Genomic DNA, 230686 nt, shown 5'->3' with positions numbered 1-230686 from the left:
CGTGCAATATCGTCAAGCGAGCTCACCCCCCCTGATGCTTGTACTTTAATTGCACCGTTATGTTTAGTGATGTCTTCGTATAATGTAAACGATGGACCTGTCATCGTGCCATCCTTACTGATATCCGTACATAAAAAATCGCTTACACCTTGCTCAACATAAAAATCTAATAGCTCGAATAGATCGCTTTTCGCATCATTTAGCCAGCCGTGAGTTGCAGGAGACCAGCCACTTTCGGTTTTGTTAACATCAAGTGCTATCACAAATTTATCGGCGCCACATGCTTTAATCCATGCAGCAACTTCTTGCTGTTTATCGACCGCCATCGAGCCTATCACCACTTGGGCGGCTCCGGCATCTAACCATTGCTTTACGTCGTCAATACTGCGAATACCACCGCCTACCTGAAAGGGAACAGATAAAGCCTTAGTCGCCGCTTGGATAGTGCGCCATTGCTTTTTGCTCGGATCACGAGCGCCTTCTAAATCCACCAAATGTAGCTTAGCTGCGCCTGCGTTTTGGTATTCAAGTAAACGCTCGGCTAAATCAAATGGGTAAAATTGTGCGGTTTCATACTTGCCTTGATACAAACGAACAATATTGTTCTCTAATACATCTAAAGCGGGAATAATCATTGTTCGTCCTTTTATAGCTGCCAATTAATAAAGTTTTGTAAAAGCTGCGCGCCAACCTTGCTGCTGCGCTCTGGATGAAATTGCATGCCGGCATAATTGTCGTTTGCAACAATTGCAGAAAATGCTTGACCGTACTCACCCGAAACCAATGTCGATTGATTGATGGTATGCGCAAAACTGTGTACAAAGTACACTTGGTCTTGTTCACTGAGCCCTGTAGTGAGCGCATGAGGCTTCACCACACATAGGTTATTCCAGCCCATATGCGGTGCAGTTAGCTCGTTAGTCTCTAACAACTCAACCTTACCAGGAATGCGACCTAAGCACGGAATATCACCTTCTTCTGTCGATTCACAAAGTAGCTGCATCCCTAAGCAAATACCCATCAAAGGCCGTTGATAGTCAGCTATTGCCTGTGCCCAGCCTTGCTCATTTAACCGCTTCATTGCTACATTGGCGTGGCCGACGCCAGGTAAAATTGCTCGTTCAAAGCGGGCTAATTTCTCAGGTGCCGTGATCACTTCAGGTGTGACACCAAGGCGCTCAAATGCAAAACGCACTGAGTTAATATTGGCACAACCAGTATTAATAATTGCAATCATAAACACCCCTTTGAACTTGCCATTTGCTGTGACGCATCCGTTGCAATTGCCATGCGAATAGCACGAGAAAATGCTTTGAATAAGCCCTCAACTTGATGGTGGGCATTACCTTCGCTCACGCTCAAAATTAAACTCACAGCCGCATTATCTGCAAAGGATTTAAAGAAATGCTCAACCATTTGTACATCTAAGTCGCCTACTTTATCTCGTGTAAAGTCAGCATTAAGTACAAAAGACGCGCGTCCAGATAAATCCAACTGACATTCTGCTTTACATTCATCCATAGGCAACGCAAATCCATAACGTGCGATTTGTGATTTTGTGCCAAGCGCGGTCTTAAAAGCCTGACCAAGGGCAATCCCTATGTCTTCTACAAGGTGGTGCTCGTCTATATGTAAGTCACCTTTCGCCTGTATATTCAAACCAAGGTTAGCGTGAGTTCTGATCTGATCTAGCATATGGTCGAAAAAACCAAGCCCTGTTGAAATCTGCCCATTGGCTTGTTGATCCAAATTTATCGCTACCGAAATCTGTGTTTCTTTGGTATTTCTGGCAATGTGTGCACTGCGATTTAAGGTGGTTAACTGCGTCACAATGGCGGGCCAGTTATCTTCGTAGAGAATACCTTCAATGCAGAGGTTTTCTGCAAGCTGAATATCGGTTTGCCTATCGCCAATAACAAATGATTTGCTAAGGTTCACTTTACCAGAGCGCATCAGTTCAGTGAGTAATCCTGTTTTAGGTTTGCGACATTGGCAGTTGTCTTCGTCAAAGTGAGGACAGATCAGAACTTCCTCAAAACGGATCCCTTGGCTTGTTAGGATTTGCATCATTTTATCTTGAGGCGCATCAAAATCAGCTTGAGGGAAGCTATCTGTGCCGAGGCCATCTTGATTAGATACCATCACTAGCTTGTAACCAAATGATTGCAGTTGTAATAGCGCTGGGATCACATTGGGTAATAGTGCCAATTTCTCTAGACTATCCACTTGTTTATCGGTTATTGGCTCTTCAATAATAGTGCCATCGCGGTCGATGAATAAATAGGGGGCGCTCATGATACTTCCTCAGTGACTTGGCATTGTTTCAGCCAGTTTTCTACTTGTTTTAATTCCTGCTCGTTGCCGATAGAGATCCGCAACCAGTTGTCCTCGCCAAACAGCACAAATGGCCGCATGATTAACCCTTGACGCATCGCTTGCTCCACAAACTGTTTGTCGGTTAGCTGTAAAGTAACAAAGTTGCCTTCGCCGCATAATATTGCGCTTACGAACTCGCTGTCTTGTAGCCATTGTATAAGCTTCTTTTTTGCTAGGTTCAAAATAGAGACTTGCCGACGCATCTGCGTTATCGCATCTGACGTTAACGCTGTTGCTGCTATTTGTGCCACAACTGTAGAAACAGGGTAGGGCGCAATCACTTTTCTCACTGGTGCCAATAGCGCTTCACTCGCTAGCATAAAGCCAACGCGAAGTCCTGCCAGTGCAAACGCTTTAGATAGTGTGCGTAGCACAACAACATTTGAGAACTCTTTGATAAGCTCAACGCAGGTTTTTTCTTCACAGAACTCAATATACGCTTCATCAACGACCACGATTGCACGGCCTTTAAGCTTATCAGCAAGTGCAGCGACTTTGCTGGCAGGTTGCATTGCACCGGTTGGGTTATTTGGATTACAAACGAAGACAAGTTTAGCGTCGCCAATTGCAGCGGTTAGTGTATCCACATCGTCATTGGCAAGCTGATCTTGGCTTAATTCATTAATAGCGATGTTGTGGGTGTCTGCCGTAACTTTGTACATACCATAAGTAGGGGTAAAGATTGCAATACTATCTTTAGCCGGTTCACAATATGTGCGTACTAATAACTCAATGCCTTCATCGGCACCACGTGTCATCAATACATTTGTTTGCTCGACCTTTGCGTAGCCTGCATAGGCATCAATTACCGTTTGTGGCTGCGGATCCGGATAACGGTTTAAGTTATCAAAGCGCATTTCAAGCACACGAGCGTATGGACTTTCATTGGCATTGAGCCACGTAGTACCTGTTAGCTTTGCACTTTTCGCAGAACTGTAGGCCTTAAGCTTTTCAATGTTATTTGGTAGCGCAATATTAGTCATTATTATTCTCCAACCTCACTTTGACGGCGTTCGCATGTGCATCTAGTCCCTCAGCTTGTGCCAAAGGTAAAATGGCAGAGCGCAAACCACGCAGGCCTTCTTTTGTGATGGTTTGTACTGTGTAAGCCTTATAAAAATCCATTAGGTTTAAACTTGAGTAGGTTTTTGAATAACCATAGGTTGGCAATACATGGTTGGTGCCAGACGCATAGTCACCTGCTGATTCTGGCGTATAGTCACCAACAAACACTGAGCCTGCGTTTTTTACTAGCGGCAGGAAACGCTCTGCATCCCTTATCTGTAAGATAAGGTGCTCTGGCCCATACTCTGCTGAGATCTCAAATGCTTGCTCTATGCTCTCAACTAAAATCAGCGTGCTATTTTTAAGCGCAGCTCTGGCAATATCAACGCGACTAAGCTTGCTTAGTTGACGCTCGATTGCAGCTTCAGTTTCTTCGATTAGTTGACTGTCGGACGCTAATAATATTACTTGCGAGTCTTCCCCATGCTCCGCCTGAGAAAGTAGATCGGCGGCGATAAATTCTGGGTTAGCGCCCTTATCTGCAATCACTAACACCTCTGAAGGGCCAGCTGGCATATCAATCGCAAGTCCCGGCACTGACTGAGAAAGCAGCTGTTTTGCCATTGTGACAAAACTATTGCCTGGACCAAAAATTTTGTTCACTTTTGGTACGCTGTTAGTACCTAGCGCCATGGCAGCAATTGCACCTGCACCACCACATTCAATCACATCGGTAACGCCACACAATTTAGCCGCATACAAAATCGCAGGATGTATTTGGCAATCACCTTTGACCGGCGTCGCCAACACGATTGTTTTTGCACCACTTAGTTGCGCACACACGCCTTGCATCAATACAGAAGAAGGCAGTGGCGCACTACCACCTGGCACATATAAACCTACGGCTTCTATCGCTTGATATCTGAGCTCGCAGGTCACGCCTGGCTGACTCTCAATTTTCTTGCTTTGTGGTAACTGCAACTGGTGAAACCTCTTAATGTTGCCATACGCTTGGTCAATAGCACTTTTAAGTTCAGGTGTTAATGCAAATTCGCTTTCAATAAGCTCTGATCCCGTTACCCGTATTCTTGGGCTAACACGGGCGTCAAACTGCTCGGCATAAGCAAGTAATGCGTTGTCGCCGTTGTGAGCGACGTTATCAATTATCTTTTCAACAGTTGCTTTTACCTTATCACCCACTTTGACCGCAGGACGGCTCAAGCATTCGCTGCGTTGCTCGCTGGTGGCTTGCTGCCAATCAAACATGCTATTACTCCATCATCTTTTCAATTGGCATGACGAGAATTGAGTTAGCACCAAGCGCTTTTAACTCTTCCATCGTCTCCCAAAATAGGGTTTCAGAGCTGACCATGTGAAGTGCTACATATTCATCGCTGCCAGCAAGTGCAAGTAAAGTTGGCTGGCCTGTGCCAGGAAGTAATGCACATACTTCATCTAACTTATTCTTTGGTGCATGCATCATGATGTACTTGCTTTCTTTTGCCTGTTTCACCCCTTTAAGGCGTGGCATTAGCTTATCGATCAGCGCAAGCTTACTTTGGTCAGTCAATGCTGCATTTTGAATGAGGCAAGCATTAGATTCTAAGATGGTATCGCCTTGCATCAGGCCATTAGCCTCAAGCGTTGCACCGGTTGATACTAAGTCACAAATGGCGTCAGCAAGGCCTGCTCGAGGTGCTACTTCTACCGAGCCTGTTAACATGACCACGCTGGCATCGATGTTCTCACGTTTTAGATATTGCTTTAAAATCTCTGGGTAGGTGGTTGCGATGCGTTTGCCATTAAACCACGCTTTCTCCTGTTGACCTATCTCTTGTGGCCACGCCAGCGCTAAGCGGCAAAAACCAAAGTCCAGTTTTGAAAGCTTAGTGACCTCAGCAAACTGCTCGTTGCGAATACGCTCAGCTTGAGCTTCTTCTAACACGTTTTCACCTACAATGCCTAAATCACAAACGCCGTCCATTACAAGGCCAGGGATATCGTCATCACGTACTCTAAGTACATCAATAGGCATGTTGGTAGAGTGGGCGATTAAACGTTGTTCACGTAGGTTTAGTTTTACACCAAGTTGTTTGAGTAGGGCTTGGCAATCCTTTGAAAGACGGCCTGATTTTTGGATTGCGATTCTTAAACGGTTGCTATTGCTCATTATTTATTTCCTAATTCTTTAAACGAAAAACCCCGAGGCGGAACCTCGGGGCGAAATAAATATTAACTCTAGTTTACATCTCGCCGGAGGTTCCTTTCAGGAATAACCCACCAGCGAAATAACTGACAGGCTATCCCGTATGATGATGGTGATGATGTTTTGCTGTCAGTGTCATTAGCATGATGTTACCTTTGTAATTAATATGTTATTCAAAAAGTTCATTTATAGATAAACATAATTTTGTTCTACTTGGCAATCATTTTTTTACGCAAATTAAAGAATAGCTTATAACAGTCGATAATAAGTAAAACCAACAGTAGGTTAGTGGGGGAGCAGATGGATGCTTTTAAACCTTTTTTAGGCCCAATCGTACGGCTAGATGTAACTCATAAGTCTGCATTTCATGTAGCTGGTGTGCAGCACTATAAGATTGAAAAAGTTAAGAAAGATCTAAAAACCGAGATTGAACTTAAACGCCAAGCTGCTGAGCATGAAAAAATTAAAGAAGGCGAAGATGAAGAAGATGAGGAGGAAAAATCTCACGAAGAACATAAGGGTGAGAATCTAGATACATGGGCGTAGATTTATTTTGCACAAAATAACCTATTGAACATTTCTCAATACCTGAGTGTATCTATTCCCCAACATATCCCACCCGCTTTTTCGAACCTAGCTTATGTATCGTCTAGTCCAGCGAGAGCCCGGTGAATATCTCGCTCAGTTGAACGCATTTTGGTAAGATTCAATGCCTGAAGGTACGTACTTCTAGCCTTTTCGTTTTGTTTCAGTACACGGTATAACTCAGCCTGAAGCATTAAATACTCCATATGCAGCTCATCCTGTACTCGCTCTTTTCCCAATAAGCGTTCCATAGCATCAACAGCCCTAGGCTTATCACCGTGTTGCTGAAGCGCTAAATAAGCCGATGAAACACAAACATCTCTCCACGTTGGTAGTTGGCTTAGTGCAATATGCTCAATCAGGCACCCGTTAGTGAATAAACGCTGCGCTGCGTCTTTCGCTGAAAAAGTCCACAATAAGTTAGCAGCTCGATGGATCAAAACGATATCTTGCGCATAATGTTGACCCACATAAGCTACCGTTTTTAGGGCTAACTCTTCATTTTGTGTGTTTTGTAAGTAATCCATAAAAGCCAAGTTATAGTAACGGTCATCCATTGCTTTTAGTCTATCAACTATCGCTTTTGATGCTTTTTTTTCAGAATCCCAAAAGCCACTTTCTATAGCTAATGCTTTCGCTGCAGATACTAAGTACTCAGGATTATTTGGCGCCAATTCTGCAGCTTTTATAAAGTGCTTGTTAGACTTTTCAACTAAGCTAAGTTTATTAAAAAGGTTTGACTGTTGCTTTATTTGATACCATAAATTACCAGCAGTAAAATGCACCTTTGCATTGTCTATATGACGCTTAATCAAGGTGTTTAACAGTGCTTCTTTATTATCATCATTTTGCGCAACCGCAACTGACACGGCCATTATTTCAGCATCAAGCTCTTTATCTTTTAGCGTGTTAAGGATTTTAGTGACTTGCTGATACTGACGATGATAAAAAGCAGACTCAAGCATTGTTATTTGAGAATTGGGTTGCTGTGCATATGTTAAAGCACTATACAAAATAATAACCGCGCAAGAGGTATAGATAAGCGATTTAATAAACATGTTGTGTCCTTTTTTAGTGTGTCCGTTATCACTATTGTATGTTTTCTAACGTAAGCTTAATTTGCAGTTTTGATACCAGCTTTTACTTTCTATATTTTTATTCATACAATCAATATGATGTAGACTGTTATCGCTTTACTCTTGCTGTATTTTGCGTGCCATTATCGATACACTCGCCATGTTCTGTTTCGATACCGACACATTTGATAGTTCTGTTTGTATTCAGTAATTCAAACAAAGTTGCATAAATTAACGACCATTTATTTAAGGAGAAATAACATGTCGTATAAGTCAGTAAAAAATCTCATAGGTTGGTTCGTTGTAGGTCTGTCTGCGCTAGCGTTAGCTCCCAGTGTTGTGCCCGGTAGCATGGCTGTTTTAGCATTTTACTTAAGCCTTGCACTGCTCTTAGTTTCCTTGTTTACCATTTCTTCAGCCAATCACCGCCACTTTCAATTGACAGCCATCATTGTCGGTGTCGGTATGCTGGTTTTGAACGATTACTTGCGTGTTATCATGCCTTCTCCAGAGCCCACTTGGCTTAACCGCATCGCTTTATATCTCGTGTATCTCACTATTTGTGGGATAGGCATGATTAAGGTTAAACGACAACTTAATAGGTAATACCAGTTGTATTAAGTAAATGATCTATTTTGAAGCAGGGAAATAGCTTTAGTAGCTAGGCAAAAATTTTGCTATTTAGTGTTCTAAATGAGAAGTTTTTAACGAAGCTAATATGCTATTTCACCCTTCAAATTGATTAGAGAATTAATTCAATTGGTATCAACACTCAGTTATTGCCAAACAGCGGTTGCGATTTGCTGCTTAGCCACATACAATTTCGCGACCTGTCTGTTTGTAAACTACATTACTTTGGCTGTATCTACGACTTTCTCTTCTACGGGGCCTTTAGCCCAGCATTTCCCGGGCTATCAACCAAGACAGCCTCAAATTGATATGGCTATTGCGGTAGAAGAAACCATACAAAATGGTGGACAATGCATCGCCGAAGCAGGAACAGGGACGGGGAAAACGTTTGCCTATCTCATTCCTGCCTTTCAGTCTAAAGGTAAAGTCATCGTCTCAACCGGCTCTAAGGCCTTGCAAGAGCAATTATTCCATCGCGACGTACCGACCCTAAAAAAGGTGCTTAACAGTGGTAAAAAAGTCACTTTGCTAAAGGGGAGAGCCAATTACCTTTGCCCTTACCGTTTATCACAGCATTTAAGCCATGTGCCAACCGACGACCCAGATGTTATGCACCAACTTGCCATGGTTGCAAAGTTCGCTTCTGAAACACACAGTGGAGACTTAGCTGACTGTGTGGGTATCGAAGAAGACGCAAAGGTATTACCCTACGTTACCTCAACTGCAGATAACTGTTTAGGAAAAGAGTGCCCAGACTACGAAGACTGCTATATCCGAAAGGCAAGATTAAAGGCAGTCGATGCCGATGTTGTGGTGATCAATCATCATTTATTTTTTGCCGATATGGCCGTAAAAGATTTAGGCTTTGCGGAGCTAATGCCAACCGCGGATAGCTATATTTTCGATGAGGCACATCAATTACCAGAAATAGCCAGTGACTACTTTGGTGAGACTATCAGCACTAAAGCTTTACAAGCGCTTATTAACGATTTAAGAGTGATCTACCGTTCTGATATTCCAGATATGTTGCAACTTGGCAAAACACTCAATAAATTGGAAACCAGCGTCGCCGATTTGCGTTTGGTATTTGGTGGCGATGGTGCCCGTGGTGATTGGCGTGAGGCGCTGTCGAATAAACCGATTTGCGATGCCATGCATCGAGTGATAGCTAACTTAGACTTTCTCTATAAAGTGCTCAAGCTTTGTCTGGATAGAAGCGAAAAAATAGAACACCCATTTGAAAAGGTTATGACCTTTAAAAATCAGTTTGAACGTGCCTTTGATACCAGTCAAACTGGATTTAGTTACTGGTTCGAAACCACAAGACGCTTTTTATCTATTCATATCACGCCGCTTGATGTATCAAGTAAGTTTGCACAAATTGTCAAAACCACTGAGGCAAGCTTTGTATTTACCTCCGCCACCTTATCCGTTGATAATTCCCTAGAGCATTTTAGTCGTAGCTTAGGGCTTAAACCGACCTCACAATTTATTGTTGATAGTCCATTTAATTATAAGCAGCAAGCCTTACTATGCCTGCCACGCTATCTGCCGGAAACCCGTGACGACTTAATGCCACATGCGCTGGTAAAGCTTGCAAAACAGGTGATTGAAGCTGCAAAAGGGCGTACATTTTTACTATTTACCAGTTATCGCGCGATGCATTTAGTGTACGAAGGACTGAATACGGCACTGCAATATCCTATTTTTATGCAGGGTCAAGCATCGAAACGGATAATTTTAGAGCAATTTATTCGTCACGGTAACGCCGTACTACTTGGTACAGCCTCCTTTTGGGAGGGCGTGGATGTGAGAGGTGACACTTTGAGTTGTGTTGTCATTGATAAGCTACCATTTGCTTCACCAGATGACCCTTTATTGCAAGCGCGCATGCGAGACGCTGAAATGCGTGGATTAGAACCCTTTGATGCAATACAACTCCCCCAAGCTGTTATAGCGTTGAAACAGGGGGTTGGGCGATTAATTCGTGATGCTAACGATAAAGGTGTACTGATTATTTGCGATAATCGCTTAGTTACGAGAAAATACGGCCAGACGTTTTTAAGTAGTTTGCCTGATATGTCTCGCACGAGAGACTTAAACAAGGCAATTCGATTTTTAGAGAATATTGATAAAAATGAAAAATAACCTGTTGGCCATAGACGCCTCCACCGAAGCACTCAGTATTGCATTGCACTATGAAGGCAAGTTTATTCGCCACTTCGAGGTTTGCCCACAGCAGCATAGCCAAAAGATACTTCCCTTAGTTGAACGTATTTTACGCGAAGCCGATATCAGCCTTCGTGAGCTTGATGGCATTGTATTTGGACGTGGTCCTGGCAGCTTTACTGGTGTGAGAATAAGTACAGCGGTTGCTCAAGGCTTAGCATATTCTTCAGGTCTTAAGTTGGTTGGTGTTTCAACTTTGCAGGCTATGGCGCAACAGGCATACATGGAAGCAGCCAAGTCCAGTGTAGTGTCGGCAATAGATGCACGTATGGGTGAGATCTACTTATGCCAATACAACGGCGAAACTAGTGGTGTTATTCAACCAAGCACCGAAGAAACAGTTATTAAACCTGAAAATATCGACTTTACATCAAGTGGTGCGGCTGGTGTTGGTACAGGATGGCAAGCATTCTCAGAGCTTGCCACACAGCTTGAATGCGAAATCATTGACAATATCACGTTACCTGATGCTTATTACATGCTGTTTATAGCTGACGATAGTTTCACACAAGGCTTATCTGTGGATGCTGCTGACGCCCAGCCACAATATGTGAGGGATACTGTGACGTGGAAAAAGTTGCCAGGTCGAGAATAAAGGCGTATTTTTATACAAGCATATCGTATTTATTGAGCTAAACCGTGAAACTAAATTCAATCATTCAACAAGCAGGTACATATCAAGTAAAGCCACAGCCTAAAAAGGCAGTGAATCCTACTGTTGAAGCAGGAAATACGGCTAAGCTCAATACCGCTCAGATCAAAACCAGTGAAAAGGGCATTGCGTTGGTGGAGCAGTTCCAATCTCAGCAACGCTCTACTATCTACGACCGCCCTAACTTTCGTACTGGACAAGCAATTAGTGAATACAAAGCAATTGCAACCGAAGCAAGACGAGATGAGATCAAAAGTATGATTGGCGTTTCTGTTTACGCGTAATATCTCTTCCAAGACTCGAGAAAAAGAAGGTCCGCAAATGCTGACCTTCTTTGTTTTTGAAAGTAAATGAAGATTTTTACTTTTTTATAAATCCAATCAGTTTATCAGCAATTGCAGTATTGTTTTGCGAGCCGATAAACGCTTCTTTACCTTTACCATGGGCAAACACTTGTACATCGATAGCGGTGTGACCACCCGTTGTCCAACCAGTGAAAGATGCATCACTAATTGCCTCTTTTACGACAACACTAAGCGCCTTCGGACCTTGTGAAAGTGCTTCTTTTACTTTTAGCTCAGTCGCACTGTCATATTCGAGACCTGTGAGATCTTGCCATGTTGCTTTAACGTCTTTTGTCTTTGCGAGTGCTTTTGCTATCTCGCCCGCTGAACCTTTCACTTTAGCGATAATATCACGCTCCCAGCGATACTGACCATTCGCACCAAGCGTTAATCCACCGGTAGAGTGATCTGCTGTGATCACCAAGATAGTGTCAGGGTTGTTATCGACAAAAGCCTTTGCCAACTTAATTGACTCTACAAAGTCGTCCATTTCATGCATAGCACAAGCGATATCATTAGCATGTCCACACCAGTCAATCTGACTACCTTCAATCATTAAGAAGAAGCCTTTATCATTCTGGTTTTCCAATAATGATAATGCCGTTTTAGTCATTTTAGTTAGGCGCTGCGGCTCTTCATCAATTGCGAATGGCAGACCTACTTCTGCGAACAGACCCATCGCAGGAATTTTATTTAGCGTATCAAGCTTAGATAAAGCATCGACGTATTGATAACCTGCGTCTTTAAATTCATTAACTAGGTTTCTATCTTCACGAATGAAGTATTTAGTGCCCCCACCAAGCATAAGATCTACAGGTAATTTTCCTGCGATTTTATTGTCGATGTAATCATTGGCAATGTCGTCATAGTTACGACGTGATTCATTATGAGACGCGAAACTTGCAGGTGTTGCGTGGTTGATTTGCGATGTCGCAACAAGCGCGGTTGTTTTACCTTTTCTTTTCGCCACTTCAAGCATCGTTTCCAAATGTTCTTTATGGGTATCTACCGCAATTGCGCCATTATAGCTTTTAGTTCCTGTACTTAAGGCGGTTGCGCCCGCAGCACTGTCTGTTACAACCGTGTCGTCGTCTGGGTAAGTATGCGCCATACCTACCAAAATAGAGTCAAAAACCGTTGGGTCAACCACTTTCGTTGAAGGGTCATCTTTAAAATAACGGTAGCCCGTAGTGTAAGCCGGCCCCATGCCGTCGCCAATCATATAAATAATGTTTTTTGGAGCAGCCAATGTCGGAGCCGCAAATACTAATCCAACAAATGAGGCCAAAAGGCTAGTTTTGAAATTCATTGTTATTCCCGTGTACTTATTGTGATAGAGGTATGTGATTCTCTACTATTTGATCGATTTAAAACACATTCTTAATAGAATGGATGTTCGATAAAAATATTTTCAACAAATCAAAGTAGTAAGTTCAAATATGTCACGGTAAGATGATAAATCAATGATGGTACAATGAACACTAAAAGAATTCGTCGATGTCTCTATATGCGATAAAAGAACAAAAAATCGGGCCATTCTCCTACCAAAGCTGGGGAGAGGGAAAGCAAACCGTTATCTACCTTCATGGTTGGCAAGACAACAGCAACAGTTTTGTACCGTTTGCGCCATTTTGCAATACACAGTACACACATATCGCACTTGACTTAGCAGGTCATGGACACTCCGATTGGAAAAGTGCCGACGCCTTTTATTACTTTATCGATTATGTCTATGACTTAAAGTGCTTTTTAGATTTAGCACAGATCAAAACGTGCCATATTGTTGGCCATTCTATGGGGGCAATGATAGCTAACTTGTTTGCAAGCTGCTATCCAACACGTTGTTTATCGTTGGTACTAATCGAGGGAATAGGGATCGTGAGTACCTCAGAGAGTGATACCAAAACCCAGCTCATTAATGCGTTTAATTCCCGAGATAAATTAAAACAATCTGAACCACGGGTTTATCCTGATATAAATACACTTGCGCAACTGCGTAGTAAAATCAGTGATGTTTCTTTAGAAATAGCGGCGCTGCTTGTGACAAGAAATACTCAGCCGCATCCTGATGGTGTGCAACTTAGATTGGATCCCCGACTAAAGCATCACTCCGGATTTAGGTATTCCATCTCTCAAGCAAAATCGGCGATTAATGGGATATCCATTCCAACCTTATTGGTGTTAGCGGAACAAGGCTATGACATGATTGTCAGACAATATAGTCAATTTAAAGGCTGTTTCGATTCACTCAAGCTTGAGAAAATACCTGGCGGCCACCATTGCCATATGGAAAACCCGGAAATTTGCTATAAGCTAATTGAGGCACACCAAAACTGCGACAAAACATCGTTTACAACTGAAGGAGCGTAAAGAATAAACTAATCATGGAAAGAAAAGTTCACAAAGAGCGCTAAAGCCCACGTTTCAACAGCATCTAGATTGTAAATCCTCAGATATTGTGGGAATATGGCGTTTTTAGAGTATTTGCTCAATTGTTAAAGTGCCTTACATCGTTTATGGTTTAGGGTGAATATAAAAATAACGAGAACACAGGAGCTAAGAGTGGAAAAAATCTGGCTTAAGCGCTACCCAGAAGGTATGCCTGAAACTATCGACCCAGAGCATTACAACTCATTGCTTGAATTATTTGAAAAAAGTTTTGCAGATTATGCTCAGTATCCAGCCTACACCAATATGGGTAAGACGCTGACTTATCAGCAAGTTGATGAAAAAACCAAAGCAGTTGCTAGTTATATACAAAATGAATTGAAACTTGGCCGTGGCGATAAAGTAGCGGTCATGATGCCAAACTTGTTGCAAACTCCAGTTACTATTTTAGGTGTGCTACGTGCTGGCTGTACGGTTGTAAACGTTAATCCGCTATACACCGTGCGCGAATTAGAGCATCAGCTAAATGACTCCGAGTCAAAAGCTATCTTTATTCTTGCAAACTTTGCCCATACACTGGAGCAAGCCTTACCAAAAACCAGTGTGAAGCATGTAGTGCTGACAGAAATTGGTGACATGTTAGGTGGCTTCAAAAAGCACTTGGTGAACTTTGTTGTTAAGCACTTCAAAAAAATGGTGCCTGACTTTAGCCTGCCAAATACCATTCCTTTCAAACAAGTAATTGCAGCAGATCCTGCAAAATACAGTAAACCTGATGTGACGCTAAGTGACCTTGCCTTCTTGCAGTACACTGGCGGTACAACTGGCGTATCTAAAGGCGCGATGCTGACTCATGGCAACATGGTAGCAAACCTCGAGCAGGTATCTGGCTGTTTAGATAAAGTATTAGATAAAGGAAAAGAGGTCGTTATCACGGCGCTACCGCTTTATCATATCTTTGCATTAACAGCGAACTGTTTGACCTTTATGAAGTACGGTGGTCACAATATCTTGATCACCAACCCGCGTGACATGCCTGCGTTTGTAAAAGAGCTGGCAAAGGTGCCATTTACCGCTATCACTGGTGTTAACACCTTATTTAATGGCTTGTTGAACACACCAGGTTTTGCCGACCTAGACTTTTCAACCCTGAAAATGTCTTTAGGTGGTGGTATGGCCGTACAACGCCCTGTCGCTGAGCGCTGGCAAAAGGTGACAAAATCAAAGCTGATGGAAGGGTATGGCCTTACAGAATGTGCGCCGCTAGTTACTATTTGCCCACATGATCTTGAAGCCTACAACGGTTCTATTGGTTTACCTGCACCAAGCACTGACATTAAGATTGTTGATGACAACGGCAATGAAACACCTAAAGGTGAGCCCGGTGAGTTGTGTGTTAAGGGCCCGCAGGTGATGGCTGGTTACTATAACCGTCCAGACGCAACCGCCGAATGCTTAAAAGACGGCTGGTTTGCAACTGGTGATATCGCTACTTATGATGATGATGGTTTCTTCTACATCGTTGATCGTAAAAAAGACATGATCTTAGTGTCCGGCTTTAACGTTTTCCCTAATGAAATCGAAGAAGTCGTTGCTATGCACGAAGGCGTGTTAGAAGTTGCGGCGGTTGGCGTGCCACACGAGGTTAGTGGTGAGCAAGTTAAAGTTTTTATTGTTAAAAAAGACCCATCTTTGACAGAAAAAGATATAATTGCACATTGCCGAGATAATCTAACGAACTATAAAGTACCAAAGCTAGTTGAGTTTAGAGATGAACTGCCAAAGACTAACGTTGGTAAAATACTGCGTAGAGCGTTAAAAGAATAACAAATAGAGCCGGCACTAGCCGGCTTTTTTATAGCTAGTATGATATGGCTAGTTATGTAAATTGCATGGGAGTAACAGTGCAGTATCAAGTTATTGAAAGCCAAACAGCACTAGATGAATTTGTCTTGTCTATTTCGAAAGCCAAAGTGCTCGCCGTCGACACCGAATTCATGCGTCGCCGCACCCTATACCCAGAAATTGCTCTGTTACAGATCTTTGATGGTAATCACCTTGCCCTTATCGATCCACTAGCCGATATAGATTTTAGTGAGCTGTGGACATTATTTTCCGATACTAGTGTTTTAAAAGTACTTCATTCTCCATCAGAAGATATCGAAGTATTTCTAAAGTTTGCAGGTTTTATCCCATCACCAATATTCGATACCCAGTTTGCTTTACAGTTGTTAGGTGAGGGTAGTTGTATTGGTTTTGCTAATATGGTGAAGCAACTTAGAGACGTGGACATTGACAAAAGTGAATCCAGAACAGATTGGTTACGCCGCCCTTTAACTCAAAGCCAATTAGATTACGCCGCCTCCGATGTATATCATTTACTACCATGTTTTGAGACTATTCAAGCTCGAGTAAATGAAAAGCAGCTATTTAACATAGTGCTTCAAGAGAGTGAGTTGCTAGCCCAAAAGAGAAGCTTCCGTCAACCAGATGAAGTGCTTTATCTCGATGTCAAAAACGTGTGGCAACTTAAGCCTAGAGATCTTGCTACCCTACAAGAACTTGCAGCGTGGCGCAGAGCCAAGGCAGAGAAAAAGAACTTAGCGCTAAACTTCGTGCTTAAAGAACATAACATGGTAGAAATTGCCAAACGTCGTCCAAGCTCACTGGGCAGTTTGCGCAATGTTCCAGGTGTTGAACCAATGGAAGTCAATCGCTCTGGTAAAGAAATTCTTGCCTGTATAGAAAAAGCAAAAGAAGTGAGTGAACAAGATTGTCCACAGCGCGTGAGAAGACTTATCGACTTTAAAGGTTACAAAGCAGCATGCAAGGATATCAAGCAGGTTATCGCCGAAGTTGCCAAAACTAACGATATTCCGGTTGATGTGTTTGCTTCGAAAAAACAAATCAATCAGGTGATCAGCTGGTCTTGGAAAAAGTCACCGGAAGAAAAGCAATTACTGATGAAACCCGATCTTGCTTTAGGCTGGAGAGCTGAGCTTGTTGGAGATAAGTTAGATAGTTGGTGGCAGTAGCAGCACTCCTGTCGAATAAAAGGTGAAAGATAAAAAGCGAAAGCGATAGTAACATCCACCTTCTTAAGAAGGTGGATGATACTAAACTAGTCTTTTGGTTGTTCGATACCAAAGTACACGCAATGTAACACAGGTAATACAATCAACGTCAGTATGGTCGCAAAACCAAGACCGAACATTATGGTGACCGCCATGGATTGGAAGAACACGTCAAATAATAGCGGGATCATACCCAATATGGTTGTGATAGCAGCCATAGACACCGGCCTTACACGACTTACACCAGAATCAAATACCGCTTGGTAAGGGGACTTACCAGAGTCAATTTCGATATTTATTTGATCCATCAGTACAATACCATTTTTAATCAACATGCCGGATAAACTGAGCAAGCCTAATAGTGCCATAAAGCTAAATGGTGCTTGTAGTAATACGAGGCCTGCCGTTACCCCAATAATAGCAAGCGGCACGGTAGACCAGATCACTAATGGTTTTTTCACCGAGTTAAAGAGTAATACAGTGATCATAAACATCGCTAAATAACCGATTGGTAATGAGCCAAAAATAGCTTTCTTCGCTTTGCTTGACGACTCATACTCGCCGCCCCATTGCATTTCGTACCCTTGGGGTAGTTCAATGGCTTCGATATCCGCCTTCACTCTTGCAAATAACTTCGCTGGGGTTTCATCACCTATCACGTCATGATCAGCCATTACCGTGATGGTACGTTTGCGGTCGCGGCGCATGATCAGGCTATCTTCCCAAGTGACACTAAAATCATCCACGATTTGTGAAACTGGCACGTAAACGCTAAGGACAGGGCTGAATATTTGTAAGTCACCAAGGTTTTCAACATTGAGTCTCTCTTCCTCAGGAGAGCGTGCAATGATAGGCAACAGTTGCGTACCATCTCGATATAACCCTACCTTGTTACCTGACACCGAAGTAAGTAGCAACTGATCTAAGTCAGATTTACTGATCCCCAAACGACGCGCCTTCAATTCATTAAATTGTGGGCGGATCAACTTGGTTCTTTGTCGCCAGTTATCACGAATATTAAACGCTTTATCGTCCTGGCTGATAATACCTTTGGCTTCTTCAGCTAGTTGGCGTAACACAACAGGATCTGGTCCCGAGAACCTAGCCTCAATTTTTGCGTCGGTTGAAGGACCAATTTCCATGCGCTTTATTTTGAGACGTCCGTCTAGCTCATTTTCAAGCTCATAATCGCGAAGCTTAGCAATCATAGCCACTACAGCTTCTCGGTCTTTTACACGTACAATTAACTGACCATAAGCGTCATATTGTTTTTCCGGCGAATAGGTCAACATAAAACGAGGCGCACCTTGACCAATCGTTGCCGTTACTTCGTTAACCATAGGATCGGCCAGTAAAAAGGATTCAATTTTCTCAACATTTTGCGCCGTGCTGCGTATATCTGCACCTTGATAATGCCAATAATCCACATAGAACATCGGTGTATTTGAAGCCGGGAAGAAGGACTGCTTAACTGATTTAAAGCCAACAACTGCAGCCACTAATAGCAGTACCATAGAAATAATGGTAATAGCGCGATTTTTAAGGCAGAAGGTAAGCATGGATTTATACACAGTGAAGATCACACCTTTATAGGGGTCGTCTTCTTCGCTGGTATCTGATGACTTTTCCTTCGGTCCTTTAAACATCATATTGGCAAAAAATGGTGTCAGTGTGATTGCCGTTACCCAGCTTAGTAGTAATGAAATTAACAACACCCAAAATAAAGAACCAGCAAATTCACCACTGGCATCTGAGCTTAAACCAATCGGCGCGAAAGCGGTGATCCCGATAACGGTTGCGCCAAGAAGTGGCCATTTTGTCTGTTCAACAATGTTCACAGCAGCTTTTACTTTAGATTGACCCCGTTTAATGTTAATCAAAATGCCTTCTGTCACTACAATGGCATTATCGACTAGCATCCCCAGAGCAATGATCAAAGCACCTAATGAAATACGCTGTAAATCAATGGCGAATATCTTCATAAAGATAAAGGTACCTAGCACAGTAATAAGCAAAATACCGCCGATTAAAATACCACTCTTTACACCCATAAAGATAAGCAGAACGATAATTACAATGGCAACGGCCTCTAAAAGGCTAACGATGAAACCGTCAACCGAGGTTTCTACTTCTGTTGGTTGATTGTAAACCGTGTTGATCGTAATACCGTATGGGCGCTGATATTCTAGTTGCTGTAAGTGATGTTCAATTTCTTTACCCACCTCAACAACATTTACACCAGAGGTAAAAGAAACCCCAACCAGCAGTGCACGTTTTTGATCAAAACGTGTAATATGATTCGGCACTTCTGCATATTCGCGTGTCACTTTTGCCACGTCACCCAAATAAATAAGCTCTTTGGCGCCCGGCTTTGAGATAAGTAACCCCTCTAGCTCAGCAACGTCTGTAAACTCACCAGTAGGGTGTAGGCGAATAGACTCGTCTCCAACTCGTATTTTACCCGCATTAGATACCGTATTTTGAGCTTGTAACAACGAGAAAATGTAGCTAGGCGCAATACCTAGTTGTGACAGTTTTTGTGTTGATATTTCGACGATCACTTGCGCTTGCTGCTCACCCGCAACAGTAACCTTACTCACACCTTCAACTAGCACTAATTCGCGCTTCAAAAAGTCAACGTAATCTTTTAGTTCATCATACGAATAGCCTTCGCCAGTTATCGCGTAGAGTTCACCGTAAACATCAGCAAAATCGTCGATAACGCTTGGCGGCCTAACACCTGGCGGTAGCTTCTGCGAGAGATCATTTACTTTACGGCGCAGCTCATCCCAGATCTGTTGTAAGTCTTTCTTACGGTACTTACTCTTCATCTCAACAGTGATCTGCGACTTACCGGGAGAAGAAATCGAAGTTACATAATCAACATAAGGCAGAGACTGAATTGCATTTTCAATCGGGAAGGTGACTTCCTCTTCCACTTGTTGTGGCGATGCACCAGGATACATGGTCACGACCATGGCTTTTTTTAGCGTAAATTCAGGATCTTCTAGTTGACCTAAGCCCAAATAGGATACCGCTCCAGCAATAAGCAGGAGCAAGGCAAACATCCAACTGATAACCTTATTCTCAATTGACCATTTGGCTAAACTCATATTACAGACCTCTTTCTTTAGTCCAAGGTCTCACTTTTGCGCCTTCTTGCAAGTAATGCACGCCCGCAGCAACAATTTCTTCACTAGGTTCAAGACCCGACAATACCTCAATACCGGTATGATTAAGTTGACCAACGGTGACTTCGCGTTTTGTTACGGTCTGCTTATCGCTTTGATATACCCAAACGTAACTATTTCCCTCTGTGCCTTGCTTTTTATCGGAGAATACTGCTTGGTTAGGTACGATGATTGCCGTATTTTCACGGTTCGTAATTTTGCTTGGGTCAACGTAAACATGGCCAGTCATACCTGCGAACAAATTGAAGTCCTCGGGGATTGGAAGACTAAATACGACTTTGTAGGTTAAGGTTGCAGGGTCTGCCTGCGTATCCCATTCCTTAATCGTAAGCGGGTAAGACTTACTTGGGTAGCCATCAAAGACAACAGTCGGTTTGTAATCAGAATCTTTATCAACACGTGCAACGATGCGCTCAGGAACTTGAATAACCACATCCATCATATCGCGTGTTTCAAGGCGAAGAATATTTTGCTTTGCTACGACGTTTTCGTAATTTTTGACAAATACCTTGGCAACAGTACCACTAAACGGTGCTCTAAGTTCGCTATATTCGAGGTTTGTTTTAGCAATTTTAAATGCAGACTCGGCAACTTGCTTATCTGCATTTGCTTTATCAAACTCAGCTTTAGTCGCTATGCCTTTTTCAAATAACGGTTTAATTCTCGATAACTGCGATTTAGCCAGTTCAAATTGGGCTTTACGTTGTTCATATTGCAGGTTGAAATCTTCAGGATCAAGCTTGGCTAGCAATTGCCCCTTTTGTACGTCTTGGCCTGCGAGAACTGGAAACTCGATAAGTTCGCCATTCACACGAAAGGCAAGATAGGAGCCTTGATTTGCCACCACTTCAGCAGGGAAACTGCGAAGCGTGCTGCTATTGGGATCCGAAACCGTGTGAATTTTAACCGGACGGTTAGGGGCTTCTGTTGGGGCTTGTTCTGCTTGCTCTTGGCAGCCCACTAATAGGGTAGCCAGCACAATTCCAGAAAACACTCTTAACATATTGTTCTCCATGACAACGTCAATTTTAATGCATGCAGAATAATGGAATTACATATAAAATAAAAATTATAAAACATTCTATACTGCATAAGATTTATTTATGAAGATTTCGGACTTAGCAGCGTTTTGCACCGTTGTTGAAGCGCCTAGCCTTACCGAAGCAGCAAATAAGCTTCATAAGACACAGCCTGCGGTCTCTCAATCAATTAAAAGATTAGAACAATCTTTGGGATTTGCCCTTTTTGAGCGTGAGAAATATCGCAATGTGTTAACAGAGCAAGGTCGTCGATTTTATTTTGAAGCCGAAAAATTGCTTAATCATCATAGAGATTTGTCATTACTCGCGACTGAATTTGCGGCGGGTAATGAACCAAGCTTTAACATCTGTTACGAACCGATCGTATATCAAAACCAGATTGATCAAGTATTAGGCAATGCCTTCATTAAGTTTCCCGCAACTGAAATGAACATCTCAAGTGGTAAACGTTTTTTTGCGCTTGAGCAAGTCACACAGGGGATTGCAAACCTTGGCATAGGGCCTTGGTTTGACCTTTTTCATTCAACTGGCGATTTAGAATCAATGCCGATTGGACACGTAAAATTAGGCTTAGTCTCATTAACGGGATATATGCCACCAGAGCTTAGTTTTTCGGAGCTTGCGCAATACCCTTCTCTTGCAATGAAAGAAAGTAAATTCAAGTTTGACAGTGAGCGCTTGGCATACAGAAATAGTAATAATGTAATGAAACTCGATGACGCACTGGCAATAAAAAGATACTTATTGCAAGGTATGGGCTATGCCTTAATCGGCCTTGACCTTTGTAGAGAAGAATTAGAGTCTGGTGTTTTGCAACAAGTGAGGGTGTTCGATAGAAAGGATGAATTTGAAGCCGAGATCCACGCGTATCGTTTGCATATTTCCCACCATGGACCAGTAGCAAGATATTTTTGGGACAAATTAAAAGAGTTAAATATTCAATATGAAAAGCAGCAATCCTCAACAAGAACTCGCTGAAAAAGTCTTCACCGTAATTGGCGGTATCCCATTTGGAAAAGTTGCGTCGTATGGGCAAATAGCGAGATTAGCAGGCTCCCCAAAACATGCGAGAAAAGTAGGTCAATTGCTGAAAAACCTACCAAACGGTTCAACTTTACCTTGGTACAGAGTAGTAAATAGCCAACGGCGTATTTCTTTTCCTCAAGACAGTAGTAAATTTCAAGAGCAAAAATCGCGCTTGCAAGCTGAGGGCGTCACATTCTCAAATAGTAACGTGATAGCTAAACACTGTGTTTGGGAATAGTTATAAATTTAGCGTTAACTGATCCAGATAAATAGAGCAGTCGTAATTATCGTTAGTTTTTGTATATTTGAACGGGAATTATGAAACTAGCTTTATTTCCATTGCCAATATTCTTGCTTCCTGGCGGATTTACTCGCTTGCGGATCTTTGAGCAGCGCTATTTATACATGGTGAAAGAAGCCGCTAAAACAGAGCAGGGTTTTGTGTTATGCCCATACCTCGCGGACACGCAGAACAATGTGTCAAAAGAAGGCGTGCACGTTAAAATCGTCGACTTTTCACAAGATGATGATGGTCAGCTGCTCATCGATGTTGAGGCATTATCGCGCGTCGCGATCAGCAATGTGGAAGTAGACTCACAATCTTTGCGTTACGGCGATTGTGACATTATTGATGGGCCGCCATGGCAATGTAGCGAAGAAGCATTTAGTCTAGTTGACGAAACCCTTGTTGATAAGCTTCAGAGTGTTTTTATCGCCAACCCGGTCCTTGATGATTTATACCGTGACAAGCATTTTACTCAACCTCTTTGGGTTGCTTATCGTTGGTTAGAAATCTTACCTATCTCTATGACTCAAAAACTGAAAATAAAACAAGCACAAACATTTGAACAGGTGGCAGAGTTCTTACATACTGTATTAGATGAAAAATAGTGATCCTTGCCAAGTTTTCCAGCGTAATACTGCTTATAATTATAAATTGGAAGGTGAGCTATGTTAGGCCAACAGCAATCCACAGATTGCAACGTTCAATCAGGAACTCGCAAAGCAGTGCAAGAAACTCCCTCTCAAGCGTTATCAGACGCATTGGTTAAAGTTGCAGAAAAACGAGATCGCAAAGCTTTTGCATTCTTGTTCGAGTACTTTGCGCCAAAAATCAGGCGCTTTGGTGTGAAACAATTTGGGAATGATGCCCAAGCGATGGAGCTTGTACAAGATACGATGACGTCAGTATGGCGTAAAGCACACCTTTATCATCATGACAAAGGTGCAGCCACAACGTGGATCTATACTGTAATGCGTAACGCGTCGTTCGATGCACTGCGCAAGATGAAGAGTAATAAAGAAGAACACATCAGTGAAGACATCTGGCCGATAATTCAAGACTCACAAGCTGACGACGACGGTTTTCAAGATCACTTGCAAACGGCGCAAATTCAAAAATATATCAACAAGTTGCCGCCAGCACAACGAGACATAGTCAAAGGCGTGTATTTTCAAGAAATGTCTCAAGAACAATTGGCAGAGCATCTTAATATACCTGTCGGGACGGTTAAGTCACGTTTACGGCTTGCTTTACAAAAACTTCGCGCTGAAATGGGAGATCAAGCATGATTAAGCATCACCCTAATGATTCATTATTAAGCCAATTTGTCGAAGGCAACTTGCCTGCGAGTATCAGTGTTGCAATTGCAGCACATGTCGAGCTATGTCCTTGTTGCCAGAAAAAGACCCAACAGCTTGAAGCGCAAGCAGCGAGAGTTCAGCTTGGAGGAGACATTGGCTCTGCACTAAGCAGCGATTTCGAGGCGATGATGCAAGCGATAACACTGGATGACGAAATAGACGAAGTTAAAGAATATATCCAACCCACATTTAACTATCAGGGCAGGGATGTTCAGTTACCTCGGGCTATTGCGAATATCGACCGCACCAAATTTTCAGGTGTAGGCAAAATCGCCCGCTCCCGGTTATTGCTAGAAGACGGCAACTTACGCTCAAGTCTTTTACAAATTGGTGCGGAAGGCGAAATTCCAGAGCACACTCACACAGGCTTTGAAATCACCTTGTTACTTGACGGCGATTTTGCAGATGAAGCAGGGGAATACGTACCGGGCGACTTTATTTGGCAAGACGGCAAACATAATCATTCTCCGCGCACAAAAGAAGGCTGCCTGTGCTTTACCGTGGTAAGTAGTGCACTACACTTTAATAAAGGGTTAAGTAAGCTGTTAAACCCAATTGGTAAGTTGATTTATTAAAGGAATAGTTGCGAAATGAAATTTTCATCACCAATAAAAATTGGCATTAGCGCGTGTTTGGCTGGAGACAAAGTGAGATTTGACTCAGGCCACAAGCGTTCAAACTTTTGTATGGATGAATTCGCCGAACATGTTGAGTATGTGCGCTTTTGCCCGGAAGTTGCGATAGGTATGCCAATTCCAAGACCAACCATCAGACAGATCCGTGTAGGCGACATTATCAAAGTTAGTCGCCCTGATGGTAAAGAAGATGTCGCACCAAAGCTTAAGGAGTTTGGCGAAAAGGTTGCAACTTCTCAGGCACAAAGCCTTTCCGGCTTTGTGTTTTGCGCCAAAAGCCCAAGCTGTGGAATGGAGCGTGTTAAGGTCTATAACGAAGCAGGAACTGGTAACACATCTGAAGGTATTGGTATTTTTGCTGAGCAAATCATAAAACACAATCCGCTTTTACCTTGCGAGGAAAATGGTAGATTGAATGACATGCATCTCAGAGAAAACTTCGTAATGCGGGTATTCGTCTATAAAAGCTGACAGGAACTAACTCAATCGGAAAACATCGGTCTACACGAGCTGACGAATTTCCACGCCAAGCACAAATATCTGTTGATGAGCCATAATTACCAAGCCTATAAAGATTTAGGTCGTTTACTTGGTGATGGCAAGCAATTTGATAGAGACACGCTGAAACATAAATATATCAGTGGTTTGATGTCAGCACTGAGCAAGCCTGCCAATCGCAAAAATCAAGCAAACACGTTAACGCATCTACAGGGATATTTTAAGAACGAGCTTTCGAGCATCGAGAAGCAAGAGATGTGTGGCGCAATAGATGAATATCGTAAGGGTATTGTACCTTTATATGTACCGTTGACCTTACTCAAGCATCACCTTACTGTGCATCCTAAAGCGTATTTGCAAAGCCAAGTGTATTTTAACCCATACCCTAACGAACTGCGTTTAAGATTCGGAATTTAATAGTGAAAACAGCTTTTTGGTTTCGCCGTGATCTCAGGGTTTACGGCAACGAGGCTTTGATTGAAGCCGTGAATGAGGGCGCTCGCGATGCGCTCTTTTTTTATTGCAAGCCACAGTGGCAGTCACACAACGTAGCCAGTATTCAGCTCGACCTACTTGAGCGCAGATTACTTGAGCTTGGCAGCCAGCTGTGCGAATTTGGCATTACGCTACATATCATTGAAGCAAGCACATTTGCTGAGCTGCCGGCGCAGCTTCAAGTTGTTTGTGACGATAAAGGCATTGATTGCTTGTACGCGAATAAAGAGTACGAAGTAAATGAAGTGGCCCGCGATGAAGCGTGTGCAACTGTGATCACGTTAAGATTATTCGATGGCGATCTCGTTGCCAAACCGGGCTCTGTGCTTACGGGCTCCGGTGAGATGTTCAAGGTGTTTACCCCCTTTAAAAAAGCATGGTTAAAACGTTTTGTGGGGCAGCAATTTCACTTTTCTAGCTGGCCATTGGACAAACAACATAAAGCTAATTTCAAAAAGCCGGCTTTCTTCGAGATGACCAATGAATCTGAAAAGTGGCCAGCCGATGATAATGCCATTGTCACGATTGTAAACCGTTTTATTAAGGATAAACTAGCAGACTACCAAGATGATCGCGATTTCCCTGCAATTAAAGGGACTTCGGGGCTCAGCCCATACTTGGCATTAGGCATTGTGTCGCCCAAGCAGCTCATCGCGCAGATCCAACTTCATTACCCCGAAGTGCTTGAAAACCCAAGTAAGCCAGAGTTTTGTTGGGTGAACGAACTCATTTGGCGTGAATTTTATCGCCATCTTATCGTCGCTTTCCCGCGTTTATGTAAAGGTTTTAATTTCAACGATAAATATAACGCAGTTAGGTGGTGTGACGATAGCCAAGCGTTTGAGCTCTGGTGTAATGGTCAAACCGGCTACCCGATTGTCGATGCGGCAATGCGTCAGCTCAATAAAACTGGCTGGATGCACAATCGGCTACGCATGATTGTTGCGAGCTTTTTAACCAAACACTTGCTCATCGACTGGCGTAAAGGCGAAGCCTATTTTATGTCAAAATTAATAGATGGAGACCTTGCCAGTAATAATGGTGGCTGGCAGTGGGCTGCAAGTACGGGGTGTGACGCGCAGCCTTATTTTCGTATTTTTAATCCCATCACGCAGAGCGAAAAGTTTGATCCCGATGGTTCCTTTATTCGTACATATGTGCCTGAATTAAAAAATGTTCCAGCAAAGCATATTCATTTTCCTCATGACTATTTAATGGCATTTGGCGGAAAGGATGACTATGTAGAGCCGCTGGTTGATCATAAAGAAGCAAGGGCGAGAGCACTTGACGCATTTAAGGTTTAAATAGGTATGGATCACAGAACGCAGCGATTCGTGGCAGTTTATAATGAAATAGACAAATACTGCCTCGGTAAATTGGCTTCAATCTACACTGATGACATCAGTTTTGTAGATCCTTTTCATAAAATTCAAGGGCTTGATGCGCTAACGAGCTATTTTCAAGGGTTATATGAAAATGTCTTTGAAATCGAATTTCTTGTTACGAACGCCTATCAAGTTGATGACGTCAGCTTTATCTACTGGACTATGTCCTATCAACACCCCAAGCTAAATGGCGGTAAGCTCATAGAAGTCGATGGTCATAGTCGTTTGAGTTTTATTGGCGAAAAAGTGGCGCAACATCGGGATTACTTTGATAGTGCGCAAATGCTGTATCGCCAAGTCCCACTGCTCGGTGGTGTTATTCGGCTATTAGATAAAAGGATCACGGCATGAGTAACATTTTAATTACTGGCGCAACATCAGGAATAGGTAAAGGTCTTGCGGAATTTTATGCAAAACAGTCCCATCAAGTAACTGCCTGTGGTCGCAATAAAGAAGTGTTAGACGAATTAGAAAACAGCGTAGGTGCAAAGAGCAAAGCATTTGATTTAACAAACCGCGTTGAGATAGAAAACAACTTCAAAGATATTGATGGCTTGGATCTTGTGATCCTCAACGCAGGTGGTTGTGAGTATATCGATAATCCCAACCAATTTGATGGCCATTTGTTTGAGCGAGTAATGCATATCAACGTCATCTCAATCGGCCACTGCCTAGACGTATTACTGCCAAAAATGAAAACAGGCGGGCAACTTTGTATCGTAAGTTCCAGCAGTGCATTTTTACCTTTGCCTCGCGCCGAGGCTTACGGTGCGTCGAAAGCGGCTGTCAGCTACTTAGCGCGCACCCTAACCGCAACATTAAAAGATATTGATGTCACCTTAGTTCACCCTGGATTTGTAGAAACGCCGTTGACAGATAAAAACGACTTTCCTATGCCATTTATTGTAAGTGTCGATGATGCCGTGGGTTACATTAGCAAAGGAATAGAAAAGCGCAGCAAAGAAATACATTTCCCAAAAAGGTTTACTCTATTTTTAAAACTTCTCAGGTTACTGCCGTTTTCGTTGTGGTTACCTCTCGCTAAAAGGATAGCCCGTGGCTAAGATTGCAATAATTGGAAGTGGTATCTCAGGTATGACCGCAGCATACCTGTTAAGTCGTCAACATGACGTGAAAATCTTTGAAAAAAATGATTATATTGGCGGACATACAGCAACAATTGATGTTGAATACCAAGATGAAAAGCTCGCAATTGATACTGGCTTTATCGTATTTAATGACAGAACTTATCCAAAATTTGAAAAACTGTTGGCTGAAATTGGTGTTAGTCGCCAAGAAACTGAAATGAGCTTTAGTGTTCACAATAGTCAATCTAAGTTTGAGTACAATGGCCACTCACTCCGCACGTTGTTTGCACAAAAGCGTAACCTTCTGAGGCCAACCTTTTGGCGATTACTGAAGGATATTGTACGTTTCAATGGTCTTTGTAAGTCATTGTATGAAAAAGACGACTATCGAGGTGTTGAAACGCTTGGCAAGCTGCTACAGCAGTACCAATTTAATGAGTTTTTTAAGCTGCACTACATCTTGCCGATGGGCGCCGCTATCTGGTCCACCAGCATCAAAGAAATGCTCGATTTTGAAGCTAAATTCTTTGTCCAGTTTTTCTTCAACCATGGGTTATTGGACATCACAAATCGTCCTCAATGGTATGTTATCCCAGGTGGTTCTAGGGAATACATTCAACCATTAGTAGCTGAATTTAAAGACAATATTGTGCTTAATGCCGACATCGAGACAGTAGTTCGTGATGAATCTGGTGTCACCATCGTCTTCAAAGATGGCCGTAATGAGTACTTCGATAAAGTGGTCTTTGCATGTCATAGCGATCAAGCTTTAGCATTACTAAATACACCATCGAGTGATGAACAAGCGATACTTGGCGCTATCCCCTATACTGCAAACTCAGTGGTCCTACACACAGATACTCGTTTATTGCCAAAGCGTCCTCTGGCGTGGGCCAGTTGGAACTATTTATTAAACGAAGCGACGGACAAAGCTGCTGTTGTCACCTATCAAATGAACATACTGCAGGGGTTTGATGCCAAACATCAATACTGTGTCACGTTAAATCATGATGAAGGGATAGCTGAAGACAAAGTGATCCGCCGCTTTGTCTATCATCATCCGGTTTTCAATACCACTAGCATTGCGGCTCAAAAACGTAAAGCCGATATTGATGGTAAACACCATAGTTATTTTTGCGGTGCGTACTGGTTTAACGGCTTTCATGAAGATGGTGTGAGAAGTGCGGTAGATGTGGCCGAGCAATTGGGTATCTCATTTTGAATAGTGCAATATTGGTGGGCAAAGTTCGGCATCGGCGATTCGCCCATGCCGAACACGCATTTTCCTATCCCATGTATATGATGTGGCTAGACTTAAGTGAACTTGACGCACTCAGTAGTATTTCATCGAAGTTTGGTACATCCGGCTTAAAACTGCTTAAATTCAACCAAGCTGACTACATCCTCACAGAAGGTGAAAGCTTAGTTGAGCGCGCACGAGCTAAGTCAAATGCGCTTGGTAAACCCGTTTCTTCACAAACAAAAGTATATTTAATGGCGCAAATACGCTGTTTAGGCTTTTACTTCAGCCCGGTTAATTTCTACTTTTTTGAAGACGAGAAGGGTTCTGGTTTTAGCCATATGCTCGCAGAGGTAAGTAACACGCCTTGGAATGAGCGTCATTTTTATTTAGTTGAATTAAATAAAGAAGTGAACTTTAAAAAGCAATTTCACGTATCACCTTTTATGAATTTGGATATGCACTACCATTGGAAAGTGAGGCCGCCCGGTAGTAATACGCTGATCCATATTGAAAATAGAAAAGGTGACGAATTGCTATTTGATGCCACGATGACGCTCAAAAAGCAGGAGCTCAATGAAGCAAATATTAATCAATTGCTCAGGCGGTTTCCTGCAATGACATGGATCATAGCTAAAGGTATCTACTGGCAAGCGTTGAAGTTATTTTTAAAAAAAGTGCCTTTTGTTGGGCATCCCGGAAGAGTATAAGATGGAAAATACCACGACAATATCCTCCTCAATTTCACTTTCTACATTCGATAGATTGTACAAAAAGCTCGTCTTTGGCGCGTTGAACACTTTAGAAACCGGAAAAGTGGTACTTGTCGAAGGCGACCAAAAATACAGTTTTGGTGAGTCAGAGACAAGTTTAAGCGTTGATATTCATGTTCATTCAGCGCAAATGTTTAAGCTATTTGCGCTTGGCGGCAGTGTCGGAGCAGGTGAATCTTACATTCTTGGTCACTGGAGTTGTTCGGATTTAACCAAACTGATTGAGATCTTCGTCCTAAACCAAGATCAGCTGGATGCCTTTGAAAATAAGTTTGCATTTTTCTCCGGCATTGCGAATAAGATAAAGCATCTTAAAAACAAAAACTCAAAACAAGGCTCAAAGCGTAACATTGTCGCCCACTACGACCTTGGTAATGACCTGTATGAATCATTTTTAAGTGAAGAAATGCTGTACTCTAGCGCAGTGTACCCCTCCAAGGAGGCATCGCTTGAAGAAGCGCAGCAACATAAGTTAGCCGCAATCTGCGAGCGCTTGGATCTTCAGCCAACCGACAACGTTGTTGAGATTGGCACCGGGTGGGGCGCATTTGCAGTTTACGCTGCAAAAAACTACGGCTGCCATATAACCACGACAACTATTTCAGAAGAGCAGTATGCCTACGTAAAAGCACTGATTGAAAAAGAAGGGTTGCAGCAGCACATCACACTACTAAAAAAAGATTATCGCGAATTGGAAGGCCAGTACGACAAGCTGGTGTCTATTGAAATGATTGAAGCGGTTGGACACGCATATTTGTCGGGCTTTTTTGCAAAATGCAACGACTTGCTAAAACCGACGGGCGCGATGCTGATTCAGGCCATTACCATCGCCTGCCAGCGTTATCAACATTACCTCAAGCAATCGGATTTCATTCAGCAGTACATTTTCCCTGGCGGCTGTCTTCCTTCCGTGAGTGAAATGAGCAAGCAAATCGTAAATTCCACCGATATGGTTGTCCACGAACTCCATGATATCGGTCTGCACTATGCCAGAACGCTATACGACTGGCGTGTTCGGTTTGAAAAAGCATGGCCTTCGCTCGATAGTAAACGTTTCGATGAACGCTTCTATCGCCTTTGGCAATTTTATTTATGCTACTGCGAAGGGGCGTTTAAACAAAGAGCAACTAGTGCCGTGCATTTAGTCGCCAGAAAACCAAGATACCAGTCAAATGTCTGTACTCAAACATTGGATTACTAACGCGCTACTCTTCCAAAGTATTTGGTTTGCTGCATTATTTTTTCAAGCAGACGCGCTTTGGTTGATGTTGGTAGGCTGTCTCGTCATGCTCGCAGGGCATCAAAATAAGCGTCTCAATTTAGTGCTTGCACTCGTAGGTTCCGCCATAGGAATGGGCATAGAATTGATTGCTGTCAAAACTCAGCTCATCAATTACCAAGGTAGTGAATTACTTCCGCTTTGGCTTTGGGTTTTGTGGATAGCATTGGTGCTGACAATAAATAATGCACTTTCCAAACTATTAACGCTTAAAGCGCCGATATTATTAGTGGTATTTTTAGTCTGCGCGCCACCTAGCTATCTTGGTGCAGCTAACTTTGATGTAGTTTCTATCTCAATGCCTTGGTACATTTTCTGGCCAGCATTTGGCGCACTGTGGAGTGTGGGGTTCTATCTGATAGTGAGTGTTAATCGCATTTTATGGGGTACAAAGCTTGCGCAGTTGCCAGCAAATTGATAGCGTTTGATTACAAACCCACAGGGTTCGGGGCTAAACGCAATAAAATAATAAATATTTCGTCGAATTTCGCAATTTTGGGGTTGCACATAAACGCAAAATGCATAAACATAGGTTTTGCTTAGGCAAATTATAAAGTTATAGGAATCTAATAATGAATAAAGCTCAACTAGTTGAAAAGATGGCGGCAGACGCAGAGATTTCAAAAGCAGCGGCAACCCGTGCTTTAGAAGCGTTTACTGGCGCAGTAACTAACACACTAAAAGATGGCGGTTCTGTTGCTTTAGTTGGTTTTGGCACATTCTCAGTAAAAGAGCGCGCTGCGCGTACTGGTCGTAACCCACAAACTGGCGCTGAAATCCAAATCCCAGCTGCGAACATTCCTTCGTTCAAAGCAGGTAAAGGCCTAAAAGACCAAGTAAATCCTTAATCCACTCGCTGGACAAGAAAAACCTCCCAAGTTGGAGGTTTTTTTATGCCTCTCATATTCATTATATTTGATAGCGCTATCTTGAATTTGCTACTATCACACCAATCTCGTATTTTTATCTAATAAGTTGTTTAATCAGTTTTCATGAAGCGTTCTAACCTTTTCGCCGTTATGTCATTACTCATGTTGTTATGGGTAGCTGCTGCGTGCGCGACAGGAGCGCCTGATAACCACTTATCCCATACTTCTGATACGCACAGCACGAGCTTCGAAAACATCACCCAAAAGGGCCTCGCTGACTCCAATCAGTTACCCAGTAAGCCAAGTCCTGCGAGTCCAATTAAGCTCAGTGGTGAAACCACGCATCACGAAAAGGGCCTACTGCCGGAACGCGAGCGTACTAGTCACCCTAGTTATTTTCTACATCCTAAACAACAAGCCGAATATGCGCTTGTATTTGAGCTTGCAGCAGAAAAATATGTACCGGCATCAGTCTATGACATCAATAGACCTAAACCCGTACCTTGGTATATGTGTGATACTCGGCCAAATAATGGCTTTATCGACAACTGTAAGCCGGCAAACTTAACCTTCAAAGGCAGTCTCAACTTCGCCTCTTAATCATTATCTACTACCAATAAAGCACCCAAATAGTAGTTTTTGATACCAGCACCCTAACGCCTGTATGACCAGTACTCGTTAGCAAATCGGTATCGCTCAGATAGATAATGAGAAAAATATGAAAGATATAAATTCGCCAACGAGGCTATCAACCCCTCGTGGTACAACCGCGCGTGCAAAACGCTTTTTTACTGCGCTTATTGTGTTCCTGTTGCTCCTTTGTGCACTACCAAACTTGTATCCCAATAAGAATTTGATTCAAATTCAAGCAAGTAGTAACGAGGCTGTGTCTCTGTCGCTGCCTGAGCTTAAATCTCAGCTAGAAAGAGAGGGGTTCAAGGTCAAGCAAATCCAATCTCATCAAGGTGGCTATTTAGTTGAACTTGAAAACCGCACGCTAACCGCCGAAGCGCGTGCTTATATGGCTGAGTCTCACTCTAAGCTAAGTGTTAAGGTTGTTAGTGCTTCAACAATGCCACAGTGGTTAGAAAGCACTGGACTTAAACCTATCAAGCTGGGACTCGACTTGGACGGCGGTGTGTTGTTCGTACTCAAGGTTGACACACAACAAGCGGCGCAAAATAAACTGCAGTCACTCGCAGACGAAGCCAATAGTTTACGGATCAAAAATCGTTATCGTAATCTGTCTATTCCTCAAGTTATCAGTGGCGAGCAGGTTGAGGTCATTGCTAAAGCGCAAGGGCAAAATGAACTCGTTGCGCTTACTGCGACACTGCGCGAGCTCTATCCACAATTTACCAGTACAACTCATAAACAAGGCAGTTTAACGAAAGTGAATTTCCGTTTTGCCGAAGCGAAAAAAGCAGAGTTCGATAAGCAGTTAATGACCCAAGCGATGTCTACTTTACGCTCGCGTATTGAGGAACTTGGGATCACAGAAGCGGTTACGCAACGTCAAGGCACTAATTATATACGAATTGAACTACCTGGCGTGCAAGACCCAGAACAAGCCAAACGTATTATCGGCGCAACAGCAAAGCTTTCATTTCATGCATTACAAGAAATAGGAGGTCAAAAATTAAAGGATAAATCTGGCGCTTTGGTTTCAGTCGACCCAGTTGCCATTTTTGGCGGGGATGAAATAGAGTCCGCAACAGCAGGAAGAGACGAACACGGAAAGCCTTTAGTGCAACTATTCTTATCTTCTCAAGGCGGTGAAAAGATAAACCGATTTTCTAGAAACAATGTTGGTAAACCAATGGCCACCGTATTCAGCGAATATTACGCGGATACAAAAGGAGAGATTAAGCGCAAAACGGAAGTGATTTCAGTAGCCACTATTCAACAAGTATTAAATACCCGATTCAGTATTACCAATATGCAGTCAATGGAACGCGCACAGGAGTTAGCATTATTGTTGCGGGCGGGTTCTCTTGACGCACCAATCACCATTGTGAAAGAGCAAACCATTGGTCCTTCATTGGGCGAAAAGAATATTGAAAGCGGCTTTAAAGCTTTGGCGTTAGGGCTAAGCCTAACTTTGCTGTTTATGGCAGTATGGTATCGCAAGCTAGGTGCAGTGGCCATTACCTCATTACTGGTAAATTTAGTTTGCCTGATTGGATTAATGTCGCTGCTTCCTGGTGTTGTGCTTACCTTACCCGGCATTGCGGGCCTAGTTTTGACTATCGGTATGGCCGTCGACACCAATGTGATTATTTTTGAGCGAGTTCGCGAATTAAGACGTAAAGGCATCGGGATGGTTACTGCATTAAAGCAAGGTTATCAACAAGCCATGTCGAGTATTATCGATGCTAACTTAACCACGATGATAACTGCTCTTATCCTACTTGGTATCGGTTATGGACCAGTAAAAGGGTTCGCGATCACCTTGGCGCTGGGCATAGTAACCGGTATTTTCGCCGGTGTGGTCGTCTCCGGTATGTTATCAGAATCTCTTTATTCAAAATCACGTAAAGGCGCAAAGTAAAATGACAAGTAAAACGCAAAAGGCAAGATTCGTCGGGCTAATTTCTGGATTGTTACTTGTCCTTGCAAGTCTCATAGCCATCACCCAAAAAGGCATTGTATTAGGCCAAGACTTTACCGGCGGTTACGTTACGGTTATCGACTTACCCAAGCAAAAGAGCCAAACAGAAATGCAAAACAAGCTAGCTGAGCTTGGTGTTCAAGATGCGCGAATTGATCTGCAAAACGATGGTAGCTGGCGAGTTTTCCAAACCTCTGAGTCCACCGATGAAGCACACGTCAAACAGTGGATAGAAGGACTTGAAACACAATGGCAAGCAAGCGTATTAGACGCCAGTTATCTTGGTGCGCAGGTGGGTAATGAGTTAATCGAACAAGGTGGCCTTGCAGGTATATTCGCATTACTTAGTGTATTGATTTACTTGGCGTTTAGATTTGAGTGGCGCTTGGCAGTCTCTGCAAGTATCGCACTTTTTCATGATGTGATTGTGACGCTAGGTTTGTTTGCAATAACGCAAGTAGAGTTTGACTTAACCGTGCTTGCAGCGCTGCTGGCGATTATTGGTTACTCACTCAACGATTCGATTGTGATTGGTGACAGAGTTAGAGAGCTTTTGTTCGAAGAGCAGTGGAAAACCAGTCCTGTGGGCAATACCATAGACCAAGCGATAAAGGATTCAATGAGCCGCACGCTTATCACCTCATTAACGACGCTCACAACGGTGATAGCGATATGGTGGTTAGGCGGCGCAGGACTTAATAGTTTTGCCATGGCGTTGTGTTGTGGCATTCTCATTGGTACTTTGTCTTCCTTGGCAATTAGCGCAACTTTACCGCAGTTTTTAGGCTTGTCGTTTAACAACTACCTAAAAGAAGAATCTGAGGCAGCGAAACAGCAACTCGCTGAGCCATAAGCGTTATATAAGATTTAGGTTAAAAAAGTAGCAATTGCTCTTTTTTAACCTTGTCGTGCTGATGTATAATCCGCACTTCGAAAGGAGCCGGATAAGGATTAATGTCAAAATATAGTTATCAAACTCGGTGCGGGAAAGTAACCCTCTGGGCCGAACAAAATATCCTCTTTGCCTGTTTCGAAGGAAATATTAATGAGTCTATGATCCATTATTTTTCTAGGGCATTAGAGCAATGCCGAACTGAGATCCACGCATCGACATGGGGTTACATAAGTTATTCAGAAAAGGCCATAGCTGCGACACCAGAAGCCTATAAGTTACTGGTAAGCACAGCAAAGCGCTGTTTGCAGTTAGGCTGTATTAGTGCTGCGTATGTGTTGAAGTCGGCAATTGCGAAAAGCCAGATTGAAAAAATGCGCAAAGAAATTGGCATGCCAGAGCCATTAGATCAAGTTTTGTTTGCTGATGTAAGCGCTGCCATTGAGTTTGTAAAAAGTACTTTAGCTACACCTGAAAAGTTGTCGGTATAAGACATCCTAATTCTATATAAGTGACGTTGCCTATTGGGACGAGCATTTATAATCAGTTTGATTGCGCCTTCACTGTTAAGGCCTCATTGGGCCGCATCTCGCAACGTGCGATGATGCGGTTGTTTTTATCTTCTTCCTGTCTAAGCAACATACCTTCGTCATTTTTTGTCCACCACACAAACCCATCACCTTGATATTTTGCACCGCTGGCTGAACGAGCAATCTTCATCTTAACCACTTGTTCGTTAAAATGGACAGTTGCCTTATCACTGTCGTTGTAGTCAACCTTTATCATCGAATCATTATCACATTGATAGCGGCTAAGTGTTTCACTAAGCTCAATTTTACGATTTGAGATGTCCTCGCCACATGCACTGAGAACAGCGCTAATTAAAACAGCAAAGGCAATTTGAGATTTCATAAACAGACTCCGGCGAGAAAAAGACGGTATCTGATAATTTAGCGTAAACGGATGAAGTTAAGGTGAATAGTGTGGTTACAAGGCAATAAAAAGCAGCATAAAAAAGGCCCAATGGGCCTTTAAACATGATTACAAGTTATTAGTCGTTTACTGGAATGGTACTCTGCGCTTCGCGTATTTTTGGCGTGTATAATCGCTTAGTCATCGCCATAAAGAAAATAGGCGTAAACAATAGACCAAATAAGGTAACCCCTATCATTCCTGAGAATACTGCAATCCCCATAGTTTCGCGCATTTCAGCACCCGCACCAGTTGCAAGTACCAGAGGTACAACCCCTGCGGTAAAGGCAATCGACGTCATCAGAATAGGACGTAAACGTAGTTTACATGCCTCAATAATTGACTCCAAATTAGTCTTGCCTTGCTCGTACTCTTCTTTGGCAAATTCCACCATTAGGATTGCATTTTTACACGCTAAAGCAACCAAAACAATAAGAGCAATCTGGGTAAAGATATTATTATCGCCGCCAGTTAGCCACACCCCAACCAATGCTGACAGTATGGTCATTGGCACAATGAGAATGATTGCAAATGGTAGCTTTAGGCTTTCGTATTGCGATGCCAAAACCATAAACACCAAGAGTACAACCAGTGGGAAGATATACACCATCACGTTACCCGCGAGGATCTGCTGATAGGTGACTTCAGTCCACTCAAATGCCATGCCTTCGCTAAGCGTTTCGTTTAGCACCGCTTCAATTGCCATTTGCGCTTGATCCGAAGAATACCCGGGCGCAGGGCTGCCATTTAACTCGGCAGTAGGATACCCGTTATAGTGCATAACGCGATCAGGTCCCGTTGTCGGCGTGACTTTGAGTACCGCGCCAAGTGGCACCATTTGACCGTAGTTGTTTCTTACTTTGTAAGACAGAATCTGTGCAGGATCTGAGCGAAAGTTAGCGTCAGCCTGAGCGGTGACCTGATAAGTGCGGCCAAATAAGTTAAAGTCATTGACGTACATTGAACCTAAATAGATCTGTAATGCATTAAACACTTCCTCGAGCGGTACGCCTTGTACCATTGCTTGCTCACGGTCGATATCAATGTCCATTTGTGGTACTTGGATCCTAAAGCTTGAGTACAGTCCCATTAGCTCCGGTTGCTGCTGTGCTTTTGCGATCACTGCTTGTAAGTCAGAGAATAGCTTCTCAAAGCCAAGGTTTGCTCTATCTTCAATTTGCAGTTTAAAACCACCAGTGGTGCCTAACCCTTGTATTGGTGGCGGTGGGAAAACCGCGACAAACGCTTCATCTATGATGGCAAACTTCTGATTAAGCTGCGCAGCGATTGACGACGCATACAACTCTGGTGACGTACGATTTTCAAATTTATCTAGGGCAACAAATACAATCCCGCTATTTGGGCTGTTTGTAAAACCATTTACTGAAAGCCCAGGGAAAGACACGGAATGTAAAACGCCTGGAGTCTGTAGTGCAATTTGTTCCATCTCACGTACAACGGCTTCTGTTCTATCCAAACTTGCAGCGTCTGGCAGTTGGGCAATCGCAACAAGATACTGTTTGTCCTGTTGTGGAATAAAGCCGCCAGGGATGGTGCTAAACAACTTAGTAGTAGCAAAAATTAACCCTAAATAAACCACCAACACAATGGTGCTCAATCTAATAAGCTTTTTTACTAGTCCAACATAACCGTGAGCTGCCTTATCAAAAAAGCGATTAAACGGTTTGAATAACCACTGACCAAACAATTTATCTAACACTACTGTGAGTTTGTCTGGTTTAGCACCGTGCGGCTTTAATAGTAGTGCAGCTAGCGCTGGTGATAATGTTAATGAGTTAAATGCCGAGATCAGCGTCGAAATCGTGATCGTGAGGGCAAACTGTTTGTAAAACTGGCCTGACAAGCCGGTAATAAAAGCAGTTGGAATAAACACCGCACAAAGCACCAATGCAATCGCTATAATAGGGCCTGTCACCTCTGACATCGCTTGTTTAGTTGCTTCAAAGGGCGCAAGGCCGTTTTCAATATTACGCTCAACGTTTTCAACCACGACGATGGCATCATCGACCACTATACCGATTGCGAGTACCAAACCGAACAACGACAAAGTATTGATAGAAACACCAAGCCACTGCATTGCAGCAAAGGTACCAACTAACGATACTGGCACTGCCACGAGCGGAATAATAGAAGCGCGCCATGTTTGCAAGAATAAGATAACGACTAATACCACAAGTACAATGGCTTCTAATAATGTCGAAATTACCGCATCGATTGAGCCGCGAACAAAGATTGTCGGATCGTAAACGATATCGTATTCAACCCCTTCAGGAAAACGTGTCGATAACTCTTTCATGGTTTCACGCACCTGATCCGACAGCTCTATCGCATTAGAGCCAGGACGCTGAAAAATCGGCATTGCCACCGCTTCGTTACCATCTAGCAACGCTCTTAATGCGTAGTTATCTTGTCCAAGCTCAACTCGACCAATATCTTTGAGCCTAGTGATCGCGCCATCGCTCGATACGCTAACAATAATATTGTCAAATTCACTGGTATCTGCCAAACGGCCTTTAACGTTTAACAGAATTTGAAATTGATTTTCATTCGTTGTAGGTTGAGCACCTAAAGAGCCAGCTGCTACTTGGCGGTTTTGTTGCTGGATTGCTCGGACCACATCGCTTGCGGTTAAGTTTCTTTCAGCCAATTGCTCGGGGTTTAGCCATATCCGCAACGCGTATTTACCGCCGCCGAATAGCTTTACATCACCCACTCCCGGCAAACGCGCAATCTGATCTTTGACATAAATATCGGCATAGTTAGAGAGGTAGCTTGTATCATGCGAGCCACTTGGCGATACCAAGTGCACCACCATAGTGAGATCTGGAGACGCCTTCTCAGCCACAACCCCTAAACGTTGTACTTCTTGCGGTAACCTTGGAATAGCGCTATTTACACGGTTTTGCACTTGAACTTGGGCACGGTCAAGGTCAGTGCCAAGTGCAAAAGTCACGGTAAGCGTTAAACGACCATCACTGGTTGCTTGAGAAAACATATACAGCATGTTCTCAACACCATTGATCTCTTGCTCAAGTGGCGTTGCAACGGTTTCAGCAATGACTTTTGGGTTTGCACCGGGATAGGTTGCAGATACCACAACCGTCGGCGGCACCACCTCTGGATACTCGCTCACGGGAAGCTGAAATAGGGAAATGGCCCCTGCGATTAATATCACGAGCGACATCATCGCCGCAAAAATAGGGCGCTTAATGAAAAAAATGGGAAAATTTCATTATTAGTTTAATCCTTGTGAAGAATCGCTTGGCGTCATCGCAACCACTTCTGTGGCAATGTTATCTGGCAAGGTAAGCGTCACGGAATTTGGGCTTATCGGCATGCCTGGTCCTACACGCGCAGGACCATTAACAGCGATACGCTCTCCTGCGGCTAAACCCGACTCAACAGCACGAAATTCGCCATAGCGGTTACCCAGTGTGATCAGACGATATTCAAGTGTATTAGCGTCGTTGACGACAAGAACAAAACGATTTTTAAGATCTGTACCCACTGCGCGGTCTGGAATTAATACTCGATCGTTTTGCTCACCGGATGAAAGACTCACTCGCGCAAACGAGCCAGGTCGTAATTGTCCACTGTGATTATCAAAAGAAGCGCGTACTTTTAGGGTTCCGGAGTGTTCATCAATGGCGTTGTCAATAAAGTCTAGCTCACCCATGACTGGCTGTGACTCACGGCCCAATAGCTGTAATTTCACAGGAAGCGGCTCACCTTCCGTCACTGATGCAAACTGGCTATTCCAAGTGCGCTCGTCGATATCAAAGTACGCATACATCTTGTCGGTTGCGACTATCGTAGTGAGCAAAGTGTCGTTTGCTCTAATGGTGTTACCTTGAGTGACCTCTGCAAATGAAATTTTACCGCTGATTGGTGCTGTGATCTTGCTAAACTCTAAGTTTAACTGAGCTGCTTTATATGAAGCGCGAAGTGCATCTAGTTCGGCTTCACGCTGTGCGGTAAGCGAAACACGGGCATCGACTTCTTCGGTTGAAATCGCTTTTTGCTTGCTTAAACGAAGCGCACGCGCTGACTCACTTTTTGCTTGCGAAAGGGCTGCTTCGGCACGTTTCACTTGTGCGGCAAGGCTGGCAACCTCAGCCAAGAAAGTTCTATCGTCCAGCTCAAATAAAACATCGCCTTGGTGCACCGTATCTCCTTCTTTGAAGTTTACCGAGCTGATAACACCTGTGACCCGAGCGCGAAGTGCGACTTCGTTTGGAGAAGAGAGGCGTGTTGTATAGGTGTGCCAATCAGCAATACTAATTTGCGGTGTTGCTGCTACATCAATTGGTTGAAGAGGCGGAGTTTGACTGCTTGCCTGCTCAGCTTCGCCACATGCACTTAGCAGTAGCAAAGCAGAAATAATCGTTGCTAGTTGCGTTGGTTTTAACATAGTTCCTCCTTTGTGTATGGAGGTAACTATACGTTTCATTTGTTGCATTAAACATAAGTGAAATGGAATATAATTGGTGCCAAACTAGAATCAATCGATGTAAATAACGAAATCAAAATGTCTTTTTTGTGTGATTTGCGCGAGATCTAAGATAAATCTTCCCGATTGATTTAAAATAACAAAAAGCCTAACGGAATTGAATTATGTCTAACGCTAACCATTTACAACCCCTACTGAGTGGCGTGCTCAATAAAAGTGACGATGCAGTTGCTATTGTTAGCAACAAGTCGATTCTTGAATTTTGTAATAAAGCAATGACAAAGCTAATCGGACAACCCTCGTCTCACATAACAGGGCGTACACTGAGTAATATCTTTGACCCACAAACAGACGATGCGTTTGATGACAGAATCGACGGCGATGAACTCACGGAATGGTTTTTAGGCTTAAGCAACGGCTGTGAATTAGACTATCCAGAAATTGAAATTGATACCTTAAGCGGTGAGTTCTTCAGATTACGATGTTTTTCGCTGCAAGATGATACCTTTGTTATCTACGGAGATAACATCACCACAACAAAAGCAATGCATAGCGAACTCGATCACTTACGTAAAGAACTTGATTTTATTACCAAAACTGATCCATTAACGGGCGTCGCCAGTCGTAGGCAGCTAAGCGATAAAATTGACAGTCAAATTAGGTTATATGAACGTTACAGAACACCATTTAGTGTGATATTGACCGACCTCGATAATTTCCGTGCAATTAACGAGCAATTTGGCCATGAAGCAGGGGACATAGTGCTGGTTCATGTAAGCTCGCTACTCTCAGAAATGTTACGAGACACGGATTTAATAGCTCGACTAGGTGGAGAAGAATTTGCTCTGGTACTGCCGAATACCGGCTTAGAGGGGGCAATATTAGTCGCCGAGCGCGCGCGCATTATGATAGAGCAGGCATCATTTCAAATTGCGGTCGGTGAAGAGGTCGATATTACCAGTTCATTTGGGGTTGCTGAATTTGGCGCAGGTGAGTCTGGCGTTGAAAGCATTATTCGTCGTGCAGATACGATGTTACTAGAAGCCAAAAGCAGTGGCAGAAATCGAGTTGTTCCAAATCCGCACTAATTAAGACCAATCGTTAAATTGTAATAATGCTTAACTAAGCTAGTTCCTTCAAGTAGTAGATAAGTGCGCCCAATATGGCGCATTTTGCAGTTAAGGAACAATAATAATGGCAAGTTTTACCCGTCGAGATTTTATTAAAAGTGCATTAATGGGCGTTGGCGCAGCAACAATTAGCGTTTCGTTAGTAGGTTGCGGCAGCAGTGATAGTAAAGCGGTTGCAAGCAACGATTTTGCTATTGCATTTAACCATGGTGTCGCAAGTGGCGACCCTTTAGCAGACAGCGTTATACTGTGGACGCGAGTCACTCCTGAAGGTACACCTAGCAGTGTGGATGTCACTCTACAAGTATCAGAGTCTGAAGATTTTGGAGTCTTACTACAAAGCCATCAACTTGCCGCATTAGCAAAAAATGATTACACCGTTAAAGTAGATCTTAATGGCCTGACTGCAAATAGCCGCTACTTTTATCGCTTCGTCACTAAGGAAACGCATTCCCCCACAGGTAAATGCAAAACCTTGCCCGTTAACGATGTAATTGAGGTAAAACTTGCAGTCATGTCTTGTGCAAATTATCCGGCTGGTTACTTTCATGTTTACGCAGAAGCTGCAAAACGCAGCGATTTAGACGCGGTGTTGCATTTAGGTGATTACATATACGAATATGGTATGGGTGGGTATGCCACTGAAAATGCCGACGCCATGGGGCGAGGGCTGGATGCAGATAATGCGAGCGAGATTATTTCATTAAATGATTATCGTCGTCGCTACGCAAAATATCGTACGGACCTTGGTCTGCAAGCTCTCCACGCCAGTACGCCATTTATTGCGGTATGGGATGACCATGAAGTATGTAATGACTCATACATAGATGGCGCTGAAAACCATAACGAAGGAGAAGGGGAGTACACAGCCCGAAAGCTTGCTGCACTGCAAGCCTACTATGAATGGATGCCTGTGCGTCCGATGGTTAAGGATCAACTTGAGAGCCTCTATCGTAAATTTGAATTTGGCGACTTGTTATCACTTTATATGCTAGATACTCGTCATGAGAGCCGCGCTAAAGCACTCGACTATCAAGATTATATTGACCCTACAACAGGACAAGTGGATTTTGCCGGATTTCAGGCGGATCTCTCCGCGCCTTCACAACAGCTATTGGGCGTAAACCAATTGACTTGGCTCACAGATAACTTAAAGACATCTGCGGCGAAATGGCAAGTCTTAGGGCAACAAGTATTGATGACCAAAATGATGATCCCAGCCGAGCTGCTCATGTCTCTTGCCAACCCTTCTGCACAAATGTCGACGCAATTAACAGAGCTTGCTCAAATAAAGGGGAGAATGCTTGCTGGTGACTCAACGTTGTCAGAACAAGAAAAAGCACGAGTCACGTTTACCGCACCTTATAATTTGGATGCATGGGACGGCTATCCGGTTGAACGAGAAGTAATTTTACAAACAGCAAAAGCGGCCAATAAAAATTTAGTAGTCGTTGCTGGAGATACGCACAACGCCTGGTCTGGTAAACTCTGCGATGCAAGCGGAGCTGTTTGTGGTCAAGAGTATGCTACAGCTTCTGTCAGCTCTCCGGGGCTTGAGCATTACTTGCAATTAGGCGATGAGCAAGCGCTACAATTCGCTGAGGTATTGCAATTATTAGTCGATGATCTTGAATATGCCAATATTCATCAGCGTGGTTATTTAACGCTTAATTTTACAAAAGAGAAGGTGGAAAGTGAGTGGCATTTTGTCAATACAGTTAAGCAAGAGCAGTTTGAAAGTCACAATAAACAGCGCGAGCTTATTCTGTAGGTACGGCAAGCTATTCGCGCTACGCTTTATGTACAGCTTAGTAAAAAGTGTGTAAAGGGGCTTTACAGCCCCTTGCATTTAGCTATTTTATCTTGCGAAAGAAGCGGTGTTACCATAAATGGCTTCTTTTTACCTCCCTTAACTTTAACCTTTGCAATATCTAAATATTGAAAGTCTCCTGGGGCGTTAAGACGCCATAAATTCTTTGACTGTTCAGAAAAGCAAAACTCTCCCGTATCTCCATGTATCAACAGCAACGGATAACTGAGTTGAGCCGCATATTCTGCAAGTGTCTCTCGATATAACTGATAACCATCGCACTTAGCTTTTGAGCTTTTATCACAACGTCCTGAGTGCTTCTCTTTTTGATAGAGGTCAGCTTGTAGAAATATCACCGCAGCTTTATGGCTTGGCGTCAGCAAGCTATCCAACCACTTAATATTCTCTACATCACGACGATGGGACTCTTCGTGCACTACTTTCTTATCGGATAATAAGATTTGTCTGCGACCATTGTTGGTACCAGGTACATGCAAAGTTAAAAACTGCACATCATCCACTATCCAAGATTGATTTTCAGGTACTGTTTGCTGACGTTTAAACTTTGGAAGGTCTGGTATTTGCACCGCAAAGTGTTTACGGATGAAATCCAATCTTTCTAACTCATCAAACCTAGGGTTCAGAGTTTCGCGGTCACAGTCAGTCCAATCATTGTCGCCGGGCGTGAATACAAAAGGTTGGCTACTCACACTTGAGATCAGGGCATAATTATCTTTAAGCAGCTGGTCTGTACAGGGCTCAGCACCGGATTTCATATCACCTACGTGCACCATAAAATCATGCTGTGTATTGTTTACCTTTTCATGCAGTGCACCATTTGGCATCAGCATGCCTCTGTCTATCTCCGAATAGGGCATATCACCAAAGACTAAAAATGACGTTGCCGAGGCCTGAAATACACTGAGCATAGGCATCAATGCTATGGTGAATAATTTAACGAGCTGCACAATAATTCTCCTTTATGTTAGCCCCCTATCATACATCAACTCTGTGACAGAAGAAGTTGCTCTCTCAATAAAAAGCGCCGCTAATTGCGGCGCTTTGCTACTTAAGATGTTTTTCGAAAAAAGCTAAAAACTCAGTGAGCGTCTTCACTCTATGTGCTTGATAACTCAGATGATGATTCCCATCCTCGAGCTCTATGTATTTGAACTTCTTGTCATGATCTTCAAGTTCATCTGCCATGTCACGACTATGATTCACAGGCACGACTTTATCGTCATCACCATGAATAATTAACACGGGGCGGTTAATCTGCTTAGCGTAGTTAACAGGAGATTGTGCCTCAAGTTTATCAGTATCTTGTCCAAATTGGTCACGAACAAGCTCTTTGTTTGTGAAAAAGCGCGCACGACTGACTATCGATTCTAAGTCTGTAACACCGGCAAAACTTGCTGCACATTGAAACGTTTCAGGATGTTTTACCACAGCCATTAGTGCTGCATAGCCGCCGTAACTTGCACCACCTATACAAATTTTATTTTTGAGTGCATACTTTTCTGCAACCAACCAGTTTGCCGCATCTTGTAAGTCATCTTGCATCTTTCCTCCCCAACCTTGATTTGCTTCATTAAAGAAGTCAAAACCATAACCAAAAGAGCCCCTAAAGTTAGGTTGGAAAACCACAAAGCCTCGGCTTGCCAATAATTCAGACCAGTAATCAAAGCCAGCGTAGTCGCGAGAGTATGGTCCACCGTGTGGAAAGATGATTGTGGGAGCAGCCGCATCGAATGCTTTAGGTAGGGTTAAGTAACCTTCAATTTCAAGGCCGTCACGCGCTTTAAACGACACCCTTTGTTTGCCCAAATAATTGTCACCAGTAATATCTGGATATAAACGTCCTAACCCCGCTAAAGAGCTGGTTTCTCTGTCACCAATCAGGTACGTACCAGAGTCTTGGTCAGAATCGCCGTACGCAATGTATTTTTTATTATCCGCGCTCATACTTATTACAACGGTGTCGTAGCTTGGTAATGCCGCCTTGAGTGAGCGTTGTAGGAGTTTGCGGTCTTCGTCCCAATAGACTCTCGAGTTATCAAGATTGGAATGGCTGAAGCCTATGGCTCTACCGTCGTGTGAATAAATGATACTGCCATCAAAATCATAGTCTGGATCGGAGAAAATAAGCTGAGGTAAAAGCGGGCGCTTAGTAATGTCTGCTTTAAACAGCGCATTTTTACCATTATGAAGTGCGGTGAGGTAAATAATATTTGGATCTTTATCAAATCCCAGAATATGGATAGCTTCCGGGCCACGAGCCTGAAAAGTGTAGAAATCAGTTAGATCCTTCGTTTTGTTATCATAGAGCATATAATAAGCTCGGATCCCTTCAAACCCGTAACCTATTCTTACATTACCTTGTTGATCGGCTATCCAACTGGAGATTTTCGTTCTTGCTCGAACAACTTTCTCGCGTCTATCTTTAGCTATGTCTAAGATATAAACGCTCGGCTTGTTTGCCATATCAAAGTCAGTTTGTACCAATATCTTGTTTGGTTGTTCTGGCAGTATGCTAATTACACCATCTTGAAATTGCGCAGAAATTTCATTGCGATAAGCACGGTTGATTTGAACCAATTCATCCGTAGGGTTTTTTAAATCAAATTTAAATAAACGAGATGATGTGTACTTTACGCCGCGCTGAACTTTGGTGTAATTAGCACCAAATAAGAGCATGTCATCGCTGGCCCAATCATACCAACCAAGTGCTATCGTTTTATTATCAGTTTGCAATATATAGTTTTTTTTATGCGTTTTTAGGTCATGAACAGTAAGAACGAGATTTCCTTCATAATTTTGTAAATACGCAACGGCCTTACCACTGGGTGAGAGTGAAACTTTACTCATATTAGGGAGTTGCGCGTAACTTTCAATAGGTAACTGGGCGTTAGCAGAGCTAGTGCACAAAAGTGCAATAGCAAATAGAATTATATTTTTCATTTTTAGATAAGATGTAGAATGTTTTATGTGTATTTAATTTGGCGACATTATTCCCTATTTTGAGGCTAAACTCCAATCTATATGCTTTGGCATACACTATCATTAGCGATAATTTAGGAAAAGTGAGAGCAAAAGTTCGCTACATTGCTCTCACCTTAACGCCGTTGAAATGAAAGCTGCGTACACACCAGTTAATGCGTACGCAGATCGAAACTAACTTTTAGTCTACTATACGTTTATTGGATTTGAGGCGTGAATTTTGTAATCGGTATAACCTTGTTCGCTACCACCAAATAATGTATCAGGCTGATGTTCGTTTAAGTACAAGTCATTTGCCAGTCTGTAGGGCAAATCAGGGTTTGAGATAAAAGGACGACCAAACCCAATCATATCAGCCCAACCTTCATTAAGAGCTTGTTGGGCGCGCGCTTTCGTATACTTTCCGGCATAAATTAACACGCCATTAAATGCCTCTCTAATTGCGTATTTAAATTTCAGAGGCATATCTGGCGCGTCTTCCCAATCCGCTTCTGCGATGTGTACATAGCATACGTTGTGCGCATTTAGCTGTTTAATTACCGCGAGGTATGTCTGCTCAGGGTTTTCATCTACTGTACCATTTAAGGTAGTAAGCGGCGCAAGTCTAACGCCCACTTTGTCACTGCCTATTTCTTCACTCACCGCCGTTACGACTTCACGCAAAAAGCGAATGCGGTTATTAAGAGAGCCACCATAGCCATCAGTCCTTTGATTCGAGTGAGAGTCTAAAAATTGATTAATCAAATAACCATTCGCTGCATGCAGTTCAATTCCATCAAATCCTGCTTGCATCGCGTTGCGTGCAGCGTGTCGATATTCGTTAATAACATTATTGATGTCTGCTTGGGTCATTGCTCTAGGTGTTTGAGCTTGAATAAAATCAGGGGAATCATTTTCATCGATGAAAACTTTCACACCCTGAGCTTGAATTGCTGAAGCTGAAATCGGCTGAAGCCCACCGGTATTACTTTGGTGTGATACTCGCCCAACATGCCAAAGCTGCGCAAACATAACACCGCCTGCATCATGCACTTGTTTTGTGACTTGTTTCCAGCCAGCAACTTGGGCGTCTGAATAGATCCCCGGTGTCCAAGCATATCCCTTACCGAGTTGCGATATTTGTGTCCCTTCACTGATAATTAAACCAGCGGTTGCACGCTGAGCGTAATAGGTTGCCATCAAATTGTTAGGGATATCCCCGGGTTGACTTGCCCGCGAGCGGGTCATAGGTGGCATCACGATACGATTGCTCAGTGTTTTACCTGCTAAGTTAATCGACTCAAATAAATCAGCCATTTGGCCTCCTCAACGTTTATTTTCACTATGAGAAGCTTAACGATTTAAAATATTTTCATTAACCGCAATAAATACAAAATATATTTGTAAAAAATGAAAAAACTATAACGTGAGCCTAGGCGCAATGTAGTCTAGAAATGCCGAAATCCGAGAGGATACACCACTATTTTGATAATACACTGCTTGTACTGCTTCTCTGCGATTTGGCGAAATAATTTGTTCGGTAAACACTTCAACAAGTCTTCCGGCTTTTATATCTTGCCTCACCATAAAGTTAGATAGCAGTGCAATGCCATGGCCTGCAATACACAATTGCCTCACGGTCTCACCGCTGGATGCGCTAATGGAAAACTTGAGTTGTTGCGGACTTTGTAAAGGCCAGACGTTGAGATGTGGGGCATCGGTAAAACCTATCAAGTTATGATGTGGAAGATCAATCCGTGATTCATTACCTACAAATTTACTTAAATAGTCAGGGCTGGCTACAAGATGAAGTTTACTGCGGCCTAGCAAACGCGCATGAAGATTAGAGTCAGCTAAGTCACCAATTCGTATTGCGATATCGGTTTTATGCTCTAGCAAATCGATGATGCTGTCATGACTCGTTATTTCCAAAGTAATATCGGGAAAGGCCTCATTAAAACCTTTTAATATAGGCGTAAGCTGATGAAAAACGAAAGGACTTGCAGCATCAACTCTTAATTTACCTGCCGGTGAAAATCGTAAAAGCCTTAACGCCTCTTCGCCTTGCTCTATGGTATTAAGTGCCTGCCGCGCATAGTGTAAAAATAGCTCTCCTTCTTCGGTTAACTCTATCCGTCGAGTCGTTCGATTGAATAGGGTTACAGACAGGGACTTTTCTAATCGAGTTACTGCTCTTGAGACCTTTGCAACTTGTTCGTCCATCAGATTTGCTGCAGCGGAAAAACTGCCAGTATCGACAACACAGATAAAAGCTTCAAGATCTTCGGTTTTTGAGCTGACGGTCATGCGTATTCCTTTTCATTTTCTACAAAAGTATTTTGTCATTTTCGCTATTTTTTGCAAATAAAAAAGCTTTCACACTTACACCAACTTATTGCTTATCACTTTAAAAGGGTTATTTATGCCGCTTGCATTACTGGCGCTGACATTAAGCGCATTTGCCATTGGTACCACCGAATTTGTCATTGTTGGTTTAGTACCGACCATTGCCTCCGACTTATCAGTTTCACTGCCAAGTGCAGGTTTACTGGTGAGCTTATATGCCATTGGCGTTGCCGTTGGTGCGCCCGTATTAACTGCACTGACAGGACGATGGAATAGGAAGTCTGTATTACTGAGTTTGATGGCACTCTTTGTTTTTGGCAATCTGCTTGCGTGGCAAGCGCCAAGTTATGAAAGCCTGATTTTGGCGAGGATCATGACAGGACTAGCTCATGGTGTATTCTTCTCGATTGGCTCTACGATTGCGACTAGCTTGGTCTCAAAAGACAAGGAGGCAAGTGCCATCGCCATTATGTTCAAGGGACTGACCGTTGCGCTCGTAACAGGTGTCCCCTTGGGTACTTGGATTGGCCAACAGTTTGGCTGGCGAGCCACTTTTCTAGTAGTTTCTGCTTTAGGTGTTATCGCTCTATTGGGAAGTGCATTATTAATTCCAAAGCACCTAAAGCAAAGCACATCTGCCAGTCTATCTGAGCAGGCAAAGGTATTATTGCGACCCAGATTACTGCTCATCTATCTTATGACCATACTCGGCTACGGTGGAACCTTTACGGCATTCACCTATCTTGCGCCAATTTTACAACAGGAAGCTGGTTTTAACGCCGCAACAGTCAGTATTATTATGCTGGTTTATGGTGTATCTGTTGCTGTTGGCAATATCTATGGCGGAAAATTAGCCGATAAAAAAGGGCCGATAAGCGCTCTGACCATCATCTTCGCGTTACTCTCGGTCATTTTGGCTGTGTTGACATTTACCATGCAGTCGAAAGTAGGCGTGGTGATCACAGTACTAGTGTGGGGAGCATTTGCTTTTGGAAATGTACCTGGTCTTCAGGTCTATGTTGTACAGCTAGCCGAAAAGTTTAGTCCAAAAGCGGTGGATGTCGCATCAGGGTTGAATATCGCTGCCTTCAACGTTGGAATTGCGCTCGGCTCTGCCTTAGGTGGTCAAATTGTTGAAAATATGTCGCTGAAGGACACCGCTTGGGTAGGGGCACTTATCAGCGCTGCAGCCTTATTAGCAACCCGTTTTAGTGGCTATCTCGATAACAGATCTTTATTGAAGGCTCAAGTTGTAGAGTAGGTGGTAGCTTATCATGGAGGCTTTTATTAAGAGATCGCCACCTGAAATGGCTCCTACGCAAGGTAATCTGATTTAGCGAATAATCAAGCCCCAACAAAGTAGGAGTAGGTTAATCCTGCGAGCTTTTGCTAACAGATCGCCACCTGAAGTGGCTCCTACGAAAAGGCGATCTGATTTAGTGAATAATTAAGCCTCAACAAAGTAGGAGCAGGTTAATCCTGCGAGCTTTTGCTAACAGATCGCCACGTGAAGTGGCTCCTAAGAAAGGAAATCTGATTTAGCGAATAATCAAGCCCCAACAAAGTAGGAGTAGGTTAATCCTGCGAGCTTTTGCTAACAGATCGCCACGTGAAGTGGCTCCTACGAAAAGGCGATCTGATTTAGTGAATAATTATGCCTCAACAAAGTAGGAGCAGGTTAATCCTGCGAGCTTTTGCTAACAGATCGCCACCTGAAATGGCTCCTACGCAAGGTAATCTGATTTAGCGAATAATCAAGCCCCAACAAAGTAGGAGTAGGTTAATCCTGCGAGCTTTTGCTAACAGATCGCCACGTGAAGTGGCTCCTACGCAAGGAAATCTGACCTACCAAATATTTAAGTCTCACCAAAGTAGGGGCAGGCTAATCCTACGAACTTTTGTTAACAGTTCGCCACGTTAAGTAGCTCCTACTAGGCTGTAAAGTGCGAGTACTACACTATTGTTTGGGGATCGCATTTCCTTTAAACGACACTCTGATATTCGTCACTTTACTTAAGTCATAAAGCTGTGGATTTTTCAGCTTAATTGACCAAGTGGTAAACGGAGTTGGTTTAAAGTAATTAATCGCATAATCGTTTGCGATTGCACCACTGGTGATTGGATCTATGCGCGTCGTTTCGCTATCTAACAGCTCGTAACTTACCAAACGGTATAACGACTCTGCACTAAATTGATAGGGTTGCCCTTTAAACCTATCTTGATATGAACCACTAGATCTTACTTCGATATCATAGCGCTGGTTCTCATTTAACCCCGAACCTTCTAGTACAACATTGACCTCGTCTAATCTAACTCGATCAAACTGGGAAAAATCAATATCTTCCAATGACAGCGTAAAACTCATTTCACCGTCTTGCGCAAAATCCAGCAATTGTTGCGGCGCATCTAACTCTTCTATGGTGAGCATAAAATCTTGAGGTCGAGGGTTAAAGCGTAATAATGACGCGGCCTCTTGCTCACGTAGCAAGGCTAAGTCAAGGCGGTATTCTTGATAACTTTGATTAAGGCTTGGTGTCACAATGGTGTCATCAAGAGACCAGTAGCTAAATGCCGCCTGATAGTTTGTTAATGCAACAAATATCGGACGTTTTAGATTATTCAAAGTCCGGAATAGCTGTTCCTCCATGCCCTGAATTTCATCTAGACTGTTTTGAGTGTTTTGTAAAAATGCATCTATACGATTGATTTGTTTAAGCTTTGCATCAGCGGTGATGCGCAAATCTATCTGTCTAGACTGCTCCTGGGCAATATCAATCTCTACAGCAACTATTGCCTTGCCATGATTAATCAACTTTTCGATAGCAACAAGGTAGTCGCTTGCACCATCAATATCTTCATCTATGGCTTTTTTCATTTGCGCCTTAGCGGTTATCAAAAATTCGTCCCAAATTCGATTTGCCTCTTCTTTGGTTGGAATGAGTGAGTTAAGGCGATTGAACTCTTGTGCAAGCTCACTGCTAGAAAACGGATCTGCAGTTTTTTGCGATAGCACGTTTAACTGGCCGCTAACCGTTTGCACTTTATCCATTAATGACGCGATATCATCAATTTTGGTTTTTAACTCATTGATCTCTTGGATTGTGGCGGGCAAGCTCGCGACCAAGTCTTTCAGACCGCTGGTGTCACCCCCAGCAGCACCCGCAAATGCAGTGCCTGCACTAATTACGGTTTCAAGTACTTTAAGCCCAATTTCAGTGATTTTATCTAGTTTGTAGTCCAAAATTCCTTGTTGAAACTCGACCCCTGAATAGAAGACATTATTTTCTTGTCCGCTGAATGATGCTTTTTGTTCATCAAGTGTCTTTACCAAGCTCGTCAGTTGCTCTACAGAGCGAGAGATAATTCGTTGCTCAGCAGATGCGACATCGAATAGGTTATTCTGCATCAAAGTGAGATCTTGGCGCTTGTTTTCTAAACTTCGGCCTTGTTGCTGAAAATTATTGTAGCTATCCTGATATGCTTCCATCGCTTCAATATATGCTTTAATCGTTAACTCATAAAAGTCGCGGGATAGGCTAGGTACATAGTTTTTGTTAAGTGTTGCGTACGACAAAAACTGTTTAAAATTAGCAAGCTGCAAGTAAAAATTCTTTGCTTGAACGGAAGATTCTCTAACATCATGAGATGCGTTTAAAATAGATTCAGGCCAGCTCAACATCTCAATACTCAACGCTGGATTTTGATCATAGATAGAAGCCGCCATATCGAATGACTTTTCAAATGCATCTAAAAAGTACTCTTTATGCACAGAGATAAGTGACGTTAACGCTGGCGAAATAGGCGTTGCGAACTTATTGCCTTGTATAACTTGATATAGCGTACCAAACGAGTCTGGAGCAATACTAAAGCGTTCAATTTCACCATCGCTTGGCGAATGAGCTGTGATTATATTGATATTAGCCTCAACTTTATCAGCCATAAATACCAATGTTGATGCTTGCGCATTTTGGGTGTCTAAATTGATACTCACCGTACCATTACCCATTATTTTACGTGCGACGATAAAAATTCGTTTGTTTGGCGCATCGAAAATCATGTTTCGGTCTATTTCTAGAGTGTCAGCAGCAATGACGATAGTATTATGATCTCTTGCACTGGTAAGCACGTCATTCAAATTGACATGTAAGGCCGAGACCAAATAATTTTGTGTGTCTATCTGTTGTTGATTTGAAGTCGTAACGCTCGGTAGGTTTTGACTTAGCTCAAGATTATATAGCTCGTTCCAAGTCGCAGCTTGGCTCGAAAAAGCGCAGCCAATCAATAGGCTGAGTAAAGTTGGTTTCATAGTAACTCCTTATGTACCTGAGCATATTTAGCTCAGGTACTGTGATATATTCCTTATAGCAATAAGGAAGGAATGCATGTTGTATTTGATTACTGCTCAGAGATAGGTAGATAAGCGTTTTGCAAAAATGCTCTCGCTTTGTCTGAAATGTCTTTCCACGAGTTTGTTGCGCTGCTTGCAAGCGGAGATGAAACAATACCAGCTACCACAACATTAGCATTTCGAAGTGCATTTTCACTGTCTAGTTGCTCTAAAACTTCTTTAAGTGACCGCATATCTCCTAGTAGAGACTGCCAATGCACTTGCACTAAGCGCACATTATCGATTGCTTTGAGGATCTTATCATTCATGCCATCTACTTGGCCTTTAGCAATCTCGTAAGATGCGGCCAGGCTCACTGAATGTGCTAGGTCTTTGTTTGAACTATCAATTTGTGCTTGAACCTTATCTATTTCATCTTTGAGTTCTTCGACTTGGCTGCCAAGCACAGAACCGCCGATTAACAACACTAAAGGTCCTCCAGCAGAGAGGCCTGCAACTATCTTCAACTTAGTGTCTTTTTCGTTGTTAAGACTGTTTAGGCGATTTTGCAAGGTACTAATTTTTTCGCGAATATTCGCAGGCTGATCTTTATTCAAGATATCAGCAAATGTACTCTCAAGCGTTTCCAATTCCCCTGTATGCGTAGTCAATCCCCCCTGAAAACTAATAAGTTCATTCACCACTTCTTCTGTTTTATTCAGGTTTGAATCAATAAAACTCATAAAGGTATTGAGAAATGAAATTGCGGCTTGGCGACTCTGCTCAGCAGCTTGCATATCCCCCGTAAGTGAAGCGTTATGTAAGTTGGTTAATTGGCTGATAAAAGGGTTAATTAATAGCGCATGAGTGTCTGAGTAGTTAGCAAGTTTTGTTGCTAAATCAATCACGTTAGGATAGATATTATGATTCCAGTTTTGACCAGATGCGTTGATTTCTCCAAACGTTTCCATTAACGCTTTATAGTGGTTATTCAAAGGCGTGTCGTCAGGGTAGCGCGTTGAACTTCTAAATGCAGACTCGTTGTTTGGTAACCCAACAGCAGCTTGAGCGAATACTTGAATTGTGTGCCATTGCTCTTGTGTTAATAGAAAATCATCTGAACCAACATCTACAAACAAAGGTGCACCTTCAATATCTCCTTGAAGTGTATCGTACATAATTGGTGAGATTTCTGGGACGTCGGTATTCGCAGTTGCGAGCTGACTAAGCCCAAATAATTGGAGTGACGTTACGATAGCAATTGCGCTTTTCTTTAACTTAATTGATTTCATCTTTCATATTCCTTAATCAATCGGTGTTCTAACTGTTAAGTTGCACTAGACCTTTACCGGTCTCCAAAGTGCAACTGAAGATAAAAGTGCATGTAGTTAATTTGTTAACCAAATGTACTTTTAATATTATTGATATAGGGATAATAAGAATGGAAGAATTTCTACACTTTCTAACAAATTGAGCGGTTTAGTTGCATTCCCAATAACACCAAACACCACGGTATACAATCTACAAAACAACAAATTAAGTAAATAAAAGTTAACAAAAGCAAGCTAAAACTTGGCCATCTAAAGCTTTAGATGTAGAGGAATTTGTTACAGACAGATAGTCAACAGTTTATTTTTACAGCCACTTTCGCTCAAAATTTAATCTTAATTAAACTGTTTCATAAAATCGAACTCAATGTTTCTACCGCTGTAAATGAGACGCACATTCTTTGTTGAGAAAATAAATTCAATCTATTGTCAGCCATCTGATCTTGTATAGAAAAATCAAAGTAACTGCCCGTTAGCGCAGCCACTTTAAGTTATCTAAATGACTTAAAAATTCAAACAAGGTTAAACCTAAAACGATTAAGAAAATTATCAATAACCACTTTTAGCTAGGTTGGGAAAGTGCCGCTGAATTTGGTATAGACCAAAAAGCACATTTCATTTATAACTATTAAAAATACATGTTTAATTTATGTAATATTTATGTAATTTTACTTAAGTGTGGCGGTCTTTATCTTATAAAGTAACGTGAAAAGAGAAGTTAAAATGAACAAACTAAGAAGAATGATGATATTTAAGGGGGTGGTAGAGTCAGGATCACTGACCAAAGCCGCGGAGAAGTTATCTTTGTCCAAATCAGTGATCAGCCAACATCTCAAGAAACTAGAAGAAGAAATAGGAACACCACTACTATATAGAAACACACGAAGCCAATCATTGACCAACGTTGGTAAAGACTTCTATGCATACTGCCTTGAAATCAGCCATTTATCAGAATTAGCTTGGGAAAAAGCAAGATCAAAGCAATTAGTACTCGCAGGGCAGTTAACAGTTACAACATCCTATGCTTTGATGCAAACCATCGTTGCACCTGCACTATGTAAGCTGATTAAGACACACCCTAAAATCCGCCTGAATTTAATTAATGAAGATCGCCCTCTCAATCTAGTGGAGCGGGGGATAGATCTTGCTGTTAGAGTGGGAAAAAGCGCAGATGTGGAGCAATCACAGCAATATATTGGTTCATTTAGAGACGTGCTGTATAAAGCAAAGGACAGTGAATTTAACGACACAACCGCTCCTTACATTGCAAACTCTTGGGAAGGCAAAGTCACAAATTATGAATTTATCCATACAACACAAAATATCGTTAAACCACTTTCATTCAAAGCACATCACAAAACCAACTCAGTTAGCGATACAATAGGGCTCATTGAAAGCGGTTTGGGTATTGGGTTAGTGCCAGAAATCATCGCATTTAATAATCATAACCTAGAGCGTGTAGATCCCGAATTCGAGCTGGAAAAAGTGGAAGTATTTTGCATTCATAAAGGTAGTACTGATGTACCCGCGACGATACGAATTGCGCAAAGTGCTATTAAAAGCTATATGGATGCTCATCAATTTGTATTGAAAAATGCTGCGATGCACTATTGAGCGCAAGATGGAATGTTGTCCTCATTTGCGTTACTAAGAATCTACGTTATGCTTGCAGTAGTTTAAGAAAATTAATTCACTCTAAACATGAAGTTAAAGGAAAATCTATTCTCCCATTGTACCTTGGTATTTGGGCTAATATTATTTGCGATAGTGAGTCAAAGTACTCAAGCGAAAATAACCATCGCGGTTGTAGGCAAAACTAAAAATGACACCTTTTATGAACAATCGTATAAAGGGTGTGTAGACTTTGCAAAACAACATCCAAATGTAGAATGTATCTACGATGGTGCAGACGACTATCAAGATTTTAGAACGCAAAGCCTTATCATCAACGAACTATTGAATAAAAAGGTAGACGGTTTATTAATATCAACTACCGATTCAAACTATCTCGTGTCACGTTCACTCAAAAAGGCGAAGCAATTGAAGTCCCGGTGATCACTTTTGACTCTGACCTTTTAATAGAGCATAAAGATTACCGTCTCGCCTATGTAGGAACCGATAACTTTGCATTTGGTGTTGCCCTAGGAGAAGCTGCCAAACCTTATAAAACGGCTGCGCTTCAATCGTTTTGTATTCAAACAGGTCATCACTCAACACCTAATTTAGATAAAAGAATTAATGGCGTTAGATATGCACTTGCTACACATACAACAGACAACCTTTCAACAACAGGAAATGATCTCAAGCAGGGATGGCAAGAGTACGAACGATGCCCACTTTACACAATGGGTAAACGCGAAGATGCGATAAGCCAACTATTGACCTTGCTAAGTTATGAAAATCCCCCGATTTTTATTGCTGTAGCAGGCTTCGCCCAATTTCACTCTAATTATATTGAACGCGTCTTACCCTACAAAGAGAAGATCACGAATCACGATGCTGTGATCATTTCCGCAGATACAGAAGAGATACAACTTAAAGCTTTGGGAAAGGGGCTTTCAACAATCAATATTGGCCAAAACCCCTATGAAATGGGCCGAAAAGGAGCGGAATTGCTTTATAATACGATAGCGCTTGGCCAGGCGCCCTCCAAGGATAACTACTACTTAGACTTTCATTACTGCAATCAAACAAACATTCTTAGATGTACCGTTAACCACTAGCTTTAATGACCTTGCTATACGTAACCTAAGCTTCAGTCAATATAACGGATAGGTTTCAACATCTATTTTTCACGCCACAAAAACAATACTAAAGTACCAATTTAAAAACCTATTTAGAGACGTAAAACATCATAAAATCTGGTTTTTCGGTTATTCATTGACCGCAAACTTAAAAAATACGACAATGGTATTATATTAAGTGATGTTAATGTAAACAAAAAATTTACATTAGCTCTATTTTATTGGAGTGGCTATGAAACTTAACTTTGCAACCTTAGCGTTAATGTCAGTTGTTGGTACAGCAAGTGCAGCCGACAATTTAGTCGTTAACGGCTCGTTTGAAACATCAGGCAATATTTCTGGTGATTGGGCGTTATTTGACAATCTCCAAGGTTGGAGCAGAGAAGGTGCCAAATTCGAAATTCAAAAACAAAGCCTTGGTATTGTCGTACCTCAAGACGGCAATCAATACCTAGAGCTTGACTCGACGGCAAATTATACAATCTACCAGAATATCCCAACCACGATTGGTAAAAAGTATAAAGTGAGTTTTTATTACTCTCCTCGAGTGGTAAACAATGATTCAACTAATCGCGCACGTGCATGGTTTGGCGATAATACACTAGTAACGATGAATGCAACGACCCGTGGCTGGACAAAGTACGAGTATACGGTTGAAGCGACAGGTAGTTCGACACAGTTACGTTTTCAGGGTTTAGGTACTTCTGACTCATATGGTGCGTTATTAGACAACGTCGTCGTAACAGAAGAAGAGGAAGTTATACCTCCAGAGCCGCCAGTAACCTGTAACGTAGGCGTGTATGGCATCAATAACTTTGGTGAAGACAGCAATAGCTATGTTTATAAATTCGACATAGTTAATGGTACCTATGCATACGTTGACGGCATCGCTAACACAGCCTCAAATATTGCTGCGCACAATGGCGCACTTTACTTTATGGAACAAAACGACAGTGCAACTAAGGCGTCATCACTTTGGAAAGTTTCACTAGATAGTGCAGAGCAGACGCTAGCTGCTAATGCGGTTTCATGGCCATTATACCGTTCAGCAGTAACGCCAGACGGTACTAAATTACTCGCAAGCAGCAAAACTTATCTTTATGAGTTTGACATGCAAACAGGCGCAAAAACAGTGCTTGGTAAACTAAGCTATGCAGGTGATGACTTCTCACATGGTGATATTGCATATTCAGCAGATACTAACGTGATTTACGTACTAACAGGTAAAGCACTTTACACGCTAGATAAGGGTGACATGACTTTAGATCTTGTTGGCGAGCATGGCGTAAATTGGGCATCAGGTTTAGCAGTAAGCTCTGACGGCACTTTATACGTGTCTGGTCGTAATTCAGGTGAAGATGCGAAGATCTACACACTAGATCCAAATACGGCACAAGCGACCTTTATTATGGATGGCCCAGAGCACATCAACGATTTAACGTATGTAGCGAATTACTGCGAATAGGTCTGTCTTATACAGCAATACACAAGGCGAGGGGTAACCCTCGCCTTTTTTTGTTTATAGCTAAAGTAACTGATTGTTTTATATTAGAAGCCTAACACCATTAATTTTGTAAAAGCCTTAGCGAAGATGCTTTGATATTTCCAAGAGATATAAAATTTATAAGATAAAAAGATACTGTTTGGGCGTCTAATCCTGCATTCTCTCTAAAACCTCTTTTTGAATTTCTTCTTTACTCGGCCTGCCAATTTCTAAAAGAGGAAACACAAAGTGAATAGCAGTTCCTTTTTTTGAGCTTTTAATACTCAACTTGGCTTTATAGCTTTTCGCAATTTGTTTTATGGTATAGATCCCTAATCCGAAATGAAGTCGTGAATACAGCGCCATTCCATTACCATTATCAGAAATCATGACATGAATTTTATCTTGTTGTTTACTAATAGACAGGCTGAGTTGTGTTGCTTTTGAATGTTTAAGCGAATTATCAACACAATGGTAGGTTACGCTGTAAATGTCCTTTTCCAACTGTTTTTTAAGTTGTGTCTCACCAATGGAAATATTGAAATCGAGATCCATATCACTCATATATGAACAATGAGCCTGCAACATACTGATAGCAACGCTCAGTTTTTCTTTACCAAGTGCCGCATGACCTCTTGCCAATGGTTCGAGCTTCAAAAGTGCTTGGTCGAGTTTGTCTAAACCTTCTGAAATCGTAATATCATCACCGCTACACAACTTTTTAGCCTCGGCAACTTTAAGGACAGCATCACTCAAGTCTTCTTTTTGGTATTGGCGCTGATTATTCCTGAAAACTTTATGAAAACTCTGCACCCAAATATATATATACACAGAAATCGCTATCACTAGGATGAAGACCAAGGCAGCATACACTGAAATAGCTAAAGGTGTTGAATACCACGGCGCAGCCACGTTAAAAGTCAATGACGTAACGTTACTGTAGCGTCCCTTATTCTCAACCCTAAATAAAATATCGTATCCTCCTGGTTTTAGGTTGCTAAGTTGCATTCCCGCAGCTAACAATTTTTGCCATCCAGTATCGTTTATGTTTGCTTCAAACGAGTTGACATGCTGATCTACAAAATTGTAGTCACTAATCGTTATTTCAATAGCTGGATGCTGACTAACCAGTTCAGTAAACTCCAAATAGGTTTTACCATCCAGAGTGACACTTGTTACCTTTGGCGCATAAAGATCGACAGAAGGAGCCGTTGTGAGCTCAAATATAAAGTCTGAACTGGCAGCATAAAGTTTGTCGCCCAAAACCTTAAGGCTTCCGATAGTAAAAGAGTGTGCCTTTGTACCTGGTACCAATTTTGTGTGATCTGCACCTCTTTCTAAAATGTGGACACCATTGTTGGTCGCTAAATACAAATTATCATTAAACTCCACGAATTCCTTTACAAAACTTGGTGAGCTTAACTTTTGCCAAACTCCACTATTGGGTTTAAACCAGACGCCTTTTCCATAAGTCGCTGCAAATAGGCCTTCCTCTGTGACATAGCTATCAGTGACAACTACACCATCTTCAAATAGACTGCGCGTCCAGTCTTGTGTATCAACAACCAACAAACCTTGTTTGGTGCTTGCATAGATATAATTACCACTATGATTTATGTCTAAGACTTCTAGGCTTGGAAGCAATTGCCTGAGTTTTTTGTCTACTATTAATTCCAAGTTTGAGCTAACTTCGACAACTCCATAGCCATTTGTAGCGATATGCAACGTATTATCAATCACTGAGAAATTAAGCACATAATCATCATGAACTTTTGTTATTTTCTTACTCGCTAAATCGACGAAATAGGTGCCCATATCGGTTCCTATCGCAAGACCGCGATTGAAGAGTTGAAAAGCCGTAACCTCAAATGCTTGAGCTGATATTTGGCTATTTAACCAAGCTAATGGTTCAACACTATTTCTGCCAGTCTTTTGAAATATACCTTTGGTAGTACCAATCCACAATTCTCCTGCAACGCCTTCAAGTACATTATATTTAGACCCTAAAGACAACTCTGAAGACTTTAGACCAACTTCGATAGGCTCGAATGTGTTTAGGCCTAAACCCCAGACCCTATTTTTGCCATCCACATGTAGTTTGCTGTAGTTCTTTTTCTTGGTGTTAATACCTGTTCTTGTAATATTTAGGTCTGTGAGCGTGACTTCATTAACACTTTCGTTATCTGTAAAATAGATAAAATAGGGGGCAGCAAATACGATATTATCAGCATTGTCTATTTCCATATTAGAGATAAGCTGCTGCTGTAGGGTAGAGTAGTAACTCATCCTATTATTAACAAAATAAACAACGCCATGCGGTGTTGCCGCTAAATTGCCATTATCAATGCTTAGTGCTTCAACGGTTTTTATTACGCCATCTTGTATTAAAAAAACACCTTCTGTTGTCATCAAATAGGCTAAATTTGCAAACGCGTCAATGTCTAAAACTCTGCTTGAGCTACTGTATATTGTGCTGACTACTCCTGACTCAATATCAATCCTTTTAACATCATATCTTCCTAGAGTGAAAAGCGAAGAGTTTGTTAACGCTAGTTTTGTCGCCTCCACAGAAGCTATTTTTTTCGATTCTAGACTCGTTAGATTCGTGATCCAAACGTCACCATTAGAATACAAAGAAAACAATGTTTTATGTTGCAGTTTGATATCACGAACCAAGCCTCTGGGTAATCCAGCAGCTTTGCTTAAAGGAAGAAAATGACGGCCATCGTATCTATATACCCCATTGTGTGAGGACAAATAAAAGTTGTCGTTTGAGTCATGAACGACACCATTTAAATGTTCAAATTGGAACGCTTGTAACTGCAACGAAAAAGCAGCTAGGAATAAAAGTACGAAGAAACGCATGAGACAATCCATTAATTAAATGCGGCCAACCACAAGAGCTGGCCTTACTTCCTAGTTGACCTCGTATGCATTGTGATCTCTTACGCCACAACCCGCTACGACAACAGGCAAATCGACTTTAGTATCATCAACTACCGTTTCATCAACCATATTACGCTTCATTGTAACACTCTTTAAGCTTTTGTTAAGTTTTTGATTGCCAATTTGTGACTTTGTCCAATTAAATTGTTTTTCGCGCTCTGCTAGCACAAACAAATAGGTGGGTTTACGAGGATCAGTTTCATTCTTTTTGTTATTCCAAGAATGCATTACTGCTTCGCCAGCTTCAACACCATATAAATGTGTGTAAGCAGCCGCTAATAACTGAGCGCCAGAATCACTCATCACCATCAGCGCCGTATTCTTATAGTCGCTACCACAATCGAATGACACGTCTACATTTAACGTAGAACCATCAGGCAACAGCAGATCTGCATTCATCCTAGAAACTCGAGCACGATCCTCTAGTGGAGTTAGGGCGTTAGCCGCACTAATACAAAACATAGTTGCAGCGATTGGAAGTAGTATCTTTTTAAACATAGAGATTTCCTTTTAGTCATAAAATATGCGTTCCTTCATCAACAGTTCCAACCATTACGTCATTGAGTTATATCTAGGTACTTTCTCCTACAATAATGGTAAGGATTGTTTATGTCTTAGAAGGCCACGCTCAGGTGAACAGATCTTGCCTTAAAACACAATTTTGCAAGACCGCATCAACCATCTTATTTGCAGCTAAAATATCTTCAACTACAAAAATACTGTGAGCTCAATATTTAGAGATCTTCTCTTTACTATTGTTGACTTGTAGAACACTAACTGTAAATACTTAGTTAAGAAATAATTCTTTATTTTATAATATCTATCCAAAGTAAACGATGCCTTTTGCTATTAATTATTACGACGACTAAAAAAGTTACTTGCTATTATGGAGATATAACATTAGCGGTGATCTGAACAACTGCATGATTGGTGATATTAACACCCAAGCTTCTGCTGTAATGCGACGTAGAAATTAGAATAGGGGGCCTGAATATTTGAAAAATAAAGAAAAACCTACAGGATGAGGAATTTTAGCCCCTATAATTTAACATAACGTAAAGCAGGGGAATAACGTTCCTCCACAACCCGCAAGGGTAGTGGAAATCTTAATTTTTGCTGGGACAGAATGTCCCGATAATTTGACCTTATGCAACTTGCGAACGCCAAATTTTTTCCATCTTTTCATCACCTCTCTTTTTTGCTTTTTCAGCCTCTAAAAAAGCCATAGTTTCCAATGGTTTAGGGTGTTCAGCAATGACAAGTAATTGTAGAGCGCTATAGTCTGCAAAATCACCTTCTCCGTTTCTAATGCGGCTAATCGCCTGTTTTGAGATACCTGTGAGTTTGCTGACCATGTAGTCAGACTCAATATCTGCAACCTTTTTGAACCAATCTAGTAGCTCAATCGAACTGGTTATTTTCATAAGTTATCTATAAGAATTTGCTGCGCTCTAATGTGAATGATAGTCCCACTGAGTTGACTTTGCACTAGTCACAGTGTGTTGACGCAGTCATGTTGCTGTGACTAATATCCGCTCCAAAGCCTATAAAATCTAGTAAGCAAGGTACGGTCGTGTTAGTAGAGCATAAACTTTCAGTGTACGAAAAAACATTCCCCGCACAATCAGCGGTAAATGCCGTTGCGCTAATCACACCCGATACTAGTGCCAAAGCTATTGTTGCTCGCGCTAAGCTGCCGAACAAACAGCGTTTATTAGAAGATAAACTCGATAGTCATCAATTGCGTTCTGAGATTTTGCACACCCATAGCAACTTGGCTGTCATGCTTGCCAATGGCTATTTGGTTATCGAAAAATTCTTTGGTTACGCTGAAGCGCGCAAACGCTTATTAGAGGCGGATAGGGTGCTTACTTTAGGGGGTATCAATCTCAGTGTTTCTGATGATGAGCTTTGCGAAATCGCAGAAGACAAAGCCCGCTTATTCGAATTGCGTTTGAAGTGCAGTGAACCCACTTACAAGCTCTATAAAAAGCTATGCGCCGACTTTCGTGTGTACTGCATTGAACCACCAACGTTTGATGATGATTACTTTACTTTATCACCTGCTGAGCGCTCAAAGTTTTCTCCTGCTTATCGCCAAGGTGTGATGAATCAATTGAACGGTGCGCTAAATCGCATGGCTTGCCCGCTTTGGTGGCGTCGTCGTTTACGTACCAAACAAGCGCTTGTCATCGAGCAATTAGCCCGTGATATGCGTACCGTACATAAAAAGTCTTCGCCTTATGTCAGTGAGTTTACTATTCGCAGCAAGCGCGAGCGCAACGCCAAATCAGACGCGATAATGAATGATTTGTATGTTGTGCCAAATGACGCGAGTCCCTTTGATGAATTCGAATCATTGAAAGACGTTGCAGCAAAAAGTTCTACCTCTGGTAAGCAGCTGGCCGCTGAACTCATGGTGCGCATTCGTGGCTTTGAAGAGTGTTCAAAAACACTCGGCCACCGTGGAGAGTTTTATACCATCACCGCACCTAGCCGTTTTCACTCAGTACACGCCAGCGGCATTCCTAACCGCAAATATAACGGCTCAACACCGAACGATGCGCAGGACTATTTCAATGACTTGTGGAAACGTGCAAGGGCATTGTTCGCCAAGGCTGATATTCGCCCTTACGGTTTCCGTGTGGTAGAGCCTCATCATGACGGCTGTCCACACTGGCACATGCTGCTATTTATGGAAAAAGGCCAAGCGATTAAAGCCCGTAAAATCCTAAAAGCTTTGGCGCTTCAAGACACCCCAAGTGAAGTCCGTACATCATCAACCCGTTTTAAGGCAATCAGCATCGACCCGAAAAAGGGCAGTGCTGCGGGGTATATCGCCAAATACATCACCAAAGCTGTTAACGGTGAACACATCAATCAAGTGACTTGCTCTGAAGCGGGAAAAATCTCAATCGCTCCCGCTGATGCAGCCGAACGCGCATCCACATGGGCGAGTACTTTTAATATCAGACGTTTTCAGCAAATTGGTGGCCCAAGTGTGACCACATGGCGCGAACTTAGACGCCTTGGCATGGGTGAAAGCGGCAAATGTGAGGTTGCAAACTCTATGAACACAAACTTAGACACGGTTTCCCGTTACGCCCTTGAGAAAGTGAGAGCTGCGGCCGACGCTTCCGATTGGGCGGCTTTTTGTCTTGCCATGGGTGGTGTGCAGGTTAAACGTAAAGACCAAGCCGTGCGCATTCACTATCAAATCCCTGACATCGTTGACCAAATCACAGGGGAAATCAGCCGCAGTGAATCTAATAGCCCGTACTTCACCACCAAATATGGCGATATGCCAGCCAAGCGTATTTTAGGCGTTGCGTGGGATTCGGTTGTGGTCATTACCCGTCGCGGTACGAATCAAGTACTAACCGAAAAAGACATTCAATCACAGCGCAAGATAATGCTCGGGGTGTCCGAATCTATCCAGAACTGGGTAGATGATGGCCGTTTTGAACAACCAAGCGTAGAAGAAATGCAGTTCCTAGAGTCCTGCGCAATCGAAGACTATCAGAACATGTGTTTGTTTATGGATTACGAGGCACTTTCTGTAGTCAGTAGCGACGAAGTCGCCTTGGACTTGTGTCATTAACTGTAACCCTAAGGAATTCACATGCAACACAGCAGATTAAACGACCTACTACGGTCACAACATCAACTTATTGAAGACTATTCAAAGGAGCAATAACCATGGCCAGTATTGAAGGTGCAATCACAGACTTACAACGTGTTAACCGTACGGACGACAAAGGCGCACCCTTGCCTGAAACCGCTGAATTTAAATTTCACACTAAAAGCCCCGCGAGCATTTGGACGGTAAAGGTGACTAACGACCAAATGGCTAACGGCACATTTTCGCAGCTAGAAAAACTCCAATCAGATCCGAATGGGTGGGGCTTAAAACCTGTGCTACTCAACCTTGAATATTACGAAGGCGCAAACGTAGCACGCCAAATGGAATGGAAAGGCTTCCGCTTGAACTCTATCGCAACACAGCAAGCGAAGTAAGGAATTAACATGCAATGCGTCACTATCACCGAGTCAGGGCAACTCATCGCTACCACACAACCCGCGTGCGAATACGTGTTACTGACTCAAGCGCAGCTGACGCATTTGCAGTTTGACGGATTGGTGAACACGCTCAACGAGCTGTTTGCCTTTGATACACCCATGTTTGGGTTAATTAACGCGGCAGCATTAACCGCATTTTTCGTTGGCCATAGTATCGGGCGTATCGTTCGAACCATAGGCAAATCATAAAACACACACTCAATGTTAAATAAGGAAAATCACTATGAAATTAGTATCTAAAATCGCACTTGGCGCAACGGCTGTTATGGGTTCAATGGCTGCATCTGCAAATGAAGATGTAACCACGGCGCTTACTACTGCCATCTCTACAGGCCAAACCAACTATACGCTCGTTGTAGTAGGTCTATTGAGCTTAGCCGCCATTGGTTTCGGTGTTGGCTTTATCGTTAGCAAATTATCTCGTTAATGGTCACCACTGTTTTACTCGGTACGTTCCTCGTGTGGGTCTTCGTTGAAGGCTTCACAAGCGGGGTTCGTACCTCCTAAACCAAAGGCGTTAATATGCGAATTATCCTATTGATGGCGCTTTTTAGCGCCTTTTTTGTCACTCAAGCTTTTGCCGTTACCCAAGGGCAGATTGACCGCAAGCGCTCCCCATTCAATGACGACTTTTATAAGTGCCGCTTGATGAGCGTAAACGGTGGCGTAGAGGACAGGGTTGATGTAAAGAAAATCAGTGATTGCGTCAGCAAAAATATTGCTATCTATTCAGCGTATTTTATGAGCTTAGGTAGACCCGGACTATCGGATTGCGGAACGTTATGGTCTCAAGAAGGGGCTATCGCCAAAAGACTGTGCTACACATTAAATGGTATCGATAGAGAAGAAAACATGATTGTTCGATACACTGGCCCACATTTCACAAAAACATGTACTGGCCCAACTATCCCCGACGGTTGGTCGCCTTGGTATGATGAACTTGGTGTGATGTGGTGCATTCCACCTGCTAATGATAACTGTCCAGCCCCAAGCGATGATGATTCATTTACGTTTGGTTTTGGTGAGCAGCGAACAGTCTGCTATGACAACCCTGATGGAACACAATGCCGTATCGAGACTGATGCAACAGGGAGCTACTATCATCCAGCTCATTATGGAAGCGCTGAGCCTGTTCCATGCCAAGACCCACCACCGCCAACTGACTGTGACCCAAGCGACCCGAACTGTAATACAGAGCCGCCTGATTGCGACCCAAACGACCCTAACTGTGACAACACAGACCCACCGCCTCCGACGGACTGTGAACCTAACGACCCGAATTGTGATAACACAGACCCACCACCGCCAACGGATTGTCAACCGAATGACCCGAATTGTGATGATGGGCCAATTACTGACCCACCTGATTGTGAGCCAGATGACCCCAATTGTGACGATGGGCCAATTACTGACCCACCTGATTGTGAGCCGGATGACCCCAATTGTGACGATGGGCCACCCACTGACTGTGAGCCAGATGACCCAAATTGTGATGATGGACCACCGACGGACTGCGAACCCGACGACCCAGATTGTAAGCCGTGTGTTGGGCTTGATTGCGGCAAGCTCACACAAGAGGGGAAGCAAGGGGGGCTAAACGACTTATTCAAAACAGAAGAGATTGAAGAGTTGAAAAAGCAAATTGAAGAGCAGCTCGAAGCCAATACTGATCAGCTCGACCGCATTGAATTTGAATTAACACAGATAGTCAGCTTTTCAGGGTCGCTTGCCAGTGGGTACGAATCGAGAAGCTTAGATTTATATGGCAACCAGATTGATATATCTGTTGCGCGCTTTTCTAGCTTCTATCAGATGCTAGCAGCGCCATTAATGTTAGTCGCAGTTATCTCTGCCTTGTTTATTTTATTGAGGGAACGTAATGAATAAATCAAACGCATTACTACTAATTATGATGTTGCTCTTTATCCCCACAATAGCCATTGCAAAAGACTATGAGGGAACAAAAGGGATGTTAGATTTTATCAATGATTTCATCACTGATATTTGGGACTTATGGGACAGTGATATCCCGAATTTTATCACCCGATTTTTTGCTTGGTTTGTCGAGTATGCCACGCTCCTAAAACTCAAGATTGAGCTAGAGACGATTAAGTTCGCATGGCAGGTTTCGAAGAACATCATAGACAACTTCCAGATTGGCTCACGCTTAGCCAGTGCTGCCAGCGCACTACCAAGGGATGTCCAAGCCGCATTGGTTGATATGCGCGCCTTTGATGCCCTGAATGTGGTTATTCAAGCGCTTGTAACTCGATATGTGATGAGGTTCTTATAATGGCAACGTCAATATTTCATGGTGCGCCTGGTTCTTTCAAATCCGCCTCAGCGGTGTGGTTCGAATTACTGCCAGCGCTGAGAGCAGGGCGCTTAGTTGTCACCAATATTGAGGGCATTAAGCCAATCGAAGACATCGAGCAGGAACTCAATGAAACCTTTCCAGAAACCGCCAAACTATGGCGCATGTCGAGCCAAAGTGACACAGGGCATAAGCTTTGGCGAAATTGGTATCATTGGGTGCCATGTGGCGCTCTCATCATCATGGATGAAGTCCAAGACATTTACCTAACGGAAACCACGCAATTCAAACCTGAGTCGTGCGACTATCAGCCCGTTCAAAACTACCAAGAAGTGCTACCCGAAGACTGGTATCAATATCACTTAGACACCCTAGAGACCTATAAGCCCGCAGACCTAACCAGTGGTGATGTCGATGATTTAGGTATCGAGATATTTAACGAACACGGACATATTATCTACCCCAAAACGCTGAAAGAGGCGTACATGCGCCACCGAAAATACAACTGGGACATTATCTGCTGCACGCCTGATATTACGTCCGTGCATAAATACATTCGCAATGTGAGCCAATACGCCTACGCGCACAAATACTTTGACGGCCTAGCCAAAATTCCTTATTTCTATCGGAGACCACGAATCCATGAACATAATCCAAAATTGGATGGCAAAACGCCAAACAAAGCCGACCCAAAAAATGGCGCAAAATCCCCGTCCAAGTGCACGACCTCTACAAATCCACAGCGACCAAATCTATTACAAGTGCCACAGGAAAGAATTTCCTTCTCAGTCCTATGTTTGCCTTTCCGGTGGTTGTGGTCACTCTTTGTCTTGGTTACTTCGGCCTATATTTCGGTGGTGCTTTTGATGTTGAGGAAAACCCGCAAGCAGCGCCAGTTCCTTTGGAAAGTCATCAAGCGGATAGCGCTCCTGTTCCTGATAATGACGCTGTTCAGACTCCTGCTGCTCCAACTATTCATATAGGTTTGCCATACGATGCCAAGCGCGCATACATCAGCGCCATTATCACCACGGTTGATGGTGAGCGGGTAGAAAAAGAGGTGGTTATCGAGTTCAAAACACAAGACGGGACAGTCTCGGCCAACTCCAAAGATATGACCCGAATGGGGTATTCGGTTGTTGTCTTTAACTCGTGTTTAGCACGTATCGAGTACCAAGGCTTTCAGTATCATGCTATCTGCAAACCAACGGACACACCGCCACCGATACCCGAACAGCAATACCAGCAACAAAACAAACAAGGACAGCAACAACCCATTAATTTAGCTGGATTTGGTGGCGACGCGCCAAGCGGAGCCTGAGCGCAGCGCGGCGACACCAAACACCAACATACACAACCTGCTTTGATTAAATATTAGGTATATATGACTTGTATTATTCAAATTTATCTCCATATCTCAATCAAGTTCATCAAAGAGGGTTAATACTAGTGAGACTTAATATTATGCGTAATAGCATTGAAACTTCAAATGTTCTATTGGTTTATTCAGTTAATACTGAAAATAATAATGAAAGAGATTCTAGAGGTGTTCGTGACGATATAAGAGAAAAGCTCAATTTTGACAGTTCTTATATAAATATTGACGGTGTAGACACTGCTTATGCCACCAAATATAGAATCGAAAGCGATGATTTTGAGAGCGAAATGAAAAAAGCGAAGACTTATTTCAAAAAGATGCTAGTTGATATTGCAAATAAGCGCGAATGTGAGATTAGAGCGGTAATATCCATAACTGAGCTAGGGCTTATCGAAATCAAGCACACTATTTCCTCTAATTGATGCTTCTATAAGTGGTTCGTTGAGCCACTTTACTATACCTATTCATAAAAGCTAAAAACTACTGGGATTATGGAAATGGTTGCTTCTTTGAAGAAAGTCTATTTTGTTGATATATGAAGCGTCGTATTTTGCACCGCGAGGAGTTACTAATCTAGATTCACGATCAATAGAGAAGTCTTTCCATTCTTCACGAATGCACATAATTCCATCAATTCTTACTTTTAGTAAATCTACAGCACGAGGACATGGGTTATCTGTAGTGGTCAACTAATTTTGGCCACAGTTTTAGAATCTTGGTATCTAACCTCAGATTCATTTGGCGCTAAACCAGCATTATAATGATGAGGCCTAACGTTGTTATAATATCCGTTGATATAATCACTCACACCATATTTAGCATCTTTAAAGTTTTCGTATCCAACCTTTGGCATCCACTCCGTTTTAAAGCTTCTAAAAAATCGCTCCATTGGCGCATTATCCCAACAATTTCCGCGCCTGCTCATACTTTGTGTAATTTTATAGCGCCATAAACGTTGGCGGTACTTCAAGCTTGTATAATGGCTTCCTTGGTCTGAGTGAAACATCAATCCACTTGGTTTACCTCTGCTTTCATACGCGAGTTCAAGCGCTTTTAGCGTTAAGCTAGTATCTGGCGACAACGACATTGCCCAACCAACGACTTTACGTGCAAATAAATCAACAACGACCGCTAAATAGGCCCAGCGATTGCCTGTCCAAATATACGTCACATCACCGCACCACACCGTATTCGGCTCAACAACATCAAACTGCCTGTCTAGCAAATTTGGGATTTCAAGATGCTCATTACCACCCCTTTTATATTGATGTTGTGGTACTTGGCAGCTCTCTAGTTTTAGTTTAACCATTAGCTTAGCGGCGCGATAACGGCTTAATTCAAAATCGTTATTCGTTGCGATTGCTGCGATTGTCCGTGCCCCAGCTGAACCGCCGCTCATTGCATGTATGGCTTTAACTTCAGCTTCTAGCCTTATTTGCTCTGGTGTAGGCGTTGTATCCCGTATGGCCCAATATTTATAGCTGCTGCGATGCACATTGAATACGCTACACAACACGCTAATTGGGTAACGCTCTCGTTGATTTAATTTCTCAATTAACGAGAATTGTTCAGGGAGTCGGACATCAAGAGAGCGGTAGCCTTTTTTAATATATCCTTTTCTAATTCAATACGTTGGATTTGCTTTTTAAGTTCGCGGATTTCAATTTGTTCAGGTGTCATTGGTGACGCTGTGGGGGTCTGGCCATTCCGCTCTTGCTTCAATTGAGTTACCCACTTACTTACAGTTGATTTACCAACCCCCATAGCCTTAGCTGCATCTTCTTGTGTGTAGCCTTGGTCAACTACAAGTTGAGCTGTTTCTAATTTGATTGCCGCAGAATAGGTTGCGCGTTTTAATTTCGTCATTTTTTCACCCAAATTTGTATGCAAATAGCATAACATTTCTTTCTTAATGGGTGGCCAAATTAACTATGCCACTACAATCATCCTTAATCCAGCGATTTAAAGTTCTAGGTGTTACATGAAGATACTTTGAAGCTTCTTTCTTGTTTATATTTCCGAAATTCATAAATCCAGCTCTAAATAGTAAATCATTAAATGTCATCTTGGACTCCTTTGACGAAGTAGAGCGTCGGTCGTCCTGCGCGAAAGATACATCTTTTATATAAATTTTTTAGATTGGAAATTCGGTTATTAATCGAAAATACAGATTCTGAACCTAAATTAGGAAACTTAGTAAAATAGGGCTTACGAACTAAATTTCTATTCAAGCACCATAACAAGCCAAAATGTCTCATACTTACCTATTTAACATAACGTAAATTATAGGCTTGTTTATACAGTATTGCATAACAGGTATCTACATCACTATAATATGTCCAATACTAGACATTGTATATAGTCTAGTTTGTGTACATTCGCTCTAACTTATTGAAGTATAAGTGCATTAATACTCTTAGTTTTTTTACATACGTGTTAATGGCTGTGTACATAACTAAGTCTAACTGTACTTAAAAAGGAATTGGTGATAAAGGGTCGCTTTACACGTTGCTCTTCTTGTAGTTTGGTAAACTGGAAAATCCACATACAATGTGCCACTAGATTTGGCTGCGGCTCGGTAGGTTATTTTAATGTGGGGTGAGAATCAATCTTTCGAATATAGAAAAAAACCATATCAAACGGTCAAAGTAGGATTTCGTTTTGCTTATGCCGAAAGCTAGAAACAGCTAATAATCGTCTTTATAAGGGCAATAGCAGACCGTGATACTAACTCGTTTGTGCCCCATTCCAAGTTAGACAAAGAGCATTGACAACTTTCCCTAATAACAGATTATGAGTCTAGTTGTGAATTTGGGGTTATACAGACATGATTTATAATTTGTCGGATTCAGTCTGTGATAACAGTGTGTTAAATGACAGGTATCGGTATTTTCTGTACATATTATAAAGGCAATCTCTGCTGAAAAAACACTGTTAAGCAGCATATCAATATCGTGGGGTTATGATGGATTTATTTACACCTATAGCAGAGGATGAAAAGTTACATCCAATATTTAAAATGATTCTTCAGAAACAATATGGACCTGAACGAGAAGTTTTAAACTCATGGGCTAAAGGTTTTGAAGATAGAGATGGAAAGTTTGTGTATGAACTCCAGACTACTTTCGAATCATCTATGTGGGAATTATATCTTAACGCATTTTTAAATGAACTTGGTGCTAATACAGACTTTTCTAAGTATGCTCCAGATTTTGTAACTGAATTAGACAGGCCTATTGTACTAGAAGCAACAATTGCAGCACCACCCCAAGGCGGAGAAGCACCAGCAGGACATTCTCAAAAATTTGCGCCAACGGATTTTTCTACTTTCAATCAACAATCAGCAATTCGAATATCCAATAGCCTTTCATCCAAAATAAAAAAATATCGAACTAGTTACTCCAAACTGGAACATGTAAAAGGTAAACCCTATGTTATTGGTTTGGCATCCTTTGATCGTCCTTATTCACACTATGCTGTAAATAGAGCAATTGTCGCAGTCTTATATGGGCTATATGTTGATGAAGAAACAACGATTGCAACTGGTGCTAATGAATTAATTAAATATCCAGTCGATGCTGTGATAAAAAATGAAAATGCCACAATACCATTAGGTCTTTTCACCACGGATGAATTCAAAGATGTTAGCGCGGTAATTTATAGTTCTTTAGCTACTTGGGGTAAAATTCGTGCTTTGGCAGATAATCCAAGTGCTCAAACCATCTATCATACTAGTCATTTACCTGTTGATGGCAGTATCTTCCCAGAGATGCGTAATTCTATGAAATCAGATTATGTAGAAGATATTGCAGATGGATTACATATCTTACACAACCCATTTGCAGAGCATCCTTTGGATTTAAATACTTTTAATCATGAACGAGTAGCTCAATACTTTGTAGATCCTGAAACAGGAATGATGGATGTTATTGCACCGGACGATTTTCTTTTATTGAGGCAATTAATGAGTGCAGTCGTACGTGGCGACGCTAAACAAGAGTAAGTAGACAGAAAAATTAATTACTTAGGATCTTAATTTACTGCGGTTGCAAGCTAAAAGCAGCTAGGTAATTTGGTAAGAAAAAATGAATTTTAATCAAAGATTCGAATGTACAACTTGTGAAAGTTTGGTTGATTGTAGAATAGGAATGTCTAACAGAGATGTTCAACCAATAAGTGTAGTGGCATAGTTAATTTGGCCACCCATTAAGAAAGAAATGTTATGCTATTTGCATACAAATTTGGGTGAAAAAATGACGAAATTAAAACGCGCAACCTATTCTGCGGCAATCAAATTAGAAACAGCTCAACTTGTAGTTGACCAAGGCTACACACAAGAAGATGCAGCTAAGGCTATGGGGGTTGGTAAATCAACTGTAAGTAAGTGGGTAACTCAATTGAAGCAAGAGCGGAATGGCCAGACCCCCACAGCGTCACCAATGACACCTGAACAAATTGAAATCCGCGAACTTAAAAAGCAAATCCAACGCATTGAATTAGAAAAGGATATATTAAAAAAGGCTACCGCTCTCTTGATGTCCGACTCCCTGAACAATTCTCGTTAATTGAGAAATTAAATCAACGAGAGCGTTACCCAATTAGCGTGTTGTGTAGCGTATTCAATGTGCATCGCAGCAGCTATAAATATTGGGCCATACGGGATACAACGCCTACACCAGAGCAAATAAGGCTAGAAGCTGAAGTTAAAGCCATACATGCAATGAGCGGCGGTTCAGCTGGGGCACGGACAATCGCAGCAATCGCAACGAATAACGATTTTGAATTAAGCCGTTATCGCGCCGCTAAGCTAATGGTTAAACTAAAACTAGAGAGCTGCCAAGTACCACAACATCAATATAAAAGGGGTGGTAATGAGCATCTTGAAATCCCAAATTTGCTAGACAGGCAGTTTGATGTTGTTGAGCCGAATACGGTGTGGTGCGGTGATGTGACGTATATTTGGACAGGCAATCGCTGGGCCTATTTAGCGGTCGTTGTTGATTTATTTGCACGTAAAGTCGTTGGTTGGGCAATGTCGTTGTCGCCAGATACTAGCTTAACGCTAAAAGCGCTTGAACTCGCGTATGAAAGCAGAGGTAAACCAAGTGGATTGATGTTTCACTCAGACCAAGGAAGCCATTATACAAGCTTGAAGTACCGCCAACGTTTATGGCGCTATAAAATTACACAAAGTATGAGCAGGCGCGGAAATTGTTGGGATAATGCGCCAATGGAGCGATTTTTTAGAAGCTTTAAAACGGAGTGGATGCCAAAGGTTGGATACGAAAACTTTAAAGATGCTAAATATGGTGTGAGTGATTATATCAACGGATATTATAACAACGTTAGGCCTCATCATTATAATGCTGGTTTAGCGCCAAATGAATCTGAGGTTAGATACCAAGATTCTAAAACTGTGGCCAAAATTAGTTGACCACTACATTAGCATTTAGACCTGCATTGTTTCTGGACTTTGACTCCGATTACGATAAAGAGTTGGTGGCTTTTAGGGTGTCTACAGATGACTTTCAAAAGTACAAAGATCTATACAAAGATATTTCTGAAATTCTGTCTCGTCAGCTCATTCTGGTCGCAGGAATTAACAATGTTATTTATCGTAAAGATCATAATAAGTTTAAAGATGTTGGCAAGACAACGCCGAAGACGCTCAACCAATTTGCAGACCTACCGTATGGATTTAAAGTCACTCACTTAGACGAGTGTTGGTACAAAATTGGTGAAGGTGCAATTAATAACCAGCTCCGCAACTCAATTGCGCACGTCAAAGCGGAGTATGATGATACTTCTCAAGTTATTACTTACTCCCCTAAGAAAGAAGGTATAAAGCAAGAGAAAGCGGAGTCAATGTACTTCATTGATTTTATGAGAAAAATACTCATCTCATACCGTGAAATGCATCGACTGCATCAGTTAATTAAGTGCATGTTTAACTATGAGTATTTGATGCGTAAAAAAGCTGCTTAACAAAAGCTCAAGGCTTTAACATACTTTTTCTAATCGAATAGAAACGCTCTCTTGTAACACGATAACTTCATTTACATCTAGGCTGTATTTTGTTTTAGCATGGAGTGTTATGCTAAAGCGGACGCTTACAAACCTCTGAAATAGTTGGCCACTAATAACACTAATTGATTCTAATTGTGAAGGAGTGTTCGTTAAGGGTAGAAATCATCTCATCGTAGCACGCTATAAATTCATGTTGATCAATCTCCTCTATCCTTTGAATTCGCTCCTTTTTAGATGGTAACTTGTATAAAAGCTGATCAACCTTACTCCTAGTATAGTCCACGATAGACGGAGAGAGAATTTTTAGGGCTTCTACTAGTGAAGCTACCTGCTCTTTATACTCATCATTTGTAAACTGCACTATTTGCTTCTTGTACCCCGCTAAAAAGCGGAATATTTCACTTTCTAAAAATTCAGCTGAGTGTTTGTTTGACTGGACCGAAAGCACCAAGAAAGCCTTACCATTTGATTTGACTACTCTTGAGTCTACAAAATAGCCAATTCCTTGTTTAGATCGAATTGTTTGGTAAAACGCTTGGCTCATGAAACTATCCAACAGATACAAAAATCCAACATCTTCGGATAGGTCGATCCCAAAACTCACATAACCATCTTCATAGTCACTTATTATAACCTTGTTTCTGATTTTTTTCTGCAGCTTCTGCTTCTTAAAGATGTTGCTCGGTACCCAGCTTTTAATTTGAGTAAAAAGTCTTTTATGATCAAAGTGACCTGTAAAGACAGCGTCAATGCTTTGGGCTTGAAGAGTTTGGCGTTTCCATTTCTCAAAGTCACCCATTTCAATATCGTTTAAATATAAAAGCGCTTCTTTGTCTATTATGTAACCATTATTAATATTCGAGGAAACCGCTGTTCTGACTCGTCTTTGAAGCTGCCCTTGAAGGACACGATTTATGCTCGACTTTGACTCTTCCACAGCAATTGTGAAGTCACGCTTTGTTGTTTTTTCGGCAAACATTTCTTTAAATACGGCAGTTAAAATCATCTCAAATTCTTCAGGCTCGCCTGCAATAGACAAAACATAACCATTTTGCCCAGCCTCTATATTGAAGGAATACCCTGCTTGCTTCGCAAAATGTGTAAAATCAGATAATTGAAACCGCAATTCTCGTGAATGAATCAGTCTATTCACAAAATTCTGCATGTTCTTTGGTAAATTTGGCTGATTGATAAAAATCATCGCATAAGCACTTGGGTTAGCATAATGCGGCCTATTATCTATCCAAACATTAACTCCATCTTCTTTCAGCTGAATTAGCTCTTGATTTGTACTTGAGTTATGCTTCTGCTTGCGGTTCCCCAACACAATGAAAGGATTTCTTGAAGGGATCTGATAATGGCTGTTACTTGAATACTTTGCATTGTTGAGACTAATACTCCTTAACTTGTAAGGTAGGCGATAATAAGTCGGAATTATGGTCACGTTTTGTGTGTCAGAGTCAGCTTTAACAATTAGCATTTTATCTGGGCTAAGAAAATGAACAAAACTATCCAAACTTGCCTTATTTAAGCCTTCATCCGCAAATAATGTAGAGGGATCTATCCAAGCAGTGTTAGGCAATCTAAACATTCTCTCATTGATATCTGAGATCCAATCACCAGGTTCAGATTTAGCAGCTGCTAGTGACTCAATTTTACTTTTGTACTCTAACTCTCCGTAATACCTATTTGCTTCTTCGCTCAATGACAATGCGTCAATATAGGAGTGCAACTCAATAATGATTCGATTGATATGCTTTACGCCGAGAGGCGTAAGTTTAAAATACAGGTCCAAAATACCAAAATGAGAATCCCCTATCATATTTACATTTAGTGAAGTAATATACCCCATTTCAGATAGGCGATTATACAAAGAGCCTCTTGTTTCCGCTCCCAAATAGTTGAGTAAAAAGACAAGTGTGCCATCATCTTCACCATAATATTTCGAAGGGAACGGAAACATGATGTCTAAAGATTTGGCACTCCCATTGGACTTAATTTCTACAACGTTATTGCCGAGTTTCTGCCAAACCAACTGGTTCTCTTGGTGTTTATTTTCCTCACCTCGAGGGATTGCACTGAACTCTTTTACAGCGATTTTTTCAAGCTCCACCAAAGATAAATTCGAATACAGCACTACTTTGATATTGCTACCAACATAATGAGTCTCGTGAAACTTTCTTAGCTCGCCGTACAAAGAGTCACCAACAGAATCAAATATAAGCTTGTTTCCAACATCAAACTGTGAAGAAGGATGTCTCGGATGCATTTGCTCTCGGACGATCTCTAATGTTCCTCTCCACTCATCATTAATTTTTCCTTGAAACTCTGAATCAACTTCAAGAACCGCTTTTGAAATAATTTCACTATTTAATAAAGGGTTGGAGATAGCATCTGCCAATCTGTTCACGCCTTCACTGAAAGAAGAACTTAGCATTTGAAAGTGGTAACGCGTATTGTCCCCTCTGGTAGAGCCGTTAGACCAGCCTTGCTTGGATTTATAATATTTATTGTAACTACCAATCTCTTTGTAACTATTACTACCGAGTAAAACCGAGTGCTCGAGTAGATGGGCAAGTCCTTGAATATTTTTTGGATCGTCATATGAACCAGCCTTCACAATTAATGAGGCCGCTGATTTACTCGAGTTAGGAGAATGTAATAAAAGAACCTCAACTCCATTGCTTAACTCTATCAATTTCTCTTCGGTAAGTGCCAATCCATAATTGCTATTACAAAAGTACATGGTGATTGTAATCGCTAACTTAATAATGCTTTTCATACTCTCAGTTCCCTCTTATCAGCCATAACTTTACCTAGGTCAATGGCTCAATAAACTAATTTTATTTGGGCTATCTTATGGGCAAAAAACACATTTATTATCCTAGTGTTTATGTCGGTGCTTGCTTAAATGCAAGATTATCATCTGTTGTTTTACTTGTTTGAAGTAGCATATGCTCGAAACAGTATCTTAATACCCAAAAATTAAGACATACTTTAGATGGTTATTAAGCCTTTTTTTGTTAAAAAAATGGCGATATCTAGATGAAGTTGATTAGTTGTCAAGTGTAAACTATCCATTGATAATTCTTGCTCATCACTCACTTTAATTATTTCTTCTAACAAATTTTTTTTTATAGTATAGTTTCTTCCATCAACAGTCAGAATATTTACGCCTCCATATTGGTAAGCTTTGAAACGAATACTTCCTTTTAATTTATAGAAATGTGAGCTTCCAAAATAATCAAGGGCCGAAAATGCGCCTTGTGGCTTAACTACATTGCTGAAATTAATAATTGGCTTCAAAAAATTAGTAAGGCACACATCTACACTAGTTAGCTCTTTGTTAAAAAAGTTCTTGAAAGCCTCTTTGTTTATAGAGTGACTTAAATCATTTGAGAATTGATCACTTAAAAACCCAACCCACTGAAGTGGAAATAAAGTAACTGAAATGTGTATTGAAACTTTATCGGTTGAATTCCCACAGTGATATACACCTCTTGGTAAGTATAACTTTCGCCCTGATGTAAGGGTAACTTTTTCCGTATTTATAAAATCTTTTTTTTCATCAAAACTTTCTAGGAAAACCCGAAACTTTTCATCATTGGAAGTTATTTTTACCGGTCGTTTTTTAGATAAAATCCACTCTTTCTCCCCTTCTGTCTGCAAAATAAATACATCATGCATATCTAGATGCACTTTAAAACCCTGAGACTTAGGCGGCGTTACATATATATTTGCGTCCACTCTACAGTGGAAATATTTTGATAGATCGGAAACAAATTTTTTTAGTCTGGTATTTCTGATTTGTGCTCTTGGCAAGACAACGGTATAACCATCAGCAAATAACTCAAGTATTTGCTCTAGCGACTGCGGCTTTATTTGATATTCACGCTTAGAAGCGTTAACTACAATCACACCTGCATGCTTCCACGGCTCCTCAATCTCCCAAGCTCTAGATTTAAATAAGTAGTCCTCAAAATCACTAGAGCTAAAAAGGTCACATATATCATTATCCTCGTGAGTGAAATGATGAATTTCTTTCTCATATACCTTAAGCCAAAAGTCATCTTCATTGAGAAGCCCGAAAAATCCTTCTGAGTTCATCATTTTACTTTTCCGCAAAATGTAGCCACCCCTTACGGATTAACCATTCAACAAAGGCTAATTTAGACTTTTTGTCACCATGAACATCTGGGAGCTCATCGACTGTGAACGTATAATTTTCAGAAATGTAATAGAGATAATCTAGACTCTGAAGTGGCGCACGAAGCCTTCTACCACTAAAGCTGACCCAGCACTTGTCTTTATGGACATCTACGAATATTTCAGCCCCGCCCCTAATCTTTACCAAAGATTGGGTATTTAAATTCTTCAATCGTAAAATTGAATCTATTCCACCGCCAGGCTGCAATGAAATATCTCTTTCATAAAGAAACCTCCAAGTAGATTCAAAGTCGGCTAGTGAAATTGCCTTTTTAAGCATCTCGTTAATTTTGGCATGAGCAGTAGCACTAGATAAGTCTTCTAAAACCTCAAACGGTACAGTCTTCATCAACTCAGTATCTTTTAAAGATCCATCAAGAATTACTGCTCGCATTAAGCTTGCCCAAGTAACAGGGAAGATTGAGAAAGTTATGTGGATAGATGGTAACGAATTATTTGCCTCTGCGCTGTGAATAGTGCCACGAGGTACATAAAGGCACTGACCTGCATCCAGTTGAATAGAAACTGAGTTTTTAGTGTCTTTTTCCGCATCTATTTCGTAAAACTCATTTCTTAAATCATCGTTAATATGAGTTATTTGAAGCCGTTCATGCTCAGATAAAAACCACTCTTTACTACCCTCAGTCTGTAAAATGATTACATCATGAGTGTCATAATGAGCTTCAAATCCTTTATTTCCTGGAGGCGTCACGTAGATGTTTGCATTTACTCTGCAGAAAAACTGATTGCTCAATTCGGAGCAAACTTTCGCAATAACAGGCCACCTTTTGTGGACAGAGTTCAAAACAATAGTATGACCATCTGCGTATAATTCGAGCAGCTCTTCAAATGAAGAAATTTCTGGCTCAAAGCTTGTTCCAGGATATTTTACACAACGCAGTTCGTTACTTTTTGTTGCCCAAGGCCTAGCGACAAATAAATACTCCTCTAAATCATCGAAATCGAAGAAACCTTCGTATTCAGGTTTCTTTTGGTCAAAGTGATGCCAACGCTTTTCATAGAATTCATTATAAAATTCTTCAACACTAAACGGTGCCACTAGCTTTTCTAGCCCTTTCATTTTAATACTCCTTTATAATTCTTTGATTACTGCGAAGCCTTTTTTTATAAGCCATTGCGCAAACAAGAGCTTTTCTTCTTCAACTTTTAGGCCATCAATATCTTGAACTGTATACTTCTTTTTGTTTATAGTTTTTTTTGTTGCCTCAATAAAATGTGCAGGAACTTTGATTTTCCTTCCACCATAGCTAACCCAAGGGTCTATTTTGTCATCAAATATAAAAAATTTCGCATTTGGCTTCCTAGCAAGGGTTGTCTTTGCAGATATATTTTGGATTTGATTTACAGACTGGAAGCTTTTTCCCGGTGCTATTTCATTTTTTCTTTTAAATATTCTATCTTTGATACACTCTGCGTTTAATAGTGGTTTGTTGATAAAGATCTCCATTTTTTTCCGTACTCTTGGAGCGCTTAAATCGCACAAATCGTCAAAAGTAACATGACTTGATTCTCCATGATTCTTTTGAGTGCTAAGTTGAGGGACTGTTTCAATTAGGTTGTACCAAGTGGTAGGTAATATATTGAAAGTAATATGTATAGAGGGTCTATCACCAACAGCTTCACCTTTGTGGATGGTTCCTCTGGGCATATACAGAACTTGTCCTCTCTTCAATTCAAGAGTCTTTGTATTTACAAGATCTTTTTCAGGGTCAATAGTATAAAACTCTGGCCTAGTAATATCTTCTGTTAGAGTAAGGTGCACTTTGTCACACTTACTAACTACCCATTTTTTGGCACCTTCCGTCTGAAGAAGGAGTACATCATGCATATCGTAATGAGCGGTAAATCCCTTACTGTTAGGTGGTGTGAGATAAATATTTGCATTAGCCCTAACATCGAGCTGATCTGAAATAAGGCCGCATATCTCTGATAACCTAGGCCATCTGTAGTTTGCAAGTGGAAGAACTATAGTATGCCCAAGTGCATATAGCTCTAAAGCTTCTTCTACTGACGAAATGTTTGTATAGTGAGCCCCATTAGGATATTTGGCAGCAAGCATGCCAGATTGAGTCCATGCATCCCTCATTTCCCAGGGACGTGAAGAAAATAAATACGTCTCAAAGTCACCGAGAGTAAAAACATCTTGAAATGGGTTAACACCCTCGATATGTACCCATTGCCTTTCGTAAAAATTTTCAAAGAACTCTTTTGCATCTACTGGGGCGATTAGATCATCAAATCCCATAGACTCTATCTCCCTGAGTTAAAAAGAAAGAAATAACAGTGCTAGTTATTTCTTTCTTAAATGCTATAGATTATCCATCATTAGACATGAGAAAAAGAATCACCATTTCCGCTGCCATTTCTTTCATTGTTATTGTGTTCTGTATTCCTTTCAGTGTTAACACCCGCACCTGCAACTTGCGCTAATCGAAAATCATCAATGCTGAGCTCTTCAATTGTTTTGTCTACACTTTCTGGTTTCTTCCGTTTTATCGTTTTCATAAATGTTTCCTTTTACTATAAATTACATTTTTAACAAGTTATAGACAGTTACATAATACCTTGTAGTCGTCAACTACTTTTGACCACTATACCAATTTCATTTTTGGGATACAGTAGCATAAATACGATATTGCAACATGGACTGGTTTAATATAATAATGATATGTTACCAAGCGATTATAAAAATTTCTATTGGAAAGTGTCCTGTTTAACCTGAGTAATGTAAAGCTACTTGCTTTGGTCCACAAAACTAAGTAGTTTTGCCAACCCACTTACGAAACCCCTTGGGAAAATTTCGGTATCAAACTCTAGTTCTTTTACTTGACCTGCCCTAGTAAATTGCCAATTGTTATCTTCACAACAACGTTCAGAAATAGCATAGCGTAAAGCACTTTCTTCAGGCTGAGTTAATTCAGAAGATTTTTCATCGCTAAATAAAACATGTTCAATAGAGTTATCGTCGTTAAATGCTTTATGTCTTTTATCAATCACGATATTAGCTTGGCTTTTTAGTATTTTTAGCTCTTGCCTAAATCTATTTCTTTCAGCCAATACCTGACCGAATGGAACTCTTAAAGCGGGGTCTCTCAATTTTTCTAATAGCTCGTAATCGGTGGGTAGAGAAGTATGATTAATAGCATTTTTGGGGGGCCTGTTATGTGGGGCATTTGTTGCCCATGCATCTATCAGCTCACGATAATGTTTGTTCCGCGTCGCCCGAATGGTCTCATAGCTCGGACCACCTTTTATTTGGGAAAGCTTTCCTATGTTGGTAATAGAGTAGTTTGGTTGTTCTGAATGAGAATAGCCTTCCAGTATTTGATTCAAAGTATCCAAACTTTTCTTCGTTCTGATAGACTTTCCTTCCTTTAGCATTGTTAGTAATCTGGCTATGTCAGTCATACGATTGACTCCCTACGAAATGTCTTTAAAGCTGATTGAAGCGTGATTATAAATTTTAATACCACGTTTAAGCAACTTCGCATCTAGTAAATACCGCTCAGCTTCCAGATAATCAGCAACTATTTTAAAACCTGCGACTTTGTCATTTGGGACTAAAGCTTTCGCCATTTCGCGCATTAAGGCATTCCCTACTAACAGCTGCTGCTTTTCATCCATTTCCAAAAACACTGGCATTGAACCACTTTTTACAAGTGCCTTACAAAGTGACATTGAGCGTTTTTGAAGTACAGGAGTCTTGGATAAAGTATCTCTTAAGTCGGGATAAAATTCAGCATCTTCACATAAAAGTGACAATTGAAATAGCTCTGAATTTGTTTCAATAAATTTAAGCCTAGGGATAATGTCACTTTTATCTCCTACAGCAACAATTTTACCTTTGTGGTCCCCAAAAGCTCTTTTTTCTTCTATTTCCATAATTCGCTTGATTAGATTAAAACAAGCTATCCAGTCCTTCGTAAATTCATCTGATTCAACTTTTTGTTTCTCATACCTTCTCTGTAACTCCTTAAATTTTTCAATTTTTAGGAAAGGTTTATCCTCTAGCTCTGCAAAGTACCGTTCATCTTTCAAATCTTCAAGCTCTATTTCTATTTGAGCAGCTAGTTTAGCTGATTCGTGAGCTAAATAACTTCGTTGATTAAATAGACCATTTAGTTGATTTAAATATCTTACGTCTGTTACAAACCACCGGCATCTTACACAATTTTCAGGCCCGTTCGGTACACTTCCATATACTCTACTGGCTGCTCTTTCTTTATCTATGATCAGTTCACCACCATTCCAACAACCTGCGAGAGTACTGATCTCGTCAGTTTTACTTGAAGAACCTCCAGCCAAGCACACACCATATGCTTTACTTTCCCATGCTATAGGTAGCCTATTGGAGATAGTATTCAGCAAACCACTTTCATCGTTATACGCGACTTGTCTCATTACTTGGCTTTCGGAAGCGTCATTTAAAAAGTGACGTAGTGATTCACTTGAATGCTCTACAAGCTCCGATTCTGCATCGCTCATTTTCTTTGCCATAACACTAGGAGTGAGCTTGTTATAATATATTGTAGTCATGATGCGAGAATGCCCTGCTAACAGTTTCGAAACAACAGGTATGGGTAGTTGAGAATCTAAACAATAGGCTGTTATTAGCCCTACTCGTAAGCTATGGATAGGGAATAGTGTCGTAGCCCCCTTATTCGTTGTTGATGAATAATCATGAACAAGTCTCAGTCGTGAACCATTCTCTAAAGTTTCTCCTCGGGAATATATAATATTTTCGAGATGAAGCAAAAGAGCATACCAAGGACGTTTTAATGAGTGTAAGTCTATCGGCTTGATTCGATCATCACCTATACCTGAAGCATCTCTAAATAGAAAGCAGATACTTCCCATTGCATCCAGCTGTTCTTTTGATTTGCTCGACTCGGTATGCTTCTTATGAAGTGATTTACAATTTGTTGGACACTGTATTTTATTGTATTTTTCTTGCCAATTTCTTAACTTTTCGAGCCAGTACAAAACTTCTTCATTTTGCCATGGAATTGTATACCCAATATCTTGTGAGTAAACATGCTGATCGGTTGTTTTGTTGGTGTTAATGTATAGCCCAGTCGAGTGGGAGTTTGTAATCCGATCGAACATTTTTTTGAAAACACCTTTTGAGAAAGGCTTCTTTTCATTACCTCGTGCGAAATCATGGTTTTCATTCAAAATCCAATTACCCGATTCATAACGAAAGGTGTCAGCTTCCCCTGAGTCTAACATTTTGATTTGGTATGCCCTAAGCGGGAGGTGCAATTTGATAAACAATATCAGCGCTCTAACAGGCGACCATATCTGATAAACTTTGACCTTCCGATTGCCTACTGATTTTGTTACCTCTCGCCAAACGCAATCAGGATCAGTTTTATCAACAAGCTCCTCATCAACTTCAAACCAATCACCAGACCTTCCTGAGGATATTCTCTTGCCTGTTAGCTTCTGATACCAGCGCCAATCATTGAAATGTCTACCTATTGTTGATGCTTTATCCTCATATTTAATTGATGGACATAATATCTCTCTGAGCTCTAGTATATATTTAAAGGGCAATGGTGATCTTACCGTTTCTGTTGTATTGGATTTTACTTTGACTTTTCTGAATGGATTAACCACATTCGGTGTTTTTATTCCACTGTTATTTATGGTGCTGAAGTTGATTTCAATAATGTAGTCGATAAAGTCACATATATAGTTCGGTCGTCTAGATTGCTCATTAAGGTCTTCAATTCCTCGCTTTTTCATTAAGTCTACAAGCTCTTCTGAACTGCTTATGTGACCATTACTCCCTAGAAAGAAATGAGGTAAGTGAAATGCGTATGGTGCACATTGTGACAAGTAATGTTCCACAAAGAATGAAATTGCAATTCTTTTAGGATCCAATGCACGTGTTTGAAGCGCAAACCAAGACGCGGCATATTTCTGCCAATCCGACCATTGTGCACCAAGCTTTTTGGTCATCCAACTAAACTGTATGTCAAGATATCGGCTATTTTTCTGTTTTTTCATAACGAACTTTTAAATTTGGGGTGTAAGCCAGTAAAGTAAGCTTTCGGATCTATATCTTCGTATCCATGTTTTATTAAATCCTGCCATGTTTCTGGGAGATAAATATTATTTTGTTCATGCTCTAGCTCTTTAGTTGCAACAGATAAGGCACTTGATATTTCACTAAAGCTACAAACCGTATACGGTATTTGTGACTCTAAAGAGCTGTGATGGAGGCATTTCTTTATGACAGTTGGCGCTACTTTAGCTTTGACTAATCTCCGTGCATAACTATGTCTATGGCTATGTGGACTTAAGCCAAGTTCTTTATTAGGTTTCAGCGATATTCTTTTCAATGCAGATTTATAGCTTTGATGGAATGCATTTATTGTGTAGGGATGTCCAGTTTTCTTTTTATGAAAAGTAATGAAAGCGTAGGGATGGTTGCAATCTAGCAAACTCCTATATTTCATGTAAGTATTCCATAATTTTTTAAACAACTGGCCATAGTAATTCGGAAACCAGTATACCTCAATGTAGCCGTCTTTATGGTCGAACTTTGACCCCTTCCACCCAATATGCTGAGTCCCAGAGCTTTTCTTTCTTGTAACTCGACCGAAGTTATACATCAAATAAGCTTGTCGTGTTTTTAGTCCTTGTGTCGATTTCCAGCCAAATGGTGCTTTCCCATATTCCTCGTCGTACACCCTTACTCTTAGCGGAGATGAGGAATCTTGCGGATAATCGACATCTGTAACCCAAAGTGAAAGGGCCTCGCTTTCTCTTAACCCTCCACCATGCATTAATAGCAATATAAGCATGTCTCTCAATGCAACTCTGATATCCCGTGCTTTACCAAACCCGTCTATGAGAAATCTATGGAAGTCTTTTTGCGGAAAATCAACAGCATCAGTTGCATAATACGGAATTTTCTTAGATGTTAGGTGTAATGGGGCTTCCCTCAATGTGCGTCGTTTATCACTTTTAATATGTCCAAGGTAGTCATGTATATTCTTCCAATACCATGCTGCATACGATAGCGTGCTTCCATAGGAGCTATTAATGATATTGGTAGACTGTTTAAAACCTTCTCCATTCTGTGTTAGCCAAAGAAAGAAAGCTCTTAGTGAATTTGTAATTCTTCTTGTACTAATTTGAGATCTTGGTAGCCAAAATAACTCTGATGGATCCAAACCTTCGGCATTGATTGTTCCTGAACAAAGCCGAGATGCAAATGATGTAAGTAAAATTGTAGGTTTCGTGTTAAAACAAGCGTTAGCATTAATGTATGTTAAGAACATTCTTATGGCATTAATAGATAAGTCCATAGAGGATTTACTATAACCTTGTGAAGAGCGCATCAATATGTATTCTGTAACAGAAGGAATATCCCCATGCTCGGTGATGATAATGGGGACTCGGGTATTCTGGCCAGTATTGTCGGTGACGACAGTAGCATAAACACAGGCAAAAGACGTTCTTTTCATTTTAATTACAATAAAAATACAGACATTAACCTTTGATAAAATATAAACCTACATTTAACAAATGGTTTTGTCAAAAAATTCAGTTTAGATAAAGCAATTGCATTAACATACCTGATGAGTATTCATGATTATTGTATACACAAATTCTATGTACACATATACTACTATATATAATAACCAATATCGGACTTACCATGATTTTACCACTGGTTGACACCTTAAAGCAGCTTAGGTATCAAATCGCCCATCTTGAAGATGATACGCTTGCGCATGAGTATCCTGAACTGACAAAGTTCTTGGCTAGTCATGGTAAATCACTACCTGTACATAACGAGCTGCAGTTCTTATTTCAGTTTTTGTATGTTTACGGTCGTAAGTCTGAAGCAACTTTTAACCGTTTTCGTAATGAGCTTGAGCGCTTTTATTTATGGTCGTGGCTGGTTGCTGAGAAGTCAGTGTTTGAGCTAAAACGCGAAGACATCGAGGCGTATGTAGATTTTGTGGTAGAGCCAGATAAAGCATGGACGCAAACTTCTGTACAGTGGCGTTATAAGCAAAACCAAGGAATCCGTCAGGTTAACGAAAATTGGCGACCCTTTGTTCTCAAAGAAAATGGTGCTAGCCAGCAAACGTTGGCCGCGATGTTTACCGCGCTGAATGTGTTTTACAAGTTTGCTATTTTAGAAGAAAAGTCGTTCGCTAATTTTGTTCCGGTGGTTAAGAAAAATAGCCCGTATTTAGTTGTTCAATCGCAAATCAATCTTCCTGATACGCTGAGTGATTTGCAATGGGAATATGTTTTTGGTGTAACTCGTGATTTAAGTGAACAGCAACCAGACCTTGAACGGAATCTCTTTGTATTAGCTTGTTTAAAGGGTTTGTATTTACGTATTTCAGAGCTGTCAGACCGCCCTCATTGGTCACCGGTAATGAGCCATTTTTGGCAGGATCAAGATGATTTTTGGTACCTAAGAATTATGGGTAAAGGCAATAAGCTAAGGGATGTAACGCTTAGCGAAGACTTCATCAGCTATTTAAAGCGTTATCGTCAGTACCGAGGATTAAGCGCCCTGCCTCGCGTTGATGAGCCCTACCCAATTGTTCATAAACTAAGGGGTCAAGGCGGTATGAACGTTCGTCAATTACGCCGTATTGTTCAGCAAAGTTTTGACTTAGCAGTGGCTAAACTAAAGGAAGATGGCTTTACGGAAGAGTCAGAGCAACTCGAAGCCGCAACTTCACACTGGCTAAGGCATACAGGTGCAACACATGATGCACAACACCGCCCGCTAAAACATCTATCTGAAGATTTAGGTCACGCCAAAATCGCGACAACCGATCAAATTTATATTCAAACCAATATTAAAGAACGCGCCAAATCGGGCTTAAAACGGAAGTTATAAATATAAGAAAAAAGGACATTCGAGAATGTCCTTTCAGATTGATGATAAACCCCGCTTTTTTAAGCGGGGTTTATTTTTCCCAGTTGTTGGAGCAGTTTTCTCTGCCGTAAGTTTCAGCGTTGGTTTTTTGTGTTGGCTAGGATAATTATTGTGATTTGGTGTGTCCAAGATCGTTTTGAGGGCTTTTAGGGGGAGTTTTCGAGGTTTTTTGCTAGTGTGCAGCCATGAGCGCCATTTTCTTCATATTTTGACATGCCGCTGCTAACAAGCACTGCGCGGTCACTTTTGACAGACCTCTATATCTGCAGTAGCGATGTCCATGATGTTGTTTCGCATCAGCGAAGCTTCTTTCCACCGTTTCGGCTCGTCGTCGATAGAGCTTTTTACCCCAGTCGCTCAGCCTAATCGCATTGGCGTTTTCTACGCTCGATTGCCAAACATGCCGCGTTATAACTTTGGTTTGATTTTTACTGGCTGTACATTGATTTCTGACTGGACAGCGTCCACATTTGCTCGGGTCGGAATGATAGTGACGATAGCCTGTTCGGCTTGTTGTTTTGTAGATTAGAGTTTCACCTTGCGGGCACAGGTAAGTATCTGTATCGGCTTGATATTGATACTCACGTTTGGCGAAGTAGCCTTTCTTTTTATTTGGTCTTCGATACCCCAGCACGCCAACTAATTGCCTTTCTTCCAGATTGTGGCATACCGCGGCGGTAAAATAGCCTGCATCTAGCCCAACCGCGATAGGGTTGAGTGCAAAGGTATCGAGCGCTCTGTCGAGTCGACTGATAATAGGTTGTGAGTCATGGACATTGCCTGCGGTGGCGTGTGTATCAACAATAATGCCGTGTTTACCATCCACAATTCGATGGTCTAGATAGAAGAACCCTTTTGGCTTTTCATCCCGTACCATAAACCCGCTATCTGGGTCGGTGCGGCTGACTTTGGTTGGTTTTGTGCAAGTTGTTTCTTCCTTACACTTCAGGGGCTTTTTTCCTTCATCCTCCCGGTCTTGCAGTACTGCTTCGTTCAATTGCTCTACATACACTGAAGGACTGACTTTTAAGTCTTCTATGTCATAGCGCTTTTTATTGGCATTGGCTTTGAGGTGTGTACTGTCAGCAAATAAGCTATAGCCACCTATGAGTTTTTGTTTCATCGCTTGGCGGACAATGTTATCGAAGATGGATTGATAAATATTGCTGTCTTTAAAGCGCTTTATGCGGTTTTGGCTTAGCGTCGAGTGGTGGATGACATCTTCAGTTAGTCCCATACCTAAAAACCAACGATATGCGACATTGACTTGGATTTCCTTAATCAAGCGACGCTCGCTTTGAATGCCAAACAGGTATCCAAGAAATAAAATCTTGAACATTCGCACTGGGTCAACCGCTGGGCGACCATTGTTTTTACAGTAGAGATGGGCGACTTCATCGCGGATGAATTCGAAATCAATCGCAAGGTCAATCAGGCGAACTAAATGGTCTTTTGGAACCAATTGGTCGATAGCGACCATTTCTAGTTCATATTGCTGAGGGGTTTTGTCTTTAAGCATGGTGAACTCCCTAAACTCACTACGCTTATTAGATCAAAGGGCTAGATCTGTGTCCAGCCCTTTTTCAACAGTCTGAAAGGACATTCGAGAATGTCCTTTTGAATCTTCAATGAATAAGTACACGACACTAAAACTCACTTACGCTTAAAACGAACAATCAATTCGTGCATTTCTTTTGCGGTAGATTCTAAATCTTTACTTTCTTGATGCACTTTGTCTGCGCTATCTAGGCTGTTGTTTGCAAGCTGGGCAATATTCACCACCTGCTGATTAATGTCATCAGACACGGCTGCTTGTTGCTCAACCGAAGTCGCAATTTGCATCGACATATCACTAATTTGGATAACAGCTTGGGTGATTTGCTGTAGCATATCGGTGCTTTGATTCAGCTGCTCAATACCATGGAGCGATTCTTCTTGGCCTTGCTGAGCAATATCTACTGACGCTTGTGTGCTGCTGGTTAGCTCTTCAATAATTGCATGGATCTCTTTCGTCGACTCTTGAGTACGCTGTGCTAGATGTCTAACTTCATCAGCAACTACTGCGAAGCCCCTACCTTGCTCACCAGCTCGCGCAGCTTCAATTGCTGCATTTAGTGCTAGCAAATTAGTTTGCTCAGCGATTTGTTCAATAATCTGTGCGGCAGCAGCAATTTTATCAGTTTGCTTAGAGACGCCTTCAACAGAACTGCGGATGTCGGCAATGGTATTACTTAAATCACCAAAAGCAATTTTGGTTTTATTAGCGTTCTGTTCTGTTTGAGAAGTCAAATCAAGGGAGTTCTGAGCATCTTTAGCACTCAATTGCACACTGTTAGAGACATCGTTGATGGTTGTTGTCATTTCATTCATGGCAGTGGCAACAAGCTCAGTCTCAGTTTGCTGCTTTTGTAAATCGGCATAAGTTGCTCGCGCTTCTTTACTCGCTGTATGCGCTCCTTTTGACACGTTTTGCGCCGCATGTTCAACACGCGTAAGAATTATATCTAGGTGTGCCCTTTCACTCTTTAAACGAACTTGGATTGATGCCATGGTGCCATCCCAAGTCGAATAAACTTGCTCAGATATCTCATCGCAAAAACTGTGCGCCAACTCAGATTCTAGTCGTCTCAGCTGCTCTTTATCGCGCCAAGTTGCATAGGCTGAATATGCCAGCATATTGGCCATTAACCAAAAAAAGCCTACAGATTCTGAAGCAAAATACCAAAGTGCCAGTGACGAGACGATGTTAAATACTGGCCAAACGAAACGTAATTTGGGAAGACTGAAACTGCTTCCTTTATTAGTATTTACGTTTGTATAAAGTTGACTTGCCCGTTCAACCGTCGCTCTATCTGGGCAGCTTCTAACCGACTCATAGCCAATGATTTTGCCATTTTCTGTTATTGGCGTTACATAGGCATCGACCCAGTAGTGATCACCATTTTTACAGCGGTTTTTTACGATCCCCATCCATGGCTTACCTGTTTTAAGCTGCGTCCACATGGTTTGAAAAGCCACAGGTGGCATATCTGGATGTCGTACTATATTATGAGGTTGACCAACTAACTCATCACGGGAAAATCCACTAACATCGATAAACGCTTGATTGCAGTCAACAATATTACCTTTCAGATCAGTGACAGAGATGAGTTTTACTTCGCGAGAAAAGGTTTTTTCTCTTTGGGTTACTGGGTGGTTGGTTCTCATTAGACATGTCCAAAACTAACAAAAAATTGATTTTCCCTTAAAGATTTGCAGGAAAATACGCCCTCAATCCATGAATAGCAATAGAGAAGGGATTAATTAACGATAATTACAACTATAGTGTGAGTTAATTTTAGGCGCAAATTGATTTATGCCAGTTTAGATCGAAATTAGGCTTACTACCGTATAGCCTTTCTTGTAAAATAATCCTATTAAAATGATAATCTAAGGAGCGTTAGGTGTCTCGCTTTTCAGCCATAACAGATAATCCCCATGAAGGCCGATTTAATTCCAAAACGGGTATTCTTATTACAAATTTAGGTAGCCCAGATGCACCAACGGCTAAAGCACTTAGAATTTATCTCGCGGAGTTTCTCTCCGATCCCCGTATTGTCGAAATTCCAAGACTAATTTGGTTAATGATTTTGCATGGCATAATTTTACGTGTTCGCCCTAAAAAGTCAGCACATGCCTATCAATCAATTTGGACCGATGAAGGCTCCCCTTTGATAACCATTAGTCGAGCGCAAACTGATAAAATAGAGAAGCAATTACGCAGTGAAGGTTTTGAAGACATCGAAGTTGAGCTTGCCATGCGCTATGGCAACCCGTCAATTGAATCAGGGCTTGAGAAGTTAAGAGATAAAGGCATCACACGAATTATCATCGTGCCGCTATATCCCCAATATTCCAGTGCAACGACAGGCTCAACCTTTGATCAGATCTCAAAGGTCCTAAGAGGTTGGCGCTGGGTACCTGAACTGCATTTTATTAATGGCTATCACAAACATCCGCTTTATATTGAATCTTTAGCTAATTCTATTAGAGAAGATCTTGAGGCAAATGGAGAGCCGGATAAATTGGTATTTTCATATCATGGCACACCAAAGCTATTTTTAGATAGAGGCGACCCGTATCACTGTTTTTGTCAGCAAACGACTCGCTTAGTCGTTGAAAAACTTAATCTTGATAAAGAAAAAGTGATGACGACCTTCCAAAGTCGTTTTGGTAAAGCTGAATGGTTGCAACCTTATACGGACAAAACACTCGAGAGTTTTCCGAGTCAAGGTATTAAAAATGTCGCTATTTTAAGCCCTGCTTTTAGTGCCGATTGCTTAGAAACGCTCGAAGAGTTAGAAGTTGAAAACCGTGAGGTATTTGAGTCTGCTGGCGGTGAAAAGTATCGCTATATTCCAGCACTAAACGACCGTGATGATCACATTAAAGCGATCATAGCGCTGATAAAACCACTGTTGTAATAAAGGCGCAGAAACAATCTGCTATTTCTGAGGTGTGATATCAAAATATCACACCTTTATTTTTCTAATGCACTTTGTGTTTGTTCAGCAAAAGCGTCTGTTGTGAGTAACTCAAGACAGGAATCTATTGGTTTTGCGGGACTGTAAAAGAATCCTTGAATGTGATGACAACCGAGCTCTCGTAATTTTTCGAGTTGAGTAAACTGCTCTACCCCTTCGGCTATCACACCAATTCCCAACTTATCACTGAGCTTAATGAGGCAGTCAATCATTACTTGTTTGTTGTAATCAGACATTAGGCTGTCGACAAAGCTCTTGTCTATTTTTAGGTAATCCACCTGATTTTCTATCAAGTTACTTAATGATGAATAGCCAGTACAAAAATCGTCAAGCGAAACCTTGATCCCATGCTCCCTCAGTTGATTAAGCGTTTTCCAAGTATAGCGATTTGTAGCAAGCGATTCGGTAACTTCAATGGTAATTGCTTCATACGGGATCTTGGCTTTTTCAATGGCAGAGGTGATTAGCTTCACCTGATTAATACTGGCTTTAAACTCACTAACAGAACGGTTAATAGAGATCCCAACCTCTGTAAAACCAGCTTGGTGGATTTTTGCTAAGTCTTGGCAGCTACGCTCAAGCACAAACTGTCCAACTAAATGAATAAGACCAAATTCTTCAGCGATAGGAATAAAAGTGCCAGGCGAAACCATGCCGTACTCATCGTCAAACCATCGCACTAGGGCTTCAAACTTTGTGATGTGGTTGGTATCAGCATTAACGATTGGTTGATAATAAACGGTAAGCGCTCCTTCTTTCAGTGCTTGTTTTAACTTGTCTTTAAGCTTTATTTTATTTAAATAGGCATTTTGAATTGCCGCATTGTGTAAGGCTACCTGTCCGCGCTCGGTCTTTTTCACGCTATTAAGTGCATGTGCTGCGTTTCTGAGTAAATTTGCTGCGGTGATCCGAGAGCCTGCTTCAAGCTGTGCAATGCCTGTAGAACAAGTGACTTCTATGGTAATTTCATTAAATACATAAGGCTGAGAAAGTTTCTGTGAGAGCTTTTGAGCAATCTTTAGCGCGCTTTCCACATCGCTGCGCGTAAGTAGTAACGCAAACTCGTCACCACCGTACCTTGCGATAATATCATTTTGGCGAACCGCATTTTTCAATCGTTTAGCTACAGAAATAAGTACCTTATCGCCAATCTCCGGACCAAAGACATCGTTGACTTCCTTGAACCTATCCAAGCCAATAAAAAGCAGTGAGCAACTGGTATTGTTACTTCTAGAACCCGATATTTGTTCTTCTAAGCGCTGCATAAAGCTACGGCGATTTAACAGCGCAGTTAATGGTTCATGGTTAGCGTAGAAGGTAAGTTGGGATTCATTACGCTTCCATTCGGTAATATCTCTAAAAATGCCGACGTAGTTAACGACTTTACCTTGCTCATCCTTCACCACGCTAAGTGTTAATTCTTCAGGATAAATCTGACCGTTCTTGCGACGGTTGTGGATCTCTCCTTTCCAGTGACCAACCGTACTCAACGATGCCCACATGGCTTCATAGAATGATTTATCTTGCTTACCAGATGATAGCACCGCAGGGTCTTGGCCTAATAATTCGTAGCCGGTATAACCCGTTAGTCGCTCAAAAGCACGATTCACCATAATGATTTTATTTTCATTGTTAGTGATCATGATGGCTTCTGTTGCATGCTCGAACACAACATTAGTGAGTTCGAGCTGTTTATTTAGCGATGAAATATAGCTAATATCTTGAATGGTCGCAGTGAATACAAGCTCATCGCTATGCTGCTCATCAGACTCTACTTGACCAATAATTCTTAATAACCCGTAGTGTTCGGTGCGAGAGGCCAACGAAACTTGTAAATCAACATGCCGAGTTCCACTTAGTCTGACTTTCTCTAAAGCTATCCGCAGTCGCTCACTATCTTCTATCGTAAGTTTATCTAGTAATAATGATAGAGAAAGAGAATCAGTTTTTGTCTTAAGTAGATGATTAAGATGAGAGGAAAAGTAGTGTTTGTTCTGTTTAAGTTGCCACGTCCAAGTGCATAAGTCCGCTATTTGCTCGCCTTTTGCAAGTTGTTTGAGCAAAATTCCTTGTTTGGTCAATTCTAAATTATGGCTTAGCTCCGTTGAGATCAGGTGTCCTAACTCTTGAAACCATAGTTTTTCTTCTAGGCTGACTTGTTTTTCTTTATTAAACAAACAGACCATGATTCCAATGGGTGTATGATCTAATGCTCGCAAGGTTAAACCAAGATAACCTTCTATGCTTAAAACGCGAAGGATCTCATCCTCTTCATAAAGTTGCTGTAAACCACTTGTGACGCAACATACATCATTGCTTGCTTTAGCATCAAAACAAGGTGTCCCTTCAAGGTCATAAATAATATTATCGACTTCTTTACCATTCGCGAGGTACATCACGGTCTTTACGCGCTTATCGTTATCGATAAACTTACCCACAAAACAATGATCCGCATCAAATCGTTCATACAACTGTTTCAATGCGAATTGATATCGCTGATTAGTAGATGTTAAATTGTAAAAATGGCTAAACGTTAAATTCATAGAAGTCTGTATGGCTCATTCCCGACCAAGATTTTTGTTTAATAAATAATAATAGCTTATTAAACTACATAGAATATAAATACAGATCAATAAATTTGCTTTGTGTTGAGAAATTGAGTCTAGTAAAGGCAAGATAGCGCCGATTGACGCTATCTGAGAAGAAAATTTGTTTATCTACAGTTGCGGTTGTACGTCCAAACCATAACCAAACATCACAGCGAGTACCAGTACAGTTGCCGCAGCGACCATGAGTTTAGCCATCAACGGCATACAAAATCTAAACCAATGTGTATAAGGAACGCCGGCCATACCGAGTATCCCCATTAATACCGCATTTGTTGGCACTATCATATTTGAGAAGCCATCACCAAACTGATACGCAAGTACCGCAACCTGTCTTGGTACACCAACTAAGTCGCCCACAGGCACCATCAATGGCATAGTCACATATGCCTGACCTGAGCCCGACGGAATAAACATATTTAAAAGCGTTTGGATAAGTAACATGCCAACGGCCGAAACTTCCGCAGCAACATAAGAAAGAGGAGTTGAAAGTCCATGTACAATCGTGTGAAGGATTTGACCATCTTCAAGAATAAGGGCAATACCACGAGCTACGCCAATTAGCACTGCAGTAGTGACCAAGTCTGAAACCCCTTCGATAAAACGATTTGCAGCTTCGTCTGCTGACAGTTTACCAAGAATTGAAATCACGACACCCCACGCAATAATTAAGCCACCTAGCTCGTATAAATACCACCCCTGAGTAGCAATTCCCCAAACTGCGCAAACAAGTGTCACAATAAAAGTAAGCAAAATGGTTCTATGACGACCGTTAAGCTGCGGATAGCTAGGCGCAGCTTGGCCTGCTAGTGGGCAAGGCACATCTTTCATCATCGAGTGTTCAGGATTTTGTTGTACCTTTTTGGTGTAGCTCCATACATGATGAAAGCCAATCAGTACAAATGGAACAAAAATAGCAAATCTTAACCATATACCTGAATAGACTGGTACTTCAGCAATTTGCTGGGCAATTAATACCGTAAATGGGTTGAATGCTGACACACCGTACCCAATACCGTAGCCCGCGATGATCATGCCAACGGCAGTCATGGCATCCAGCTTCATAGCCTTACAAAGCGCAACTAAAATCAGCACAAACGGAATGTATTCACCTGCAGTACCTATCGCACTTGACGCGATTGCAAAACAGAACACAACCATAAAAATCAGCTTTTGTGGTTTATCGCCATTCTTCTCAAGTAAGCGCCCGATCAACGCATCAACAGTGCCTGTTGCACGTGCAATTGCGAGTACACCACCCACTATCATCACAAAGAAAATAACGTCTTGCGCAGCAGCAAAAGCACGAGGAATAGCTTTTAACAGATCCCAAGGAGTAAGTTGAACAGATTCTTCTGCAATGTGGTAGGTACCCGCAAGTACAACTTGTCTGCCAGTATCAGTGGTTGCAGTATCAAAAAAGCCTTGTGGAATAATCCAGGTCGACAGCAATGCAATTAGCATCATACCTAGTAGCAGGACTAGTGTATGAGGAACTTTCAATGTTTTTGCCATGGAAAGTACAGCTCCAAATTAGGTAACGGTAAAAATTGCAACGCATCTTACCGATATTCGGAGCAGATTTCACTTTTTAATATCGAATTTCCAATTATGCTACATTGTGATTGGCTAAAACGGCATGTTCAACACGATTCCTGCCGTTTGCTTTCGCTTGGTATAGACTACGGTCCGCTAGTTTGAGTGCGTGATGCAAATCCTCAGAGCACAGCGGCCAATGAGAGACCCCAAGAGAAATAGTGATATGCCCGGCTTCACCAAACTCAGTTTCAGCGGTACATGCGCGCAGACGCTCTGCGATCCTATCTGCTTTGTCTATATCTACATGCGGTAGAAACATCAAAAACTCTTCACCACCACTACGACATAGGTGATCTTGTTCACGTGCATTAGTGCGCATCAGCTCGGCGAGTTTTCTGATCACCGCATCACCAACATCGTGGCCGTAAGTATCATTCACATGTTTAAAGTGATCGATATCAAGCGCAATAATGCTAAACGGGGTTTGCTGCTCATAGGCAGTCTCTAGCCACTTTTCCATTCCTCGTCTATTGAATAAATGAGTCAGCTGATCTTGCTTTCTCTCATCGTCAAAGCGTTGGATCTGTGCTCCTAAGTTCTGAACACTACTGTGCATTGCCTGATAAAGCCATGCTGCTTCATAATACCATGTGGATACGTGTGGAAAATCGATGTTTCTGCCATCTTCGACTTGTTCTGATAACTTAGCTAATCGCCATAAAGGCTTAGCAATTAAAGTTCCGAGTCCAAGCACACAAATCAACAAGAATACAGTAAACGGAATGGTCGTTTTTAAGACATGCTGCATGGTATTCGATAATTGTGACATCGTGACCTCTAATGGGCGTTGTGCCACGACCCCCCAACCACTTGTCGGTACTGAAGCATATCCAGCTAGCATTGCTACACCTTGGGTATTGACTATTTGGGCGGAACCTGAGGTTTTGCTGAGTAATGATTCAACGACCTCATTTTTGGTGACGTCTTGCCCAATGCGATGATCATCGTGATGATAAATGAGTTTACCGTTGGGCCCGGTAACATAAATATAGGTTTTGTCTTGGTGATGATGGTTTGCCAATAATCGGCCTAAAATATTGTCACCTTTAAGGTAAATCCCGGCAGCGATAAAACCTACGAATACCCCTTCTTGGTCAAACATTGGATGAGTTGGGCTCACCATCAAATTCCCAGCCGGCGAAACAAATGGACCCACAATAAAAGGGGCTTTTTCACGAAGTGGCGAAGTCTCTACTTCATTTTTGAGTGTAGCTCCTATCACACCAAGCGAACTTGGTTGAGCACCGATAATTTCACCTTTTGCGTTTACTAACACGATAGAGTCAAAACTATGTGTCCTTGTAAGCATTTGACTCAATTCTTTATTAACCACTTCAGGGTTATCTAGCTGCGTCGCAATGGTTTCGCTCGACGCTCTTAGTTGCATCAATACTGATTGTAAGAAGAGATCGGTAACATCTGCTAACTTAGTTGCATAGGCACGATTTGCCTCTAACGTATCTTTTACCATCACTTGTTTTTGCACTTGGTAGCTCGAAAACAATGCGTTTAGTAACGATGTAAATACGCATAATGTGGCAAGAATGAGTATCAGCTTTTTAAGGTCTAACCAATGTTTTGCTTTATTTATTTGTACCACTAAGAACTCTCTTTAATGTACTTCCATGACATTTTAGCTATTCGTTTGAGTAAAACAGTTAATCTATATCAAACTCTGGTCAGACCAATAACGAATTAGCACGTCCACATTCTGTGTGCCCGTATTATAACCACATGGTCAAAAATATTTAGTTTTTTGAACGGATTATTGGTATTGTCTCAGTTATCAGGTGTAAAATAATCTGAACATAAATACAGCGAAGTTCTTAATGAAGAAAAAGACTACCAATCCACTAGTTGGCCACTTTACACTTGCTTGCCTTGCGCTTGCGGCGATATGGATGTTCGTATCTGATAAAGATGCATTGCTTGTCCTTAATTCCTTGGTTCTTGTCTATATTGTATTTGCTTTAGCAAAACGGCTAATGAAGTCTTCCAATAAAAAGTAACTTACTCTACTCACCTAGTTCAGAGCTAAGTTACTCATTAGCCCTGAACATGATAGATAGCCTGTTTTACGGCCTAACCAGCTTTAATAGGTTTTCTCCCTTACTATCAAGCTCATTAAGTGGTTTAAGCCCCATAATGCGTGTAAGTGTTGGGTAAACTTCTAAATTGCTAGCTTGTTCTATCGTTACACCCGATTTAAAGGCGGGGCCACTTGCGACAAAAAATGCGGCCATATCAGGTGTTGCCTCATACCCATGCGTACCATAATAGCCTTGCTTGCCTTTTTGCATAAAGACAATTGGTGCTTTTGCCTGCAGGATAATGTCACCGATACGAGAAGACTCACCGCCATTTAGTTGCTGTTTTCGCTCACTATTCAACACCTCATAACGACCCTCCGCTTTTTCACGTAACTGCTGCACAAGCGTCTCTGTTTCAAGGACTTTATCACCTAACGCATAAAGTGATACCCTCGTTCCGCTATTTTTTATCGTCCAATCTTCAGGTATATCTAGCTCTTCGAGTATCACGGCTTTGCTTGGTTCTACACTTGCCATACCGTGGTCAGAAACGAGTACTAAGTTCACTTTAATTTTGTCCTTTTTCAAAGCTGCGACAAAATCTCCAATTAAGCCATCAACAAATTGTACTGCTTCTCTCGTTTTTTCATGGTCCGGTCCGTATCCATGACCCATTGTATCCACTAAAGAAAAATAGCTGGCAACAAACAATGGTTTTTCGCTTTTTGGTAATTTTAGCCAATTGTGTATTTCATTAAGACGATTCTTGTAATCGGCTTTCTTTGAATAATGATAGTAATAGTCAGGCGTCATACCATTGATTCTAGCGTCTGATTCTGGCCAAAAATAAGCGGCAGATTTATATCCATGCATTTTTACAAGATTCCATAAGGGAATACCACTTATCCACGAGCTATCGACTTTACCCATCCCCATCTTATAACACTCTTCACGCTTCTTATCGCAAAAGTAATTATCGACGATGCCATGATTGATTGGTTTTAAACCCGTAACAATAGACAGGTGATTTGGAAATGTCTTAGTCGGATATTGAGGCCATAGCTTGGTCGCGCGGACGCCCTGCTTCGCAAGATTTGCAATATTCTTTGCATCGTGTTTTTCAATGTAGTCCCATCTAAATCCATCGATGGAGATCAATATGGTTGTCGCGCGCTCAGCAAAAGCAGTGCAACTAACGATAGATAACGTGAAAAGGAGGATTCTTAGCATGTATAAATTCCCGTGTCATGTGAGTACCGCTGCAAAAGTAAGAGGCCGTGCAGCATAATCCGTGTGATTGCGGCCGCATTAAATCACAATGATTTGAAATTTATATTGATTTGCGGTCAGTGGATGGCAATTATAGATATTCGGGGAAGGTTAACTTTCACTATGTTGTAGTTGAGCTTAATTAATGCTTGATCTAAGTCAAAGTGACCTTTATATTAAAGTTTCAATAATTACTGAAAGTTTAAAACAATGAACTTATCACCAAAAATAGAAAATTTTGTACTTCATTGCGGCGGAATGGGAAGCCGTTGGGGTTTCAACAGAACTATAGGACAAATGGTTGGTTTGTTGGTTATTAATGAAAAACCATTAACAGCGAACGAAATCGCCGATGCATTAAAAATTTCACGTGGTAACGTGAGTATGGGAATAAAAGAATTGCAATCTTGGCAACTAGTTAAGGTGCATCATATTCCTGGCGACCGTAAAGAATACTACTCTCCAAACGGCTCTATTTGGGATCTCGCTAACCGCGTATTTGAAGAGAGAAGAAAAAGGGAAATCGACCCAACACTCACTCTACTTCGTGACCAAATCCTAGATAGCGCTAACTCACCAGAAGAAGTGTATGCACAGTAGCAAATGCAATCCATTCATGACCTACTTGAAACCGTCACTAAGTGGTCAGCGGAACTTCAACGCCTATCACCAGAGCAATTGCAATCGTTGATGAAGCTCGGTTCTTCTGTGAGTAAAGTAATAGATTTAAAGGATAAATTATTACGTAAGTCTTAAAGTGCGAGGTGCGTCATGCTTGATACGTTGTTGTTGTCGCGAATACAATTCGCAGCAAATATTAGTTTTCATATTCTCTTTCCCACGATAACCATCGCGTTAGCTTGGTTTCTGGCGTTTTTTAAACTCAAGTATGACCTAACCGAACACCCGGTTTGGTTAAGAGCTTATCGCTTTTGGGTCAAAATTTTTGCATTGACCTTTGCACTCGGCGTCGTAAGCGGCATTACTATGTCGTTCCAGTTTGGTACAAACTGGCCCGGCTTTATGGAGAAAGTCGGCAATATTGCAGGTCCCTTGCTCGGTTATGAAGTATTGACCGCATTTTTTATGGAAGCAACATTTTTAGGGATCATGCTGTTTGGCATGAAGCGCGTACCACCTAAAATACATACTTTAGCCACTTTTATCGTCGCCATAGGTACAACGCTTTCGGCATTTTGGATCCTGTCTTTGAATAGTTGGATGCAAACCCCGACGGGCTTTGAACTTAGAGACGGTATCGTATATCCCACGGACTGGTTTGAAGTTATTTTCAATCCTTCATTCGGTTATCGCTTCTTCCATATGTTATTAGCTAGTGCACTGACGGCCTCATTTTTGATAGCTGGTGTCAGTGCGTATCGGATGCTGAAAAACGATGAAAAACATGCCCCCAAAAAGGCGCTAACCGTTGCGTTAACCGTTGCGGCACTGCTTACTCCATTGCAAGCTTTTGTCGGCGATTTACACGGCCTAAATACACTAAAACACCAACCACAAAAAATTGCAGCAATGGAAGGGGTGTGGGAAACAGAAAAAGGTGCACCACTATTACTATTCGCAATTCCAAATGAGGAAGAAAGACGCAACGACTTTGCGCTCGGTATTCCTAACATGGCAAGTTTTATTCTTACCCACGACGTGAACGGTGAAATTAAAGGGCTTAATGAATTTAAAGGTGAACATCCACCTGTTAAGCCCGTCTTTTTCGGTTTTAGAATCATGGTTGGGATGGGAATGCTGATGATCTTAGTTGCGTTTGTCACTCGTTTTACATTATGGAAAAAGGGCGAGTTACCGAAGTGGCAACTGAAAGCGCTTGTTGCGATGACTTTCTCAGGCTGGGTGGCTACCCTCGCAGGCTGGTATGTCACAGAAATTGGCCGCCAACCTTATATCGTCAGTGGTATCTTAAGAGTTGAAGATGCAGTCACAACAATTGCCTCAGAAAACGTCTTATTTACACTCATTGGCTATCTGACGATATATGCAATCTTACTGTACGCTTATATTCGTACTTTGTTCCACACTGCTAGCAAATCTGTAGAAGTGGAAGAGTACGACATGAAGGAATTTGCTGAGGAGGTGACTCGTGTTTAATCCAGAATATCTATCTCTCATCTATGCCGGTTTGATGGCACTCGCAGTGCTTGTTTATGCAATATTAGATGGTTACGACCTTGGCGTTGGCATGATGATCCCGCTGGACGATAAAGAAACAGCAGACACTATGATAGCCTCTATCGGTCCATTTTGGGATGCTAATGAAACGTGGTTAGTTTTAGCTGTAGGCCTCGCATTTATCGCATTTCCTCAAGCCCATAGTATGATCTTGCAGGCGCTCTACATTCCTGTTGTGTTTTTACTCTTTGGCTTAATTATGCGTGGTGTCGCTTTTGATTTCAGAGCAAAAGCGAGAGTTAAACGCCAAAGGCGGTGGGACAAAGTATTTAAATTTGGGTCGCTACTCACCTCGTTTGCGCAAGGGTATATGCTGGGACTTTATGTCATAGGCTTTGAAAATACCCCTCTTGCCCATGCATTTGCGGTCTTTAGTGGAATTGGCGTTGTCTGCGCGTATGGCTTGATTGGTTCTGCATGGCTAATTATGAAGTGTGAAGGGCAATTGCAGCAAGATGCGATTAGCTGGTGCAAAAAATTTGCGAGAGTAGCCTTTGTTGGGGTGTTGCTCGTTTCTATCATCAACCCAGCGATTAATGAGTGGATCTATGAGCGTTGGTTTGACCTCCCGATGGCCTTAGTCGTATTACCAGCCCCGATTATTTGCTTGTCGCTCTTTGTAATTTTAGAACTTGTGTTACAGAAACTACCAAAGTCGCCGGATAATGGTGCTTGGTTACCGTTCCTGATTTCAGCATTTATCTTTGTGCTTTGCTTCTTCGGCTTAGTTTATAGCTTTTACCCATTTGTAGTGCCTGGCAAACTAACCATCTTCGAAGCGGTCGCTGACGCATCGGCTCTTACTTTCTTATTATATGGCGTAGTCATTGTGGTGCCGACCTTAATTGCATATACGTTATTTTCGTACCGAGTCTTTTGGGGCAAGGTTCAACCTTTGTCCTACTATTGACACTTGCATACATTAGCCCAACCAAAAGGCAGCGAGTTGGACGCTGCCTTTTTTATTGCTTTATGAATACTACTCGTCTTTGCTATATGTCTTTTTTGTTTACCGCAAATCTAATGCCTGCGAAGCAAGCTTTATCATCCAATAAATAGGCATAAAAAAGCCCGCTATTCGAGCGGGCTAAGTCTGACTTCGTGGCTAAATCTTTGGGTAACCTATTCTGTCAGATAAATATCCAACGCTTGAGGCAAAGTAATAAGATCTATTCCAATTCATTAAAGCCTTGTAATTGTCATAAGCCAAGTACATCCGGCCATTGGCGTCATCTGGCATCACTAATGCTGCTGTGATATTGACTTGTGGCAAGTCAGTGCCGTCCATTCTGCGAAGACCAAGCGCTTGCCACTCCTGCAATGAACGCTCTGATTTACGCCATTCACTAAGCCACTCTTTGTGTGATTTGGTGCCACGTTTTAAAATGTAGCTATTGTCAAAACCTTCAGGTAATTTAACTTGGCGACCCCAAGTCAGGTCATCGTTCCAGCCCACACTTTTCAGGTAATTGGCTATTGACGCAAAAGCATCTTCTTGTGTCGTCCAAATGTCTTTGCGACCATCTTTGTTATAATCAACGGCATAAGACGTAAATGAAGTTGGCATAAACTGAGTTTGACCCATTGCTCCTGCCCAAGATCCTTTGAAATCATCCAGACCGATGTGACCATCTCTTAAAATATCCAGCGCAGCCCACAACTGTCTTTTATACAAAGCTTCTCGACGACCATCAAAAGCAAGTGTCACTAACGCACTAATGACTGGATAGCCGCCTTGAATACGACCAAAGTTACTTTCAAGGCCCCACAGGGCAACAATAAACCGTGCCTGTACGCCATATTCTTTTGCTATTTTTTCTAAAGATTCTTGGTGTTCTTTGTAGAGTTTGCGGGCCTGTTGGATTTTCCATTCGGGGACGCGCTTGGGTAAATAAGTTTCTAGTGTTTCGACAATTTCTGGCTGGGACTTATCAGCCTTAATCACCTTTTCCTTAAATACTGCTGTTGCAAAAGCCTCATCAACTAATTGTTGTGTATAGCCCTTGTCAATCGCTTCTTGTTTTAGGTTTTTGAGGTATTCATCAAACTTCGCTTGAGTGTTAGCAAAGACTGATGTGGACAAGCAAACTGAGGCCACTAGTAGGGAAATTTTTTTTATCACGAATCTGTTACTCCGTTTTGCTTTCTAAATTCATCGAGCAAGCTTTCTGTATGCGGTGGAAGTTGCAAGTAAAACCCATCGTCAGTTAATTTTTGCTTAACCGTTTCAAGATCAGCAATTCCCAATTTTGTTCTTCTCGCAAGGTCAATAATCATGACATAGATAGGAGTGCCGAAAGTTTCCATTAACGGTGCAGGGACATTGGAAAAATCATCTCTTTTAGTTACAAAAAGATAGGTATCCGCTTTTTTTGGACTTTTGTATATGGCAGTGAGCATTATAAGCCTATAAATTCTTGCTAATCATGGGCGGTCACTATACCATGCTATTAGTAAGTTGTGGAAAGTTTTACTACGCGCTAAAGTCAGCTAGATAAGGCTTTAGCGGCGGTTGTAACAGAAATTTGAGTACATATGGCAAATCAAACATTCGAACTAAAAGGAAATCTATTTACACTCTCTGTGCTGCAGTTGTTTTCTTTAGATCTGACCAAGTTAAGGCAAGATCTTGATAGCAAAATTTCGCAAGCGCCTAAATTTTTTCAAGGTGCACCAATTGTAGTTAATTTAGCTGATGTTCAGGAGCAAACTGTAGAATTCAAAGAGTTAAAGCAAACACTGGTCGATTTACAACTCAATCCAGTGGGTGTGTGTAGCGGTACTCAAAGTCAGCACGACTTAGCCAAAGAAGCCGGGTTTTCTGTACTAAACTATTCAAGGGATGTGCAACCGAGTACCCCATCACAATCTCAAGCAGCAGAAGTAGTAGAAAAACAAGTTTATCTTCCTGCTCAAATTGTGAACGGAACGGTACGTAGTGGTCAGCAAATTTATGCTAAAGACCGTGATCTGATCGTGCTAGGTGCTGTAAGTCATGGTGCAGAAGTTATCGCCGATGGTAACGTGCACATTTACGGTACTTTACGTGGTCGTGCAATCGCAGGTGCGCAAGGCCAAGAAGACACGAGTATATTCTGTCAGCGCTTAGAAGCTGAGCTGGTGTCTATAAACGGGAGTTATTGGATCAGTGATTCACTGCAAGGTGAACACTGGGGTCAAGCTGCTCAAATAACACAACAAGACGAATCATTAAAAATTACAGCTTTGGTCAAAGGATAAATCAGATGGCAAAAATTATTGTCGTAACTTCAGGTAAAGGCGGTGTTGGTAAGACAACGTCAAGTGCAGCAATTGGTACTGGCTTAGCGCTAAAGGGTTATAAAACAGCCATTGTCGATTTTGATATTGGTCTTAGAAACCTCGACTTAATCATGGGATGCGAGCGTCGCGTTGTTTATGATTTTGTCAACGTTATCAACGGTGAAGCAAATCTAAATCAAGCATTGATTAAAGATAAACGCGTTGAAAAACTTTATATTCTTCCAGCTTCTCAGACTCGAGATAAAGACGCCCTCACTCGAGAAGGGGTTGAGCGTGTGCTAAATGAAATGAAAGAAGAATTTGATTTCATCATTTGCGACTCACCAGCGGGTATTGAAGCAGGCGCAATGATGGCATTGTACTTCGCTGATGAAGCCGTGGTAGCAACTAACCCTGAAGTTTCATCCGTTCGTGACTCAGATCGTATTTTAGGTATTCTACAAAGCAAGTCGAAGCGCGCTGAAATGGGCCTAGAGCCAGTTAAGGAACACCTATTGCTTACACGTTATAACCCAGAGCGTGTAGATAGCGGTGAAATGTTGTCGGTAGACGATGTTAAAGAAATTCTAGCGATTGACTTACTAGGTGTAATACCTGAATCAAAAGCAGTACTTAATGCGTCGAACTCAGGTCAACCGGTTATCTTAGACCAAGAGTCTGATGCAGGCCAAGCGTATAGCGATGCAATTAACCGCTTATTAGGTGAAGTCGTTGATTTCCGTTTCTTGCAAGTTGAGAAGAAAGGTATCTTCAAACGGATCTTTGGAGGGTAAAGTGTCATTACTAGATTATTTTCGTTCTGAGAAAAAAAATAGCGCATCATTAGCGAAAGAGCGACTGCAAATCATCGTTGCGCACGAGCGCTCAAAGCGTGGTACACCTGACTACTTACCACAACTTAAGCAAGACATCCTCGATGTTATTCGCAAATACGTAAAAGTAGATTCGGATGCCGTCAACGTCCAGTTTGAACAAAACGAGGATGATTTAGCAGTATTAGAATTGAACGTTACTCTACCTGATGATGAAAAGTAACAGTTTGAGTAAATGTAATAAGGGCTATTTCTATAGCCCTTATTTATTTCGTTTTGCCCATTCTAATTAAGCTGTCAAGGGGCTTTACATTGCCCTACTCTTTGCTTAATTATCCGAACTTCAGGTCACTTATTCTTATTTAAGGACAAAGTACCTTTGACCCTTTTTGCAGGCTTAGTATTGTGCTTTGGGCTTGACTTACGTTTGTTGTGACTGTGATTTTGTTCACCATTTCGCGTTTTTGGCTTAGGCTTAACGCTATTTTGTTTGTCGAGTTCAGTTGTTCTATCTTTGCTGTTATGCGCTCGCATATCTTGCTTTGGACGACCGACCTCACTAACTTCACTTCTAGGCTTATCATGCTGTTTTCCCGCACCAGCACCCGCTGATGCCTCTTGCGTTTTACTCGATGACTCTGTGGCGTGATTAATCGCTCGCATTTCGTTTTCGTTAAGGTGACGCCACTTACCAGAGCTAAGGCCAGTTAGATCGATATTCATTATCCGAATACGTTTAAGGTGTGTTACTTCAAATCCTAGATATTCACACATTCTGCGAATTTGACGATTTAAGCCTTGGGTCAACACAATGGTAAATGACTTAGCCCCGGTTTTACGAACTTTACAAGGCTTTGTGACAGTGCCAAGGATTGGAACACCTGAGGACATACGTTTTACAAAGCGCTCATCAATGGGCCTATCGACCACAACCTCATACTCTTTTTCATGGTTATTGCCGGCGCGAAGGATTTTATTGACCATATCGCCTTGGTTGGTCAAGAAAATTAATCCTTCGGATGGACGGTCTAAGCGACCAATTGGGAAAATACGCTCAGGATAGTTAATTGCACTGACAATATTACTTCTGATTTTACGCTCGGTGGTACAAGTTACACCAACAGGTTTATTATAAGCAATAAATACAGCCTTTGGCTTTGCTTTCAGAGGCTTACCATCAATGATGATAGTGTCAGCATCAGACACTTTGGTGCCCATTTCTGGTAGAATTCCATTTACTTTGACACGGCCTGAGGCGATTAAGTCATCAGCTTCTCGACGACTGCAGAATCCAGTTTCACTGATGTATTTATTGAGGCGCTTTTGCTCTGTCACGATACAACCACTTTGAGTAAAAACCCGTATTGTAATCGCTTCAACCGCTTTACACTACTGCATTTCTACTTTTGCAAACTTTTTCTTAATAGCTCAGGAGAAAAATGATACTGCTCTTTAGGTTTTCCTCTAAGGCTCATTGCCTTGTAATCAATAGATTGCCAGTTTTTCGCTGACTTTATCCAGTAATAGTCCGCTAGATTTTCCTTGGTGATCACACTTAAGTCAAACGCAAGCTCTGTGTTGTCTTTCCAAAAGGGATGCCCATAATAATGATCGTACACCGAAATCAACGCCCAAGCTCCCATCATAAAGTGCCCGCCAACGGATGCTTGCATCTCATTATGTTCAATAAGGTCAAAAGTATCCGACAACCAATCAAACCCACCAAACACTATTTGTGAAGTGCTTGATGCAGCTGCGGTGATAGCTCCCATCGCCATCAAATCTGACGCACACCAAATCAGGTTTGTTTCTGGATAGCGGTGCAACAATTTCTTAGTCTTATCAAAGGCTTGTTCTTTTGACCACCCGGCATAAACGGTTTGCTGAACCACCACGCCAACTTCATCAAAAAAGCGCTTTGCACCGTTGCTTCTAATATCTGACTCTGTGCCATAGTGACCATTGATAGCAATAGGGTAAATTGTCTCATGACCGTTAGTTTTAGCCTGTTGGTATAGTTTCTTTGCCAGATCATAACCAGCTTGGTCATTATCATGATGCACTTCCCCAAGCCAATACTTATAGTGTTCTTTTGGATTACCTATTGCGAGCCTTTCAGGGCCAGAAATCGTTTCTTCTAAAGTAATATGATTGATCCCATATTTTTCTAAAAGCTTTAGGCTTTCTTCGGCACCACCGGGATAATTAATGAGGATGACGTAATCGGGAGTAGCACGATAACTCAAATATTTTTTAAGCTCAGCGAGCTGTATAATTCGGTTTCCTTCTCCATAAATCACATCTAGTCTAATATCGAATTGATCCGCAGCCGCTTCTGTAATGCCTTGAACGCGCTGCCAAAATGGTTCACCAGGCACAGAAGGATTAACAAACAAGACATTTAAAGACTGTTTAGCATCAACACTAAAACACACCATCCATAGCACTAACCCAATTAGTACTTTTTTAATCATAGCGGGCTCTTCGTAGCACTAGTACCTTCAATAACTTCTCAAATGGACCTTGCTTAAACAGCTTACAATATACCACCGCAAGGGCTAATTGAATTATAGACGCAATTGCAAATGCCGTGAAATAATCCACCCGCTCCCAAGTGCTGATAGCGCTCGGGTTTATAAAGTAAAAATAGCTTACAAACACAATTGACTGGAGAAGATAAAACGAAAGCGCTAGACGCCCAACACATTGGAGACTCCAAAGGTGATGTTTTGCACCTCGCATTGCCGCCTTAATTACGACGACATAAAACAACGCAACAGGTACTGCAAGGATCCAATCTATTCCTTCAAAAAACTCGACGCCTAGCTTACGTTCAAGAACAAAACCAACAAATGATAAAATAATGGCTATCACGGCAAACAAGTTAATTTTATGAACAGGTTCAGTACGCTCTAAATCAAACATTCCACTTCGATATAAACGCATACCGAGTAGCATTAACCCAGCGGTATACCACAAAGTAATAACCGGGATAAGTAAACTGATAATGATAAAGTAAAGGCCATTAAGGGTGAGCAGTTCTAGGTAGTTTGCTGGAATTTGCTGCAAAAACTCAAGGTAGACTTCTGAAGTTCTATTTATTTGTGGTTCTGGATCAATTAACAGCAATAGGCTAATAACAATAGAAGGGGCTAAAATGAACCCTATTGCATAGCGACTTAACTTTTTGTCACTTGCATTAATAAACCGCAGCGCGACAAATCCACTCAACGCATAATTAAATAAAATATCTCCAGGCCAAATCAACACGCCGTGTAACACGCCAAAGACCATTAGCCATGTTAGTCGATGTCTTGCAAGGCTCTGATCATCCTTCTTTGCTACCTGAATGCATAATGCCGCTCCAAATAACATTGCAAATAAGGTTCTGAATCGACCATCAAAGAAAATACTATTAACCATTGCGAAGAACGGATCAAGATAGTGGGCTGTTTGGGCTGGTACATAGCCCAACTCAAAATTGGCCATATGTACCATATTCATGGAAAGCAAGCCAAGCAGCGCGAACCCGCGGATCGCATCCATCGCAATAATTCTATTCATCAATACACACGGTTTTTATACATATCAGCCCAGTTTATCGCAGCAGCATGAAAATCAGGAAGGTTTTCGTCTTTGTAGTTTAGATAACTGCACGCATCCTGCAGAGTCCACCAGCTTCCAGACTCATAGGCTCTAACGATATTTAAAATATAATATAGCGTGTTGGGTTTACCTATCAAAGCATCATGAAGCTGCTCAGGAAAAGGTAGCTTGTTTACAACCTGCTCCATTGGCCTGTCAAGAATGGCATCAAGCAGAGAAAATAACCCTGTCATAAAACTCATATTGGCAAGTCCTGGCGAAATTTGCTGCGCGATAAGCTCACAAAACCGAGAACGAACAATAGAAAGACGTGTTAATTCTGTTGGCTTTCCCTCGGCTACGTGGGCTGTCATAATTAAGTTTACAAACTTTTTTACACGCTCGTTCCCTAAATATACCAAGGCTTGCTTTAAAGATTCGATACGACTTTTGATTGGAAATACGCCGGAATTAATTAGCCGTAGCAGTTTGTACGCAAGCGCAGTGTCTTGAGCAAACAACTCGGCTAATCGTGTAATACTCATATTCGGTTTAAGTGCTTCTTCATAAATAAGCATGACAATCACATAATTGATAGTAATGTCTTTTTGCTCAATCATCTTTGGTTTTGCAAAGAAATAGCCCTGAAAGAACTGAAATCCCATCTTTTTAGCTTGCTCGAATTCTTCTTCGGTTTCGACTTTTTCCGCAAGTAGTTTGATGTTCTTTCGCTCTTTGATCATATCAATCACTGGCACTATGGTGTCCAGCGGATGTTCCATGACGTCGAACTTGATCAGCCTTACGAGCTTTAAGAAAGGTTCCCATTCTTTTGAGTACTCAAAATCGTCCAACGCGAGTCTAAAGTTGCTGTGAAATAAGCCTCTTATCCGCTCATAATTTTGTTTTGTTGGCGGAATAGTCTCCAATAGTTCCAAAATCACATCGTTTGCTGGGAGAAACTCACACAGCTCCTGACGTAACGAGTCTGGACCAATATTAATTAGCGCTTTCTTTCCCGAAGTGAGATATCGCATGCCGAGGTTAAGTTGATTATTCATTATCAGCTTGGCTGTCGCTGCATCATCTGCAATATTTGGAAAGCTATTTTTTACACCATCGCGAAACAACAATTCGTATGCAACAACTTGTTTTTTACGATTAAATATGGCTTGGCGGGCCACAAAAACCTTCAAACAAAAACTCCTTCGTACCTAAAGTGAACAATCGCACTTTTGGTTTAGCAATTTTTAGATTTTAACCCTTTATGATGATAAAGAAAATCAACCTAAGCTATTAAGAATCAAAATAATAGCTTAAAAGATAATGCAAAATGATAAAAAAGAAAGGCCAAAGCTATCTTTTGATACCTTTGACCTAGTTTTTTGTTTAGCAACTGAGCCAATTGCTAAATACTTAACACAGATGAGAAAATTTTTTTATCTACATTTTCGCTATCTATATAATTGTTCGCAGTATTTTTGTGCAACATCGGACCAGTCAAAGCGCTGCATACGAGCTTGCAGCCTGAGTTGTTGATATTTTTCGCTATCGTTCATCAGATCAGCAAGCGCTAATTCAAAAATCGCAATAAGCTGACTACCTTGCTCAGCGAGTGTTTCTCCTTCAAAGCAATAGCCGGTTTCATTGTGTTTTACTGTATCAGATAGTCCACCCACTTTATGCACGATACAAGGTTGTCCAGCGCGCATCGCAAGCATTTGGCTGATACCACAAGGCTCAAAGGAGCTTGGCATTAAAAACAAATCACCTAACGGGTACAGTTGTTCGCCGAGTGCTTTACCATAACCATTTAAAAACAAGACATTGTTATGGCGTGCCATTACTTCGGTAAATAGCTGCTCAAGACTTGGATCACCAGAGCCAACAATCACAATACGTGCTCCTTGGTGCTTGGCTATTTTTGCGATGTCATCGAGCACAATGCCTGATTGGGTAGGCTGTCTTAAAATAAGTGCTTTTTGATCGGTGAGACGACCGACACTTGTAATTAGCTTGCCGCGAAAGGCTTCGTCACGCCAAGCGAGTATGCGTTGGTGGGCAATGTAAAACCGAGATAATACTTGGCTAGATTTCGCCATCCATTGAAACACATGCTGCTCAGCAAGCGCCAAATAGTCAGCAAAAGTTAGATTCTCTTCGTCACCTGACTCATCATACACACAACCGTTTAAAATACCTGCTAACCGTCCTTCATGAGACGCATGCTGCATGTCGCTTTCTAACCCTTCGCCACCAAAAAAACCAAGCTCAGGGTGGCTTGGGATCATCACTTCTTTGGCGTAATTAGGAGAAACAACATGCACTTTGTCTGACAGATTAATAGCCGCTCGCATTGGATTAAAGCAGTGAGGATATTTAGGATCGCAAATACTGAGTCCATCATAGGTGAGTGTAGGAAACCAAGACTCAAGGCTGGAAAAGTCATGATTAAAAGGCCGGATCCCTTGAAGCGCAAGGTTATGCACAGTATAAACCGTCTTTAGCGTCTTTAAGCGTTTGAATCTAGGACTAAACTGACGAAGTACAGCAACAACAGCTGCATGCCAGTCATGTAGGTGTACAACATCTATCTCCGCTACCAACTCATGTTCAATAAGTTCAGCAACTGCCGCACTAAAAAACGCAAATCGATTTGCATCTGTCGCAAAAGGCTGGTGGGGATCATTACAGTAAATAGCGCCGTGATGCTCACTAAACAATGAGTGTGAAATGACATATTGAGTGACATTGTCACTTTCTTCAACAGACCAAAGCGTCGCCGTTTCTAAATGTTGACGAAAAGGGACGGCAATATCAGCGACTAAGTTTCGATTTAAAGCAGCTTGGCCATAATCAGGTGTGACCACCGATACTTTAATGCCAAGCTGCGCCAATGCGTAAGGCACGTCGCGTATTACATCTGCGACGCCCCCCACCTTACAATTTGGCAACCGATCGTTTTCGGCTGCCACTAAAATTACATGCATAGTACCTCTACATGGATCATTTATTATTTTTTTCCGCAAGCTCTGCGAGCATATCTCGGGTCACCAATACGATCCCCTTATTCGACACTCTAAAGCCATTCTCTTTGTCTAAGTCAGTATCGTAACCAATGGTCATCCCCTCTGGTATTTGACAACTGCGGTCAATGATTGCGTTTTTGATTTTGCAGTTACGCCCGATTTTGGCACCCGGCAACACAACGGCTCCTTCAATTTCACAATACGAGTGAACATGCACATTGGAAAACAGCAATGAACGCTTAACCTTAGAGCCAGAAATAATACAGCCACCAGAAACCGTTGAGTCTACGGCCATACCGCGTCTATCATCATCATCAAATATAAATTTAGCTGGTGGTAACTGTTCCTGATAAGTCCAAATTGGCCAATGAGGATCATAGAGATCAAGTTGTGGTTCAGGAGAAACCAACTCCATATTCGCTTCCCAGAATGAATCTAGCGTCCCTACATCTCGCCAATATGGCTGCCCTTCATGTGATGGGTCGCAAAATGGATACGCATACACATTATGCTCTTCTATGATGGATGGGATAATATCATGACCAAAGTCACGACCCGACCCTTCTCGTTCCGCATCCTTTTTTAACTGCTCGAATAAAAACTCAGTGTTAAACACATAGTTACCCATAGAAGCCAAACATACACCTGGCTTTCCAGGGATTGACGTCGGATCTACCGGCTTTTCATCAAAACGACGCACCCGGTTGCTTTCATCTACAGTCATGACACCAAACGTTTTTGCCGCCTCTTCACAGGGCACTTCAATACAACATACGGTCATATCTGCACCTGTCTCAACGTGCTTTGCAAGTAAGCCACCGTAATCCATTCTGTAGACATGGTCACCCGATAAGATCATAACGTATTTGGGAAGCTCATGACGAATAATATCCATATTCTGGAAAACTGCATCTGCTGTGCCGCAGTACCACTCATCACCATATCGCTGTGATGCTGGCAATATCTCTACAGATTCTCCCAGCTCCTTTTTAAAGTGTCCCCATGCGCGATTAACATGGCGAATAAGGGAGTGCGACTTATACTGCGTGGCAATGCCAACCCGACGGATCCCTGAGTTAATGCAGTTAGACAGTGGAAAATCGATAATTCGATGTTTGCCGCCAAAATAAACAGCAGGTTTCGCTCGCCAATTGGTGAGCTCGTGAAGGCGCGAACCTCTTCCACCCGCAAGTATTAAAGCATATGTTTCTCGAGTGAGGGTACTAATATAACGATTCGCATAATTAGGCATTATTTCTTCTCTCCATAACTTTTTTGCGGTGACTACTGCATTGGGCTCAAGCGCCAAATATCATCGCTGTAATCTTGAATTGTTCTATCGCTAGAAAATTTTCCACTTGCTGCGGTATTGAGAATACTCATACGCAGCCAATGTTCCTTGTCTTTGTATGCTTGGGCCGCATGCTCCTGGCTCTCAACATAGGAAGGAAAATCTTGTGCCACTAACCAAGGATCGGTACTACTCTTAATTGAGTTGATTACGTCATCAAAGATATTAGGCTCAAATAGGTTAAAGTGCCCACTTTCGAGCAAAGCCATAACGCGTTTTAGGTCATTGTTGCTTTCTATTATCTTAAGGGGCTGATAATTTTGGCGCACTTGCTGTGCTTGTTCAGCAGTTACACCAAATAAGTAAAAGTTGTCTGCACCAACACATTCTCGTATTTCGATATTTGCACCATCTAAGGTGCCTATGGTGATTGCGCCATTCATCATAAACTTCATGTTGCCAGTGCCAGACGCTTCTTTTCCTGCGGTTGAAATTTGCTCTGATAAGTCTGTTGCAGGGCAAATCACTTCCATTTTTGATACATTGTAATTGGGCATGAAAGCCACTCGAAGATAGGGCCTCGCCGCGGGGTCATTGTTGATAACATTAGCAACATTATTGATTAATTTAATGATCTTCTTCGCCATGTAATAACCAGGTGCAGCCTTACCTCCAAACAGTACGCAACGAGGAACAAGCTCTGCCACATCACCACGACAGATCCGATCGTAAAGATGGATAACGTGCAATACGTTAAGTAGCTGGCGCTTGTATTCATGAATACGCTTGACTTGAACATCAAACATCATAGTTGGGTCAAACTCCACCTGACATTCATGGGCAATTAGCTCAGCCAGACGTTGTTTGTTGTTTTGTTTGACTGTTAGCCACTGCTTTTGGAAGGCGTGGTTATCGTAAAAACGACGTAGTTCACTAATTTTAGAAAAATCAGCTTGCCACCCGTCGCCAATTTTATCGCTGATCAATTGCGCCAGTTCTGGATTACAGTGCGATAACCAGCGTCTTGGCGTCACCCCGTTGGTTTTATTATTAAACTTCTCTGGGCAAAGTTGATAGAAATCGTTAAACAAACCAGCTTTTAATAGCTCGGTATGCAGTGCAGCAACACCATTGACAGAATAACTGCCTACGATCGCAAGATACGCCATGCGAATTTGAGGATGACTGGACTCCTCAATGAGTGACAGCGCACGCTGTTTTTCGATATCACCGGGCCATTTCAGTGCAACTTCCGACAAAAAGCGGGCATTGATCTCATAGATAATTTCTAGCAGCCTTGGTAACAAGCGCTCAAATAAGCTCACAGACCAGCGCTCTAATGCTTCAGGCAATAAAGTATGATTGGTGTATGCCATGGTTGATGTCGTTATCTTCCATGCGGCATCCCATTCCAGCTCGTAATCATCTAATAAAATTCGCATTAACTCTGCTACGGCAATACTGGGGTGGGTATCATTGAGTTGGAATACATGATAATCCGCAAAATCACCGAAATCATCGCCATATTGCTCAACCCACGTTGCGATCACATCTTGCAAGCTCGCGCTGGATAAAAAGTACTGCTGCCTTAGTCTCAGCTCTTTGCCATTTTCACTGGCATCATTGGGGTACAGCACCATCGTTATCTGCTCAGCGAGATTCTTTTTCGCTACCGCTTCTGAGTAACTACCGGCGTTAAATTCGTTGAGGTCAAACTCATCAGTTGCCTCTGAATTTCCATAGTCTTAATGTGTTTACCACCTCATTACGATATCCAGGAACAGGAACGTCGTAAGGCACCGCGAGAATATCTTGCGTATCAAGCCACTCACGATGCTGCCTACCATTTTTGTCGGTATGCACTTCAACATGACCAAAAAACTTAACTCTTCGAGCTTGTTCTGGTGCGGCAAGTTCCCATGGATGACCTTCACGGAGCCAGTTATCTGGCTGTTCTACTTGGTGACCCTGTTCACAGGTTTGGTTAAACATCCCAAATTCATAACGCAAACCGTAACCAACAACAGGAAGGGCTAATGAAGCACAGCTATCCAAAAAACAAGCTGCAAGACGGCCTAAACCACCATTACCAAGACCTGCATCATGTTCAGCCTGCGCGACCTCTTCAAGCTCAGTACAGTATTCTTGTAATGCCGCTTGAACTTGTTCTTCTAAGTCTAGATTTAACACCGCATTAGACAGCGCTCTACCCATTAAAAATTCCAACGAGAGGTAAGCTGCTTTACGCGTCTTTTTACTCTTAATGTGCTCTTTGGTTGCCCGGCAACGGGCGACTAATCGGTCACGAATAGTCAAGGCTAATGCATGGTACAAATACAGTCGCGACTCTCCTACTTTGTCCCGACCTAAGGTGTAGTAAAAGTGACGAGTCAAATCATCACTCAAGGTGTTTTCATCTATCTTTGGTGCATCTTGCCAATGTTTTACGACGCATACTGGCGCACTTTTATTAGCCATGCTTTTCATCCCCTTTGATTGATGTAAATATCCATGCTGACTTAGCTGGAACCTGTAAATATGAATCTAACTCTGGTTTTTGCGGTTCAACCGCGGTGGTAATTGCTTGCTGCCAATGAGATGAAAATGCACTAAACGGCAACTTTATTTGCAATGTACTCTCACTGGCGTTCAATATTATTAGCAGGCTTTGCCCGAGCTGCTGATCGGTGATGGTGTAACTCAACCATTTACGGCTTGGCTCTCGCCACTGTTCAGGCGATAACGGCTTTGCTTGTTCATTAAACCAATTCACCGCAAAACGACTATCACTGTCATGGACATAAAATGAGTGAGAAAAAGCGGCAAATTGCTTACGAAGCGCAAGTAAATCTTGGATAAAAAAAGTTAACGTGTGGTGTTGCTGGTGGTTTTTCCATGCCAGCCAGCTCGTGCAGTTGTCTTGGCAGTAAGCATTATTGTTGCCACTTTGCGTATGTGCCATTTCGGTGCCCGCACAAATCATCGGGATCCCTTTGGATAAAAACAAAGTGAGTAATGCATTTTTCTGCATACTGAGGCGCAATTCATTGATTTGGGGATCGGCACTGAACCCTTCTACCCCACAATTAAATGAAAAGTTTTCACTGTGGCCGTCTCTATTTGCCTCACCGTTTGCTTCATTATGTTTATGCTCGTAAGCCGTCCAATCAAATAATGAGAAGCCGTCATGACTGGTAAGAAAATTTATGGAGTTCAAAGGACCCCGTAAGTTATGTTCAAACAGGTCACTGGAGCCATGAATACGCATCGCAAGCTCTGGCAATACTCCCTCATCGCCACGCCAGAAGCGCCTAACGGTATCTCGATATTTATCATTCCACTCACGCCAAGGAGAAGGAAATTGTCCAAGTTGATACCCACCAGGACCAATATCCCAAGGCTCGGCAATCAGCTTTACTTTGCTAAGCACAGGGTCTTGATGGATCGCTTGCAAAAACGCATGTTGATTTGAAAATCCCGAGGCTTGACGAGCAAGGATCGTCGCCAAATCAAAGCGAAAACCGTCCACCCCCATGTATTCCACCCAATAGCGCAAGCTGTCCAATACAAGTCTTAATACCACTGGATTCGAGATATTTATCGTGTTTCCGCAGCCAGTGTCATTAATGTAGACATTGGGCTTACTCGGCAAGGTGCTGTAATAAGTCAGGTTATCAAACCCTTTAAAGCTTATTGTCGGGCCATCCAAACCACCTTCCGCAGTATGGTTAAACACCACATCCAAAATAACCTCAATACCGGCTTGATGGAGCCGCTCTACCATTACCTTAAATTCGTTGATGTCGTCGTTAACGAGATAACTTTTGTGTGGCGTAAAAAAGTTGAGGCTGTTATACCCCCAATAATTTTTTAGTCCTTTGGTCGTCAGAAACTGCTCATTGATAAACGCATGCACAGGTAGCAGCTCAATCGCAGTAACACCAATATGCTTGAGGTGATCGATAAAAGTTTGTTCTGCAATCCCTAAGTATTTTCCTTGGTGTTTAGTTGGAATATCTGGATGCCTAACAGTTGCCCCTTTAACATGACATTCATAGATCACCGTTTTACTCCACGGCGTCTTGGGTCGCTTCCCTTGATACTTATCAATTGCCGTTACTTTACTCTTTGGCATATCACAGGCGTTATCAGATGGGTTTAAATGGCCTACTGGCAAATGGCAAAAATGCCGTTCACTCCAAGTAAACTCACCAAAAAAGTCGCGGCAATATGGGTCTAAGAGTAACTTATTGGCATTGAAAAGCAGCCCTTTTTCCGCGCTATATTCCCCGTCTACCCGATAGCCATATAAGTCTCCGACTTGTGCTCCCTCGATAAACAATGACCAATTTCCGCCCTCATGCCGAAACATCCCTATCCGATTCACTTCGCTATGGCCGCTTTTGTCGAACAGACACAGGGTTACGCGTTTCGCTTTCGGTGCATAAACACAGAAGTTAACACCTTTATCACTGGCCGTTGCACCCAAGACTTGATGATCGCCGCGATAACTGGTTAGCATGTGCCACCAGATATCAGCTGCAAATACACGGTTGCCAGAGGCGGAACAGTTATATCGATACTTTGCTCAAGGCCATGGCTTGCTATGTTTTTCGATTCAATGAGTTGTTGTTTATGTGCAACGACTCCAACGCCGCTCCCCCAAAACGCTTTGTCATCCGTGTTTAAGATAACTTGATACACGCCCGCTGACGGCACGCCTAAGCGGAATTGAAAATGAGTTTGTGGCGTAAAGTTTGCGATCACCACCAGCGGTGTGACACCATCTCGTCCGTAGCGTACAAAACTAAATATGCTTTGCTCTGCATTCCCTCCATCAATCCAATTAAATCCTGTTGATTTGTTATCACACTCGAATAATTGCGGCGTTGATTTATAGGTCGTATTGAGCGCTTTGACACACTTATACACGCCTTGGTGCGCTTCACTTTCAAGCAACTTCCAGTTAAGTTGTTGGTTATGATCCCACTCCTCTCGGGGGGCAAGTTCAGCGCCCATGAACAGCAACTTTTTACCTGGGTGGGCAAACATAAAGCCATAGTAGGCACGTAAATTAGCGAATTGCTGCCAATCGTCTCCTGGCATTTTGCTCAGTAGCGCACCTTTGCCATGCACCACTTCATCGTGACTTAATGGCAAGATGTAATTTTCAGAATAGGCATACACCATCGAAAAGGTCATTTCATGGTGATGGTACTTGCGATGAATTGGGTCTTTGGACATATAGTTTAGCGTGTCATTCATCCACCCCATATTCCACTTATAACCAAAACCCAAACCATCGTGTTCAACACTGCGAGTAACACCGGGCCAAGCTGTGGATTCTTCAGCGACCATCATAATACCTTCATCAACGCCATAGCATTTGGTATTGACTGATTTGAGGCACTCAATTGCACCTAGGTTTTCACGGCCGCCGTATTGATTTGGCACCCATTCCCCATGTTTTCGGCTGTAATCCAAGTAAAGCATCGATGCCACGGCATCAACTCGTAAACCATCGATGGCGTATTCTTTTATCCAATACATCGCATTCGACAGCAAAAAGCTTTTTACTTCAGCGCGGTCGTAGTTAAAAATATAGGTATTCCAATCTGGGTGAAATCCTTGCCGCTTATCAGCATGTTCAAATAAATGCGTACCATCAAATTTATGTAAACCATGGGGATCTGATGGGAAATGTCCCGGTACCCAGTCGATAAGTAATCCGAGCTCTTCACGATGACAGCACTCAACGAAGTAAGCAAAATCCTCCACGCCACCAAAGCGACTGGTTGGCGAGAATAACCCCACTGGTTGATAACCCCAGGAGCCATCAAAAGGATATTCACTGATAGGCATCAGTTGCAAATGGGTAAATCCTAGTGCCTTTACATAAGGGATAAGGTCATCCGCTAACTCTCGATACGTAAGATAGCGATTACCGTCTTTCTCTCGGCGCTTCCAAGAGCCCAAATGCACTTCATAAATACTAATGGGTGCATTGATTTTATTACGCAGCGCCTTTTTATCATGATCAGCTTGGCTCAATGTGAAAGCCGCAGGTCGAGCCTGAGTTATACTCGCCGTACCCGGTGCTTGTTCCATTTTAAATGCAAAAGGGTCAGCCTTTTCTATGCGCTCCCCCTCAAATGTGGTGATTGCAAATTTATAGCAGCAGTCAACCTCCAGTGCCGGAATAAAAAGCTCCCATACACCACTGGCTGGATGTAATCGCATTGGATGCTGCACGGCCTGCCAATGATTAAACTCACCTATCACAGAAACGGACAACGCATTTGGCGCCCAAACACCAAATCGAAACCCAATTACTCCCTCTATCTCTACTTGATGTGCACCTAGATGCAAATAAGCTTGGGCTTGTGTCCCTTCATTAAATAAGTACAAGGCATCATCAGCCAAGCAACTATCAAAACTATATACATCTCTCCCAGTAACGGTTTGCTCTGGGTAGTGCACTTCAAGAAGGTAATCTTTACTGATGTCATCCGCTTTAAAATCTAATGTGAATAGCGCACTTTTGCGAAACCGTTCAAGAGCGTAGCTGCTATCGCTGGTAAGCACCTTAACTTCTGTCGCACCTGGAATAAAACAGCGCACGACTGAGCGCTTGGCATCTAGCTGGTGTAGCCCTAAAAAGGCAAATGGGTCGCGACACTTACCGGCTTCCAAAGCGGCTAATTGACTGATGTAGTCATCTACTTGGGCGTCTTCTATTTTTGCTCTTGTATTCATCTATTCTTTCCTGCTGGTTACCGCATCTCGGATCAGCGGCCGAGAACTTGCAATAATTTCCGCTGATGTCTGATTAAGTCGCCTTCTCCAGTTTGGATACTCTTGGTCAGTACCAGGAATATTCACTGGTAACTTCTGTTCGTCGAGGTCATCAAACTGAATTGTCAGCATTTTTGCAGGCGACTTGGCGAGTACATTGATCAGCGCCTGATACACATCACGGGCTTCGCTCGCAAGGCTGACATTCACCTCACCATAGCGTCCAAGCCAATGACAAAGCTTTTCTCGCTCAGATGTTCGCTCTTCATCCGCTTTTGTTAGTTGGGGTTCGCTCAATAACTGATATTCACGTTTCAACCTAAGGTCATCATGGCTCCACCAGCCAAAAAATGGCGGGACGTCATGGTTAGCTACCATGAGTAACGCATTGTGCTTATAATGCGAGGGTGCTAAAAACTGACCGTGATAATCCTTCTCGAAGTAAAAAAGAATATTGCTGTATATATGAGACTCATACATTGCTTCTTTGATTTCGATTGGAACAACCCCTAAGTCTTCACCAATGATCATCACTTGATGTTTGACGGACTCAATTTTGAGGATCGCTAAAAGGTACTCAAATGGATAATATACGTAGCAACCTGTTTGCTGCTGATCTTGATAAAAGCACCACCACAACCTTCTTAGGCCCATCACATGGTCAATTCTTAATGCCCCAACACCGGTGATGTTCGCTTGGATCAGCTGTTTAAAAAATGCAAAGCGCTGCGCTTTTAACTTAACGGGGTTTAACGCTGGTAACCCCCAGTTTTGACCGAGCTCTGCCCAAGGGTCTGGAGGCGCGCCCACGCGAGCATATTCGGCATACAAATTTTTATTGCTGTTGTATTCGCTTGAGCCGTCAGCACAACCAACGGCTAAGTCATTGATTAAGCCTACGGCCATACCGGCATTCAGTGCCGAAGATTGGCATTGCGTTAATTGTTCAAACGCAAGCCATTGTAAAAATTTAGCAAAGTCATCGTCCTCAAATGCCTTAAGCTCTTGCTGCTTAGCCTGGCAAAATCGAGCAAAGTCTGCACGCCACGCTCCAGTTTGTTGACACAATAACTGCCACGCAAAACGTAACGCACTAAGCTTACTTTCCATACAGTGAGTCATATCAAGATATGTCGCGTTCAAGTCACTCTTTGAGACGTCTAAATAGCCGGCGAACACACTCACATCTAAGCCAAATTGTTCACACAAAAGCTCTATAGAAATGTAAAAAGGGTGCAGTAGGCGGCGGTCATTTGGGCTGTACGGACTTGCTTTTTCTGGTTCATCAACAAACAACAAATGCAGTGGGTTTAACAAAATATAGTCAACCCCTTCAGCTGCGCTAGCCTCAACTAATTGCTTTAGCTCATAAAAATCCGCACTTAGCTTGCTGCCAGCAGGCTTTAACGAATATAGCTGAATAGACAATCCAAGGAGCTTTTTATGTTGTTCAATTGGGTCATAACACTGTTTAGGCGTCACCCAAAGTTCTGTCTCAAACCGCGCACCATTTAACATTACCTCAGCGCTATGATAACCGACTTCAATCGCGTTTATTGGCACTTCAAGTTGAACATAACGTGTATCTTGATAACGGTAATCCCCAACCGCGACTTGCTTGTTTGGATCGCAAACACAGCAATAACCCAATGCGGGGATCGACACAGTTAATTCGTTAATTTGCAGGCAAGCATCCACTCTTATCGTAATAGTTGGCGTCTCTTTGCAAACCAAAGAAATGGCTTCAACTGGCGTTAACCACTTAGCAATATCCAGCTCAAAATTGAGTGTATTTATTTCATCTAGATTGCTGACATCAACACCGCACTCCTGCAATGCCTGTAGACGAGTTTGGTGATCAAATACCACATGATCACCCGTGTATTTATGGTACTCATAACCAATACCATAGAGATAAAGAAGCTGAGCAATGTTGTCCATTTATAATGTTACGCTCTCGCTGTGGACACAACACTGTTGTCTTCTCCAAAGCCGTTGGGCACATAATCATCTGCTTGATGATCATTGTCCCAGACTTCACCATCAATCAAATATCTGAAGTGGTAATCTTTGTCGGTTGGTAAACGGTGTTTGAGCTTGAACGCACTGTCTTTTTTGATGAATTTCATCGGCTCGGGTTGCCAATCATTAAAATCACCAGCAAGTTCCACCGTTTTCGCTTCTGGGTGTGAAAATGAAAATGTAATTTCTGCTTCGTCTTTTGTTTTGAAAAACCGTTTAGTGAGCATATAACCCCCGTTTACCTTTTGTGAGTCCTTATTTCACAGCGACGTACGCTAATACTGCAAACGACTGGTAACTGTGTACGATTTATGTCGAGCATATTGAAATTTAAGTGAAACTAGATGACAACTCACGGTTCGCTTTAAAAATCAACAGCCCTAAGTACAGCAAACAAATATTGAGTTTGTATGACAGTACAAATTTGGTGCAATTTTGCACCGCTTTGGCGCAATCTAAATCAGATAAGCAGTGATTTCAGTTTGCTATGAGTTCCTTGCAATCACTGAGCCAATCACATTAAGAGTCAACAAGAAAGCTAGTTAAGAATGGTTATCATGTAAAGTGAATTTAACTAATAATTGATCCCGCTCATATAAAGCAGTCTGCAAAGTGAAATTTTTAGTACTTTTGCACGATGAAGCTTGCAACTGAATGCTAAAGTGTGTAAAAAACTAGGTTAGCAACTATAATTTCAGATTACATTTTTTGCGATGAAGATCGCATCTGCATTCAATTACTCCGTAATATGCAAGAGTCTGAATTACTAAGGAAAGCCTATTCATGCCAAACGCGATAAGACTGACAAGTACCCTACTTCTGGGCACATTATTTGTTGTCATATTGCTGCATCTGTCTTTTAAGGCCCACGTGCTTGAGCTGATCGCTACAACCCCGGTAAATGAGCACCTTACAGTATCAATGATATCACCTTGGTATTCCCCACTACTGCACGGTTTGAACTTTGCAGCAAGCGGAAACCACACTTATGTTGCGGTAGAGTCAACACTCGGAATCCCCAGATATCTGGATGTAAGTACAGTTTGGTATACCGTATTTACTTCTCCAATCACTCTCATTTCAATCGCAACTTTACTCGCGATTGTTGCGTATCTTTTTAAATCAGAGCGCCGCTACCGTAATCAAGATGAAGATATCAGCGAGGTGAATAAGGACGTTGGAGGAATATTGATGCGTTTAGAGGTTGATAGTGCGCCACTGCACCATAAGTCCTCTCTTGCCAAGCTCAGCCATGCGATCCACGATTTGTCTAGCCATCTTGCACGAGTAAAACGCCATTCAGAGTCTCAAATTTTTCAAGACAAGCTCACAAAGCTTATAGATAGACATGCATATATTGACCATATCGAGGCAAAGTTAAAGCAAGCAGAGTTGGCGCAACAAAAATGTGGCCTACTATTTATTGATTTGGACGGCTTTAAGCAGGTCAATGATTCCTTTGGCCACAGTTTTGGCGACGAAATTCTGATCCAAGTTGCTGCTCGGCTCGCAAAAGTGGTTCGCCAATATGGTTTAGAAGATTGCCACCCTATTCATGGCCTTGAACAAAACCTTTCAAGACTCGGCGGCGATGAATTTTCGCTATTTATTCCCAAATTAAACAATCCAAGTTTGTGCACAGAAATCGCCCAGTCCATTCTCAGTGATATAGAGCGTGATTTCTTACTTGGCAATAAGCTTGTCAAAATTGGAGCAAGTATCGGCATCGCGGTATACCCAGATAGTGCGGCAACACCGAACTCGTTATTACAGATGGCTGATGTTGCCATGTACAGAGCAAAAACGGATGGTCGTGGAATTTTTAAAGTTTATTCCCCCGAAATGGGGTCGAAAATGCGACGTTATCATTACCTATTGGAAGAGTTACGACTCGCTATCTCTGCGCAAAGCTTTTATCTCTCATTCCAACCGATAGTGCATGTTGAAGATTGTGCTATCGACTATTTTGAGGCGCTTATTCGTTGGAATCATCCGATAGAAGGGCAAATTCCACCGGCCGAATTTATTCCAATTGCAGAGGAGTCTAATTTAATTTTAGAGCTTGGTGATTGGATCCTACTTGAGTCGTGTAGGCAAATGTGTGCATGGCATAATGCAGGGATGAAAAAGGTAAAAATCTCAGTTAACGTTTCTGGAATACAACTAAAACACAGAAAGGTCTTTGAATGGGTAAATGCGGCCCTAGAAAAAACCGGTCTACCAGCCACTGCTTTGATGCTGGAGATCACGGAATCCACTCTTATCAAGGCCAGCAATGAAACGATTTCACAATTGCAACAATGCCGAGATGCAGGAATAAGTGTCGCAATAGACGACTTTGGAACAGGTTTTAGCTCGCTAAGCACCCTCGCCGATTTACCTATCGATGTGATAAAAATCGATAAACTGTTTATTACTCAAGCCAATAGCAACCCTAAGTATCGTAAGATCCTCAATTCCATCAGTGAACTTGGGCAGCAGTTAGAATTAAAGATTGTTGCCGAGGGCGTTGAACAAACCGAACAATTTGAGCTAGTTAAAAACTTAGGAATTAGCTGTGTACAGGGGTATTTAGTGAGTCGGCCTGAAAGCTCAAATAATGTGGGTAGCAAAGTGTTAAATGGCAATGTGAATCATATTGCAGCCACTGGCACCAGCATTTGGTTACCAGAGCAAGTTGGGTAGCTGCTGTTAATAGTTAAGCGAAAAAAGCAAGCTGTATACTGCACTTTCCACGCGAGGCAACCTATTTTGCTAAAAGTGGATGCTTGGCAAATCGTGATGAACGCCCACAGTATTTAATCTGAACCAAAGTAAGGTTATTTATCGCTTAAATTTGGTTTCTAGGATAACCGACGAATTGGTACGCTCAATCCCCTCTAAATTACCGATTTCATCTAGCAGATGACTCAACTGCTCCAAACTCTGTGCTTCAACAATAGCAATCAAGTCATATTCCCCACTAATGGCATAGAGTGCAGAAACATTTGGCAACTGCTGCAATGCTAAATTTGCCTTTGTAGTGAGTTTTTGTTTTACCTTAATAGAAACGTGTGCCGATACTAAATCGTCCATATACTGCTCCGCGAACTCTACGCGATAGCCTTTAATTACACCATTTTGCTCTAATTTTGCGATACGATTTTGTACTGTGGTTCTGGAAAGGTCTAACTTACGTGCCAACTCTGAGATGCTCTCTCGTGCATTGTTACGCAACAGTGCAATGAGCTTTTCGTCTTGTGAACTAATCATTTTGCAATTTAACTATGTTAATTTGACATAAATGATAGCAAATATGTGAATTATTGCACTGCAAATTATTACAAAAGCGCGTAATAATGAAGAAATAGCAAGTTGGCTGTGAGCAGAACAACAAGTAATCAGCTTCTGCCCGACAGTAATACCGCACAATGATAACAATTTAGGAGAAAGCGTCATGCAAGCAAATCGCGAATTATTCGATGAAGTCATGGTTCCAAACTACAACCCGTCAGCCGTTATTCCTGTTAAAGGCCAAGGCTCTCGCGTATGGGATCAGACAGGTAAAGAGTTCATCGATTTTGCAGGCGGTATCGCCGTAAACTGTCTAGGCCATTGTCATCCTGCGCTCGTCTCTGCACTTAAAGAACAAGGCGAAAAAATTTGGCACTTATCAAATGTGATGACCAACGAGCCGGCGCTTCGCCTTGCCAAAAAGTTAACTGATGCAACGTTCGCAGAAAAAGTCTATTTTGCAAACTCAGGCGCTGAAGCAAACGAGGCGGCACTTAAACTTGCGCGTCGTTGGGCTCTGGATAAATTTGGTGCAGAAAAAACGCAAATTATCGCATTCAACAAAGGCTTCCATGGTCGTACTTTCTTCACGGTAACGGTAGGTGGTCAAGCAGCCTATTCAGATGGCTTTGGTCCAAAACCTGCTGATATCACTCATATCGACTATAACGATTTAGCTGCATTTGAAAAAACAATCTCAGACAAGACTTGCGCAGTCATGATGGAACCACTTCAAGGTGAAGGCGGGATCATTTCTCCAAATGCTGAATTTGTTCAAGCTGTGCGCGAACTATGTGATAAGCACAACGCGCTACTTATTTTTGATGAAGTACAAACGGGTGTTGGCCGAACCGGTGATCTATATGCTTATCAAGGGCTAGGTGTAACACCTGATATCCTAACTAGCGCAAAAGCACTAGGCGGCGGTTTCCCGATTGGCGCGATGCTTACCACCACTGAAATTGCAGCTCACCTTAAAGTAGGCACCCATGGCTCAACTTATGGTGGTAATCCACTAGCCTGCGCGGTAGCGGAAGCTGCATTTGACACAGTAAATACAGAATCGGTGTTAGCTGGCGTAAAAGCCAAAGAACAAGTATTCAGAGATGGTCTAAATGCCATTAACGACAAATACAATGTATTTTCTGAAGTGCGCGGTAAAGGTCTTCTTCTTGGTGCAGTGCTCAATGACAAATTTGAAGGCCGTGCACGCGACTTCCTGGTAGCAAGTGCAGAGCACGGTTTAATGTCATTAGTTGCTGGTACTAACGTAGTTCGTTTTACGCCTTCTCTTGTGATCACTGATGAAGAGATCCAAGAAGGCCTAGCACGCTTTGAACAAGCGGTTGCTGCAGTAGTAAACGGCTAAGGAGCTGGGGACCTCGGTCTCCTCTTTCTCATGTTAGTATTAAGACCAATACAAAAAACTGACTTTGACGCGCTAAAAACCATTGCGGTTGAATCTGGCCATGGGTTTACCTCACTGCCAGTAGATGACGAATTGTTGTCTAATAAAATTAACCGCTCAGTTGAAAGCTTTGCAAAGTCAGTGTCAAAACCATACGACGAAGGCTATTTATTCGTCCTTGAAGACACACAAACGGGCGAAATTATAGGTACCACTGCGATTGAAGCTGCGGTCGGTATGTCTGTGCCTTTATATCACTATCATCTTGGCAAAACAGTACATCACTCAAGAACTTTAGGTGTCTATAATACCGTTGATATTCTATCGATGTGTAACGACTACACCGGAAGTTCCGAGATCTGCACGCTATTTTTACGTGAAGGTCATCGCCAAGGGTTAGCTGGTCGCTTTCTCTCAAGAAGTCGTTTCTTATTTATGGCAGAACATGCTGAGCGCTTTAGCGATACCGTTATTGCAGAAATGCGTGGTGTAAGTGACGAACATGGCCATTCACCATTTTGGCAGTGGCTGCAAGAACACTTTTTTAGCATTGAATTTCCGCAAGCAGATCACTTGGTCGGTCTCGGGGACAAAGTGTTTATTTGTGAACTTATGCCCAAGTATCCCATCTATGCAAACCTACTAAGTCCAGAAGCACAAGCTGTGATAGGTAAAGTGCACGAGAAAACCAAGCCTGCTTTGCGTTTATTACAAAAAGAAGGGTTTGAACACCGTGGCTATGTTGACTTGTTCGACGCAGGTCCAACGGTAGAAGCCAAGCTAGACAACATTAGAACGGTTAGAGAGTCGTTTAAAGGTGAGGTTGAAATAGTCGCTTCACTACCTGACAAGCTCCCTAGTCTTGCTATTTCAAATGGTCGATTAGACGCGTTTAAAGCCACGTTTACCGATCAGGCATACCTCTGCGAAGCTGAGGAAAAAATTCAGCTGACCGCAGAGGTAGCTAATGCGCTTGATGTCACTCAAGGTGAACTGATAAACGCATTTAAACTATAGATTTCAATGTCGTGCTGATACCAATTGGTATAACGTTTAACAAGCTGTCACCAAGACAAAAAATTAGGAAACCATTATGCACAACAACGTAGATACACTATTTGAACACCTGTGGGATAACTACCTAGAAGTAACACCTTCTGCCGTTAAAGTTCATGAACTTCTCGGCTCAACGCAAAAAGACGACGTGATCAATGACCACATTGCATTGCGTACCTTTAATATTGAAAAAGTAGGCCTAGAAAAGCTCGCTGCACATTTTAAAGCTGTGGGTTATACAGAGTGTGGCGAATACCACTTTGAAGCGAAAAAGCTATATGCTAAGCACTATGAACACCAAGATCCAACTAAACCAAAGGTGTTTATCTCTGAGCTGCTCGTTGAAAAATGTTCAGAAGAACTACAAGCTATCGTTAAAGACATGGTTGAGCAAATCGACGAGTCAGCAGTAACAGCTGAAAACTTCCTGTATTCTGGCACCCACTGGCGTGTTTCTCATGAGACATACAAAAAGCTACTCGCTGAGAGCGAGTATGCCGCATGGATGTCTGCATGGGGCTACCGTGCAAACCATTTCACGGTAAGCATCAACTACCTGAAGAACTTCACCACAATTGAAGCTGTAAACCAAGCGCTCAAAGACAACGGTTTTGAACTAAACACCTCTGGCGGCGAAATCAAAGGCTCTCCGGAAGTGTTACTAGAGCAATCTTCGACGCTTGCTGATCATCAAAACGTACAGTTTAACGATGGTGAATTTAGCATTCCAAGCTGCTTCTATGAGTTTGCTCTGCGTTATGCCAAGCCTGACGGCGAGATCTATACTGGTTTTGTTGCAGCTTCTGCTGACAAAATCTTTGAAAGTACTAACGCAAGATAATCGCGTTTAAAATCAGTGCTTGCCTAAGCACTCTGCCCAAATTGTAAAGCAGCCTTTATGGCTGCTTTTTTAGTTAATATTAGCCACAACTCCAATCAAACTCGCGGTTTACCAAATCAAGCATACCTATCCCTCCGCCAAAGTTATGCCCACCTAAGATCTCTTCGAATTCAATGTAGTAAGGTGTAAGAAAATCTGGGATCCCTTGACCGTTTAAACTCGTCCCGCCTAAATGGTTTGGCGAAACACTCTCTAACCACTCAGGGTCGCCTTCGTACAGGTCAATATAACCTGTATCTTCATATTCGCTGGGCGTCTTGCCCGCATTAGGATCACTGGGGTTGGCAACAAGCGCAATTGCACGGTTAAAACTCAGTGCTTCTGGGGGAATTCCACCAAGCTCGCGATATATTTGGTACTCTTCAGCTGGCAAACTGAGGTACTGGGAATAGTTCATTTTCCAAAAGCAACTCGCCCCACCCTCGACTAGCCATTCAGGAACGCAAACATCATCTTCAAAATGCCGCTCAATAATAGTTGGCGGTGAACAGAGCTCGCCGTAAAACTCAGCTTCACTAAGCAGGAGCGTTGCGTAATAACAATCTAGCGTATCCGCTGCAAACTTACAGCTAGGATGAACAGTTTGCATCGCCTGCCAAAAGGGTTCGAATAGCGGTTCATCTGGCGACTGCTCAGCAAATAACGCCACTTCTAACCCTTCAATATATTCGGGTCCGCCATCATTATGCTCAACCGCGATTGCAAAAAAGCTAACCGCATACGCATTCTCATCAGTGCGATAGCCCTCTGGCAATTTTAGTGTAAAGCTGTGCTTTAGCGGATAACCGGTATGTGGGTCAAGCGGCCATTGATTGGCTTTAATTCCGGGGGGCAAACCAAATACCCAGCCATCAAAGCGTGTTTTATCGTCAATGGATTGTTTCAATATTTCGATATTATAAGCATTCATTACTATCTCCTTATTAAATAACGTTGCTTACTCGTAAGTTAGGGCCTGTTTATCTTTCAAGTTTGTTTTTGCAGCAGCAAGGATCAACAGACCCTAGTATAAAAGTATTAACCCCACAGTTGAAATAGGTACTTAGACTTTTACAGTGTTTGAGACACTTAAAAATATTGCTTATATTCATTACCTGTTGATGAAGAGTCAGTAGGATTAGACAAGGATACTAGTTATGAATTATTTTGGAACGTTTGGTTCAACAGAAGAAGAGGCGCTTAACCTTCTCATGCCTGTTGTCGACAATGCTTTGAAAGCGCATGAGAGAGGAAACTATCAAGCATATTTATCTGTAATAACCGCCGACTTAGCCAAAAAGGTTTCTGAGGAGGGATTTTTACGGGCATACCGTGAAATCGCGCCGCAGCTTGGCCGCTTAAAATCCAAAACCTTGTTAGCGTCTCTTCGAAGAGGTCAGGATCCAATGCTGATATTTGCAGCGAAATACGAGAACACGCAAGACGATATCGTAATTAATATCACATTTAAAAACGCGACTACCCCGCCTTTAATTGCATGGATGTGGATTGAATAGTCCTTCGGTTCAAAGGCTTAGATTAAAACTTATAGGAGGATCGTTTCCGGTTTGCTTCACACTTGTGTAATAACATGTATAACCCTTAACAGTCGGTTATTAGGACGAGTAAGTGAAAACAGTGACAGGAAATGGTAACCCCTCAACAAAATTAGACTGTATCAGTCACCTAAAGCGATAACTTTGGCAGTAGACACCGCGGATATTTTCACTCCAAAACTGGAGATATTTGGCAGTGTGGCATTATGGTGTATTCTTATTTGTTCACCTGACATGTGCTTTTTGCAATGTGTGGTATGGGCATCCGCCACTAATGTAACTGCATAACCCAAACCCGCGGCTCGCCGACTCGTTGTATCAACACAAAACTCTGTAGCATAACCACAAACATAAATATGTTGAGCTCCATGTTCTTCAAGTATGTTAGACAGATTTGTGTTTAAAAATGAATCAGGAGTGGTTTTACGCACGAACAGATCATTGGCGTCAACTTGAAGTACCGATTGTAATTGCCAACCTTCACTACCATACTCAATCGCAGTACCGCTTTGCTCATGTTGAATATAGATCACCGGCATGCCTTGCTTTCGAGCCCAATCTGTCACTAAGTTAATTCGGCTTAACACCTCTTCACTTGCATACGGTTTGGGCTCTGGGTCGAATAAAAGGCACTGTACATCAATTACCAATACTGCAGATTTCATAGCATACTCTTTTTGGGCATAATCTTGCTTATAAATTCAAAAGCCGCCAACACCTTGAACAGCATTCATTCTTTCAAAGGGTTGTAGTGCCCAAACAATATAAATTACAAGCGTTATATTGTCATTTTAATATTTATACATTGGTCTTACTGCCACATTAGCTATGTCTCAATACAGCTAAACAAGTTATGATAAATGTGTATGCAAAGAACTTATGGATAGCACACTTATGGACAAGATTGATCATCAGATATTACCCCCTTTAGCGACATTACTATGCTTGGTCATAAGCGGGTGTGACGACCTTGGCCAACAAATAGACGCGCTTACTGGCGAGCAAGACAAACAAGTACAAGCACTTATTGAGCGCTCAAAAGCCCAAATGGTGTTTGTTGAAGGCGGCAGCTTTATGATGGGCGATGGCGGAGGCCCTAATAACTTGCCTTGGACCATAGCCCGCGATAATAAACCCGCTCATAAGGTGACCCTTACCAGCTATTCGATGGGCGCTTATGAGGTAAGCTATGGCGATTTTGATTTATATACCGCAGTAAATGACCTACCAAAAACCATGTGGACAAAATGGGATAAAGATGAAATTTGGCGTGCACCTGAATTCTCTGCGGGGGTGAACTGGTATGATGCCAAGAACTATTGCTTATGGCTGGCAAAACTCACACAACTCCCAATTGATTTACCAACCGAAGCACAGTGGGAATTTGCAGCACGAAACCGTGGTGAAAACATTTTGTTTGCCACCAATACTGGTATGCTTGAACTCGGTGTAAATTACTCTCTCGCCGAAGAGCCTGAACCGCATATTAGTGGCACCTATCCACCTAACCCATTGGGGTTTTATGACTTAAGCGGCAATATGATTGAATGGGTCAATGACTGGTGGGCTGAGGATTACTATCAACACACCCCAGAGCAGGATCCCAAAGGACCAAAAGAAGGCACAAAAAAGGTTATGCGTGGCGGGATGTTTTTAGAGTCTCCCCGTGGCAGTAATGTATATACACGGCAAGAATCTGAAAAATTGGAAAAAGCATATAGAGTTACTGGTTTTCGTTGTGCTCTAAATCAAGCGAAGCCAATTCCTGTTCAATCAGTTAACTAGCTCATTGCCATCGCATTTATCACCGTAAAAGTCAGCGTTTATTCAAACTACTTACTTTATGCTGTCGCGATTTTGATTTCGCCTGTACGCTTGGTATGCTTGAGCTGCACTAAGGATAAATAAGTAACATACGGAAAGTCACCATATGGAAAATAAACGGATACATTCACTCTCCCACTTTGCCAACATTAACTGGCGCGATATTCTTGCCAATCAACACACAACCATTCCCAGCCTTACATTACTGTGTGTGGTAATGACTGGGTGCGACGACCTTGACCAACAAATAGACGCGCTTACTGGCGAGCAAGACAAACAAGTGCAAGCACTTATTGAGCGCTCAAAAGCCCAAATGGTGTTTGTTGAAGGCGGCAGCTTTATGATGGGCGATGGCGGAGGCCCTAATAACTTGCCTTGGACCATAGCCCGCGATAATAAACCCGCTCATAAGGTGACCCTTACCAGCTATTCGATGGGCGCTTATGAGGTAAGCTATGGCGATTTTGATTTATATACCGCAGTAAATGACCTACCAAAAACCATGTGGGAGGATTGGGGTGAAGGGGAAGTTTGGCGCGCACCTGAATTCCCTGCGGGGGTGAGTTGGTATAGTGCAAAAAACTATTGCTTATGGCTCGCTGAGCTAACCCAGCTACCCTTTGATTTACCAACAGAAGCACAATGGGAATTTGCAGCAAGAAACCGTGGCGAGAATATTCTTTTTGCCACAGATAACGGGTGGATAGAAGAAGGCCGGAATTATGAACTAAATACTGATTATGCGGAGCCTTCTGGCACATACCCCGCTAACCCATTAGGATTTTATGATTTAAGCGGCAATATGATTGAGTGGGTCAATGACTGGTGGGCTGAAGATTATTATCAACACTCCCCAGAATTGGATCCCAAAGGGCCTAGCTCGGGAACTAAAAAAGTAAGGCGTGGCGGGATGTTCTTGGAATCACCTCGCGGTAGTAATGTATATACCCGCCAAGAATCTGAAAAATTGGAAAAAGCGTACAGAGTTACTGGTTTTCGTTGTGCTCTAAATCAATCTAATCCCCTAGTTGTGCAGTCAAAGTAACAGCTTTGGCTGCACAACATCTATTACACCATTGCAACAAATGGATTTGTATTGAGCATAGCTACTGCAACAGAACCGGAACGTGCTCGACTTGGTAGTTTACGTCTCCATGCATCAAACTCACGCTGCTGAGCACCTTCTAAAATACTATTAAGCTGAGATAAGCCCTCTTCTCGGCTACATTTTGCGCCGCCCTCTCCCATATGCTGTAATACTTCATCTAACTCTTCAGTACAAAGAATATGCTTAAGTACAATAATAATGGCATTCTCGCGCTGCTCATTTAAGCCAGACCAACTATAGGTACCCGAGTCAATTAAACTCGCTAAATTTGGATTAGCGAGTAAATTTAACATTGCTCCTTTACCCTCAGGTACGGTGAATTTGAGCATTTCTGGTTTCAGCCGTACCCTACCCATAATTTCCCTTGCTTGTTCATGAATAAACACTTTTGTCTGCCACCACTCATCTATATCCTCAGCAGAACCGCCAACAAACTCCATAATATCTTTACCTGTTGCTATATGCATCGCCACAGCTTTGTAGAGCACTTTAAAAGCATCTTCTTGGATAAATGCTAGGTAATCATAATCATTATTTTTAAGCTGGTGATAAACAAATTGGGCAAGCGTGACAATTTCATCGACACCTATCTCACAAACTAATTCTCCGCCAGCACCTACGCCCCAGATAAGTCCCAATTTCGCGCGAAGTATAAACTTTCCGTTTTCATAACCAATAAAACATCCAGCGTGTGCACCGGCGCCAAATGCGCCTTCTGCCTTTCCACCTAGTTTAGCTAGATCACAAAAACTAGATTTACCAGATTTTTCTGGATTATCCCACTGCAAAGCACCCGTTAACTCACAGCCTGCCGATACCCCAGCAAATGCGCTGAGCTCACCTTTTACAGGTTCAAACTTGCGATCGGCACGGCTAAGTGCTTTTACTTGTTCAGGGGTTAACCCCTCAAGCATCATTTTACCTTGCTTTACTGTACAGCCTACATTTGCCGCCGCTTGTAATTTAGCACCTGCATAGCCAAAAAAGGCAATGGTCGCATTTAATCGGATCGCGCCTAAGTTTATCTCACGCTCTTTGGTCGTATTTTTAAGCGGCATCATAAACTTAAATTCATAGCCCTTTTTATTAGGGTAGTAACCACTCATTGCAGCTTTTGCTTCACCGACAGCAAAATCGACTTTGCCATCCGCTTGAAATGAAAAGACACCATCCTTTGGGCTAAAGTTTGCAGCAATGCCTGCACCATGGGTGTAGCGCATTAATCGCGCCTCTGCACTGGCATCAAAATAGTCGCTTTTTTCAAACCTTTTTATATTTAGATCTTTATTAAGCTCCCTAGCCCATTCGCCCCATATGGTTGTATACGTGTCGACGAGCTTCTTATCATACTTAAAATTGACCTTTAGCTTGCTCAAATCATTTTTAAGCGCTTTGTTCAGTTTCTTACGGTCTAAGTTGCCATTCGCATCGCTAAAACGACGACCGTTTCGAATGTCCGTATCAATTTTGTAGCGTCTAAAGTGGTTGGCCATTTTATCACTACGCACATAGGTATACTTTCGGCCTTTAAAGCCAATGACTTCGGTAATTTTATTAGCGGTAGGGCCTGAAACAAGTGGTTTTAAAGTCTCGTTTAACGCCTTTTTGGCATCAATTACTTTATCATCTTGCTTCGAGAGGTCTTGTTGTCCAGCCAGCGCTTGCTTTAACTGCTCCATGGGAGGGTTAAGTACTTCCATTTCTTGCTCTAAAATATCGGCAAGTGACTGGGTGACTGCTATAAAGCTGTTATCTTCTGGAATATATAAAAAGCCAATAATTTCCAGTTGGTCTTCGGATTCTTCAACCGAAAAACTCACGGAGTGCGTCGCACCTCCGGCTTCAGCGGTTAATGTGTATTCCCCCGCCACAAGCGGTAGCGCCAACTCCCAATCGTAGCCTCTGTCTGGTAGATATTTGCCATTCACTTGCTCCAATATGGCTGATTTTGAACCCGACGTTGGTCCTTTCCAGATTAGGTTAACGCTATTGCTGTTATAAAATTGCCCTTTAACGAGTACATCAAAGCCGGTATTCACCCTGACTTTATCACCCGCTTTGGGAGGATTTTTTATAGTAAACTGAGGATGGTTGAAGCCATATATACGGCTTTCATTCGGTGTGCCAGTATACTGCTCGACAACACTCGCGGCAGTTTCTCCCGGCCCTAATACATGATTTGCAAAACGTCTTTTAGTAGCTTGGTTTTGCTCTAATTTTACGATTTGCTTTGGATTTGGTTGACCAATAATGACAGATGGCGCAATAGTATCTATGGGTTGTGCTGTACTTTCTAGCTTAGTGGGTGTTTTTTTAATGCCAGCGTTACTCTTACCCATTGACGGTCGCGTTGTACCTACTCCTTGGCTACTATTGAAGCCCACACCATCATTTTTTGAGGCATCGCTTGTAGCAGCATATTTAACTGCAGCACCTAAATATGCACCGTTTTGGCTTAACTCTCCCGCCCCACCCGAGAAGCCTTTACTGCCACCAGAACTGAGCTGACCTTCCACGTTAGCCTCAAGCGTTGACTTTTTAATAAACGCAAAGATCTCCTTTATATTGCCTTGCGAAACCGTTTTGAGACGTTGTGCTTGGTTATTTGAAATAACAAGTAGTTGTCTATCGTCATGATGATGAAGTCCCCCATGCCAGTAACGAGCGTCTTTTGGATCAATACGTATATAGTCAGTGTGATGGGGGTTAAGTGCTTTAAGAATGATGGTGGGCACTTTAGCCATCGGCAACCTGGTTGGTTGTGCCGAATTTTTTACGTCTGAATCTGACTGAAAAAGTGAATCATCGAATGTACCTTGCTGTGCGTCTTGCACAAGCGCAGGCCACTTGTCAAAAGGCTTCATGCCAATCCTTCCTTGTTTATTCCGGTTGTTCCTCATCAATGCAATTTGCTACTCACCAATGAGCGCGAGATATTATTCGGGGTAGATTTTATACCGATGGAGTCAGTTATTCAATCAAGGAAAAATTTTGCCATTTACCTGTTCTAAATGATGAGAAATTTTTAACGCCGTTAGCGCCTGATTATCTCCCTCAAATTAAGGAAGTGTAAGACAAAATGGTATGACATATCATTGTCAAAAAGTCCCTGTAGAGTTTAATCTAGGTTACTCTAACACGCTCAAAAGTTAGTTGGTGCGGTAATATTTTCGCGTTGAAAAGCACTTTGATAGCAACAGGGCCAACTTAACCAAAGGCGATTAAAGGAGTTAGCATGACCAGTTATGTATCAGAAATAAAGGCGCTGAATCGTGGGCTAAGTGTAAAGCCTCCCATGACACACCCCGCTATTGATTCAAAAAAACACTACAAAAGCGAGTTAAAGTACTGGCAAACCCAACTATTACATGTGCAACAAGCCTATTTTCATCAAGGGAAGCGCGCTATTTTAGTGTTTGAAGGCTGGGATGCGGCTGGTAAAGGAGGCGCTATTCGCCGCATGACAGAAAAGCTCGATCCACGCGGCGTTAAGGTTTACCCAATCGCAAAACCAACGCCTGAGGAACAAGGCCGGCATTACTTATACCGCTTTCAAACTAAGCTACCACCTCGGGGCACTATGACTATTTTTGACCGTTCATACTACGGCCGAGTGTTGGTAGAACGGGTTGAAGCATTTGCTAGTGAGCAAGAGTGGCGCCGCGCCTATCAAGAAATCAATGAATTTGAGCGTCTGCTGACGGATGATAATGTCCGCATCGTTAAGCTATTTTTACACATTAGCGAAGACGAACAACTCAAACGCTTTACAGAGCGTTTAAATAATCCGTATAAGCGCTGGAAACTAACGGAAGAAGATATTCGCAACCGCCAAAAGCGACAAGATTATGAGCAAGCAATTGATGATATGTTTGCTAAAACCGATACGAATTTAGCGGGATGGCATTTGATCCTCGCGGAACATAAATGGTATGCCCGCGTACAAGTGATGAAAACCATTGTCGAAGCACTAAGCAAGGGGGTTGATATTAGTCCCCCACCTATCGATAAAGCCGTTGTAAAACTGGCAAAATCTCAATTGGGTATTGTTCAAAGGGAGGACTAATCCATGAATCGTCACGACTATCTTGCATCTTACTTTAATGAGCGTGAAGGCATTCACGTAAGCAATGAATGCAGTAAATTCGACAAAATGAGACTCAGTCCATTTCGGTTCTTCCGTGGTAGTGCCGCGCTTATGTATAAGGACTTACTGGAGCAACAAATACAGTTACCTGAAGCGGCCACCAGCCTGCCACTCACTTACGTAATGGGCGATTGTCATACGGGCAATTTTGGCTTTCATAGTGAAGAAGGCAGCCACGGCGATACCCTAATTTTTGAACCTAATGACTTCGATGATGCCTGCGTCGGACACGTTGTGTGGGACCTGTTTCGCTTTTTAGTGAGTTTACCGCTTACCCAACTAGAAGGTGGCCGTATTCAAGAGCAAGCACAGGATATTAAAGACCGAAGTAAACCTTTGGTCAGTAAAGAGCTAGTTGCCCAAGCACAATTGGACTTTTTACACAGCTACCTAAAAGCTTGTCAGTTGTCGCTGGAACATAAGGTCGATAGCAACACAGGCTTAACCGAGTTTGATAATAACCATATATTGCATAAACGATGGCAAAAAGGGTTGCAAAGAATGGCGGGTGGCGCCGCGTTTACGATTAAAAGTACACTTGCTAAGGAAATCGACCTCAGCATTAAACCGCTACGTTTTCGCGAAGACAAACTGAAGTTTAAGCAACTTAACCCCGATTTAAAAGAAAACCTTATTTATCACTTTGCACCCTACGTTGATGACGAAATTTTAGATTGTGTTGAGCGTATCGACCAAGGCACAGGCTCACTGCATCTGAGCAGATACTACTTGTTGGTTGGCCCAAACGTACAAAAGCCCACTAAAGATATTCTGCCGCTATGCCACATTGTGGAGGTAAAACAACAGCAACTCGCTTCGCCTCTTGCTTACTTTGCAAATTTAAGCCCTGTGAATCGCTTAGATCCCGCACACTTAACCGTCAACAGTCAAAGAAAAATGCAGCGCCGTACCGATCTCATTTTAGATAATGCACTGTGGCAAGGCAGTCACTGGCTGGTACGCTCGCGCCATCATGCTCGCGTTGGTATAGACCCAGAAGACATCACCATTGGTAAGCGTGCAGCGACTAAGTCGGGCTTTAGCCAATATGCAGAAGCTTGCGGTGAAGCCCTTGCCCTTTCACATATGCGAGCAGATAGACGCTCCTTACAATTTCAAGAAGATGCAGTAGCCATTTTGCCTAGTCTCATCGATGTATTGGTCAAATCGGCCAGTCATTACAGCGAGCAAGTCGTAGCCGATTGGCGTTGGTTTTGCGAGCAATCCCAGAGCTAAGCAGTAGCGCACTCAACTTGCTTTTGCTTTGGAATGTCTACAATCAGACCATCCTCTGCGATGATGAGTGCATTGCTAAAGTGCAACTTGGCCTCTTCAATAAGAGGCTGCAGCATGCCCTCACCATGATAGCGCACGCTAAAATGAGTGAGCGCGAGCATGGGCACTTGATGTAATTGTGCAAATTGAGCGATGCGCTTAGCATCGCTATGCCCTGTATGAAATCCCACTTTATGAAGATCTGCAGCGGTAAAGGTAGCTTCATGAACAAGCAAATCGACCTCTTTTATCATCTGCGATAGCAAGCCGGGCTTTTCGTTATCACCACAAATTATTGCAACTCGAGGTTGCCAACTATAAAAACTGTAGTCATCCGAGGTTAAAAGTCGCCCTTGATATTCTACGTCTTGGCCCTTTTGCAACAGGTTGTAGTGGCCGCCAGACGCAATGCCATCTAGCTGAAGTTTGTCTATTTTTAACTTGCGAGGAATGCACTTTTCCGTGAGTTTATAGCCAACACTGGGCACTCTGTGTTGTAGCGCTATGGTTTCGATATCGCAACATTCAAGATGTAACTTATCGTTTATTTCTTCAAGGGCGATAGTGATTAAGTCAAAACTTAGCCTCACCTCTGTCAGTGTAAAACAGCTTTGCACAAACTGAATAACGGCCCTCGGTGCAATTAATTTTAGCGGCGCTTTGCGAGAGTTTAACGCCATGGATGAAATAAGTCCGGGTAATCCATAACAATGATCCCCATGAAGATGGGTAATACAAATCGCTTCGAGATGATATAGGGTTAACTCACTGTGCAGCAGCGCATGCTGGGCCGCTTCGGCGCAGTCAATTAGTACCCAGGCTTTGGTATTTTCAAAGCTTACTGCCGCTGCCGACATATTACGTTGCTTAGATGGGCTACCTGAAGAAGTGCCAAGAAAATGTACTTTCACGCCAAAACCGTTTACTTTTTAAGTGGGTATACCATTGTAACGAATAAATAACGTAATAGCGAAGCGCGCGTGCTCGCCTTGCAACGTAATCTCTAAGGAGAAGATGATGAATTTGATACCTTCGGACAGCATGATCTTAGTGATCGATATTCAAGAAAAATTTCGTCCTCATATTGAAGTATTTGGCGATATCGAGCGCCAAGTAACCACCTTGCTACAAGCTGCAGAACATTTGTCTGTTCCTGCACTGATTTTTGAGCAATATCCCAAAGGGCTTGGCCATACAGCACCGAGCTTACTTGAATTTAATCTCCCGGTTATCGAAAAAACCGCGTTTAGTGCCTACCACGTTGAATCTTGCAAGCAAGCTATTCAAGAATATAAACGCGACACCATCGTCGTGGTTGGTCTCGAAAGTCATATCTGTGTACAACAAACCGTCAATGACCTGCTTGCGGACAATTTCAACGTGGTGATTGTTGCCGATGGTATTTGCTCACGTAATCCAAAACACACAGATTGGGCGCTAATGCAGATGCAGGCCGATGGCGCACGCTTTTTGGCTTTAGAGTCTATTTTATTTCAGTGGCTAAAATCGGCCAAGAATGAGCAATTTAAGGCAATTTCAGCGTTAGTTAAGTGATCGGCTAGCACAGTGAAAGCGTATTCCAAGTATCGAGGTGAACAATGAAAAATGAATTAGATAGCAAGTTCTTGTTAACGGTGTTCGAGCATATTCAAAAGCACGGTGAAGTAACCGAAGAAGGTAAACGCTATGAGGGCATAGTGGCCTATTCAGATCCAGATGGTTACACCATATACCTGCAAGGCAGTGGCGTGTTACTGCGCTCTGGGTTTCATAATACTTATCACTTGGATTATGAACAAGATAAGCACAAAGACGATTTTATTAAGAAGCTAGATTACATTTTTAAAGAGGCGAATGAGTAGCTTATATCCAAATACCAACCGAGGGCGTCGCATTAGACGTCCCCGCCCTGAAAGCAAACAAACCCGCGCATACGTAAACATGGTAGTCGAAGCGCTTAGGGAAAATCCAAATAAACTCAAGATAATCAAAGATAACTGCGATGAATTTCGCCAGCAATGCTTTTTAAAACGTGGCTTTTTGCTCGCCATTGAACGCTTTGATTGGGTGTTTGCAGTGGACGGTGACGTAGAGCGAATTTGCCAGCAGATCCTCGCTGACGACTACATAGGCAAACGCCTACGCCGTTACCCTTTATTATTTAAGGGTGTGTTAGATGATTAATCTCGTTTGGCTCAAACGTGACTTAAGAGTGTTCGACCATAGACCACTTTACGAAGCGTGTAATAATGGCAGACCAACCCTGATCTTGTATGTTGTTGAGCCCGAATATTGGCAACTCCCCGATACCAGCGAAAGACAATTTCAATTTGTAAAGGAGTCGCTGCTAAGCCTTGCTGAGCAGTTGCAGCTTTTAGGTGGCACGCTGACGATTCGCCAGGGCGATATCATTGAAATACTTGAAAAGATCCATCAGCACATCGCGATCGCAACCCTTTATTGCCATCAAGAAACGGGGAATACATGGACATTTGAGCGCGATTTGCGTGTTATTGCCTGGTGCAAAGAAAGACACGTATCGTATGAAGAATATCGCCAACAAGCCGTATTCAGGGGAAAAGTGAATCGTGATAAGTGGCAACAGCAAGCCGAAGACTGGCTGCAAAGCGACTGTCTACCGACTCCTTCAAAAATTAATCCTCTGCTGCAACAGCACAGTGGTATTGCGCTTTTAAATGACTACCCTGGGAATGACAGCAACTCAGCGCCAAAGCCACAATTAGGTGGACTCAAAGCCGCGCAGCAAACCTTGAATAGCTTTTTTGATCATAGGATAGACAACTATTTATTTGGTATCTCAAGCCCGGTAAAAGCTGTAAACAGTAGCTCCAGACTCAGTCCGTATTTGGCTTATGGCGTGCTTAGTCTCAAAGACGTGTTACATCAAACTCTTGCATTAAATGTTGACTCAAAACGCAATAAGAGCGGTTTTTTATCACGGCTTTACTGGCATAGCCATTTTGTGCAAAAGCTCGAATCAGAACCGCTTTATGCAGAGCGTGCTGTGCATGCATCCTTAATCGATATGCGGGCTAGTGAATTTAATCCGCAACGCTTTGAACTTTGGGCTCACGGCAACACGGGCGTCCCCTTTATTGATGCCTGTATGCGAATGCTGATCACCACAGGCTGGATAAACTTTCGCATGCGCGCCATGTTGATGGCGTTTTCAAGCTATCACCTATGGCTTGATTGGCAACAACCAGCAGCAAGACTTGCCACTCTATTTATAGATTATGAACCTGGGATCCACTATCCTCAGGTACAAATGCAGTCAGGCACTACTGGGATAAATCCGTTTCGCATCTATAACCCCATAACGCAGGGGCAAAAATATGATCCAGAAGGTCAATTCATTCGCCGCTACATCCCTGAGCTTAATCACGTCCCAACGCATTACTTACATACACCTTGGTTTTATAACGGCTTAAAAGAAGACCAATATCAGCGGCCTGCTATATTACCCGATGACGCAGCAAAAATTGCCCGTGAAAAAATCTCCGCATTTTATAAGCAACATCTAGATAAAGATGAAACAGGCAGAGTGCTTCACACTCACGCTTCAAGGCGCCGCTCAAGTCGTGGGCGCAAAAAACAAGTAAGTTCTGATAAAAATCAGCTTAAGCTATTCTAACTGTTCCGTTTTTGCACAATGTTCCGCCTTTCACCCTAAAAAGAGGACAAATAGCCGCTTAAGCATGACCTCATGTAAAAAAAATGCTAAGGTTGCGCCATTTTTTGGAACTGAGAATTTAGCTATGTCAAATGCTGTAGAGACGCAAGCTGATAGTCAGGACCAACAGGGGCAAAAAGGGGGATTATTTAATCGCTTCTTGGCAACTGTTGAGTTCTTAGGGAATATGCTTCCCCACCCTATTACTTTGTTTGCAATGTTTTGTATCGCCATCGTGGTATTCAGTGGTATTGCCGATTGGATGGGGTTATCTGCCATCGATCCTCGCCCAGAAGGCTCCGCGGGTCGCGACCCCGACGGTGTTATTGAAGTCGTAAGCTTGATGAGTGCTGAGGGTCTGCAACGCATTGTGACAGGTCTTGTGACTAACTTTACTGGCTTTGCACCGCTTGGCACTGTACTTGTTGCATTACTGGGGGTTAGTGTTGCAGAACACTCAGGCATGCTATCTGCTGCAATGCGCGGCATGGTAATGGGCGCTTCAAAACGCCTTGTTACGTTCATGGTTGTATTTGCCGCTATCTTGTCTAATACCGCATCAGAACTTGGCTACGTTGTACTTATTCCGCTTGCCGCAATGATTTTCCATAGCCTTGGTAGACACCCACTTGCTGGCTTAGCCGCTGCATTTGCTGGCGTATCCGGTGGCTACAGCGCAAACTTATTGCTTGGCACCATAGATCCGCTATTAGCTGGTATTACGACGCCTGCTGCGCAGATGATTGACCCAACTTACCAAGTAGGACCTGAAGCGAATTGGTACTTCATGATGATTTCAGTATTCCTAATTGCCATTGTGGGAACCTTAGTCACCGAGAAAATCGTAGAGCCACGTTTAGGGAAATACGACCCTAAAGAAGCCAGCGTTGATTTAAGTGAAAACAATATCGAGAAGCTTTCAGTAAAAGAAAAATCAGGCCTCAAATGGGCGGGTGTATCACTACTCGTAGTAAGCATTCTACTTGCATTAACCATAGTGCCTGAAGATGGCATCTTACGTCACCCAATAACAGGCGAAGTGGCGGGTTCACCATTTCTAAAAGGGATTGTGGTATTTATCTTTGTAACCTTTGCTATTCCGGGTTTTGTGTACGGTCGTGTGGTCGGCACCATGAAAAATGACCGCGATATTATTGATGCAATGAGTAAAAGCATGAGTTCGATGGGCATGTATATCGTGTTGGTATTCTTTGCCGCTCAGTTTGTTGCATTCTTTAAGTGGACAAACCTAGGTACTATCCTTGCGATAAATGGCGCAGCACTATTACAGGCGCTAAACCTAACTGGTCCTGAAGTATTCGTACTGTTTATATTCATGTGTGCACTCGTGAACCTAAGCCTTGGTTCATCATCAGCTCAATGGGCTGTCACGGCACCGATATTTGTTCCAATGCTGATGCTTATCGGCTATGCGCCAGAAACCATACAAGCAGCGTACCGAATTGGAGATTCAGTTACTAACCTTATCACTCCGATGATGAGTTACTTTGGTTTGATATTAGCGGTTGCGACTAAATACAAAAAAGACATGGGTATAGGTACTCTAGTGGCCACGATGTTGCCGTACAGCATGTTCTTCTTTATCGGCTGGGTTGCACTATTCTACGTGTGGGTATTTGGCTTTGGTCTACCTGTTGGACCTAACTCTCCTATCTACTACAATCCGTAGCTAATACTTTAAAATTATCTAAATGCCAGCATTTGCTGGCATTTTTATTTGTGAAAACCTCAACCCTCACCTAAGGTTGAATAGGAGACAGCGAAGAAGGAGCCGATTTTGGATACCAATAACATTGCAATTATTACATTGGTATTAAACTAACTTCACGTGATCACTGTTATTTTATGCCCTGTTCCTGAGTGATACACGTGACCTAACATTAGGTGAATTATGTACACACTCTTTTACTATCCACAAAGTGCGAGCCTTGCGCCTCATATTTTATTAGAACTCATTGGTGAGCCTTATCAACTTGAACTGGTGGATATCAAAAAAAACGCCAACCGTAGTGCACAATACTTAACACTAAGCCCTGCCGGACAAGTACCAGCCCTCGTTGACGACGACTTTACCTTATTCGAAAGCGCTGCAATTTCTCAGTACCTAGCTGAAAAGCACATCGACAAGCAGCTTATCCCAACTGAGCTAAAACCAAAATCACAGTGCCTGCAATGGATGCATTTTATGAGCGCTTCTATTCACAGCGACTTATTGATGTACACCTACCCCGAACGACACACCCAAAGTGCTTTGATGTATGACGACCTTATTCGCTCGCAGCAAGGCCGACTAGAAGAAGGGTTTGGTATTATTGATACGTTACTTGCAGACAATCATTACCTGTTTGCAAATCAATTTACGCTATGCGACAGCTATTTATTTATGCTTTGTGAGCGTGCGAAGACATTTTTAGAAAAAACGCCTTCGCTTAAGAATGTACGCCGCTATTATCGCCAAATTGCGGCAACACCAGCTATTAGCAAAGCCTTAGAAATGGCTGAGTTTTAGTTTGAACGATTAACGTTAATAAGTACAATACCGGTCAGCACAGCTATCACGCCCACGACTTTTTGCAGGTTAATAGGCGTATAAGGTACACCAAAGAGGCCAAGCTGACCGATCGCCATCGCTACCACCATTTGGCCACACAAATAATAAGCCATTAGGTTACCTATACCCATTTTAGGAATTAAAAAATAACAGAGTCCCACCCCAGTTGCACTTAGCACCCCACCTAAACACCACAAGTACCAAGGCACCGCTTTTAACTCTGAGGTTGCTGGCAGCACGTTATCAGATACCCGAAAGGCAATAAAGGCATAAAATGCGCTGACAGTAAACGCCACTCCAGCTGCCAATATCGGACTTTTTAATAAACCGCCAAGCTGTGCATTCATGCTTGCTTGCACCGCGATTGCACCGCCTGCAAAAACAGCTAATATGGCAAAAATCATCGTCACACCTCAATATGCAGCAAGTCTCTCGATTTCCTTACTTTGCTGGTATTCGCGTTCACATCCGTACTGTCACGAATGCCAATTGGCGCAATTAATACCGTGCGTAAATTTAAGGATGAAAGACCCAACACATCATCGTAGGCAACCTTATCGATACCGGTCATTGGGCAAACATCTATTTCCATACTGGCGGCTACCAGCAGCAATGTACCGAGGGCCAAGTGAGCCTGCTCAGAACACCAGCTATATTGAGACGCACAGTCCATAGTGTGTAGCGCATCTTTCATACCCAATTCCATCTGCGCATAGACAAGCTCATCAAGGTTTCGATTCGCCTTAAAGTCTTGAATGTAGCGCTCTACTTGACTATCTAAAGGTGACATATCTGCAGCAAAAACTAATAGATGACTATTATCAAGCACCTTTTGTTGTCCATACGAATGCGGTAGTAATGCTTTTTTTATCGATTGCTTGGATATTTGAATAATCTTATAAGGCTGTAAGCCAAATGCTGAAGCACTCAACCCCGTCAGTTCGATTAACTTATCGACTTTGTCCTGAGCAATGGTTTGCTCAGAAAATTTGCGGACGGCGTAGCGCCAATTTAATAATGATTCTAGTTGTGATGTATTCATAAGTTGCTCTCCATTATGTGTGAGGCAACTTTAACAAGTTGAAGAGCTTGGCTCATTTACCTATGTAAACGAACCTGAATTTTTTAACGATTTTCTTATTCGACTTAACTGCGTAGGAGTGATCCCAAGGTGTGACGCTAAATGGTATTGTGGTACACGCTCAGCAAGTTCTGGCTGCTCTTTTAAAAATGAGAGATAACGCTCCGTGGCATCTAACTGCACCATATAAAGTTCTCGCTTATCCTTTTCTAACAACCAGTTCTTCTCAAGGTATAGTATTTGAAATCGCATTAATTCCGGATTATCCATCAGCAGTGCTCTAAACTGCTTGAATTTGATTAGGACTACCTGTGAAGCTTCAAGCGCTTGAATCCCTTGATTGGCAGGCTCTTGACGATGTAGCGCACGCATTACACCAGGAAATTCCCCCGCCACAAAAAAACGTTTATTGTATTCCTGCCCAGCAGCATTGGTGTTTACTAATCTAACTAACCCTTGATGTAAAAATGCAAAAGTAGTCAGATACTCCCCTTCTTTGTAAAGCCACTCATCTTTCGCAAGTAATTTGATGCTGGTGATCGCAGCAATAGCGGACCAGGTTTCTTGAGAAAGTCGATAATAGGCGTCTACTGCTTGTTTTAATCTTGTTAGTGCATCCATGAGTTCTAGCTTTATGATATTATTCGGATTAACTATTCCTATTTGCAGTGTCTATGTCAATCTCTAGCCATTACCAAGCACAAATTGAATGTGGAAATCTTACTCCTGATGCAGCGCAGCAAGCTGCAATTTCAGCGTTAGATACCCTTTCTCATTCACTCGCTAGTGGTCATTCGACTAAAGGCATCTATTTTTATGGCCCTGTCGGGCGAGGCAAGACAATGCTGATGGATTGGTTTTATGAATTCACTGACGTCACAAATAAAACTCGCCTACACTTTCATCACTTTATGCAACAAGTGCATAAGGAACTCAATCAAATACAAGGTGTGAGAGATCCTTTAAAGCGGATCGCCCAAAACTGGGCTGAGCAAACTTCCCTGCTGTGCTTTGACGAGTTTTTTGTCACTGATATCGGCGATGCCATCATTATGGCGAGATTGTTTGAAGCCCTTTTTGAAGCTGGCGTGACCTTAGTTGCAACCTCTAATTGTCACCCAACCGAGTTATACAAAGATGGATTACACCGAGACCGCTTTGAGCCAACGATAGCGCTACTTATAAATCACTGCGATGTCATATCAGTGTGTGGTGAGACTGATCATCGATTTAGCAAAGGCACAACGGCAAACCACTACTTCGTCAACGATAAACAAGCATTTTGGGACGCCTTTACTAATGCCGGTGGCATATTCAAACCGAGCATCCTGGAGATTAATCATCGTCTAATTAACGTGCTTGGCGCAAATGAAAGCGTCGTATGTTTTGATTTTATGGAGATCTGCTCAAGCCCACGCGCTACCAATGACTATATCGAGCTTACACAGCAATTTAGCTGTATTTTTATCTCTGAGTTACCGCTACTCGGTGTTACTCCAGAGAATAAAGATGTAGCGCAAGGAACTGAGGAAGGCTATATCCGCCCAAATAACTCAATGCAACCTAGGATTGGCGACGATGAGGCCAGACGCCTTATAGCGCTTATCGATGAATGTTACGAAGCCAAAGTACTGGTTGTTTTTTTGGCAGATGCCCCGATTGAGCAAATTTACCAAGGAGAGCAGCTAGCATTTGCATTCGCTCGCTGCATTAGTCGAGTGACAGAAATGCAAAGTTGGACTCTTAAATCTGAAGACCTTTAGGTACATGTTATACCAAGCGCTACCCTACTGCATATAATCTGACAGTCGCATATGTGCTATGAGCGAATGGAGGTAATGCACTGTGAAGGTGTGAGCAATGCAATACCTAAGCCGCTGCATGCCACCTTAAGCACTTAAACCTACGCATAGTAAAAATACCACACATGCCGAAAATCACCCTTAAATTGTTTGTTAGCACATTTTCAGTCATTGTTGTTACCCTTATGTTTCTGTACCCATGGCTCCTCCAGCCTGTTTGCTTCAATGATATTTGCTAACCCGGTTACATCTTTATTGAGCTTAGAAACACTTTTACTGACACCATCAATTGAGTCGACTATTTTCAGAAGGTATGGCTTGTTTACAAATCCTGGCAAACTGCCATAAGGTTTAACATCAAGTTTATATTCGTCTCGAAAAACAACTTTTCCATCCAGGTTTTTCCATTCTAGTGCTACTGAGAATGGCGGTAATGGTTGACGTTCATTACCATTTTTCGGCTTGAAAAGCTGGTAACCTATTGCAAACAAAACCGAGATTTTTTCACCTTGAGGTATCAGGGTCAGTGGTCCCCTTTTTTCTGTACAATCAAGAATCAGATTGTAATTAGTGAAGTCAGACTCCTCCCCTTTAAATTGAATATAAACATCACGAGCAGGACCAGTTCCCACATTAGCTACAGAAATATTTAATCCACCAGTTCCGTCAGGGTGAGGTTCAAAATATACAACTAACTTTGGTTCAGAACCGGCTTTTCTCAGTAGCCTATTTTCTCTCCAGAGAAAAACAGTTAAAACAGCAATCGCAACAGTAGACAGCCCACTCAAAATTGTCGAAATATCAATAAGTAATTCTACTTTCACCTAAATTCACCGTGTTTGTCCTGAATGTGCTAACACTTTAGTATTTATGCGACAAAATTTAAACCAAATTAAGCCAGGGGAAAATTTAAACCAGACATCCACCATTAATTTGCACCTTCCAAAGATGCACCCTCACTTTAATGCCGTGTTGTCAAAAGAAGAATATAAAAAAGGCCTACTCAGCTATCTGGGCCAATACGGAAAATGCGATATCGAAGTCACAAATGTCATTGAAGGCCTTAATGCAGTGACCGTTGAGTATCTACATCCTTGCGTTGATCAGCAAGGTAATACGGATGAAAAAGAAAATAAGCAAAAGCTTATAACACTGTTTGAGTTTAACGGCGAAAAAATAAAGCGTATTCGCCACTATTTTTAATACTATCTGGTATTTAATTAACTGTTAAATAACTTCAAACGCCCGATATTCTAAACTGGACATTTGAAGTTAAATCCACGTCAAACTAGTTCTCAACAACTACCTGCTAATGTACGCACTTTTCATTGGTAAAAAAGTACTTTACTTCATAATCTTCACAGGTTGTATAATTACTACTGCCACCATTACTTGAGTTTAAGCACCTGAAGCCGGGACCATCGTAAACCAACGTTTGTCCTGTGAGTCTTGAATCTAGCTTATTTCCAACGACTCTGGCAATAACACCGGCAATATCATCGGCAGAGCAAGCGCTACTAATGCTTCCTTCACTTTGATGATTTGCGAACAGTTCATTGTCACCATTACTTGGATCATCTCTATCCAACCAAGGTGTTGCGTAGAGCCCTTTATCAAGTAAAGAGAGACCTATCTTATAGATACCTAAAGCGTTAATGTCTGAACCAGATGAGCCATGAAATCCAAAGATCTGCTGACTTGCTGTGCTTGAATACGTTGAGCATGTCCCATTCTTAGACCCTCCCGCTATAATCTGTCCTGAGCTTGATTTCATACTGACATAAAATATTGAGTCATAGCCGTACTTTATATTAGAGCGGCAAATCTCTACTTCTGCTAAATATTCGCCTCTGGCTGGTATCACACGTAACGGACCGCTCCATACACCATTCGTACTGCCGTGCGTAATACATTGAGTTTGTGGACTTGCGCTCGCATGGCTTACGGTTTGCTCTGTTTTATAACACGCTTTGATCCCTCTAACCGTGTCAGCAAAGTTTATTTGTACATAACTTAAATTATATGCACCAGTAACCAACGCTTTGCGTTTTAGCATAGCAATCCCATCGAACACACTACCTTGGTTAGTGCTACCTAACGCATTTTTTTTCACAAATCCAAAGTCTATGTATTCTACAGAATTTGCCAACCAGAAATCTTCAAACGGATTGTAATAATTTACCCAAGCCTCTTCTGTTGTATTTGCTTTTACAGCTGCTAACTTAGCATTTTCATAGGCATTATACGGCATTCCAAATTTGTAACTCCCACCGAGACTTTTACAATATGAAAAACCGCTCTGCCAAGAGCCCTTTGATGTAGATAGCTTCCAGTTACGGTTGTCATCGACACAAGCATGGAAACGTGAGTTGTTGCAGGCATTATCAGACACCATGTTGTTTGCGCCAATGCTAGCGCAACTTCCAGTACCATTTGGTCTATTTGGATTCCATGACCAAATATAATCTTCTATTTGTACTTCATTCGCGCCATAACCACTCGCTGCACTGGTATTATTTGCTTCGACTAGGGCAAGCTCTAGAATTTGAGCACCGCCTTTTGCCCATCCATTAATAACATTCCCGCCTCTTTTGTCTGGATCAGGACCATCTGGGTTCAACTGAGTCGCAGCATCCAGAACAACGGTCATATTATTTGCTTCATACTGTGACGTGATACTTGAATTGACACATTTATTTCCATTGTTTTGACACAAAGGCTGATTGCTTTGCAAATTTCCACTACTATCAAATGCGTCGACCCCGATGAACACGGTATTCCAAAATTTAGAGTAGTTTCCCTTTTTATGGTAAGAGCACAAATTACCACTCTCTCTGGGAGTTTGTACCACTGCGACAAGCTGCTTGCCTGCCGCTAAAATATCCCGTTTGGATAAATGAGAAACAGGTAATGACGCGCAAGTTTTATCTGTATATCCCCAGTCTGATGGGATAAATAGGATATCACCAACATCTTTTTGTAACCGTTCACCAATTTTATTGTGCCAATTACTATGGTGATTGCTTTTATAGGACTCAATTTTGAGCATAATCACCTCATCGGGGTTCGCTTCCAAAAAGTTCTTAATATCGTCTAACCCCTCGGAAAGCTTGGCATGAAAAACCGAACACACCGCACCTTCTTCTGTACTGTTGTGACACAACATCGGGGTTGAATCAAATGTTGCTTCGGGGTAGATGTCGTATTCAATTACTCTCATCCCTCGCCAAAGTAAACTTTCAGGTGAGTAATATTGATTCACATCAGTATACGTGCCCTTATTCCACGCGTGAGAAGCGTAAGCATTGTGTGCTCCAGCCCAAAGCGTTTTTGAGAACGGGGCAAAATTATCAATCTGTCCCTGCAAGTCCAGTCTTTTAACTTTCTCATCGCTTTTATCGATCGCGCTATTTGCCAAAAATGGCGTCGTTATCAAAGCTAAACTACCTGATAACACGAGCGCTAATTTACTAAAATGTTTCATTGTAAAACTCCTCTCCTTCTTACGGTATGGGTTGGGTCCTTAACCTGTTAATACACTCATTGAGTGCCAGTACAAGCAACCGATAATAAGGCTAGGTTGCAAAAGTGCAGCGAATGTGGAGAGGAACCTAGCTAAATTGACCTTTTACCGAGCTATAGTTTTATCTGCGGGCGAGAAAAAGCATGCCTAACGCAATGATTTTTAAATAACTAAATGTAGTTGTAGAGAGTTGAACGTCATCCCTAAAAAAGGACAGGTGTAATGTAGTGTAATAAGTTTGCCGATTATATAGAGTACGATAACCAACAAATAGGCCACATCGATTACCTAAGTGGCCTATTTACGCTTTTTGATTATCACTCACCAAGTAATTTAGTTAGCCGCTCTTTACGAGCAACAAAGACATCGTAGCCACCATCACCCTTCGTTGATAATGCCAGCGCTTTGTTTACTTGCTCTAAAGATGCTTGGTATTGTTTGTCGGTTTCATAGCCATATGCTAAGCCGTTGTAGGCATCTGCATTATTTGGATAGCGTGAAACGCCAAACTTAAACAACTTAATTGCTTCTTTCACGTTACCCATGCTTACGTGGTAATAGCCAAGCTCTCTGATCACGGCTTCCTGTGGTTCAAAAGCCTCGCCATATTGAGCAGACAGTTGTTGATAATACTTAGTAATAGAGCTCAATTCACCAGTATAAGCACGCGCAGGCATTCGGGTTGGCAAAAACAGCTTTTGATACGCGCTAAAAATACCAGCTGCAGACACAAGTCCATGCGGAACATTGTCGTAGGCCTCACTGAAAAAGCGCAAATCATGTGGTTGATTTGCTGCTAGAAAGCGCGCCATATCGTCGTATCTTTCGCGCATCACGCCGCCTTCCTCACCAATCGTGATATATAGAAAGTTATCTAACTGCTTCGTTTTGGAAATAAACGCTTTAGTACTCTTTGCTGTCGCGCCAAAGTTCCACCATACCGCTGGACTATAAGCAATATGCGCTTGAAATAGCTCGGGCTTTGCCTGCAAAGCATAAAGCGCAAAAGTACCCGCTGCAGAAGCACCTGCAATAACTTTAAAATCATGAGTGCGATAGGTCTCGTTCACATAAGGAATAAGTTCAGTCTCGATAAACTCTAAAAACTTAGGTGCCCCGCCGCCAATATCCATAGGTCCTGCAGGCTCTTTATTCTTAGTTGGATAAAGATCTCTTAACCTGTCTGTATTTTCAATCGCAACAATAATAACTTCAGGTGCCGCAGAAACGTTTGCTCCTTGCAAGCGCTCAAGTACAGCGGTCATCAACGGAAGGTTGCCTTTACCATCAAGGCGATAAATCACAGGATATTTTTTATTTGGGTTGGTGTGATAATTTTTGGGTAGTTGAATTGTAAAAGTCCTCTTTTCATCAAGTACTTTTGACATCAAGGTTTTTGTTTGTTGCTCATATCCTTGCTTTGTCTTTTCTTCGGACTCTGCCATTGCTGACCCCGAAAAGAGCGCCGCTAAAGTCACTGCAAACAAGCACTGAACTGCCTTACCAATTCTCATTATTATTATTCCATTTAGTTGATTTCACTAACAAAGCTAGCATACTGATTCAGGAATTGATAGCATCTTATGTCCCTCTTTTTGCTAGCTTACTTTTTAGATAGTCAGCGCATACACTTAAACAGAGAAATACAGCAAAGCGGCAATCACAAAGAAAACAACAATAACGCTGCTGCAGTTATCATTTATGCCACTTCCTTTTTATGATTTTACCTAAAAAATGCGCTCAACTAACGCGATGGTTACTTAACCAAACCATCGACGTTTTTATCTAAGACACTATAAATGGCTTTCATAGCGGGATCGACACCATTGAAGTAGCTTTTAGAGTCCGGCAATACCGGCATGTGAGGTGCAATCCAAATACGGTGGTCTTCTGCGCGAGAAGTTTGATGAAACTGCGACGAAACGAGTCCAAACACCCCACTGAACGGTAAACGGAACCTTCCAGCTTCACCAATATGGTTTGGCCGAGAACCACTTGGCTCTCCAACCAATATGGCATTGGTAAAACTATCAATATTGGTTAAGAGGTTTTGCGCTGCTGAAAAGGTATTACGTCCCATCACTACAAATAACTTGCCTTCTGGCTTTGCCGCTTCAAAATAAATAAGTGCCTTTAGTAATGGTGGTAAGATGGAGCCATTGCCGCCACTATTGTGTCGTAAATCCAGCACCAAGTGATTTACTTCACCATGTTTTATTGTCTCTATCAACTCCGTACTAAATTGCGCTAGCGACTGCGTTTTCATCTGTGCAACGGCATTAAACTGTGCGTACAAAACCCCGTTGCTTTTATCCACTTCGTACCAGTAAGGTTTGGTAACACTTTGTAGATACTGTGGGCTTTTTTGATGATTATTCGGCAAAGTCGGAAAACCGCGAAATTCAAATGTTCGACCACTAAGGCGAATGGTCTTTTGCATGCTCTGCGCATTTTCTACCGTGATAAACACTTCATTTGACGCATCGCTCAACTCTAGTCCAGCGAGTACTTCGGGCATGGCGAGATAATAAGGCGCAAGCCACAGCTGCTGCATTTCATTATCTCGCGGGTTAATCTCAGCAACTTTCGCCATTGCTTCTGCGGTTGGTGTTTGTCCAAAAGCTGTAACTTTATGACCGATTAAATCACTAAACTCAGCTTCAGCATCAACAATGTAAAGGCCATCGATAAAGGCATAAAACTGCACTGGCAAACGAGTGAAATTCCCTTTTTCTCCGAAAGTCGGCACGATAAAGTTATGCCCGTTACCAAGCGTGCCTATCATTTTCATCATACCGAAGACAATTTGCTGATCAGTTAACTTGGCTATATCTGAGCGCAAATTATTTGCTAACATAATTAAATCCGGGTTGTTACTTGCCTGCTCGTTAACATGCAACCGCTTAATTTCTGAGAGCAAGAAATCTAAATCCGCATTCCACTGCTGCTCTCGGTTGAGCGAAGTGTCTTTATAGTTACCTGTAAGACGCTGAAATTGCATATTATCTTTGATGGGGTCGAAAACACTTTTATTTGCTAAGCTACTGCGTTCGTCGTACCGCGTTGACAAAGACTTATTCAGCCACTCATTAGCTTCATCCACTTTACCCTGTGCGGCATACGCGCCTGCAATTTTTATCATAATGTCATTCGAGGAGCGCGAACCGGTAGGAATATTAGTTAGGTTTACACCCAGTGACAATGCCTTTTTCAGCGCAATGATAGCTTGCTCATAATGCGTTAATTGTATTTGCGTTAATCCCAATAGATACCAAGTATCTCCGTCATCTTGATACGACTGAGTAAGCTTTTGCAGTTGTGGTAACGCCTGTTGCCAATTTTTGCTCCGTACCAACGCTAGTGCGTTGATCCGTGTATTTAGGTAATCCACTGGGGATTTAACAGTTAGTTGCTGTGCAACATGCGCTTGTTCGCTCGTTGATGTCAGCGCCCGAATAGGTTCAGCCTTTGCAGGCTGCGCGATAAACAAACTACTAAAAGTCAGGCAAGTGGCCACATGAGTGAGAAAACTTGAATACATCATCTTTATCCTTGTTATCGATTTAACCCCAGATTACCTATAACGACTTTATATGGCGTGCAATATCAGGATTTTGTACTTCTACGACTTTAAAAAACATTCAGAATAAAGTCTAAGCGATTGTTTAATATACTTATATTAATTTTGAAAATTGACTTGGAGTGTAACCCGTTTGCTTTTTAAAAACACTGTTAAACGAGGATTTTGAGTTAAACCCAGCATTCATTGCGAGCGCTAACAGGTTGGGCGTTGCTTGCTTTTCGCACTGTAGTTGCTGTTTTACCTCATCGACCCGCAGGCTATTGATATACTCATTAAAGTTGTAACCACCACAAGTATTGATGGCCCAAGAGATATCCTTTACCCCAAGTCCAATAACCTCAGCAACATCGTGAATAGTCAGGCGTGGCTGGCGATATAAATAGTGCTGCATAATCGTGTTATGAATTGCATTGAATATCTCGGTTGGATCTTCTGACTGTTTGTCCACCTCATTGAACGTTATTTCTTGGGCTTGCGTTATCGAATCTTCGAGGTGTGGTTGATTGTGTACTTTGACAACCAGATAAAGATTAATTGCAAGTAACCAAACTAAGTCAATAAAATACCAGAGTGCTTTCGTGGTGATGTCGTTGTATGTTTGCATATTGAGCCTGACTAAATCCACCAAAGCAAAGAGCACAAACAAGACAACCGTTGTTCTGATCCACTGCAAATCGCGCGTGTTAACGTCCGCTCTGATCTCCGCTGATGCTCGCTGATAAAGGCCAACAAGCTGTACCGTAAAGGCAAAATAAATCAACTGACTGACAGTACCAAGCGCAATCAAAAGTTGGGTGTACTCCGTAAATGGAAGCGCCAGCAAAACAGGTAGGAAATGTATTAACCTTCGCTCTTGCTTATCCCGATTAGCATGCAGTAGATTTTTAAACAGAAAATAGACTAAAGGCCCAGTAGCTAGGGTGAATACAGGCGTGATAAGTAAATAGCTTCTAACCCCTAACGCTTCTTCAGCAAAATTGGTTGCCATCAGCACACATTGAAATAACAAATAGATGACGAGCATTCGTGCGCGTGGTTGATTGGCAAAAATTAATATTGCGAGGAGATAAGCTCCAACAGAGACGAGTTGGATTATGTTAACTGGAACAATGTGAAATGACTGAAGCACAAGCCGTATTTTTATAATTATTTTTCGCTATTGTACGCCACATTGGCTAAAAACAACAACGCCAGCGTACTAGCTGGCGTTGTGAATAAAGCAAATAAACAATTTTACTTCTTCTTTTGCTGCTTACGTACATTTGCAATACGAGAGCGGTTTTTTAATCTTGCTTCTGCACTTGCTTGATTCGAAGGCTTATTCACCCGCGCCTTACGACGTTGATGCGCGGGTTTCTTCTGGATAGTATCAACCAATCTTTCACGGTTTGCTACTTCGTAGCCCGGCAGATAATAGCGTGAAATTTGCTGCTCAATTAACTGTTCAATATGAATAAGATCAGATTCTTCTTCACGGCTTACAAAGGTGATCGCATAACCAAACTGACCTGCGCGACCTGTTCTTCCGATGCGGTGAACATAATCTTCGGCAAGGTAAGGCACATCGTAGTTAACCACGCGTGGCAGGCCAACGATATCCAATCCGCGAGCTGCGACCTCGGTTGCAACCATAACGCGTACTTTGCCTTCGGTGAACTCTCTTAGAGCGCGACGACGAGCGCCTTGAGTTTTGTCGCCATGACATACATTTGCATCTATGCCATCAAGCTTTAGCTCTTCAACTAGCTTGTCTGCGGTTTCTTTCATATTGACGAACACCAGCACTTGTTGCCAATTTTTGGTCCCGATCAGCTCAGATAGTAACTCGCGCTTACGTTCTTCTTTAACTGGATAAACAACGTGGCGAACCGTGTCGGCTGTACTATTTTCTGGCGTCGCTTGGATTAACTTAGGGTGATCCAACACTTGTTTCGCGAACTGCTTCATTGCAGACGGGAAAGTTGCAGAAAACAACAATAGCTGCTTTTGCTTATCCACCAGCTCAATAATTTTTTGCATATCGGTGATAAAGCCCATGTCTAACATGCGGTCGGCTTCGTCTAACACTAAGTGTTTAACGTTACTCAACGTGACATTACCTAAGCGGATATGGTCTAACAAGCGTCCAGGGGTCGCTACTAAAATATCCACGCCCTGCTTTAAGCGCTCAGCTTGGCCATTGGCGTTAACCCCACCAAACAGTGCCTGCACTTTTAAGTCTGTGTACTTTGCAAATGTCGCACAGTTGTTGGCGATCTGCTCGGCAAGCTCACGCGTTGGCGCCAAAATCAACGCTCTTGGCGTCGACTGTGCTTCAGCCTCAAGCAATTTTTGGATGATAGGTAATGCAAAAGCTGCGGTTTTCCCAGTTCCAGTTTGCGCTGTTGCGAGCACATCACTACCTTGACGGACAGCTGGGATAGCCGCCTGTTGAATTGGCGTTAATGTATGAAAATTGATGTCTTGCAGCGCATCTAAAAGAGGCTGTGCGAAACTAAATGAAGAAAACGTTGCCATAATAACCTACGACCGAGTCAAAAACGGTCGCAGATTATAAATGACAAACCGACTTTTAACAAAACTTAAGCAAGGTTTCGTCAATTAATTTTGGTGTCGAGCCGACAAAGTCACTTTCTTTTAACCGAGAGAGGAGTTCAATTCCCTCTTTTTGTTGAGCTTGCGACAGTGGCACATAAGGTAATCTAAATACCGGTTTGACCGCACCGGTCATAATCAAAGCCGAATTGATAGCGATTGGATTTGGTTCGCAGAAGAGCCAGTTCATTAACGGTTGTAGTGACTGGTTTAGTTCTGGGCTCGGTGTATCCATTAATTGTCTAAATAAACCCGGAATGATGTTTGAAGCAACAGAAATAACGCCATGAGATTGGCTGTTATGACGGCTATCGTGGGCTTGATCATCGTTACCTGACCAACACGCAATGCCTTTCGCTTCATAGTGCGCGATACGCTCATCACCCGCACATTCTTTCATACCAACAAAATGCTTGTGGCTGGCCAGCGGCTCTATAATATCAGGCGTAATATCTTGTCCCGTTCTGCCGGGCACATTGTAAATAAAGCCAGGACCGATTTCCAAGACTTCTTTCAAGTGTGCCTTCACACCGGTAATTGAGGTTTTACCATAATACGGGTTTATTTGTAATGCACAGTGCATACCTGATGCAAACCCATATTCAGTCGCTTTTTTTGCTTCTCTGGTGTTATTGCTGCCAGTGTTACCAACAATGAGCAATTTATCACCAAATTTATTCGCAGAATGGGCAATGAGCATTAAGTGCTCTTCCCAATTCATCAGTTGGCCTTCACCTGTGGTGCCACCGACAACAATACCATCGACACCGCCTGCTATTTGCGCTTCGACTAGCTTGTCGTAAGTATCTAAGTCAATTTCACCCGCCATTGTGTAAGGGGTTTTAATAGCGGTAATTAAGCTTGCTTTTTTTATTGATTGGATCTGATGCATGGTCTTTCTATTACTCTTCCAGTTGACAGCCATTTTTACCATAAATCTGACTGAGATCCGACCCATAAACCTGAGTAAATCGGTTAAATCTAACGAAATTTAACTTTAGTGCTTGTTATTTGCGTAAAGATCCAGCAAAATCCAAAGCACTGTATATTTATCCAGTTTAATTTTATGGGACTGACACATTTTCTAAATACGCACTTTTATACCACTTTGGAGCTGAGCAGCAGCTTAAAGATACCTGAAGAACAGCTCTTAGAATGGCAACAAATGAGCCTATTCCCAAATCCGAGTTATAGTATTCAAAATCAAATTAAGTGTAGTTCGTACTTTGGCCTGTACGAATGTGAAGAATATACTGATTTTTATGCCCGAGGCCTACTCAATTGGGGGCAACTTTTACTTAAACATAAAGTAGATCAATCAAGTAGTGCATTTGCGTTATTTCAACAGCGTTACTGTGAAGCACTTGCGAAATGTATTGAAAAAGGCTTTTACACCGAAGATCCAAGCTTTAGTGATGATCTTACAGAGCATGTACAGCAAGTTTGGCAACAGTTTTTATGTGGCAAGTATGGGGTGATCAGCCAAAATGGTCTCGTAGAGGAAGCGCTTTATATCGACCTAGGGCGCGCGATTATCGACGACATTACAGAAGCAAGAACCGCCAGCAGCATTGCCCCAGAGCAGCGTAGTCAAGTACACAGCGCCATGAAGCTACTAAACAAAGCATTGGCAGCCAATACTCAAGCTGAGCAAACAGAGTCGCTACGCACTCGATACATTGACCAATTGATTAGTAAGTACGACTTATCAATCAAATAATCTGCCGTCTGGCGCACAACCGTTTCGCCAGACAATCTATGCGTATTTATATTTGCTGTTCTATGTGCGCACGAATTATCTCAAATGCTTTTAAGACCTTTAACTGATCTTTACATAAGCTGTCGTACCAAGCATCGAACAGTTCATCATCTTGCTCACTGAGCGTTTGATACTGTGCCAGTAGTGTCACTATGTCACTATGTGTGCAAGAGAGTGTGTCTAATTCTTGCTGTAACGCGCTGTCATCGCTGCTGTGAAGCTTAGCTAAAATTGAGTTATCTAACTCAGCATGTTTATCCATAATAAATGCTCTATATCTGTATTGCGTTGGCGAACAAAGTACCTTCGCGAACGTACTAGGTTTTAATTATTTGCTAGGCCTCTCTCATTTAGTGAAGGTTATTAACCGTTAAGCCAGCCTCAATTGGATCTCACTCTTTTATCTCATATCTATCAAACCAAAAGGCTTACATCGATAGCTATATTCCAAAAAAGTCTATTCGCTACTATTCCGGTTAGGTATCAACACCAATATGACTACTTGAGAAACTATCTAGAACTAGTTATATCAGGCAATTTTAAGGAAAGTAAGCCCCTTTTAATCAACTGCTCAAGATGCATTCAGTTTAGTTCCGCATGCGTCGACAAATTAGGCGTATCGCACTAAATAGCGGCAACGACAAATTAGTTGTTGAGAATAGTTTTTATTTGATTTATATTGATACAATATAACAACACATTTTTTAGGAGTCGTTGTCGTGAAACCCAATATCCACCCTGATTATCAACTTGTTGCCTTCCATGATACATCGGTTGATAAGTACTTTATTGTTGGTTCAACCATTAAATCAGACAGAACCGTTGAACTAGATGGTAAGACTTACCCTTACTTCCCAATTGACGTCTCTAGTGCGTCTCACCCTTTCTACACTGGTAAACAGAAGTTGGTGGCAAGTGATGGTCGAGTTGCACAATTTAACCGTCGCTTTAAAAACCTTGCGACTAAAAAAGGATAAACCAGATGAAAGTACTGAGCTCACTCAAAAGCGCTAAAAATAGACCGGGGTGCCAAGTCGTAAAAAGACGCGGTCGGGTTTACGTAATTTGTAAATCTAATCCGCGATTTAAAGCGGTTCAAGGTAAAAAGAAGAAGAAACGTTAAAGGTCAAAATAAGTACGTTTTAAAGGTGGGCATTGCCCACCTTTAAACTAAAAGGCTAGTCTTTTGCTTCCCACAATGAGAATTCGCCTAGTTGAATTAGCCTTCCGCTAGCGCCGCCAATTCCACCGCTTTCACGGGTATGCTCAAGTTCCAAACGATACTGGGTATACGCATTTGGACTCTCGATAGCAAAGCTATAGTATTCCATCGTATTAGGTAGTTCGTTGAACTGTTGAGTATCCAGCGTAATCCAATTCGTACCGTCATTTGAGCCCTGTAGCTGCCACGCATTAGGAAAGCGATGAGGGTTGTCTCCCGCTGTCGCTAATGAGTAGTATTTTGCTGTTTTAGCGCTGTCAAACACATAGTTAACCTGGGCCTTATCAACCTGTTTTATCGGTAACAAGTCAGGCGCATATTGTGCAAGCCAAGCGGGGGCTTCCAACACCACATTAAATTTAGAGATAATATTTCTATCATTAAGCTTATCTGCTCCCTCATTAAAAGGCACAAGTGCAGTACCGTTTGTTGTTACCTGAGTGCTAGTGGGTGCAAAGTTCTGATAGCCAAGTGGTACTGGTGGTAACTTACCGACGCTTGCAAGGTAGACTTGATACTCTTCAAATACCGTATCAATCCCACGTTGTTCACCAAATATAGATTTAAAAGCGGTGTCTAAACTCCACGCATCAAGCGTTTTTGCTGCCGCATTAAACTTACGAATAAAATCCGTGTTACGGTGACTTTTTTCTACCCACTCAAAGAAGAATGCTGTTTGATCGTAAGCATCAACATTGTAGTGTTCCATCCAGCGAACTCCACCGCGTCTATGCTCTAAGTAACCAGCATCTATTCGAATAAAGTTAGCTAGCGCTTCAAGATAGGTGTGATAATCCGTGCCCGGACGATATTCTCCTTCAGCCGGAACGTTGTTGTAACCATGGGTCAGCTCATGCCACAGCACGCCAATGACTTCGTTACGGATAGCCTCATCTCCAAGACCCTCTAGGTTGGCGATGTGCTTAACATCAAACCTAAGCTCCATAAATTTGCCTTCACCGGCCTTTGAAGCCGGCGCATCAAAGTCTCCGGTAATAAAAGTAACGTGCTCAAAAACGTTGATTTCGGTTACATTATTAAATAAGCGCTTGGCAATCTTCAAAGAAATCTCATGAATAAGGGCATTTAGATCTGGTACCGCACGTTCAAGCGCCAGCTGTCCAGGGTGCTCTGGTAGTTCCTTTTTCACTTCAATCACAGGCTCTGGAAACCCTGCCCATGGCGAGACTGGATCCCACACACGGATAAAGTCTTGCTGAACTAATGTCGCTTCCCCTTTGTCGTTACTCGCAACCAGTGTAATGGTTTTTGGCCCTAAAGCTTCAAACTTAACCAATGGGCTTTGCTCTGTACTTGTCGCAGGAATACCACCTTCAAACGTCCACTGCCAGTGAGTCGGGTTAACTAACGACTCATCTCTAAAAACAATATACTCAGAGACTTCTGGAGTCGTGTTTGTTGCATTAAATGCGACGATAGGAATATCCGATACCGTTTTGATTTCGAGTTCCGCTAGTTGCGTAATATCAGCACCATAGCTATCTGTACCACCATGTACTAAATCAAATTTGAAGTAGCGATACTTTTCGCCGCTTTCGGCCAATTCAAAATTGCGAGTCAGTCCTCGAGCAGAGAATATTTCTCCCGCTCTTGAGTCCAGCTCAATCCAATCTGATTTATCATTTGAGCCGTATACTACCCACTGTTTTGGATCTCGGTTCGCTTCATCGTTTGCTGACGTAAAGCTATATTCTCTAAGTTCAATCTCTGTAGCGGCTTTAAACACTACAGTGACGTTTGACGCAAAAGCCAGGAATTTTGTACTCGTGTTAGCGTCGATAAGTTTGTCGACACTTTCACCTGCGGGCGAGGCTTGTACACCATCCGCTAAAATAGCCTCAATCTCAACCCCAGTATCTGAGGTGATATTACGCAGTGCGCCAGAGTCTGGCTGCCCGGATGATTGAGTTTGCTCTGGCTTATCACGTTCAACAAATTCAGACCCATCATTACAGCCTATTAGTGTCGCAGCGACGGCCATTGCCACCGTTGATAGCATTAATTTTCTCATTTCGTTACCCTTTATTATTAAAATTGGTAGTTAACTTTTAGTAAGAATTCGCGACCGTTCGTGTCATAATTACCCGCTTTATAGAATGGGTAACTTCTAAACGAGTCGTCTTGAGGTGGCATCGCATTTAATAAGTTTTGTACCGTAAACATCACTCGCGTGTTGTCATTAATGTAATGACCAATGGTTAGATTATGCTTTATCCATGCAGGTAACTTTTCTCTTTGACCAAAATCAGCACCGTTCCAATTTTTTCCTTTATAATTTACCTGCCATGAAATTGCGGTCTTTTCCAACTGCCAAGTCAGGTTAAACGATGCCATATCTTTGAAGTTATAGTTATCTTGACTGTCTAACACATCTTCAAGCGGATCTTCGGGACGAAGCTTTTCTTTTTTCTTTAAAACATGGCTGTAATCAAGCTTATAAATAAACTCGCCAAGTTCTGACTCAAACGTACCTTTCACACCAAAATTGACGCCGCCATGTTGTCTTTCCGCGGCGTTTATATAACCTTCTCTGATAATTGCTGCGGTGTACGGTAATCCTTTTTTCGTGTTCCCTAACCAGTCGGTTGCCAAACCATCTTGGTCAAAACGCTGTACTCTGTCTTGCATATTGGCGCATTTAGCAGAAGACGAATCAATTAAGCCGTTTTCACACTTCCAGACATTATCAAGAATTTCGCCAGACCCAAGTCGAGTAATTTTGTCTTTAAGGACAATGTCATAAACATCAACATTGAATGACAGCTCAGGGGAGTACTCATACACAAGACCAAAGGTTAATGAATGACCTGACTCTTCTTTTAAAGTTGGATCGCCTGCCGAGATTGTCTCAAAGTCAGCATCTAACTTTGGCTCGTTGATATTTGTTGTGTCTAAGTCTGCGCAGCTGATAGTTAATGCATCAGCATTATATTGAGCGGGATCACCTGTGGTTTGAAAGCGTAGGCAAGCATCTGCAATCACTCTGTCCGAGCCACGTCCAAAGTTACCAGCAAACCCTTGATATACTGAGCTCATGCTAGGACCTCGGAACGTTGTTCCATACGCACTTCTTAGCATCAGCGCGTCAGTAGGAGAGTATTTAAAACCGACTTGATAAGTGAATGCCCCCCCAACATCAGAAATATCATCATAGTGGTCATAACGCAGCGCAATTTCACTAGAGATCTGTTCAGTAATAGGGATCATAAATTCTGTCGCCGCTGCATAACGGTTACGTTCACCATCGGTGATAACACCAGTCAGACCGACAAATTCTTTATTTAGTATTCTGCTATCAGGTGTCGCCCTCGTCCCTTCTTTCATCAGCTCAATATATGCTGCAAAAGACACAAATCCAGCTGGCAATTCAAATAAATCCCCGGACAGATCTGCGGTTAGCGTTTCATTGAACGATAAGCCATCATAGGTTGCCCAATCAGCCATGTTATACATATTGTCTTGGGTCAGAGGCGCAAAAAAAGCTTGGTAATTTGGACGGTAGATTGGCATGCCGTCAACCTCTCCCAACTTTGGTCCTTTTAGCCAGTTATTTCCTTCAACCGTGTGATGCAAGTACCTATCAGAGAAATCGTATTGTGAACGGCTGAAGCCAACGGAATAATAGTAATCTGCTATTTCCCCTTCAAGACCAAAACTAAATGAATAAGATTTATCATCGTATACCCGGCCTAAGCCATCATTTGTATATTCTGAATCATTCACTATCCGCCACATATACTTAACTGGAGCGCCGTAGCCACCAGCTTTATTTTTGATATCAGGATCCCAAAACATGGAACCGTGAATTGACTCTGCATGAGCAAAGAAGAAAGGATTTCGTGCCCCTTTCTTTTCTTGATCGATATAAAATCCGTTAACAAAGAAGCTGTGTTCGTCGTTAATGCTGTACACCGAGTTGATATACAAACTCATGGTTTCAACTTGGTTTCGTAGCAAATTATTACCGGTTTCATCCCACCCACAGCTTAGGCCGTAATCATTGCGGCTTATAAAGTGCTGAACTGCAGTTGGGTGTGGATTATCATCTGTATTACAGTACTGCGCTGAATATTGATTTTTGAACTCGGTGTTCTCAGCCCATACGGTAATTGAACGATTGAGTTCTCGTTTGTTTGTTGGGTCTGGATTATCCCAAACGCTGTCATGAAAAGGTCTGTCGGCACCTGTTAGCGCTTCTTCCGTCTTGTATTCTAGCGAGTAGTCAAACGTAAAGTTGTCTTGTTCAAAACCACCAACAAACGACAAGCCTTTTTTATCACCCGTACCATAGGTATCTTGGCCGTAGAATGCTTCAACGACATGCTCGTCCATACCTTTTTTGGTGATAATATTGACTACCCCAGCCATTGCGTCTGAACCATAGATTGCAGAGCCGCCGCCGGATTGAATATCGATGCGCTCAACCATCGCCGTTGGCAACATATCGAGATTAACAAAATTAGTTTGGCCACCGTAAGGCATTGGGTAATAGGCCAAGCGCTTGCCATTAACGAGAATAAGTGTGTATTCAGGTCCAACGCCTAATAGGTTTAACTCTTTGGCGCCAGGTGTATAGGAGCCAGTTTCTACTTCACCGAGGACGGCACCACTGGCGGCTGAAATGCTACTCAGTGCGTCATACACTGTGTTAAAGCCACTTCTTACCATATCAGCGGAAGAGAGACTTTGAACATTGGTAACACCTTCAATGGCGATACGCTTAATACGAGACCCTGTCACCTCAACACGTTCTATTTCTTCTGCTTGTTCATCTGTTGCGGCTGTTACTGAGTTAGTTGTTACCGCTGCAAGAACAGCAGCGGCGATCAGGCTATGTTTATACATTATTGTTGTCATAAGACCCCCACAATTTAAAGGAACGTTCCAATTTTTTATTAAAATTCTATTTCTCCCTTAGCAAAACCAACAAAGTATTAGGCAGAAACCAAAAAGGGAACGTTCCAATTATGAGCAATAAAACAAACCTGTCAACAAATTATGTACATTTACAGTACAGTGATGACAAATTGTAATCACCTAGTTCTTGCTAGTTCATTGCAATTTCTTGGTATTTAGCTCACTTTGGTAACGAGACCAAAGCTTATCAAGGGACTCTCCAGTAACTGATTTTATTGCATCTTCAAATGACCAATCTTCTAGTTTTACCGCAGTTTGATTAAAACGATAGGCAAAATCAGGATGAGACTCAGCGAGCCATGCGAGAAAGAACCCAGTATTTGTGTATCCACCAACCCAAGAATCTGACGGCTTAGGTGAACGGGTTTTATGGAATCCAGCTTGAATGCGAATGAGATCAGCCATTCCTTCAATAAATGCATGGACATCGGGTTCAGTATAACTTCTTTCTTTTGGAAATAGCTGATATCCATGGGTAAGTTCGTGCCAGAGCACACCAAGGAGTTCGTATTCCACTTGCTCATCTGGTTGTGCAGCGAGTTTTTCGGTGATGTACTTTGAGCTAAACACGATTTCCATATTTGTTTCGTCTCCAGAACGATACGCTATTGTGTCCATCCACTTTAGCCTAAATGTAACTTGCTCAAACTCTGGCAGCTCTGCAAAGTGTTTGTACAACCTAGGGGCCAATTGGCGAGTTACGTCATCCACCGTAGTGGCTATATCAGGAAAGAGTGCTTGCAGGCGTTTCGACCCTGCCGACTCAGTATCTTCGATAACCACTTTGACCTTTGGCGGCTCAAAGCCTTTCCAAGGGTGATTTGGATCGTAGATTTTTAAATAGTTCGCACGGGTTTTAAGGTCGGAGCCATGCGCATTTTTAGTCATTAGAGTAACATTGTAGTTACCTGGCTTGTCATAAACTACTTCAACACTTTTTGTGGTTGGCAGCGCCGCTTTGCCCTCAACCTTCCAGTTCAGTGCTGTAGGTGAGTTTGCAGATATCGACTGCAGAGAAATTGGCTCATTAAGCTTGGCAACCATTTTATCTGCAGTAAAGTTCGCCAGTGGTAAGTTTGTTTGTGCATAGAGCGCCAAATCAGCGATTTGCAAAAAGCGGTCGCCCCACTGCGTTTTACCTTCTTGTGCTATCGTAAAGCGCACGTACCTCGCATCCGTTGTTTTGGCTAGGTCGAAAGCGAGTGTTTCACCCCGCCTTGAAAATACGATATTGTTGCGTTTATCAGCCTCTTGCCATACCTTACCATCTATAGATACGGCAACAGTCCAATGCTTTGGGTCTCGAGCGGGTGCATCTTGGGCTGAGGTGAGACTATATTGTCCAAGCGCTTTGACGTCTTTCAGATCAAATACAATCTCAGCGCTAGATTGCTTAGATAAGAATTTGCTTTTTAACGATCTATCAACTAATTGCTCTATTCCCTCACCTTGGATTTGCTCCTTTACGTCGCTCGTTACAGAGAATGCATCGCGTTCGGTGATGTCGTAGAGCGCATTGGCATTCGCTGATGAGGAGCCACAAAATGAGAGTAAAATTAGACTGGCTAATGAGGAGGTTTTCATTGAAATTTCCCAGATTAAAAACAAACATACTGGATCGTTCCAATTAATAATGCAACTTATTTTGAGCAGATTTTTATGTAATTTCTAATAAGTACAGAAAAGGATATCGCTATTTCACCGCTTTTGGAGCTGATGGAAAACTAGCGAGTGAGCCAGAAAGATCAAGCCACGACTCGCTAGTCTTTTTGCCATGTTCAACTAAAGCCAAGACCGATAAGCTAAGCCGCTGTGATAGCACAAGGAATAACCACAGCGATAGGATAAGTTAACTATTCGAATCTCAGCTTAGCTACCAAATAGTAACTCCCAAAAGCCCGGTGGCTCGTGTAGTTTGTGGTATTGCTTTCTCAGTTCATCAATTTTTAAAAGCATTTCACGGGCTTTTTCAACTCTTCCCGAGTCTACTTCTTGGCTCGCCTCAGTAATGGTTTCGAGTACTTTATTCAAGCCCTCAACTGACTCGGCAGACACCTCTTGCTTAAACTGAAATTGCTTACTTTCATTAACGAGTGTAGTCAGCTCGGTTAAGTGTGCTTGCATTTCTTGAGCAGATTGCGCTTTCATAGCCTGCTTATAAATATGGCCCATTTCCTTCATGGTTTTATTCAGTTCGCTTGACTCATGCGCCCCCCCTGACATCGAAAACAACAATACGAATATAAATACGATTTTTCTCATCAAAGTCCCCTTACTCTTTGCGCGCTAGTATAAAGCAATTAACGCATGAGCTAAATTCAATGCTATGAAAAATATGCAGGTTCCGAATAACATTCAAAAAACAGGCAGATAGCGCAACGATTCTAGCGTAAGCTATACTTGTAGCGTATTTAGCAGCACACTTTTTGAATATCAAAAATGTAGAGACTTATGATCCGAAAATTGTTGTTCATCTTTTTATTTTTATCACCGATGGCCGTGCTATCTGCACAACGATTCAACGTTCAGTTTGTAAACCCCGGCTTTGCAACAAAAAATCCTACAGGGGATTTTTGGTATAACGTCAGCAACGTGATGACTGCGGCAGCTACTAACATGAATATTTCCCTTAAAATAAGTTATGCGCAGCGCAACCATATTTTGATGAAATCGCTCGTAGAGCAAGCCTTGAAAAGTGATGCTGATTACCTTGTGCTGGTTAATGAAAAGTCGAGTGTCGTTCCCTATTTGTTAAACACCAAAGCCACCAACATTAGGATTATTTTCTTGCTCAATGGACCGTCTAAAACAGAGGAAGTGGCTTTGTTAAAGGCAGGACACCAACTCATTGGCACCATTGAGCCAGACAATTTCCAAGCCGGTTTTAAGTTAATGCATCAACTTGCGCGAAAAGCGCTTAGATCTTCTAATCCATCACAGCATGTATTAGCTTTGCTCGGTGATGTGGCGACGACTGCGGCATTAGACCGACAAAAAGGCATGCGCGCTTATCTTGAGCACCATACAGAGCTAGAATTAATTGCAGAGGCAAATTGTCAATGGTCTCAGAATGAAGCTTATCGCCTCACTAAAGCGTGGTTACAGCGAGATCCCGCAATCACAACTGTTTGGGCTGCCAATGATCCTATTGCTTATGGCGCATTACTCGCGGCTAAAGAGTTAAACCGTAAGATCGTCATAGGTGGGATTAATTGGGATGAAGGTATTGCGCCTAAGTTAGATGTTTCGATTGGAGGGCATGTGTTGCTTGGGGCCTATACCTTAGCTCGATTAGCACAATATCATAGAGACTTCACACCGATAGACAGCGTGACCTTATCTATATTCGAACCGCTGGATGACGCTCACTTACCTTTGTATCATGCCATACATGGAAACTTTCCTGAACACCTGGACTTTTTACGTTACATTAACGACCCAGCGCAATTTACCATTACAGAACTAACTCACTCACTTAATAAAAATAACCACAATAATAATATAAAAAATTGAGAATTTAAGAACGATTAATTAATGCATTAAACAAAACCCAGAAAGATAATGCAATTTAAACCTGTCTAATCTTTACACATTGACAGCGATGTCAACACCTGTTTTAGTAACAAACGTAAACAACATGTAAAACAGGTGAAATATGAAAAACAGTAATACAGTAGTAAAACTTCTTAAGCTTTCGACCCTTAGTGCCTGCGTTTGTGCAAGCCTTTCAGTTGCTCACGCAGATACACGGCGCGTTATTGTCACATTAAAAGACAGCGCAACACCAAATGTTCTGCCAGTGCGCTTAAATCAAGCAGAAGCGGCGCAGTTTAAAGCGCAGGCTTTGTCTGAAGCTGCCTACTCCACCTTAGGTACAGCGGCTGTCAACACATTGCCAATCATTAATGCATATGTCGCCGAAGTTTCTTCTGCGCAAATGCAACAACTACAAGCAAGTGGCAATGTTGCGCAAGTAGAAATTGACCCTAAACGTTATTTGCCAAGCGTAGAAACTTCGGCAATTGATTTACTTGCTGAAACCACACCTTACGGTATTAATATGGTGCAAGCTAACCAAGTATCTGACGGCTACAGCGGCAACCGTAAAGTCTGTATTATGGATACAGGTTATACGCTAGGTCACCAAGACTTACCTAGCACAGGCGTTACTGGTAATGACGGCTATGGTAACTACGACACAGGTGTGTGGAGTAACGATGGTAACGGCCACGGAACACACGTTGCCGGCACAATAGCCGCTTTAGGTGGTAACGGCACAGGTGTGGTCGGGGTAAATCCATCAGGGCAACTAGGTCTTCATATTGTTAAAGTGTTTAATGACCAAGGCCGCTGGGCATACGGTTCCGACCTCATTAAAGCAATTGAACAGTGTGAGCAGGCAGGCGCCAATGTAACCAGCATGAGTTTAGGTGGTAGCGGCAGCTCTACAGCAGAGCGTAATGCGTTTGAACAAAGTTATCAGCGTGGCATGCTACATATCGCAGCCGCTGGCAACGCGGGTAATAGCTCGTTGAGCTACCCAGCATCGTATAATGCAGTTGTATCTGTGGCAGCGGTCGATAGCTCTGAGTCAAAAGCCTCTTTCTCTCAATACAACAGTCAAGTAGAAATTGCAGGTCCGGGGGTTGGTGTAAACTCAACATGGAATAATGGCGCGTATCGTAGTATTAGTGGTACTTCAATGGCAACGCCGCATGTTTCTGGTGTTGCAGCTTTAGTGTGGAGCCACTTCCCGCAATGTACTGCTCAGCAAATTCGCCAAGTATTGAATACAACAGCAAAAGACAAAGGCCAAACAGGTCGTGATACTTCTTACGGCTATGGTATTGTGCAAGCAAAAGCGGCGGTTGATTATCTAACAAATAATGGCTGTGATACTTCAGGTGCAGTCAATGCAAACTTTAACTTCACTGTATCCGGTCTCACTGCGACATTTAACAACCAATCAACAGCAGGTAGTTATCAGTGGGAATTTGGTGATGGTGCAACAAGTTCACAAACCAATCCAGCACACACCTATGCTAGTGCTGGCACATATCAAGTGACACTCACTGTGACAGCTTCAAATAACAGAACTGCTTCTAAAACACTGGCAGTTACCGTTAGTGATGCACCAGCCGGGTGTAATGGTATCCAAGAATGGAGTGCAACTAAGTTCTACAATACGGGCGACCGGGTTTCATTCAAAGGCTTTGAATATCGTGCTACGTACTGGTCACAAGGCGCAAGCCCAGAGATCTACTCAAACGTTTGGACTAAAGTCGCGCAATGTAAGTAAGTTAGTCATTTTAAGTGGCGCTTAAGCGCCACTATTTAATGCCAACATTGCACTACAACACAAAATAACAGAGATCATCAGCCATTCTTTTATTGAAATTGCCTCTTTAAAGAACCACATCCCAAGCATACTCGCGCTGACTATGCCAATGGCTCTTTTAAATCCTTCAACAAGCCCCGGCTGAATTTCGGTTAACGCCTGCATTTGAAAGATAACAGCGACAGCGAATACCACAGAAGAAATAGCCCAGAGCAACCAATGTGCGCGGAAATCTTGATTTTTAAATTGTGGTCGTAACAAGATTAGATTAACAAAAAATACCATAAAGGTTAGAAACCCAGCATGAAAAGAGAGCGAGCTGTGTTGCAAAGCCTGTTTATCGAACACGATACAAAGCCCCCAGCAAAAAGAGGTGATTGCAACTTGTTTTGCACCAGGCTCTTGAAAAGAGAACCTGCCTCCTTGCAATAAAAACGAAGCGAGAACAATCGCAGCGATTAGTATTGACTGCAGTGTGGTTAAAGGTTCCCCAAATAGCAACCAAGCAAACACACCTGCAAGTGCTGGAGTGATGGATAAAAGAGGCAGGATAACCGCCATTCGCCCAAGCGCAAGGGCCTGAATAAAGTTTACGCTACCAATTGCAGCCAAAATTCCGCTAGCTATCGCAGGTGCTAGATAAGCAGAACTTGGAAGCTGTTTGTCAACAACCAACCAATAGCCTATGTATGCAGGTAAGACTAGCAAACTAAATATCACCGACATTTGCGCGGCTGAATAATGGCTCGCTAGTCTTTTTCGTAAAAAATCAAATACAGCCCAATTTAACGCACTGAATAAGGCTATGACCATTTATTATCCCTGTTGTAATGCGATTTCCGTTTGAAATTTCATGTAATCATTAATTTTTACATGGTCCGGTTTCCAACCCAATAGAAAGCGATAGAAGTCAGCCCACACTACAGGCCACAACGACTCCCACTCAGAAAGGATCTGAGCGATATCAATAGAGGCTGCTTTGCCCAATAATTCTATTCTCAACATATCTAAATACAACTTGAGATACTCATCGGCATGCAGGAGCTGTTCCTTTTCGTCTAGTACCGACGTAATAAACAGCATTAAGTCTGACACACCAATACCCTTTCCGACATACTGAAAATCGAATCCCAGAGCTTGGTTGCCATTAAAGGCAAAGTTAGCAAGCTTAGCGTCGCCATGGATCCAAGTATGCCAATGGCTATTTTTGATACGATCTCGCAATCGTGGTGCCGCTTGTTTAATACTACTGTGCTGCATTCGCTCAAGCTCATCTGGCCGTGTATCCAGATGCCAATAGTTTCCTTGCTCCCACACATGTTCTGCTGGGCTTTGTAAAAAGTGAGCATGGAATTTAGCTAACCACCCTATCACCGCTAATATTTGTGACTCGGACGGGTTAGCAGTTTGCGAAAAGCCTTGAGTTGAAAAGTCTCTAAAGACGATGTAGTCCATCCCTTCACTTACCCCTTCTCCTAAATAGCTAGGTGTATTGCAAGGTGAAAGTAACTCGCATGCATGATGTTTGTAAAAGTGACGTTCTACTTGATAAGACTTAGCTTTACGCGCAAGCGCTACAGAAGATTGTTCAATTCGCCGATGTGCAATGTCATTAGGCACTTTAGTGCGCTTAATTGCAAGCTTCCCAGCATCATGATTGATAAATAACATATCACCACAACCGCTCCATAATTGTTGCTCTTGCTGTGTTGACATAGGCGCAGAAATTACATCGTTCGGAATACTTATTTTCACTGTGTTACACCTTTTTGTTATTCAACCTGAGAATTGTTCAATAAACAGCCAAGCTTTTTATTGTATAACTCAGATTACTGAAACACAGTACAACCCTTTACTTACTATTACGAATACCAATTTGCTTAATTAAGTGACCTATTTTGAGGCGAGAAAGTCTTGTCAATAACAGGCAAAAATTTTTCTATTTAGTTGTTCTAAATAAGAAATTTTTAACGCTGTTAGCGTCAGATATGCACCTTCAAATTGAGCAAGTATTAAAACAAATTGGTATAATAAGCAAACCGTTTTACAGTGCTCGATAATTATAGCTGGTGTTATTATCTTTACCCAACATGAAAAAGCCCTTAACCAATTGGTTAAGGGCTTTTACTTTTACAAAAAAGTTATTTGTTTAACTTACTCATTCACGGCTTGCTTGACTGTTTCTTTCGCGCTTTGTTCATCTAACAAGTTTAAATCGAAGTCGAACTCATCTACTCGGATTGCTTTTTCACGCTTGCGGTTGTAATCAACCAGCTTTGCGTACTCTTCTTCGTTGATAAGGTTACCAACGAGCGCATTATCTAAAGTTTGCTCGAAACGAACACCTGGTTGGATCTCGCGCTTGCGAACTGCCTTCTTAACTTTGGCAAGCAGGTCAAGGCAACCCATCTTAGCCTTATATGCTTGTTCATTGATATCATGACCATCACCTGCGGTAGGCTTCACAAGATGAGTAAGCTGCGCTTTGATTGGCGTATCCATTTGCGCCGCGGCCGCTAATTCTCTGATCATATCATCATTAATTTTAGGCATTTGTTTGCCACTAAACTGCATCGTGATCACACGCATAAATTTACGAGTACCACTTGCCGGGAAGTTGTCTAAGAACTTATGTAGCGCTTCTTCTGCACTAACAAGTGCATGCCTTGTCGCATAATGGAAATAAGGTGCTGCCTGCTCACGCTCTGCTACCGCTACTTTTTGCTCGTAGTATTTGATTGAAGCCATCGCTGCATACAAGTGACTCATTACATCACCAAGGCGTGCTGACAGCATCTCTGCTTGTTTCAGTTTTCCACCTAGTACAAGCAATGAAAAGTCTGCGTATACCGCAAGCTTAGCTGCTAATCTATGCGCGGCTTTTTCATACGCACGCACTTCAGGTAATGGTGATTTTGCATCAGCAGTGAATGGCATAAGACCATATTTGAAAGCACGTAAGCTGTTGGCAACACTATAGCTAACTGTTTTCGTCAAAATACCACGGAATTTACTGTCGGCGTCTTTCTCTTCGCTGTGAATAGATTCAACCATCGACTGCAAATATGGGTGACAGCGCATTACACCTTGACCAAAGATCATCAGGTTACGCGTTAGAATGTTTGCACCTTCTACGGTAATCGCTATTGGCTGTGCAACATAACCGCTTGCAAGGGTATTCTGAGGACCATTTTGAATAGCTTTACCTGCAAGGATATCCATCGCAGAGTCCAATACGTCACGACCAGTTTCAGTCATGTGGTATTTTGCAATTGCTGTTACTACAGATGGCTTAAGACCCATACCTAAACCTTCTGTTGTTAATACCCGCATCGCCTCTTGCATGTAAGCTTTACCTGCAATATCAGCAAGCTTTTCTTGAATACCTTCAAACTGACCGATCGAGAGACCAAACTGCTCACGTACCGCTGCATATTCAGATGCCGATTTCAGTGCGACTTGACTAGTTGATACACCTAGTGCTGGTAAAGAAATACCACGTCCAGCACCTAAGCAGCTTACCAACATCTGCCAACCGCGACCAATATTCTTCTGGCCACCGATGATAAAGTCCATTGGGATAAAGACTTTTTCACCACGTGTCGTACCATTATAAAAGCGTATCCCCATAGGGTCATGACGGTTTCCAAGTTGCACACCCGGATGGTCATGGGGAATTAACGCACAGGTGATCCCTAGTTCTTTCTTACCGCCTAGTAATCCCTCAGGATCCAATACTTTAAAGGCTAAACCGAGTACTGTCGCAATCGGCGCAAGTGTGATGTAGCGTTTGTCCCATGTTACTTCAAGACCAAGTACTTCTTCACCGTTATGCATGCCTTTTTTAACAATACCTTGGTCCGGAATACCACCGGCGTCTGAACCGGCTTCAGGGCTTGTTAACGCGAAGCACGGAATATCACGACCGTTTGCTAAGCGAGGAAGGTAGTGCGCTTGCTGCTCTTTAGTACCATAATGTAACAATAACTCACCTGGGCCTAGTGAATTAGGAACCATCACCGTTACCGCAACCGCTGAGGATTTAGTCGCTATCGTACCTACAATCGTTGAGTTTGCGTAAGGGCTAAACTCTAGACCGCCGTATTCTTTTGGAATGATCAAGGAGAAAAATCTCTCTTTTTTCAAAAATTCAAGCACATGCTCTGGCAGGTGTTTGCCATTTTGAATTTCCGAGTCATCGATCATACCCATTAATTCTTTAACTGGACCTTCTAAAAAGGCTTGCTCTTCTGCACTTAGCTTAGCTTCAGGTACAGCACGAAGCGCCGAAAAGTCAGGCTTACCTTGATAAATTGACCCTTCTAACCAAACATCACCGGCATCTAATGCTTCTTGTTCTGTGATTGAAATGCTTGGGAGGATCTTTCTTAAATTCGTTCTTAGGCTCATAATTAACTCATCCGACCAGATAGATATACCTACATTACGGCATAAAAAATCGTTTAGATCAATTACTCTACTTAATTTTTTAACGGCTTTTTTACTGAGTTATCGAGTGATTAATATAAATGACTGCTAAATTAATGGCTTACAGCTGTAAGTCGAAAAAAGTAAATTACTGTTCTTAGTGAGAAAATAGGAGTGAGCGAGGAGGTTTGACAGCCTTAGCAGTTCTAGACTGACATTTTATCTGTAATCAAGTTGGTTTTTAAAACAAGCACTGCCACTAAAACAGTGCGATTTTTGCTTTGCATAGCTGCTCTATCGTAGCAGGTGAAACAACGACTTCAACCCCCCGTTTGCCTGCACTAACGTAAACTTGCTCATATGCTAAAGCACTCTCGTGAAGTAAAGTTGGCAACTGTTTTTTCTGCGCAAACGGGCTTATACCGCCAATTAAATAACCGGTTACCTTTTGCGCGTTCTGTTGATCTGCAAGCTGTGCTTTTTTCCCCTTACACGCTTTAGCAAAAGCTTTTAAATCCACTTGTTGCGTGGCGGGAGAAACGGCTACATGCAATGTACCATCAACGTCAATCAGCAGGGTTTTAAATACTTTTTCTCGGTCTAGATTGAGCTTTTTCGCCGCTTCATTAGCAAAGTCGTGATCGTTAGGGTCATGCTCAAATTGCAGCACTTGGAACGCCACTTTAGCTTTTTTAAGTAGGTTAATTGCAGGTGTCATTACAAACTCCTTTTAAGCAGATGTTGATTTCTGTTATACCAAGAAACAAACGCTTATGCTATCGCCTTACGATGAGACGCATCACCCGTCAAAACAAAAATGCCCGCTATCGCAGCGGGCATTTTCAAATAAACTTAAGTTACTTAGTTAAGTCATCAAAGAACTTCTTAACGCCGTCAAAAAAGCCTTGTGCTTTAGGACGGTTCTTACCGTTGTTTTCACCCATAGACTCTTCAAACTCTTGCAGAAGCTCTTTTTGACGCTCGTTTAAGTTTACTGGCGTCTCAAGAACAACTTTACAAATTAAGTCGCCTACCGCACCGCTACGCACAGACTTCACGCCTTTACCCCGCATACGGAACATTTTGCCCGTTTGACTTTCCGATGGAATCTTCAGTTTTGCGCGGCCATCTAGGGTCGGCACTTCAATCTCACCACCGAGTGCTGCCGTTGTGAAGCTAATTGGCACTTCACAGTATAAGTTGTTGCCGTCACGTACGAAGATTGGGTGCTCTTTTACACTCACTTGTACGTACAGGTCGCCAGCTGGAGCACCATGCGCTCCCGCTTCACCTTCGCCAGACAAACGTACTCTATCACCCGTATCAACCCCTGCTGGGATCTTAACGTTAAGTGTCTTCGTTTTCTCTACACGGCCTTGTCCGTGACAGCTGTTACACGGATCTGAAATGATCTGACCTGTGCCCTGACAAGTTGGACAAGTTTGCTGTACCGCAAAGAAGCCTTGGCGCATTTGTACTTGACCTGCACCATGACAGGTTGTACAAGTTTTAGGCTTAGAACCTGCTTTCGCACCACTACCATCACATGGTTTACAGCTCACCCAAGTTGGTATTTGGATATCAACCTGCTTACCACGTACCGCTTCTTCAAGACTTAACTCTAAGTTATATCTTAAATCCGCGCCACGCTGTTGTCTTGATTGACGACGACCACCACCGCCACCAAAGATATCACCGAATACGTCCCCAAAAATATCGCCGAAGTCGCCAGCGCCGCCAAATCCACCATGACCAGCACCACCACCTTGTTCGAAAGCTGCATGGCCGTATTGATCATACATCTGGCGTTTTTGACTATCAGTCAATATCTCGTAAGCTTCTTTTACTTCTTTGAATTTCGCTTCGAGTTCGGTGTTACCTGCAGTACGATCTGGGTGATATTTCATTGCAAGACGCTTATACGCCTTCTTAATGTCACGTTCACTGGCGTCTCTTGCAACACCTAATACTTCATAATAGTCAGGTTTAGACATTTTTATCACACTACTCTTTCTTGGCAACTTATGTCGTTGCAGACTCTGATGAGCCCTGTCGCTTGCAAATTAATGCTAGACAACAGTCTAATTTATAAACACGTAGGGCGCGACAAGCCATACAGCCAGCGCGCCCTCCTTCAAGACCTACAATTACTTGTCGTCTTTAACTTCTTCAAATTCAGCGTCAACTACATCGTCGTCTTTTTTCGCTGAACCTTGTTGGGCACCTGCGTCACCGCCAGCTTGTTGAGCTTGCGCTTTTGCTTGAGCGATTTCCATTAGCTTTTGCGATTTCTCTGCTAGTGCTTGTGTCTTAGCATCGATTTCGTCTTTGCTATCGCCCTTGATTGCTGTTTCTAGCTCGCCAAGCGCGGCTTCGATTGCAGTCTTGTCATCAGCTGGAAGGTCGTCACCCGCTTCTTCAACTTGCTTGCGTGTAGCATGAACAAGTGCATCAGCTTGGTTACGAGCGCCAACTAGCTCTTCAAACTTTTTATCTTCTTCTGCGTTTGCTTCCGCATCACGTACCATTTTTTCTACTTCTTCATCACTTAGACCTGAAGAAGCCTGGATTGTGATCTTCTGCTCTTTACCTGTGTCTTTGTCTTTCGCAGACACGTGTAAGATACCATCAGCATCCACATCAAAAGTAACTTCGATTTGTGGAACACCACGCTGCGCTGGGCGAATACCTTCTAGGTTGAATTGACCTAGAGACTTGTTATCGCTTGAACGCTTACGCTCACCCTGTAGTACGTGAATTGTTACTGCAGACTGATTGTCTTCTGCTGTTGAGAAAGTTTGCGACTTCTTAGTAGGGATAGTCGTGTTTTTCTCGATTAACGCAGTCATTACTTGACCCATAGTCTCAATACCTAGAGACAGAGGACAAACGTCAAGTAGCAGTACGTCTTTCACGTCACCCGCAAGTACACCACCTTGAACCGCAGCACCAACTGCTACCGCTTCATCAGGGTTTACGTCTTTACGAGGCTCTTTGCCAAAGAATTCAGCTACTGTTTTCTGTACCAGTGGCATACGTGTTTGACCACCAACTAGGATGATGTCATTTACGTCGCTTACAGAAAGGTCTGCATCAGCAAGTGCACGTTTTAGCGGCTCGATTGATTGCGCAACTAAGTCTTCAACGAGTGACTCAAGTTTTGCACGAGTTAGCTTAACGTTCATGTGCTTTGGACCTGTTGCATCAGCAGTAACGTAAGGTAGATTTACCTCAGTTTGCTGTGCTGAAGACAGTTCGATCTTCGCTTTCTCAGCCGCTTCCTTAACGCGCTGCATCGCTAGCGGGTCAGTTTTTAGGTCGATGCCTTGGTCTTTCTTAAATTCTGCAACTAGGTAGTTGATAACGCGGTTATCAAAGTCTTCACCACCTAGGTGAGTGTCACCGTTAGTTGCTAGTACTTCAAAGGTGTGCTCGCCTTCAACTTCATCAATCTCGATGATTGAGATATCGAATGTACCACCACCTAAGTCGTATACTGCAACAACGTTGTCGCCTTGCTTCTTATCCATGCCGTAAGCAAGTGCTGCTGCTGTTGGCTCATTGATAATACGCTTAACTTCAAGACCTGCGATACGACCTGCATCTTTAGTTGCTTGACGCTGTGAATCGTTGAAATATGCAGGAACTGTGATAACAGCTTCTGTTACTGGCTCACCAAGAAAGTCTTCAGCTGTTTTCTTCATTTTCTTAAGAACTTCAGCTGAGATCTGAGGTGCAGCTCTTTTCTCACCACGCACTTCAACCCAAGCGTCGCCGTTGTCCGCTTTTACGATGTTGAAAGGCATGATGCTAAGGTCACGCTGCACTTCTTCATCTTCAAAACGACGACCAATTAGACGCTTGATCGCGTATAGTGTGTTTTTAGGGTTAGTCACTGCCTGGCGTTTTGCTGGCTGACCGACTAGTGTTTCACCATCATCTGTAAATGCAATAACAGAAGGAGTTGTGCGGTCGCCCTCAGCATTTTCAATAACGCGCGGCTTGTCACCATCAAGTACCGCTACGCAAGAGTTAGTAGTACCTAAATCGATTCCAATAATTTTACCCATGAATCATCTCCGACTTCAAAATTCGTTGTTCAGTTAGTTGATTTGATAAATAAGGTCACCGATTTGTAATTCAAGCGTCACAACTAAAAAAAAATGAAAAAAATTGAAATTTTTTTGCTTTTCGAACGTTTCGGTCAAAAAAACACCCTTAATTGCTTATTTTGAAACAAGTGAAGAAGAAAATACGATGTATTTGACGCTTGATTACCTGGTTAGACCAGTTATGCTAAATGCAACATAATAAATAATGAGAAATGACAACATGACATTTGATGAAATTATTCAGTCGGAGCATTTACAGCAAGCGCAAACACAAATGACGTTTCCTGCAAGTTGGTGTCAAGGCCGCACTGCGTTTGGCGGATTGTCTGCAGCAATAGCAGTGCAAAGCATGAAGCATCAACTGACAGAGCCTCGTCGATTGCTCTCTGTGAGCGTAAATTTTGTCGGACCACTGCTAGAAGGCGCACCATTTACCGTTGCAACAACGATTTTGCGTAGCGGCAAAAATGCCACTCAAATGCAAACTCAACTGATCCAATCAGGCGAGGTTTGTCTTATTGCTATCGGGTGCTTTGGCAAGGATAGAGCATCCGCTATCCAAGTTACAAATGTCGATAGCCCTACTCTTTCAGATGTTAATCCAAAGGCAGTTCTTCCATACCAAGAAGGTGTGATGCCTGCATTTTTCCAGCATGTCGCGCTCAATGTCCAGCAAGGAGCTTTACCATTTTCAGGTGCACCATCTTCGAATCTAGGTGGTTGGATGCGATTTAAAGCACAAACTACATCGGTAAATGAACTGCATACACTGGCTCTTGCTGATTCATGGCCGCCAACCTTACTCCAGATGTGTAAAGCGCCAAGCCCCGCCAGCAGTATGTCTTGGTATATAGAATTTTTGTGTGATATTTCACTCGACTCAGACTCTTGGCTGGGCTTTGAAGCCGTGACCCACCATAGCCAAAATGGTTATGGTATTGAAGATGCTAAAATTTGGTCACAAGATGGCAAGCTGCTCGCCCTAAGCCGCCAGACCGTCGCAGTATTTGATTAACATTGATAAATTTGGGCGCATCAAGCAAACTAGCATAAAAGGAAATCAACGGATTTTTGTGTGATTACAGCTTGCCCTGAATGCGATACGCTTGTTGAAATAGACTCTATCGAGTCCCAAAAGCGTGCGGTGTGCCCAAACTGTCGATGCGTGTTGTGTCATGTACAAGGACATCAAAACCAATTAGTACAAGCCTTCAGCTTTTCTGCATTACTATTTTTATTCGCAAGCTTATTTCCAGACTTTATTTCCTACACGCAACACGGTATCACTCAAGTTGTGAGCCTCTGGCAAGCGCTCATATTGTTAGCTGAACATTACAGCTATTTTCTTGCTGGATTATTTGCCTTCACTATTTTAGTTATGCCTGTTGCAGTATGCTCCTTGCTACTGCTTGCGCACACCGAGTATTGGCAAATCATCAATGCGCACAATGCCCGGCATTTAGCCAAATTACTTTCAGCACTGAAACCGCTTAATCTCACGGATATATTTTTAGTCGCCGTGCTCGTAAGCGCTTTTAAATTAATGTCTTTCGCTGAATTAGAGATGGGCCTTGGGTTTTGGGCCTATATTCTGTTCGTTTTGTGTTTTATTGAAGCGCTCTCACTTTTCGATCACGAGTATATGTGGCGTAATCAGACTCAATGTAATCGTCACCTAGTGGAACCGAAGAATTTATCTTCTACGCTAAAACGTTGCAAGGTTTGTGGCTTTTTGGGTGAAGGTGAAAAGTGTGAGCGCTGCTACGCTAAACTAAAATACCGAAACTCCCAATCAACGCAAAAAAGCTTAGCTTGGATGCTCACCAGCGTCGTGCTACTTATACCTGCTAATTTTCTACCCATCATGGATACCATTAGTCTCGGGCTCCATACGCCTGCAACGATTTTTTCAGGCGTTCAAGTGCTTTGGGAAGCCGGTTCTTATCCTGTAGCAACACTTATTTTTCTCGCAAGTATATGTATTCCTATCGCAAAAGCGTTACTATTGAGTTACTTACTTGTACGAGTTAAAAAACCAAAAGACCCAATCACAGCAACAAAAGTGTACCGCTTGCTCGAATTCATTGGCCGCTGGTCCATGATTGATGTGTTTGTCGTGATTATCTTAGTGTCTCTGGTGCAGCTCGGTACGGTGCTAAATGTCGAACCGGAAATTGGTATCGTGTTTTTTACTTTGATGGTGCTTTGCCAAATCGCAGCCGTTAATAGTTTTGATCCAAGATTATTGTGGGATAAAAATAATCAATGACTACTCAAGCTGATATAGAAGACAAACCAACGTTTTCAGTGATATGGATTATTCCAATTATCGCGTTGCTCATCACAGGCTGGATGTTATATCAACATCAGGCAAATAAAGGCCACACTATTTTTATAAAAATGACTGACGCAGATGGCATTATTGCCGGCAAAACTGAAGTGAGAGTAAAAAGCGTTAAGGTCGGGTTAGTCGAGTCATTAAAGCTTGAATTAGAACAAAATGCAGTGGTTGCAAAAGTTAGGATTTTACAGCCCTACCGTGATTTATTGGCTGAAGATTCTACGTTTTGGGTAGTAAAACCTAGAATTGATGAATCCGGCATCTCAGGCATGAATACGCTACTCTCTGGCGTATATATAGAGCTCTCCCCTGGTGACGCAAAAACACGTTCGAGCATCTTCACCTTAATGGATGAACCTGCATTAATTGGCTCAGAGGTGCAAGGAAAGCGCTATCAACTCGTGGCTTCAGATGCTGAAGTATTAGACGTTGGCTCCAGTATTTTTTTCCGCAATTATAAAGTGGGTCAGGTTGAGTCTGCACACTTTAGTGTCGAAAGCTTAAAAATGGAATATGGTATTTTTATCTATTCGCCATACGATACGCTTATCACAGACAACGCTATTTTCTGGATTAGCTCAGGCATTGATTTTAAACTATCAACGGAAGGCGTTGAAGTGTCAATAGGATCGCTAGCAAAGATGATCAAGGGTGGGATTTCTGTTGACTATCCACCAACTATGCCAAGCGGCACAGTAGCGCTCGAAAACAAAACCTACGCCTTACACAAAAACTTTGCAATGGCTTTAGAGCAACGTTTTGATCACTTTGATTACTATCTCATTGAGTTTGAGCAATCAATTCGAGGACTTCGAGCTGGTGCACCAATTGAATATCGAGGTATGCGAATTGGCACGATAGAACAAGTTCCTGCAACTGGTGTTAGCGACGATAGACCTTTATACTTTCAACAAAATAACACCTCTGTGCCTGTATTGGTTAAAATTGAGTACGGCCGCATTTACGAAGATGCGCAGCTTGCTCAAACATATTGGTCAGAAAATATAGACAAATGGATTAGTAGTGGCCTTAGAGCGTCACTAAAAAGTGGCAATTTGTTAACAGGTGCGGTATATATAGAGTTAGACTTTTATCCAAGTGCAGAAGTCGTTAGTTCAAACAAAACGACTATTTATCCAGTATTACCCAGCGTTCCGAGCGGTATTACAGCACTTTCTGAACAGGTCACAAGCTTACTGAACAAGTTAAATGGGTTACCTCTTGAAACAACTGTTAAGGAACTAGAAGGTGCCCTTCAGCAACACAGGTTACTAGCAATGGAAATGAATCAACTCGTAGAGTCTATTAATAATAACAAGATAACAGACAAGGTTGGCGGTAATTTAACGAGCTTAAAAGATACGTTAAGCCAGCTCACATCAAGCTTGAAGCAATTTGAGCAAACCATGACTCAGTACCAAAAAGGTTCGGGTGTTATGGATCAACTTAGTAATACCCTTGAAGAACTTGAAAGTTTGTCAAATCGCTTAAAGCCTATTTCTAAAGGGTTGAATGAGCAACCTAATATGCTTATTTTTAATAAAGAGAGCGGTGCAGACCCACTCCCAAGGAAAAAATAAATGAAGACTGGCTTAACGACATTTTTGCTTTTATTTTGTTTAACGGGCTGTATAACGAATCCATCGCAGCCGGTTAGTTATTATCAGTTAGAAGCAAAGAGTGTCGCTGACGAAAAGCAAGTTGAGCTCAATCACGTTCTTTTGGTTGATAAAGTGCAGTTAATTGAATTATTTGATCAGCAAGCTTTAGTGCAATATCAACCAGAGAACAAAGTAAATATCGCTAATTTTCATTTTTGGGCTCAGCCACCTTCAGATATGCTGACGTGGAACTTAGTAAACGCATTAAATGCAACCAACCAAACCACTGCAATTAAAAGCGATAAGTTTTATCGCAACACGCAAGAGCATCAACGCCTCGTTGTAGAAATTAACGAGTTTGCAGGGCACTTTGACAAAGGTGCTGTGATGAGCGGGACTTGGTATCTTTACCAATACAAAGAAGGGAGCTATCAACTAACTCAAGTGCAACCATTCCAATTTGAAACAACGCTTGAGCAAGATGGCTTTAGTGCACTTGTATCTGCACATCAACAAAACTTTAACCAACTAACTGCACAAATAAGTCTGCGTTTATAGTTGGTACTCAAACACCACTACAGGTGTTAAGTCGTTATCAATTATAATTTTACCAATACGACTAAATCCCACTCTGCTAAGTAGGTTAATACTGTTGCTGTTGCTTTCTAATGTAATAGCAGCTAGCTTGGTGTAGCTTTGTTCTAATTTCGCATATTCCATAAGTAACCTAACGGCCTCAGACGCATAGCCTTTTCCGGTGAACTCATCTAAAAGCGCATAACCTAAGTCTGGAATATCAAAAAAAGGTCTTTGATACAAACCACACAATCCGATACTAGTGTTGCTGCTTGCTTCTACAACGATGTAAGCTGCGGGCGTACCAATTTGATAGGGAATAAGATAAGCTTGCTCGACATGCTCCTCAGCTTGTTGTTGCGTTTTTATGCCTTTATCGCGGATGTTAGCGATAAAGCTTTTCTGGTTCAAAAGCCTGAGTAAGAAGCCCGCATCATTTAGAGTTGCTTTCCTTAAAAAGATCCACTTTCCCGTCGCAATCGTCATTCTGCCTCCAAAAATATCATAATTAACTTCCATAGGAACTTTAGCATTTACATAAGCGAATAAAAAAGCTGGGAAACGAATTTGCCCAGCTTTTAATTACTATTGAAATACCGACAGGTTACTGTTGGAACTTGACGTTTTTATACATTTGCTCAACTGAGTCTAGCTTAGTTTGCTTAGGTAAATCTGCAAACGGCTCAGCTTGGAACTTAGCGCCACGTAATTGAATATTTAATCTAGCAGCATCGGTGTTCATTACAGTTTGCTGATAGTACGCTTTAATATCTTCTAATGTGACCGCTTTAACTGCGGCGATTAACTTAGCTTCGGAGTCAAATGCCATATTTTCTTTGAACCAATCGCCTATTAACGGTTGTAGTTCTTCAGAAAGGTTTTTTGGCTCTTCGGTTAATGAGACTAACACTGCATTTTTTAACTGCTCGAATGTTGCCTCATCTAACGCAGCTAAGTCTTTAGCGTATTCATCTTTATACGCGTCAAAACGAGCTTGCATGCTTTTAGCATCTTTTACTGGTGTTTGAATATAGAAACCTAGCGCTGAATATTCGTCAATAGCAACACTCGTTGCACCAACTGCATAGGCTAGCTGCTCTTCGGTTCTCAGACGTTCAAATGCCGCCGTTCTTAAGTGCCCTTGAAGCACCATCGCCGCCGCTTTTTGCGCATAGCCTTTGATTGGGTGCACTGCAAAATCGATTACAGCAACATCAGCAACATCAATGTCTTGCTGCCATACAAGTGTCTGCTTTTGCTCTGGTTGCCAATATTTAGCACGTGCGTAATTGGTCACTTTTTGGCGTTTAGGCAGCGCATTGTCGAGCGTCTCTTTTACTGTTTGCAAATCGGCTTTATCGTAGTTGCCATAGGCAAAAACACGAACTTGATTATTCGTCAGAATTTGATTTTGCACTTTATCTAAGTCGGCCAGAGTCAAAGCTTTAGCTGCTGATATCAATGCAGAATCATCATAACTTCCTGAACGGATAAGTTTTTGATAAACACCGAAAGCTTGTCTGAATGGGAATTCTTTCTCCTGGTTTTTAATGCCACGTACATAACGATCAATGGCTTGATCAAATGCTCGTTTATTCGTTTCTACACGAACACCAGAGAGCGCATCCTTTATTAATAAAGCTTGCTTATCAGTAAAACCCGAAATATCTAGCATTATCCCATTTGCAGGAGTCAGCCCAAGATGCATACCCGCTATGCTCGCTTCCGTCATTAACTTTGCTTTATCCAAACGGTATAAATCAGCCCAAATCGACAGTGCAACCTCAGTTTTGATGTCTTTTAATGCACTTGGGTTATTGACGTAAATTTTCAGACTACCTTTAGGCTGTTGGTAGAAACGCTCACTCGCAGCATGCCAAACCGTTACGCCATCCGCATCAATAACCTTCTGAACACCCTTTTTCGCATCATCCGCAGATGTTTTCAGTGCGAAGTTTTCAGGTAACAAGGTATTTACACTAGGAAGAGCTAAATCGAAATTTGCCTCTTCTTTCCATTTATCAAAATCGCTGCGCTTTAAGTCTACAATCTGATATTCACCATCATAGAAGTGTAGTTTTGCATCAGTAGGTTCATCTTTACTGATATACCATACCCGCATTTGATCAGGTGTTAATTGCTTCAAGACGGCATTAACAGCATCAGCATCAAACTGCGCATAGTAGTAGCTCGCATTGATAGCGTGGTTCATTGGGTAATGCTGCATGCTATCCGCAAGGTTACTGACGTAACCAAATTCATCGCCTTTTTCTAAAAACCTAAATTGATTATTTAGCGACGTTTGGATTTCCTTGAAGTAACGGCTATCGACTCCTTTATCACGGATCATATCGATATAATCAAGTACCGTACCTGTAATTAACTCGCGTTGCTTTAAGCCCTCATCGGTTAACTGAATATCAATCTGTAATGTGCCGTAGTTACCATAACTATTCGGTGTCGAAAATGCACTTAACGATGAGATTAAGCCTTTATCTTTTAGTACTTGAGCAGGGCTACCCGCCATTTCATTACTTAGAAGATAGGTAATGAAATAGTTCGGTTTAACCGCAAACGCACTTGCGTTGTTTTTGATAGTGAAATCAAGCTGTAGCGTCTTAACGTCTTCATTTGGTTTATAATGGACCAGCTTTTTCCCAACGTTATCGAAGTTAAGAGATTGTTTAACCTCTGGCTTCTCGATGTTTTTATTCTTGATTGTCGTGAAATGCTTTTTCGCTTTTGCCACCATCTGCTCAATCGGCTCGTTAGAAATCATAGCTAACTTCATGATGTTCGCAGAGTAGTACTTATCATAAAAAGCAACGGTCTCTTGGTGTAGTTTGCTACCTTCTTTATCACCTAACGTCTCTAGGTTACCAATAAGAAAGCGGTTAGCTGGATGCTCTCCCATCATGTTTCGTGCAAGTTTAAATTGACCAAAAAAGTCCATTTCACGACGCATCGACCACTCTGCGTTTACTGCATTTTTTTCTTTTTCTGTGTACTCAGGGTAAAGCTTTGGAGATTTAAAGAAGTCGGAAAATCTGTCTAATGCCTCGTCATAGGCATCGTTGTTCACTTTGAACATATAATTAGTAATATCCAGCCAAGTGTAAGCATTGTGTGCCCCACCGTTTTTGGTCATGAACTCAGAATAACCTTTGCTATCCGGATATTTTTCTGTACCAAGGAATAGCATATGTTCAAGATAGTGCGCCATCCCTTGCTGAGACATAGGATCGTGTAGTAGACCAACGCCAACACTCAGCGCTGCCGCTGACTTCGATACAGAAGGATCTGATACCAAAATGACTTCAATGCCATTTTCCAAGGTTAACGTTTGATATTGTCTATCATCATTAGGACTTACAACCAGTTGCTCTGAAAGAAGATTCTCAGTCGTGTCTGAATGATTGAGTGAAGAAGTTGTACCACATCCAGTCAAAACTGCTAAGGTAAGTGTGCTAATTGCGAATAGCTTTTTCATAAAACAATCCATTATTGTGATAATTACTTTTTGGAACCAGACTATCATCGTCATTCGACTAAGCTTTTGCAATATAGAAATTTTTTGTTTTGTAACACTTCGTAAACTGAGGAACCTATGCCGACATCCATTTATTTACTGCTCGCTGCGCTATTATTACAAACTCTACTGACCTTAGTTATCATGGTCATAATGGGTAAACGTCGATTTAAAGCTGCGCGAGAGAAACAGATCCAGTTTGATCAGTTCAAAACCATGGCGCTCGACAACGCGCCTGAAGAAGTCATTCTGGCATCTAGAAACTTTACTAATCAGTTCGAAATTCCCGTGTTGTTTTTTGTGGTTTCTCTTGCCGCACTCGCAATGAAACTTGTTACGTTGTGGTTCAGCATCTTCGCCCTACTGTTTGTAATTAGTCGTATTGCACATGCCTATGTTCATATCGGTAGTAATCATATTCGAACACGTTTTCGCCTCTACCTTGCAGGGTGTGCCTTCATTGTGTTGCAGTGGATCACATTACTTTTAACACTTATATAACTAAAAATAATAAAAATGCCATCCGATTTAGCTAATTGTTCTTTAATCTCTGAGCCAATTTGTTAGCATGGCGATGGCAAAAAGAACAACAGGGGCACATAGATGAAACAGGATAATGATATCTGCGATTTTGGACTTCATGCTGGAGAGCCATACTCCACGCTGCCAGCGAGCTTTTTAAACTGGATGATAGAAACAGACCATGCAAAATGTGAGTTATCTAAGTTTGAACTGGACAGAAGAGTATCTGCGGTGGCACAAAACGCCAGAAAATATAGCAATTTTGAGTGTTAGCACTATTAAAATAATTATAATGATCTAGAATACGCGCATAATTTATCAAATAGCTTCTAAATTATGCGCAACTTACTTATTCTTTCAACGGCTTTGCTATTATCAGCATGCCATTTTTCCTCTCCTAAGCAGTCGCAACAAGCAGAATACCTAACCGTATTACACACCAACGATAATCATGGTCGTTTTTGGCAAAATGAAAAAGGTGAATATGGTATGGCAGCCAGAAAAACCTTAATTGACCAATTAAAGAGTGATGCAGAGAAAGCTGGACATGCCGTTATATTGCTTTCTGGAGGCGATATAAACACGGGTGTACCAGAATCTGATTTACAGTTTGCCGAACCTGATTTTAAGGGAATGAGTAAACTCGGTTACGATGCCATGGCAATTGGTAACCATGAATTTGATAACACTCGAGATGTACTAGCCAAACAAATTGAGTGGGCAAGCTTCCCAGTACTGTCAGCAAATATTCTTGATAATACAAATCAAATGCCAGCGTACGAGCCTTACACAATTATTGAACGTGCAGGATTGACCATTGCAGTCCTTGGACTTACGACAATTGATACCGTTAAAATTGCCAATCCAAAACATGTTCAAGGCCTTACTTTTATTGAGCCTTTAGCAGCCACTGAAAACTGGGTACCTAAGATCAAAGCCAAATATCATCCAGATGTAATGATTGCTGTCACACATATGGGTCACTATCACGGTGCCAATCATGGTATCAATGCACCCGGTGATGTAACGCTTGCGCGCCGACTTCCCAAAGGTATGCTTGATTTGATAGTTGGTGGACATTCTCAAGAACCTGTCTGTGTAGACGAAAATGGTAACGAGGACACAGCTTTTGCTCCTGGCAAAACATGTAAGCCTGATAATCAAAATGGTGTTTGGATTATGCAAGCACATGAGTGGGGTAAGTATGTGGGTAAAGCTGTATTTAGGGTTGATGGTGATACAAAAACCTTAATTAGCTATAACTTAATCCCTGTGAACTTAAAAAATAAAGCGGGTTCTGTGATTGGTGAAACTATTCAAGAAGATCCTCAAATGCTCGCTTTTTTAACACCTTTTCAAAAAAAAGGGCAAGCGCAAATAGCTGGTGCAGTGGGATACGTTGATAGTTTCTTAGATGGCCGTCGCAGTACAGTTAGATTTAAGCAAAGCAACCTCGCAGATCTTATCATTAACGCGCAAATGGCAGCTGTCGAAGCAGACTTTGGCATTATCAGCGGCGGCGGGATCCGAGATAGCATAGAGCAAGGTGATGTCAGCTACAAAGATGTGCTGAAAGTTCATCCATTTAAAAATCGCATTACTTATATAGACTGGAAAGCAAGCGACCTAATTAACTACTTAAACATTGTCGCCAAGTTCCCACCAGACTCTGGTGCTTACCTACAGTTCAACCATATTACGTTTGATATCAAGAACGATAAGGTAACCAATGTTCGCATAGCGGGCGAGTCATTGACTGACGGTAAGACCTACCGCATGAGTGTGAATAGTTATAACGCATCTGGTGGTGACGGTTATCCAAAGATTAATCATCTTCCAGAATATACCGCTACCGACCTAACTGATGCACAGGTCCTCAAAGATTACTTCCAAAAGAATAGTCCTATAAAGGCCGTGGATTTATAAAAAGGCACCTCATATAAAGCGGTGTGATGCACCGCTTTATATGCATTCATTCTATTTACCAATAATATCAATATCTGACTTTTTCACTCCACTCAGTCCGTAGCTATGTAATTTAGAACGAGACCCTTCTCCATGCGCCTTCGGCGGATAAAACAGCACCTTTTTTTCAGGAAATGCGTCTAATACCTCATCCAGTGCAGCTCTAATTTCACTTAATGTTTTTTCTAAACTATTAGTAAAGTTGGGTCGTTTTCTAATGGTATGCCCAAGCTCAACTAAACGGTAAAAATATTTATCAGCGAGATCCAACAACTCCTTTGGCATCTCTTTGTTTTGATTGAGAACAGTATCGGGATTTACATCGCAAAACTCAACAAGCGCTAAATAGAAGCATAATGGTTTGTTGGCAAGCTGGACAGTTACTAGTTTGTCTCTATTCGTCGTTACTGTTTTTGAATACAAATCAATAACAAGCTTAAATTCCGGTAACTTTTCTAGCGCTTGGTTTGAACTTACCTTCGCCTCAATACCTTTTCTTCTCACCCAGTTGAATACTGCAACGCCGATAAACGCCATAATCAGTGGAAAAATATAGGCTGATTTTGGTTTGGTATCATCTAATGAGACCGCAACATAGAAGTTTCTATGCGGCGCAGACAATGTTAGCACTTCACTTTTTTCACCCTGTCCTGCTCCAGACGTATTAATATCAAGAACAGTTAAACGGGCATCTTGAGCGTCTAACACAGTATTGAGTGAGTTTATATATTCTCTTAACTCAGTTTCATTACCTGCGTAATGTAAAAAAGGATCTGCGACAGGTAAACGATTCATATCAATAGCAACACGAAGCGCAACCGCTTCTTTTTGTTGCTTCAAAACCCGCTTAGTTTCAATACTTTGAGAAATGTAGAAAATACCGCTAAACAATAACGCCAAAGCAATAAAAACGGATATATTACGCTGGCTAATTTCCATCTTCTTCTCCGATAAAGCCATAAGGTAAGGCTTCACATTGCCAGTATCTATCTACCTTATCAAAGTAACTAGATGTTCTTAATTGAGCCACCTGGTTAATAATTCCCTGCATTGCACAAGCTAAATCAGTGTTATTGTTGTTCATTTTTAAATACCATTTACTGCCACTAACATTATTGGCAATTGGCGTAATGTAATTCTTCGAAAACCGCGGCTCATCTTCTTCGGACCAATAAGAAGCTATAATATCAACCTCGCCAGCAGCTAACCGATCGCGGAGCGCTTGATGCGAGCTTAAATAGGTAATATCGAGCGCATTGATATCGATATCTAACTCTTTAAACGCACTTTTTGGTAATATGTGGCCAGAGCGACTTGTTGGATAGTCAAGCAAACCTATTTTTTTATCTAAGAAATACGATTTAGATAATTTAGGTTTTTCTGTGTTTGAGATAAAAAAGGCGGAATAAGCTGGATAACCGATAACAGGCTTATAACTATGCGTTGATTCAGCCATCAAAGCCGACATGATATTGTCTTTCGTTAAAATAAGATCGGCGATCCCCTTCGCAAGAAACTCTATTTGCTCAGCGAGACTTCCTCCCCAATACACTTTCACCTGCCCATATTGCCTAGTGACCACTTCATCTTCACACGCTCTAACTAATACGTCTAACGCGAGACTTTTAATCGGAACATGTATTTTTAACGTGTTGATATTGGACACGGAACGTGTTTTGCAGGTATTTGAATACTGGACGACGGGATCAAGAGTTAGAGGCTTTGCCGATATTAACCGAGCCCCTAAAATCCAGCACAATAATGCGCTTATAAACAACAAAGATACAATTGTTGATTTACTAGTCAAAATGTTACTATATATCACTAATTGGAATAACCTATCCTTTCTTAACCGCTATTAGATCAATTTTCTTTACTCATTGCAATAGGTAATTTTACCAATAACTCATAAGCACATGAATTTATTACTTTATTGACAAGAAATTATGAATCTTATTGAGTCCTTTTATTTTGTTGAAAAATACGGACAATTGGCCTCACTTTTCGGTTGGGAAGATTGTTCCCTTTTCTACAAGAGATACAAATGTTACGTAAAAGCTTGTCATTACTTTTCGCTGTAGGGATGACTATAACGACGTCAAGTGCACACGCCTGGGGTCAAAATGGTCATAGGATCATTGCCGAATTGGCTGAGGCACATTTAACCGAGCAGACTCGCGTTGCGATTCAACCTTTATTAGAAGGTGACTCTCTGGCTGAAATTTCAACTTGGGCTGATGAGATGCGTTCGGATCCAAGCACGTTTTGGCGTAAACAATCTTCGAAGTGGCATTACATCAACATCGACAACCCAAAAGCAATGCATGAGCACGTTCATGCTGATTTGAATGACAAAGAGAAAGTAAAACACATCCTAGATGGCATCTACTATTCCATCAATACGCTAAAATCAGAATCTAAATCAATTGATGAAAAGCGTTTTGCATTCCGTTTCCTAGTTCACCTTGTAGGTGACAGCCATCAACCGTTTCACGCAGGTCGCGGCAAAGACCGTGGCGGTAACATGATTAAAGTAAAGTTTTTTGGCAGTGATTCAAACTTACACAGCACTTGGGACACCAAATTAATCGAAAATGAGAATCTTTCATTTACCGAGTTTACACGTTTTATTCAAACCACAAATAATGAAATAATTGCTGAATACTTAGACAGCTCGCCAGCAGATTGGTTGCTTGAGTCAAATAATATTGCTGAAAAAGTTTATAACAGCAATGAAACTGAAATAAGTTACGGTTACATTTATAAATATATGCCAACAATTAAATTTAGGCTGCAACAAGGTGGCATTAGATTAGCTGGCCTATTAAACCAAATTTATGATCCTAATTCTAAACCGCTGGTTTCATCATTGAAGTCAGCAAATAAAATAACAGTTAACCATTAGTTTAAAATAACCTACTAACACGGGAAACAACATAATGAAAATCCAACTTCGCAAAAATGCACTTACGCTTGCTATCGCTGCAAGTTTAGGCATGAGTGGCATGGCGGTTGCGGCAGATACATCTTCGTCTATTAAAGGACAGATTGTAGGACCTCAAGGTAATCCAGCTGCAGACACTAAGATTATCATCGTTCACGAACCGACAGGTACACGCCGCGTTGTTACAACGAATGACACTGGTACGTACAACGCATCAGGTCTTCGCGTTGGTGGTCCATATACCATCACTATCGACTCAAACAAATTCCGTGACGCTGAGCTGCGTAACGTTTACCTATCACTAGGTGAAGCACAAAAGATCGACCAGCAGCTAAGCGAATTGCAAATGGAGTCTATCGTAGTTACTGGCACTCCAGTACTATTTAACTCCTCTGCAAACGACACTTATTACGGTGCAGATGCAATCAAGAGCACACCTAGTATCAATCGTGATATTAAAGACGTAGTAAGAAATAACCCGCTAGTTGTTATCCAACCTGGTAGCGACAGCTCAATGACAATCGCAGGCTCAAACCCGCGTACAAACTCTATTACTGTTGATGGTATTCCGCTAAACGATGACTTCGGTCTTAACTCTGGTGGTTACCCAACACAACGTAACCCATTCCCTCTAGACGCACTTGACCAAGTAACCGTTCAAGTAGCACCAACAAATGCTAAATCAAGCGGCTTTACTGGCGGTAACGTTGACGCGGTATTTAAGTCTGGTACTAACGAAATCACCGGTAGCGTTTTCTATGAGAAAATGACTGACAGCTGGGCTGGTACTCCAAAAAACAATGGTAAAGAAGTTCCACTAGAGTTTGAAGAAGAGAACTATGGTTTCTCAATCGGTGCGCCTCTTATCGAAAACAAACTATTCTTCTTCGGTGCTTACGAAAAGTATGAATCTCCTCAGTCAATTGAGTGGGGCCCTGCAGGTTCTGGTATTGGCGCTAACGAGACAAAAATCACACAAAACGACTTAGCTGCAGTACGCAAAATTGCTTCTGAAGTATATGGTGTTGATAACATCGGTGGTGCAGACACCCAACCACAACTAGAAGATGAAAAATATATCATCAAACTAGATTGGAACATCAACGACTATCATCGTGCAAACTTTATCTACATGTTCAATGAAGGTAACCGCACAAATAACATGACTGATGATGCTGATAATCTACACCTAAGCACTTATTGGTACAATAAATCTGAGAAACTAAATAACTTCAGCTCAACGCTATACTCTGACTGGACAGATGATTTCTCAACACAAATCAGTATCACAAGCAAGTCTGTTGAAACTGGTCAGATTTCACTTGATAGTGCACTTGGTTTAGGTGATATCAGCATCAGCAACATCGACGTAGATGGTGATGGTGTTACAGGTGACATCAGCTTTGGTTCAGATGCTAGCCGCCACTCAAACTCACTAGAAAACGACCTAACAACATTCAAGTTTGACGGTACTTACCTACTTGACGAACATACACTAGAGTTCGGTATCAAGTATGACATTCTAGACGTTGAAAACCTTTATCTAGATGGTTCAAAGGGTGTTATCACATTTAACAGCCTAGAAGACTTTGCTGCACGCCAAATTTCAAGATACACATACAGCAACGGTATCGGCAATAACCCTGATGCAGTTGCAGCGGCATTCAAACGTAAAGACCTTGCACTATACGTGAACGACCGTTGGGACTTCAGCGATGAACTAGCGTTTAGCTTTGGTCTTCGTTACGAGCGTTTAGGCTCTGACGACAAACCAGCGTTCAACCAAGACGTATTTGACAGAACGGGTTTTGATAACACTTATAACCTAGATGGCGCTGACATTTGGTTGCCTCGTGCAGGTTTCACTTACTACATGAACGAAGACGTCACTATCCGTGGTAGCGTAGGTCGTTATGCAGGTGGTAACCCTAACGTTTGGATCTCAAACTCTTACTCAAACGATGGCTTCAGTCGTCAAAACTTCTCTGCTAGTGATGTTACTGCTCCAGCAAATATCCTAAATACTATTCCGCCAGAAGCTATCGAAGGTATTAACAATGCGAATCGTGGTTCAGTTTCGAACTTTATCGATCCTAACTTCGACATTCCATCACAATGGACTTATATGCTAAATGCGGATGTAACACTTGACATCCCAGGCCTTGGTGACGGATTCGCGTGGACTACGACTGCTATCTTCACAGATAAAGAAAATACCGCTGAATGGGTGAATACTGCACTTCTTCAAGAAGGCGATGTAGTAGGTTCTACAGCTGATGGTGCATTACCATTCTACGATACCCGTGAACTTGAGATTATGCTAACGAACGCAGACAAAAACGGTCGTTCAATTATCTTAAGTACTGGTCTTTCTAAAACGTGGGATAATGGCTTCAAGTTTGATATGTCTTATACTCACCAAGATATCACTGAAGGTAACCCAGGTGGTTCGTCAACGGGTCGTAGTAACTACCGCTACGGTCACTTCTTAGATCACCAAGAAACACAAATCGGTACTTCTTCTTATGAAACTGAGCACCGTTTTGTCCTAAACCTTGGCTATTCAACAGAGTTCATTGAAAACTATAAAACGAATTTCAATCTATTCTTTGAACGCCGTTCAGGTTCAGCATACAGCCACCTAACAAGATGGCAAAACCTAACTGGTGGTCGCTTCTTCGATCAAGATCTAATTCAGCCTTCAGGCTTTGGTTCAACGTTCGGCGGTAACTACCTAGCTTATGTTCCAACGGCAAACGATGCAAACGTACTTCGTTACGAAGGTACAACTGAGGCAGAAGTGCTTGCTCATTATGAGAGCTTAGGTCTGTCTGGCTATGCAGGTGGCTTCGTTGACCGTAGTGCGGCTACATCGCCTTGGACTACGACTATGGATCTGTATGTTTCTCAGGAACTTCCAGGTTTCACTAAAGATCATAAAGGTGAAGTTTACTTCGTAGTGAACAACTTACTAAACCTGATTGATTCTTCAGCTGGTAAAGTTTATACGCAAGACTTTGGCACTCGTAATACGCTAAATATGGATATCGACCCTGCGACTGGTAAGTACATCATCGGCGCACCGATTACTAGCGACTATAAGTTTGAAGCAGAAGACTCAACTTATCGCATCAAGATCGGCGTACGCTACAACTTCTAATATCTAACACGTAATTAGATAATCTCCCAAAGGCCAGCGAAAGTTGGCCTTTTTTATATTTAATCCAGCTTAAGGTTATTTTCACCTAATTAACCACAACCAAGCCTTTATAAACTCCTCACATTAAGTAAAATAGGATCAGGACAAATCATTGTTTCTGAGCAATAAACCATGCTAAATGTTAAAATGAAAGGATTATCAATATAATAAGGGATAAATTATGTTAAAACGTAAAGCTTTTATCAGCTTTCTAGTCACAATGTTAGGCATAGCTATTGATTTTTTAATCATCTCTCTATCCAATCATTCACTAAAAAGCAGCGCATTTGAAATATCCATGCTCTACATGATCTATATGACTATAATATCATGTACAGAAAACCGTACGAGATAACATTCAGCGGTACGTTACTATATAGAGCTTGCTCTAAATGAATGAGCAAGCTCTTTTTCATCTACTGCAGACTGTAATAATTTCAGTAGTTGTACGAACTTCTCTTTCTGCTCATCGCTAAAACAACTAAGTAGCTCAGCTTCCCATGCCAATGCAAACGGCGTTAACATTTGATAAAGCACTCTCCCTTGCTCTGTCACTGCAATAGTTTTTGCACGTTTATCACTTGGACTCACTAACATCTCAATCAATTCTCTGTCTTGTAACTGCTTAATTGCTCTTGAAACGGTTGATTTATCCATGCTTGCCAGTTCGCAAATGTGCTTAGCGGTGATCCCCTCCTTCTGTATTGCGTGTGATAACACCCGCCATTGTGGCTGCGTTAACTCTCCCTTTTGTTCATAGACGTGTGCAAAGTCATTGCTCACTTTTGTTGACAGTGAAACGAGCTGATACGGCAAAAATTCATTTATATTCAGCAGCTTTTCATTATTTTTAGACATTATTTTACACTCCCAACTGTCACTATAACTTTACAGAGCGACTAGATGACAAATATTGAAAATACTCTCACATGAGAGTATCTTACTATAAAACACAAAGGAGTCGAGACACATGAGCCAAGAACTTCAATATTTAACTGGATTTGGTAATCAATTTGAAAGTGAAGCACTGCCGGGCGCTTTACCGATTGGTCAATTTTCACCGCAAAAAGTAAAATACGATCTTTATGCAGAGCAATATAACACCACCGCTTTTACAGCGCCTCGTGCTGATAATCGTCGAAATTGGTTCTACCGTATTCGCCCTTCTGTTTTACAAGGTGAATATGAAGCTATGGATAATGGCCTATTGCGCACAGCACCAATAACTGAAGCCGTTACCCCTCCTTCCATGTTGCGCTGGAACCCTATCGATATACCACAAGAAAAAACAGATTTTATCGATGGCTTAGTAACGATGGCTGCTAACGGCAGTGCTAATGGCCAAAGCGGGATTGGTATTCATGTATATGTTGCTAACGCATCAATGGAAGGTCGTTATTTCTATAATGCGGATGGCGAGCTGTTATTCGTCCCACAGCAAGGTGAACTCATTTTACACACCGAGTGCGGAAAACTCGCAATTAAACCAGGTGAGATTGCCGTTATCCCTCGTGGTATCAAATTCAGTGTAGAGCTTTTAAGCGATACGGTGCGTGGTTATATTTGTGAAAACTACGGACACCCTTATATATTGCCTGAGCGAGGCCCTGTTGGTGCGAATGGCTATACCAACGAACGTGACTTTCAATACCCGGTTGCCGCCTTTGAGGACAAAGAAGGCGATTTTGAACTCGTTGCAAAGTTTAATGGTAATCTGTTCCGCTCTGAGATTGGCCACTCACCGCTTGATGTGGTTGCATGGACAGGTAATAGCGCCCCATACAAATATGATTTAGCGCGATTTAATGTAATGAACACCGTAAGCTTTGACCACCCAGATCCGTCAATCTTTACTGTACTTACTTCTCCATCAGGCACACCTGGTGTTGCAAACGTAGACTTTGTGATCTTCCCACCGCGCTGGATGGTGGCAGAAAATACATTCCGTCCGCCTTATTATCACCGTAATATCATGAGTGAGTTTATGGGCTTAATCGAAGGTGTTTACGACGCTAAAGAACATGGTTTTGTGCCAGGTGGTATGAGTCTACACAACTGTATGTCTCCTCATGGGCCAGAAGCTGATGTATTTGAAAAGGCGAGCAACGCAGAGCTTGCACCACAGCGCTATGAAAACACACTCGCGTTTATGTTTGAGTCACGTTACATTATCTCTCCAACTAAGTATGCTTTAGAAGGCAAAGCGCGTCAGCCTAACTATGCTGATTGCTGGAAAGGCATTAAAAAGTACTTTAAAGGAGCATAAAGATTATGTTGAAACTCTATACTTATTTTCGCTCATCTGCAGCCTATCGTGTGCGTATTGCTTTAAACCTTAAAGGATTAGACCACGAGTTAGTCCCAGTAAACTTGCTTAAATCGGAGCAAAGCGGCGAGGCATATTTAAGTAAAAACGGTCAAGGGTTACTACCGGCTCTGGAAACTGAGCATGGCGTTCTTGCACAATCTTTAGCGATATTGGAGTGGCTAGAAGAAACCCAAACTGGCCAAGCATTGCTACCACAAGATCCTTGGCAAAAAGCGCAGGTAAGAAACTTTTGCTACGCCATAGCCTGTGATATCCACCCTATCGATAACCTGCGTGTGCTTAAATATCTATCAAGTGAGCTAGGCGCATCTGATGAACAAAAAAATGAGTGGTATCGCCACTGGGTTATCGAAGGCTTTAAAAAGCTAGAGCCTATGATTGGCGACGGTCAATTTTGCTTTGGCACGGAGCCCACACTCGCGGATGTTTGTTTAGTACCACAAGTATTTAATGCACTGCGCTTTAAAGTAGATATGACTGCATTTCCTAAGATCAGTCGAGTGTACGAATATTGTAATACGCTTGATGCGTTTTCTGATGCGGCGCCTGACAATCAATTAGACGCACAATAAGGCAAGTAAGCGATAAGCCAATTAAAAAGAGTGATATGCTAAGCGTATCACTCTTTCAATCAAACGAGCGTTTGTTATTTCAGTGCGCTATAGACATGATCAAAATGGCCAATAAGGTCGTGACCAAGATCAGTCAAATAACCCCCATCTGGGCTGTCAATGACCCCTTTTTCAAATAGTCGCATCGCTGCACCTTGTATACCTTCAGGCGCACTGCTATGAATTTTTATCCCCTGATGCAAACTATGTCTTGGAAATCTAGCTAGTAAGGTCAACTCATCCAACAATTTTTGGTCTAATGCCATTGTCATTTTTCCTTATTCTTCTATAGTCATTTAACACTCTAGTTCAAAAAACCAAATTTGATGAAGTTTTTAATTTGTTTAATCGCTGTTAATTTGATCTCACTGCCTGTTTTGGCTACAACGCCCACTGATTTGAGGTTATATGGAGAAATACCAAAGCAAGTCTGTTGGTATGAAGGAAAGTCATATAGCGAAGGCGCACTATTGCTACAGTTTGACATGCTGTTTGTCTGTGCAACGAAAAAGTACAACGAAGACAATGGCAAACTTGTGTGGGTAAAAGCTGACGCGTCTGGTGCACCAATAAGACCTGAAATTTCGGATAAAATTAGGGTAAACTAGGCGTAATATCTAAAGTTATATAGAAGTAAAAGATGACAACCCAAGCGAATAACCCCCTTCACGGTATCAAGTTAGAAGAGATCGTTGTAAAACTTGAGCAGCAACTAGGCTGGAAAGAAATGGCTGCCGCCGTAGATATCAACTGCTTCAAAGATAACCCAAGCGTTAAATCTAGTCTCAAGTTTTTGCGTCGCACACCTTGGGCAAGAACCAAAGTGGAGCAACTGTATCTAGATACCTTCCACGGCTTTCAGTGGCCAGATATAAAAAAATAACCCGCTTTCTCTAAGCTTATTTGGCTGCATAAAGCGCGTTGTAGGTGTCCTTAAGCTTTTCAAGAATATGCTTGGGAACATTTTTATTGCAAGCCAAATAAAGTGATGTATTAAACTGCTCTAATGTGTATACCGGCTCAAGTAATTGAGCCGTATGCTCTTTTGCACTTCGAAACCTAAACTGGGCATCACTTAATATCACCAAATCAACAAAGTCTTTGCGTGTCTTGAGTAGCTCAAAAACCTTATCAAAAGAATTAATCAGGATCAGCTGTTTTCCTTCTTGAAAACCATGCTCCATTAAAAATTGGTGGCTAAAATTGTCTCAGATAACCGCTGTTCGATAAGCTTGCGCATCTTCTAATTTATTCAGCTTGATTTTGCTTTCACGTAGCGCATAAAAAGAGGTGGAAAACGTATCAATTGGAAATACCCAAGTAAACTCATTTTCGCGGATGGTATTTCTGGCTGTTGAAAACACACAGGTATCTTCTTTTCTTAATGCAGCATTATAGGCCGCAGGCCATGAAAGTACGTTGATGGTGTAATCAATGCCAGAGTCATCAAGCACCGCCCTAACTTTATCCGCTGAACGCCCAATTAGTTCTCCTTTTTCATTAAGGTATTGGAAGTCAGGAAAGTTCTCAGTGACTATATTTAGCGTATAGGCAAGCGCACTGAAACTCATCAGCAAAATACAAAGACCAAAAGAGCGTGCACCCTTCATGAAACTCTCCCCATAGCTACTTGAATAATATAGTCTTAACTTAAAGGTTGAGCAATTTTTAAAGAGATAGAATGGCTTCTTGTAGATGGGAGTTATGGCTAATTTATCGAAGCGAATGATTGATAGACAAGGATCCCCCCGCCTATCACAGAGTTAATAGTTACTTTAGCTATTGTTGATAGCATCGATTAGAAATGCACTCAGCTTAGCACCTTCTTTAAGCGTGGTTTCTGAGCTCGTTTGTCCAACAAGAGAGCTATCGGTAAATGGGGCAATTTCCATCATGTCTGCACCTGTGATTTTAAACTCACCACGCAGCGCTTGTAGAATTAACATCGCTTCGTCTGGAGTCATACCGCCTGCCTCTGGAGTACCCGTTGCAGAAGCAAACTCTTCATCAAGTGCGTCAATGTCAAAGCTAACATAAAGCTCTTCAACACCGTCAGCCTTTAGCTGTGCAATAACTTCATCTACAATCGCTTGTGCACCACGCTCTCTGATCTCATGAGCCCAATGCTGCTTAACGCCGAATGTAGATTCCCAATGAGACTTAGGTTTGCCACTCGAGCGGATCCCAAATTGTACTAAGTGATGGGGTGCAGGTAAAAACTCTAGGATATGCGTACACCAAGAGCCAAAGCATAAATCGATACCTAAGCGCTCAACAAGTAAATCCGTGTGAGCATCAAAATGGATAATCGCTGTTTTTACACCACGAGCACGCTTTGCTTTAAGATACGCTTTTGTTAACGGGTAGCTGATTGAGTGATCACCACCAATGCCAAACACACCTTTATCTGGGTAATTTTCGTAAAAGCCATCACACACATCTTCTGTAATAGATAATGGTGAGACGTAATAATCACTCTCAGGGTCAGCATAAAGTGCCTTTTGACAATTACTGATCGTGCTCTCGTTTAAATATTTGTCATGTAGTAAATGTGGAATAACACGCACATCGCCAAGGTCAAACGCGCTCGTTTGCGGCTGTTGCTCTATTAATGTCGAACGCAAAAATAGTGGACCCCAGTTGGCGCCGCGTAAAATACCACCGCCACAATCTGAACTGATCCCAAGAATTGCCGCTTTATGTTCACTTTCGCCCAATTTTTCCAGTGAGGCTTTCCATAACGTATCCACACCCTCTGTTTGTCCATATAGCTTTTGTCTTAGCGCGTCTTTTCTTTCTTTCGCTGTGTTTACTGTAAACACACCATCACCCGGCGGGCATAAACAGTGCTCAAGTTTTTTATGGAATTGTTTTTTGCTCTCAGACATCGCTATCCCCTCTTATATGCATAATCATGCGACCCAGAAAAATCTCCACTATTGCGCTTTATATTTTGCGTCACACTCAAAATACGATTGGCTTATAATGAGTAAAAGCGATAAATTAAAAATAAAAAAACTTATAAATCAAAAGGTTTTCTCAATCTCTAACTTCGCTTTCGGAAGACATTGACTGTTCATTAGGTCGTTGTTGCAGCACATATAACAGGTTCAAATAGGAAGTCAACCGCAGTACCGACAATGCGCATTGATGCTGCGGTTGTTTATTCATAGAGGGTGTTTAGTTATTCGTAGTGGCGTGGCACTTTTGTTTTAATTACAGCGATATAGCCATGCCAACTTGCGTACGCTAGCAGCGGCATAATAACGATAAACCCAGCCGTTCCAGTTGCAAACCCAAGCATCACCAGAAGCACTAAGATCCCACACCATACCACCATAGCGCCGACATTTTCCTTCACTGCATGCATTGAGCTTATTACCGCAGTCATAATATCCACTCGACGCTCCATCATTATTTGTGGAGTAAACGCTGAGATCGCAAATACACACACCAATAAAATGCCCCCCACTATCGAGCCGAGTGCTAAAAATGCCGAAAGTTGTTCAAACGTTGGATTCGGAACATTTGGATATAATGCATGGATAAGCGCAGCTAGGCGCATCCAAACAATCATAATGACCATCAGTAACACCGCAAACCCCCACTCGCCAGCCGGATTACGGAACATTGACTTAAGGCTGTGTGATAATGTTGGTTTATGGCCCTTTTCCAACTCCCACGCGACATCATACAAGCCAGCTGCAAAAGCAGGCCCGATAAGCGCAAAGGCGACAGCGGCAGGCAGAATTACCAAGTGAGTACCTGATTGGTACACTAACCACATGATAAAAGCAGGTATAAGGGTAAAAATAAGTCCATACACTAGGCTAAGTAATGGCGCATTTGCAATATCTTTAAACGCTAATGCGAGCCAGTGAAACGGCGCCATGGTTGGGACTTTGTTGCACTCAAAGCAACGCGCAAATTCGTTATCTTTATTTATAGAATGTGTAGCAGGCATAACCATTCCTCATTGTTGCTCTCATGTTAAGGTTTAGTGGAACATCGACAATCCTGCAAGCTATCCCGAGCTATAATAACAGCTGCATTAATTCTCTAACCAATTTGAAGGGAAAAACATCATATAAGCTTCGTTAGAAATTTTTCATTAAGAACAACTAAATAGTAAAATTTTTTCCTTGCCTAAATGGATTTAGATACCTTAGCGGTAGCAGGATGTAAGAGCGGGGCTACTAATGCTATTTCCCTGCTTCAAAATAACGCATTTACTTAATACGGTTGGTATAATTTAAACATGCCACGCTTAAATAGGACATCTGTCCTGTACTTGATAGGCATTAACTATAAACATTACGCTTTAATTATAACTAAGGTTTACTATGGAAAAGGTATTTCACTTAGGTCTTACGAAAGCCGACCTACAAGGCGCTTCACTGGCAATTGTTCCGGGTGATCCCGAGCGCTCAAAACGCATTTCCGAATATCTTGACTCTCCAGTCTGCTTAGCACAAACTCGCGAATTTCATATTTACCTTGGCTTTTTAAATAAAAGTCCTGTGGTAATTTGTTCAACAGGTATAGGCGGCCCATCAACGTCAATCGCAGTTGAAGAATTAGCACAGCTTGGTATCACTACCTTTTTACGCATAGGTACGACTGGCGCTATTCAACCACATATCAATGAAGGTGATATTTTGGTGAGCACGGCATCAGTGCGTTTAGATGGCGCTAGCCAGCATTTTGCGCCTATCGAGTTTCCTGCGGTTTCTGATTTCCACACCACTTCGGCAATGGTACAAGCCTGTGAATCTTTGGGCATTACTCATCACGTTGGGATCACTGCGTCTAGCGATACTTTCTACCCTGGGCAAGAACGTTACGACACATACTCAGGCTACGTCAGAAAGGCGTATCAAGGTTCGTGTGCAGAATGGCAAAAGCTTAATGTGATGAACTATGAGATGGAATCTGCGACATTATTTACCATGTGTGCAGCACTTGGATTGAAGGCAGCTTGTCTTGCGGGCGTCTTGGTAAACAGAACACGCCAAGAAATCCCCAATGTCGACCATCAAGCCGTTGAAAAAAAAGCCGTCACTGCAGTATTAAAAGCTGCTGAACTATTACTTTCGAAATAATAGCGCTAAGCGTAGAGATTGAGTGATTACTCAATCTCTATATGTGTAAGCAAATGCTCGGCATTGTATGCCTTTAAAACCGCTAAGCTTACTTGCAACTGATTAGCACTGCCCTGCTTTTCTAGCAAAGTGATCTCTACGACATTTACCTCAGATAATACTTTACCCGACATCGCTAATTGACTTAGTGCACTTTGTAATGGCGATAAGCTTGGGTTATAAGCCGCATTTTCAGCATAACGCCCATAAAAGCACTCACCAGTGTCTAGTTTAATTTCCACCGCACTTTGGTTGTGTGTGTAGGGGCAATAAGCGCGCAGATAATGCTGATAAAGTGCCGCACTGATTGATGCAGGCGATGTTTCATTCGCAGCAAGATGTTGCGCTTGAGAAAAGAGCTTTTCACTGTTGCCCAGATCGTCCGGACCAAACGAAGTCGGCAGCAAATCACACAACGAGGTTTTGCCTGTCGGCAATAAAATTTCAAGCTCCTTTGCGGTGCTTAGTTCATTCATAAATTGGCGACAAAATCCGCAAGGCGCGGCATTGATCGTCATTTTAGAGATTTCAGTTGCGCCATTTAACCACGCATTGTTAATTGCCGCTTGCTCAGCATGAACAACCAAAGAAAGCGCCTGATGCGAGAACTCTAAATTTGCGCCTAAAAACGCTTGTTGAGATTTATCATCCCAAGCAATGGCACCAACATAAAATTGTGAAATAGGAGGCGTAGCAAACTCAGCCGCAACGTCAAGCAAAGCAGCCTCAAGCTCAGATCGAGATAATTGAAAACGGTTTTGATATTGTGCTAGCTGGGAATAACTAAATATTCCACGATGGGCAATGGCGTATTGCGTTAACGCACTTTTTATTGATGGTTCTATCTTTGCCATATTGTTGTCATGTTTATCTATGGCAGGATAGTTTACGCAAGAGTTACAGCCGACTCAACCATTCTCTTGCAGATTTAAAACACTCAAAGTTTTCAGCGCTGATATTAAAACGCTTAATTTTTTGTAGAAAAAGGTCATGCATATAACCTTCAAAACCAACGACGCGTGCAATATGCAAATTGCCAATATTATGCGCAACTTTTGGCATTATGTTCACAATATCAATCGCCGCAAAGCGGTGTTCAAGTTCACTCACATCCACTAATACTTTGCTACTATTATGCTTTTTTGCATATAGATTGGCTTTCTCGTATGCCGAGACCACATCGTTTGCATTCGCAATGCCTCTGACCTTCATCATAATCAGATCATTACACTCATCAAATGTGACGCTAGTAGAAATTTTGTGCATGTATCGTAGACCCATCAACCGACAATTCTTGAATAAAACAAATAAAACGACTGGTTAAACCAGCCGCGCATTTTAAATCAATGAGAATTACTGTCAATAAATATACTAATAAAAAACCAACCAAAATAAAAAAACCAATCCATTGGGATTGGTTTTGTAGCTGTTATGCTTATAAATGTAAAATTTTACAAAAATAGATTATTCAAATTGTTGCACTAACCCGTGTTGCGCATTCCCGCCGCAATCCCTGTCATCGTGATCATAAGTGCCAGTTCCAAATCGTGATTGGTTTCTTCGCGCACACGCTTTAACAGTTCTATTTGTAACAAGTTTAGAGGATCGGTATACGGGTTTCTCAGCCCGATTGATTCTTTGATCCAAGGTTGCTGTGACAACAACGATGACTCTGGCGCAAGGCCGCGAATAAGCTCGATGGCTTGCTGCAAGTTGTCTCTTAATTCATCCCCTAGGCCTCTATATTCATCACTAACTAAACTTGCATCATACATCTCGCTGAGCCAGAGATCGGCTTTACAGAATACCATTTCGAGCATTTCTAAACGGGTTCTAAAAAATGGCCACTTTGCGCTCATTTCTTGCAGCATGTCTTTACCAAACGTTTCTACGGCAGCTTCAAGACCTTCTTTTGCCCCCAGCCAAGCAGGTAACATCAAGCGATTTTGACTCCATGCGAAAATCCAAGGAATAGCCCTCAAACTCTCTACTCCGCCGTTTGGATTTCGTTTAGAAGGCCTCGAGCCTAGCGGCAATTTAGACAACTCTTGTTCTGGCGTTGCCATTCTAAAGTAAGGAACAAACTCAGGATTCTCTCGAACAATACTGCGATACTTTTTACAGGAAGCTTCACTAATCGTCTCCATTACCTCTACCCATTTAGGTTCGGGTCTAGGAGGCGGCAACAAATTACTTTGTAAAATCGCACTGGTATAAATAGATAGACTTTGCATCGCGACTTTAGGTAAACCAAATTTAAAGCGGATCATTTCGCCTTGCTCGGTTACTCGCAAGCCACTTTTTAGCGACCCAGGAGGCTGAGATCTCAGCGCTTGTGCTGCAGGCGCACCTCCACGACCAATCGTGCCTCCGCGGCCATGGAAAAGCACCAGCTCGATGCCCTTCGCATCAGCAAGGTTAACCAGCTTTTCCATTGCATCATACTGCGCCCATCCTGCCGCCATCATTCCTGCGTCTTTTGCAGAGTCGGAATAGCCGATCATGACATATTGCTTGGCACCAATCGTGCCTTTATACCAAGTGTTCTCAAATAACCCGCTGATCACTGATTGTGCGTTATTTAAATCATCCAGCGTTTCAAATAGCGGGGCTACCGGTAAGTTGAATTTACATCCGCTTTCTTGGAGTAATAAATGTACGGCGAGAATATCTGAGGCACTTTGCGCCATTGAGATAATGTAAATGCCAAGTGCATTTTGGTCTTGATCCGCAATAGTTGCAAATGTCTCTAGCACCTCTTGAACATTGGAAGAAGGTTGCCAATGACGCGGCAGTAACGGTCGTCTCGAGCTTAGTTCGGTTAATAAGAAAGCTTGCTTGTCTGCTTCTTGCCACTGGGCATAATCGCCAAGACCCAAATAGCGCGTTAATTCAGAAAACACTTCGGTATGTCTGGCGGAATCTTGACGAATATCTAACTTACATAAAGACACGCCAAAGCAGTCAATTCGTCTTAATACATCCAACAATAAACCATCGGCAATATTAGCCATGCGACAATCAACCAAGGAGCGATAACACGCCTCTAGTGGCTCTCTTATCTGTGATACCTGTTTAATCTTGTCTTGATAATGCGAGGGCGTGCCTTTGATTTTATATTCCAATGCTGCAATGGTTTCTTCTACCTCGGCGCGTACTTGCTTTAATACATGGCGATAAGGTTCATTGCTACCGTCCGCTCGCGCTATAAAGCTTTCGGATGCATTACTCATAGAAAGTTCTGCACCCAAGATTTCTAGATCGCGACGATATAAGTCAAGCGCCATCCAGCGGCCGTGATCAAGCACAGATTGCGTCACATGAGAAGTAACAAACGGGTTGCCGTCTCTATCGCCACCCATCCAAGAAGTGAGCTGGATAGGACTAAAATTGGCTGGTAGTTGTAAGTTTAATCGCGTTTTCACTTGGGCGTTGAAATACCGAACAAACTTAGGCACGGCTTCCCAAAGACTATTTTCGATAACCGCGAACCCCCACTTTGCTTCATCCAGTGGCGTAGGTCGCTTTTCTCTAATATCGCTAGTGTGCCACGCTTGTGAGATCAACTGCTCAATACGGTCAATGACCTCATCGTAGACAGGGTCCTCACCTGAAGTCACCTCAAGCACTTTTAAACACTCACTCAGCTCGACGTGTTTATTGATGATGGTTCTGCGTGTTACTTCCGTTGGGTGAGCGGTTAGCACCAAATCGATTTTTAGTTTGCTTATTACATCTGCAACTTCGTTTAGTGTCAGCGCACCGGCATCGACTTTACTTTGCAATTCATCAAGCGCCTTATCGACTTCGATCATCACGCCGTCTGGAGAGCCCGATTTTGAAATGGTGTGGAATTGTTCTGCGACATTCGCCAGGTTTAAGAAATGATTAAATGAGCGAGCAACGGGAAGTAGCGCTTCATCGCTTAGGCTACGTAAGGTGTCAATCAGCGCTTGCCTATCTGAATCATTACCGCTTCTAGAGGATTTTGCTAGGTGCCTAATTTCTTCAACTTTATCTAGCGTCTCTTGACCCTGCGCTTGTTGAATAATTTGCCCTAACATCTGCCCCAAAAGGCTCACATTACTACGTAGGCTTGCGTATTGCTCAGTCATACAATCTCCTTGATGAAAAGATACTCGAACTCCACTATACCGAGAATAAATTGATTTGCGAACGATCTATTTTCAAGACGTTAACGTAATAACATGACAAAGATAAGTATTATTCGAGTGAGCGAATGATTGTATTTTACGATGGTAACTGTCCGCTGTGTGTAGGAGAAATGAATGAACTTAAACGTTTCGATCAACACAATAAAATTGATTTAGTGAACATTCACGATAACCGCTTCTCTACCGAGTTTCCTGAGATAGAGCATGAAGCGGCTATGGCTAAACTCCACGGTTATGATAGCCAAGGCAAGCTCATTGTAGGACTAGATGTTACCGCAGCGGCCTGGGGTCAAGTTGGCAAACATCGCTGGATCAAATTATTGAGATTACCCATCATCCGAACAATTGCAGACGGCGTTTACTTGTTTTTTGCAAGGCACAGAATGAAAATTTCTAAACTTCTGTACCCAAATCAATGCGGTATGCAAAATAGTGGAGACTGCAATCGTGACTAACCTCGCCATCATAGTGATTGGTGCGAGCTCAGAGATTGCCCAAGCCTTTGTAAAAGCGCAAACCGAACAAAGTCCCGACGTCAATGTGATCTCGGTGTCTAGGCAAACTAAAACAGCTCAACAAGCTAATAATCTGCATTTTCAGTGTGATTATTCTAAAGCACAAATTCGTCAAGTTGCGAGCCGTATTCTCGAGTTGGGCTTAACGGTAAAGAGCGTCACTATTTTTAATGGCTTACTCCATGACGAGTTTGATAAATTTCCAGAGAAAAAGCTTGAGGAAATTGATCTCGAATACAGCATGGCGCTGTTTAATATCAATACCATGATCCCCATGCTTTGGTTGCAAGCTTTATTGCCAGCCATAAAAGGTAAGCAGCCATGCATAGTCACGGCACTCTCTGCCCGGGTTGGAAGCATCAGTGACAACCAGATGGGCGGCTGGTACAGCTATCGCAGTTCAAAGTCTGCGCTTAATATGATGTTTAAAACTGCAGCAGTCGAGCTTGCGCGTCGAGCAAAAAACATTAAGCTCATTTTGTTCCATCCAGGCACTACTGACACGCCACTTTCAAAACCCTTTCAAGCCAATGTCCCAGACGAAAAACTCTTCACGCCGGAATTTGTGGCACATCAACTTAGCGGGATCATCGCAAATAGCCACCCCGATGGTACGGTGAGCTATGTTGACTGGCAAAATAAATTAATTGAATGGTGAACACATCATGAAACACTTCTCAAGTGACGATATTAAAACCTTAGACGAGCGTTATCGCGCATTGATGATAAATTCGCTGTCGGGTTTCAAAAGCGCCAACTTAATTGGAACAGTTGATGAAACAGGTCAAGAAAATTTGTCTATCGTCAGCTCCGTTTTCCACCTCGGTGCCAACCCGGCACTCGTAGGTGTGATTTTTAGGCCTCATAGCGTACCTAGGCACACACTGGAAAACATCTTAGCGACTGAAAAATACACCATTAATCAAGTCAATGTTCAAATTTATATGGCAGCTCATCAAACCTCAGCCAGATATGAAAAGAGTCAATCTGAATTTGAGGAAACGGGGCTAACCGCCGAGTATTTAAATGCTTTTCCAGCTCCTTTCGTCAAGGAAAGCAGACTAAAATACGGGCTTACACTCAAAGATCACCAAACCATCAAGCTCAACGATACCGAGCTGGTAATAGGCGAAATTGAGACGCTTCACGTTGAAGAAAGCGCTTTGCTCGAAGACGGCTATATTGATATCGAGGCACTAGATAGTATTGCAATTTCCAGTTTAGACGGCTATCACAGTACCAAACGTATTAATCGTTTGGAGTATGCAAAACCAAACAAGCCAACCAGAATTAAGCTACTTGGCTAGGTATCTTTACAACGATTCCAAGAGCTCGAGTAACTCTTCGAGCTCTTCTTTAAAGTGTTTCCTTTGTTTGTCGCTCATGGTGTCTTTAAGTTTAAAGGCGAGACTTGCATACTCTTTTATTCGTCTTGCTTGAATATCTAGGATGCGCTCAGGCAGCGCTGTGGGTGTAGTAACTATCGCTTGCTGCAACAGCTCAGGTGAAACCTGCTCAGTGCCGCTCAGTAACATAGCTTGTTTAAACTGGCTAAATCGCCTTTGTTCATGTGCACGCCAAACCTGACGCGCAAACTCGCCTTGCTCATAATATTCGTTAATAAGCTCCTTTTGTTTATCACTCAAATCACCAAGCCAACGCTCATAGCGGTTAAATTGATCTCCTTCCTCCCAGTCATCGTCCAACATTTCTTTTTCTATGTTGGCTATCAGCATTTCTCGCTGTTCACGGTTGAGCGAATTTAGGTGTGTTTCTAACTTGGGATATACGGCTTCAACGACGGAATACCAATAGTTTCTTGTAGTATACACCATATGCACCATGTCACTCTCTGTCATGGTTTGCCAGTGCTTCAACAGTGATTGGATATGAGATTTGTATTTTGGTAGTTCTGACTGCCGATGCCACGCAACCAAAGATTCTACATCAGCCTCCAACTTTTCCTCTTGCTCATCCGTCAGCTCAACATAATCGGAAATATAATAACTCGCTAACCATCCTAGGTTGTTGTAAGCCAATCTTTGACTACATCCAGCCAAACACAGTAAACATAGCGCCAGTGCTATTAATTTCTTCATCCCATTGCCTCAATTTTTGTTTTTATTACCTTATATTAACGCAGTATCTGCCATTTTAGATTTGTATTTTGTAAATCTGTGTTTCTGGCATTAGAATAACTAACAACATAGTTAGCATAGCTACCTTAAGGAGGTCTATGATGTTAGGCAGGATTTCAAAAGCATGTATCGCCATTGCACTATTAAGCCAAGCACCTTTGGCAACAGCTGGATTGGAAGAAGGCATAGATGCACTCAATGCAGGCAGGTTCGAAGAAGCACTACAAGAATTCAATTATTTAGCTGAAATGAACTACGCTCCGGGCATTTATCAACTCGGTGTAATGTATGAAGGCGGCTACGGTGTCGTCAAAAATCCACGTAAAGCGGCAGAGTTATTTCAACAAGCCGTTAAACTGGGTGAAGCCGACGCAATGTTTGCGCTAGCCGTCATGTATGACGAAGGTCGCGGCGTTAAAAAGGACCGCTCTAAATATGTTGAGCTAATGACCAGAGCGGCAAACAAAAACATGCCAGCTGCGCAATTTAACGTAGCGCTGATGTATGCAAACGGTGACGGTGTACCACAAAGTTACCGCCACGCACTTAACTGGTATGAAAAAGCCGCCGCAAACAACTACACCTTAGCCATGTTTAATTTAGCACTCATGTATTTTCAGGGCTTAGGAGTCGAGAAAAATATTGAACGCTCGTACGTATGGAATACGTTAGCGGAGTTTAATGGTTATGCTGAAGCCACAAAGAGCCGAGTGCTCGACGAGAAACAGCTTTCTCCTTCACAAATCGAACAAGCAAAAGAACTCGCTAATAGTATTTACGAGCGAATTCAAGCCGGTAAATACGTAGCAGAAACACGTACTAAATAATCTAAGCTTAGATTAATAAAAGTGTTAAATAATAAAGGTCTCCTGCGAGGCCTTTATTATTTTTCCTTATTAAGACTGGGTCAGTATCGTCACACCTAGGTAGCAGTCATGCTCATTGTTAACTGTGATAATCTTTTTATTATTGTTGAACCCGCTAACACTAAGCTAAACTAGCACTTCATTCATAATGAGCTGTGAAAATGAACCGCAAAAAGAAAATTTACGAAACCTTAAAGAAAAAAGACAAGCGTGCTAATGCTAAACTCCACAAAAGCAACAAACCCCGTTATATTTCAAAAGCAGAGCGTGAAAAAATCGCAGCCCGGCAAGACATTGAGGAGTTAAATAGCGAAAACAATGAACATTAATTGCCTAGGTTTTATGTCAGCTTGTCATTAACTGTTTTAATTTAATCAATCTTCCAACGTTAGATGAGGATCTCTGCTCTTAAAATGTCGTCACAGTAACGTGCTCGTTAGCCTTAATTAGCGAAAGATTAACGTTAAACGGATGCATGCTAGAGACCTAAACTAACAGCAGTACGACTGTTTTACACAGCGATTAAACTGAATAACGGATTACTGCGTAATTCACTGCTATATGTTTGCTATCAAAGATTTTTACGGCTATCTGGCATAGCTCGGTTAAGCAGCTAAATTAATTAAAATTGAGTTGCTTGTTTGAACAGAGAAAATTCGCACTTGTTTGATGTCATTACTCCCAAGATTCCGAGTCTTTGCAAACAAGGTGGATGATGGATGCAGGGCTTGATACCCAGAATGCCTGAAATCCTTCAGGTAACGGCTCGATGTCATCGCAGCGTACGACACCAGCAGCTTTGAGATGCTCTGACGCTGCGGCAATATCATTGGTAACAATCTCGAGCCATGTTTCGGCCTGGCTGATACCAGGTACGCTGTCGAGCCAGAGATTATTAGAGCCAAACTCAAAACCAACTGATGGAGCATGCTCTGTTATTTCTTTGAGGCCGATGACATCGCGGTAAAACTGAAGGGTTGCCTCGTACTGATGAGGCGGTAGCTTCATGGCGATATTGCGACCAGCTGCAAACTTAACCTTAGTATTCATGTGAACTCCTTTCTGACTGAAACTGTAATCCTAGCCTGAATATCGGGCTGAGCCACTACTCTCTGTAGCATCAGCTTTTCTATCTATCGATATTGTGAAGTCCCATAAAAATGACTACTAATATTACAGGCTAAGTCTTATTTTTAAGTATATTGGATCTCAATATGTAATGGCGCTTTGCTCAACAGATTAACGCTACTTTTTCCTCAAAAATAGCCACTCTAAAGGCTTTGTAAGTAGCTTTGAATGGCTAAGCAGCATTTTGTTACGCCATTTAGTATTATTGGATTGGAGAATGGGCTTTTTGTGGCTAAAGGTATAAAAGCCTTCTTCGCCATGATATTGACCCATGCCAGAGTGACCTAGGCCACCAAAGGGTAAAGACTCAACAACCACATGCACTATGGTTTCGTTGATCGCTAAAGTACCCGTTGCGAGCTCTTTTGACACTTTATTCATGGCAACCTGAGATTGCGTAAACAAATAACTCGCAAGCGGTGTGGTGTCTGCTCTAATGTAGCTAATTGCATCATTTAAGTTGGATATTTTTAGAATGGGCAAAATCGTTCCAAATAACTCCTCTTGCATCACCCTCATGCTTTTGTTGACATGGGTAATGATATGCAGTGGGAGCTGACGATTGTCGCGTGCTGGCTCAGCTTGCCATACACTCGCACCTTTATTTTTGGCATCAATAATAATGTCGTTTAAGCGCTGAAATTGCCTGTCATTAATAATTGAAGTTTGGTTTTTTACACCAACTTTTGTTTTATATGTTTTTTCGTAGTGCTGTTTCAGCTCAGCAATAAATGCATCGTATTTTTCTTCGTGCACTAATACATAATCTGGTGCAACACAGATTTGACCTGAATTAGAGAGCTTCCCCATTAATACGCTCATCGCAGCGGCGCTGATATCGGCGTCATCAAGCACAATAACCGGTGATTTTCCTCCTAACTCTAAGGTGACTGGCGTGAGATTTTTAGCCGCCGCCGCCATCACCTTTTTGCCAACGGCTGTTGAGCCTGTAAATAGCAAGTGATCGAATGGCTGCTCAGTAAAAGTCGAGGCAATATCAGGTCCACCTTCAATGACGCACACTTCATTGTCCAATCCTTTAAAAATGGCTCTTATCATCGCATTCACCTTAGGAGTGAACTCGCTCAATTTGAGCATAACTTTGTTTCCAGCGGCAAGGGCAGTAATAACGGGAACAATCGCCAGCTGAATTGGATAATTCCACGGGGCTATCACGCCCACGACTCCTTTTGGCACAATCTCAATTTTTGCCTTAGATGGTAGCCACTGCGCACCGGGTGAACGATGCTGCACTTTGCTCCATCTGCGCAGGTGCTTCGCGATATAATCAATCGAATTAATGCAAGGCATGATGTCTGCAATCACGGTATCGAATCGACTCCGAGTACCAAAATCCCGTTCTGCCGCCTCGACTAATTGATCTTGCCGCTGCAACATACGTGATTTTATTTCAGTTAATAGACGTAAACGCTTTTCAAGCGCGGGGTAAGGATCTTGGTTAAAGCGACTTTTTAACTGAGTAAATGTGGCTATTAAAGTGCTGGTATTATCTTCAATCATTATCAGGTCCTGCTAATGTCTAATTTGAATATAGCAAGGAAAAAACAACGGGTCTATCTTCAAGAAACTAGGTATTACCATGGAGGCAGGCTGCGTATGACCGAGTTGCCTTTCGATGGACACAGCCTGTGGAGAATGGCAACTTTAAAACCCTAGTATGCTCCTTGCCAAAGTCAAGGTAACAATTGTAATTAACCCTATCGCGACTATGTTCAAAACAAACCCTGCTCGGATCATGTCTTTAATTTTGATCTCACCCGAGCCAAATACGATGGCATTTGGCGGTGTTGCAACTGGCATCATAAAGGCGCAACTGGCCGCGATTGCAGCAGGAATAACCCAAGCTAAAGGAGAACCCGTGATTGATTCAGCGACAGGACCAAGTAAAGGTAAAAAGCCTGCAGCCGTTGCGGTATTGCTGGTAATTTCCGTTAAGAACGTAATAAGCGCTGCAACAACTAGCACACCAAGCACTAAGCCCATAGCATCAGCGCCTGCAAGTAAGTTAGCGATGTAATCGGCAAGTCCTGAAGATTTGATCTGTGCCGCCAGTGATAAACCACCGCCAAATAATAGCAAGATACCCCAAGGCACCTTAGCTGCGCTTTCCCAATCTAAAATACGTTCGTCACTTCCCGACTTGGCAGGAAGAACAAATAGTAACAGTGCAGCGGCAATTGCAATGCCAGTATCTGACAATTTAAGACCCGTAACATCACCAATTAGCGGTCTAAAGATCCAGCATACTGCCGCTAAAATAAATATCGCAAAAACCCCTTTCTCCGCACGAGACATTTCACCGAGTGCTTTTAATTGGGAAGTAAATAACGACTTAGTATCAACATTAATTTCTTCTTTATCGACCTTATAAGTCACTTTGGTCAACCAGAACCAAGCAAATGCCAGCATCACCAAAGACAAAGGCACACCAATCATCATCCAAGTGGCAAAACCAATCTCAATTTGATAACTGTCGGATAAATACGCAGCCATTAACGCATTTGGTGGCGTACCGATTAAAGTTGCAATACCGCCAATGCTTGCACCATAAGCGATAGAAAGTAATAGCGCTTTAGCAAAGCTTTGGCTATCTCCACCCTGCTCTTTTACCAAGTGAATAACCGAAAGTGCAATCGGTAACATCATGACCGCCGTTGCCGTGTTTGACATCCACATAGATAAAAATGCTGTCACGCCCATCATCGCTAAGATCTGTATACTCGGTTTAGTGCCTGCGAACAACATGGTATTCAGCGCGATGCGTTTATGCAGCCCCCACCTTTCCATGGCGATTGAGAGCAAAAATCCACCCAGAAATAGATAAATCAAAGGATGCGCAAACGGTGCAGCAACCGCTTTAATAGATGCAATCCCGACTAGAGGCGAAATAACCAAGGGTAATAACGAAGCCGCCGGAATAGGCACAGCTTCGGTTATCCACCAAGAGGCTAACCAAAACGCTAAGCCTGCGGTTCTCCATGCTTCAACCGACATGCCAGTTGGAGGCTCAACCAAACAGATCAGTAACATTACCAAGGGACCAAGCCACAGAAACAGCTGCGTTTTTATCGTTTTTTTATTCTCTTCTGTCATTATCTTGAACCTTTAAAACTTATATTTTAAGCCAACAGCGATGCTAGTATCGTCTTGTGTTTCAAGGTCGAGCTGCGTTGCCATCACATACAAGTTAGTTTGTTTATCAAAAATATAGTCTGTACCTAGCGTCCACTGAGTCGCATCTTCACTGTGGCGTAATCCGCTTGAGTCTTTGGCAAACTGTAGCTTCGGACGCCAATTATCGTCGAGTTGGTAACTTGCGCTTAGCACATAGCCATTACCCGATTTGTCTTTCGCTAGATTTTCACTGTCTTGGATGATGGCACCAAGTTGTAACTTTTGCCACTTGTAAGCCAACGCGATGCGCGTAGCAACCAAATTACCAATACTGTCGGTATGACTTAGGGCAACATATTAATCTTTATTTTTTAATGCTCGGTCACCATAAATTGCGGTTGCTGCAAACCCGGCTTCATCGTTGCTAGCGTCGTCTTTAGGTGTGTAGGTCAGAGAAAAAGAAAAGTCATTCCATTTAGGTGAAGAATAGGTAATTGAATCACCAACTCTGTCTTGGCCTGCTAGCACTTGGGCAATATCACTTTGGGTTTCGTTAAATTGATCGATTTTACCTTCACTGAACTTAAAACGTGTGTCGTTTCTGCCCACTAAAACGGTACCAAATTTCCCTTCAAGGCCAACATAGGTGTTCCTTGCTGAAAATGGCTCGGTGGTATCGTCGTGTTCAAAACCTTTAACTTGTACTTCATATTTGTAGACGAGTTTTAGATCGCTTGATAATCCGTGGGCACCTTTTACACCAATTCTCGAAAATGGTGCGTCAATTTGTGTGCCCTCTTTGGTATAGCGCATTACACCTTTGTCTGTGTTGGCAATTTGAACTTCTGCTTTACCATAAATGCTGTAGTCTGCGGCTAACGCAGAGGCTGATAACGTTGCACTGGCAACTGTCAACGCCACTAAAGATTTACTTGCTGTCATAACTTGTCTCATTTTTTGATTATTGTCGCTTAAGACAACGCAATTCTGAGACCAGAGTTTATTTTTTAATATAAATCAAATGGATAAATCAAAATCAAAGGTTAATGGTGGCTAAAATGTGCGGATTTCCGCACACTTAAATCTATAATGTGTCACTAAACTCACCCATCATCATTGGTGAACATAGTGCGATTTAAACCATACTTACTCATCTTGTCGTACAAGGTTTTTCTCGGCACTTTTAGCAAATTCATCGCATCTTTTATACTACCTTGGCTTTGTGCCAGCGCTTCTTCAATTAACGATTGTTCGTAGTAGCTCACCTTCTCAGCCAAACTCAACGTTTCATCAGACAAATTGTTTTGCATGTTACTCGCAGTCATCGCACCACCGAGTAAAATATGGCGCTCGGCGTGGTTTCTCAGCTCTCGCACGTTCCCAGGCCAATCTTGTGCCAGTAGCTGCGCCTCTAATTCAGGGCTAATTGGCTGCATAGGTTTATGAAATCGAGTAGCAGCAATGGAGCTAAAGTGTTTATATAGCAGTGGAATGTCAGCTTTTCTGGAACGAAGTGATGGGATCATCACTTTGACGAGGTTAAGTCGATAAAATAAATCCGAGCGGAATTTACCTTGCGCGACTAAGGTTTGTAAATCCACTTTGGTCGCTGCAACCACTCTAATATCCAACGCTATCGCAGTGTTGCTGCCAACAGGCGTCACACTTCTCTCTTCTAAGACGCGCAGCAGCTTCACTTGTAAAGCCGCAGACATGGCTTCGATTTCATCCAAAAATACCGTACCGCCTTGGGCAAAAGAAAATTTTCCCTCGCGAGACTCTTTGGCTCCCGTAAATGCACCGCTTTTGGCACCAAATAATTCACTTTCAATCAGTTCTTCTGGAATTGCACCGCAATTGATAGCGACGAAGTTATGATTTGAGCGCTCGCTATGATCATGTAAGTATCGTGCCACCAATTCTTTTCCCGTACCGGTTTCACCTTCAATTAGTACATCAGCAGGGGTATCAATCACAGCATCAAGCAAATACAGCATTTGCTGCATTTGTTTTGTCTCACCTAAGATCCGTACGCCCGGCGCAGACTTTTTCTTGACTTGCGCTTTTAGCTCTCGGTTTTCCATCACCAACCGGCGTTTATCAAGCGCTCTTTCTATACAGTCGAGTAGCGGCTCTGACACGGGCTTTTCGAAAAAGTCGTAAGCCCCTTTTTGGATGGCTTTTACCGCCACTTCAACATCCGCAAAGCCGGTTAGAAATACCACAGGTAACTCAGAATCAAACTGCACCACCTGCTCTAAAAATTGAATGCCATTGATCTCGGGCATGTTGATGTCACAAAGCACAACACCGCTAAACTGACGAGAAAGCTTTTTTAATGCAGGCGTTGCACTGGAAAAACACTGCACTGAGTACCCTTCTATTTCAAATAGTTGTTTTAGCGCATCTCGTATACTTTGTTCATCATCGATGATTAACAGGGTTTTCTCTTCAGTCATGTTGTGGATTCTTTGTGTGTAAGCTAATTAAAAACTCGGCGCCACCTTGCGGATGATTATGGGCACTGAGTTTGCCATGAAACGATTCAATGATCTGTTTTGAAATGGATAACCCTAAGCCTAAACCATTACCTGATTTAGTGGTGTAAAACGGTTCAAATATGTTGGATAAAGCGTGCTGTTTTATCCCTTCGCCCGAATCAATAATAGACAGCTGGATCTTGCCTTCATGCTCCACGGCGCGAATATAAATACATTTATTATCTTGCTCAACAATCGCTTGGCACGCATTGCTAATAATATTTACCAGAACTTGCTCAAACTTAAATGGGTCAACCCAGATATTGCACGCAAGCCCCTCACTTTGAATTGCTACACCGTAGCGTTTGAGTTCAGGCCCAACTATAACTAAGGCGTTATCTACTGAGTGTTTAAGGTTGGCCACCAGCATCTTATTATCATGATGCTGACTAAATGACTTTAGCTGCGCCACGATTTTATGCACCCGAGTGATCAAAGATTGGATCAGGACCATGTTTTCGACTACTTTGCTCACTTCTCCCTTTTGAGCCAACCGTTTAGCACTGGCAACATACGCACTCATGGCACTAAGTGGTTGATTGATTTCATGGTTAATACTGGCGCTGAGCTGCCCTATGGTTGCCAACTTGGCAGCGCGAATAAGTGCATCTTGCGCCTGTTCGAGCGCTTGCTTGCGGCTCTCAACCTCAGCCTCTAGACTCCGCTGGCTGAAAAGCAGTTGTCTGTATCCAGTCAGTTTACTCAATGTGTACTCAACAACAACAAAGAGTAAAATCAATACCAGTGCGGTTACCCCAAGCCGCGGCCACTGTGCCGCTTTGATAGGCGCAACTTCATGTAGCAAATAAAGTGTGTATTGCTTGTTAAGCGGCCTCTTTTGCATCAGCGCGTCGCTGCCATGTGATGAAGTTTTAACTCTGGTTGGTGAAAGCACGCGCCAATCAATCGGAAACAGAGATTCGTTTTCAAACTGCCTTGAGGATTCAATTTCTTTGCGCTTTGTTGGGGACAGTTCCCCTAACGAGGCTAACCGCCACTGCTCAACATCAGATGCCAATACAATATCATTGTCATCCACAATTAAGAAATGGCTATCAGTTCCCGTATCAAGCTGGGCTTTATCTGATTCAAATTTACTGGCGTTAACCTTCATCACCACCACGCCCACAAGCGAGCCGTCTTTGTAGACAGACTTAGCAAAATAGAAGCCACGGGTTTTGGAACGTAAACCGAGCGCAAAAGAGACATGTTCATTGCCCTTGATTGTTTCGTAAAAATAGGGGCGAAAGGCAAAATTGCTGCCTTTATAGCTATGCGGCAAATACCAGTTGCTACTTGCAATCACAGTTCCACTGAGGTCTAGCAGGTAAACGTCTGACGCACCACTGGATATTTGAATGTCCTGTAGATATCTGTCCAGTTCATTGGAGTTTATAGCAGTTGCTTGCTGTAAGCCTGATTGCACTAAATTGCTTAAGCTCAATTGCGTTTGGATAGCTTGATAACGAGTAAATTCAGTCTGGATATAACTATTGAGCTTTTCTAGATTGGTTTTAGTCTGAACAAGAACGCTTTCCTCATCCTGTGCCACATTGAACAAATAGCTTGCCCACAGCCCACAAAATAATAATAAAAGATAAATTAATATCTTAACTGAGAACTTATGTGACACACGCAACTCCTAATTGAACTCACTGAGTCTATCAGAAGCAGAATATCAATTAAATCAAATCTCTTTAAATCAATATATCACTAAGCGCTAAGACCGGAGATAAACAAGGTTTTATCTCCGGTCTTGATTTTAAACGCGTATTAATTCGCGTTAATATTTAGCGTTACATTGCTTGCTACTTGGTAACCTTGCAGGCCGATATGCCAAGTGCCAGCCTGAGGATTGGAGATTGTACATACCTCATTATTGCCATTTTTGTATGGCCGACATTGGTAGGTGCTGGTATTTGGTTGCGTGCCAAAATTAACATAAAGATCCGCATCTCCCGTGCCTCCCGACGTCGTAATTGTCAGGGTTTGGTATCCCGCGGTTAGTGCTTGACTAAAATACTGCCACTGTCCGCTGGCGACAGAAATATTATTGATAGTTTCGTCAATAGGCGTATTGCCACTTGAGGTATCGTATTGCCCTACCAAACTGACCCCCGAAATCGCGTTCCATGCTTCTACCATCACGTAATACGTGCCAGTTTGCACAGCGGAAATATTGCATTGCTCGTTACTAGACGAGTTAGTGCTTTTGCAGTCATGAGTGTTCAAAGTAGGTTTGGAGCCATAGCGAACGTAGAGATCGGCATCACCAGTACCACCTGACGTGGTAAAACTTAAATTAGTTGCACCTTGTGGTACTTCCATGGTGAAAAACTGTTGGCTTTTAGAAGCGCCAGAAATCCCCGTTTTAGCCACGCCATTTTCAAGCTCATTGTTTGGCGGTGGCGGAGGTGTATCACCCGCATTTTTGCCAAGCTCAGCAACAAACGCCAGCGCGAGTTTTGCAAATTTTTGTGCATGTGTTGAATCAAATTCGGTATCGTTGGTGGTATGAATTTTTCTGTTGATCTCGGACATTCTTGATTCAAATGGCATAGAAGCTGGGAACCCTTGCTGATACCAAGATGCATGGTCAGAACAACCATAACCGCATTGGTCATAAGCATAGCTTAGGTTTGGCAAATAAGTTTCTATTAATTGGCCTAAGAACTGATTCTGTGCGCTGTTTGTATAGTCTGTCATCATCACAATATCCGCACTACTGCCATTGCGGCCAGTCATATCAAATTGTGTCATACCGACTACGTTTTTTCCCTGAGAGCTGTACGACTGCGCGATAGCTTTAGAACCTCGAAGCCCAACTTCTTCTGCCGCAAAGCCCATGATTTGGATTGTCCGCTGAGGCTGATAACCATCTTCAACAATAGCGCTTAGCGCTTCGGTAAGCACAGCTATCCCAGAGGCATTATCATCCGCACCCGGCGCAAGCCCACTCGAGTTAGATTGGTTAATTGAATCAAGATGCCCGCCGATAATAACGATTTCATCACTCAGTTCACTACCTGGAATGGTGACAATCACTGAAGATTGAGCCCAAGAATGGCTAAAATATTCAACACTAATATCTGAGCGACTTGCTGCAATATCACTCCATGTTTGCTTGACCCATGCAGCAGCATCAATGCCTGTTTGCGAGGTATAATAGCGGTTATAAAAACTGGTTAGCGAGTTGACGCTGCTGTCCAAGTTCACTGTACTGACTTTTGAGATTAAGCTGTTAACCCGAGTGGGGTTATCAATGCTGTAGTTAACCAGCGTCGCACTTGGGTTTACGCTTTCTAACTGTGCAAGATAGCTTTGCGCCTGCTCTAAGGAGTCATGGGCGACAAAACCACCACAGCGGTGATATTCGTCGTGCATAAATGCACTCAGGTGTGAGTGTAAGTTTGCAGGTACTTTTAACGCTTTGACTTCACTGTTTGGTAAAGAAAGCTGCTCGAAATGAGTACCGCGAATAGAATTATGGACTTGGAAATGCTGACTAGACTTCGCATCCATCGTCACCCAAACCTCTTCAGACGCTTCAGAAAAGCCACTCAAACAGGCAATGCTCAGTAGCATAGGTGTAGTTAATTTCATTGTTGTATCCTCAACTCATTTGAATAACAACATGATTTAAGCGCTGAGCAAAATAAAAGGATTATTCAAATGAGGTAAATTTATGATTTTATTTATTAATAAAGAAAGGGAGCTTTCGCTCCCTATAATTGTTACTTAGTTCGCTTTGATATTCAGTGTTACACCGCTTGCTGCGCTATAGCCACGTAAATCAATATACCAAGTACCTTGTTGTGGGTTTGCAATCGTACAGGTCTCGTTGTTACCGTTTTTATAAGGGCGACACTGATAGCTCGACGTTGTTGATTGAGAACCAAAGTTTACGTATAGATCCGCATCACCTGAACCACCTGAAATGCTCACTTCAAGGCTGCTGTAGCTAGCATTTAGATCTTGCGTGAAACGTGTCCAGCTGCCAGATGCAACACTGACATTTGACTCAGTGCGATCAATTGGTTGAGTTCCACCTGTTGAGCTGTATGTACCAGTCAAAGTTACGCCCGAAATCTGATTCCACGCTTCGACCATCACGTAGTACTTACCAGCTTGAATGTTACTAATATCGCAGCTTTCGTTGCTTGTAGACGTTGTGCTATTGCAGTCATAGGTGTTTAGTGTCGGACGAGAGCCATACTTAACATAAAGGTCCGCATCACCGCTACCACCAGAAGTTGTGAAGTTTAGGCTAGTCGCATCAGCTGGCACATCAAGGGTAAAAAACATTTGCTCTTTTGCCGCGCCACTGATCCCAGTGCGAGGCTGACCGTTCGTCAACTCTTCGTCGCCACCAGGAGGTGGTGGTGGGTTAGTATCACAGCTACTACCTGTGCTTAAGTTTGAGTTAACGCCAACCGCTGCTAAAGCAGCTTGTACGTCACCTGGTTCATAACCTAGGTCACATGCCGCATCCATTACGCCATTACCAGCTAAGTCCCAGTCAGTATTAGCGGTCCAATACATTTGGTTAGCTTTTGCCATTACGATAAAGGCTTTTTTCGTATCCCAACCTGCCGTAGTTGCTAGATTGTAGAAGGCTTTATTGAACACCCCTGAAGTGTGGTGAACGTCCATGCTAGACGTATAGTTAGACTGATGATCGATTGAGCGACCGTCTTGCGTTAGGTCATTCATATAACGCAATGCGCCACTGCCTTTGAAGATGTCTTGGCCAACTAACCAGTCATTGCTGCCTTTCATAAAGAATTCGGCGGCTTCACCTGCCATATCAGAAAACGCTTCGTTCAAGCCACCTGACTTATAACGGTATACCAGACCTGAGTTTTGCTCAGTGAAACCATGGCTCACTTCGTGAGCAGATACATCAAGACTTACCAACGGGTAGAATGTATTCGCACCATCGCCAAAAGTCATCGCGCTGCCATCCCAGAACGCATTTTCATAATTGCTGCTGTAGTGAACACGCATTTTAAGCTGGAACGACAATGGCGCAGTACCTAGCTAATCGTTGTACATATTAAATACTACATTACCAAAATAATGAGCATCATTTAGCGGTGAGTATGCACCGTTAATTTCTTTAACTGTGTTTTCTGGGCACGTAAAGCTATGTGCAGTCGAACCGCTGCTACCGTGATTTAAGTTAATTGTCTTAACGTTCGCATTCGTCATGGTACAAGTATTACCCGACTGCGCTACGTCTAGATGACCGTAATCAGTACCATACTGGTAACGACCCGTTTTTTGGTTACCACCAGGGCCTGTCGCATTTGCATGCTGCAAGTTGTTGAAGCTTTCTAACACTTCGCCTGTGTTTGCATCAATGATCAAATATGGACGCTTAGGCTCATCACCATAAGTAACAAAAGTGACTTCGTACACTAAACGTGCCGTTGAATTGCCATCAAGCCAGATCGCAAGGCGAGATTTTTCGTTATGTTTTTTAAGCTTTTTGTCTGCACTAAGCGACTGTTTTTCAAACTGACTCAACGCCATTTTGGCATTTAGCTTGGGTTTTACCGAACCGATGTCAGCCGCGATGTTATAAACCGCCGCACCGTGAGCTTTTTTAAGCGCACCGGCATCGTCAAACGTTAAAATGACCGAATCACCAATCACTGGTAATCCTTGGTACATTTGTTGGAAACGCTTAGTTACTTCACCTTTTTTACTATTGAAGCTTTTAAGCTCCTTTAGTTGGCTCGCATTTTCTAAGCCAATCAGCACTTCTGGCTGTGTACTCAACACAGTTTGAGAGGCTGATTTAAGCATAGTATTAATGTCAGCTTGCTGGTTTAGGTATTGTTTTGTTGCAGCTTGAGCACTGAGCGAAGTAAACGCAATCGCACACGCCGTAGCCATAGTTACTGTAGATAATTTCACGAATTACACTCCTAGTATTGTTGTTTTATTGTCCTTTTCATCATTGCTTAACAAAAAGCATTAGATGAAATGTGACTGTTTTCTCCTTCAACTGCAGAAGACATGGCAAGCCATTAGCTTTTGCCACGCCTTATTAGACTAGGCAGCAAATCAAATAAATAAACCCCAAAGTTAACATTTTAATAATATTTAATTTACTTTAAATATTTATGCAATGCTTTCATGCATTTGTTTAAAAAATAGACCCAGGCTTAATATCTTGAATTAAGTAACAAAACACATCTTTGTAAATTTTTTGATACGATATGAGTAAATATGCCAATTTCTTCCCTAAACTAACTTTACAATCATTATGTTGTATCAAAACATGTAGTAACTACTCGGTAATTCTTTCTTGTTTGTGCTTCATTTGTTCAACCCAACAACATATAGAATTTAAAATTATTAATAAAATTCAATACATTAGAAATCTTACTCACTCGGTATAACACTTGCAGTTTGAATAATTACAAGCTGCAACGAAATTAGGAGGAGTAATGGATACTTTTGAAATATTATCCTACGCAGATCATAGAGTTGGGGCCGTTCTAACAGGGAAAGCAGCCGCAGAAGAATTGCAAAATGAATTGTTAAATAGCCACCTTGTTCAACATGAGCATCTACAACTGGTTAATCCGTATGACAAAGATGCCGACAAAAGACTTGAACCTAAAAGCGAAAGCCGTCTTGCCAGAAACATGCTTAATTGGCATTTATACCTTGGCAGCATGGGGGTGATATTAGGCTTTCTCATCGCAGGGCTATTGGTAAGTTATGGACCGGCTTTCACACAAGCTAATCCTTACTTAACGTTTATCGCTTTATTAAGCCCCGGCTTATTTTTAGGGCTATTTGCTTCAGGCCTTATTTCTTTGCGTCCGGACAAAGATGCGTTTAATCAGGCGGTGATGAATAAAATCGCAGAGGGCAAGTGGCTGCTTATCATTAAAACGAATAATGAGGCGCATCGCAGCAAACTCATGTCGTTTTTTAAAAACAGCACCAAAGCAGATGTTTTAAACTAAAACAAGAGGTAACCTACATGGAAATTTTTAATGCAATAAAGCAAGATCACGATCATCAACGCGCCCTATTGAATATGTTGGCAGACACGTCTGGTGATTCAAAGGTCCGCGAAAAATACTATAAAGAGTTGAAAGACGCGCTAGAAGCGCATGCCATCGCAGAAGAAAGGTACTTTTACGCCCCTCTCATGGACAGCGATATGACGATCGAAGACTCTCGCCACGGTATCGCGGAGCACCATGAAATTGATGAGTTAATTGAGGCACTGGATAATACGGAGTTTTCCGACCCTAGTTGGCTTACTAAATTGAAAAAGCTCAAAGACAAAGTTGAGCATCACTTGGCCGACGAAGAGCAAGCGTTTTTCCAGCGTGCGGGTAAGGTACTTGATAAAAGTGAAAAGTCGCAACTTGCAGATGAGTATCAAAAAGAGATGGAAGAGCAGTTATAGTTTTCTATGCCCACAACATGTTGTGGGCATTTATTTTGCTGAATGTTGGTAAGCCGATACCATCACAACAATTTACCAATTAATACCAGTCCAAGCATGAGCAGTAGTCCATTCATCACCAGCAAAAATTGCTTTTTAGGTAAGCGTTTCGCAAGGTGCACACCGAGCCTATTACCAAGCAACGCTAAAGGTGTAAAACAGATAGCAAGCAGCACATGTTGCCACTGTAACAACCCAGTTGCAGAGAAGGTCGCCAACTTAATCACATTCATCAGCGCAAATAGTACCGAAACCGTCGCGATATAAGCCGTTGGCTCTAATTTTCGAGCGTTAAAATACACCATGAGTGGTGGGCCGCCTGCATGAATTAAGGTCGTGGAGATACCAGCTGCGGTAGAGGTGCTCGCGGCCAGTAACCTTAAGTGCCCAACACTTTCAGGTGTATTTTTAATCAGTAAGCTTTTAAGCGCAAATACTATACTCATCGCTGCAATCACAACCGTCAGCCAAAACTCACTGACACCTTGAAGAAAAAGCGTTGCTAAGGCTATCCCGACTAGTGTACCTGGCAATAGCCGCTTTAATTCTGACACATTCCATAAGCGCCAATAGCTCTTCAGGCTAAAAACATCCGCGACGATAAGTAGCGGAAGCATCAACGCAATGGCATCCCTTGGGTTCAACACCATCATCAAAATTGGAACAGAAAACGCCCCTAACGCACCTGCGAAGCCAGACTTTGAAATACCACTTAGCAGAACGACAAGGGCAATTACTGCAAGTTGAATTGGTTCTGTCATTCTTCAATTCCTTTAATTTTAGGCGCTGAATTTAATACCAATTTGCTTAGTTAAGTAATAAAAACCACAGCGCTTCAACATCTGTTACTGCGGTAACCTGCATGTTGTCACCAGCAATCAGACCGATGCCATCGCCTTGCTGAAACCCCTCACCATCAAGCGTCGCTTCGCCGCCAACAATGTGCAAATAGGCTTTTTGCGCGTGCGCATTCAGCTCAATCTGTTGACCTTGATGTAGCTGCAAGCGGTATATTTCAGCTTCAGCATTGATACTCAGAGTGCCCTCCACGCCTGTAGGCGTAACAATGGGCGTAAGTGCGCTACTTTGTTTAATTTGAATTTGTTCATAACTTGGCATTATGCCTTTAAGCTTTGGCTCTATCCAAATTTGTAAAAAGTGTGCAGGCGCTGTCTTTGAAGCATTATATTCTGAATGAAGAATGCCACTACCTGCGCTCATTCTCTGAACTTCACCTGCCGCCACAGTAAACTGATTACCCATACTATCTTGATGTGCTAATTCACCGCCAATGACATAGGAAATAATTTCCATATCTCGGTGACCATGAGTATCAAAGCCATGACCACCAAGCACCGTGTCATCATTGATCACCCTAAGATTACCAAATCCCATGTGGGCGGGATCATAATATCGACCAAATGAGAAACTATGTTGGCTTTGCAACCAACCAAAATCTGCTTTACCTCTATCTTGTGCTTTTCGAATATATCGCATGTTTCGCTCCAAACGCATGTTGATGACCTTAGTCTATTACCTGTTTGAAACGAATAAAATTTGATAATCTAACATCAATCATTCTACTCAACAGAATCTTCCAGCTGCATGCACCGATATCTTAACTCACCAATAAATGCGCGCGCTGCGGGCCCAAGCCTGTCACCATCTTTAAAAATAAGATGAAGCTGTGCTTTACGCTGACTATGTTGCGATAGTGGTAGTGGTTTCAAGACGCCAGAATCTAGTTGCGTTTTGATAGCCGGAATAGGTAACCAAGCAAATCCTAAGCCTTGCGCTATCATATCTATCGAGGTTGTCATATGGCTCACCGTCCAACGTTGATGCGCCCCCAACCAACCTTCATCTTTTTTACGTGAGATTGCAGAGTCTCTCACTACGATTTGGCGATGGGATTTTAAGTCTTCGAATGTAAGCGCGCGACCAAATTGATGTAATGCGTGATTGGGATTTGCCACTGCAACAAACTCAATTTGGCACAATTCTTCACTGAACCCGTCTTGTAAAGTCACCGGCGAGATAGCGATGTCTACGTCAGTATTTTGCAAAAGTTCAGATGCGCCTGTTAATACTGACTCAACCAGCTCAACACGCAATAAAGGGTATTGTGCAGATGTATTTTCTAGCACCTTATATAGTACCTGCTGTGGGAAAATTTCATCGACCGCTATACGCAATTGACTCTCGACCCCCTCGCCCAGCGTCTGCCCTACCGCTTCCACTTTTGCCGCTTCTTCCAAGAGATAATTGGCACGGCGCAGCATCATTTCGCCCGCTTCGGTTAACAGGGTTCTTCGCCCTTCGACTCTAAAAAGCTTAACACCAAGACCTTTCTCAATTTTATGGACCGCAGTGTGGATACTTGACTGGCTTTTATGTACTTCTTTAGCAGCTTGATTAAAGCCACCATATTCAACAACGGCTCTAAACATCCGCCACTGTTCTAATGTCACTCTCAACATACTGATTTAACCTAATATTTATACGTTATTGTTTTATGGCTGGTGGTTTATCTTCACAATTTTCACCATGGCAGGTATTAAGATCTTCTTGCGCTTTTTCGTCCGCCTGAAGTACCTGTTTGAGGTCAGCCATACGCTGACGGATCGCAATACCATAGCTTTCATCGTCTCCCCACACATCGGCGAGCATGTGCATAGATTCAACATCGTGTTTGGTAAAGAGGTAACCCGCTCGTGCGACATCTTCTTCACTATGGCCCAATAACTTAAGCGCCTGCTCACCTAGCTTCACAGCAGAGACAAAAGTTTCTCGCTCAAAGGCAGTGACACCCAATTTTATTAGTTGGTAGGCATGACGACGGTCGGTCGCACGGACAACAAGTTTTAGATTAGGGAAGTGTTGTTGCGCTAACCTGACGATTTTGAGGGTTTTATCTGGTTCATCAATCGCTACGACCAGCATTTGCGCTTCGTGAGCCCCTGCGGCTTCGAGCAAATCTAATCGTGCACCATCGCCATAAAACACTTGATTGCCAAAGCGACGG

At 42.2% G+C, this 230686-nt stretch carries 193 protein-coding genes and 6 pseudogenes (2 of these 199 only partly in view); 96 read left to right on the top strand and 103 right to left on the bottom strand.

The features are described 5' to 3' along the window. The 6 genes in view from PPIS_RS24435 to hisG are tightly spaced (at most 11 nt apart) and all read right to left on the bottom strand, a layout consistent with a single transcriptional unit that may run on beyond the window. Positions 1-635 carry the 5' portion of a 1-(5-phosphoribosyl)-5-[(5-phosphoribosylamino)methylideneamino] imidazole-4-carboxamide isomerase gene (locus PPIS_RS24435; RefSeq protein ID WP_010377143.1) on the bottom strand. 100 nt of this gene lie to the left of the window's left edge, so 635 of the gene's 735 nt are visible here — the first part of the coding sequence; its start codon is at positions 633-635; its stop codon lies beyond the left edge, outside the window. A gap of 11 nt (positions 636-646) precedes the next feature. Then, entirely contained in the window at positions 647-1237 is a 591-nt protein-coding gene (gene hisH / locus PPIS_RS24430; RefSeq protein WP_010377144.1) for an imidazole glycerol phosphate synthase subunit HisH, read from the bottom strand. Then, a complete protein-coding gene (gene hisB / locus PPIS_RS24425; protein WP_010377146.1) occupies positions 1234-2295 on the bottom strand; it encodes a bifunctional histidinol-phosphatase/imidazoleglycerol-phosphate dehydratase HisB in 1062 nt (353 codons plus the stop codon). Before hisB ends, hisH begins: the two co-directional genes overlap by 4 nt. Continuing rightward, positions 2292-3359, bottom strand: coding sequence for a histidinol-phosphate transaminase (gene hisC / locus PPIS_RS24420; RefSeq protein ID WP_010377148.1), 1068 nt, complete (start codon positions 3357-3359; stop codon positions 2292-2294). The genes hisB and hisC overlap by 4 nt, the downstream gene beginning before the upstream one ends. Further along, complete coding sequence (gene hisD, locus PPIS_RS24415) at positions 3352-4647, bottom strand: histidinol dehydrogenase (RefSeq protein ID WP_010377150.1); 1296 nt, start codon at positions 4645-4647, stop codon at positions 3352-3354. Before hisD ends, hisC begins: the two co-directional genes overlap by 8 nt. A 4-nt stretch (positions 4648-4651) precedes the next feature. Further along, positions 4652-5551, bottom strand: coding sequence for an ATP phosphoribosyltransferase (gene hisG, locus PPIS_RS24410; RefSeq protein ID WP_010377151.1), 900 nt, complete (start codon positions 5549-5551; stop codon positions 4652-4654). A gap of 336 nt (positions 5552-5887) precedes the next feature. Here hisG and PPIS_RS24405 point away from each other — a divergent pair, with 336 nt between their 5' ends. Next, on the top strand, positions 5888-6133 hold the full coding sequence (locus PPIS_RS24405) for a hypothetical protein (protein WP_010377153.1): 246 nt from the start codon (positions 5888-5890) through the stop codon (positions 6131-6133). 92 nt (positions 6134-6225) lie between these two features. Here the strand turns inward: PPIS_RS24405 and PPIS_RS24400 are convergent, their stop codons facing one another. Then, entirely contained in the window at positions 6226-7230 is a 1005-nt protein-coding gene (locus PPIS_RS24400; protein WP_010377155.1) for a tetratricopeptide repeat protein, read from the bottom strand. A gap of 279 nt (positions 7231-7509) precedes the next feature. On the opposite strand from PPIS_RS24400, the gene PPIS_RS24395 reads away from it, so the two are divergent. From PPIS_RS24395 to PPIS_RS24380, 4 genes are all read left to right on the top strand, one after another. Then, positions 7510-7854 carry a hypothetical protein gene (locus PPIS_RS24395; protein ID WP_010377157.1) on the top strand — a complete coding sequence of 115 codons (345 nt, stop codon included), beginning with the start codon at positions 7510-7512 and terminating at the stop codon, positions 7852-7854. Between the two features lie 249 nt (positions 7855-8103). Continuing rightward, positions 8104-10026 (top strand): DNA repair helicase YoaA, encoded by a 1923-nt coding sequence (locus PPIS_RS24390; protein WP_026345620.1) that lies wholly within the window; start codon positions 8104-8106, stop codon positions 10024-10026. Next, positions 10016-10702, top strand: coding sequence for a tRNA (adenosine(37)-N6)-threonylcarbamoyltransferase complex dimerization subunit type 1 TsaB (tsaB, locus tag PPIS_RS24385; protein WP_010377161.1), 687 nt, complete (start codon positions 10016-10018; stop codon positions 10700-10702). Before PPIS_RS24390 ends, tsaB begins: the two co-directional genes overlap by 11 nt. Positions 10703-10746: 44 nt before the next feature. Further along, positions 10747-11043 (top strand): hypothetical protein, encoded by a 297-nt coding sequence (locus tag PPIS_RS24380; RefSeq protein ID WP_010377163.1) that lies wholly within the window; start codon positions 10747-10749, stop codon positions 11041-11043. A gap of 76 nt (positions 11044-11119) precedes the next feature. Here PPIS_RS24380 and PPIS_RS24375 read toward each other — a convergent pair whose 3' ends face one another. After that, a complete protein-coding gene (locus tag PPIS_RS24375) occupies positions 11120-12412 on the bottom strand; it encodes an alkaline phosphatase (protein WP_010377165.1) in 1293 nt (430 codons plus the stop codon). A gap of 188 nt (positions 12413-12600) precedes the next feature. On the opposite strand from PPIS_RS24375, the gene PPIS_RS24370 reads away from it, so the two are divergent. The 3 genes from PPIS_RS24370 to rnd all read left to right on the top strand — a co-directional run bounded on the left by PPIS_RS24370 (position 12601) and on the right by rnd (position 16526). Next, positions 12601-13473, top strand: coding sequence for an alpha/beta fold hydrolase (locus tag PPIS_RS24370; RefSeq protein WP_010377167.1), 873 nt, complete (start codon positions 12601-12603; stop codon positions 13471-13473). A 192-nt stretch (positions 13474-13665) separates the two neighbouring features. Next, positions 13666-15318, top strand: a complete 1653-nt coding sequence (gene fadD / locus PPIS_RS24365; protein ID WP_010377169.1) for a long-chain-fatty-acid--CoA ligase FadD — start codon at positions 13666-13668, stop codon at positions 15316-15318. Between the two features lie 77 nt (positions 15319-15395). Continuing rightward, a complete protein-coding gene (gene rnd / locus PPIS_RS24360; RefSeq protein WP_010377171.1) occupies positions 15396-16526 on the top strand; it encodes a ribonuclease D in 1131 nt (376 codons plus the stop codon). Positions 16527-16612: 86 nt separating this feature from the next. Here rnd and PPIS_RS24355 read toward each other — a convergent pair whose 3' ends face one another. Together PPIS_RS24355 and PPIS_RS24350 are read right to left on the bottom strand one after the other, a co-directional pair. Beyond that, the gene (locus PPIS_RS24355; protein WP_010377173.1) at positions 16613-19678 is read right to left on the bottom strand and encodes an efflux RND transporter permease subunit; all 3066 of its coding nucleotides are present in this window, start codon (positions 19676-19678) and stop codon (positions 16613-16615) included. 1 nt (position 19679) lies between these two features. Further along, positions 19680-20759 (bottom strand): efflux RND transporter periplasmic adaptor subunit, encoded by a 1080-nt coding sequence (locus PPIS_RS24350; RefSeq protein ID WP_010377175.1) that lies wholly within the window; start codon positions 20757-20759, stop codon positions 19680-19682. 100 nt (positions 20760-20859) lie between these two features. Here PPIS_RS24350 and PPIS_RS24345 point away from each other — a divergent pair, with 100 nt between their 5' ends. The 18 genes and pseudogenes from PPIS_RS24345 (at position 20860) to PPIS_RS24260 (ending at position 35722) form a co-directional block, all read left to right on the top strand. After that, positions 20860-21774, top strand: coding sequence for a LysR family transcriptional regulator (locus PPIS_RS24345; protein WP_010377177.1), 915 nt, complete (start codon positions 20860-20862; stop codon positions 21772-21774). Beyond that, the gene (locus tag PPIS_RS24340; RefSeq protein WP_010377180.1) at positions 21740-22060 is read left to right on the top strand and encodes an MGMT family protein; all 321 of its coding nucleotides are present in this window, start codon (positions 21740-21742) and stop codon (positions 22058-22060) included. Before PPIS_RS24345 ends, PPIS_RS24340 begins: the two co-directional genes overlap by 35 nt. An 80-nt stretch (positions 22061-22140) precedes the next feature. Beyond that, a complete protein-coding gene (locus PPIS_RS24335; protein WP_010377182.1) occupies positions 22141-22713 on the top strand; it encodes an LON peptidase substrate-binding domain-containing protein in 573 nt (190 codons plus the stop codon). A gap of 60 nt (positions 22714-22773) precedes the next feature. Next, the gene (locus PPIS_RS24330) at positions 22774-23394 is read left to right on the top strand and encodes a sigma-70 family RNA polymerase sigma factor (protein ID WP_010377183.1); all 621 of its coding nucleotides are present in this window, start codon (positions 22774-22776) and stop codon (positions 23392-23394) included. After that, a complete protein-coding gene (locus PPIS_RS24325; protein ID WP_010377186.1) occupies positions 23391-24041 on the top strand; it encodes a ChrR family anti-sigma-E factor in 651 nt (216 codons plus the stop codon). The genes PPIS_RS24330 and PPIS_RS24325 overlap by 4 nt, the downstream gene beginning before the upstream one ends. A gap of 15 nt (positions 24042-24056) precedes the next feature. Further along, positions 24057-25016 (top strand): annotated as a pseudogene (locus PPIS_RS24320) (YbgA family protein). 2 nt (positions 25017-25018) lie between these two features. Beyond that, a complete protein-coding gene (gene phrB, locus PPIS_RS24315) occupies positions 25019-26398 on the top strand; it encodes a deoxyribodipyrimidine photo-lyase (RefSeq protein WP_010377188.1) in 1380 nt (459 codons plus the stop codon). Positions 26399-26404: 6 nt separating this feature from the next. Continuing rightward, the gene (locus PPIS_RS24310) at positions 26405-26830 is read left to right on the top strand and encodes a nuclear transport factor 2 family protein (RefSeq protein ID WP_010377190.1); all 426 of its coding nucleotides are present in this window, start codon (positions 26405-26407) and stop codon (positions 26828-26830) included. Beyond that, entirely contained in the window at positions 26827-27543 is a 717-nt protein-coding gene (locus PPIS_RS24305; protein ID WP_010377192.1) for an SDR family NAD(P)-dependent oxidoreductase, read from the top strand. The genes PPIS_RS24310 and PPIS_RS24305 overlap by 4 nt, the downstream gene beginning before the upstream one ends. Then, positions 27536-28789 carry an NAD(P)/FAD-dependent oxidoreductase gene (locus PPIS_RS24300; RefSeq protein WP_010377193.1) on the top strand — a complete coding sequence of 418 codons (1254 nt, stop codon included), beginning with the start codon at positions 27536-27538 and terminating at the stop codon, positions 28787-28789. Before PPIS_RS24305 ends, PPIS_RS24300 begins: the two co-directional genes overlap by 8 nt. Continuing rightward, positions 28786-29517, top strand: a complete 732-nt coding sequence (locus tag PPIS_RS24295; RefSeq protein WP_026345621.1) for a DUF1365 domain-containing protein — start codon at positions 28786-28788, stop codon at positions 29515-29517. The genes PPIS_RS24300 and PPIS_RS24295 overlap by 4 nt, the downstream gene beginning before the upstream one ends. A gap of 1 nt (position 29518) precedes the next feature. Then, a complete protein-coding gene (locus PPIS_RS24290) occupies positions 29519-30781 on the top strand; it encodes an SAM-dependent methyltransferase (protein WP_010377199.1) in 1263 nt (420 codons plus the stop codon). Further along, the gene (locus tag PPIS_RS24285) at positions 30753-31277 is read left to right on the top strand and encodes a DUF2878 family protein (RefSeq protein WP_010377201.1); all 525 of its coding nucleotides are present in this window, start codon (positions 30753-30755) and stop codon (positions 31275-31277) included. Before PPIS_RS24290 ends, PPIS_RS24285 begins: the two co-directional genes overlap by 29 nt. A gap of 154 nt (positions 31278-31431) precedes the next feature. Then, positions 31432-31707, top strand: coding sequence for an HU family DNA-binding protein (locus PPIS_RS24280; protein ID WP_010377204.1), 276 nt, complete (start codon positions 31432-31434; stop codon positions 31705-31707). Positions 31708-31851: 144 nt separating this feature from the next. Continuing rightward, positions 31852-32328: a hypothetical protein gene (locus PPIS_RS24275; RefSeq protein ID WP_010377206.1), complete on the top strand. Its 477-nt coding sequence runs from the start codon at positions 31852-31854 to the stop codon at positions 32326-32328. A 118-nt stretch (positions 32329-32446) separates the two neighbouring features. Continuing rightward, positions 32447-34279: a protein translocase subunit SecD gene (secD, locus tag PPIS_RS24270; RefSeq protein WP_010377208.1), complete on the top strand. Its 1833-nt coding sequence runs from the start codon at positions 32447-32449 to the stop codon at positions 34277-34279. A gap of 1 nt (position 34280) precedes the next feature. Beyond that, the gene (gene secF / locus PPIS_RS24265) at positions 34281-35192 is read left to right on the top strand and encodes a protein translocase subunit SecF (protein WP_010377211.1); all 912 of its coding nucleotides are present in this window, start codon (positions 34281-34283) and stop codon (positions 35190-35192) included. A 101-nt stretch (positions 35193-35293) separates the two neighbouring features. Further along, positions 35294-35722, top strand: coding sequence for a hypothetical protein (locus PPIS_RS24260; protein ID WP_010377213.1), 429 nt, complete (start codon positions 35294-35296; stop codon positions 35720-35722). A gap of 52 nt (positions 35723-35774) precedes the next feature. Here PPIS_RS24260 and PPIS_RS24255 read toward each other — a convergent pair whose 3' ends face one another. The 3 genes from PPIS_RS24255 to PPIS_RS24245 all read right to left on the bottom strand — a co-directional run bounded on the left by PPIS_RS24255 (position 35775) and on the right by PPIS_RS24245 (position 40635). Beyond that, on the bottom strand, positions 35775-36143 hold the full coding sequence (locus PPIS_RS24255; RefSeq protein WP_010377215.1) for an MliC family protein: 369 nt from the start codon (positions 36141-36143) through the stop codon (positions 35775-35777). Between the two features lie 139 nt (positions 36144-36282). Then, positions 36283-39408: an efflux RND transporter permease subunit gene (locus PPIS_RS24250; RefSeq protein ID WP_021032545.1), complete on the bottom strand. Its 3126-nt coding sequence runs from the start codon at positions 39406-39408 to the stop codon at positions 36283-36285. A 51-nt stretch (positions 39409-39459) separates the two neighbouring features. Continuing rightward, positions 39460-40635 (bottom strand): efflux RND transporter periplasmic adaptor subunit, encoded by a 1176-nt coding sequence (locus PPIS_RS24245; protein ID WP_010377218.1) that lies wholly within the window; start codon positions 40633-40635, stop codon positions 39460-39462. 203 nt (positions 40636-40838) lie between these two features. Here PPIS_RS24245 and PPIS_RS24240 point away from each other — a divergent pair, with 203 nt between their 5' ends. Further along, positions 40839-41762, top strand: coding sequence for a sensor domain-containing diguanylate cyclase (locus PPIS_RS24240; protein ID WP_010377220.1), 924 nt, complete (start codon positions 40839-40841; stop codon positions 41760-41762). Positions 41763-41868: 106 nt separating this feature from the next. After that, entirely contained in the window at positions 41869-43575 is a 1707-nt protein-coding gene (locus tag PPIS_RS24235; protein ID WP_010377223.1) for an alkaline phosphatase D family protein, read from the top strand. Between the two features lie 62 nt (positions 43576-43637). On the opposite strand, the gene PPIS_RS24230 is transcribed toward PPIS_RS24235, so the two are convergent. The 4 genes from PPIS_RS24230 to PPIS_RS24215 form a co-directional block, all read right to left on the bottom strand. Then, positions 43638-44582 carry a hypothetical protein gene (locus tag PPIS_RS24230; protein WP_010377225.1) on the bottom strand — a complete coding sequence of 315 codons (945 nt, stop codon included), beginning with the start codon at positions 44580-44582 and terminating at the stop codon, positions 43638-43640. A 97-nt stretch (positions 44583-44679) separates the two neighbouring features. Beyond that, complete coding sequence (locus tag PPIS_RS24225) at positions 44680-46482, bottom strand: alpha/beta hydrolase family protein (RefSeq protein WP_248694208.1); 1803 nt, start codon at positions 46480-46482, stop codon at positions 44680-44682. A gap of 321 nt (positions 46483-46803) precedes the next feature. After that, on the bottom strand, positions 46804-47910 hold the full coding sequence (locus tag PPIS_RS24220; RefSeq protein WP_010377229.1) for an alkene reductase: 1107 nt from the start codon (positions 47908-47910) through the stop codon (positions 46804-46806). A 102-nt stretch (positions 47911-48012) separates the two neighbouring features. Continuing rightward, positions 48013-48900: a LysR family transcriptional regulator gene (locus tag PPIS_RS24215; RefSeq protein WP_010377231.1), complete on the bottom strand. Its 888-nt coding sequence runs from the start codon at positions 48898-48900 to the stop codon at positions 48013-48015. 115 nt (positions 48901-49015) lie between these two features. Here PPIS_RS24215 and PPIS_RS24210 point away from each other — a divergent pair, with 115 nt between their 5' ends. Beyond that, positions 49016-50200: an MFS transporter gene (locus PPIS_RS24210; protein WP_010377233.1), complete on the top strand. Its 1185-nt coding sequence runs from the start codon at positions 49016-49018 to the stop codon at positions 50198-50200. Between the two features lie 696 nt (positions 50201-50896). Here PPIS_RS24210 and PPIS_RS24205 read toward each other — a convergent pair. Further along, positions 50897-53245 carry a hypothetical protein gene (locus PPIS_RS24205; protein ID WP_010377236.1) on the bottom strand — a complete coding sequence of 783 codons (2349 nt, stop codon included), beginning with the start codon at positions 53243-53245 and terminating at the stop codon, positions 50897-50899. Between the two features lie 89 nt (positions 53246-53334). Beyond that, a complete protein-coding gene (locus PPIS_RS24200) occupies positions 53335-54558 on the bottom strand; it encodes an alpha-xenorhabdolysin family binary toxin subunit A (protein ID WP_010377239.1) in 1224 nt (407 codons plus the stop codon). A 759-nt stretch (positions 54559-55317) separates the two neighbouring features. Here PPIS_RS24200 and PPIS_RS24195 point away from each other — a divergent pair. From PPIS_RS24195 to PPIS_RS24185, 3 genes and pseudogenes are all read left to right on the top strand, one after another. Further along, positions 55318-56208 (top strand): LysR family transcriptional regulator, encoded by an 891-nt coding sequence (locus PPIS_RS24195; RefSeq protein ID WP_010377241.1) that lies wholly within the window; start codon positions 55318-55320, stop codon positions 56206-56208. Between the two features lie 87 nt (positions 56209-56295). Continuing rightward, positions 56296-57317: pseudogene (locus PPIS_RS24190) on the top strand (substrate-binding domain-containing protein). A gap of 253 nt (positions 57318-57570) precedes the next feature. Further along, complete coding sequence (locus PPIS_RS24185) at positions 57571-58803, top strand: DUF642 domain-containing protein (RefSeq protein WP_010377244.1); 1233 nt, start codon at positions 57571-57573, stop codon at positions 58801-58803. Between the two features lie 186 nt (positions 58804-58989). On the opposite strand, the gene PPIS_RS24180 is transcribed toward PPIS_RS24185, so the two are convergent. From PPIS_RS24180 to PPIS_RS24170, 3 genes are all read right to left on the bottom strand, one after another. Further along, complete coding sequence (locus tag PPIS_RS24180; RefSeq protein WP_010377246.1) at positions 58990-61686, bottom strand: sensor histidine kinase; 2697 nt, start codon at positions 61684-61686, stop codon at positions 58990-58992. Between the two features lie 51 nt (positions 61687-61737). Further along, entirely contained in the window at positions 61738-62265 is a 528-nt protein-coding gene (locus tag PPIS_RS24175; RefSeq protein WP_010377248.1) for a hypothetical protein, read from the bottom strand. Positions 62266-62912: 647 nt separating this feature from the next. Next, positions 62913-63191, bottom strand: a complete 279-nt coding sequence (locus tag PPIS_RS24170) for a hypothetical protein (RefSeq protein ID WP_010377249.1) — start codon at positions 63189-63191, stop codon at positions 62913-62915. A 149-nt stretch (positions 63192-63340) separates the two neighbouring features. Here PPIS_RS24170 and PPIS_RS24165 point away from each other — a divergent pair, with 149 nt between their 5' ends. The 9 genes from PPIS_RS24165 (at position 63341) to PPIS_RS24130 (ending at position 69961) form a co-directional block, all read left to right on the top strand. Then, positions 63341-65368 (top strand): replication endonuclease, encoded by a 2028-nt coding sequence (locus PPIS_RS24165; protein ID WP_010377251.1) that lies wholly within the window; start codon positions 63341-63343, stop codon positions 65366-65368. A gap of 98 nt (positions 65369-65466) precedes the next feature. Next, positions 65467-65784 carry a hypothetical protein gene (locus PPIS_RS24160; RefSeq protein WP_010377253.1) on the top strand — a complete coding sequence of 106 codons (318 nt, stop codon included), beginning with the start codon at positions 65467-65469 and terminating at the stop codon, positions 65782-65784. A gap of 9 nt (positions 65785-65793) precedes the next feature. Beyond that, positions 65794-66036 carry a hypothetical protein gene (locus tag PPIS_RS24155; RefSeq protein WP_010377255.1) on the top strand — a complete coding sequence of 81 codons (243 nt, stop codon included), beginning with the start codon at positions 65794-65796 and terminating at the stop codon, positions 66034-66036. A 34-nt stretch (positions 66037-66070) separates the two neighbouring features. Continuing rightward, the gene (locus tag PPIS_RS24150; protein ID WP_010377257.1) at positions 66071-66274 is read left to right on the top strand and encodes a hypothetical protein; all 204 of its coding nucleotides are present in this window, start codon (positions 66071-66073) and stop codon (positions 66272-66274) included. Between the two features lie 95 nt (positions 66275-66369). Next, positions 66370-67734, top strand: a complete 1365-nt coding sequence (locus PPIS_RS24145; protein WP_010377260.1) for a hypothetical protein — start codon at positions 66370-66372, stop codon at positions 67732-67734. Continuing rightward, positions 67727-68140 carry a DUF2523 family protein gene (locus PPIS_RS24140; protein WP_010377262.1) on the top strand — a complete coding sequence of 138 codons (414 nt, stop codon included), beginning with the start codon at positions 67727-67729 and terminating at the stop codon, positions 68138-68140. The genes PPIS_RS24145 and PPIS_RS24140 overlap by 8 nt, the downstream gene beginning before the upstream one ends. Further along, the gene (locus PPIS_RS24135; protein ID WP_010377263.1) at positions 68140-69144 is read left to right on the top strand and encodes a zonular occludens toxin domain-containing protein; all 1005 of its coding nucleotides are present in this window, start codon (positions 68140-68142) and stop codon (positions 69142-69144) included. The genes PPIS_RS24140 and PPIS_RS24135 overlap by 1 nt, the downstream gene beginning before the upstream one ends. Positions 69145-69146: 2 nt before the next feature. Further along, entirely contained in the window at positions 69147-69482 is a 336-nt protein-coding gene (locus PPIS_RS25575) for a hypothetical protein (protein ID WP_010377266.1), read from the top strand. Between the two features lie 143 nt (positions 69483-69625). Continuing rightward, positions 69626-69961, top strand: coding sequence for a hypothetical protein (locus PPIS_RS24130; RefSeq protein WP_010377269.1), 336 nt, complete (start codon positions 69626-69628; stop codon positions 69959-69961). A gap of 263 nt (positions 69962-70224) precedes the next feature. Here PPIS_RS24130 and PPIS_RS24125 read toward each other — a convergent pair. Together PPIS_RS24125 and PPIS_RS25225 are read right to left on the bottom strand one after the other, a co-directional pair. Next, positions 70225-71405 (bottom strand): IS3 family transposase gene (locus tag PPIS_RS24125; protein ID WP_096040897.1). Its coding sequence is split into 2 segments (ribosomal slippage): positions 70225-71147 and positions 71147-71405, totalling 1182 coding nucleotides; the frame shifts between segments, so codons are not numbered across the junction. A gap of 43 nt (positions 71406-71448) precedes the next feature. Then, positions 71449-71604, bottom strand: coding sequence for a MerR family transcriptional regulator (locus tag PPIS_RS25225; RefSeq protein WP_010379535.1), 156 nt, complete (start codon positions 71602-71604; stop codon positions 71449-71451). Between the two features lie 897 nt (positions 71605-72501). Here PPIS_RS25225 and PPIS_RS24120 point away from each other — a divergent pair. The 3 genes from PPIS_RS24120 to PPIS_RS24110 all read left to right on the top strand — a co-directional run bounded on the left by PPIS_RS24120 (position 72502) and on the right by PPIS_RS24110 (position 75524). After that, positions 72502-73542 (top strand): hypothetical protein, encoded by a 1041-nt coding sequence (locus PPIS_RS24120; protein ID WP_021032646.1) that lies wholly within the window; start codon positions 72502-72504, stop codon positions 73540-73542. 250 nt (positions 73543-73792) lie between these two features. Next, positions 73793-74973 (top strand): IS3 family transposase gene (locus tag PPIS_RS24115; protein WP_096040897.1). Its coding sequence is split into 2 segments (ribosomal slippage): positions 73793-74051 and positions 74051-74973, totalling 1182 coding nucleotides; the frame shifts between segments, so codons are not numbered across the junction. Continuing rightward, entirely contained in the window at positions 74970-75524 is a 555-nt protein-coding gene (locus PPIS_RS24110) for a hypothetical protein (protein WP_010379377.1), read from the top strand. The genes PPIS_RS24115 and PPIS_RS24110 overlap by 4 nt, the downstream gene beginning before the upstream one ends. A gap of 160 nt (positions 75525-75684) precedes the next feature. Here the strand turns inward: PPIS_RS24110 and PPIS_RS24105 are convergent, their stop codons facing one another. The 8 genes from PPIS_RS24105 to gmtY all read right to left on the bottom strand — a co-directional run bounded on the left by PPIS_RS24105 (position 75685) and on the right by gmtY (position 87271). Next, a complete protein-coding gene (locus PPIS_RS24105) occupies positions 75685-78348 on the bottom strand; it encodes an insulinase family protein (RefSeq protein ID WP_010379379.1) in 2664 nt (887 codons plus the stop codon). A 215-nt stretch (positions 78349-78563) separates the two neighbouring features. After that, positions 78564-79676, bottom strand: coding sequence for a JmjC domain-containing protein (locus PPIS_RS24100; RefSeq protein WP_010379381.1), 1113 nt, complete (start codon positions 79674-79676; stop codon positions 78564-78566). A 1-nt stretch (position 79677) separates the two neighbouring features. Next, the gene (locus PPIS_RS24095) at positions 79678-80853 is read right to left on the bottom strand and encodes a JmjC domain-containing protein (RefSeq protein ID WP_010379383.1); all 1176 of its coding nucleotides are present in this window, start codon (positions 80851-80853) and stop codon (positions 79678-79680) included. Between the two features lie 12 nt (positions 80854-80865). Beyond that, positions 80866-82038 (bottom strand): JmjC domain-containing protein, encoded by a 1173-nt coding sequence (locus PPIS_RS24090; protein WP_010379385.1) that lies wholly within the window; start codon positions 82036-82038, stop codon positions 80866-80868. An 80-nt stretch (positions 82039-82118) separates the two neighbouring features. Continuing rightward, a complete protein-coding gene (locus PPIS_RS24085; protein WP_019647626.1) occupies positions 82119-82298 on the bottom strand; it encodes a hypothetical protein in 180 nt (59 codons plus the stop codon). 228 nt (positions 82299-82526) lie between these two features. After that, positions 82527-83201: a gamma-mobile-trio protein GmtX gene (gene gmtX, locus PPIS_RS24080; protein WP_010379388.1), complete on the bottom strand. Its 675-nt coding sequence runs from the start codon at positions 83199-83201 to the stop codon at positions 82527-82529. Positions 83202-83213: 12 nt separating this feature from the next. After that, positions 83214-85805, bottom strand: coding sequence for a gamma-mobile-trio integrase GmtZ (gene gmtZ, locus PPIS_RS24075; RefSeq protein ID WP_010379389.1), 2592 nt, complete (start codon positions 85803-85805; stop codon positions 83214-83216). Beyond that, on the bottom strand, positions 85802-87271 hold the full coding sequence (gmtY, locus tag PPIS_RS24070; RefSeq protein WP_248694226.1) for a gamma-mobile-trio recombinase GmtY: 1470 nt from the start codon (positions 87269-87271) through the stop codon (positions 85802-85804). The genes gmtZ and gmtY overlap by 4 nt, the downstream gene beginning before the upstream one ends. A gap of 194 nt (positions 87272-87465) precedes the next feature. On the opposite strand from gmtY, the gene PPIS_RS24065 reads away from it, so the two are divergent. Continuing rightward, positions 87466-88674, top strand: a complete 1209-nt coding sequence (locus tag PPIS_RS24065) for a tyrosine-type recombinase/integrase (protein ID WP_010379393.1) — start codon at positions 87466-87468, stop codon at positions 88672-88674. Between the two features lie 211 nt (positions 88675-88885). On the opposite strand, the gene PPIS_RS24060 is transcribed toward PPIS_RS24065, so the two are convergent. After that, complete coding sequence (locus tag PPIS_RS24060; protein WP_096040876.1) at positions 88886-90232, bottom strand: IS1182 family transposase; 1347 nt, start codon at positions 90230-90232, stop codon at positions 88886-88888. A 134-nt stretch (positions 90233-90366) separates the two neighbouring features. After that, positions 90367-91920 carry a methyl-accepting chemotaxis protein gene (locus tag PPIS_RS24055; protein WP_010372924.1) on the bottom strand — a complete coding sequence of 518 codons (1554 nt, stop codon included), beginning with the start codon at positions 91918-91920 and terminating at the stop codon, positions 90367-90369. A 236-nt stretch (positions 91921-92156) separates the two neighbouring features. Here PPIS_RS24055 and hemH point away from each other — a divergent pair, with 236 nt between their 5' ends. After that, the gene (gene hemH / locus PPIS_RS24050) at positions 92157-93176 is read left to right on the top strand and encodes a ferrochelatase (RefSeq protein ID WP_010372927.1); all 1020 of its coding nucleotides are present in this window, start codon (positions 92157-92159) and stop codon (positions 93174-93176) included. Positions 93177-93232: 56 nt separating this feature from the next. On the opposite strand, the gene PPIS_RS24045 is transcribed toward hemH, so the two are convergent. From PPIS_RS24045 to PPIS_RS24035, 3 genes are all read right to left on the bottom strand, one after another. Continuing rightward, entirely contained in the window at positions 93233-95779 is a 2547-nt protein-coding gene (locus PPIS_RS24045; protein WP_010372930.1) for a putative bifunctional diguanylate cyclase/phosphodiesterase, read from the bottom strand. A gap of 174 nt (positions 95780-95953) precedes the next feature. Beyond that, positions 95954-97357 (bottom strand): YfcC family protein, encoded by a 1404-nt coding sequence (locus PPIS_RS24040; RefSeq protein WP_010372934.1) that lies wholly within the window; start codon positions 97355-97357, stop codon positions 95954-95956. 94 nt (positions 97358-97451) lie between these two features. Next, positions 97452-99041, bottom strand: coding sequence for a sensor domain-containing diguanylate cyclase (locus PPIS_RS24035; RefSeq protein ID WP_010372937.1), 1590 nt, complete (start codon positions 99039-99041; stop codon positions 97452-97454). A 229-nt stretch (positions 99042-99270) separates the two neighbouring features. On the opposite strand from PPIS_RS24035, the gene PPIS_RS24030 reads away from it, so the two are divergent. Continuing rightward, positions 99271-99450 carry a hypothetical protein gene (locus PPIS_RS24030; protein WP_017216777.1) on the top strand — a complete coding sequence of 60 codons (180 nt, stop codon included), beginning with the start codon at positions 99271-99273 and terminating at the stop codon, positions 99448-99450. Between the two features lie 66 nt (positions 99451-99516). On the opposite strand, the gene PPIS_RS24025 is transcribed toward PPIS_RS24030, so the two are convergent. Beyond that, positions 99517-100701, bottom strand: a complete 1185-nt coding sequence (locus PPIS_RS24025) for an alkaline phosphatase family protein (RefSeq protein ID WP_010372940.1) — start codon at positions 100699-100701, stop codon at positions 99517-99519. Positions 100702-100950: 249 nt separating this feature from the next. Between PPIS_RS24025 and PPIS_RS24020 the strand changes: the two are divergent. The 3 genes and pseudogenes from PPIS_RS24020 to PPIS_RS24010 all read left to right on the top strand — a co-directional run bounded on the left by PPIS_RS24020 (position 100951) and on the right by PPIS_RS24010 (position 103849). Continuing rightward, a pseudogene (locus PPIS_RS24020) lies at positions 100951-101496 on the top strand (GbsR/MarR family transcriptional regulator). 15 nt (positions 101497-101511) lie between these two features. Further along, positions 101512-102858 carry a cytochrome ubiquinol oxidase subunit I gene (locus PPIS_RS24015; protein ID WP_010372946.1) on the top strand — a complete coding sequence of 449 codons (1347 nt, stop codon included), beginning with the start codon at positions 101512-101514 and terminating at the stop codon, positions 102856-102858. Continuing rightward, positions 102851-103849: a cytochrome d ubiquinol oxidase subunit II gene (locus PPIS_RS24010; protein ID WP_010372949.1), complete on the top strand. Its 999-nt coding sequence runs from the start codon at positions 102851-102853 to the stop codon at positions 103847-103849. The genes PPIS_RS24015 and PPIS_RS24010 overlap by 8 nt, the downstream gene beginning before the upstream one ends. Positions 103850-104044: 195 nt before the next feature. Here PPIS_RS24010 and PPIS_RS24005 read toward each other — a convergent pair whose 3' ends face one another. After that, on the bottom strand, positions 104045-105061 hold the full coding sequence (locus tag PPIS_RS24005) for a lytic murein transglycosylase (protein WP_010372952.1): 1017 nt from the start codon (positions 105059-105061) through the stop codon (positions 104045-104047). Next, positions 105058-105339, bottom strand: coding sequence for a YcgL domain-containing protein (locus tag PPIS_RS24000; protein WP_010372955.1), 282 nt, complete (start codon positions 105337-105339; stop codon positions 105058-105060). The genes PPIS_RS24005 and PPIS_RS24000 overlap by 4 nt, the downstream gene beginning before the upstream one ends. Before the next feature lie 135 nt (positions 105340-105474). On the opposite strand from PPIS_RS24000, the gene minC reads away from it, so the two are divergent. The 3 genes from minC to minE are packed head-to-tail and all read left to right on the top strand — an operon-like array spanning position 105475 to position 107256. Beyond that, a complete protein-coding gene (minC, locus tag PPIS_RS23995) occupies positions 105475-106179 on the top strand; it encodes a septum site-determining protein MinC (protein WP_010372958.1) in 705 nt (234 codons plus the stop codon). 5 nt (positions 106180-106184) lie between these two features. Continuing rightward, on the top strand, positions 106185-106994 hold the full coding sequence (gene minD, locus PPIS_RS23990) for a septum site-determining protein MinD (protein ID WP_010372960.1): 810 nt from the start codon (positions 106185-106187) through the stop codon (positions 106992-106994). A 1-nt stretch (position 106995) separates the two neighbouring features. Continuing rightward, on the top strand, positions 106996-107256 hold the full coding sequence (minE, locus tag PPIS_RS23985; protein ID WP_010372964.1) for a cell division topological specificity factor MinE: 261 nt from the start codon (positions 106996-106998) through the stop codon (positions 107254-107256). 125 nt (positions 107257-107381) lie between these two features. On the opposite strand, the gene rluF is transcribed toward minE, so the two are convergent. The 11 genes and pseudogenes from rluF to PPIS_RS23930 form a co-directional block, all read right to left on the bottom strand. Further along, positions 107382-108368: a 23S rRNA pseudouridine(2604) synthase RluF gene (rluF, locus tag PPIS_RS23980; protein WP_010372967.1), complete on the bottom strand. Its 987-nt coding sequence runs from the start codon at positions 108366-108368 to the stop codon at positions 107382-107384. Between the two features lie 65 nt (positions 108369-108433). After that, on the bottom strand, positions 108434-109507 hold the full coding sequence (locus PPIS_RS23975; protein ID WP_010372970.1) for an ABC transporter substrate-binding protein: 1074 nt from the start codon (positions 109505-109507) through the stop codon (positions 108434-108436). Beyond that, positions 109500-110597, bottom strand: a complete 1098-nt coding sequence (locus PPIS_RS23970) for a DUF418 domain-containing protein (protein WP_248694138.1) — start codon at positions 110595-110597, stop codon at positions 109500-109502. Before PPIS_RS23970 ends, PPIS_RS23975 begins: the two co-directional genes overlap by 8 nt. Next, positions 110597-111814, bottom strand: a complete 1218-nt coding sequence (locus PPIS_RS23965) for an EAL and HDOD domain-containing protein (RefSeq protein WP_010372977.1) — start codon at positions 111812-111814, stop codon at positions 110597-110599. Before PPIS_RS23965 ends, PPIS_RS23970 begins: the two co-directional genes overlap by 1 nt. Positions 111815-112072: 258 nt before the next feature. Then, complete coding sequence (locus tag PPIS_RS23960) at positions 112073-113608, bottom strand: glycogen synthase (RefSeq protein WP_010372980.1); 1536 nt, start codon at positions 113606-113608, stop codon at positions 112073-112075. A 16-nt stretch (positions 113609-113624) separates the two neighbouring features. Beyond that, positions 113625-114899 carry a glucose-1-phosphate adenylyltransferase gene (gene glgC, locus PPIS_RS23955; RefSeq protein ID WP_010372983.1) on the bottom strand — a complete coding sequence of 425 codons (1275 nt, stop codon included), beginning with the start codon at positions 114897-114899 and terminating at the stop codon, positions 113625-113627. Positions 114900-114931: 32 nt separating this feature from the next. After that, positions 114932-117416 (bottom strand): annotated as a pseudogene (locus PPIS_RS23950) (glycogen/starch/alpha-glucan phosphorylase). Continuing rightward, entirely contained in the window at positions 117409-119460 is a 2052-nt protein-coding gene (glgX, locus tag PPIS_RS23945; protein ID WP_010372986.1) for a glycogen debranching protein GlgX, read from the bottom strand. The pseudogene PPIS_RS23950 and the gene glgX overlap by 8 nt, the downstream one beginning before the upstream one ends. Then, the gene (gene glgB, locus PPIS_RS23940; RefSeq protein ID WP_010372987.1) at positions 119454-121694 is read right to left on the bottom strand and encodes a 1,4-alpha-glucan branching protein GlgB; all 2241 of its coding nucleotides are present in this window, start codon (positions 121692-121694) and stop codon (positions 119454-119456) included. Before glgB ends, glgX begins: the two co-directional genes overlap by 7 nt. After that, on the bottom strand, positions 121695-123674 hold the full coding sequence (malQ, locus tag PPIS_RS23935) for a 4-alpha-glucanotransferase (RefSeq protein ID WP_010372989.1): 1980 nt from the start codon (positions 123672-123674) through the stop codon (positions 121695-121697). 8 nt (positions 123675-123682) lie between these two features. After that, positions 123683-123982, bottom strand: a complete 300-nt coding sequence (locus tag PPIS_RS23930) for an isoamylase early set domain-containing protein (RefSeq protein WP_010372991.1) — start codon at positions 123980-123982, stop codon at positions 123683-123685. A 556-nt stretch (positions 123983-124538) separates the two neighbouring features. Here PPIS_RS23930 and PPIS_RS23925 point away from each other — a divergent pair. Continuing rightward, positions 124539-126440 (top strand): putative bifunctional diguanylate cyclase/phosphodiesterase, encoded by a 1902-nt coding sequence (locus PPIS_RS23925; protein WP_010372994.1) that lies wholly within the window; start codon positions 124539-124541, stop codon positions 126438-126440. A gap of 138 nt (positions 126441-126578) precedes the next feature. Here PPIS_RS23925 and PPIS_RS23920 read toward each other — a convergent pair whose 3' ends face one another. Beyond that, positions 126579-127007, bottom strand: coding sequence for an Lrp/AsnC family transcriptional regulator (locus tag PPIS_RS23920; RefSeq protein ID WP_010372995.1), 429 nt, complete (start codon positions 127005-127007; stop codon positions 126579-126581). A gap of 184 nt (positions 127008-127191) precedes the next feature. On the opposite strand from PPIS_RS23920, the gene PPIS_RS23915 reads away from it, so the two are divergent. The 3 genes from PPIS_RS23915 to PPIS_RS23905 all read left to right on the top strand — a co-directional run bounded on the left by PPIS_RS23915 (position 127192) and on the right by PPIS_RS23905 (position 130333). Next, positions 127192-128397, top strand: a complete 1206-nt coding sequence (locus tag PPIS_RS23915) for an aspartate aminotransferase family protein (RefSeq protein ID WP_010372997.1) — start codon at positions 127192-127194, stop codon at positions 128395-128397. A 30-nt stretch (positions 128398-128427) separates the two neighbouring features. Beyond that, positions 128428-129453, top strand: coding sequence for an arginine N-succinyltransferase (gene astA, locus PPIS_RS23910; protein WP_010372999.1), 1026 nt, complete (start codon positions 128428-128430; stop codon positions 129451-129453). Positions 129454-129529: 76 nt separating this feature from the next. Then, a complete protein-coding gene (locus tag PPIS_RS23905) occupies positions 129530-130333 on the top strand; it encodes a DUF1338 domain-containing protein (RefSeq protein ID WP_010373001.1) in 804 nt (267 codons plus the stop codon). A gap of 79 nt (positions 130334-130412) precedes the next feature. Here PPIS_RS23905 and PPIS_RS23900 read toward each other — a convergent pair whose 3' ends face one another. Further along, a complete protein-coding gene (locus tag PPIS_RS23900; protein WP_010373003.1) occupies positions 130413-131303 on the bottom strand; it encodes a hypothetical protein in 891 nt (296 codons plus the stop codon). 226 nt (positions 131304-131529) lie between these two features. Here PPIS_RS23900 and PPIS_RS23895 point away from each other — a divergent pair, with 226 nt between their 5' ends. Next, positions 131530-131889, top strand: coding sequence for a hypothetical protein (locus PPIS_RS23895; protein ID WP_010373005.1), 360 nt, complete (start codon positions 131530-131532; stop codon positions 131887-131889). A gap of 161 nt (positions 131890-132050) precedes the next feature. Here PPIS_RS23895 and PPIS_RS23890 read toward each other — a convergent pair whose 3' ends face one another. Beyond that, a complete protein-coding gene (locus tag PPIS_RS23890; RefSeq protein ID WP_010373007.1) occupies positions 132051-132593 on the bottom strand; it encodes a cysteine hydrolase family protein in 543 nt (180 codons plus the stop codon). Positions 132594-132807: 214 nt separating this feature from the next. On the opposite strand from PPIS_RS23890, the gene PPIS_RS23885 reads away from it, so the two are divergent. Then, positions 132808-133713: a formylglycine-generating enzyme family protein gene (locus PPIS_RS23885; RefSeq protein WP_019647321.1), complete on the top strand. Its 906-nt coding sequence runs from the start codon at positions 132808-132810 to the stop codon at positions 133711-133713. Between the two features lie 145 nt (positions 133714-133858). Next, positions 133859-134797 (top strand): formylglycine-generating enzyme family protein, encoded by a 939-nt coding sequence (locus PPIS_RS23880; RefSeq protein ID WP_010373012.1) that lies wholly within the window; start codon positions 133859-133861, stop codon positions 134795-134797. A 23-nt stretch (positions 134798-134820) separates the two neighbouring features. Here PPIS_RS23880 and PPIS_RS23875 read toward each other — a convergent pair whose 3' ends face one another. Beyond that, positions 134821-137724: a hypothetical protein gene (locus PPIS_RS23875; protein WP_010373013.1), complete on the bottom strand. Its 2904-nt coding sequence runs from the start codon at positions 137722-137724 to the stop codon at positions 134821-134823. Between the two features lie 371 nt (positions 137725-138095). On the opposite strand from PPIS_RS23875, the gene PPIS_RS23870 reads away from it, so the two are divergent. Both PPIS_RS23870 and PPIS_RS23865 read left to right on the top strand, forming a co-directional pair. Further along, entirely contained in the window at positions 138096-138926 is an 831-nt protein-coding gene (locus PPIS_RS23870; RefSeq protein ID WP_010373016.1) for a polyphosphate kinase 2 family protein, read from the top strand. A 3-nt stretch (positions 138927-138929) separates the two neighbouring features. Continuing rightward, entirely contained in the window at positions 138930-140243 is a 1314-nt protein-coding gene (locus PPIS_RS23865; RefSeq protein ID WP_010373019.1) for a DUF2252 family protein, read from the top strand. On the opposite strand, the gene PPIS_RS23860 is transcribed toward PPIS_RS23865, so the two are convergent. After that, the gene (locus PPIS_RS23860; RefSeq protein WP_026345550.1) at positions 140240-141193 is read right to left on the bottom strand and encodes a ribonuclease Z; all 954 of its coding nucleotides are present in this window, start codon (positions 141191-141193) and stop codon (positions 140240-140242) included. The two genes, PPIS_RS23865 and PPIS_RS23860, sit on opposite strands and share 4 nt — an antisense overlap. A 103-nt stretch (positions 141194-141296) precedes the next feature. Here PPIS_RS23860 and PPIS_RS23855 point away from each other — a divergent pair, with 103 nt between their 5' ends. The 6 genes from PPIS_RS23855 to PPIS_RS23830 all read left to right on the top strand — a co-directional run bounded on the left by PPIS_RS23855 (position 141297) and on the right by PPIS_RS23830 (position 146506). Next, on the top strand, positions 141297-141836 hold the full coding sequence (locus PPIS_RS23855) for an isochorismatase family protein (RefSeq protein WP_223193527.1): 540 nt from the start codon (positions 141297-141299) through the stop codon (positions 141834-141836). Positions 141837-141880: 44 nt separating this feature from the next. Beyond that, positions 141881-142144, top strand: coding sequence for a DUF3081 family protein (locus PPIS_RS23850; protein WP_010373027.1), 264 nt, complete (start codon positions 141881-141883; stop codon positions 142142-142144). Next, positions 142137-142466: a hypothetical protein gene (locus tag PPIS_RS23845; RefSeq protein ID WP_010373030.1), complete on the top strand. Its 330-nt coding sequence runs from the start codon at positions 142137-142139 to the stop codon at positions 142464-142466. Before PPIS_RS23850 ends, PPIS_RS23845 begins: the two co-directional genes overlap by 8 nt. After that, a complete protein-coding gene (locus PPIS_RS23840; protein WP_010373032.1) occupies positions 142459-143937 on the top strand; it encodes an FAD-binding domain-containing protein in 1479 nt (492 codons plus the stop codon). The genes PPIS_RS23845 and PPIS_RS23840 overlap by 8 nt, the downstream gene beginning before the upstream one ends. Positions 143938-144061: 124 nt before the next feature. After that, on the top strand, positions 144062-145666 hold the full coding sequence (locus tag PPIS_RS23835) for an AbgT family transporter (protein ID WP_026345549.1): 1605 nt from the start codon (positions 144062-144064) through the stop codon (positions 145664-145666). A gap of 222 nt (positions 145667-145888) precedes the next feature. Then, positions 145889-146506 (top strand): glutathione S-transferase family protein, encoded by a 618-nt coding sequence (locus PPIS_RS23830; RefSeq protein WP_010373036.1) that lies wholly within the window; start codon positions 145889-145891, stop codon positions 146504-146506. On the opposite strand, the gene PPIS_RS23825 is transcribed toward PPIS_RS23830, so the two are convergent. The 3 genes from PPIS_RS23825 to PPIS_RS23815 are packed head-to-tail and all read right to left on the bottom strand — an operon-like array spanning position 146503 to position 148250. Further along, positions 146503-146952, bottom strand: coding sequence for a DMT family transporter (locus tag PPIS_RS23825; protein ID WP_010373038.1), 450 nt, complete (start codon positions 146950-146952; stop codon positions 146503-146505). The two genes, PPIS_RS23830 and PPIS_RS23825, sit on opposite strands and share 4 nt — an antisense overlap. A 2-nt stretch (positions 146953-146954) precedes the next feature. Then, the gene (locus PPIS_RS23820; protein WP_010373040.1) at positions 146955-147590 is read right to left on the bottom strand and encodes a nitroreductase family protein; all 636 of its coding nucleotides are present in this window, start codon (positions 147588-147590) and stop codon (positions 146955-146957) included. Positions 147591-147650: 60 nt separating this feature from the next. After that, entirely contained in the window at positions 147651-148250 is a 600-nt protein-coding gene (locus PPIS_RS23815) for a Crp/Fnr family transcriptional regulator (protein WP_010373042.1), read from the bottom strand. 53 nt (positions 148251-148303) lie between these two features. On the opposite strand from PPIS_RS23815, the gene zapE reads away from it, so the two are divergent. Then, a complete protein-coding gene (gene zapE, locus PPIS_RS23810; RefSeq protein ID WP_010373044.1) occupies positions 148304-149392 on the top strand; it encodes a cell division protein ZapE in 1089 nt (362 codons plus the stop codon). 203 nt (positions 149393-149595) lie between these two features. Here zapE and PPIS_RS23805 read toward each other — a convergent pair whose 3' ends face one another. Beyond that, positions 149596-150255 carry a hypothetical protein gene (locus PPIS_RS23805; protein WP_010373046.1) on the bottom strand — a complete coding sequence of 220 codons (660 nt, stop codon included), beginning with the start codon at positions 150253-150255 and terminating at the stop codon, positions 149596-149598. A gap of 46 nt (positions 150256-150301) precedes the next feature. On the opposite strand from PPIS_RS23805, the gene PPIS_RS23800 reads away from it, so the two are divergent. Next, positions 150302-150634 carry a hypothetical protein gene (locus PPIS_RS23800; RefSeq protein ID WP_010373047.1) on the top strand — a complete coding sequence of 111 codons (333 nt, stop codon included), beginning with the start codon at positions 150302-150304 and terminating at the stop codon, positions 150632-150634. Positions 150635-150740: 106 nt separating this feature from the next. Here PPIS_RS23800 and PPIS_RS23795 read toward each other — a convergent pair whose 3' ends face one another. The 6 genes from PPIS_RS23795 to PPIS_RS23770 form a co-directional block, all read right to left on the bottom strand. Beyond that, positions 150741-152915, bottom strand: a complete 2175-nt coding sequence (locus PPIS_RS23795) for a jacalin-like lectin (protein WP_010373049.1) — start codon at positions 152913-152915, stop codon at positions 150741-150743. 356 nt (positions 152916-153271) lie between these two features. Further along, positions 153272-154468: an alpha/beta hydrolase-fold protein gene (locus PPIS_RS23790; protein WP_010373050.1), complete on the bottom strand. Its 1197-nt coding sequence runs from the start codon at positions 154466-154468 to the stop codon at positions 153272-153274. A gap of 242 nt (positions 154469-154710) precedes the next feature. Beyond that, positions 154711-156498 carry a TPR end-of-group domain-containing protein gene (locus tag PPIS_RS23785; protein WP_248694137.1) on the bottom strand — a complete coding sequence of 596 codons (1788 nt, stop codon included), beginning with the start codon at positions 156496-156498 and terminating at the stop codon, positions 154711-154713. A 130-nt stretch (positions 156499-156628) separates the two neighbouring features. Then, the gene (locus PPIS_RS23780) at positions 156629-157525 is read right to left on the bottom strand and encodes a helix-turn-helix domain-containing protein (RefSeq protein ID WP_010373054.1); all 897 of its coding nucleotides are present in this window, start codon (positions 157523-157525) and stop codon (positions 156629-156631) included. A 245-nt stretch (positions 157526-157770) separates the two neighbouring features. Further along, positions 157771-159054, bottom strand: a complete 1284-nt coding sequence (locus PPIS_RS23775) for a DEAD/DEAH box helicase (RefSeq protein ID WP_010373056.1) — start codon at positions 159052-159054, stop codon at positions 157771-157773. Between the two features lie 55 nt (positions 159055-159109). Next, positions 159110-160024 carry a dihydrodipicolinate synthase family protein gene (locus tag PPIS_RS23770; protein ID WP_010373058.1) on the bottom strand — a complete coding sequence of 305 codons (915 nt, stop codon included), beginning with the start codon at positions 160022-160024 and terminating at the stop codon, positions 159110-159112. Between the two features lie 174 nt (positions 160025-160198). Here PPIS_RS23770 and PPIS_RS23765 point away from each other — a divergent pair, with 174 nt between their 5' ends. Next, positions 160199-160852 (top strand): DUF6058 family natural product biosynthesis protein, encoded by a 654-nt coding sequence (locus PPIS_RS23765; RefSeq protein ID WP_019647319.1) that lies wholly within the window; start codon positions 160199-160201, stop codon positions 160850-160852. 46 nt (positions 160853-160898) lie between these two features. On the opposite strand, the gene PPIS_RS23760 is transcribed toward PPIS_RS23765, so the two are convergent. Next, positions 160899-161153, bottom strand: a complete 255-nt coding sequence (locus PPIS_RS23760) for a hypothetical protein (RefSeq protein ID WP_010373062.1) — start codon at positions 161151-161153, stop codon at positions 160899-160901. 457 nt (positions 161154-161610) lie between these two features. Between PPIS_RS23760 and PPIS_RS23755 the strand changes: the two genes are divergently transcribed. Continuing rightward, positions 161611-161868 (top strand): type B 50S ribosomal protein L31, encoded by a 258-nt coding sequence (locus PPIS_RS23755; RefSeq protein ID WP_010373063.1) that lies wholly within the window; start codon positions 161611-161613, stop codon positions 161866-161868. 5 nt (positions 161869-161873) lie between these two features. Continuing rightward, positions 161874-162014, top strand: coding sequence for a type B 50S ribosomal protein L36 (ykgO, locus tag PPIS_RS23750; RefSeq protein ID WP_010373066.1), 141 nt, complete (start codon positions 161874-161876; stop codon positions 162012-162014). Positions 162015-162069: 55 nt separating this feature from the next. Here ykgO and PPIS_RS23745 read toward each other — a convergent pair whose 3' ends face one another. The 4 genes from PPIS_RS23745 to PPIS_RS23730 all read right to left on the bottom strand — a co-directional run bounded on the left by PPIS_RS23745 (position 162070) and on the right by PPIS_RS23730 (position 169313). Further along, a complete protein-coding gene (locus PPIS_RS23745) occupies positions 162070-164145 on the bottom strand; it encodes a basic secretory protein-like protein (protein WP_021032565.1) in 2076 nt (691 codons plus the stop codon). A 17-nt stretch (positions 164146-164162) separates the two neighbouring features. Further along, the gene (locus PPIS_RS23740) at positions 164163-166991 is read right to left on the bottom strand and encodes a TonB-dependent receptor domain-containing protein (protein WP_017216734.1); all 2829 of its coding nucleotides are present in this window, start codon (positions 166989-166991) and stop codon (positions 164163-164165) included. A gap of 195 nt (positions 166992-167186) precedes the next feature. Then, complete coding sequence (locus PPIS_RS23735) at positions 167187-168635, bottom strand: basic secretory protein-like protein (RefSeq protein ID WP_010373072.1); 1449 nt, start codon at positions 168633-168635, stop codon at positions 167187-167189. Between the two features lie 285 nt (positions 168636-168920). Further along, entirely contained in the window at positions 168921-169313 is a 393-nt protein-coding gene (locus PPIS_RS23730; protein WP_010373073.1) for a cytochrome b562, read from the bottom strand. Between the two features lie 189 nt (positions 169314-169502). Here PPIS_RS23730 and PPIS_RS23725 point away from each other — a divergent pair, with 189 nt between their 5' ends. Then, positions 169503-170564, top strand: a complete 1062-nt coding sequence (locus PPIS_RS23725) for an ABC transporter substrate-binding protein (protein ID WP_010373076.1) — start codon at positions 169503-169505, stop codon at positions 170562-170564. A 142-nt stretch (positions 170565-170706) separates the two neighbouring features. Continuing rightward, entirely contained in the window at positions 170707-172350 is a 1644-nt protein-coding gene (locus PPIS_RS23720; RefSeq protein ID WP_010373077.1) for a S8 family serine peptidase, read from the top strand. A 21-nt stretch (positions 172351-172371) separates the two neighbouring features. Here PPIS_RS23720 and PPIS_RS23715 read toward each other — a convergent pair whose 3' ends face one another. The 6 genes from PPIS_RS23715 to dnaK form a co-directional block, all read right to left on the bottom strand. After that, positions 172372-173202 carry an EamA family transporter gene (locus PPIS_RS23715; RefSeq protein WP_010373079.1) on the bottom strand — a complete coding sequence of 277 codons (831 nt, stop codon included), beginning with the start codon at positions 173200-173202 and terminating at the stop codon, positions 172372-172374. 3 nt (positions 173203-173205) lie between these two features. Then, on the bottom strand, positions 173206-174144 hold the full coding sequence (locus PPIS_RS23710; protein ID WP_010373082.1) for a phosphotransferase: 939 nt from the start codon (positions 174142-174144) through the stop codon (positions 173206-173208). Positions 174145-174543: 399 nt separating this feature from the next. Then, a complete protein-coding gene (locus PPIS_RS23705) occupies positions 174544-176799 on the bottom strand; it encodes an acyl-CoA dehydrogenase (RefSeq protein ID WP_010373084.1) in 2256 nt (751 codons plus the stop codon). 277 nt (positions 176800-177076) lie between these two features. Next, the gene (gene ybaK, locus PPIS_RS23700) at positions 177077-177535 is read right to left on the bottom strand and encodes a Cys-tRNA(Pro) deacylase (protein WP_010373086.1); all 459 of its coding nucleotides are present in this window, start codon (positions 177533-177535) and stop codon (positions 177077-177079) included. A 139-nt stretch (positions 177536-177674) separates the two neighbouring features. Continuing rightward, complete coding sequence (dnaJ, locus tag PPIS_RS23695) at positions 177675-178811, bottom strand: molecular chaperone DnaJ (RefSeq protein ID WP_010373088.1); 1137 nt, start codon at positions 178809-178811, stop codon at positions 177675-177677. A 153-nt stretch (positions 178812-178964) separates the two neighbouring features. Next, positions 178965-180887 carry a molecular chaperone DnaK gene (dnaK, locus tag PPIS_RS23690; RefSeq protein WP_010373090.1) on the bottom strand — a complete coding sequence of 641 codons (1923 nt, stop codon included), beginning with the start codon at positions 180885-180887 and terminating at the stop codon, positions 178965-178967. A gap of 262 nt (positions 180888-181149) precedes the next feature. Here dnaK and PPIS_RS23685 point away from each other — a divergent pair, with 262 nt between their 5' ends. From PPIS_RS23685 to PPIS_RS23670, 4 genes are read left to right on the top strand one after another with little or no spacing between them, the layout of a single operon-like run. After that, positions 181150-181944, top strand: a complete 795-nt coding sequence (locus PPIS_RS23685; protein WP_010373092.1) for an acyl-CoA thioesterase — start codon at positions 181150-181152, stop codon at positions 181942-181944. Positions 181945-182004: 60 nt separating this feature from the next. After that, complete coding sequence (locus PPIS_RS23680) at positions 182005-183198, top strand: PqiA/YebS family transporter subunit (RefSeq protein WP_010373094.1); 1194 nt, start codon at positions 182005-182007, stop codon at positions 183196-183198. Further along, positions 183195-184850, top strand: a complete 1656-nt coding sequence (gene pqiB / locus PPIS_RS23675; RefSeq protein ID WP_010373096.1) for an intermembrane transport protein PqiB — start codon at positions 183195-183197, stop codon at positions 184848-184850. The genes PPIS_RS23680 and pqiB overlap by 4 nt, the downstream gene beginning before the upstream one ends. Then, on the top strand, positions 184851-185429 hold the full coding sequence (locus tag PPIS_RS23670; RefSeq protein WP_010373098.1) for a PqiC family protein: 579 nt from the start codon (positions 184851-184853) through the stop codon (positions 185427-185429). Here PPIS_RS23670 and PPIS_RS23665 read toward each other — a convergent pair. Both PPIS_RS23665 and PPIS_RS23660 read right to left on the bottom strand, forming a co-directional pair. Further along, positions 185424-185933: a GNAT family N-acetyltransferase gene (locus PPIS_RS23665; protein ID WP_010373100.1), complete on the bottom strand. Its 510-nt coding sequence runs from the start codon at positions 185931-185933 to the stop codon at positions 185424-185426. The two genes, PPIS_RS23670 and PPIS_RS23665, sit on opposite strands and share 6 nt — an antisense overlap. Before the next feature lie 118 nt (positions 185934-186051). Beyond that, a complete protein-coding gene (locus PPIS_RS23660) occupies positions 186052-188937 on the bottom strand; it encodes an insulinase family protein (RefSeq protein WP_010373102.1) in 2886 nt (961 codons plus the stop codon). A gap of 117 nt (positions 188938-189054) precedes the next feature. Between PPIS_RS23660 and PPIS_RS23655 the strand changes: the two genes are divergently transcribed. The 3 genes from PPIS_RS23655 to ushA all read left to right on the top strand — a co-directional run bounded on the left by PPIS_RS23655 (position 189055) and on the right by ushA (position 191424). After that, a complete protein-coding gene (locus PPIS_RS23655; RefSeq protein ID WP_010373104.1) occupies positions 189055-189477 on the top strand; it encodes an MAPEG family protein in 423 nt (140 codons plus the stop codon). Between the two features lie 102 nt (positions 189478-189579). Beyond that, positions 189580-189771, top strand: coding sequence for a hypothetical protein (locus PPIS_RS23650; RefSeq protein WP_010373105.1), 192 nt, complete (start codon positions 189580-189582; stop codon positions 189769-189771). A 63-nt stretch (positions 189772-189834) separates the two neighbouring features. Continuing rightward, the gene (gene ushA, locus PPIS_RS23645; RefSeq protein WP_010373107.1) at positions 189835-191424 is read left to right on the top strand and encodes a bifunctional UDP-sugar hydrolase/5'-nucleotidase UshA; all 1590 of its coding nucleotides are present in this window, start codon (positions 189835-189837) and stop codon (positions 191422-191424) included. A gap of 51 nt (positions 191425-191475) precedes the next feature. Here ushA and PPIS_RS23640 read toward each other — a convergent pair whose 3' ends face one another. Both PPIS_RS23640 and PPIS_RS23635 read right to left on the bottom strand, forming a co-directional pair. Beyond that, on the bottom strand, positions 191476-192402 hold the full coding sequence (locus PPIS_RS23640) for a hypothetical protein (RefSeq protein WP_010373109.1): 927 nt from the start codon (positions 192400-192402) through the stop codon (positions 191476-191478). Further along, complete coding sequence (locus PPIS_RS23635) at positions 192392-193129, bottom strand: PhnD/SsuA/transferrin family substrate-binding protein (protein WP_248694136.1); 738 nt, start codon at positions 193127-193129, stop codon at positions 192392-192394. The genes PPIS_RS23640 and PPIS_RS23635 overlap by 11 nt, the downstream gene beginning before the upstream one ends. Before the next feature lie 378 nt (positions 193130-193507). Between PPIS_RS23635 and PPIS_RS23630 the strand changes: the two genes are divergently transcribed. Beyond that, entirely contained in the window at positions 193508-194368 is an 861-nt protein-coding gene (locus PPIS_RS23630; protein WP_010373112.1) for a S1/P1 nuclease, read from the top strand. Positions 194369-194402: 34 nt separating this feature from the next. Further along, positions 194403-197567, top strand: a complete 3165-nt coding sequence (locus PPIS_RS23625) for a TonB-dependent receptor (protein ID WP_010373114.1) — start codon at positions 194403-194405, stop codon at positions 197565-197567. A 411-nt stretch (positions 197568-197978) separates the two neighbouring features. Here the strand turns inward: PPIS_RS23625 and PPIS_RS23620 are convergent, their stop codons facing one another. Further along, complete coding sequence (locus tag PPIS_RS23620) at positions 197979-198464, bottom strand: MarR family winged helix-turn-helix transcriptional regulator (RefSeq protein ID WP_010373116.1); 486 nt, start codon at positions 198462-198464, stop codon at positions 197979-197981. A 112-nt stretch (positions 198465-198576) separates the two neighbouring features. Between PPIS_RS23620 and hmgA the strand changes: the two genes are divergently transcribed. Then, on the top strand, positions 198577-199872 hold the full coding sequence (gene hmgA, locus PPIS_RS23615) for a homogentisate 1,2-dioxygenase (protein WP_010373117.1): 1296 nt from the start codon (positions 198577-198579) through the stop codon (positions 199870-199872). An 8-nt stretch (positions 199873-199880) separates the two neighbouring features. Then, on the top strand, positions 199881-200507 hold the full coding sequence (maiA, locus tag PPIS_RS23610; protein WP_026000885.1) for a maleylacetoacetate isomerase: 627 nt from the start codon (positions 199881-199883) through the stop codon (positions 200505-200507). Positions 200508-200581: 74 nt separating this feature from the next. Here maiA and PPIS_RS23605 read toward each other — a convergent pair whose 3' ends face one another. Then, positions 200582-200812 (bottom strand): TIGR02647 family protein, encoded by a 231-nt coding sequence (locus tag PPIS_RS23605; protein ID WP_010373121.1) that lies wholly within the window; start codon positions 200810-200812, stop codon positions 200582-200584. Positions 200813-200872: 60 nt separating this feature from the next. Between PPIS_RS23605 and PPIS_RS23600 the strand changes: the two genes are divergently transcribed. Continuing rightward, complete coding sequence (locus PPIS_RS23600; protein ID WP_010373124.1) at positions 200873-201154, top strand: DUF1496 domain-containing protein; 282 nt, start codon at positions 200873-200875, stop codon at positions 201152-201154. A 32-nt stretch (positions 201155-201186) separates the two neighbouring features. After that, positions 201187-201429 (top strand): VF530 family protein, encoded by a 243-nt coding sequence (locus tag PPIS_RS23595; protein WP_010373127.1) that lies wholly within the window; start codon positions 201187-201189, stop codon positions 201427-201429. A gap of 16 nt (positions 201430-201445) precedes the next feature. On the opposite strand, the gene PPIS_RS25570 is transcribed toward PPIS_RS23595, so the two are convergent. The 4 genes from PPIS_RS25570 to PPIS_RS23580 all read right to left on the bottom strand — a co-directional run bounded on the left by PPIS_RS25570 (position 201446) and on the right by PPIS_RS23580 (position 204510). After that, on the bottom strand, positions 201446-201730 hold the full coding sequence (locus tag PPIS_RS25570; RefSeq protein ID WP_010373130.1) for a hypothetical protein: 285 nt from the start codon (positions 201728-201730) through the stop codon (positions 201446-201448). 24 nt (positions 201731-201754) lie between these two features. Beyond that, entirely contained in the window at positions 201755-202156 is a 402-nt protein-coding gene (locus PPIS_RS25565; protein ID WP_010373133.1) for a type 2 periplasmic-binding domain-containing protein, read from the bottom strand. 165 nt (positions 202157-202321) lie between these two features. Further along, complete coding sequence (locus tag PPIS_RS23585) at positions 202322-203434, bottom strand: arginase family protein (RefSeq protein WP_010373136.1); 1113 nt, start codon at positions 203432-203434, stop codon at positions 202322-202324. Positions 203435-203730: 296 nt separating this feature from the next. Next, positions 203731-204510, bottom strand: a complete 780-nt coding sequence (locus PPIS_RS23580; RefSeq protein WP_010373139.1) for a DUF2189 domain-containing protein — start codon at positions 204508-204510, stop codon at positions 203731-203733. Positions 204511-204889: 379 nt separating this feature from the next. On the opposite strand from PPIS_RS23580, the gene udp reads away from it, so the two are divergent. Next, on the top strand, positions 204890-205648 hold the full coding sequence (gene udp, locus PPIS_RS23575; protein ID WP_010373142.1) for a uridine phosphorylase: 759 nt from the start codon (positions 204890-204892) through the stop codon (positions 205646-205648). Positions 205649-205674: 26 nt separating this feature from the next. On the opposite strand, the gene cdd is transcribed toward udp, so the two are convergent. From cdd to ppc, 3 genes are all read right to left on the bottom strand, one after another. Then, entirely contained in the window at positions 205675-206541 is an 867-nt protein-coding gene (cdd, locus tag PPIS_RS23570) for a cytidine deaminase (protein WP_010373145.1), read from the bottom strand. Positions 206542-206584: 43 nt separating this feature from the next. Further along, complete coding sequence (locus tag PPIS_RS23565) at positions 206585-206902, bottom strand: hypothetical protein (RefSeq protein ID WP_232288019.1); 318 nt, start codon at positions 206900-206902, stop codon at positions 206585-206587. A 266-nt stretch (positions 206903-207168) separates the two neighbouring features. Continuing rightward, on the bottom strand, positions 207169-209802 hold the full coding sequence (gene ppc / locus PPIS_RS23560; RefSeq protein ID WP_010373151.1) for a phosphoenolpyruvate carboxylase: 2634 nt from the start codon (positions 209800-209802) through the stop codon (positions 207169-207171). Between the two features lie 125 nt (positions 209803-209927). Here ppc and PPIS_RS23555 point away from each other — a divergent pair, with 125 nt between their 5' ends. The 3 genes from PPIS_RS23555 to PPIS_RS23545 are packed head-to-tail and all read left to right on the top strand — an operon-like array spanning position 209928 to position 211684. Continuing rightward, positions 209928-210317 carry a thiol-disulfide oxidoreductase DCC family protein gene (locus tag PPIS_RS23555; RefSeq protein ID WP_026345548.1) on the top strand — a complete coding sequence of 130 codons (390 nt, stop codon included), beginning with the start codon at positions 209928-209930 and terminating at the stop codon, positions 210315-210317. Further along, positions 210310-211035 carry an SDR family NAD(P)-dependent oxidoreductase gene (locus tag PPIS_RS23550; RefSeq protein WP_010373160.1) on the top strand — a complete coding sequence of 242 codons (726 nt, stop codon included), beginning with the start codon at positions 210310-210312 and terminating at the stop codon, positions 211033-211035. The genes PPIS_RS23555 and PPIS_RS23550 overlap by 8 nt, the downstream gene beginning before the upstream one ends. A 7-nt stretch (positions 211036-211042) precedes the next feature. After that, positions 211043-211684 (top strand): flavin reductase family protein, encoded by a 642-nt coding sequence (locus tag PPIS_RS23545; RefSeq protein ID WP_010373163.1) that lies wholly within the window; start codon positions 211043-211045, stop codon positions 211682-211684. Between the two features lie 6 nt (positions 211685-211690). On the opposite strand, the gene PPIS_RS23540 is transcribed toward PPIS_RS23545, so the two are convergent. Further along, a complete protein-coding gene (locus PPIS_RS23540) occupies positions 211691-212476 on the bottom strand; it encodes a DUF6279 family lipoprotein (protein ID WP_010373168.1) in 786 nt (261 codons plus the stop codon). Between the two features lie 140 nt (positions 212477-212616). Between PPIS_RS23540 and PPIS_RS23535 the strand changes: the two genes are divergently transcribed. Together PPIS_RS23535 and PPIS_RS23530 are read left to right on the top strand one after the other, a co-directional pair. Next, on the top strand, positions 212617-213342 hold the full coding sequence (locus tag PPIS_RS23535; protein ID WP_010373171.1) for a tetratricopeptide repeat protein: 726 nt from the start codon (positions 212617-212619) through the stop codon (positions 213340-213342). Positions 213343-213542: 200 nt separating this feature from the next. Next, positions 213543-213710, top strand: coding sequence for a DUF2986 domain-containing protein (locus tag PPIS_RS23530; protein WP_010373174.1), 168 nt, complete (start codon positions 213543-213545; stop codon positions 213708-213710). Between the two features lie 346 nt (positions 213711-214056). Here the strand turns inward: PPIS_RS23530 and PPIS_RS23525 are convergent, their stop codons facing one another. From PPIS_RS23525 to PPIS_RS25670, 8 genes and pseudogenes are all read right to left on the bottom strand, one after another. Next, positions 214057-214431 (bottom strand): VOC family protein, encoded by a 375-nt coding sequence (locus PPIS_RS23525; protein ID WP_010373177.1) that lies wholly within the window; start codon positions 214429-214431, stop codon positions 214057-214059. Positions 214432-214626: 195 nt separating this feature from the next. Beyond that, positions 214627-216030: a coniferyl aldehyde dehydrogenase gene (locus tag PPIS_RS23520; RefSeq protein ID WP_010373180.1), complete on the bottom strand. Its 1404-nt coding sequence runs from the start codon at positions 216028-216030 to the stop codon at positions 214627-214629. 144 nt (positions 216031-216174) lie between these two features. After that, entirely contained in the window at positions 216175-217623 is a 1449-nt protein-coding gene (locus tag PPIS_RS23515) for an SLC13 family permease (protein ID WP_010373182.1), read from the bottom strand. A gap of 12 nt (positions 217624-217635) precedes the next feature. Next, a pseudogene (locus PPIS_RS23510) lies at positions 217636-218586 on the bottom strand (porin). Between the two features lie 161 nt (positions 218587-218747). Further along, on the bottom strand, positions 218748-220103 hold the full coding sequence (locus tag PPIS_RS23505; RefSeq protein WP_010373185.1) for a sigma-54-dependent transcriptional regulator: 1356 nt from the start codon (positions 220101-220103) through the stop codon (positions 218748-218750). Then, on the bottom strand, positions 220096-221817 hold the full coding sequence (locus PPIS_RS23500) for a sensor histidine kinase (RefSeq protein ID WP_010373188.1): 1722 nt from the start codon (positions 221815-221817) through the stop codon (positions 220096-220098). The genes PPIS_RS23505 and PPIS_RS23500 overlap by 8 nt, the downstream gene beginning before the upstream one ends. A 140-nt stretch (positions 221818-221957) precedes the next feature. Next, a complete protein-coding gene (locus PPIS_RS23495) occupies positions 221958-223787 on the bottom strand; it encodes a M28 family metallopeptidase (RefSeq protein WP_010373191.1) in 1830 nt (609 codons plus the stop codon). 135 nt (positions 223788-223922) lie between these two features. Beyond that, positions 223923-226106: pseudogene (locus tag PPIS_RS25670) on the bottom strand (M4 family metallopeptidase). A 536-nt stretch (positions 226107-226642) separates the two neighbouring features. On the opposite strand from PPIS_RS25670, the gene PPIS_RS23485 reads away from it, so the two are divergent. Both PPIS_RS23485 and PPIS_RS23480 read left to right on the top strand, forming a co-directional pair. Continuing rightward, positions 226643-227170 carry a hypothetical protein gene (locus tag PPIS_RS23485; RefSeq protein ID WP_010373195.1) on the top strand — a complete coding sequence of 176 codons (528 nt, stop codon included), beginning with the start codon at positions 226643-226645 and terminating at the stop codon, positions 227168-227170. 17 nt (positions 227171-227187) lie between these two features. Continuing rightward, a complete protein-coding gene (locus PPIS_RS23480) occupies positions 227188-227622 on the top strand; it encodes a hemerythrin domain-containing protein (protein WP_010373198.1) in 435 nt (144 codons plus the stop codon). Between the two features lie 62 nt (positions 227623-227684). Here PPIS_RS23480 and PPIS_RS23475 read toward each other — a convergent pair whose 3' ends face one another. The 4 genes from PPIS_RS23475 to PPIS_RS23460 all read right to left on the bottom strand — a co-directional run. Then, positions 227685-228422 carry a sulfite exporter TauE/SafE family protein gene (locus PPIS_RS23475; protein ID WP_010373201.1) on the bottom strand — a complete coding sequence of 246 codons (738 nt, stop codon included), beginning with the start codon at positions 228420-228422 and terminating at the stop codon, positions 227685-227687. A 46-nt stretch (positions 228423-228468) separates the two neighbouring features. After that, positions 228469-229158, bottom strand: coding sequence for a pirin family protein (locus PPIS_RS23470; RefSeq protein ID WP_010373204.1), 690 nt, complete (start codon positions 229156-229158; stop codon positions 228469-228471). Positions 229159-229241: 83 nt separating this feature from the next. Continuing rightward, positions 229242-230141, bottom strand: a complete 900-nt coding sequence (locus PPIS_RS23465) for a LysR family transcriptional regulator (protein ID WP_019647314.1) — start codon at positions 230139-230141, stop codon at positions 229242-229244. Between the two features lie 25 nt (positions 230142-230166). Continuing rightward, positions 230167-230686 carry the final stretch of a monovalent cation:proton antiporter-2 (CPA2) family protein gene (locus tag PPIS_RS23460; protein WP_010373221.1) on the bottom strand. The gene runs 1334 nt beyond the window's last position, so 520 of the gene's 1854 nt are visible here — the last part of the coding sequence; the start codon falls outside the window, past its right edge — the gene reads right to left on this strand; it ends in the stop codon at positions 230167-230169.

Origin of the sequence: Pseudoalteromonas piscicida (genome assembly GCF_000238315.3) — a bacterium.
GTDB lineage: Bacteria > Pseudomonadota > Gammaproteobacteria > Enterobacterales > Alteromonadaceae > Pseudoalteromonas > Pseudoalteromonas piscicida.
The sequence above is the reverse complement of the archived record's forward strand: the minus strand, read 5'-3'. Positions and strand labels throughout refer to the sequence as shown.

What these genes read in the sequence shown, in the direction of transcription:
- PPIS_RS24255 (WP_010377215.1), bottom strand. Translation starts at nt 36,143, where the DNA reads ATGAAATCTCAAATTGCCTTTGCTGTTTTAATTAGCGCTGTTCTCAGT.
- PPIS_RS24280 (WP_010377204.1), top strand. Translation starts at nt 31,432, where the DNA reads ATGAATAAAGCTCAACTAGTTGAAAAGATGGCGGCAGACGCAGAGATT.
- PPIS_RS24180 (WP_010377246.1), bottom strand. Translation starts at nt 61,686, where the DNA reads ATGCGTTTCTTCGTACTTTTATTCCTAGCTGCTTTTTCGTTGCAGTTA.
- PPIS_RS23890 (WP_010373007.1), bottom strand. Translation starts at nt 132,593, where the DNA reads ATGAAATCTGCAGTATTGGTAATTGATGTACAGTGCCTTTTATTCGAC.
- PPIS_RS23495 (WP_010373191.1), bottom strand. Translation starts at nt 223,787, where the DNA reads ATGAAATTAACTACACCTATGCTACTGAGCATTGCCTGTTTGAGTGGC.
- malQ (WP_010372989.1), bottom strand. Translation starts at nt 123,674, where the DNA reads ATGGACAACATTGCTCAGCTTCTTTATCTCTATGGTATTGGTTATGAG.
- PPIS_RS24130 (WP_010377269.1), top strand. Translation starts at nt 69,626, where the DNA reads ATGCGTAATAGCATTGAAACTTCAAATGTTCTATTGGTTTATTCAGTT.
- udp (WP_010373142.1), top strand. Translation starts at nt 204,890, where the DNA reads ATGGAAAAGGTATTTCACTTAGGTCTTACGAAAGCCGACCTACAAGGC.
- PPIS_RS24260 (WP_010377213.1), top strand. Translation starts at nt 35,294, where the DNA reads ATGTCAAAATATAGTTATCAAACTCGGTGCGGGAAAGTAACCCTCTGG.
- PPIS_RS23625 (WP_010373114.1), top strand. Translation starts at nt 194,403, where the DNA reads ATGAAAATCCAACTTCGCAAAAATGCACTTACGCTTGCTATCGCTGCA.
- PPIS_RS23655 (WP_010373104.1), top strand. Translation starts at nt 189,055, where the DNA reads ATGCCGACATCCATTTATTTACTGCTCGCTGCGCTATTATTACAAACT.
- PPIS_RS24060 (WP_096040876.1), bottom strand. Translation starts at nt 90,232, where the DNA reads ATGCTTAAAGACAAAACCCCTCAGCAATATGAACTAGAAATGGTCGCT.
- PPIS_RS24350 (WP_010377175.1), bottom strand. Translation starts at nt 20,759, where the DNA reads ATGTTAAGAGTGTTTTCTGGAATTGTGCTGGCTACCCTATTAGTGGGC.
- PPIS_RS24345 (WP_010377177.1), top strand. Translation starts at nt 20,860, where the DNA reads ATGAAGATTTCGGACTTAGCAGCGTTTTGCACCGTTGTTGAAGCGCCT.
- PPIS_RS23785 (WP_248694137.1), bottom strand. Translation starts at nt 156,498, where the DNA reads ATGATGTATTCAAGTTTTCTCACTCATGTGGCCACTTGCCTGACTTTT.
- PPIS_RS24155 (WP_010377255.1), top strand. Translation starts at nt 65,794, where the DNA reads ATGCAATGCGTCACTATCACCGAGTCAGGGCAACTCATCGCTACCACA.
- PPIS_RS24240 (WP_010377220.1), top strand. Translation starts at nt 40,839, where the DNA reads ATGTCTAACGCTAACCATTTACAACCCCTACTGAGTGGCGTGCTCAAT.
- minC (WP_010372958.1), top strand. Translation starts at nt 105,475, where the DNA reads ATGGCAAATCAAACATTCGAACTAAAAGGAAATCTATTTACACTCTCT.
- PPIS_RS23525 (WP_010373177.1), bottom strand. Translation starts at nt 214,431, where the DNA reads ATGAATACTAAGGTTAAGTTTGCAGCTGGTCGCAATATCGCCATGAAG.
- PPIS_RS23895 (WP_010373005.1), top strand. Translation starts at nt 131,530, where the DNA reads ATGAATTATTTTGGAACGTTTGGTTCAACAGAAGAAGAGGCGCTTAAC.
- PPIS_RS23915 (WP_010372997.1), top strand. Translation starts at nt 127,192, where the DNA reads ATGCAAGCAAATCGCGAATTATTCGATGAAGTCATGGTTCCAAACTAC.
- PPIS_RS23515 (WP_010373182.1), bottom strand. Translation starts at nt 217,623, where the DNA reads ATGACAGAAGAGAATAAAAAAACGATAAAAACGCAGCTGTTTCTGTGG.
- PPIS_RS23670 (WP_010373098.1), top strand. Translation starts at nt 184,851, where the DNA reads ATGAAGACTGGCTTAACGACATTTTTGCTTTTATTTTGTTTAACGGGC.
- PPIS_RS23820 (WP_010373040.1), bottom strand. Translation starts at nt 147,590, where the DNA reads ATGAATACATCACAACTAGAATCATTATTAAATTGGCGCTACGCCGTC.
- PPIS_RS23745 (WP_021032565.1), bottom strand. Translation starts at nt 164,145, where the DNA reads ATGAGAAAATTAATGCTATCAACGGTGGCAATGGCCGTCGCTGCGACA.
- PPIS_RS23640 (WP_010373109.1), bottom strand. Translation starts at nt 192,402, where the DNA reads ATGGAAATTAGCCAGCGTAATATATCCGTTTTTATTGCTTTGGCGTTA.
- PPIS_RS23530 (WP_010373174.1), top strand. Translation starts at nt 213,543, where the DNA reads ATGAACCGCAAAAAGAAAATTTACGAAACCTTAAAGAAAAAAGACAAG.
- PPIS_RS23465 (WP_019647314.1), bottom strand. Translation starts at nt 230,141, where the DNA reads ATGTTGAGAGTGACATTAGAACAGTGGCGGATGTTTAGAGCCGTTGTT.
- PPIS_RS24090 (WP_010379385.1), bottom strand. Translation starts at nt 82,038, where the DNA reads ATGGGATTTGATGATCTAATCGCCCCAGTAGATGCAAAAGAGTTCTTT.
- PPIS_RS24015 (WP_010372946.1), top strand. Translation starts at nt 101,512, where the DNA reads ATGCTTGATACGTTGTTGTTGTCGCGAATACAATTCGCAGCAAATATT.
- PPIS_RS24225 (WP_248694208.1), bottom strand. Translation starts at nt 46,482, where the DNA reads ATGAGTAAAGTTTCACTCTCACCCAGTGGTAAGGCCGTTGCGTATTTA.
- PPIS_RS23765 (WP_019647319.1), top strand. Translation starts at nt 160,199, where the DNA reads ATGGGACTGACACATTTTCTAAATACGCACTTTTATACCACTTTGGAG.
- zapE (WP_010373044.1), top strand. Translation starts at nt 148,304, where the DNA reads ATGTCAATCTCTAGCCATTACCAAGCACAAATTGAATGTGGAAATCTT.
- PPIS_RS23970 (WP_248694138.1), bottom strand. Translation starts at nt 110,597, where the DNA reads ATGAATAGAATTATTGCGATGGATGCGATCCGCGGGTTCGCGCTGCTT.
- glgC (WP_010372983.1), bottom strand. Translation starts at nt 114,899, where the DNA reads ATGCCTAATTATGCGAATCGTTATATTAGTACCCTCACTCGAGAAACA.
- PPIS_RS23730 (WP_010373073.1), bottom strand. Translation starts at nt 169,313, where the DNA reads ATGAGAAAAATCGTATTTATATTCGTATTGTTGTTTTCGATGTCAGGG.
- dnaJ (WP_010373088.1), bottom strand. Translation starts at nt 178,811, where the DNA reads ATGTCTAAACCTGACTATTATGAAGTATTAGGTGTTGCAAGAGACGCC.
- PPIS_RS23720 (WP_010373077.1), top strand. Translation starts at nt 170,707, where the DNA reads ATGAAAAACAGTAATACAGTAGTAAAACTTCTTAAGCTTTCGACCCTT.
- PPIS_RS23585 (WP_010373136.1), bottom strand. Translation starts at nt 203,434, where the DNA reads ATGTCTGAGAGCAAAAAACAATTCCATAAAAAACTTGAGCACTGTTTA.
- PPIS_RS24145 (WP_010377260.1), top strand. Translation starts at nt 66,370, where the DNA reads ATGCGAATTATCCTATTGATGGCGCTTTTTAGCGCCTTTTTTGTCACT.
- PPIS_RS24135 (WP_010377263.1), top strand. Translation starts at nt 68,140, where the DNA reads ATGGCAACGTCAATATTTCATGGTGCGCCTGGTTCTTTCAAATCCGCC.
- glgX (WP_010372986.1), bottom strand. Translation starts at nt 119,460, where the DNA reads ATGCTAACCAGTTATCGCGGCGATCATCAAGTCTTGGGTGCAACGGCC.
- PPIS_RS24055 (WP_010372924.1), bottom strand. Translation starts at nt 91,920, where the DNA reads ATGAGAACCAACCACCCAGTAACCCAAAGAGAAAAAACCTTTTCTCGC.
- hisC (WP_010377148.1), bottom strand. Translation starts at nt 3,359, where the DNA reads ATGACTAATATTGCGCTACCAAATAACATTGAAAAGCTTAAGGCCTAC.
- tsaB (WP_010377161.1), top strand. Translation starts at nt 10,016, where the DNA reads ATGAAAAATAACCTGTTGGCCATAGACGCCTCCACCGAAGCACTCAGT.
- PPIS_RS23975 (WP_010372970.1), bottom strand. Translation starts at nt 109,507, where the DNA reads ATGATTAAAAAAGTACTAATTGGGTTAGTGCTATGGATGGTGTGTTTT.
- hisH (WP_010377144.1), bottom strand. Translation starts at nt 1,237, where the DNA reads ATGATTGCAATTATTAATACTGGTTGTGCCAATATTAACTCAGTGCGT.
- PPIS_RS23630 (WP_010373112.1), top strand. Translation starts at nt 193,508, where the DNA reads ATGTTACGTAAAAGCTTGTCATTACTTTTCGCTGTAGGGATGACTATA.
- PPIS_RS24105 (WP_010379379.1), bottom strand. Translation starts at nt 78,348, where the DNA reads ATGAAAAGCATTATTAAGTTAGCGATTACAATCACCATGTACTTTTGT.
- gmtX (WP_010379388.1), bottom strand. Translation starts at nt 83,201, where the DNA reads ATGACTGACATAGCCAGATTACTAACAATGCTAAAGGAAGGAAAGTCT.
- PPIS_RS23740 (WP_017216734.1), bottom strand. Translation starts at nt 166,991, where the DNA reads ATGACAACAATAATGTATAAACATAGCCTGATCGCCGCTGCTGTTCTT.
- PPIS_RS23830 (WP_010373036.1), top strand. Translation starts at nt 145,889, where the DNA reads ATGTACACACTCTTTTACTATCCACAAAGTGCGAGCCTTGCGCCTCAT.
- PPIS_RS23960 (WP_010372980.1), bottom strand. Translation starts at nt 113,608, where the DNA reads ATGCATGTAATTTTAGTGGCAGCCGAAAACGATCGGTTGCCAAATTGT.
- PPIS_RS24000 (WP_010372955.1), bottom strand. Translation starts at nt 105,339, where the DNA reads ATGCTCACTGCCATATACAAAAGTCCAAAAAAAGCGGATACCTATCTT.
- gmtY (WP_248694226.1), bottom strand. Translation starts at nt 87,271, where the DNA reads ATGAAAAGAACGTCTTTTGCCTGTGTTTATGCTACTGTCGTCACCGAC.
- PPIS_RS23650 (WP_010373105.1), top strand. Translation starts at nt 189,580, where the DNA reads ATGAAACAGGATAATGATATCTGCGATTTTGGACTTCATGCTGGAGAG.
- PPIS_RS24220 (WP_010377229.1), bottom strand. Translation starts at nt 47,910, where the DNA reads ATGGCTGATTTATTTGAGTCGATTAACTTAGCAGGTAAAACACTGAGC.
- PPIS_RS24150 (WP_010377257.1), top strand. Translation starts at nt 66,071, where the DNA reads ATGAAATTAGTATCTAAAATCGCACTTGGCGCAACGGCTGTTATGGGT.
- PPIS_RS25225 (WP_010379535.1), bottom strand. Translation starts at nt 71,604, where the DNA reads ATGACATTTAATGATTTACTATTTAGAGCTGGATTTATGAATTTCGGA.
- hisD (WP_010377150.1), bottom strand. Translation starts at nt 4,647, where the DNA reads ATGTTTGATTGGCAGCAAGCCACCAGCGAGCAACGCAGCGAATGCTTG.
- ppc (WP_010373151.1), bottom strand. Translation starts at nt 209,802, where the DNA reads ATGACTGAGCAATACGCAAGCCTACGTAGTAATGTGAGCCTTTTGGGG.
- PPIS_RS24310 (WP_010377190.1), top strand. Translation starts at nt 26,405, where the DNA reads ATGGATCACAGAACGCAGCGATTCGTGGCAGTTTATAATGAAATAGAC.
- PPIS_RS24100 (WP_010379381.1), bottom strand. Translation starts at nt 79,676, where the DNA reads ATGATGAACTCAGAAGGATTTTTCGGGCTTCTCAATGAAGATGACTTT.
- PPIS_RS24175 (WP_010377248.1), bottom strand. Translation starts at nt 62,265, where the DNA reads ATGTTTAAAAAGATACTACTTCCAATCGCTGCAACTATGTTTTGTATT.
- PPIS_RS24395 (WP_010377157.1), top strand. Translation starts at nt 7,510, where the DNA reads ATGTCGTATAAGTCAGTAAAAAATCTCATAGGTTGGTTCGTTGTAGGT.
- PPIS_RS23885 (WP_019647321.1), top strand. Translation starts at nt 132,808, where the DNA reads ATGGATAGCACACTTATGGACAAGATTGATCATCAGATATTACCCCCT.
- PPIS_RS23580 (WP_010373139.1), bottom strand. Translation starts at nt 204,510, where the DNA reads ATGCCTGCTACACATTCTATAAATAAAGATAACGAATTTGCGCGTTGC.
- PPIS_RS25565 (WP_010373133.1), bottom strand. Translation starts at nt 202,156, where the DNA reads ATGAAGGGTGCACGCTCTTTTGGTCTTTGTATTTTGCTGATGAGTTTC.
- PPIS_RS25570 (WP_010373130.1), bottom strand. Translation starts at nt 201,730, where the DNA reads ATGGAGCATGGTTTTCAAGAAGGAAAACAGCTGATCCTGATTAATTCT.
- ykgO (WP_010373066.1), top strand. Translation starts at nt 161,874, where the DNA reads ATGAAAGTACTGAGCTCACTCAAAAGCGCTAAAAATAGACCGGGGTGC.
- secF (WP_010377211.1), top strand. Translation starts at nt 34,281, where the DNA reads ATGACAAGTAAAACGCAAAAGGCAAGATTCGTCGGGCTAATTTCTGGA.
- PPIS_RS24040 (WP_010372934.1), bottom strand. Translation starts at nt 97,357, where the DNA reads ATGGCAAAAACATTGAAAGTTCCTCATACACTAGTCCTGCTACTAGGT.
- PPIS_RS24290 (WP_010377199.1), top strand. Translation starts at nt 29,519, where the DNA reads ATGGAAAATACCACGACAATATCCTCCTCAATTTCACTTTCTACATTC.
- PPIS_RS24140 (WP_010377262.1), top strand. Translation starts at nt 67,727, where the DNA reads ATGAATAAATCAAACGCATTACTACTAATTATGATGTTGCTCTTTATC.
- PPIS_RS23875 (WP_010373013.1), bottom strand. Translation starts at nt 137,724, where the DNA reads ATGAAGCCTTTTGACAAGTGGCCTGCGCTTGTGCAAGACGCACAGCAA.
- minD (WP_010372960.1), top strand. Translation starts at nt 106,185, where the DNA reads ATGGCAAAAATTATTGTCGTAACTTCAGGTAAAGGCGGTGTTGGTAAG.
- PPIS_RS24400 (WP_010377155.1), bottom strand. Translation starts at nt 7,230, where the DNA reads ATGTTTATTAAATCGCTTATCTATACCTCTTGCGCGGTTATTATTTTG.
- PPIS_RS23835 (WP_026345549.1), top strand. Translation starts at nt 144,062, where the DNA reads ATGTCAAATGCTGTAGAGACGCAAGCTGATAGTCAGGACCAACAGGGG.
- PPIS_RS24325 (WP_010377186.1), top strand. Translation starts at nt 23,391, where the DNA reads ATGATTAAGCATCACCCTAATGATTCATTATTAAGCCAATTTGTCGAA.
- PPIS_RS23760 (WP_010373062.1), bottom strand. Translation starts at nt 161,153, where the DNA reads ATGGATAAACATGCTGAGTTAGATAACTCAATTTTAGCTAAGCTTCAC.
- PPIS_RS23605 (WP_010373121.1), bottom strand. Translation starts at nt 200,812, where the DNA reads ATGGCATTAGACCAAAAATTGTTGGATGAGTTGACCTTACTAGCTAGA.
- PPIS_RS23715 (WP_010373079.1), bottom strand. Translation starts at nt 173,202, where the DNA reads ATGGTCATAGCCTTATTCAGTGCGTTAAATTGGGCTGTATTTGATTTT.
- PPIS_RS24210 (WP_010377233.1), top strand. Translation starts at nt 49,016, where the DNA reads ATGCCGCTTGCATTACTGGCGCTGACATTAAGCGCATTTGCCATTGGT.
- PPIS_RS24275 (WP_010377206.1), top strand. Translation starts at nt 31,852, where the DNA reads ATGAAGCGTTCTAACCTTTTCGCCGTTATGTCATTACTCATGTTGTTA.
- PPIS_RS24340 (WP_010377180.1), top strand. Translation starts at nt 21,740, where the DNA reads ATGAAAAGCAGCAATCCTCAACAAGAACTCGCTGAAAAAGTCTTCACC.
- PPIS_RS24285 (WP_010377201.1), top strand. Translation starts at nt 30,753, where the DNA reads ATGTCTGTACTCAAACATTGGATTACTAACGCGCTACTCTTCCAAAGT.
- PPIS_RS23470 (WP_010373204.1), bottom strand. Translation starts at nt 229,158, where the DNA reads ATGCGATATATTCGAAAAGCACAAGATAGAGGTAAAGCAGATTTTGGT.
- PPIS_RS23595 (WP_010373127.1), top strand. Translation starts at nt 201,187, where the DNA reads ATGACAACCCAAGCGAATAACCCCCTTCACGGTATCAAGTTAGAAGAG.
- PPIS_RS23485 (WP_010373195.1), top strand. Translation starts at nt 226,643, where the DNA reads ATGGATACTTTTGAAATATTATCCTACGCAGATCATAGAGTTGGGGCC.
- PPIS_RS23855 (WP_223193527.1), top strand. Translation starts at nt 141,297, where the DNA reads ATGATGAATTTGATACCTTCGGACAGCATGATCTTAGTGATCGATATT.
- PPIS_RS23790 (WP_010373050.1), bottom strand. Translation starts at nt 154,468, where the DNA reads ATGAGAATTGGTAAGGCAGTTCAGTGCTTGTTTGCAGTGACTTTAGCG.
- PPIS_RS24235 (WP_010377223.1), top strand. Translation starts at nt 41,869, where the DNA reads ATGGCAAGTTTTACCCGTCGAGATTTTATTAAAAGTGCATTAATGGGC.
- PPIS_RS23905 (WP_010373001.1), top strand. Translation starts at nt 129,530, where the DNA reads ATGCACAACAACGTAGATACACTATTTGAACACCTGTGGGATAACTAC.
- PPIS_RS23520 (WP_010373180.1), bottom strand. Translation starts at nt 216,030, where the DNA reads ATGATTGAAGATAATACCAGCACTTTAATAGCCACATTTACTCAGTTA.
- PPIS_RS23815 (WP_010373042.1), bottom strand. Translation starts at nt 148,250, where the DNA reads ATGGATGCACTAACAAGATTAAAACAAGCAGTAGACGCCTATTATCGA.
- PPIS_RS23850 (WP_010373027.1), top strand. Translation starts at nt 141,881, where the DNA reads ATGAAAAATGAATTAGATAGCAAGTTCTTGTTAACGGTGTTCGAGCAT.
- ushA (WP_010373107.1), top strand. Translation starts at nt 189,835, where the DNA reads ATGCGCAACTTACTTATTCTTTCAACGGCTTTGCTATTATCAGCATGC.
- PPIS_RS24160 (WP_010377253.1), top strand. Translation starts at nt 65,467, where the DNA reads ATGGCCAGTATTGAAGGTGCAATCACAGACTTACAACGTGTTAACCGT.
- PPIS_RS24245 (WP_010377218.1), bottom strand. Translation starts at nt 40,635, where the DNA reads ATGTTAAAACCAACGCAACTAGCAACGATTATTTCTGCTTTGCTACTG.
- PPIS_RS23705 (WP_010373084.1), bottom strand. Translation starts at nt 176,799, where the DNA reads ATGAGCCTAAGAACGAATTTAAGAAAGATCCTCCCAAGCATTTCAATC.
- PPIS_RS23685 (WP_010373092.1), top strand. Translation starts at nt 181,150, where the DNA reads ATGACATTTGATGAAATTATTCAGTCGGAGCATTTACAGCAAGCGCAA.
- glgB (WP_010372987.1), bottom strand. Translation starts at nt 121,694, where the DNA reads ATGAATACAAGAGCAAAAATAGAAGACGCCCAAGTAGATGACTACATC.
- PPIS_RS23845 (WP_010373030.1), top strand. Translation starts at nt 142,137, where the DNA reads ATGAGTAGCTTATATCCAAATACCAACCGAGGGCGTCGCATTAGACGT.
- PPIS_RS24215 (WP_010377231.1), bottom strand. Translation starts at nt 48,900, where the DNA reads ATGACCGTCAGCTCAAAAACCGAAGATCTTGAAGCTTTTATCTGTGTT.
- PPIS_RS23565 (WP_232288019.1), bottom strand. Translation starts at nt 206,902, where the DNA reads ATGATGAAGGTCAGAGGCATTGCGAATGCAAACGATGTGGTCTCGGCA.
- PPIS_RS24170 (WP_010377249.1), bottom strand. Translation starts at nt 63,191, where the DNA reads ATGAAAATAACCAGTTCGATTGAGCTACTAGATTGGTTCAAAAAGGTT.
- ybaK (WP_010373086.1), bottom strand. Translation starts at nt 177,535, where the DNA reads ATGACACCTGCAATTAACCTACTTAAAAAAGCTAAAGTGGCGTTCCAA.
- PPIS_RS24085 (WP_019647626.1), bottom strand. Translation starts at nt 82,298, where the DNA reads ATGAAAACGATAAAACGGAAGAAACCAGAAAGTGTAGACAAAACAATT.
- PPIS_RS23505 (WP_010373185.1), bottom strand. Translation starts at nt 220,103, where the DNA reads ATGACTGAAGAGAAAACCCTGTTAATCATCGATGATGAACAAAGTATA.
- PPIS_RS23735 (WP_010373072.1), bottom strand. Translation starts at nt 168,635, where the DNA reads ATGAAAACCTCCTCATTAGCCAGTCTAATTTTACTCTCATTTTGTGGC.
- PPIS_RS24025 (WP_010372940.1), bottom strand. Translation starts at nt 100,701, where the DNA reads ATGCTAAGAATCCTCCTTTTCACGTTATCTATCGTTAGTTGCACTGCT.
- PPIS_RS24185 (WP_010377244.1), top strand. Translation starts at nt 57,571, where the DNA reads ATGAAACTTAACTTTGCAACCTTAGCGTTAATGTCAGTTGTTGGTACA.
- PPIS_RS23900 (WP_010373003.1), bottom strand. Translation starts at nt 131,303, where the DNA reads ATGAATGCTTATAATATCGAAATATTGAAACAATCCATTGACGATAAA.
- PPIS_RS23545 (WP_010373163.1), top strand. Translation starts at nt 211,043, where the DNA reads ATGAAACACTTCTCAAGTGACGATATTAAAACCTTAGACGAGCGTTAT.
- PPIS_RS23665 (WP_010373100.1), bottom strand. Translation starts at nt 185,933, where the DNA reads ATGACGATTGCGACGGGAAAGTGGATCTTTTTAAGGAAAGCAACTCTA.
- PPIS_RS23620 (WP_010373116.1), bottom strand. Translation starts at nt 198,464, where the DNA reads ATGTCTAAAAATAATGAAAAGCTGCTGAATATAAATGAATTTTTGCCG.
- PPIS_RS23600 (WP_010373124.1), top strand. Translation starts at nt 200,873, where the DNA reads ATGAAGTTTTTAATTTGTTTAATCGCTGTTAATTTGATCTCACTGCCT.
- hmgA (WP_010373117.1), top strand. Translation starts at nt 198,577, where the DNA reads ATGAGCCAAGAACTTCAATATTTAACTGGATTTGGTAATCAATTTGAA.
- pqiB (WP_010373096.1), top strand. Translation starts at nt 183,195, where the DNA reads ATGACTACTCAAGCTGATATAGAAGACAAACCAACGTTTTCAGTGATA.
- PPIS_RS23535 (WP_010373171.1), top strand. Translation starts at nt 212,617, where the DNA reads ATGTTAGGCAGGATTTCAAAAGCATGTATCGCCATTGCACTATTAAGC.
- PPIS_RS23920 (WP_010372995.1), bottom strand. Translation starts at nt 127,007, where the DNA reads ATGATTAGTTCACAAGACGAAAAGCTCATTGCACTGTTGCGTAACAAT.
- PPIS_RS23880 (WP_010373012.1), top strand. Translation starts at nt 133,859, where the DNA reads ATGGAAAATAAACGGATACATTCACTCTCCCACTTTGCCAACATTAAC.
- PPIS_RS24205 (WP_010377236.1), bottom strand. Translation starts at nt 53,245, where the DNA reads ATGAAACCAACTTTACTCAGCCTATTGATTGGCTGCGCTTTTTCGAGC.
- PPIS_RS23725 (WP_010373076.1), top strand. Translation starts at nt 169,503, where the DNA reads ATGATCCGAAAATTGTTGTTCATCTTTTTATTTTTATCACCGATGGCC.
- PPIS_RS24355 (WP_010377173.1), bottom strand. Translation starts at nt 19,678, where the DNA reads ATGAGTTTAGCCAAATGGTCAATTGAGAATAAGGTTATCAGTTGGATG.
- hisG (WP_010377151.1), bottom strand. Translation starts at nt 5,551, where the DNA reads ATGAGCAATAGCAACCGTTTAAGAATCGCAATCCAAAAATCAGGCCGT.
- PPIS_RS24370 (WP_010377167.1), top strand. Translation starts at nt 12,601, where the DNA reads ATGTCTCTATATGCGATAAAAGAACAAAAAATCGGGCCATTCTCCTAC.
- PPIS_RS24250 (WP_021032545.1), bottom strand. Translation starts at nt 39,408, where the DNA reads ATGTCGCTCGTGATATTAATCGCAGGGGCCATTTCCCTATTTCAGCTT.
- PPIS_RS24095 (WP_010379383.1), bottom strand. Translation starts at nt 80,853, where the DNA reads ATGAAAGGGCTAGAAAAGCTAGTGGCACCGTTTAGTGTTGAAGAATTT.
- PPIS_RS23480 (WP_010373198.1), top strand. Translation starts at nt 227,188, where the DNA reads ATGGAAATTTTTAATGCAATAAAGCAAGATCACGATCATCAACGCGCC.
- PPIS_RS24335 (WP_010377182.1), top strand. Translation starts at nt 22,141, where the DNA reads ATGAAACTAGCTTTATTTCCATTGCCAATATTCTTGCTTCCTGGCGGA.
- PPIS_RS23870 (WP_010373016.1), top strand. Translation starts at nt 138,096, where the DNA reads ATGACCAGTTATGTATCAGAAATAAAGGCGCTGAATCGTGGGCTAAGT.
- PPIS_RS23925 (WP_010372994.1), top strand. Translation starts at nt 124,539, where the DNA reads ATGCCAAACGCGATAAGACTGACAAGTACCCTACTTCTGGGCACATTA.
- PPIS_RS23795 (WP_010373049.1), bottom strand. Translation starts at nt 152,915, where the DNA reads ATGAAACATTTTAGTAAATTAGCGCTCGTGTTATCAGGTAGTTTAGCT.
- PPIS_RS24065 (WP_010379393.1), top strand. Translation starts at nt 87,466, where the DNA reads ATGATTTTACCACTGGTTGACACCTTAAAGCAGCTTAGGTATCAAATC.
- PPIS_RS23770 (WP_010373058.1), bottom strand. Translation starts at nt 160,024, where the DNA reads ATGCATCAGATCCAATCAATAAAAAAAGCAAGCTTAATTACCGCTATT.
- PPIS_RS24375 (WP_010377165.1), bottom strand. Translation starts at nt 12,412, where the DNA reads ATGAATTTCAAAACTAGCCTTTTGGCCTCATTTGTTGGATTAGTATTT.
- PPIS_RS23800 (WP_010373047.1), top strand. Translation starts at nt 150,302, where the DNA reads ATGCGACAAAATTTAAACCAAATTAAGCCAGGGGAAAATTTAAACCAG.
- gmtZ (WP_010379389.1), bottom strand. Translation starts at nt 85,805, where the DNA reads ATGAAAAAACAGAAAAATAGCCGATATCTTGACATACAGTTTAGTTGG.
- PPIS_RS24030 (WP_017216777.1), top strand. Translation starts at nt 99,271, where the DNA reads ATGAAGAAAAAGACTACCAATCCACTAGTTGGCCACTTTACACTTGCT.
- PPIS_RS23475 (WP_010373201.1), bottom strand. Translation starts at nt 228,422, where the DNA reads ATGACAGAACCAATTCAACTTGCAGTAATTGCCCTTGTCGTTCTGCTA.
- PPIS_RS24195 (WP_010377241.1), top strand. Translation starts at nt 55,318, where the DNA reads ATGAACAAACTAAGAAGAATGATGATATTTAAGGGGGTGGTAGAGTCA.
- PPIS_RS24200 (WP_010377239.1), bottom strand. Translation starts at nt 54,558, where the DNA reads ATGAAATCAATTAAGTTAAAGAAAAGCGCAATTGCTATCGTAACGTCA.
- PPIS_RS23555 (WP_026345548.1), top strand. Translation starts at nt 209,928, where the DNA reads ATGATTGTATTTTACGATGGTAACTGTCCGCTGTGTGTAGGAGAAATG.
- PPIS_RS24120 (WP_021032646.1), top strand. Translation starts at nt 72,502, where the DNA reads ATGATGGATTTATTTACACCTATAGCAGAGGATGAAAAGTTACATCCA.
- PPIS_RS24305 (WP_010377192.1), top strand. Translation starts at nt 26,827, where the DNA reads ATGAGTAACATTTTAATTACTGGCGCAACATCAGGAATAGGTAAAGGT.
- secD (WP_010377208.1), top strand. Translation starts at nt 32,447, where the DNA reads ATGAAAGATATAAATTCGCCAACGAGGCTATCAACCCCTCGTGGTACA.
- PPIS_RS23840 (WP_010373032.1), top strand. Translation starts at nt 142,459, where the DNA reads ATGATTAATCTCGTTTGGCTCAAACGTGACTTAAGAGTGTTCGACCAT.
- PPIS_RS23825 (WP_010373038.1), bottom strand. Translation starts at nt 146,952, where the DNA reads ATGATTTTTGCCATATTAGCTGTTTTTGCAGGCGGTGCAATCGCGGTG.
- hisB (WP_010377146.1), bottom strand. Translation starts at nt 2,295, where the DNA reads ATGAGCGCCCCCTATTTATTCATCGACCGCGATGGCACTATTATTGAA.
- PPIS_RS23660 (WP_010373102.1), bottom strand. Translation starts at nt 188,937, where the DNA reads ATGAAAAAGCTATTCGCAATTAGCACACTTACCTTAGCAGTTTTGACT.
- PPIS_RS23775 (WP_010373056.1), bottom strand. Translation starts at nt 159,054, where the DNA reads ATGGCAACGTTTTCTTCATTTAGTTTCGCACAGCCTCTTTTAGATGCG.
- PPIS_RS24045 (WP_010372930.1), bottom strand. Translation starts at nt 95,779, where the DNA reads ATGAATTTAACGTTTAGCCATTTTTACAATTTAACATCTACTAATCAG.
- dnaK (WP_010373090.1), bottom strand. Translation starts at nt 180,887, where the DNA reads ATGGGTAAAATTATTGGAATCGATTTAGGTACTACTAACTCTTGCGTA.
- PPIS_RS23930 (WP_010372991.1), bottom strand. Translation starts at nt 123,982, where the DNA reads ATGCTCACTAAACGGTTTTTCAAAACAAAAGACGAAGCAGAAATTACA.
- PPIS_RS23780 (WP_010373054.1), bottom strand. Translation starts at nt 157,525, where the DNA reads ATGGCAACCAATTTTGCTGAAGAAGCGTTAGGGGTTAGAAGCTATTTA.
- astA (WP_010372999.1), top strand. Translation starts at nt 128,428, where the DNA reads ATGTTAGTATTAAGACCAATACAAAAAACTGACTTTGACGCGCTAAAA.
- PPIS_RS24330 (WP_010377183.1), top strand. Translation starts at nt 22,774, where the DNA reads ATGTTAGGCCAACAGCAATCCACAGATTGCAACGTTCAATCAGGAACT.
- PPIS_RS23865 (WP_010373019.1), top strand. Translation starts at nt 138,930, where the DNA reads ATGAATCGTCACGACTATCTTGCATCTTACTTTAATGAGCGTGAAGGC.
- PPIS_RS24405 (WP_010377153.1), top strand. Translation starts at nt 5,888, where the DNA reads ATGGATGCTTTTAAACCTTTTTTAGGCCCAATCGTACGGCTAGATGTA.
- PPIS_RS23540 (WP_010373168.1), bottom strand. Translation starts at nt 212,476, where the DNA reads ATGAAGAAATTAATAGCACTGGCGCTATGTTTACTGTGTTTGGCTGGA.
- cdd (WP_010373145.1), bottom strand. Translation starts at nt 206,541, where the DNA reads ATGGCAAAGATAGAACCATCAATAAAAAGTGCGTTAACGCAATACGCC.